200 protein-coding genes, 1 tRNA gene, 1 pseudogene and 2 riboswitches (1 of these 204 cut by a window edge) are annotated in these 230686 nt (G+C 64.7%); of the genes and pseudogenes, 94 read left to right on the plus strand and 108 right to left on the minus strand.

The genetic code is table 11. From position 1 onward, the window contains the following. From AC1Q64_RS00005 to AC1Q64_RS00015, 3 genes are all read left to right on the plus strand, one after another. Positions 1-910 (plus strand): hypothetical protein (locus tag AC1Q64_RS00005; RefSeq protein ID WP_492250004.1); only part of this gene is annotated, 910 nt, incomplete at its 5' end. Between the two features lie 339 nt (positions 911-1249). Continuing rightward, positions 1250-1552, plus strand: a complete 303-nt coding sequence (locus AC1Q64_RS00010; protein WP_291439295.1) for a helix-turn-helix transcriptional regulator — start codon at positions 1250-1252, stop codon at positions 1550-1552. A gap of 39 nt (positions 1553-1591) precedes the next feature. Beyond that, a complete protein-coding gene (locus tag AC1Q64_RS00015) occupies positions 1592-2965 on the plus strand; it encodes a type II toxin-antitoxin system HipA family toxin (RefSeq protein ID WP_492250005.1) in 1374 nt (457 codons plus the stop codon). Positions 2966-3113: 148 nt separating this feature from the next. Here the strand turns inward: AC1Q64_RS00015 and AC1Q64_RS00020 are convergent, their stop codons facing one another. Both AC1Q64_RS00020 and AC1Q64_RS00025 read right to left on the minus strand, forming a co-directional pair. Next, positions 3114-3821 carry a VIT1/CCC1 transporter family protein gene (locus tag AC1Q64_RS00020; protein ID WP_291439299.1) on the minus strand — a complete coding sequence of 236 codons (708 nt, stop codon included), beginning with the start codon at positions 3819-3821 and terminating at the stop codon, positions 3114-3116. Positions 3822-3934: 113 nt separating this feature from the next. Then, positions 3935-5341 (minus strand): PQQ-dependent sugar dehydrogenase, encoded by a 1407-nt coding sequence (locus AC1Q64_RS00025; protein WP_492250006.1) that lies wholly within the window; start codon positions 5339-5341, stop codon positions 3935-3937. Between the two features lie 202 nt (positions 5342-5543). Here AC1Q64_RS00025 and AC1Q64_RS00030 point away from each other — a divergent pair, with 202 nt between their 5' ends. Further along, positions 5544-5828 (plus strand): 7(1) septoil knot domain-containing protein, encoded by a 285-nt coding sequence (locus AC1Q64_RS00030; protein WP_492250007.1) that lies wholly within the window; start codon positions 5544-5546, stop codon positions 5826-5828. Positions 5829-5897: 69 nt separating this feature from the next. Here the strand turns inward: AC1Q64_RS00030 and AC1Q64_RS00035 are convergent, their stop codons facing one another. After that, a complete protein-coding gene (locus AC1Q64_RS00035; protein ID WP_492250008.1) occupies positions 5898-6743 on the minus strand; it encodes a fumarylacetoacetate hydrolase family protein in 846 nt (281 codons plus the stop codon). 241 nt (positions 6744-6984) lie between these two features. Here AC1Q64_RS00035 and AC1Q64_RS00040 point away from each other — a divergent pair, with 241 nt between their 5' ends. From AC1Q64_RS00040 to AC1Q64_RS00050, 3 genes are all read left to right on the plus strand, one after another. Continuing rightward, complete coding sequence (locus tag AC1Q64_RS00040) at positions 6985-7581, plus strand: chromate transporter (RefSeq protein WP_492250009.1); 597 nt, start codon at positions 6985-6987, stop codon at positions 7579-7581. Then, on the plus strand, positions 7578-8192 hold the full coding sequence (locus AC1Q64_RS00045) for a chromate transporter (RefSeq protein WP_291439307.1): 615 nt from the start codon (positions 7578-7580) through the stop codon (positions 8190-8192). The genes AC1Q64_RS00040 and AC1Q64_RS00045 overlap by 4 nt, the downstream gene beginning before the upstream one ends. A gap of 77 nt (positions 8193-8269) precedes the next feature. After that, on the plus strand, positions 8270-9226 hold the full coding sequence (locus AC1Q64_RS00050) for an aldo/keto reductase (protein ID WP_492250010.1): 957 nt from the start codon (positions 8270-8272) through the stop codon (positions 9224-9226). 98 nt (positions 9227-9324) lie between these two features. Here AC1Q64_RS00050 and AC1Q64_RS00055 read toward each other — a convergent pair whose 3' ends face one another. The 4 genes from AC1Q64_RS00055 to AC1Q64_RS00070 all read right to left on the minus strand — a co-directional run bounded on the left by AC1Q64_RS00055 (position 9325) and on the right by AC1Q64_RS00070 (position 12991). Beyond that, a complete protein-coding gene (locus tag AC1Q64_RS00055) occupies positions 9325-10491 on the minus strand; it encodes an ABC transporter substrate-binding protein (RefSeq protein ID WP_492250011.1) in 1167 nt (388 codons plus the stop codon). A 107-nt stretch (positions 10492-10598) separates the two neighbouring features. Further along, a complete protein-coding gene (locus AC1Q64_RS00060; RefSeq protein ID WP_492250012.1) occupies positions 10599-11390 on the minus strand; it encodes an SIR2 family NAD-dependent protein deacylase in 792 nt (263 codons plus the stop codon). A 34-nt stretch (positions 11391-11424) separates the two neighbouring features. Next, positions 11425-12171: a 23S rRNA (guanosine(2251)-2'-O)-methyltransferase RlmB gene (gene rlmB, locus AC1Q64_RS00065; RefSeq protein ID WP_094290709.1), complete on the minus strand. Its 747-nt coding sequence runs from the start codon at positions 12169-12171 to the stop codon at positions 11425-11427. 118 nt (positions 12172-12289) lie between these two features. Continuing rightward, a complete protein-coding gene (locus AC1Q64_RS00070) occupies positions 12290-12991 on the minus strand; it encodes an ABC transporter ATP-binding protein (RefSeq protein WP_056063137.1) in 702 nt (233 codons plus the stop codon). Positions 12992-13006: 15 nt separating this feature from the next. On the opposite strand from AC1Q64_RS00070, the gene AC1Q64_RS00075 reads away from it, so the two are divergent. Next, a complete protein-coding gene (locus AC1Q64_RS00075) occupies positions 13007-13687 on the plus strand; it encodes an arylesterase (protein WP_492250013.1) in 681 nt (226 codons plus the stop codon). Between the two features lie 181 nt (positions 13688-13868). Here the strand turns inward: AC1Q64_RS00075 and AC1Q64_RS00080 are convergent, their stop codons facing one another. From AC1Q64_RS00080 to AC1Q64_RS00095, 4 genes are all read right to left on the minus strand, one after another. Then, on the minus strand, positions 13869-14048 hold the full coding sequence (locus AC1Q64_RS00080; RefSeq protein WP_082564946.1) for a hypothetical protein: 180 nt from the start codon (positions 14046-14048) through the stop codon (positions 13869-13871). A 47-nt stretch (positions 14049-14095) separates the two neighbouring features. Then, positions 14096-14965 (minus strand): DUF2189 domain-containing protein, encoded by an 870-nt coding sequence (locus AC1Q64_RS00085; RefSeq protein ID WP_492250014.1) that lies wholly within the window; start codon positions 14963-14965, stop codon positions 14096-14098. A 104-nt stretch (positions 14966-15069) separates the two neighbouring features. After that, positions 15070-16308: a PLP-dependent transferase gene (locus tag AC1Q64_RS00090; RefSeq protein ID WP_291435760.1), complete on the minus strand. Its 1239-nt coding sequence runs from the start codon at positions 16306-16308 to the stop codon at positions 15070-15072. 91 nt (positions 16309-16399) lie between these two features. Continuing rightward, the gene (locus AC1Q64_RS00095) at positions 16400-16891 is read right to left on the minus strand and encodes a BON domain-containing protein (RefSeq protein WP_291435758.1); all 492 of its coding nucleotides are present in this window, start codon (positions 16889-16891) and stop codon (positions 16400-16402) included. Between the two features lie 307 nt (positions 16892-17198). Between AC1Q64_RS00095 and AC1Q64_RS00100 the strand changes: the two genes are divergently transcribed. The 4 genes from AC1Q64_RS00100 (at position 17199) to AC1Q64_RS00115 (ending at position 21477) form a co-directional block, all read left to right on the plus strand. Next, positions 17199-18887, plus strand: a complete 1689-nt coding sequence (locus AC1Q64_RS00100) for a SulP family inorganic anion transporter (protein ID WP_492250015.1) — start codon at positions 17199-17201, stop codon at positions 18885-18887. 91 nt (positions 18888-18978) lie between these two features. Then, entirely contained in the window at positions 18979-19752 is a 774-nt protein-coding gene (locus AC1Q64_RS00105) for a GGDEF domain-containing protein (protein WP_291435755.1), read from the plus strand. A gap of 10 nt (positions 19753-19762) precedes the next feature. Then, positions 19763-20617, plus strand: a complete 855-nt coding sequence (locus AC1Q64_RS00110) for a MinD/ParA family protein (protein WP_492250016.1) — start codon at positions 19763-19765, stop codon at positions 20615-20617. 86 nt (positions 20618-20703) lie between these two features. Further along, positions 20704-21477, plus strand: coding sequence for a sulfurtransferase (locus AC1Q64_RS00115; protein WP_492250017.1), 774 nt, complete (start codon positions 20704-20706; stop codon positions 21475-21477). A gap of 53 nt (positions 21478-21530) precedes the next feature. Here the strand turns inward: AC1Q64_RS00115 and AC1Q64_RS00120 are convergent, their stop codons facing one another. From AC1Q64_RS00120 to AC1Q64_RS00135, 4 genes are all read right to left on the minus strand, one after another. After that, entirely contained in the window at positions 21531-22415 is an 885-nt protein-coding gene (locus AC1Q64_RS00120) for a pirin family protein (protein WP_492250018.1), read from the minus strand. Positions 22416-22518: 103 nt separating this feature from the next. Then, on the minus strand, positions 22519-23073 hold the full coding sequence (locus tag AC1Q64_RS00125; protein ID WP_492250019.1) for a flavodoxin family protein: 555 nt from the start codon (positions 23071-23073) through the stop codon (positions 22519-22521). A 135-nt stretch (positions 23074-23208) separates the two neighbouring features. Continuing rightward, the gene (locus AC1Q64_RS00130) at positions 23209-23622 is read right to left on the minus strand and encodes a DoxX family protein (RefSeq protein WP_291435745.1); all 414 of its coding nucleotides are present in this window, start codon (positions 23620-23622) and stop codon (positions 23209-23211) included. 41 nt (positions 23623-23663) lie between these two features. After that, positions 23664-24365, minus strand: a complete 702-nt coding sequence (locus AC1Q64_RS00135) for a pirin family protein (protein ID WP_291435743.1) — start codon at positions 24363-24365, stop codon at positions 23664-23666. A 104-nt stretch (positions 24366-24469) separates the two neighbouring features. On the opposite strand from AC1Q64_RS00135, the gene AC1Q64_RS00140 reads away from it, so the two are divergent. From AC1Q64_RS00140 to AC1Q64_RS00160, 5 genes are all read left to right on the plus strand, one after another. Next, the gene (locus tag AC1Q64_RS00140; protein ID WP_492250020.1) at positions 24470-25408 is read left to right on the plus strand and encodes a LysR family transcriptional regulator; all 939 of its coding nucleotides are present in this window, start codon (positions 24470-24472) and stop codon (positions 25406-25408) included. Between the two features lie 97 nt (positions 25409-25505). Next, complete coding sequence (locus AC1Q64_RS00145; RefSeq protein WP_291435739.1) at positions 25506-26639, plus strand: NAD(P)/FAD-dependent oxidoreductase; 1134 nt, start codon at positions 25506-25508, stop codon at positions 26637-26639. After that, a complete protein-coding gene (gene gluQRS, locus AC1Q64_RS00150; protein ID WP_492250021.1) occupies positions 26636-27649 on the plus strand; it encodes a tRNA glutamyl-Q(34) synthetase GluQRS in 1014 nt (337 codons plus the stop codon). Before AC1Q64_RS00145 ends, gluQRS begins: the two co-directional genes overlap by 4 nt. Then, complete coding sequence (gene trmB / locus AC1Q64_RS00155; protein WP_492250022.1) at positions 27646-28416, plus strand: tRNA (guanosine(46)-N7)-methyltransferase TrmB; 771 nt, start codon at positions 27646-27648, stop codon at positions 28414-28416. Before gluQRS ends, trmB begins: the two co-directional genes overlap by 4 nt. A gap of 39 nt (positions 28417-28455) precedes the next feature. Next, positions 28456-29511, plus strand: coding sequence for a GGDEF domain-containing protein (locus AC1Q64_RS00160; protein ID WP_492250023.1), 1056 nt, complete (start codon positions 28456-28458; stop codon positions 29509-29511). A 108-nt stretch (positions 29512-29619) separates the two neighbouring features. Here AC1Q64_RS00160 and AC1Q64_RS00165 read toward each other — a convergent pair whose 3' ends face one another. Then, positions 29620-32598 carry an HD domain-containing phosphohydrolase gene (locus AC1Q64_RS00165; protein ID WP_492250024.1) on the minus strand — a complete coding sequence of 993 codons (2979 nt, stop codon included), beginning with the start codon at positions 32596-32598 and terminating at the stop codon, positions 29620-29622. A gap of 100 nt (positions 32599-32698) precedes the next feature. Beyond that, on the minus strand, positions 32699-35326 hold the full coding sequence (gene alaS / locus AC1Q64_RS00170) for an alanine--tRNA ligase (protein WP_492250025.1): 2628 nt from the start codon (positions 35324-35326) through the stop codon (positions 32699-32701). A 255-nt stretch (positions 35327-35581) separates the two neighbouring features. On the opposite strand from alaS, the gene AC1Q64_RS00175 reads away from it, so the two are divergent. The 9 genes from AC1Q64_RS00175 (at position 35582) to AC1Q64_RS00215 (ending at position 44183) form a co-directional block, all read left to right on the plus strand. Then, the gene (locus tag AC1Q64_RS00175) at positions 35582-36499 is read left to right on the plus strand and encodes a dihydrodipicolinate synthase family protein (RefSeq protein WP_492250026.1); all 918 of its coding nucleotides are present in this window, start codon (positions 35582-35584) and stop codon (positions 36497-36499) included. A gap of 37 nt (positions 36500-36536) precedes the next feature. After that, the gene (locus AC1Q64_RS00180; RefSeq protein WP_492250027.1) at positions 36537-37472 is read left to right on the plus strand and encodes a 4-hydroxyproline epimerase; all 936 of its coding nucleotides are present in this window, start codon (positions 36537-36539) and stop codon (positions 37470-37472) included. Positions 37473-37503: 31 nt separating this feature from the next. Continuing rightward, positions 37504-38619: an NAD(P)/FAD-dependent oxidoreductase gene (locus tag AC1Q64_RS00185; RefSeq protein ID WP_492250028.1), complete on the plus strand. Its 1116-nt coding sequence runs from the start codon at positions 37504-37506 to the stop codon at positions 38617-38619. A gap of 23 nt (positions 38620-38642) precedes the next feature. Then, a complete protein-coding gene (locus tag AC1Q64_RS00190; RefSeq protein WP_291435768.1) occupies positions 38643-38903 on the plus strand; it encodes a 2Fe-2S iron-sulfur cluster-binding protein in 261 nt (86 codons plus the stop codon). Beyond that, on the plus strand, positions 38900-40267 hold the full coding sequence (locus AC1Q64_RS00195; protein WP_291435720.1) for an NAD(P)/FAD-dependent oxidoreductase: 1368 nt from the start codon (positions 38900-38902) through the stop codon (positions 40265-40267). The genes AC1Q64_RS00190 and AC1Q64_RS00195 overlap by 4 nt, the downstream gene beginning before the upstream one ends. A 149-nt stretch (positions 40268-40416) precedes the next feature. Continuing rightward, positions 40417-41052, plus strand: coding sequence for a TRAP transporter small permease (locus AC1Q64_RS00200; RefSeq protein ID WP_492250029.1), 636 nt, complete (start codon positions 40417-40419; stop codon positions 41050-41052). A 37-nt stretch (positions 41053-41089) separates the two neighbouring features. Beyond that, positions 41090-42355, plus strand: a complete 1266-nt coding sequence (locus tag AC1Q64_RS00205) for a TRAP transporter large permease (RefSeq protein WP_492250030.1) — start codon at positions 41090-41092, stop codon at positions 42353-42355. A gap of 60 nt (positions 42356-42415) precedes the next feature. Further along, on the plus strand, positions 42416-43441 hold the full coding sequence (locus AC1Q64_RS00210; protein ID WP_291435715.1) for a TRAP transporter substrate-binding protein: 1026 nt from the start codon (positions 42416-42418) through the stop codon (positions 43439-43441). Positions 43442-43508: 67 nt separating this feature from the next. Beyond that, a complete protein-coding gene (locus tag AC1Q64_RS00215) occupies positions 43509-44183 on the plus strand; it encodes a GntR family transcriptional regulator (protein WP_056744569.1) in 675 nt (224 codons plus the stop codon). Between the two features lie 276 nt (positions 44184-44459). On the opposite strand, the gene AC1Q64_RS00220 is transcribed toward AC1Q64_RS00215, so the two are convergent. Then, positions 44460-45896, minus strand: coding sequence for an aminotransferase-like domain-containing protein (locus AC1Q64_RS00220; protein WP_492250031.1), 1437 nt, complete (start codon positions 45894-45896; stop codon positions 44460-44462). A gap of 202 nt (positions 45897-46098) precedes the next feature. Between AC1Q64_RS00220 and gabT the strand changes: the two genes are divergently transcribed. The 6 genes from gabT to AC1Q64_RS00250 all read left to right on the plus strand — a co-directional run bounded on the left by gabT (position 46099) and on the right by AC1Q64_RS00250 (position 53503). Next, positions 46099-47391, plus strand: a complete 1293-nt coding sequence (gabT, locus tag AC1Q64_RS00225; protein ID WP_056063208.1) for a 4-aminobutyrate--2-oxoglutarate transaminase — start codon at positions 46099-46101, stop codon at positions 47389-47391. Between the two features lie 30 nt (positions 47392-47421). Next, the gene (locus AC1Q64_RS00230; protein ID WP_492250032.1) at positions 47422-48531 is read left to right on the plus strand and encodes an ABC transporter ATP-binding protein; all 1110 of its coding nucleotides are present in this window, start codon (positions 47422-47424) and stop codon (positions 48529-48531) included. Between the two features lie 53 nt (positions 48532-48584). Then, on the plus strand, positions 48585-49619 hold the full coding sequence (locus AC1Q64_RS00235; protein ID WP_492250033.1) for an ABC transporter substrate-binding protein: 1035 nt from the start codon (positions 48585-48587) through the stop codon (positions 49617-49619). A 101-nt stretch (positions 49620-49720) separates the two neighbouring features. Beyond that, the gene (locus tag AC1Q64_RS00240) at positions 49721-50965 is read left to right on the plus strand and encodes an ABC transporter permease (protein WP_492250315.1); all 1245 of its coding nucleotides are present in this window, start codon (positions 49721-49723) and stop codon (positions 50963-50965) included. 31 nt (positions 50966-50996) lie between these two features. Then, positions 50997-51815, plus strand: coding sequence for an ABC transporter permease (locus AC1Q64_RS00245; RefSeq protein WP_108499256.1), 819 nt, complete (start codon positions 50997-50999; stop codon positions 51813-51815). A gap of 191 nt (positions 51816-52006) precedes the next feature. Further along, positions 52007-53503: an NAD-dependent succinate-semialdehyde dehydrogenase gene (locus AC1Q64_RS00250; protein WP_492250034.1), complete on the plus strand. Its 1497-nt coding sequence runs from the start codon at positions 52007-52009 to the stop codon at positions 53501-53503. A gap of 171 nt (positions 53504-53674) precedes the next feature. Here AC1Q64_RS00250 and AC1Q64_RS00255 read toward each other — a convergent pair whose 3' ends face one another. From AC1Q64_RS00255 to AC1Q64_RS00270, 4 genes are all read right to left on the minus strand, one after another. Beyond that, entirely contained in the window at positions 53675-53911 is a 237-nt protein-coding gene (locus AC1Q64_RS00255) for a hypothetical protein (protein WP_291435699.1), read from the minus strand. Positions 53912-54022: 111 nt separating this feature from the next. Next, complete coding sequence (locus tag AC1Q64_RS00260; RefSeq protein ID WP_492250035.1) at positions 54023-54343, minus strand: YeeE/YedE thiosulfate transporter family protein; 321 nt, start codon at positions 54341-54343, stop codon at positions 54023-54025. A gap of 287 nt (positions 54344-54630) precedes the next feature. Beyond that, positions 54631-54912 carry a YeeE/YedE thiosulfate transporter family protein gene (locus AC1Q64_RS00265; RefSeq protein ID WP_492250036.1) on the minus strand — a complete coding sequence of 94 codons (282 nt, stop codon included), beginning with the start codon at positions 54910-54912 and terminating at the stop codon, positions 54631-54633. Between the two features lie 220 nt (positions 54913-55132). Then, positions 55133-55206: transfer RNA gene (locus tag AC1Q64_RS00270), tRNA-Gly, on the minus strand. 231 nt (positions 55207-55437) lie between these two features. Here AC1Q64_RS00270 and AC1Q64_RS00275 point away from each other — a divergent pair. Next, the gene (locus tag AC1Q64_RS00275; protein WP_291439839.1) at positions 55438-55800 is read left to right on the plus strand and encodes a hypothetical protein; all 363 of its coding nucleotides are present in this window, start codon (positions 55438-55440) and stop codon (positions 55798-55800) included. A gap of 85 nt (positions 55801-55885) precedes the next feature. Here the strand turns inward: AC1Q64_RS00275 and AC1Q64_RS00280 are convergent, their stop codons facing one another. After that, a complete protein-coding gene (locus AC1Q64_RS00280; RefSeq protein WP_492250037.1) occupies positions 55886-57778 on the minus strand; it encodes a methyl-accepting chemotaxis protein in 1893 nt (630 codons plus the stop codon). Positions 57779-58064: 286 nt separating this feature from the next. After that, complete coding sequence (locus AC1Q64_RS00285) at positions 58065-58973, minus strand: pseudouridine synthase (protein WP_492250038.1); 909 nt, start codon at positions 58971-58973, stop codon at positions 58065-58067. 246 nt (positions 58974-59219) lie between these two features. Between AC1Q64_RS00285 and AC1Q64_RS00290 the strand changes: the two genes are divergently transcribed. Further along, entirely contained in the window at positions 59220-61340 is a 2121-nt protein-coding gene (locus AC1Q64_RS00290) for an AsmA family protein (protein WP_492250039.1), read from the plus strand. A gap of 110 nt (positions 61341-61450) precedes the next feature. Here the strand turns inward: AC1Q64_RS00290 and clpA are convergent, their stop codons facing one another. The 3 genes from clpA to dnaE form a co-directional block, all read right to left on the minus strand. Beyond that, on the minus strand, positions 61451-63799 hold the full coding sequence (gene clpA / locus AC1Q64_RS00295; RefSeq protein ID WP_291436470.1) for an ATP-dependent Clp protease ATP-binding subunit ClpA: 2349 nt from the start codon (positions 63797-63799) through the stop codon (positions 61451-61453). 57 nt (positions 63800-63856) lie between these two features. Next, positions 63857-64225, minus strand: a complete 369-nt coding sequence (gene clpS, locus AC1Q64_RS00300) for an ATP-dependent Clp protease adapter ClpS (RefSeq protein WP_291436468.1) — start codon at positions 64223-64225, stop codon at positions 63857-63859. 97 nt (positions 64226-64322) lie between these two features. Next, positions 64323-67856 (minus strand): DNA polymerase III subunit alpha, encoded by a 3534-nt coding sequence (gene dnaE / locus AC1Q64_RS00305; protein ID WP_492250040.1) that lies wholly within the window; start codon positions 67854-67856, stop codon positions 64323-64325. 209 nt (positions 67857-68065) lie between these two features. On the opposite strand from dnaE, the gene AC1Q64_RS00310 reads away from it, so the two are divergent. Further along, positions 68066-68863, plus strand: coding sequence for an outer membrane protein assembly factor BamD (locus AC1Q64_RS00310; RefSeq protein WP_291436464.1), 798 nt, complete (start codon positions 68066-68068; stop codon positions 68861-68863). Here the strand turns inward: AC1Q64_RS00310 and yoaA are convergent. Both yoaA and AC1Q64_RS00320 read right to left on the minus strand, forming a co-directional pair. Next, on the minus strand, positions 68826-70898 hold the full coding sequence (yoaA, locus tag AC1Q64_RS00315) for a DNA repair helicase YoaA (RefSeq protein ID WP_492250041.1): 2073 nt from the start codon (positions 70896-70898) through the stop codon (positions 68826-68828). The genes AC1Q64_RS00310 and yoaA overlap by 38 nt on opposite strands. After that, positions 70898-71101: a YdcH family protein gene (locus tag AC1Q64_RS00320; RefSeq protein ID WP_146870768.1), complete on the minus strand. Its 204-nt coding sequence runs from the start codon at positions 71099-71101 to the stop codon at positions 70898-70900. The genes yoaA and AC1Q64_RS00320 overlap by 1 nt, the downstream gene beginning before the upstream one ends. Positions 71102-71208: 107 nt before the next feature. Here AC1Q64_RS00320 and AC1Q64_RS00325 point away from each other — a divergent pair, with 107 nt between their 5' ends. Next, positions 71209-72015 carry a PP2C family protein-serine/threonine phosphatase gene (locus AC1Q64_RS00325; protein WP_056063373.1) on the plus strand — a complete coding sequence of 269 codons (807 nt, stop codon included), beginning with the start codon at positions 71209-71211 and terminating at the stop codon, positions 72013-72015. 132 nt (positions 72016-72147) lie between these two features. Here the strand turns inward: AC1Q64_RS00325 and AC1Q64_RS00330 are convergent, their stop codons facing one another. The 5 genes from AC1Q64_RS00330 to AC1Q64_RS00350 form a co-directional block, all read right to left on the minus strand. Beyond that, positions 72148-72843 carry a hypothetical protein gene (locus AC1Q64_RS00330; protein WP_492250042.1) on the minus strand — a complete coding sequence of 232 codons (696 nt, stop codon included), beginning with the start codon at positions 72841-72843 and terminating at the stop codon, positions 72148-72150. Further along, the gene (gene zapE / locus AC1Q64_RS00335) at positions 72840-73937 is read right to left on the minus strand and encodes a cell division protein ZapE (RefSeq protein ID WP_492250043.1); all 1098 of its coding nucleotides are present in this window, start codon (positions 73935-73937) and stop codon (positions 72840-72842) included. Before zapE ends, AC1Q64_RS00330 begins: the two co-directional genes overlap by 4 nt. 80 nt (positions 73938-74017) lie before the next feature. Beyond that, positions 74018-75445 (minus strand): dihydrolipoyl dehydrogenase, encoded by a 1428-nt coding sequence (gene lpdA, locus AC1Q64_RS00340; protein WP_492250044.1) that lies wholly within the window; start codon positions 75443-75445, stop codon positions 74018-74020. Positions 75446-75535: 90 nt separating this feature from the next. Next, positions 75536-76804 carry a 2-oxoglutarate dehydrogenase complex dihydrolipoyllysine-residue succinyltransferase gene (gene odhB, locus AC1Q64_RS00345; protein ID WP_492250045.1) on the minus strand — a complete coding sequence of 423 codons (1269 nt, stop codon included), beginning with the start codon at positions 76802-76804 and terminating at the stop codon, positions 75536-75538. Between the two features lie 51 nt (positions 76805-76855). Beyond that, on the minus strand, positions 76856-79735 hold the full coding sequence (locus AC1Q64_RS00350) for a 2-oxoglutarate dehydrogenase E1 component (protein WP_291436449.1): 2880 nt from the start codon (positions 79733-79735) through the stop codon (positions 76856-76858). 243 nt (positions 79736-79978) lie between these two features. On the opposite strand from AC1Q64_RS00350, the gene AC1Q64_RS00355 reads away from it, so the two are divergent. Then, on the plus strand, positions 79979-81043 hold the full coding sequence (locus tag AC1Q64_RS00355) for an AI-2E family transporter (RefSeq protein WP_492250046.1): 1065 nt from the start codon (positions 79979-79981) through the stop codon (positions 81041-81043). A 409-nt stretch (positions 81044-81452) separates the two neighbouring features. Here the strand turns inward: AC1Q64_RS00355 and AC1Q64_RS00360 are convergent. From AC1Q64_RS00360 to AC1Q64_RS00385, 6 genes and pseudogenes are all read right to left on the minus strand, one after another. After that, positions 81453-81780: pseudogene (locus AC1Q64_RS00360) on the minus strand (integrase core domain-containing protein); the annotation flags it as partial. Between the two features lie 41 nt (positions 81781-81821). Beyond that, positions 81822-82172: a hypothetical protein gene (locus AC1Q64_RS00365; protein ID WP_492250047.1), complete on the minus strand. Its 351-nt coding sequence runs from the start codon at positions 82170-82172 to the stop codon at positions 81822-81824. Then, on the minus strand, positions 82173-85436 hold the full coding sequence (locus AC1Q64_RS00370; RefSeq protein WP_492250048.1) for an error-prone DNA polymerase: 3264 nt from the start codon (positions 85434-85436) through the stop codon (positions 82173-82175). Positions 85437-85455: 19 nt separating this feature from the next. Further along, positions 85456-87042 carry a DNA polymerase Y subunit UmuC family protein gene (locus tag AC1Q64_RS00375; RefSeq protein ID WP_492250049.1) on the minus strand — a complete coding sequence of 529 codons (1587 nt, stop codon included), beginning with the start codon at positions 87040-87042 and terminating at the stop codon, positions 85456-85458. Beyond that, a complete protein-coding gene (imuA, locus tag AC1Q64_RS00380; RefSeq protein ID WP_492250050.1) occupies positions 87005-87895 on the minus strand; it encodes a translesion DNA synthesis-associated protein ImuA in 891 nt (296 codons plus the stop codon). The genes AC1Q64_RS00375 and imuA overlap by 38 nt, the downstream gene beginning before the upstream one ends. A gap of 265 nt (positions 87896-88160) precedes the next feature. Beyond that, positions 88161-89471: an HD-GYP domain-containing protein gene (locus AC1Q64_RS00385; RefSeq protein WP_291436439.1), complete on the minus strand. Its 1311-nt coding sequence runs from the start codon at positions 89469-89471 to the stop codon at positions 88161-88163. A 514-nt stretch (positions 89472-89985) separates the two neighbouring features. On the opposite strand from AC1Q64_RS00385, the gene AC1Q64_RS00390 reads away from it, so the two are divergent. Continuing rightward, on the plus strand, positions 89986-90273 hold the full coding sequence (locus tag AC1Q64_RS00390; protein ID WP_056746105.1) for a hypothetical protein: 288 nt from the start codon (positions 89986-89988) through the stop codon (positions 90271-90273). An 89-nt stretch (positions 90274-90362) separates the two neighbouring features. After that, positions 90363-90659, plus strand: coding sequence for a DUF4148 domain-containing protein (locus AC1Q64_RS00395; RefSeq protein WP_492250051.1), 297 nt, complete (start codon positions 90363-90365; stop codon positions 90657-90659). A gap of 126 nt (positions 90660-90785) precedes the next feature. On the opposite strand, the gene AC1Q64_RS00400 is transcribed toward AC1Q64_RS00395, so the two are convergent. Continuing rightward, positions 90786-91427, minus strand: a complete 642-nt coding sequence (locus AC1Q64_RS00400) for a CoA transferase subunit B (RefSeq protein ID WP_056746107.1) — start codon at positions 91425-91427, stop codon at positions 90786-90788. A 43-nt stretch (positions 91428-91470) separates the two neighbouring features. Next, entirely contained in the window at positions 91471-92178 is a 708-nt protein-coding gene (locus tag AC1Q64_RS00405; RefSeq protein ID WP_056067750.1) for a CoA transferase subunit A, read from the minus strand. Positions 92179-92253: 75 nt separating this feature from the next. Between AC1Q64_RS00405 and AC1Q64_RS00410 the strand changes: the two genes are divergently transcribed. Beyond that, entirely contained in the window at positions 92254-92799 is a 546-nt protein-coding gene (locus tag AC1Q64_RS00410; protein ID WP_291436981.1) for a PAS and helix-turn-helix domain-containing protein, read from the plus strand. Positions 92800-92815: 16 nt separating this feature from the next. On the opposite strand, the gene AC1Q64_RS00415 is transcribed toward AC1Q64_RS00410, so the two are convergent. From AC1Q64_RS00415 to AC1Q64_RS00465, 11 genes are all read right to left on the minus strand, one after another. Further along, positions 92816-93211: a carboxymuconolactone decarboxylase family protein gene (locus tag AC1Q64_RS00415; RefSeq protein ID WP_492250052.1), complete on the minus strand. Its 396-nt coding sequence runs from the start codon at positions 93209-93211 to the stop codon at positions 92816-92818. Positions 93212-93436: 225 nt separating this feature from the next. Further along, positions 93437-95617 carry a catalase/peroxidase HPI gene (gene katG, locus AC1Q64_RS00420; protein ID WP_492250053.1) on the minus strand — a complete coding sequence of 727 codons (2181 nt, stop codon included), beginning with the start codon at positions 95615-95617 and terminating at the stop codon, positions 93437-93439. A 175-nt stretch (positions 95618-95792) separates the two neighbouring features. After that, positions 95793-96710 (minus strand): SMP-30/gluconolactonase/LRE family protein, encoded by a 918-nt coding sequence (locus tag AC1Q64_RS00425; RefSeq protein ID WP_492250054.1) that lies wholly within the window; start codon positions 96708-96710, stop codon positions 95793-95795. A 21-nt stretch (positions 96711-96731) separates the two neighbouring features. Beyond that, positions 96732-97640 (minus strand): amidohydrolase family protein, encoded by a 909-nt coding sequence (locus AC1Q64_RS00430; protein WP_492250055.1) that lies wholly within the window; start codon positions 97638-97640, stop codon positions 96732-96734. A gap of 3 nt (positions 97641-97643) precedes the next feature. Beyond that, positions 97644-98600 carry a tripartite tricarboxylate transporter substrate binding protein gene (locus tag AC1Q64_RS00435; protein ID WP_492250056.1) on the minus strand — a complete coding sequence of 319 codons (957 nt, stop codon included), beginning with the start codon at positions 98598-98600 and terminating at the stop codon, positions 97644-97646. A 40-nt stretch (positions 98601-98640) separates the two neighbouring features. After that, on the minus strand, positions 98641-99639 hold the full coding sequence (locus tag AC1Q64_RS00440) for a Bug family tripartite tricarboxylate transporter substrate binding protein (protein WP_492250057.1): 999 nt from the start codon (positions 99637-99639) through the stop codon (positions 98641-98643). Between the two features lie 64 nt (positions 99640-99703). Beyond that, positions 99704-100642 (minus strand): NAD(P)-dependent oxidoreductase, encoded by a 939-nt coding sequence (locus AC1Q64_RS00445; protein ID WP_492250058.1) that lies wholly within the window; start codon positions 100640-100642, stop codon positions 99704-99706. Beyond that, positions 100639-101325: an RraA family protein gene (locus tag AC1Q64_RS00450; protein WP_291436965.1), complete on the minus strand. Its 687-nt coding sequence runs from the start codon at positions 101323-101325 to the stop codon at positions 100639-100641. The genes AC1Q64_RS00445 and AC1Q64_RS00450 overlap by 4 nt, the downstream gene beginning before the upstream one ends. After that, complete coding sequence (locus AC1Q64_RS00455; RefSeq protein ID WP_492250059.1) at positions 101322-102419, minus strand: Bug family tripartite tricarboxylate transporter substrate binding protein; 1098 nt, start codon at positions 102417-102419, stop codon at positions 101322-101324. Before AC1Q64_RS00455 ends, AC1Q64_RS00450 begins: the two co-directional genes overlap by 4 nt. A gap of 12 nt (positions 102420-102431) precedes the next feature. Further along, entirely contained in the window at positions 102432-103352 is a 921-nt protein-coding gene (locus AC1Q64_RS00460) for an amidohydrolase family protein (protein ID WP_492250060.1), read from the minus strand. A 57-nt stretch (positions 103353-103409) separates the two neighbouring features. Further along, positions 103410-104417: a Bug family tripartite tricarboxylate transporter substrate binding protein gene (locus AC1Q64_RS00465; protein ID WP_492250061.1), complete on the minus strand. Its 1008-nt coding sequence runs from the start codon at positions 104415-104417 to the stop codon at positions 103410-103412. A 134-nt stretch (positions 104418-104551) separates the two neighbouring features. Here AC1Q64_RS00465 and AC1Q64_RS00470 point away from each other — a divergent pair, with 134 nt between their 5' ends. From AC1Q64_RS00470 to AC1Q64_RS00480, 3 genes are read left to right on the plus strand one after another with little or no spacing between them, the layout of a single operon-like run. Further along, positions 104552-105397: an IclR family transcriptional regulator gene (locus AC1Q64_RS00470; protein WP_492250062.1), complete on the plus strand. Its 846-nt coding sequence runs from the start codon at positions 104552-104554 to the stop codon at positions 105395-105397. Between the two features lie 46 nt (positions 105398-105443). After that, complete coding sequence (locus tag AC1Q64_RS00475) at positions 105444-106025, plus strand: peroxidase-related enzyme (RefSeq protein WP_291436958.1); 582 nt, start codon at positions 105444-105446, stop codon at positions 106023-106025. Between the two features lie 8 nt (positions 106026-106033). After that, complete coding sequence (locus tag AC1Q64_RS00480; protein ID WP_492250063.1) at positions 106034-106789, plus strand: hypothetical protein; 756 nt, start codon at positions 106034-106036, stop codon at positions 106787-106789. 27 nt (positions 106790-106816) lie between these two features. Here the strand turns inward: AC1Q64_RS00480 and AC1Q64_RS00485 are convergent, their stop codons facing one another. The 3 genes from AC1Q64_RS00485 to AC1Q64_RS00495 form a co-directional block, all read right to left on the minus strand. Continuing rightward, positions 106817-109978 (minus strand): bifunctional diguanylate cyclase/phosphodiesterase, encoded by a 3162-nt coding sequence (locus AC1Q64_RS00485; RefSeq protein ID WP_348714513.1) that lies wholly within the window; start codon positions 109976-109978, stop codon positions 106817-106819. Between the two features lie 322 nt (positions 109979-110300). Continuing rightward, positions 110301-110726 (minus strand): acyl-CoA thioesterase, encoded by a 426-nt coding sequence (locus AC1Q64_RS00490; RefSeq protein WP_291436952.1) that lies wholly within the window; start codon positions 110724-110726, stop codon positions 110301-110303. Between the two features lie 20 nt (positions 110727-110746). Next, the gene (locus AC1Q64_RS00495) at positions 110747-111529 is read right to left on the minus strand and encodes an SDR family oxidoreductase (RefSeq protein ID WP_492250064.1); all 783 of its coding nucleotides are present in this window, start codon (positions 111527-111529) and stop codon (positions 110747-110749) included. Between the two features lie 139 nt (positions 111530-111668). Between AC1Q64_RS00495 and AC1Q64_RS00500 the strand changes: the two genes are divergently transcribed. Next, positions 111669-113369, plus strand: a complete 1701-nt coding sequence (locus tag AC1Q64_RS00500) for an electron transfer flavoprotein-ubiquinone oxidoreductase (RefSeq protein WP_492250065.1) — start codon at positions 111669-111671, stop codon at positions 113367-113369. Positions 113370-113462: 93 nt separating this feature from the next. Here AC1Q64_RS00500 and AC1Q64_RS00505 read toward each other — a convergent pair whose 3' ends face one another. From AC1Q64_RS00505 to AC1Q64_RS00550, 10 genes are all read right to left on the minus strand, one after another. After that, positions 113463-115136, minus strand: coding sequence for a methyl-accepting chemotaxis protein (locus tag AC1Q64_RS00505; protein WP_492250066.1), 1674 nt, complete (start codon positions 115134-115136; stop codon positions 113463-113465). 138 nt (positions 115137-115274) lie between these two features. Continuing rightward, positions 115275-118928 carry a hydantoinase B/oxoprolinase family protein gene (locus AC1Q64_RS00510; RefSeq protein ID WP_492250067.1) on the minus strand — a complete coding sequence of 1218 codons (3654 nt, stop codon included), beginning with the start codon at positions 118926-118928 and terminating at the stop codon, positions 115275-115277. Positions 118929-118976: 48 nt separating this feature from the next. Beyond that, positions 118977-119525, minus strand: a complete 549-nt coding sequence (locus AC1Q64_RS00515) for a hypothetical protein (protein ID WP_492250068.1) — start codon at positions 119523-119525, stop codon at positions 118977-118979. A gap of 31 nt (positions 119526-119556) precedes the next feature. Beyond that, positions 119557-120522 carry a TRAP transporter substrate-binding protein gene (locus AC1Q64_RS00520; protein WP_492250069.1) on the minus strand — a complete coding sequence of 322 codons (966 nt, stop codon included), beginning with the start codon at positions 120520-120522 and terminating at the stop codon, positions 119557-119559. Positions 120523-120564: 42 nt separating this feature from the next. Continuing rightward, positions 120565-121863 carry a TRAP transporter large permease gene (locus AC1Q64_RS00525; RefSeq protein ID WP_492250070.1) on the minus strand — a complete coding sequence of 433 codons (1299 nt, stop codon included), beginning with the start codon at positions 121861-121863 and terminating at the stop codon, positions 120565-120567. Positions 121864-121884: 21 nt separating this feature from the next. After that, positions 121885-122394, minus strand: a complete 510-nt coding sequence (locus AC1Q64_RS00530) for a TRAP transporter small permease (protein WP_291435230.1) — start codon at positions 122392-122394, stop codon at positions 121885-121887. Positions 122395-122495: 101 nt separating this feature from the next. Further along, the gene (locus tag AC1Q64_RS00535) at positions 122496-123461 is read right to left on the minus strand and encodes a TRAP transporter substrate-binding protein (RefSeq protein WP_492250071.1); all 966 of its coding nucleotides are present in this window, start codon (positions 123459-123461) and stop codon (positions 122496-122498) included. Positions 123462-123486: 25 nt separating this feature from the next. Then, a complete protein-coding gene (locus tag AC1Q64_RS00540) occupies positions 123487-124326 on the minus strand; it encodes a putative hydro-lyase (protein ID WP_492250072.1) in 840 nt (279 codons plus the stop codon). Between the two features lie 261 nt (positions 124327-124587). After that, entirely contained in the window at positions 124588-125499 is a 912-nt protein-coding gene (locus tag AC1Q64_RS00545; RefSeq protein WP_492250073.1) for a LysR family transcriptional regulator, read from the minus strand. 249 nt (positions 125500-125748) lie between these two features. Further along, the gene (locus AC1Q64_RS00550; protein WP_056067700.1) at positions 125749-126207 is read right to left on the minus strand and encodes an Lrp/AsnC family transcriptional regulator; all 459 of its coding nucleotides are present in this window, start codon (positions 126205-126207) and stop codon (positions 125749-125751) included. A gap of 467 nt (positions 126208-126674) precedes the next feature. Here AC1Q64_RS00550 and AC1Q64_RS00555 point away from each other — a divergent pair, with 467 nt between their 5' ends. The 10 genes from AC1Q64_RS00555 (at position 126675) to AC1Q64_RS00600 (ending at position 138930) form a co-directional block, all read left to right on the plus strand. Continuing rightward, positions 126675-127646, plus strand: coding sequence for a TRAP transporter substrate-binding protein (locus AC1Q64_RS00555; protein ID WP_056067699.1), 972 nt, complete (start codon positions 126675-126677; stop codon positions 127644-127646). Between the two features lie 125 nt (positions 127647-127771). Further along, positions 127772-128266, plus strand: coding sequence for a TRAP transporter small permease (locus AC1Q64_RS00560; protein WP_492250074.1), 495 nt, complete (start codon positions 127772-127774; stop codon positions 128264-128266). Next, the gene (locus tag AC1Q64_RS00565; protein ID WP_492250075.1) at positions 128263-129540 is read left to right on the plus strand and encodes a TRAP transporter large permease; all 1278 of its coding nucleotides are present in this window, start codon (positions 128263-128265) and stop codon (positions 129538-129540) included. Before AC1Q64_RS00560 ends, AC1Q64_RS00565 begins: the two co-directional genes overlap by 4 nt. 5 nt (positions 129541-129545) lie before the next feature. Further along, a riboswitch (glycine riboswitch) is annotated at positions 129546-129651 on the plus strand. 13 nt (positions 129652-129664) lie between these two features. Then, a riboswitch (glycine riboswitch) is annotated at positions 129665-129793 on the plus strand. A gap of 49 nt (positions 129794-129842) precedes the next feature. Then, positions 129843-130985: a glycine cleavage system aminomethyltransferase GcvT gene (gene gcvT / locus AC1Q64_RS00570; RefSeq protein ID WP_291435244.1), complete on the plus strand. Its 1143-nt coding sequence runs from the start codon at positions 129843-129845 to the stop codon at positions 130983-130985. Positions 130986-131071: 86 nt separating this feature from the next. Further along, positions 131072-131446: a glycine cleavage system protein GcvH gene (gene gcvH, locus AC1Q64_RS00575; protein WP_291435246.1), complete on the plus strand. Its 375-nt coding sequence runs from the start codon at positions 131072-131074 to the stop codon at positions 131444-131446. Positions 131447-131566: 120 nt separating this feature from the next. Next, a complete protein-coding gene (gene gcvP / locus AC1Q64_RS00580) occupies positions 131567-134470 on the plus strand; it encodes an aminomethyl-transferring glycine dehydrogenase (protein WP_492250076.1) in 2904 nt (967 codons plus the stop codon). Between the two features lie 151 nt (positions 134471-134621). Then, positions 134622-135029, plus strand: coding sequence for an FKBP-type peptidyl-prolyl cis-trans isomerase (locus tag AC1Q64_RS00585; protein ID WP_492250077.1), 408 nt, complete (start codon positions 134622-134624; stop codon positions 135027-135029). Positions 135030-135143: 114 nt separating this feature from the next. Further along, positions 135144-136220 carry a MerR family transcriptional regulator gene (locus AC1Q64_RS00590; protein ID WP_492250078.1) on the plus strand — a complete coding sequence of 359 codons (1077 nt, stop codon included), beginning with the start codon at positions 135144-135146 and terminating at the stop codon, positions 136218-136220. A gap of 78 nt (positions 136221-136298) precedes the next feature. Then, on the plus strand, positions 136299-137579 hold the full coding sequence (locus AC1Q64_RS00595) for an acyltransferase family protein (RefSeq protein WP_492250079.1): 1281 nt from the start codon (positions 136299-136301) through the stop codon (positions 137577-137579). Continuing rightward, entirely contained in the window at positions 137569-138930 is a 1362-nt protein-coding gene (locus AC1Q64_RS00600) for an MFS transporter (RefSeq protein WP_492250080.1), read from the plus strand. Before AC1Q64_RS00595 ends, AC1Q64_RS00600 begins: the two co-directional genes overlap by 11 nt. A gap of 63 nt (positions 138931-138993) precedes the next feature. Here the strand turns inward: AC1Q64_RS00600 and AC1Q64_RS00605 are convergent, their stop codons facing one another. Next, a complete protein-coding gene (locus AC1Q64_RS00605) occupies positions 138994-139650 on the minus strand; it encodes an NAD(P)H-dependent oxidoreductase (protein ID WP_492250081.1) in 657 nt (218 codons plus the stop codon). A 237-nt stretch (positions 139651-139887) separates the two neighbouring features. On the opposite strand from AC1Q64_RS00605, the gene AC1Q64_RS00610 reads away from it, so the two are divergent. After that, entirely contained in the window at positions 139888-142122 is a 2235-nt protein-coding gene (locus AC1Q64_RS00610) for a PAS domain-containing hybrid sensor histidine kinase/response regulator (protein ID WP_492250082.1), read from the plus strand. Then, a complete protein-coding gene (locus AC1Q64_RS00615) occupies positions 142109-142846 on the plus strand; it encodes an RluA family pseudouridine synthase (protein WP_492250083.1) in 738 nt (245 codons plus the stop codon). Before AC1Q64_RS00610 ends, AC1Q64_RS00615 begins: the two co-directional genes overlap by 14 nt. A 66-nt stretch (positions 142847-142912) precedes the next feature. On the opposite strand, the gene AC1Q64_RS00620 is transcribed toward AC1Q64_RS00615, so the two are convergent. Both AC1Q64_RS00620 and AC1Q64_RS00625 read right to left on the minus strand, forming a co-directional pair. Then, positions 142913-143317, minus strand: coding sequence for a DUF4902 domain-containing protein (locus tag AC1Q64_RS00620; RefSeq protein WP_492250316.1), 405 nt, complete (start codon positions 143315-143317; stop codon positions 142913-142915). A 103-nt stretch (positions 143318-143420) separates the two neighbouring features. After that, positions 143421-144134, minus strand: a complete 714-nt coding sequence (locus AC1Q64_RS00625; protein WP_492250084.1) for an autoinducer binding domain-containing protein — start codon at positions 144132-144134, stop codon at positions 143421-143423. Positions 144135-144352: 218 nt separating this feature from the next. Here AC1Q64_RS00625 and AC1Q64_RS00630 point away from each other — a divergent pair, with 218 nt between their 5' ends. The 9 genes from AC1Q64_RS00630 to AC1Q64_RS00670 all read left to right on the plus strand — a co-directional run bounded on the left by AC1Q64_RS00630 (position 144353) and on the right by AC1Q64_RS00670 (position 153057). Next, on the plus strand, positions 144353-144907 hold the full coding sequence (locus tag AC1Q64_RS00630; protein WP_492250085.1) for an acyl-homoserine-lactone synthase: 555 nt from the start codon (positions 144353-144355) through the stop codon (positions 144905-144907). A 45-nt stretch (positions 144908-144952) separates the two neighbouring features. After that, positions 144953-145618 carry an adenylyl-sulfate kinase gene (gene cysC / locus AC1Q64_RS00635; RefSeq protein WP_492250086.1) on the plus strand — a complete coding sequence of 222 codons (666 nt, stop codon included), beginning with the start codon at positions 144953-144955 and terminating at the stop codon, positions 145616-145618. Positions 145619-145642: 24 nt separating this feature from the next. Further along, the gene (locus tag AC1Q64_RS00640) at positions 145643-146668 is read left to right on the plus strand and encodes a hypothetical protein (protein ID WP_492250087.1); all 1026 of its coding nucleotides are present in this window, start codon (positions 145643-145645) and stop codon (positions 146666-146668) included. After that, on the plus strand, positions 146665-147738 hold the full coding sequence (locus AC1Q64_RS00645) for a sulfotransferase family protein (RefSeq protein ID WP_492250088.1): 1074 nt from the start codon (positions 146665-146667) through the stop codon (positions 147736-147738). The genes AC1Q64_RS00640 and AC1Q64_RS00645 overlap by 4 nt, the downstream gene beginning before the upstream one ends. A 90-nt stretch (positions 147739-147828) precedes the next feature. Then, positions 147829-149478, plus strand: coding sequence for a methyl-accepting chemotaxis protein (locus tag AC1Q64_RS00650; RefSeq protein WP_492250089.1), 1650 nt, complete (start codon positions 147829-147831; stop codon positions 149476-149478). Between the two features lie 177 nt (positions 149479-149655). After that, the gene (locus tag AC1Q64_RS00655; RefSeq protein ID WP_492250090.1) at positions 149656-149805 is read left to right on the plus strand and encodes a hypothetical protein; all 150 of its coding nucleotides are present in this window, start codon (positions 149656-149658) and stop codon (positions 149803-149805) included. A gap of 42 nt (positions 149806-149847) precedes the next feature. Further along, positions 149848-150609: an SDR family NAD(P)-dependent oxidoreductase gene (locus AC1Q64_RS00660; RefSeq protein ID WP_492250091.1), complete on the plus strand. Its 762-nt coding sequence runs from the start codon at positions 149848-149850 to the stop codon at positions 150607-150609. 91 nt (positions 150610-150700) lie between these two features. Continuing rightward, positions 150701-151885 carry a beta-ketothiolase BktB gene (bktB, locus tag AC1Q64_RS00665; RefSeq protein WP_291435270.1) on the plus strand — a complete coding sequence of 395 codons (1185 nt, stop codon included), beginning with the start codon at positions 150701-150703 and terminating at the stop codon, positions 151883-151885. Positions 151886-152073: 188 nt separating this feature from the next. Further along, complete coding sequence (locus tag AC1Q64_RS00670; RefSeq protein WP_492250317.1) at positions 152074-153057, plus strand: tripartite tricarboxylate transporter substrate binding protein; 984 nt, start codon at positions 152074-152076, stop codon at positions 153055-153057. A gap of 192 nt (positions 153058-153249) precedes the next feature. Here the strand turns inward: AC1Q64_RS00670 and AC1Q64_RS00675 are convergent, their stop codons facing one another. The 4 genes from AC1Q64_RS00675 to AC1Q64_RS00690 all read right to left on the minus strand — a co-directional run bounded on the left by AC1Q64_RS00675 (position 153250) and on the right by AC1Q64_RS00690 (position 158300). Continuing rightward, positions 153250-153687, minus strand: a complete 438-nt coding sequence (locus tag AC1Q64_RS00675; RefSeq protein WP_291435272.1) for a universal stress protein — start codon at positions 153685-153687, stop codon at positions 153250-153252. A gap of 112 nt (positions 153688-153799) precedes the next feature. Beyond that, positions 153800-154579: a 2OG-Fe dioxygenase family protein gene (locus AC1Q64_RS00680; protein ID WP_492250092.1), complete on the minus strand. Its 780-nt coding sequence runs from the start codon at positions 154577-154579 to the stop codon at positions 153800-153802. Positions 154580-154706: 127 nt separating this feature from the next. Continuing rightward, a complete protein-coding gene (locus AC1Q64_RS00685) occupies positions 154707-155198 on the minus strand; it encodes a hypothetical protein (RefSeq protein ID WP_492250093.1) in 492 nt (163 codons plus the stop codon). Between the two features lie 204 nt (positions 155199-155402). After that, positions 155403-158300: an EAL domain-containing protein gene (locus AC1Q64_RS00690; RefSeq protein WP_492250094.1), complete on the minus strand. Its 2898-nt coding sequence runs from the start codon at positions 158298-158300 to the stop codon at positions 155403-155405. A gap of 188 nt (positions 158301-158488) precedes the next feature. Here AC1Q64_RS00690 and AC1Q64_RS00695 point away from each other — a divergent pair, with 188 nt between their 5' ends. Next, positions 158489-158863 carry a PilZ domain-containing protein gene (locus tag AC1Q64_RS00695; RefSeq protein ID WP_291435280.1) on the plus strand — a complete coding sequence of 125 codons (375 nt, stop codon included), beginning with the start codon at positions 158489-158491 and terminating at the stop codon, positions 158861-158863. Between the two features lie 31 nt (positions 158864-158894). Here AC1Q64_RS00695 and AC1Q64_RS00700 read toward each other — a convergent pair whose 3' ends face one another. Further along, complete coding sequence (locus tag AC1Q64_RS00700; protein ID WP_492250095.1) at positions 158895-160580, minus strand: long-chain fatty acid--CoA ligase; 1686 nt, start codon at positions 160578-160580, stop codon at positions 158895-158897. A gap of 175 nt (positions 160581-160755) precedes the next feature. Further along, positions 160756-164889 carry an ATP-dependent RNA helicase HrpA gene (hrpA, locus tag AC1Q64_RS00705; RefSeq protein ID WP_492250096.1) on the minus strand — a complete coding sequence of 1378 codons (4134 nt, stop codon included), beginning with the start codon at positions 164887-164889 and terminating at the stop codon, positions 160756-160758. Positions 164890-165248: 359 nt separating this feature from the next. Between hrpA and AC1Q64_RS00710 the strand changes: the two genes are divergently transcribed. The 4 genes from AC1Q64_RS00710 to argA all read left to right on the plus strand — a co-directional run bounded on the left by AC1Q64_RS00710 (position 165249) and on the right by argA (position 169548). Next, positions 165249-165494, plus strand: coding sequence for a hypothetical protein (locus AC1Q64_RS00710; RefSeq protein WP_492250097.1), 246 nt, complete (start codon positions 165249-165251; stop codon positions 165492-165494). 1 nt (position 165495) lies between these two features. Continuing rightward, positions 165496-167589 (plus strand): ATP-binding protein, encoded by a 2094-nt coding sequence (locus tag AC1Q64_RS00715; RefSeq protein WP_492250098.1) that lies wholly within the window; start codon positions 165496-165498, stop codon positions 167587-167589. A gap of 28 nt (positions 167590-167617) precedes the next feature. Beyond that, positions 167618-168115, plus strand: coding sequence for a hypothetical protein (locus AC1Q64_RS00720; RefSeq protein WP_291437546.1), 498 nt, complete (start codon positions 167618-167620; stop codon positions 168113-168115). A gap of 86 nt (positions 168116-168201) precedes the next feature. Further along, complete coding sequence (gene argA / locus AC1Q64_RS00725) at positions 168202-169548, plus strand: amino-acid N-acetyltransferase (RefSeq protein ID WP_492250099.1); 1347 nt, start codon at positions 168202-168204, stop codon at positions 169546-169548. Here the strand turns inward: argA and blaACA are convergent. Further along, positions 169545-170465, minus strand: a complete 921-nt coding sequence (gene blaACA, locus AC1Q64_RS00730) for an ACA family class A beta-lactamase (RefSeq protein ID WP_492250100.1) — start codon at positions 170463-170465, stop codon at positions 169545-169547. The genes argA and blaACA overlap by 4 nt on opposite strands. 107 nt (positions 170466-170572) lie before the next feature. Between blaACA and AC1Q64_RS00735 the strand changes: the two genes are divergently transcribed. After that, positions 170573-171469, plus strand: coding sequence for a LysR substrate-binding domain-containing protein (locus AC1Q64_RS00735; protein ID WP_492250101.1), 897 nt, complete (start codon positions 170573-170575; stop codon positions 171467-171469). 88 nt (positions 171470-171557) lie between these two features. Here AC1Q64_RS00735 and AC1Q64_RS00740 read toward each other — a convergent pair whose 3' ends face one another. Beyond that, positions 171558-173186 (minus strand): HD domain-containing phosphohydrolase, encoded by a 1629-nt coding sequence (locus tag AC1Q64_RS00740; protein WP_492250102.1) that lies wholly within the window; start codon positions 173184-173186, stop codon positions 171558-171560. Positions 173187-173277: 91 nt separating this feature from the next. Here AC1Q64_RS00740 and trhO point away from each other — a divergent pair, with 91 nt between their 5' ends. The 3 genes from trhO to AC1Q64_RS00755 all read left to right on the plus strand — a co-directional run bounded on the left by trhO (position 173278) and on the right by AC1Q64_RS00755 (position 175353). Further along, positions 173278-174279, plus strand: a complete 1002-nt coding sequence (trhO, locus tag AC1Q64_RS00745) for an oxygen-dependent tRNA uridine(34) hydroxylase TrhO (RefSeq protein ID WP_291437539.1) — start codon at positions 173278-173280, stop codon at positions 174277-174279. Next, a complete protein-coding gene (locus AC1Q64_RS00750; RefSeq protein ID WP_492250103.1) occupies positions 174276-174947 on the plus strand; it encodes a glutathione S-transferase in 672 nt (223 codons plus the stop codon). The genes trhO and AC1Q64_RS00750 overlap by 4 nt, the downstream gene beginning before the upstream one ends. Before the next feature lie 187 nt (positions 174948-175134). Next, the gene (locus AC1Q64_RS00755; protein WP_291437536.1) at positions 175135-175353 is read left to right on the plus strand and encodes a hypothetical protein; all 219 of its coding nucleotides are present in this window, start codon (positions 175135-175137) and stop codon (positions 175351-175353) included. A 134-nt stretch (positions 175354-175487) separates the two neighbouring features. Here AC1Q64_RS00755 and AC1Q64_RS00760 read toward each other — a convergent pair whose 3' ends face one another. The 6 genes from AC1Q64_RS00760 to AC1Q64_RS00785 all read right to left on the minus strand — a co-directional run bounded on the left by AC1Q64_RS00760 (position 175488) and on the right by AC1Q64_RS00785 (position 180941). Further along, entirely contained in the window at positions 175488-176024 is a 537-nt protein-coding gene (locus tag AC1Q64_RS00760) for a disulfide bond formation protein B (RefSeq protein ID WP_492250318.1), read from the minus strand. Positions 176025-176174: 150 nt separating this feature from the next. Beyond that, complete coding sequence (locus AC1Q64_RS00765; protein ID WP_492250104.1) at positions 176175-177302, minus strand: sulfate/molybdate ABC transporter ATP-binding protein; 1128 nt, start codon at positions 177300-177302, stop codon at positions 176175-176177. A 12-nt stretch (positions 177303-177314) separates the two neighbouring features. Further along, complete coding sequence (cysW, locus tag AC1Q64_RS00770) at positions 177315-178217, minus strand: sulfate ABC transporter permease subunit CysW (protein WP_056746212.1); 903 nt, start codon at positions 178215-178217, stop codon at positions 177315-177317. Then, positions 178214-179083, minus strand: a complete 870-nt coding sequence (gene cysT, locus AC1Q64_RS00775; RefSeq protein ID WP_492250105.1) for a sulfate ABC transporter permease subunit CysT — start codon at positions 179081-179083, stop codon at positions 178214-178216. Before cysT ends, cysW begins: the two co-directional genes overlap by 4 nt. A gap of 37 nt (positions 179084-179120) precedes the next feature. After that, the gene (locus AC1Q64_RS00780; protein WP_291437525.1) at positions 179121-180125 is read right to left on the minus strand and encodes a sulfate ABC transporter substrate-binding protein; all 1005 of its coding nucleotides are present in this window, start codon (positions 180123-180125) and stop codon (positions 179121-179123) included. Positions 180126-180356: 231 nt separating this feature from the next. Next, positions 180357-180941, minus strand: coding sequence for an RBBP9/YdeN family alpha/beta hydrolase (locus AC1Q64_RS00785; protein WP_492250106.1), 585 nt, complete (start codon positions 180939-180941; stop codon positions 180357-180359). 274 nt (positions 180942-181215) lie between these two features. On the opposite strand from AC1Q64_RS00785, the gene AC1Q64_RS00790 reads away from it, so the two are divergent. The 4 genes from AC1Q64_RS00790 to AC1Q64_RS00805 all read left to right on the plus strand — a co-directional run bounded on the left by AC1Q64_RS00790 (position 181216) and on the right by AC1Q64_RS00805 (position 185647). Next, positions 181216-182877, plus strand: a complete 1662-nt coding sequence (locus AC1Q64_RS00790) for a methyl-accepting chemotaxis protein (RefSeq protein ID WP_492250107.1) — start codon at positions 181216-181218, stop codon at positions 182875-182877. A 142-nt stretch (positions 182878-183019) separates the two neighbouring features. Further along, positions 183020-183934: a hypothetical protein gene (locus tag AC1Q64_RS00795; protein WP_492250108.1), complete on the plus strand. Its 915-nt coding sequence runs from the start codon at positions 183020-183022 to the stop codon at positions 183932-183934. A gap of 37 nt (positions 183935-183971) precedes the next feature. Then, positions 183972-184577, plus strand: coding sequence for a sigma-70 family RNA polymerase sigma factor (locus AC1Q64_RS00800; protein ID WP_492250109.1), 606 nt, complete (start codon positions 183972-183974; stop codon positions 184575-184577). Further along, positions 184574-185647 carry an ankyrin repeat domain-containing protein gene (locus AC1Q64_RS00805; protein ID WP_492250110.1) on the plus strand — a complete coding sequence of 358 codons (1074 nt, stop codon included), beginning with the start codon at positions 184574-184576 and terminating at the stop codon, positions 185645-185647. Before AC1Q64_RS00800 ends, AC1Q64_RS00805 begins: the two co-directional genes overlap by 4 nt. Positions 185648-185750: 103 nt before the next feature. On the opposite strand, the gene AC1Q64_RS00810 is transcribed toward AC1Q64_RS00805, so the two are convergent. Both AC1Q64_RS00810 and AC1Q64_RS00815 read right to left on the minus strand, forming a co-directional pair. After that, positions 185751-186620 carry an HDOD domain-containing protein gene (locus AC1Q64_RS00810; protein WP_056746683.1) on the minus strand — a complete coding sequence of 290 codons (870 nt, stop codon included), beginning with the start codon at positions 186618-186620 and terminating at the stop codon, positions 185751-185753. A gap of 138 nt (positions 186621-186758) precedes the next feature. Further along, positions 186759-187706, minus strand: a complete 948-nt coding sequence (locus tag AC1Q64_RS00815) for a LysR family transcriptional regulator (RefSeq protein WP_291439405.1) — start codon at positions 187704-187706, stop codon at positions 186759-186761. A 148-nt stretch (positions 187707-187854) separates the two neighbouring features. Between AC1Q64_RS00815 and AC1Q64_RS00820 the strand changes: the two genes are divergently transcribed. Beyond that, the gene (locus AC1Q64_RS00820; protein ID WP_291439403.1) at positions 187855-188499 is read left to right on the plus strand and encodes an FMN-dependent NADH-azoreductase; all 645 of its coding nucleotides are present in this window, start codon (positions 187855-187857) and stop codon (positions 188497-188499) included. A 186-nt stretch (positions 188500-188685) separates the two neighbouring features. Here the strand turns inward: AC1Q64_RS00820 and AC1Q64_RS00825 are convergent, their stop codons facing one another. The 4 genes from AC1Q64_RS00825 to AC1Q64_RS00840 form a co-directional block, all read right to left on the minus strand. Then, complete coding sequence (locus AC1Q64_RS00825; protein WP_492250111.1) at positions 188686-190992, minus strand: putative bifunctional diguanylate cyclase/phosphodiesterase; 2307 nt, start codon at positions 190990-190992, stop codon at positions 188686-188688. Between the two features lie 286 nt (positions 190993-191278). Further along, positions 191279-192082 (minus strand): MetQ/NlpA family ABC transporter substrate-binding protein, encoded by an 804-nt coding sequence (locus tag AC1Q64_RS00830; protein ID WP_395455012.1) that lies wholly within the window; start codon positions 192080-192082, stop codon positions 191279-191281. A gap of 118 nt (positions 192083-192200) precedes the next feature. Next, on the minus strand, positions 192201-193289 hold the full coding sequence (locus tag AC1Q64_RS00835; RefSeq protein ID WP_492250112.1) for a DUF6817 domain-containing protein: 1089 nt from the start codon (positions 193287-193289) through the stop codon (positions 192201-192203). A 228-nt stretch (positions 193290-193517) separates the two neighbouring features. Beyond that, positions 193518-193832, minus strand: coding sequence for a hypothetical protein (locus AC1Q64_RS00840; protein WP_492250113.1), 315 nt, complete (start codon positions 193830-193832; stop codon positions 193518-193520). A 280-nt stretch (positions 193833-194112) separates the two neighbouring features. Here AC1Q64_RS00840 and AC1Q64_RS00845 point away from each other — a divergent pair, with 280 nt between their 5' ends. Continuing rightward, positions 194113-194406, plus strand: a complete 294-nt coding sequence (locus AC1Q64_RS00845; protein WP_108498094.1) for a DUF4148 domain-containing protein — start codon at positions 194113-194115, stop codon at positions 194404-194406. Positions 194407-194620: 214 nt separating this feature from the next. On the opposite strand, the gene AC1Q64_RS00850 is transcribed toward AC1Q64_RS00845, so the two are convergent. Further along, positions 194621-195760: a zinc-binding dehydrogenase gene (locus AC1Q64_RS00850; protein WP_492250114.1), complete on the minus strand. Its 1140-nt coding sequence runs from the start codon at positions 195758-195760 to the stop codon at positions 194621-194623. A 289-nt stretch (positions 195761-196049) separates the two neighbouring features. Here AC1Q64_RS00850 and AC1Q64_RS00855 point away from each other — a divergent pair, with 289 nt between their 5' ends. Next, positions 196050-196529, plus strand: a complete 480-nt coding sequence (locus AC1Q64_RS00855; protein ID WP_492250115.1) for a MerR family transcriptional regulator — start codon at positions 196050-196052, stop codon at positions 196527-196529. Then, positions 196456-196857 carry a carboxymuconolactone decarboxylase family protein gene (locus AC1Q64_RS00860; RefSeq protein ID WP_492250116.1) on the plus strand — a complete coding sequence of 134 codons (402 nt, stop codon included), beginning with the start codon at positions 196456-196458 and terminating at the stop codon, positions 196855-196857. Before AC1Q64_RS00855 ends, AC1Q64_RS00860 begins: the two co-directional genes overlap by 74 nt. A 55-nt stretch (positions 196858-196912) precedes the next feature. Here the strand turns inward: AC1Q64_RS00860 and AC1Q64_RS00865 are convergent, their stop codons facing one another. Further along, entirely contained in the window at positions 196913-197500 is a 588-nt protein-coding gene (locus AC1Q64_RS00865; protein ID WP_121944071.1) for an Lcl C-terminal domain-containing protein, read from the minus strand. A 111-nt stretch (positions 197501-197611) separates the two neighbouring features. Then, the gene (locus AC1Q64_RS00870; RefSeq protein ID WP_492250117.1) at positions 197612-198586 is read right to left on the minus strand and encodes a LysR family transcriptional regulator; all 975 of its coding nucleotides are present in this window, start codon (positions 198584-198586) and stop codon (positions 197612-197614) included. Between the two features lie 168 nt (positions 198587-198754). On the opposite strand from AC1Q64_RS00870, the gene AC1Q64_RS00875 reads away from it, so the two are divergent. From AC1Q64_RS00875 to AC1Q64_RS00890, 4 genes are all read left to right on the plus strand, one after another. Beyond that, positions 198755-199843 (plus strand): tartrate dehydrogenase, encoded by a 1089-nt coding sequence (locus AC1Q64_RS00875; protein ID WP_492250118.1) that lies wholly within the window; start codon positions 198755-198757, stop codon positions 199841-199843. A gap of 41 nt (positions 199844-199884) precedes the next feature. Continuing rightward, positions 199885-201189, plus strand: a complete 1305-nt coding sequence (locus tag AC1Q64_RS00880; RefSeq protein WP_492250119.1) for a glycerate kinase type-2 family protein — start codon at positions 199885-199887, stop codon at positions 201187-201189. A 64-nt stretch (positions 201190-201253) separates the two neighbouring features. Then, positions 201254-202288, plus strand: a complete 1035-nt coding sequence (locus tag AC1Q64_RS00885; protein ID WP_422849392.1) for a Bug family tripartite tricarboxylate transporter substrate binding protein — start codon at positions 201254-201256, stop codon at positions 202286-202288. An 86-nt stretch (positions 202289-202374) separates the two neighbouring features. Further along, positions 202375-203154, plus strand: a complete 780-nt coding sequence (locus AC1Q64_RS00890; protein ID WP_492250120.1) for a GNAT family N-acetyltransferase — start codon at positions 202375-202377, stop codon at positions 203152-203154. Between the two features lie 178 nt (positions 203155-203332). On the opposite strand, the gene AC1Q64_RS00895 is transcribed toward AC1Q64_RS00890, so the two are convergent. The 7 genes from AC1Q64_RS00895 to AC1Q64_RS00925 all read right to left on the minus strand — a co-directional run bounded on the left by AC1Q64_RS00895 (position 203333) and on the right by AC1Q64_RS00925 (position 212060). Next, positions 203333-203998: a methionine ABC transporter permease gene (locus AC1Q64_RS00895; RefSeq protein WP_056067588.1), complete on the minus strand. Its 666-nt coding sequence runs from the start codon at positions 203996-203998 to the stop codon at positions 203333-203335. A gap of 15 nt (positions 203999-204013) precedes the next feature. Next, entirely contained in the window at positions 204014-205060 is a 1047-nt protein-coding gene (locus tag AC1Q64_RS00900; protein WP_056744393.1) for a methionine ABC transporter ATP-binding protein, read from the minus strand. 303 nt (positions 205061-205363) lie between these two features. Next, positions 205364-207367 carry a response regulator gene (locus AC1Q64_RS00905; RefSeq protein WP_492250121.1) on the minus strand — a complete coding sequence of 668 codons (2004 nt, stop codon included), beginning with the start codon at positions 207365-207367 and terminating at the stop codon, positions 205364-205366. A gap of 248 nt (positions 207368-207615) precedes the next feature. Further along, on the minus strand, positions 207616-208821 hold the full coding sequence (locus tag AC1Q64_RS00910) for an MFS transporter (protein ID WP_492250122.1): 1206 nt from the start codon (positions 208819-208821) through the stop codon (positions 207616-207618). A 216-nt stretch (positions 208822-209037) separates the two neighbouring features. Continuing rightward, positions 209038-210003, minus strand: a complete 966-nt coding sequence (locus AC1Q64_RS00915; RefSeq protein ID WP_492250123.1) for an ABC transporter substrate-binding protein — start codon at positions 210001-210003, stop codon at positions 209038-209040. A 96-nt stretch (positions 210004-210099) separates the two neighbouring features. Then, positions 210100-211245 (minus strand): acyl-CoA dehydrogenase family protein, encoded by a 1146-nt coding sequence (locus AC1Q64_RS00920; protein WP_492250124.1) that lies wholly within the window; start codon positions 211243-211245, stop codon positions 210100-210102. Then, positions 211242-212060, minus strand: a complete 819-nt coding sequence (locus AC1Q64_RS00925) for a class II aldolase/adducin family protein (RefSeq protein ID WP_492250125.1) — start codon at positions 212058-212060, stop codon at positions 211242-211244. Before AC1Q64_RS00925 ends, AC1Q64_RS00920 begins: the two co-directional genes overlap by 4 nt. 234 nt (positions 212061-212294) lie before the next feature. Here AC1Q64_RS00925 and AC1Q64_RS00930 point away from each other — a divergent pair, with 234 nt between their 5' ends. After that, positions 212295-213320 carry an ABC transporter substrate-binding protein gene (locus tag AC1Q64_RS00930; RefSeq protein WP_492250126.1) on the plus strand — a complete coding sequence of 342 codons (1026 nt, stop codon included), beginning with the start codon at positions 212295-212297 and terminating at the stop codon, positions 213318-213320. A 118-nt stretch (positions 213321-213438) separates the two neighbouring features. Continuing rightward, positions 213439-214035 (plus strand): putative pterin-binding protein, encoded by a 597-nt coding sequence (locus tag AC1Q64_RS00935; RefSeq protein WP_492250319.1) that lies wholly within the window; start codon positions 213439-213441, stop codon positions 214033-214035. A 146-nt stretch (positions 214036-214181) separates the two neighbouring features. Here the strand turns inward: AC1Q64_RS00935 and AC1Q64_RS00940 are convergent, their stop codons facing one another. Continuing rightward, the gene (locus AC1Q64_RS00940; protein WP_492250127.1) at positions 214182-215417 is read right to left on the minus strand and encodes an MFS transporter; all 1236 of its coding nucleotides are present in this window, start codon (positions 215415-215417) and stop codon (positions 214182-214184) included. Positions 215418-215514: 97 nt separating this feature from the next. Between AC1Q64_RS00940 and AC1Q64_RS00945 the strand changes: the two genes are divergently transcribed. Beyond that, complete coding sequence (locus tag AC1Q64_RS00945; protein ID WP_492250128.1) at positions 215515-216459, plus strand: LysR family transcriptional regulator; 945 nt, start codon at positions 215515-215517, stop codon at positions 216457-216459. Positions 216460-216546: 87 nt separating this feature from the next. Here AC1Q64_RS00945 and AC1Q64_RS00950 read toward each other — a convergent pair whose 3' ends face one another. Both AC1Q64_RS00950 and yjjJ read right to left on the minus strand, forming a co-directional pair. Further along, complete coding sequence (locus AC1Q64_RS00950; RefSeq protein ID WP_492250129.1) at positions 216547-217992, minus strand: TIR domain-containing protein; 1446 nt, start codon at positions 217990-217992, stop codon at positions 216547-216549. A gap of 173 nt (positions 217993-218165) precedes the next feature. After that, on the minus strand, positions 218166-219524 hold the full coding sequence (gene yjjJ, locus AC1Q64_RS00955) for a type II toxin-antitoxin system HipA family toxin YjjJ (RefSeq protein WP_492250130.1): 1359 nt from the start codon (positions 219522-219524) through the stop codon (positions 218166-218168). Between the two features lie 172 nt (positions 219525-219696). Here yjjJ and AC1Q64_RS00960 point away from each other — a divergent pair, with 172 nt between their 5' ends. Continuing rightward, positions 219697-220278 (plus strand): type IV toxin-antitoxin system AbiEi family antitoxin domain-containing protein, encoded by a 582-nt coding sequence (locus AC1Q64_RS00960; RefSeq protein ID WP_492250131.1) that lies wholly within the window; start codon positions 219697-219699, stop codon positions 220276-220278. Beyond that, on the plus strand, positions 220275-221123 hold the full coding sequence (locus AC1Q64_RS00965; RefSeq protein ID WP_492250132.1) for a nucleotidyl transferase AbiEii/AbiGii toxin family protein: 849 nt from the start codon (positions 220275-220277) through the stop codon (positions 221121-221123). Before AC1Q64_RS00960 ends, AC1Q64_RS00965 begins: the two co-directional genes overlap by 4 nt. Positions 221124-221297: 174 nt before the next feature. Here AC1Q64_RS00965 and AC1Q64_RS00970 read toward each other — a convergent pair whose 3' ends face one another. Beyond that, a complete protein-coding gene (locus AC1Q64_RS00970; RefSeq protein ID WP_492250133.1) occupies positions 221298-222227 on the minus strand; it encodes a LysR family transcriptional regulator in 930 nt (309 codons plus the stop codon). An 83-nt stretch (positions 222228-222310) separates the two neighbouring features. Here AC1Q64_RS00970 and AC1Q64_RS00975 point away from each other — a divergent pair, with 83 nt between their 5' ends. Next, on the plus strand, positions 222311-223327 hold the full coding sequence (locus AC1Q64_RS00975) for a tripartite tricarboxylate transporter substrate binding protein (protein ID WP_492250134.1): 1017 nt from the start codon (positions 222311-222313) through the stop codon (positions 223325-223327). An 86-nt stretch (positions 223328-223413) separates the two neighbouring features. Then, on the plus strand, positions 223414-225054 hold the full coding sequence (locus AC1Q64_RS00980; protein ID WP_492250135.1) for an FAD-dependent monooxygenase: 1641 nt from the start codon (positions 223414-223416) through the stop codon (positions 225052-225054). Between the two features lie 98 nt (positions 225055-225152). Here the strand turns inward: AC1Q64_RS00980 and AC1Q64_RS00985 are convergent, their stop codons facing one another. Continuing rightward, positions 225153-226268 (minus strand): LLM class flavin-dependent oxidoreductase, encoded by a 1116-nt coding sequence (locus tag AC1Q64_RS00985; RefSeq protein ID WP_492250136.1) that lies wholly within the window; start codon positions 226266-226268, stop codon positions 225153-225155. A gap of 364 nt (positions 226269-226632) precedes the next feature. Between AC1Q64_RS00985 and AC1Q64_RS00990 the strand changes: the two genes are divergently transcribed. Further along, on the plus strand, positions 226633-227025 hold the full coding sequence (locus AC1Q64_RS00990) for a VOC family protein (RefSeq protein ID WP_492250137.1): 393 nt from the start codon (positions 226633-226635) through the stop codon (positions 227023-227025). 167 nt (positions 227026-227192) lie between these two features. Here the strand turns inward: AC1Q64_RS00990 and AC1Q64_RS00995 are convergent, their stop codons facing one another. From AC1Q64_RS00995 to AC1Q64_RS01010, 4 genes are all read right to left on the minus strand, one after another. Next, positions 227193-228401 (minus strand): c-type cytochrome, encoded by a 1209-nt coding sequence (locus AC1Q64_RS00995; protein ID WP_492250138.1) that lies wholly within the window; start codon positions 228399-228401, stop codon positions 227193-227195. A gap of 8 nt (positions 228402-228409) precedes the next feature. Continuing rightward, on the minus strand, positions 228410-229213 hold the full coding sequence (locus AC1Q64_RS01000; RefSeq protein ID WP_492250139.1) for an ABC transporter ATP-binding protein: 804 nt from the start codon (positions 229211-229213) through the stop codon (positions 228410-228412). Next, positions 229207-230253: an ABC transporter permease gene (locus AC1Q64_RS01005; protein ID WP_492250320.1), complete on the minus strand. Its 1047-nt coding sequence runs from the start codon at positions 230251-230253 to the stop codon at positions 229207-229209. Before AC1Q64_RS01005 ends, AC1Q64_RS01000 begins: the two co-directional genes overlap by 7 nt. A 101-nt stretch (positions 230254-230354) precedes the next feature. Further along, a protein-coding gene (locus AC1Q64_RS01010; RefSeq protein WP_492250140.1) for an ABC transporter substrate-binding protein crosses the window boundary here: on the minus strand, positions 230355-230686 show its final stretch. The gene runs 694 nt beyond the window's last position; 332 of the gene's 1026 nt are visible here — the last part of the coding sequence; its start codon lies off the right edge, out of view; it ends in the stop codon at positions 230355-230357.

Here is a 230686-nt window from a genome sequence, read left to right on the forward strand (position 1 = left end):
ACCCCGGAGCGCCGGGGCACATGGCGCTGTCGATCATGGGGCTGGCGCCGGATATGCCTCACGGGTTCTGGTTCTGAATGACACCTATGCCCAAGACCTCACCCATTCTGAAATCGTGAAACGCGAACTATCAGCAGCCATGGAACAGCAACAACAGCCGTCAAAGCCTGTGACCAAGCACACCCTTAAACTGCCTTCAATCGCACTCACCGTACTCCTGACCAGCTTGCTCGCTGCTTGTGGCGGAGGCGGAGGGGGTAGTGAGGCTGGCCCGGCGATTGACCCGGCTCAGCTCAAGGGCCGCTGGGTCACTGCAGCCGGCGTAACGCCAGCTGTAACCGCCCTGGTGGTGCCCGATGCCTCAGGCACCGCCAGTGCCTGGCTGCTGAGCCAGGACGCCACCCGGCTGGTCAAGCTGGTAGTGCGCAGCGACAGCAGTGCCAATGGCAAGTCCTATTCATTGAGCCAGAGCAATGCCACAGGACAGACCGTTACAGGCCAGGTCAGCGCAACCTTGACGACCAGCCCCAAGGGCATCGCGTTCACAGGTGTGAACACCACCACCCTGAGTCTGTCGCAAAGCGATGCCCTGGGCACTGCAGCGGCTCAAGCCGAGTTGGCGGGCACCTGGAGTGCTACATCCGGGGGCAATGCCCAGACCACACAGTGGAGTATCACATCGACTGGCAGCACGACTGGGACGTCAACCACAGGGTGCGCTTACGCGGGAGCAGTAAATGCCATCGCCAGCACTGCCGCCTACGGCGTGCAGGTCACGGAGAGCTGCCCCGATGGGACTAAAACCACCTTCACTGGGATTGGCTCGCTCAATGCTGCCAAGAATGGATTGACTGTGGTGCTGACCAGCGCGGATGAAACTCGGGGGGCTGCTGTTTTCTTCTCGAAATGACCCGTCTTTATACAAGGCGTTCAAACCAAAGACTGGCAGGGGCACTTACAAATGTCAGAGCTTGGGCCTCTGCACGGTGCGATCAGAGTTTGCGCTTAGCAAGGTCTGGAGTGCGTCCTATAGCGTGAGTAGGGCGCAAGATATCGGGCGGCTGCAATCGCTGCATTGCGGCCGTTCCGGGCAGTCCTGGTGTCTCAGACATCAATGCCAAGGAACAGTGGCTGATACCGTGCCTGACTTGTCGCGGCATACGCACCAATTTTCGCTCATACCGTGGCGAAAACTTTGAAAAAGATTAAATTTATACTCTTTCTTAAAATTAAGAGTATAAATATCATCATGTCTACCGACCTTATCCCCACTCTCGCCGCAGCGCGCAAGGCCCACCAGATGACCCAGGCCCAGCTTGCAGAAAGCGCAGGTCTTAGCCGTATGACGGTGCAACGCACCGAGGGCGGCGACCTGGACCCGCGCTATTCCACCCTGGCCGAAATGGCGCGGGTGCTGGGCATGGACATCATTGCCGTACCCAGCAGCCTGCGGCCCAGCCTGGAGGCGTTCATCCAGTCCGGCGGCAAGTTTCTGGGCCAGCCCGAGGGGGTGGATGCGCCGCCATCGGTGGTGGATGGTCTGCGCAGCTGACCCTGGCGACGCCCCACTCAACCGCCCTACCGGCGCCCCATGAGCACCTCCATCCGCTACCTGCGCCTGTACCTGCACCGGCCTGCCTGGGCAGGCGGTACGCCCGGCGAGGCAAGTACGCCCGGTGGCCGGGAGGCGATCGGCTACCTCTCACAGTACGGCGACATACTGAGGGTGTCGTTTGATGAGAGCTACATCCGCAACCCGCAGCGCCCCACCCTGTCGCTCAGCTACCAGGGCGCCGACGAAGCGGCCACGCAGCAGATCCTGGCGTCGGCCCGCGATGCGCGGCTGGTGCGCACCGATGGGCGCTGGCCGGTGTACTTTCAGAACCTGCTGCCCGAGGGCCACAACCGCGAGCGGCTGGCGCGCGAGCGCGGCTGCAGCCCCGACGACGAGTTCGAGCTGCTGGCCGCCGCAGGCCACGACCTGATGGGCGCGCTGGAGGTGGAGCCCGTGCCCGCGCAAGACGGCATCCCGGACGTGGTGCGCCACTGGCACACCACACAGGGGCTGGACGTGCTGGAGCCGGGGTTTGTCGAATACCCGGTGGAAGACGCAGCATCGCTGCCCGGCGTGGTCACCAAGTTCAGCGCGGTGCAGGACGGCCGCCGCTACACCGTGCACCGCCAGGGCGCGGCGGGCAGCGTGATTCTGAAATTGCCCACCACCGCGCACCCTGATCTGGTGGCCAACGAGTACACCGGCTACCAGCTGTGCAAGGCGCTGGGGCTGAACGTGGCCGATGTGCGCGTCATCACCCGCGCCGAGGCTGACCTGCCCGACACCGTGCCCTTCAACGAGATACTGGCCGTGCAGCGGTTTGACCATCTTCCCGGTGGCGCCCGCGTGCACATGGAAGAGTTCAACCAGGTGCTGGGCTACACGCCCCGCCAGAAATACGGCAAGTCGCACGGCAAAGGGGTGCTGCAGGACTGGGCCACCATGCTGCGCGTGCTCAACCGCCTGAGCCGGCAACCGGTGTTGGACACGCGCGAGTTTCTGGCGCGCATGGTGGCCTTCATCCTGATGGGCAACACCGACGCCCACCTGAAGAACTGGGCCCTGATCTACCCCGACGGCCGCGTGCCCCAAATGGCCCCGCTGTATGACCCAGTGTGCGTGGCCGCGTTTTTTGATGGCGTGCCAGACCAGCAGTACGCAGTGAACCGAGCCATCGACAAAACCTTGCGGGCACTGACCTGGGATGACATGGAAGGCCTGATGAAATCCGCCGGGCTGCTGCGTGTGCCCCGGCACATGGTGCTGCTGCGTGATGTAGTGAAGCAGGCCCAAGCCGACTGGCCCGCACTGCTGCGTGACGCGCCGCCGGCCGTGCAAGCCACCGTGCAGCAGCGGCTGGCGGGGGCGACGATGCTGGGGCAGATCGCCAGCCGCAGCGCCGTTGGCTGATATCAAAATGCTCTTGTATTGATAGCTTTTAGCGCATATTTCATAAGCGCTACAGGTCAATTTGATTCAAATCTGCGTGTCCAATGCCTTGGAACGTGTTTACGGGATACGCGCACAACCAGCGGTTCGGTGGGCCTGTTGGTGACCTTCATACCGGCGCCCCAAACCACGCCCCCACCCCCGCTGTGATCGCCATGGCCAGTGCGCCCCAGAAGGTCACACGCCAGGCCCCTACGACCATGCCGGCGCCGCCCGTGCGGGCCGCCACAGCCCCCAGTAGCGCCAAGAAGACCAGCGCGGTGCCCGCCACCCAGTACAGCAGGCTGGCCGTGGGCGCCAACACTGCCACGGCCAGCGGCAATGCGGCCCCCACGGCAAAGGCAGCGGCCGATGTCATGGCGGCCTGCACGGGGCGGGCAGCCAGGGCCGAGGAAACATGGAGCTCGTCCCGCGCATGGGCGCCCAGCGCATCGTGCGCCATGAGCTGCGCTGACACCTGCTGGGCCAGTTCGGGCGTCAGACCCCGGCCGACGTAGATGGCAGTCAGTTCGCGGGCCTCGGCCACCGGGTCTGCGGCCAGCTCGGCGCGCTCGCGGTCCAGGTCCGCCTTCTCGGTGTCGGCCTGCGAATGCACGGACACATATTCGCCCGCCGCCATCGACATGGCGCCTGCCACCAGCCCGGCGACCGCCGTCATCACGACGGTGGACTGGCTGGATTGCGCGGCCGCCACGCCCACCACCAGGCTGGCGGTGGAGACGATGCCATCATTGGCCCCCAGCACGGCGGCACGCAGCCAGCCGATGCGGTCGGTGCGGTGGCGTTCAAGGTGGAGGCGGCGTGTGGCGGAGGTCATGGCGGGTTGTGGGGTAAGGGAAGAGTTCTTGCAGGGTAAGTGCCAATGGGGCACCCCGTCAAATCAGCCGCTCGATCAGTTGCATGAAGTACGGCCCAACAGTCATGCGCTGCTCAGGGCCCGGGGGTACCCGTCACACGCCATACGGTATTGCCCACATCGTCGGCCACCAGCAGCGCACCGCGCGGGTCCACGGCCACGCCCACCGGGCGGCCCCAGGCCTTGCCGTCCGGGCTGACGAAGCCGGTGAGCACATCAACCGGAAGCCCCACAGGCTGGCCGTTGGCAAATGGCACAAATACCACCTTGTAGCCGCTGCGGGGCTTGCGGTTCCACGAGCCATGTTCGCCCACATATGCGCCGCTCGCCAGCGCTGGTACCAGCGCCGGGCCGGTGGCAAACGCCATGCCCAGCGGGGCTACATGCGAGCCCAGTGCATAGTCGGGCGCGACGGCCTGGGCTACCAGGTCGGGCCGGGGTGGCTGCGCGCGCACGTCCACGTTCTGGCCGAAGTAGCTGTAGGGCCAGCCGTAAAACGCGCTGTCTTTGACCGAGGTGAGGTAGTCGGGCACCAGGTCGTTGCCCAGTTCGTCGGGTTCGTTCACCACCGTCCACAGCGCGCCGGTGTCGGGTTGCCAGCCCAGGCCGTTGGGGTTGCGCAGGCCCGATGCAAACACGCGATGCGTGCCGGTCAGGCGGTCCACCTCCCAGATGGCGGCGCGGCCGGCCTCGGCGGCCATGCCGTTTTCGGCCACGTTGCTGTTGGATCCCACGGTCACATAGAGCTTGCTGGCGTCAGCGCTGGCGATCAGGTTCTTGGTCCAGTGGTGGTTGATAGGGCCTGCGGGCAGGTCGATGAGCTTGGTGCCCGGGCCCACCAGGCTCGTCTGCCCCGGGGTGTAGTCAAAGCGCAGCACCGCATCGGTGTTGGCCACATACAAGGCATTGCCCACCAGCGCCATGCCAAAAGGCGAATGCAGATCGGCGGCAAAGGTGGTGCGGGTTTCGGCAATGCCGTCGCCGTCGGCATCGCGCAGCAAGGTGATGCGGTTGGCCGATGGCACACCGGCTCCGGCGCGTTTCATCACCCGCTTCATGAACCAGCCCTTGATGCCCTTGGCATCGTCAGGCTTGGGGGGCGCGTTGCTCTCAGCCACCAGCACATCCCCGTTGGGCAGTACCAGCAGCCAGCGCGGGTGCTCCAGCCCCGTGGCCAGTGCCGTCACGCGCAGGCCGTTCATCGGCATGGGCTGTGTGCCTGCTGGCCAGGCCTGGGCAGGTGCAATGTGCACGGTGGGCAGCAGCGCCGACGTGGGCGGGGGCAGCGTGGGCGACCGGCCCATGCCTGCTTCGGGCGGCAGGGAGACGGGGTCGGTGCAGGCACTCAAGGCGCAAAGAGTGCCGATCACGGCCACCACCCTCTGCCTGCGGCGACTCCCGCCGCAGGGCGCCTCGCCATGGGCGCGCCTGCCTTGCGCGCCATCAGAACCGGGGGTTGCACAACGGGGGAACAGAGACATGGCACACCTTGCAACGCAGCGCACAGGCTGCATCACGGGGCAGTGTGTGCCGCTGGCAGGGACCGGCCTGTCAGTCGGTGGCGCGAACGCCTGTCAGGCGCTGCACCCAGGCCGCGCGCAGGGCGGGTATGTACCACTGCGCGGGGCCGCAGGGTTGCGCACCATGGGCCCATTGGCTTCGCGCTTTTCACAGGAGTTGCACATGGCAAAAATTCTGGTAGCCCCGCAGGCCGCCGCTGCCGACGCCAAGGTGTTTGAGGTGCCCTATGAAAGCCAGGCCGACCTCTGCTGGTACGAAATGCCGCAGGCGCAACAGGCCGAGGGCGACGCGGTGTGGTGTTTTGTGGACCAAGCTCCCCAGGCCACCTTCAGCATCTTCCGGGTCAAGTACGAAAGCCAGGCGGACCTCAAGACCTTCAAGGTCAAGTACCGGGAGCAGGCGGGCTGGCGCAACGCGGGCCACGCGCTGCGCGGCAAGCTGGACTGAGAAGGTCCGAACCAACCCGCGACACGCGGCGCAGCAGCAGCAGCAGCAGCACGCCGCTGTGGCCCATCGTCACCCCCCCACGTACTTCTGCAGCTGCTCGCCCAGCCCCGTGGCGCCCAGGCGCACCACATCACCGGACCTGAGGAACCAGGGTGCGGGCTTTTGCCCCAGGCCCACGCCCGCAGGCGTGCCGGTCAGGATCAGGTCGCCGGGCTCCAGGCTCATGAACTGGCTGATGTACGACACCACCGTGGGTACCCCAAAGATGAAATTGCGCGTGCTGCCGTTTTGCACACGCTGGCCGTTCACCTCCAGCCACAGGTCGATGGCGTGGGGGTCGGCCACCTCATCGGCCGTCACCAGCCAGGGGCCGATGGGCGCGAAGGTGTCGTAGCTCTTGCCCTTGTCCCACTGCCCGCCGCGTTCCAGCTGCCAGGCGCGCTCAGACACATCGTTGGCCAGCACATAACCGGCAACATGGGCCAGCGCGTCGGCCTCGGACACATGGCGGGCACGGGTGCCGATGACGATACCCAGTTCCACCTCCCAGTCGGTCTTGGTGGCGCCGGGCGGGATCCGCACGTCATCGTTGGGGCCGCTCAGCGCCGTCACGGCCTTCATGAACAGCACCGGCTCGGAGGGCGGCTGCATGCCCGCCTCCTTGGCGTGGTCGGCGTAGTTGAGGCCCACGCACACGATCTTGCCCACGCCACCCACCGGGCTGCCCAGGCGGGGCGTGCCATACACCGCAGGCAGGCGGCGCGCGTCGATGGCGCCCAGCGCTGACAGCGTGCGCGGGCTGAGCTGCGCGGGGCCAATATCGGGCAGCAACATGGACAGATCACGCAGCGTGCCCTGGGCGTCTACCAGGCCGGGGCGTTCTGCGCCAGGCTGGCCATATCGAATGAGTTTCATGGGGTGTCCTTGTCTCTTTGGATGGATGCGGGCCACCCGGCAGCATAGCGGCAGACCACCGTGCGCGCGTGCACCATTGGCCGCCCCGGGCTTGCCCGATCACGACGCCCCGCCACCAGCGTGCAGCCTGGGGCGCGCGTAACATGGCGGGCATGCCGCAGCACTGAGTTGCTACCATATCAATAGCTAGCAGTGCAAATACTACCGGCGCATCAGCCACTTTTCATTGAACCTTGCACCCATGGCACCCGCCACCGCCTCGTCCCCGCCTACTGAAGCGCCAATGCGCCCGCAGCCCCGCAACCCGACTGATCTGTTCTGGTCCTTCACTTGGCTGGCGCTGCAGGGTTTTGGCGGTGTGCTGGCTGTTGTGCAGCGCGAGCTGGTGGAGAAAAAGCGCTGGATGACGAACGAAGAGTTTATCGAAGACTGGGCTGTGGCGCAGATCATGCCGGGCCCCAACGTGGTCAACCTCAGCATCATGATCGGCGACCGCTACTTTGGCCTGCGCGGCGCGTTTGCAGCGCTGGCAGGCATGCTGACCTTTCCGCTGATGCTGGTGCTGGCATTGGCGGTGGTGTATGCGCAGTTCTCCGCCCAACCCGCCGTGGCGGGCGCGCTGCGTGGCATGGGGGCCGTGGCGGCGGGCCTGATTGCCGGGGTGGGTATCAAGCTGTTTGTCTCCATCCGCAACCACCCGCTCGGCCGCCCCCTGTGCCTGGCCATTACCGCGTTGACCATCGTGGCCATGGCATGGCTGCGCTGGCCGCTGTTCTGGATCCTGCCGGTCATCGGCGGCGCCGCCTGCGCGCTGACCTGGAGAAAGCTCGCACCATGAGCACCGCAGCCCCCCTCACCGCCCCCCTGATGGCCCTGAGCGCCGGCGACTGGTTCAACCTCTTCCTGTACTACCTGTCTCTGTCTCTGCTGGCCGTGGGCGGCGCCATCGCCACCGCGCCCGACATGCACCGCTTTCTGGTCGAGCGCCAGGCGTGGCTGACCGACCCGCAGTTCAACGCATCCATCGCCATCGCCCAGGCCGCCCCGGGCCCGAACGTGCTGTTCATTGCCCTGCTGGGCTGGAACGTGGGTGTCAACGCAGGCGGCCCCGGCGTGACGGGCTGGCTGCTGGGCGCGCTGGGCATGGCGGTGTGCATGCTGGGCGTGATGCTGCCCAGCAGCCTCCTGACCTGGACGGCCACGCGCTGGGGCCACCGCAACCGCGAGCGGCGCGGCGTGCGCGCCTTCAAGCAAGGCATGGCTCCGGTAGTGATCGGCCTGCTGGTGGCTACGTCCTGGGTGCTGGCCCGCGCCCATGGAGAATGGACCACCGACTGGCCCCTGTGGCTGCTGACCGCCACGGCCACAGTGCTGGTCTGGCGCACCAAGCTGCACCTGCTGTGGATGCTGGGCGCCGGTGCGCTGCTGGGTGCGCTGGGGCTGGTCTGAAGCTTTTGGGTTGCTGGGGTGCGCAGCGCAACCCCGGCATCTGGCACGATTTCTTTCCGTTTTTGAAAGGCAATTCCATGCAACTCCGCTCCCTGGGCCGCTCAGGCCTGCACGTCTCGCCCTTGTGTTTTGGCGGCAACGTGTTTGGCTGGACGGCCGACGAAGCCACCTCGTTCGCGCTGCTCGATGCGTGGGTGGACGCGGGCTTCAACTTCATCGACACCGCCGACGTGTACTCACGCTGGGCTCCGGGGCACACCGGGGGTGAATCTGAATCGGTGATCGGCCGCTGGCTCAAGCACAGTGGCAAGCGCCACCGCATCGTGCTGGCCACCAAGGTGGGCAAGGACATGGGCGACGGCAAGGTGGGCCTGCGCCCTGACTACATCCGCCAGGCGGTGGAGGCATCGCTGCAGAGGCTGCAGACCGACCACATCGACCTGTACCAGTCACACGACGACGACACCACCGTGCCGCTGGCCGACACGCTGGGAGCGTATGCAGACCTGATCCAGGCGGGCAAAGTGCGGGCCATCGGTGCCTCCAACTACAGCGCCGCCCGCCTGCAGGAGGCACTGCAGACCAGCGAACGCCTGGGCTTGCCCCGCTACGAGAGCCTGCAGCCGCTGTTCAACCTGTACGACCGCGCCGTGTTCGAGGACGCGCTGCAGCCGCTGTGTGTGCAGGAGCAGGTCGGTGTGATCAACTTCTATGCGCTGGCAGCCGGGTTCCTCACCGGCAAGTACCGCACTGCGGCCGACGCTGCCAAGAGCGCACGCGGCGCCAACACCACGGCCAAGTACCTCAACGACCGGGGGTTGCGCATTCTGGCGGCGCTGGACGCTGTGGCGCAACGCTACGGCGCCACGCCCGGCCAGGTGGCCGTGGCCTGGCAGATGGTGCAACCGGGCATCACCGCACCCATTGCCAGCGCCACGTCGGTGGCCCAGCTGCAAGAGCTGGTCAAGGCCACCCAGCTGCAACTGGACAGCGATGCGCTGGACCAGCTGGACGCCGCCAGCGCCCAAGGCTGAATCCAACAAAAAAGGGCCCGCGCGTGCGCGGGCCCTTTGCGTATGGCTTTGTGGGTCGCTTGGTGAGTGGGCCGGCGCCCCATCAGCCTGTCATTCCATCAGCTGATCCGGCGACCGTTCTCCGCGTAGATCGCCAGGTAGATGGCGTCCGAGCCGATGTAAGGCGCCTTGTTGCCAAAGCCCACGTTGAAGTCGCCGAACGACAGGGACCGGATGGCCGTCAGCCCGGCGCGCAGGCGCTCGCGCGTGGGCTCCTTGCCTGCGTTCTTCAGGCCTTCGATCATGATCTGGGCGTTGAGCCAACCTTCCAGCGCGCTGCCGCTGTTCAAGAACGCAGGATCACCCCCCGTGGCTTTCATGGTGCTCTGGAACTTGCGCACCACCACCGACTTTTGCGAGTTGGCGTCCGGGAACACCTGCACCAGCGCCAGGCCGCGCGTGGAGGCTGCCAGCTTGGGCAGCTCCGACGAGATCACCGTGACCGACAGGCCTGCCAGCGGCACACCCTGCGCCTTGGCACGGAACGCCTGCACAAACGCGGTGTTGGCCGTGCCCGTGGTGGCCAGCAGCACGGCACCGGGGCGTTCGGCCGCCACCTTATCGGCCAGCTCGGCGCCATTCTTGCCATCCACGGCCAGCGCAAACTCGCCGCCGCGCTCGACCTTGATTTCGTCCAGCGCTGCGGACATGTCCTTGAGCACCTCTTTGCCAAAAGGATTGTCCAGGTACACCACCGCAATGCGCTTGAGGCCCATCTCCACGATCTGCTTGACCAAGCGCTGGGTTTCTTCGCGGTAGCTGGGGCGCAGGAAGAACACGTGCTTGTTGGCCGCCGCACGCAGCGACGTGGCACCGGTCACCGGGCCGACGGTAGGGATGCCCTTGGACTCGATCAGCGGCAGGATGGCTGCCGTGTTGGCCGTGCCCAGCGGCGAGATCAGTGCAAACACCGACTGCGCCTCCACCATCTCGGTCACGTTCTTGAAGGTGCGTGCAGCCACGTAGCCGTCGTCCTTGACCTCCATGCGGATCTCGCGGCCAAAAACACCGCCAGCAGCGTTCACCTCGGCAAATGCGGCTTTCATGCCCGCGAGCTGCTCGATACCGGCCTGGCCAAGTGGGCCGGTCAGTGCGATGGAGCAGCCCAGGGTGATGGAGCGCGCGGTCAAGGCCTCCTCGGCCGCCATCGCGGTGTGGGCCCATGCGGGCAGGCCAGTGGCGGCAACGGCCTGGGTGGCACGCAAAAGAAAGTGGCGACGGCTCATGGTGTGCAAGACGGATAGAACAAAGGTGGGGCAGGCTACCGGCCAGAGCTCCGCACGCCTGTCAGCTGTGCGACAAAGGGTGGTGGGAGCACGTCAAATCAGGGTTTCTACGGAGATTCGGCAGCCTGCGGAGCCGCGCAGCCCTGCGCAGAGCGCCTGCGCCCTGCGCACGCTAACTCGCCCAGCAACTGCGGCAGCACCGTCGCGGCCGTGCCGCACAGCACCACCTGCGCCACGTCGTCCAGCGCACTGGGCGCGGGGTTGAGCACCACCACCCGGGCCCCGGCGGCGCGCGCCTGGTGGGCCAAGCCTGCTGCCGGGTACACCGCCCCGGCCGTGCCCACCACCACCATCAGGTCGCAATGAGCTGCTGCCTGCCCGGCAGCGCTCAAGGTTGCTAGCGGCAGGGACTCGCCAAACCACACCACGCCCGGGCGCACCAGATTGCCGCAGCGGTCGCAGCAAGGCGGGTGTCCCGCCACCGCATGGTCGATCTGGCAGCACTGGCGCGGGGTGTCGAGCCAGCGGTTCTCAAAAATATCGCCATGCAGGCACAACACGCCCTGGCTGCCCGCACGCTGGTGCAGGCCATCCACGTTCTGGGTGATGAGGGTGATCCGGTCGGGATGGCGGCGCTGAAAATCAGCCAGCGCCTGATGCCCGGCATTGGGCGACACGCCAGCCAGCAGGTCGCGCCGGTACTGGTACCAGTCCCATACACGCTGGGGGTGGGAGCGAAAGCCTTCCTCGGTCGCCATGTCTTCGGGACGGAACCGCGCCCAATAGCCCGTCTGCACATCGCGAAAGGTAGGCACGCCCGATTCGGCGCTGACCCCTGCGCCGGTGAGCACGGCAATGTTCTGCGCCTGCTGGACCCAGGTTTTCACGGTATCCAGCATGGCGCCTTCCTCGGTGGAGCCAGCGGGCCGAGGATCAAGTCCTCTGGCGCAGCGCCTCGTACAGGCACACACCGCTGGCCACGGACACGTTCAGGCTCTCGACAGCGCCCTTCATGGGGATGCTGACCAGCTCGTCGCAGGTCTTGCGCGTGAGCTGGCGCATGCCGTCGCCCTCGGCGCCCAGCACCAGGGCCACGGGGCCTTTCAGGTCCACCTGGTAGATGGTCTTGGGCGCATCGTCGCTGGTTCCGATGCACCAGATGTTGCGCTCCTTGAGTTCGTTCAGGGTGCGCGAAAGGTTGGTGACCATGAAATACGGCATGGTCTCGGCCGCACCGCTGGCCACCTTGGCCACGGTGGCGTTGATGCCCACGGCATGGTCCTTGGGCGCGATGACGGCATGGGCCCCCGCGCCATCGGCCACACGCAGGCAGGCGCCCAGGTTGTGCGGGTCTGTCACGCCATCGAGCACCAGCAGCAGCGGCTGCTCGATGCCTGCGGCTTCCAGATCTTCCAGCAGTTCATCCAGCGAGGTCGCAACCTTCACGGGCTCTACCCGCGCGGCCACACCCTGGTGGCCATGGCTGCCAGCCAGCTTGGCAATGCGCACGCTGTCGGCTTCAATGAGGCGGGCACCGGCCTCGCGGGCACGGTCGAGAAACTGGCGCATGCGCGCATCGCGGCGCGTGGCTTCGTAGTAAATCTCGATGATGGATTGCGGCGCGGTCTTCAGACGCACGCCCACGGCATGAAAGCCGAAGAGAACTTTGGGGCTGGACATGGGGGGATTATCCGCTGGGCGCGGCCTCCTCCCTCATACCACTATCAATTTCATAGCTACTTGCGCATGTTTCACTGGCGCTTGAAGCCAAAAACGTTCACAAAAGTCCACCAACCACTCACACCACGCGCCCCGCGTCGATGGTGATGCGCCGCTCGCACTGCGCGGCAATGGCGCGGTCGTGGGTGACCAGCACCAGCGTCGTGCCCAACTCGCGGTTGAGCTCGAACATGAGCTTCATGATGGTTTCACCCGTCGCAAAGTCCAGGCTGCCCGTGGGTTCATCGGCCAGCAGCACGGCGGGCTGCACCACAAACGCCCGGGCCAGGGCCACGCGCTGCTGCTCGCCGCCCGACAGCACCTTGGGGTAGTGCGACAGGCGCTGGCCCAGTCCCACGCGCGCCAGCATTTCGGTGGCGGCCTTGCGTGCATCGCGGCGGTCGGCCAGCTCGAGCGGCAGCATCACGTTCTCCAGCGCTGTGAGGTTGCCCATGAGCTGGAAGCTCTGGAACACAAAACCCACCTTCTGGGCCCGCAATGCAGCCCGCGCATCTTCATCGATGGCAAACAGGTCGTGGCCGTCCAGCCGCACCGTTCCGCGCGTGGGGGTATCGAGCCCCGCGATGATGGACAGCAGCGTGCTCTTGCCCGAGCCCGAGGCGCCGACGATGGCCGCCGTTTCCCTGGCAGCCAGGCGGAAATCGATATCCCGCAGAATGTCGAGGGTTCCGGTGGAATCCGTCACCGACTTGAACACATGCTCCACGGCAATGATGGGGGTGGCGGGCGGTGTCTTGGGCAGCGGGGAGGGTTCGGACATGAAAGGCTCTTTACTTTGATTCGCAATCTGCAGCAACGGCGCCACTTTATCCTGAGCGCATCTATCGGCCTGGTGGTGGGGCTTTGTGCGCCCACGGCCTTTGCGCAGACCGCCGCCAAGGCAGGGACTGCCGGACGCCCTTCGGTGATTCTGGTGCTGGGGGACTCGCTCAGCGCCGAATACGGCTTGGCGCGGGGCACGGGCTGGGTGGCACTGCTGGAAAAACAACTGGCGCAAGACAAGCTCGCAGCCACCGTGGTCAATGCCAGCGTGAGCGGCGAGACCACCTCGGGCGGCCGCTCGCGCCTGGCTGCACTGCTCGCGCAGCACCAGCCCAGCCATGTGGTGATTGAACTGGGGGGCAACGATGCCCTGCGCGGCCTGCCGCTCAAGAACACCGAAGAGAACCTGGCCTGGATGACCCAGGCGGCGCAAAAGGCCGGGGCCAAGGTCTTGCTGGTGGGCATGCAGGTGCCGCCCAACTATGGCACCGACTACGCTAACAAGTTTGCGGGCCTGTTTACCACCGTGGCGCAGGCCCACAAGGCGGCTGTGGTGCCATTTTTCTTGAAGGGAGTGGCCGACGGACCGGACCCGACCCGCCTGTTCCAGCCCGACCGCATTCACCCTCGCGCCGAAGCGCATCCGCAAATGCTGGCCAACGTGTGGCCAGAGCTCAAAAAGCTGCTGCGTTAGGAATCCTCTGCACGCATCGAGCGGTAAGTGTGCGCGGCGGATCGAAATCGGCGGCTAGGCGCAAGGCGCAGCAATAGCCGTAGCTATTGCGAGTACTTGCAACGCTGCAGACCGCCCGAGACCGCAGAGACACACGGCGCGGCGATTTGTGCAGCGGCCCCCTGTGACGCAGCCAAGTTTCTCAGCCCGCAGGCTGCTCGGGATGGCCTGCAGCGCCCGCTGGCTGGTCGTCAGCGGGCTGGTCATCCCCCTGCGGATCGTTCGGCCTGCGCTGTGTTTTGGCCCTCAGCTTCTCTTCCTTTTTTTGTTTTTTGGCGAGTTCGCGCTGGCGTTTTTCGTATCCGTAGTTGGGTGTTGCCAAGGTAGTTGCTTCCTGAAGTTGAGACTCACTGTAACAGGACGGGGTTTTCAGGCCCCTGCCGGGGTACGCTGCAGGGGGATGACGGCGGCCCGGTACGCATGCCAGCTGGCAAAGCCCAGCACAGGCCCCGCCAGCACCAGGCCCACCCCCCAGAACCACAGCGAGACGGCCACGATGAGGGTGATCAATGCCCCCCACAGCAGCATCACGCCAGGGTTCTCAATCACCACACGCATACTGGTGATGCCCGCAGTCAGCGCGTCGGTGTCGCGGTCCAGAATCATGGGGATGGACACCACGGATGTGGAAAACACCAGCGCCGCAAACACACCGCCCACCACCGTGTACACCGCCACAAAGCTCCAGTTCTGGGGGTTGAACACCGCCTGCAGCACGCCGGTGGTTGAGGGCATGCCGGTGTTGAAGAACACGGCAAACACCACCAGCGAGGCCCTGCCCCACAGCAGCTCCAGCACCACCAGCACCAGCACCAGCATGCCCATGCTGCCCATATGGCTGTCCCAGCAAGTGAGGGATTCGCTCAACTGTGGCTTCAGGCCCGCCTCGCGCCTACGGCTGGTGTCGTACAGCCCCATCGCCAAAAACGGCCCCACCAGCAGGCAGCCGCTGGCGAGCGACATGGTGTACTCAGGCCGCGTGCGGAACACCCAGCCCAGCACCCCCGCCATGACCCAGAAGCAAACGCCATAGAACAAGGCAATGCCCGGCGCGGCGCGCACATCCTCCAGGCCGCGCCGCAGCCACCGGAAGGGGTCGGCCACGCGCAACGGCTGCAGCTGCACGGGCTGCGCAGTCTGGGCCTTCACGCGGTCGGCAATCGCCTCGGCATGTTGGGATTCCGAGGTGCCGGGCGCATTGAGTGGGTCCTGTACGGGCTTGGAGGAGGTCACGGTCATGACGCCACACTAAGGCCGCTGCCGCTGCAGCGCCACTGAGGAAAGCCCGTATCCTGCGCCGAATCCAGCGGCAGTGGGCAGCGCCGGATCCGGGCCGATGCGGCTCAGCCCGGGGTGAAGGCGCGTTCCATCGCCTGTTGCAGGTCGCGCCGCAGGTCCTCCACAGCCTCCAGGCCGATCGAAAACCGCACCAGCGTGCCCGGCTTCAAATGGACGGGCGGCCGACTGCGCATGCTGGCAATGTTGTAAGGCACGACCAGACTCATGGGGCCGCCCCAGCTGTAACCCAGCTTGAACAAGCGCAAGCCATCGCAGAACGCATCCACCTGCTGCTGGGTGTACCGGGCGTCGATCATCACGCTGAACAGGCCGGCTGCAAGCCCCTGCCCGCCCTGTGCGGCACCACACAGGGCCTTCCAGTGGGCATGGCCGGGTGCGCCTTCCAGTGCAGGGTGCAACACCTGCGCAATGGCCGGTTGCTGTTGCAGCCACCGCGCCAGCTGGCGGGCAGCGTCATCATGGGCACGGTAGCGCAGGCCGATGCTAGGCAGTGCGCGCAAGATCGTTTCGGCGTCGTTGGCGCCCACCCCGAGGCCCAGCCGCATGTGCGTGAGCTTGATCTTCATGTGCAGGCCAGGGTCGCGCGTGATGACGCTGCCCATGAGCACATCACCTCCACCGCTGGGGTACTTGGTAAGCGCATGGGCCGAGATATCCACCCCAAGGCTGCCATCGCCCGTGAGGTCAAACGGCGCAAACGCCAGGCCCGCACCCCAGGTGTTGTCCAGCGCGGTCGTCACGCCGCGATCACGGCAGATGCGCACCTGCTTGCACAGGTCGGGGAACTCCATACTCACCGATCCCGGTGCCTCCAGCCAGACCAGACGGGTGGCTGGTGTGATGCGGGCGGCCAGGTCGGAAGGATCCAAGGGGTCGTAAAACACATGGGTGATGCCGAACCGGGCGAGTTCGCCGTTGGCCAGGTCCTTGCCGGGCCCGTAGGCGTTGTCCGGGATCAGCACCTCGTCGCCCGGCTTGAGCAATGCCAAACCCACATTGGCAATGGCGGCCAGCCCACTAGGCACCAGTACACACTGAAGGCCTCCCTCCAACGCACACAGGCGCTCCTCCAAGATGAAGGTGGTGGGCGTGCCGTGCAGCCCATAGGTGTAGCCGCTTTTGTCCTTCCACTCGCGCGATCGCATGGCCGCGACATTGGGAAAGATGACCGTGGATGCCTTGAATATCCCCGGTTGGGGGGCTACAAACCCGGCGGGAGGCAGGTAGTCATGGTGAACGAGGTGGGTGGCAAGATCAATGTCGTGGTCTTTCATGCCAGCCATGGTAGCGCGCCGCCCGAATAGTCCCGGGCGGCGCGCAGGTATCAGCCATCAGGGCGTGGGCGGCATGCACCGCGCGCCCTGCGGGTCCGCATTAACCAGCGGTAACGACCAGCTGGTTGTTCACCGAGGTCACGCCACTCACACCCTTGGCGATGGTCTCGGCACGGTCACGGGCTACCGTGGAGGGTGCGGGGCCATTCAGTGTGACCTTGCCATTGACGGTGTCCACATTGATCTTCACTGCGCTCAGATCGGGGTCCTTGGCAAGGCCTGCACTCACCTGGGCGGTGATGGTGGCATCGTCGATCACGCCCTTGGCGGTATTGGCGGCCTGTTTGGCAGAGACTTCAGCATTGGCCGCACCCTGCTCCATCTTGGTTTCAGCGTTCTGCATCGCACCTTCGGCCTTCACACGGGCGTCGGCTGCGGCCTGCTCGGTCTTTTCGACGGCAGAGTCCAGACGTTGGCCCACTGTGGGCTCCTCGGCCTTGTTGCAGGCGGCCAGCCCCAGAGCAAGGGCGCTCACGGCCAGGATGCTCGCAACGCGATGGGCGGGACGATCGATCAGATTCTTGGGATTCATGCAATGACTCCTTGCGGTTGAAACATGGCCAAACTGTAGGCAGCGCGCCGCGCCTTGCGGGTCGGACACCGCCGAAGTGCTTGTAGGACGGCAGCGCCAGCCTTAGAGCCTGTTTACGATCTCCCAGGGGTCGCGCAGCGGTCTTTGCGGGAAGGGATGCAAGGCGCGGTGCACAGCCAATAGCCCCGCTATTGGCAAGCGCCGCAACGCCGCAGACAGCCCGCAAAGACCACTGCCCGAAGGGTTGGAGCGAAATCGTAAACAGGCCCTTAGCCGCAGTCCCTGCAGGGCGGGCGACAATCGCGGCATGACCGTGTCTTCGCTCGCCCGCTGGCTTCCTTTTTTGAAATGGCCCCGCCCTGACCGACAACTGCTCAAAGGCGAGTTCTGGGCGGGCATGACGGTGGGGCTGATGCTGGTGCCCCAGGGCGTGGCCTATGCGGCGCTGGCGGGCATGCCGCTGGTCACGGGCATCTACGCGTCGCTGATTCCGGCGTTGGTCGCCGTGCTGTTCAGTTCATCCACCCGGCTGGGGGTGGGGCCCACCGCGCTCACCAGTTTGCTGATCGGCGCCTCGCTAACCGGCCTGGCCGAGCCAGGCAGTGCGCAGTGGGTGGCCCTGGCGGCATGGATGGCCCTGCTGTCCGGTCTGCTGCAGATGGTGATGGGCATGGCGCGCTTTGGCTGGTTGCTCAACCTCGTGACCTCGCCCGTACTCAATGGTTTTACGCAGGCGGCGGCGCTGCTGATCCTGGGGTCGCAACTGGGGGCACTCACCGGACTGCGGGCAGCCGACTGGGGCGCCTTGCTGTCCACGCCGTCGCTGGGGCTGTTTGACCTGACGGCAGCGGGCTTCGGCCTGGGCAGCCTTGCGCTGCTGATGCTGGCGCGCCGCGTGTTGCCCCAGTTTCCGGCGGCCATCGTGGTGGTGGGTGCTGCGGGCGCGTTGAGCTGGGCCCTGGGTTATGCCGATGCAGGTGGCGCGGTGGTGGGCGCCTTGCCATCGGGCTTGCCAGCGCCCTACTGGCCAGGCACCCTCCCCTGGTCCAGCTTCAGCGCGCTGGTCATGCCCGTACTGGTAGTGACGCTGGTGAGTTTTCTGGAGACCGCATCGAGCGCCAAGGTGGAAAGCCAGCGCTCCAAAGAGCAGTGGAACGAAAACCAGGACCTCATTGGCCAGGGCCTGGCCAAGATCAGCAGTGGCCTGTGCGGCAGTTTTGCCACGAGTGCGTCGTTTTCACGCTCGGCCATCAACCTCTACGCCGGTGCCAAGACGGGCTGGGCCACACTGTTTGCGATCAGCCTGGTGCTGGTTGTGCTGCTGTGGATGACGCCTGCGCTGTACCACGTCCCGCAGTCGGTGCTGGCGGCCGTAGTGGTCACGGCCGTCACCAGCCTCATCAAGCCGGGCACTCTGCTGCGGCTGTGGAGGGTGTCGCGGGTGGAGGCCGTGATCGGCGGCGTGACCTTTGCCCTGACCCTGGCCACGGCTCCGCGCATGTACTGGGGTGTTCTGGTGGGCCTATTGATGAACCTGAGCCACTTTCTTTACCAGCGACTGCACCCGCGCATCATTGAAGTGGGCCTGCACCCTGACGGAAGCCTGCGCGACCGGCATCTGTGGCAGCTCCCGCCACTGGCGCCCCGGCTGCTGGCGTTGCGCATGGACGCGGAGTTGGACTTTGCCTCGGCCAGCGCCCTGGAGCGGCGCGTCACAGAGCACCTGACCGCCCACCCCGAAGTGGTGCACCTGTGCCTGCTGGCGCAGCCCATCAACCGCATCGATGTGACTGGCGTGGAGACTTTCGCCCAATTGCTGACGCAAATGGAACTGCGGGGCGGCACATTGCATCTGAGCGGGCTGAAGCTGCCTGCAGAGCAGGTGCTGCGCCAGGCCGGACTGCTGAAGTTGGGCCCCGGACTGGCCATGTACCGCACCGACACCGAGGCTTTGGCGGCACTGCAGCAGCTTCCCGAGCCGGTGGCCAGGGTGTAGGCCGGGTTTCACCTACCGGGCTCTCGCCTCGCGTTGGCCCTGTTATTGCTGACGCGCTGGTACACTTATCCAACTCTTTTTGTTCCAATTTGTGTCTGACTCTGCGGCCTCTCATCTGGTAGATCTGCGCGAACTTCGCCTGGATACTGCCCACGCGCTGGTGGCTCAGGCCGGTGGCAGCGAGACAGCACTGCACCGCGAGGTGCCTTCGCTGTACCTGCAGGGCCTCATTGATGGCCTGTGCGAGCTGTCGCTCAAAGACCCCCTTACTGGCCTGGCCAACCGCAGACATTTCCGCGCGGTGCTGGAACGCGAGATCGACCGGGTGACGCGCTCGGGCGAAGCGGCACTGCTGCTCATGCTGGACATCGACCACTTCAAAAAGGTGAACGACACCCACGGACACCTGGCTGGTGATGTGGTGCTCCAGTCCGTGGCACGGACGCTCAGCGCCTGTGTGCGCCCCATGGACACCCTGGCACGCTACGGCGGTGAGGAATTTGCCGTGGTGCTGCCTGCCTGCCAGGCCGCCTTTGGCCGGGTGGTGGCAGAACGCATCCGCCGTGCAGTGGCCAACACGCCCATCCGTATCTCCCCGACCGTAGAGCTGAACATCACGGTGAGCGTCGGTGGCGCCTTTGCGATGCAATGGATCCGCTCCACCACTCTGCTGTGGACCGACCGCGCCGATCACCAGCTCTACCAGGCCAAGGCGTCGGGGCGCAACCGCGTCAGCATCGAGGAGCAACCCGACAGCACCGTCAGTGCCGAAGAGAAAAGCCTGTTGTTTGGCCCGCTCTACACCCCCTCGGGTTGGGGCGATCTGCCTCCACCGGACCCCAACCCAACAGGCAGCGCCTACTGAAAGTTAGATGATGAGCGACGCGCTGTCCCCCCAACCTACAACGCCTGCGGCCCCTGCAGGCCCTGTCACACCCCTGGCTTCTGCCGCCCCCGGAGCACGCATCATTGCGGTGACCAGTGGCAAGGGCGGTGTCGGCAAGACTTTTGTATCGGCCAACCTGGCCGCCGCCCTCACCCGCCGAGGCCAGCGCGTGCTGGTGCTCGACGCAGACCTGGGCCTGGCCAACCTGGACGTGGTGCTGAACCTGCACCCCAAGATCACCCTGCACGATGTGTTCACCGGCAAGGCCGCGCTGGATGAGGCCGTCATCACTGCCCCCGGTGGTTTTGACGTGCTGCTGGCCGGTTCGGGCATGGTGGAGTATTCGCGGCTGACGCCCGAGGTACGCAACCAGTTCCTGAGCGTGATCCAGGCCCTCACCCCGCGCTACGACGTGGTGCTGCTCGACACCGGTGCCGGCATCTCCGACGTGGTGCTGTTTTCGGTGTCTCTGGCCTCCGAAGTGCTGATCGTGGCCACACCGGAGCCCACTTCGCTCACCGATGCCTATGCCGCCATCAAGGTGCTGGCCATGCAGCAAAAACGCCAGCATGTGCGCATGGTCATCAACCAGGCGGCGCGTCCGGGCGATGGCCGCGCCATCACCAGCCAGCTTCAGCAGGTGCTCGACCGTTTCGTCAGCACCGAATCCGGCCGCCCCATGCGTTTGATCCACATGGGCGACATTCCGGCCGACCCTTCGGTGCGCGACGCCGTGATGCGACGCCAGTTGCTGCTGTTGCAAACCCCTGGCTGCCCGGCTGCATTGGCCATTGCCCAGCTGGCCAACAAAATCGAGTCCACGCTGCTGTCGCCTGCGGCCTGACCTGAAAACGCCGGCTGCGCCCCAGGCGCAACCTGGCCACTGTGACCCACAGGCCCGCCAGCGGGCCTTTGTGCATTTTTACTGCCGTGAACACCACCGACACCGTCCTCAACATCTCCTGCTACAAGTTCGTGCCGCTGCCCGATGCCGCCGCGCTGCGCGATGTGCTGCATGAACGTGCAGTGGCCGCACAGCTCAAAGGCACCATCCTGCTGGCAGAGGAAGGCATCAACTTCTTTCTGGCAGGCACGGCAGAGGCGGTGAGGGGTTTTGTCGCGCAGCTGCACGCCGATGCCCGCTTTGCAGACCTGCAGCCCAAGGAAAGCTGGTCGGCCTCCGTGCCGTTTCGCAAGATGCTGGTCAAGGTCAAGCGCGAGATCATCCGCATGGACCACCCCACCATCCGCCCCGCTGCAGGCCGCGCGCCGGCTGTGGACCCTGCCACGCTGCGGCGCTGGCTGGACCGGGGTCACGACGACGAGGGGCGCGAGGTCGTCACGCTCGACACCCGCAACGCATTCGAGGTGGACGAAGGCACGTTCGATAACGCCATCGACTGGCGCATTGACAAGTTCACCGAGTTCCCCCCGGCACTGCGCGCACACAAAAGCGAGCTGCAGGACAAGACGGTAGTGAGCTTCTGCACGGGTGGCATCCGCTGCGAAAAGGCAGCCATCCTGATGCGTGAGGAAGGCCTGTCACATGTCTACCAGCTGGAGGGTGGCATCCTGAAATACTTTGAGCTGACGGACGGTGCGCACTACCACGGGGGGTGCTTTGTGTTCGACGAGCGCCGGGTACTGGACACCGGGCTCGCCACCGACACACCCACGGCGACCGGAGAAATTGCTATCAAATAATGAGCTAACAGCGCACTATTTACTGGCGCTACAGCCCATTTTCGATACAAACCTCACGCTTTGAACCGGTGTTCCGGCAGGGGAATCCACTCCACCTCATCCGGCACTTGGCCCATCACCTGGGCCTCCCAGTCGCTGGCTGCCTTCACGATGCGGTCCTTGCGGCTGGAGACAAAGTTCCACCACATGTGGCGCGGCGCCTCCAGGGGCTCGCCGCCTATCACCATCAAGCGCACGGCACTCTGGCCCGCCGTCAGATGCAGCGGCTGCCCGGGCGCTGCCACGGCCAGGATGTGCGCAGCCACCTCCTCACCGTTCATCGACACCGGTGCATCGACGGCGTACACCGCGATCTCAGGCACCAGCGCCGGGATCTCCAGCGTGGCGCCTGGCGGCAACTGCACGTCCAGGTACAACGTGCGCGAATAGGTGGCCACCGGCGAGGTCTGACCAAACGCCTCACCGATCAGCACCCGCACCGTGGAGCCATCCACCTGAACCTCCGGAATGGCCTCAGCAGGCGTGTGCACAAAGGAAGGTTCTGCTTCTTCGTGGGCCACTGGCAACGCAGCCCACAGCTGAATGCCATGGTTCACGTAGGCCTGGTTTGCCAGACTTTCCGGGCGGCGCTCGGAGTGCACGATGCCTCGCCCCGCCGTCATCCAGTTGATGGCACCAGGCTCGATCTGCTGCACATAGCCCAGGCTGTCGCGGTGCATGATCGCACCCGAGAACAGGTAGGTCACCGTGGCCAGGCCAATGTGCGGATGGGGCCGCACATCGTGGCCCGCCTCAGGCTGTACCGCGACCGGGCCGAAGTGGTCAAAGAACAGGAAAGGCCCCACCGCCTGCCGCTGCACCGCAGGCAGCAGGCGCCGCACCGTGAAGCCCCCTCCGAGGTCCTTGGCATGGCCTGAAAGACGCAGCGGCGCACTCATGACAGCACCCCCACGGCATCAGTGGCGGGTGCAAGGGAGCAAAGTGGGTTCATGGGGCATCTCCTGGGTGGCTGAACACAACATTGGCGCCAGCCTACCAGTTTCAGCCGCCCAACCTAGCAGCGATCTGCGCCACGCGCTGGCCGAACTGCTTGCCGGTTTCCAGATCGCCAGGGAACATCTCGGCGGCCGATGCATCCGATGGCGACTGCGCCATGGCGCCGCTGAAGGATCCGATCCAGTTCACATCGTTGCGCGTAGCGGCTTTGGAGTTGGCGGGCATCATGCCGGTGCCCACCCACACGCCGCCATGCTGCATGGCCAGGTGGAACAGGTAGTCCAGGGTGACCTGCTTGTCGCCATTGGTGCTGGCACTGTTGGTGAAGCCTGCGAACAGCTTGTCCTTCCAGGCCTGGCTGAACCAGGGCTTGGAAGAGGCGTCGGCAAACTTCTTGAACTGCCAGCTGGGGCCCGCCATGTAGGTCGGCGAGCCAAAGATGATGGCGCTGGCAGCGGCCAGCGTTTCCCAGCCGCCTTCGGGCAGGTTGCCCTCTGCATCAATGGCGACCAGCTGGGCGCCCGCGCCCTCAGCCACGGCCTGCGCCAGGCGTTGCGTGTGACCATAACCCGAGTGGTAAACAACTGCGATGTGTGCCATGAGATAACTCCTGTTGAAACGATGAGGGAACGAGACCAGGTGAAAGAACTAAGAACAGAACTACAACCAACTGCGAGATTGAATGCCAGAACCCGCACCCCTGCAGGTTGCAGGCCCTTTTTCACACAGATGGGATCAACGGCCCGAGCGGCGTGCGTCCAGACTCCAGGCGCCGGCACCGAACGCTGCCAGGGCCAGCAGGCCACCGGTCACGCCCACGTTCTTGAAGAACATGAGCTGCTGCATCATCTGCTTGTCGGCGGGCAGGCTCCAGTAAGCGTGAAAGAAGAAGCTGGCCACCAGCGTGAAGAAGGCCAATGCAAGCGCAGCAAACCGGGTACCCATGCCAAAGATGAGCGCCAGGCTACCCAGCACTTCCACAGCCGCCGCAATGGCCGCCGCCACCGTGGGCATGGGCATGCCCACCGACGTGATGTAGCCCACCGTGCCTGCAAAGCCGGTGAGCTTGCTGATGCCCGCAGGCAGGAACAGGGCGGCCAGCAGCAGGCGCGATGCCAGGGCCAAAGGGTTTTGCAGGGATGTGAACATGGTGAAGAACTCCTGAGTGAAAGTGAGTACGACGTAAACGATCAGGCGGCCAGGTCAAACACCAGCACCTCGGCATCGTGGCCATGGGTCAACGACAAGGTGGTTTCTTTTTCCATCAGCAGCGCATCACCGCCCGACAGCGCCTGGCCGTTGGCGCTGAGCGAGCCGCGCACCAGGTGCACATAGGTCTTGCGGGCGGGGTTCAGCACCAAGGTGACGGACTCGTCACCATCCAGCAAACCCGCATACAACGCCGCATCGGCATGGATCTTTACGGACCCTTGGGCACCATCAGGCGAGGCCACCAGGCGCAAAGCGCCGCGCTTTTCAGCCTCGGCAAAGGTCTTTTGCTCGTAGCTGGGAGGAATGCCTCGCACATTGGGCTCGATCCAGATCTGCAAGAAATGCGTGGTCTGGCCTTCAGCGTGGTTGAACTCGCTGTGCTGCACGCCGGTGCCTGCGCTCATGCGCTGCACATCGCCGGGCGGAATGCCTTTGATGTTGCCCATGCTGTCTTTGTGCGCCAGCTCACCAGCCATCACATAGCTGATGATTTCCATGTCGCGGTGGCCATGGGTGCCAAAACCCGTGCCTGGCGCAATGCGGTCTTCGTTGATGACGCGCAGGTTGCCAAAGCCCATGTGGGCAGGGTCGTAGTACCCGGCAAACGAGAAGCTGTGGAAGGAATTGAGCCAGCCATGGTCGGCGTGGCCCCGGTCTTGCGATTTACGAACAGTCAGCATGTGAGTGCTCCTTTCAAGACTCGACTGTAGGACCGTAGCCACCTCCACGGGCACAGGCGGATTGATGGCATTGTTCAAATAATCTGAATTAACATGGCACCACCATGCAAAACGCCCGCGATGTCCTCACCCCCGATGCGCTGACCATGCTGCAGGTGATTGCCGAGGCAGGCAGCTTTGCCGCCGCCGCACGGCAACTGGGCCTGGTGCCCAGCGCCCTCACCTACCGCGTGCGCCAGATCGAAGATGCACTGGACGTGCTGCTGTTTGACCGCAGCGCACGCCAGGCCCGTCCCACCGAGGCTGGGGTCGAGCTGCTGCGCGAAGGCGCGCGCCTGCTGCAGGACGTCGATGCCGTGGCCCACCGCGTGCGCCGCGTGGCCACAGGCTGGGAGCCGCAGCTCACGCTCTCCATCGACGGCATCATCTCGCCGCACACCATGCTCGAGCTTGTGGACGCGTTCTACGCCATGAAGCCCCCCACGCGCCTGAAGCTGCGCGACGGCATCATGACCGGCACGCTCGAGGCGCTGACGTCCGGCCGGGCAGATCTGGCCATTGGGGTATCGGTGGCGGGCAACAACGTGGCGGGCATGCAGCAGGGCACGCTGGGCGATGTGCTCTTCATCTACGTGGTGGCGCCCCACCACCCGCTGGCCACGGCACCCGAACCCATCTCCGACGCCACGCTGCTCGAACACCGAGCCGTGGCCGTGGCCGATTCGGCCACGCGCGGCGGTGCCACCATGGGGCTGTTGGGCGGGCAAGACGTGCTGACGGTGGACACCATGCAGGCCAAGGTGCGCGTGCAGTTGCGCGGACTGGGCGGCGGCTTTCTGCCCGAACCCATGGTGCGCCCCTACCTGGAGGCCGGGCGCCTGGTGACGCGCCGTGTGGCCCGGCCCGAACGCAACGTGCGCGTGCACTACGCCTGGGGTGGCCCTGGCTTCACTGCACCCGGCCGTGCGCTGCAGTGGTGGCTGAACCAGCTGCAAAGTCCTGCCACACGCCGTGCTCTGCTGGAAAACCACCATCATTTGTGACCCTGATCAAGCGCTCACAGGCCAGCACCACGTGTAGAGTGGTTGCTGTTGGTTTTGCATCGCATTTCTTTTGCCGACCGTCACCGAAAGGCCCCCCATGAGCAAACCTGATCCTCTCCCCGCCAAACGGCTCCGACGCACCAGCGCCCCCGAACCCGCAGCCCCTGCAGCGCCCACCACCTCTTCCGGCAAACCCCAGCGCCACTTCGCCATCATTGGCGCAGGCATGGCCGGCATTGCCTGCGCCCGCACACTGGTGCAGGCCGGCCACCGCGTGACGGTGTTCGAGAAATCGAACCAGGCCGGCGGCCGCACCGCCACCATCGATAGCCCCTTTGGCAACTTTGATGCCGGCGCCCAGTACTTCACGGTGCGCGACCCGCGTTTTGCCCGCGCCATCGACACCGTGCCCGGCATCTGCAAACGCTGGAGCGCCAACTCCGTCCAGGTGCTGGACGCCGCAGGCCGCGTGGCCGCTGTGGGCCTGCCCCACCGCGAGGCCCATTGGGTGGCCAGCCCGGGCATGCAGTCGCTGGTCACCACCTGGGCCGACCCCCTGGTTCAGGCAGGTCAGCTCATCACCCACACCCGCGTCACCCGCATCGAACCCGACGCCGTGAACGCGCCGGGCTGGCAACTGCGCACCGAAGGCGCTGGCGGCGAGCAACATGTGTACGCAGGCTTCGATGCCGTGCTGCTGGCCCAGCCCTCCGTGCCTGCGCAGGCCCTGATTTCCGGCTCTGGGCTCGACTCCCCGCTGGCCGATGCCATGTCCAAGGTCGCCATCGCGCCCTGCTGGACCCTGATGCTGGCCTACCCCCAGGCCGTGCGCCCGGGCCTGACCACGCTGGGCCCGCAATGGAACGCCGCGCGCAGCACCCACCACCGCATTGCCTGGCTGGCGCGCGAGTCGTCCAAGCCGGGCCGCAACGTGGTGGAGCGCTGGACGGTGCAGGCCAGCCCCGCCTGGTCGGCAGAACACCTTGAAGACGACGAAGCCCGCGTGCAGGCCAAGCTGCTCAAGGCGTTTGCCGAGGTCACCGGCATCCGGGCCGAGCCCGCGCATGCCGACACCCGCCGCTGGCGCTATGCGCAGACCACCCACCCACTGGGCAAGAGCCACCTGTGGGACGCCAAGGCCGGGCTGGGCGCATGCGGAGACTGGTGCCTGGGGCACCGGCTCGAAGACGCGTTTGTGTCGGGCCTGGAACTGGCACTTGCCGTGGCATGACGGGGGGCGTGGGCGCAACGCCGCGCCCTGAAGAGCGCGCTTCAGGGCGCTCTGTGGGGCCATATGTCGGGAGATTCGCCCCCTCCCCCACAGGCCCGCTGCATGCGGGCTCTTTGGTTGCGGCGCTGGCCAGCTGGCTGGACGCACGCGCACATGGCGGGCGTTGGCTGGTGCGCATTGAAGATGTGGATCAGCCCCGCTGCGTGCCAGGGGCCGACGCCTTCATCCTGCAGCAACTGGCCACCTGTGGCCTGCACCCGGATGCACCGCCCCAATGGCAGTCAGCGCGCAGCGGGCTGTATCAGCAGTCTCTGGATCACTTGATGGCGCAGGGCGATGCCTACCCCTGCGCCTGTTCGCGCAAAGACATCGAAGACGCCCATGCGGCGCGGGGCCATGCGCGTGAGCGCCATGCGGCACTGCCCTACCCGGGCACCTGCCGCCATGGGCTGCGCGGCCGCACGGGGCGCTCCTGGCGCTTCAACGTGACCGACTTCAAGCCCAAACAGCCGCTTGCGCTAGTGAATCGTGCCTGGGGTGCTACATATTCAATAGCAAATGGAGCGTTGTATTGGCACGACCGCCGCCTGGGCCACCAGCAGCAACAGGTCACCACTGCCGTGGGCGACTTTGTGCTGCGCCGAGCTGACGGGCTCTGGGCCTACCAGCTGGCCGTGGTGGTGGACGACGCTGACCAGGGCATCACCGACGTGGTGCGGGGCGAAGACCTGGCAGACAACACGCCCCGCCAGATCCTGCTGCAGCAGGCCCTGGGGCTGCCCACGCCGCGATACCTGCACACCCCGCTGGTGTGCGGCGACAACGGCGAAAAGCTCTCCAAACAAAATGGCGCGCAGGCGCTGAACCTGCAGATCCCCTTGTTGGCCCTATCGCAAGCCGCACAGGCACTGGGCCTGCCCGCTGTGGCAAATCTGCACAACATTTGCGTACCCGACGCACTGGCACAGTGGGTGGCAGCGTGGCGACGAAACTACAATGGCCCACCGTGACCGAATTGACTACCGCTTCCGCCCCCACCAGTGCCGCGCCCGCCGCAGCCGCCCCCACAGCGCCCACCGTCCAGGGCGCAGCCCCTGCCGGGGTGGCCCACCCCAAAACCATCAAGAGCTTTGTGCGCCGAGCCGGCCGCACCACCACCGGCCAAGCCAAGGCCTTTGAGGACTTTGGCCCGCGTTTTGTGCTGCCCTACGCCCCCGCCCCGCTGGACGCCACCGCCACCTTTGGCCGTAACGCGCCGCTGGTGCTGGAAATCGGCTTTGGCATGGGCGAGGCCACGGCACACATTGCCCGCGTACGACCAAACGACAACTTCCTGTGCTGCGAAGTGCATGAGCCCGGCGTGGGCGCCCTGCTCAAGCGCATTGGCGAGCAGGAGCTGACCAATATCCGCATCCTGCAGCACGACGCCGTAGAGGTGATCGACCACATGCTGCCGCCAGGCGTTCTCGACGGCGTGCACATCTTCTTCCCAGACCCCTGGCACAAGAAAAAACACAACAAGCGCCGGCTGATCCAGCCCCCGCTGGTGGCCAAGCTGGCCGCCCGCCTCAAACCCGGTGGCTACCTGCATTGCGCCACCGACTGGCAACCCTACGCCGAGCAAATGCTGCAGGTGCTGAGCGCCGAGCCCTTGCTGCAAAACACCGCAGACGGCTTTGCACCACAACCCGACTACCGCCCGCTGACCAAATTTGAGAACCGCGGCCTGCGACTGGGCCATGGGGTGTGGGACGTGGTGTTTGTGCGCCGTAACTGACCCAACGACATGCCCCGATCGGCCCTCACCTCACCGCCTATGAAACCCATTCTGCAAAACCTGGTGGAGATGACCGGTCACCGCGACCACCTGCGGCTGGAGGTGTCGGTGCTGTCCACGCTGCAAAAGCTCAGCAGCATCATCGAAGTGCGGGCCCTGGAGCTGTTCACGGATGGTGGCGTGCCCCATGTACGGCCCCGCACCTGGGTGGACAACGGCCAGTTGGTATCCACCGATTCCGAAGCCGCCGCAGACCCCCGCCGCGAGCCTCTGGACCAATACCCCGCCCTGCGGGACTGCGTGGACAACCATGGCGAGAGCGCTCTGGCTTCGCCACGCCGAGGCCGCCATGTGCTGTGGCTGCCGGTGTGGATGCACGACAAGGTCAGCACCTGCTTGGAAATCACGCAGTCGCGCCCGTTCTCGGCCCACAAGCTCGACGTGCTCATGGGCGTGTTTCAGGTGTACCAGAACTACCAGAGCCTGCTCGACTACAGCGAGCGTGATGCGCTCACCGGCCTGTTCAACCGCAAGACGTTTGACGAGCAGTTCTCCCGCTACACCATGAGCGGGCTGGCCAGCCGGACGGGCGCCGTTACCGAGTCCTTTGCGGCCGAGGAAACCGCAGTGGCCAGCGACAACGAGCCCGTGCAGCAATGGCTGGCGGTGGTGGACATCGACCACTTCAAGCAGGTCAACGACCGGTTTGGCCACCTGTATGGCGACGAGGTGCTGATCCTGATCGCCAACATCCTGCGCAGCTCTTTCCGCAGCCATGACCGCATCTTCCGCTTTGGCGGCGAAGAGTTTGTGGTGCTGCTGCGCTCCACCACGCTGAGCACCGCCCACAAGGTGTTCAACCGATTCAGGCTGGCCGTTCAGGAGTACCACTTCCCGCAGGTGGGCCAGGTCACGGTGAGCCTGGGCTTTGTGAGCACCACGCGCGGCTCGCCCGTGGAGATCCTGGGTCAGGCCGACCAGGCGCTGTACTACGCCAAGGAACATGGCCGCAACCAGGTTTGCTTCTATGACGATCTGGTGGCCAGCGGTCAGCTGGCGACCAAGGTCGCCAACGACGACGTCGAGCTGTTCTGAACGGGCCGGGCCCTTTGGTCCGCTGTGCGCTGCTCCAAGGCTGGCCCGCGCAGGAACGCATTGCCCCATCGTCCACCCCATCGTCCACCGTAGGGCGCTTTGCCCCTCTCAGCCCAGCGACGCCAAAATGGCCTCCACATTGACCTCGTCGCGCTGCGCAGGCGTCAGAAAGCGCTCTGCGTAGTCGCGCCACACGCCGCTGGTCAGGAAGAAGCGGAACACCTCGGCATCGATGTGCCGCTCGCGCACCATGTGGGTCATGATCTTGAGCGACTCGGACAAGGTCTTGGGTGGCTTGTAGGGCCGGTCGGCCGCAGTCAGCGCCTCAAAAATATCGGCCAGAGTCATCACACGGTCGGCCAGCGTCAGCTCTGGCGCCTTCAGGCGCCGGGGGTAGCCGGTGCCGTCCAGCTTTTCATGGTGGGACCCGGCGATCAACGGCACACGCGCCAGGTGCGGCGGAAACGGCAGACCGCTGAGCATGATGATGGTCTGCACGATGTGGTCGTTGATCTTGAAGCGGTCCTCGGCCGTGAGCGTGCCCCGCTGGATGGACAGGTTGTGCAGTTCGCCAAGGTGCGCCTCGTAGGGCGGCAACACCATGTCAAAGCCCCAGCGATTGGCGGGGTTCCCAGGCTCCACCGGCGGCTTGCGTGTGCCCCAAGGCACGGTGTGTTCCGGCCGGTCGGCCAGCAGCGGCTCGTTGGCAGGCAAGGGGCGCACCGGCACGGTCGAAAGCCGCAGCATCTCGGCGGCCGACAGGCCCAGGCGGTCGTCAAAATGCCGTTGCCATATCTGGCGGCCAACGGTCTTGAGGCGGGCAATGTCCGCCTCGGCCATGAATTCGCCCCCCACGTTGCAGCGGGCTACAAAGGCAAAGTCTTCCTGCAGTTGTTCGCGCCGCTGCAGCAGCTCGCGCTGCAGGCGCACCGGGTCCACGCCGGACACATGCTGCTTCCAGTAGTCCAGCTCAGCGTCCCGCCACAACACCTCAAAGCGCATGCGCACCTCGTGAATGCGGTTGTAAAGCGTCTCCAGCTTGGTGGCCTTGTCGATGATGTGCTCGGGGCTGGTGACCTTGCCGCAGTCGTGCAGCCAGGCACCCAGGCGAAATTCGTAGCGCTCGGCATCGGTCATGACCACCTGGGCAAATGGACCGTCCTTGGCTGCACACATGCGGTCCATCAGCGCCTCGGCCAGCTGGGGCACACGCTCGCAATGACCGCCGGTGTAGGGGCTCTTGGCGTCGATGGCATCGGCCAGCAGACGGATAACGGCGTCCAGCAGCTTCTTCTGGCCTTCGATCAGGCTGCGCGTCTCGATGGCCACCGACAGCGTGCCCGACAACCTCTCGACAAACGCCCGGAAATGCGCATCGTCCTGCGTCTGGTCAGCGATGTAGCGCAGCACCAGCAGTCCCAGGGGTTGGCCGTCACGGGTGCGCAGCTGAACCCGCAGCACGCGCGCGGACTCGGTGTCGTCGTCTTCGTGCTGGTCGCCGGGTTGGGACTCGGTATGGTTGATGAAATGCACCATGGCCAGGTGCTCGGGGTAGCGCGACTGCTGCTCCGGGTCTTCGCAATGGCGGGCCGCGCGCAGCAAGCCGGTGCGTTGCGTGTCCACGAGGTATACCGCACCGCCGGTGCAACTGGTGGCGCGCACCAGCTCATACAGCACGCTCGACAGCATCAGGTCGGTGCGCGACTCGGCGCTGATGTGGTGGGTGATGTGCAAGAACTCCTGGATGGTGTCGGACATGCGGTCCATCACCTGCCCCAGGTCGCGCACCTCGCGCACCGGCGACACCCGCCGTTCGGGCCGCCGGAAATCAAACCGCGCCAGCGCCCTGGCCTGCAACGCCAGCCCGAACAGACTGCGCCCTACGCGTCGGCCGGCCAGCCAGCCCAACGGCAGCATCAGGCCGATGAGCGACACCGACAGCCACACCTGCTGGCGCAGGTTGTTGTTCACCTCGGCCAGCAGCTCTTTGGTAGGAATCGCCATCAGGATCTGCAGCCCCTGCCAGCGCATCGATGCCAGCGGCAGCGAACGGCCCAGCCATTCCTCGCCGTCGGCCTGCAAGCGGCGTGACTCGCCATCTTTCAGGCCCAGCGCCTGCAGCGTATGCAGGCTGGGCACACCCAGGTCGTCCAGGGCACGCAGCCGCAGGCTCGGCGTATTGCCATCACGCAGTAGCACGCGTGACATGTCGGGATAGGCCAGCACGCGGCGGTCCTTGTCCACCACCGCGATCTCGGTGCGGGGCATCAGGCGCAGGCCACTGATCTCATGCCCCAGGTCGGTCAGGGCCACGTCCAGGCCAATCACCGCACGCCCCTCCTCGCTGGGCTGGCTCAGCGTGATGCCCACCTCCTGCGTGGTGAAGAACACATAGGGTGCCGTGAGGATCTGGGTGTTCTGCTCCAGCGCCTCGGCGTACCAGGGGCGGGTGCGGGGGTCGTAGCGGTATTCCGGGCGCACGGCCGAATTGATCAGCCGCAGGTCCGCGTCGTAATAACTCCAGCGCCCCACCATGCCCGCCAAGCCGCGCTCGCGCGCCATGGACTGCACCAGGTACGCCGTTTTGGGCGGTGCATCCAGCCGCACCCGCAAGGCCTCGTTTCGCACCGGTCGCACCAGCAAAAACTGCCCGTCCGGGTAACCGATGAACACCGCCGACAGCAGCGGGTTCTGCTCCAGCAGCCGCGCCAGTACAGGCAGGCGCCGCAGCCGCGCTGACAGGGTGTACGCAGAGGCCACCGGGTCGAACGCCAGCAGGCGAATGGTGGCATCGGCCGGGTCCACGATGCGATGCACCCGTTCGGCAATGAGCTGGCTGATGCGCTGCGCACTCTCGTCCGACGCCGCGATGATGGCCTGGCGTGCGCTGGTGCTGACCTGATACACCAGCAACGCTGTCAACAACAGCATGGCGGTGACCACCACGGTGGCGATCAGGACCTCAAAGGGGATGGTGATGCGGCGCCACCACGGCAGGTGGCCGCCTTGGCCCACCGAAGCAGCGCCCGTACCGCGAAGCACAGCGGACGGCGGCGGGTCTTGGGGGCTGTCGCGCAGGGTGTCCATGCGCTGCACTTTAGGGTGAAAGCTGGCGTTCCGTCACCCTCTTTTTGGCAGCCATGGCTGCCACACCACAGCGGCTGGTGCCGCTGTGGTGACCGGTACATCAGCCCAGTTGCTGCGTGACCCAGCCTGTCACCGAAGCCAGCGCCGCTGGCAGCTTGGAGGCATCGGTGCCGCCGGCCATGGCCATGTCGGGCTTGCCGCCGCCTTTGCCACCCACTTGCTGGGCCACAAAGTTGACCAGCTCGCCGGCCTTGACCTTGCCCACGCTGTCGGTGGTGACGCCTGCAGCGATCTGCACCTTGTCGCCATCCACGGCGGCCAGCACGATGGCAGCGGTCTTGAGCTTGTCCTTGAGCTTGTCCATGGTGTCGCGCAGGGTCTTGGCGTCGGCACCCGGCAGCGCGGCAGCCAGTACCTTGAGGCCCTTCACCTCCACCGCCTGGTTCACCAGTTCGTCGCCCTGGCTGGAGGCCAGCTTACCCTTCAAGGCAGCCACTTCCTTTTCGAGCGCGCGGGCGTTGTCCAGCGCCTGGCTGATGCGGCCGTTGAGCTCGGCCACCGGCGCCTTGAGGGTGCTGGCGGCCTGGTTCACGGTGTCTTCCAGGTTCTGCAAGTACGCCAGTGCGTTGGCGCCGGTCACGGCCTCAATGCGGCGGATGCCGGCAGCCACACCACCCTCGCCCACCACCTTGAACAGGCCGATGTCGCCCGTGCGCTGCACGTGCGTGCCGCCGCACAGTTCACGGCTGGTGCCGATGTCGAGCACGCGCACGGTTTCGCCGTACTTCTCGCCAAACAGCATCATGGCGCCGGTCTTCTGGGCCGACTCGATGTCCATCACGCGCGCTTGCGTGGGCTGGTTGGCCAGGATTTCTTCGTTCACACGGCGTTCGATCTCGCGGATTTCAGCCGCCGTCACGGCGCCGTTGTGTGTGAAGTCGAAGCGCGTGCGGTCGGCATTGACCAGGCTGCCCTTTTGCTGCACATGGCTGCCCAGCACTTCGCGCAGGGCCTTGTGCATGATGTGCGTGACCGAGTGGTTGCGCATGGTGGCAGCGCGCACGGCGGTGTTCACCTGGGCCTGCACGGTGTCGCCCACGTTCAGCGTGCCCTCTTCGAGCGTGCCGTGGTGGCCAAACACATCGGCCTTGATCTTGAGCGTGTCACCCACCGCAAAGCGTGCCGAGCCGCTGGTGATGACACCTTCGTCACCCACCTGGCCGCCGCTTTCGGCATAGAACGGGGTGGTGTCCAGCACCACCACGCCGTTTTGGCCGGCTTTCAGTGCTGCAGCGCTTGTTCCATCTACATAGATTGCTACGATTTTTGCAGTCGCTGCCAGGTGCTCGTAGCCGGTGAACTGGTTGGCGGCACCGGTGTACTCCAGCGCCTTGTCCATCTTGAACTTGCCGGCCGCGCGGGCCTGGGCCTTCTGCTTTTCCATGGCGGTCTTGAAGCCGGCCTCGTCCACTTCCACGTCGCGCTCGCGGCAGACGTCATTGGTCAGGTCGAGCGGGAAGCCGTAGGTGTCGTGCAGCTTGAAGGCCACGTCGCCGGGCAGCACCTTGGCACCGCCGTCCAGGGCCGTGTCCAGAATTTCCATGCCGTTGGCCAGCGTCTCGAAGAAGCGCTCTTCTTCCACCTTGAGCACCTCGGTGATGCGCTGTTCCTGCTCGCGCAGGGATGGGTAGGCGTCACCCATCAGGCGCACCAGGTCGGCCACCAGCTTGTGGAAGAACGGGGTCTTCTTGCCCAGCTTGTACCCATGGCGGATGGCACGGCGCACGATGCGGCGCTGCACGTAGCCACGGCCTTCGTTGCTGGGGATCACACCATCGCTCACCAAAAACGCGGTGGCGCGGATATGGTCAGCGATCACGCGCAGGCTCTTGTTGTTGAGGTCCGTCACGCCGGTCTCGCGCCCGGCGGCCTTGATTAGCGAGTCGAACAGGTCGATCTCGTAGTTGCTGTGCACGTGCTGCAGGATGGCGGCCAGGCGCTCCAGGCCCATGCCGGTGTCTACGCAGGGTGCGGGCAGTGGGGTCACGGCACCCGTCTCGTCCATGTTGAACTGCATGAACACGTTGTTCCAGATCTCGATGAAGCGGTCGCCGTCTTCATCGGGGCTGCCGGGAGGGCCGCCTGCAATGTGCGGGCCGTGGTCATAGAAGATTTCGCTGCAGGGGCCGCAGGGGCCGGTGTCGGCCATCATCCAGAAGTTGTCGGACTTGTAGCGGCCGCCCTTGTTGTCGCCGATGCGGATCACGCGCTCCGGCGGCAAGCCGATTTCCTTGGTCCAGATGTCGTAGGCCTCGTCGTCTTCCTGGTAGACCGTGGCCAGCAGGCGCTCTGGCGGCAACTTGTAGACCTCGGTCAGCAACTCCCAGGCCCACTTGAGCGATTCGCGCTTGAAGTAGTCGCCAAACGACCAGTTGCCCAGCATTTCAAAGAAGGTGTGGTGGCGCGCGGTGTAGCCCACGTTTTCCAGGTCGTTGTGCTTGCCACCCGCACGCAGGCAGGCCTGAACCGACACCGCCCGGTTGTACGAGCGCTTGTCGGTGCCCAGGAACACGTCCTTGAACTGCACCATGCCCGAGTTGGTGAACATCAGCGTGGGGTCGTTGCCAGGCACCAGAGGGCTCGACGGCACCACGGTGTGGCCCTTGGAGACGAAGAAGTCCAGGAAGGACTTGCGGATGTCAGCGACAGAAAAAGTGGGAGTGCTCATGGTGTTGTGGAGTGGTTGCACGCAGCAGGCAGGCCGCAGGACCCGCGCCTGCGCGCTGCCTGTCGCTGCCCCTATGGGGACCAACCTTTCATTATAGGTTTGCAGTCTGGCGGTCCGTGGCGGGAGGGCGACAGGGCGGGGACAGACGCCTCCGATCCACGCGCCAACGGATGCGGAAAAATCCGCTTGCGCGCTTTAAATATCTTGTTAATATATTAATAACCGCAACCCACCCACCGATCCAAGGAGCCCCTCGTGAACCCACAACCCCGCTGGCAAGGCATCTTCCCCGCCATCACCACCAAGTTCCACGCCGACGAGTCCATCGACGCCGAGGGCACAGCCCGCCACATCGACTTCCAGATCCGCAACGGCATCCACGGGCTGGTCACTTGCGGTTCTCTCGGCGAAGCCAGCACACTCACGCTGGAGGAAAAGCTCCAGGTCGCCAAGATCGCCCTCGAAGCCGCTGACGGCCGCGTACCAGTGCTGGCCAACGTGTCTGAAACCAGCACCCGCGAGGCCCTGCGCTACATCGACGGCGGCAACAAGCTCGGTGTGGCCGGCTACATGGTCATGCCCTCGGTGATCTACGTGGCCGACGCCCGCGAGGCCATGGCCAATGTGCGCGCCATGGCCGCAGCCGCTCAGCGCCCCCTGATGGTCTACAACAACCCTGTGGCCTACCGCGTGGACCTGAAACCCGAGCACATGGTGGAGCTGGCCGACTGCGAGTGGATCGCTGCCATCAAGGAAAGCACCGGCGACATCCGCCGCATCACCGACCTGCGCAATACCGTGGGCGACCGCTACCAGCTCTTCCTGGGCGTGGACGACCTGGCTTACGAAGGCCTGGCCCTGGGATGCGACGGCCTGCTGGCCGGCGTGGGCTGCGCCTTCCCGCGCGAAACCGTGGCGCTGTACGACCTGATGAAGGCTGGCAAATTTGCCGAGGCGTTGCCGCTCTACCAGTGGATGACGCCCATGCTGCACCTGGATGTGTCCAACAAGCTCGTGCAGAACCTCAAGCTCATCGATGCGCTGGTGGGTGTGGGCACCGAACACATGCGCCGCCCCCGCCTGCCCCTGGTGGGCGACGAACGCGCATTTGTCGAGAGTGTGGTGCGCAAGGCCCTGGCCACGCGCCCTACAAAATACCAGTCTGTCGCCTGAGACACTGAGCGCCCTACTCCACTACCACCACAGCACCATGCAACGCATCCACGTGATCGACTCCCACACGGGCGGCGAGCCGACCCGGCTTGTCATCGACGGTTTCCCGGACCTGGGCACCGGCACCATGGCCGAACGGCGTGCGCTGCTGGCCGAGCGTCACGATGCCTGGCGGGCCGCCACCGTGCTGGAGCCGCGTGGCAGCGACGTGGTGGTGGGGGCGCTGCTCTGCGCACCGCAAGATCCCGCCAACGCAGCGGGCGTGATCTTCTTCAACAATAGCGGCTACCTGGGCATGTGTGGCCACGGCACCATCGGGCTGATCGCATCGCTCGCCTACCTGGGCCGCATCACCCCTGGCGAGCACCGCATCGAAACCCCGGTGGGCACCGTCACCACCACCCTGCACACGGATGGCTCTGTCAGCGTGCGCAACGTGCCGGCCTACCGGCTGCATCATCAGCTGGCGGTGGACGTGCCCGGCTATGGCCGCGTGGTGGGCGATGTGGCCTGGGGCGGCAACTGGTTCTTCCTGATCTCTGACCACGGCCAGCGTGTAGCCAGTGACAACCTGGAGGCGTTGATGGCCTATAGCTGCGCCGTGCAGCAAGCCCTCAAAGACCAGGGCATTCGGGGCGACAACGGCGGTGAGATTGACCACATCGAGTTGTTTGCCGACGACGACCAGGCCGACAGCCGTAACTATGTGCTGTGTCCCGGCAAGGCCTATGACCGCTCGCCCTGCGGCACGGGTACCAGCGCCAAGGTGGCCTGCCTGGCGGCCGACGGCAAGCTGGCACCGGGCGCACTCTGGCGCCAGGCCAGCATCATCGGCAGCCAGTTCGAGGCCAGCTACACGCGGCAGGACGATGGCAAGGTCATCCCCACCTTGCGTGGCCGGGCACACATGAGCGCCGAGGCCACACTGCTCATCGAAGACAGCGACCCCTTTGGCTGGGGCATCCGGCTGTAATCCGCCGCTCGTCCAAAAACACACGCGCGCCATGCAACACACCGACGTTCTCGTCATTGGCGCCGGCATCGTGGGCGCCGCCTGCGCCCACGCCCTCGCACAGGCCGGGCTCTCGGTGCGTGTGATCGATGCGCGCCTCGGCGGCGCAACGGCGGCAGGCATGGGCCACCTGGTGGTGATGGACGACAACCCGGCTGAACTGGCGCTGAGCCAGACATCACTGGACCTCTGGCACACCTGGGCGCCCCATATGGACGCAGGCTGCGCTTTCACCGCCTGCGGCACGCTCTGGCTGGCTGCCAACGATGCAGAACTGCAGGCGGCACATGACAAACGCACCACCCTGCGAGCGCATGGCATCGCCTGCGACATGCTCGACGCGGCCGCCCTGTCCCGCACAGAACCCGCACTGCGCCCCGGTCTGGCGGGTGCGCTCAAGGTGCAGGGGGACAGCGTGGTCTATGCCCCGCGCGCAGCCCAGTGGCTGCTGGACCAGGCCGCAGCCCACGGACACTTTGTGTTTGAGCAGGCTGAAGCGATGCAGATCGACGGCCACACCGTCACCCTGCGCGACGGAAGCCAGCGCAGCGCCGGCGCCATCGTGCTGGCCAGCGGCATCCAGGCCCCGCAGCTGTGTCCCGGCCTGCCGCTGCGCCCCAAAAAGGGCCACCTCGTCATCACCGACCGCTACCCAGGCTCCGTGCACCACCAGCTGGTGGAGTTGGGCTACATCACCAGCGCGCACCACAGCGACGGTACCTCGGTGGCCTTCAACGTGCAGCCCCGGCCCACAGGGCAGTTGCTGATCGGCTCGTCGCGCGAGTTCGACACCACCGATCCCGCTGTCAACAACGCCGTCATGGCGCGCATGCTGCAACGTGCACTCGACTACCTGCCGGGCCTGGCCGACCTCAACGCCATTCGCACCTGGACCGGATTTCGCGCCGCCACGCCCGACAGCCTGCCTCTGATTGGCGCGCACCCCGAACACCCGCACCTATGGCTGGCCGTGGGCCATGAAGGGCTGGGCGTGACCACTGCCCCGGCCACCGCACAGTTGCTGGCCGCGCAAATCGCAGGAGGCACGCCTGCGATCGACCCCACGCCCTATGCACCTGCCCGCTTTGCGGGCCTGAGCACACCATGACCGCATCCAGAACACCCGCCCTGGTGCACATCGTGGTGAATGGCACCCCCCTGCAGGTGCCCGCAGGGACCAGCGTCGCCGCCGCCCTGGCGCAGCAAACGCCAGGCACCACACGCACCTCTGTCACCGGCGAGGCGCGGGCACCGCTGTGTGGCATGGGGGTGTGCCACGAATGCCGGGTCCGCATCCACGGCCGCACACGCCTGGCGTGCCAGACGGTCTGCACCGACGGCATGTCGATTCATACCGATGTCGGCACAGCACCCGGGAGCGCCACGCCATGAACCAGCCCGTGACCCCATCCATGACCGAGCAACACTCGGCGCACGAGCACTGCGACATCCTCATCATCGGCGCAGGCCCTGCAGGTTTGGCGGCCGCCCTCGCTGCCGCGCCCAGCGGGGCAGCGATCACCATCGTGGACGACAACCCGCAGCCCGGTGGGCAAATCTGGCGCGACGGCCCCCAGGTGGTCTTGCCCGCCCTGGCGCAACAGCACCGCGCGGCGCTGGCCCGGCACACCAACATCCGCCTGCTGCCTGGCACCCGCGTGGTGGGCCTGGGTGATTCCCAACCCAGCGACAAGGCCCCTACCCTGCTGCTGGAAGATGCAGACCGGGGCTGGACCCAGCACAGCCACCGCATCATCCTGTGCACCGGAGCCCGCGAGCTGCTGCTGCCCTTTCCGGGCTGGACGTTGCCCGGTGTGACGGGTGCAGGCGCCTTGCAGGCCCTCATCAAGGCAGGGCTCGACGTGCGCGGCCAGCGCATCGTCATTGCAGGCACAGGCCCTCTGCTGCTGGCCGCTGCCGCCACCGCCAACAAAGCGGGTGCCACCGTGGTGCGCGTGGCCGAGCAGGCGCCGTGGAGCGCGCTCGCTGGCTTTGCAGCGCAACTGCCGCGCTGGCCTGCCAAGGCGTTGCAAGCCCTCACGCTGCTTCACCCACAGTTGCGCGCCAGCAGCCATGTGCTGGAAGTCCAAGGCACCACGCAGGTGCAAACAGTGAGGCTGCGCAAAGGCCAACACGCCGAAGAAACCATGGCTTGCGACCGCGTGGCCTGCGGGTTCGGGCTGGTGCCCAACACCCACCTGGGGCAGATGCTGGGCTGCACACTGGGCGGGCCGCTGAGCGGTGGCCAGGGCCTGGCTGTCGATGCACAGATGCGCACCAGCGTGCCCGGTGTGTTCGCCGCGGGTGAAGCCACCGGCTTTGGCGGCAGCGAACGTGCACTGGTTCAGGGCGCCATGGCAGGACATGTGGCAGCGGGACAGGTGCAACAGGCCCAGGCGCTGCGCCCGCAACTGGCACGCTGGGAGGGCTTTGCGCAGATGCTGCAGGCTTCTTTCCCGCTGAACGAAACACTCAAGACATTGGCGCAACCCGGCACCCTGGTGTGCCGCTGCGAAGACGTGCCCTACGCTGCACTGGCCGATCGCGACGGCTGGATCGAGGCCAAGCTCCACACCCGCTGTGGCATGGGCGCCTGCCAGGGCCGCATTTGCGGCGCGGCCACCCAGCACCTGTTTGGCTGGACGCCTGCGCCCCCACGGCATCTGCTGGCGCCCACACGCATTGGCACGCTGGCAGCCTGCACGCCCGCGCCCACCACCAGCGCTCAGCGCGAGCTCGCAACTCCCTCGGGCTGACGCGCGCGCAGCCGTTTTTCCCCGTCCTTCCTTTCAGGGCTTACCCGCACCCAGCAGGCATCCATCTTGCTTTTAAATATATTTGTTAGATATTAAAAGACACAAGGCTTTCTCTTTCATCGCCGCGCCTCCTCCCCAGGAACCCCATCATGCCCACGCCCAACAGTCCACCCGCCCCGCAATCTCCGGCGCCCCGCGCTCCCGTCCGCTGGGTGCTGGCGCTGTCCACGCAGGTTCTGCGCATGGAGCGGCATCTGCTCACCGCCCTCATGACGTTGCTAGTGCTGCTGATCCTGCTCAACGTGGTCACGCGCTACACCGGCATGCCCATCTACTGGGTTGACGAGGCGGCGGTCTACACGGTGGTCTGGCTGACCTTTGTGGGCGCCTCGGTCATGACGCGGCTGCGCATGGACTTTGCCGTGACCATGCTGACCGACCACCTCGGCGCGCGGGGCGCCAAGACATTCAAGGTGGTGGCCACGTCCGGCGTGCTGCTGTTTGGCCTGGCCATGCTGGTGATGTGCTGGGTGTGGATGGACCCCATCGGCATTGCGCGCTACGGCTTTGACGCCAAGGAGTTTGCGGCCGAGAGCTTCAATTTCATCTACACCGAGCGCACCCAGACGCTGAACTGGCCCACCTGGGTGCTGCAACTCATCCTGCCGATCTTCTCGGCCACCTTCAGCGTGCATGCACTGGCCAACCTGCTCGAAGACATGGGCGCTGCAGAGCGTGTGCAGCACGCGGGCTTCGACGTAGTCAACGCCGACGCCGTGAACTGAACGCCCCTGCGCCCGCAAAACCCACCAGAGCCCGACCATGATCACCACCCTGTTTTTCCTCGCCGCATTGATGGTGGGTGTGCCCATCGGCGTATGCCTGTGCCTGTCGGGCGCGGTGTACATCCTCAGCATCGGCAGCCCGGTGCTGTTCCAGTCGTTCCCCATGCAGATGTTCGGCGGGGTGGACAGCTATGGCCTCATCGCCATCCCGCTGTTCATCCTGATCGGCGAGATCATGAACAGCGGCGGCATCACGCGGCGGCTGGTGGACCTGTCCATGGCCTTCATCGGTTCGGTCAAAGGGGGGCTGGCCTACGTGAACATCCTGGCCAACATGCTGGTGTCGTCCATCATCGGCTCGGCCACCGCGCAGGTGGCCATCATGTCGCAGGTCATGGTGCCCGAGATGGAAAAGCAGGGCTACGACAAGACCTTTGCGGCCGGCCTCACGGTGTACGGCGGCATGCTGGGGCCCATCATCCCGCCCTCGGTAATGTTTGTGGTCTACAGCGTGCTGGCCCAGGTGGCCGTGGGCGACATGCTGATTGCAGGCATCCTGCCCGGCGTGCTGCTCACCGTGCTGTTCTTTGTCGTGATCGCGCTCATGGGCTTTGTCTACAACTACCCGCGCAGCGAAAAGCGCACGCTGGCCCAGCGCGCGCGCACCGTGGTGCAAGCCAGCCCCACACTGCTGATCCCCATCATCATCGTGGGCTCCATCCTCAGTGGCCTGGCCAACCCGACCGAATCTGCCGCCGTGGGTGCGCTGGTATCGGCGCTGGTGGGGCGCTATTTGACCAAGGAGTTCCGGTTCAGCGCCATGCCCGCCATCCTGCTGCGCTCAGCCATTTACTCCGCCATCGTGCTGTTTTTGGTGGCGGCAGCGGCCGTGTTCTCGTGGTTGCTGATCTACGGCAAGGTGCCTCAGATGGTGGCCGCCTGGGTGCAGACCGTGGCGCACGACCCGGTCACCTTCTTGCTGCTCACCAACGTCATCCTGCTGGTCATCGGCACGGTGATCGACGGCATCCCCGGTCTCATCATGACCGCGCCCATCCTGCTGCCGATTGCCACCGAGGTCTATCACATCGACCCGCGCCATTTTGGTGTGGTGATCGTCGTCAACCTGGTGCTGGGGCTGATGACCCCACCCGTGGGCCTGAGCTTTTTTGTCGCGTCAGCCGTCACCGGGGCCAAGCCCGGAAAGATGTTCATAGTCACGTTGCCGTTTTTCATCATCAGCTGCGTGGCGCTGGTGATGTTGTCGCTGTTCCCCAGCCTGTCGCTCGGCCTGCTCAAGTAGCGGGGCATGCCGTCCGACAGATCCGTCTCCCTCCCAACGTTCTTTCACACGGAGTTCACCATGACGAACCAGCCTGCCAACACCAGCACTGTCACCCGCCGCCATTTCATCCAGCGCCACGCCGTGGCCGCTGCCACCGTCACGGGGCTGGGCTTTCCAGCGCTGGTGCGTGCCGCCGACGCCAAGGAGTTTCGCCTGGGCCTGATCACGCCCGCAGGCCACTCCTGGAACCGCGCCGCACTGCAGTTTGGCGAGGCACTGAAGAAGGAAACCGACGGGCGCCTGAGCGTCACCGTCTTCCACTCGGGCCAGTTGGGCAACGAGGCGGCCATGATGCAGCAGCTGCAGTCCGGTGCTCTCGACATGGGCTGGATCCAGGCGGCCGAGCTGGGCTCGCGCGTGTCCAGCATCGCGGCCATCAATGCGCCGTACCTGGTGCGCTCCACGCCCGCCGTGGCCAAGCTGGTCAAGCACCCAGCCGCCACCAAGCTGCTGGAGGCGCTACCCCGCGAGACCGGCACCATTGGCCTGGGCTGGGGCATCACCGGCATGCGCGCCGTGTTCTCCACCAAGGACATCAGCGTGCCCACCGACATCAAGGGCATGAAGCTGCGCATCAACCCCACGCCCGTGTACCGCGACTTTTATCAAATGCTGGGCGCAGCGCCCACGCCCATCCCCACGCCGCAGGTGTTTGATGCCATGAGCAACGGCCAGGTCGATGGGCTGGAGGCGGATATCGAGTTCTCCTGGAACCAGCGTTTCGACAAGGTGGCCAAGACGCTGCTGCAGATGAACGCCCTGTTCATGCCGTTCGCTCCGCTGGTCTCCGGCCGCATCTGGCAAGGTCTGGATGCCAAGGACAAGGACATCATCCGCAAGCTGGCGGCCCAGTCGCTCGACGCGCAGATCAACGACATCGTGACCACCGAGGCCGGGCTGATCGAGAAGTTCAAGGGCACGTCCATTGCCTTCAAGACGGCATCGTCGTTCAACCCGGACGGCATCATCCAGGAGTTCGACAAACTGTGGCTGCCCAAGGCACCGCAGATTGCCGAGCTGCGCAAGGCGGGCGCAAGCCTCTGACAGTCCGCAAGGGTCACCGGGGCCGCATCCCATAAGATGCGGCCTCCCGCAACGTCCTTCACGCCCGATGACACTCCGCCGCCCCTCCCCCCAGCAAGACCCCGCGCCCAAGCGGCGCGCGGCGGACGTGGCCTACGACGCCATCGAGACCATGATCTCCACGCTGCAGCTGCAGCCCGGCAGCCCCGTGGTGGAGGCCGAGATCGCCGAAAGCACGGGCCTGGGCCGCACACCGGTGCGCGAGGCGCTGCTGCGCATGGTGTCCATCGGGCTCATCGTGCAGCAGCCCCGGCGCGGGCTGCTGGTGTCGCACATCGACCTGGCCGACCACCTGGACGTGATCCAGACCCGCCGCGTTCTGGAGCGCCTGCTGGCCTCCAACGCCGCACGCCGCGCCACCGCGCCGCAGCGCCAGGCCATCGTGCGCTGTGCGGAAAACATGGTGCAGGCCGCAGCGCGCGGCCACCTCGACGACTACATGCTGGCCGACCATGAGCTGGACCTCGTCACCCACCAGGCCAGCCAGAACCACTCGGCCGTCAAATGCGTGCAACCGCTCATCGTGCAGTGCCGCCGCTTCTGGTACGCCTACCAGCACGAGGGCGAGGTGTCAGAGGGTGCCCGCGCGCACATGCAACTGGCGCAGGGCATTGCCAGTGGCGACGAGGCCCAGGCCGTGGCGGGCGCGGAGCAGCTGATGGAGTACCTGGAGCGCTTTGCGCGGCGCATCATCGACCGCTAGGGACCCTCTGCACGAATCTCGCTGGCCAAGTGAGCGCAGCGGATCGGGAGGGGTTGCAAGGCGCAAAACGCAGCAATAGCCGTAGCTATTGCGAGTATTTGCAACGCTGCAGACCGCCCGAGCCCGCTGATGCACACGACGCGGTGATTCGTGCAGAGGGTCCCTATGGAGCAGCCCCCCCGGGCCACGGGCAGTTGCGTCAATCACTATCTATTTAATAGCAATCCAGGCATATTGCACTAGCGCATCCGCCCCAAAACGCTTCAAACCGCGTACTCAGGTCAGGGAACTGCCCTGTTCCGCCACCTGCTGGCCCATCTCGATGCGCTGCTCCAGAAAGCGCCACATCCGCTCGTCCTGGCTGAACGCCACGTTAAACCGCAGCCAGCCCGTAGGCCGTGGCTCCACCAGAAACAGCTGACCCGGCCCGAGCATGATGCCCGCACCGGTGGCCTCTTTCGACAGCTCGGCACTGTCGGGCAGGTCGGGGTGCCGGGCCCACAGGTACATGCCCGCCTCGGGCTCGTGGAACAGCTCGAACCCCAGGTTCAGCAAGCGCCGCCCCACCGTACGGTGCGCCTCGGCCAGGCGCTCGCGCAGGGACTTGAGGTGCTTGCGCCAGCGCCCATCCGTCACCACACCAAACGTGATGCGCTCGGTGATCTCTGACGAGGTCAGGCCCGAGATCATCTTGAGCTGCACCAGCTCGTCGAGCAGGTCACGCCGCGCCGCCAGAAAGCCGGTGCGCAGATTGGGCGAAATCGTCTTGGAGAAGCTGCCCAGGTAGATCACGCGGTTGAGCTGGTCCAGGCTGGCCAGCGAGGGGCGCACACCGGGGTCCATGTCGGCGTAGATGTCGTTCTCCACCAGCATGAAGTGGTGCTGCTCGGCCAGTTGCAGCAGCCGGTGCAGGTGCGCCACCGATGCCACCGAGCAGGTGGGGCTTTGCAGGCGCGGCTGCGTGAAGAACACCGTGGGCTGGCGCTCGGCCAGCAGGGCCTCCAGTGCGGGCAGGTCGTAGCCGGTGGCGGTGCGCGGCACACCCACCACTTGCGCTCCCGCAAAGCGCAACATGAACAACAGGTTGGGGTAGCCGGGGTCGTCCACCAGCACCACATCGCCAGGCTTGACGAGGCGACGCGCCACCAGGTCCAGCGCCTGGCTGGAGCCCTGCGTGAGCAGCACCTGGTCGGCGTCCACCGCCAGATGGTGTTCGGCCAGCGACTCGGCCACCACCATGCGCAGCGCCATGTGGCCGTGCGGCAGGCCATAGCCGTCCAGCTCGGGCCCGTCGGACGACAGCTGGCGCATGCTGCGTTTGACCGCATCGCCAAACAGCCAGTCGTGCGGCAACCAGCCGCAGCCCGGTTTCATGGGCAGGTTGCGGTTTTCAAAAATTTGTTTGAGGTACCAGCGCGCATCAAAACGGGGCACGGCCCGCTCGGGCGCACCAGTGCCGGGCGCAGCGCCCTCGTCGCCCCGCCGCTTCACAAAAAAGCCCGCATTGGCCCGAGACACCAGCCAGCCCTGCGCCACCAGGCGGTCGTAGGCCTCGACCACGGTGAACACGCTCACGCCGTGCGCAGCGGCAAAAGCGCGGATGGACGGGAGTTTGCTGCCGGGTTTGAGCACCTGCCCGGCGATGAGCCCCCGCAGACCATCGACGATCTGGCTGACCAGAGGTGTCTGGAGGTCGGGGCTGAGAGTGAGCATCAGGGGAGCAAAAAAGGGGGCGAATTGTGCACTGGGTTGGCGCACACCAAATCAGGGATTGCCTGTACAGGATTCTAGACCTGCACAGTGCGCGCCAAACAGCGCTGCGCTGTACATGGACGGGCCGTGGCGTGGATTCCAGAATTCTCCCCATTCCTGGTTTTCATTCCCTTTTTTGTCCTTCACAGCCACCGCCCACACCATGCAGCAAGACCGCCATTTCACCAACGCCGCCCTCCTGACCCGCCGCCACGCCGCCGTGGCCCGGGGCGTGGGCCAGGCCCATGAACTCTTCATCCACAAGGCCCGCAACGCCGAGCTGTGGGATGTGGAGGGCCGCCGCTTCATCGACTTTGCCGGCGGCATCGCCGTGCTCAACACCGGCCACCTGCACGCCGGCGTGATTGCCGCCGTCAAGGCCCAGCTGGACCTGTACACCCACACCTGCTTTCAGGTGGTGGCGTACGAACCCTACGTGGAAGTGTGCGAGCGCCTGAACACGCTGGCCCCCGGCGCGTTTGCCAAAAAGAGCCTGCTGCTCACCACCGGCGCCGAGGCCGTGGAAAACGCCATCAAGATCGCCCGCGCCTACACCAAGCGCCCTGGCGTGATCGCCTTCACGGGCGGCTACCACGGCCGTACCAACCTCACGCTGGGCCTCACCGGCAAGGTCGTTCCGTACAAGGTGGGTTTTGGTCCGTTCCCGGGTGAGACTTACCACGCGCTGTTCCCCAACGCACTGCATGGCGTGAGCGTGGAGCAGGCCCTGCATTCGGTGGAGCTGATCTTCAAGAACGACATCGAGCCCGAGCGCGTGGCCGCCTTCATCGTCGAGCCCGTGCAGGGTGAAGGCGGCTTCTATGTGGCCCCGCCCGAGTTCATCACCGGCCTCAAGGCCCTCGCAGACCGGTACGGCATCCTGCTGATTGCCGACGAAGTGCAGACAGGCGCGGGCCGCACGGGCACGTGGTTCGCCTGCGAACAATGGCCGGTGGCCCCCGACCTCATCACTACCGCCAAGTCGCTGGCGGGCGGCTTCCCCCTGTCGGGCGTGGTGGGCCGCGCTGACGTCATCGACGCGCCTGCAGCTGGCGGCCTGGGCGGCACCTATGCGGGCAGCCCGGTGGCCTGCGCGGCAGCCCTGGCGGTGATCGATGCGTTCGAGCAGGAAAACCTGCTGGCCCGCAGCCAGGACATGGGCGCGTTGCTGGTCAGTGCCCTGAAAGCAATGGCCGCCAAAGTGCCCGCCATCGGCGACGTGCGCGGCCTGGGTGCCATGGTGGCGATCGAGCTGTTTGAAAACGGCGATGTACACCGCCCCGACGCCGCACTGACCAAAAAGGTCGTGGCCGAAGCCGCGCGGCGCGGGCTCATCCTGCTGTCCTGCGGCACCTACGGCAACGTGATCCGCATCCTGGTGCCCCTGACGGCATCGGACGAACTGCTGCACGAAGGCCTGGCCATCCTGGCCGACAGCTTCGCAGCTGTGGGCTGAATCCCTTCTCCCTTGATTGCCCCCACCACCATGAACCACGCAGAACCCCTGGTCCGCTTCAGCGGCGTGCAAAAAACCTACGACGGCGAACAGCTTGTGGTGCGTGCGCTGGACCTGGACATCCAGCGCGGCGAGTTCCTGAGCCTGCTGGGGCCTTCGGGCTCTGGCAAGACCACCACGCTGATGATGCTGGCCGGCTTCGAGTCGCCCACCGCGGGCGACATCCTGCTCGATGGCAAGCAGATCACGCGCACGCCGCCGCACAAGCGCAACTTTGGCATGGTGTTCCAGAACTACGCGCTGTTCCCCCACCTCACCGTGGGGCAGAACGTGGCCTACCCGCTCACCGTGCGCAAGGTGCCCAAGGCCGAGCAGGCCGAACGCGTGAAGAAGGCGCTGGACATGGTCCGCCTGTCGGGCATGGCCGACCGCCTGCCCGCACGCCTGTCGGGCGGCCAGCAGCAGCGCGTGGCGTTGGCCCGCGCCTTGGTGTTCAACCCCCAGCTGGTGCTGATGGACGAGCCCCTGGGAGCCCTGGACAAACAGCTGCGCGAGCACATGCAGATCGAGCTGAAAGAGCTGCACCGCCAGCTGGGTGTGACCTTTGTGTACGTGACCCATGACCAGGGCGAAGCCCTGACCATGAGCGACCGCGTGGCGGTGTTCAACGAAGGTGTCATTCAGCAGTTGGCCGATGTGGAGTCACTGTACGAGACCCCGTCCAACCGCTTTGTGGCGGGTTTTGTGGGCGACAGCACGGTCATCACCGGTACGCTGCAAGGCAGTGGTACGGCGTGGGCACTGCAGTTGCCTGACGGCCAGCGCCTGCCCGGCCTCAATGTGAACCACCTGGCACCCGGCGCCCCGGCCGAGGCCTGCATCCGCCCCGAGCGCATTGCGCTGCATGCCGCCAGCGCCACGCCCCAGGCCCCCGCCCTGCGCGCCACGGTGGCCCGTGCCATCTATTACGGCGACCACCTGCGCCTGATGTGCGACATCGGCGCCGGCCAGGCGCAGGCCACCGCCAAGCTGCCGCTGACCCGCGCCGACGCCAACCCGCACCCCGAACCTGGCGATGCGGTGCTGCTGGAGTTCCCCACGGAGTCCGTGCGCATCTACGCCCCGCCCAACGTTCACTGAACCGTATTTTTTTGTTCCCCGTCCCCCTCCCTCAACCCCTAGGAAACCGCACCATGAAAAACAAGAGCCTGATCGCCTGCGCTGCCCTGTCTGCCTGCCTGGCCCTGCCCAGCCTGGCGCAGCAGCAACTCACCGTCGTCAACTTCGGCGGTGCCAACGCCAATGCACAAAAGAAGGCCTTCTACGAGCCCTACGAAAAGGCCGGCAACAAGATCGTGGCCGTGGAGTACAACGGCGAGCAGGCCAAGGTCAAGGCCATGGTCGAGGCCAAGAAGGTGACCTGGGACGTGGTCGAGGTCGAATCGCCCGACGCCGCGCGCGGCTGCGATGAAGGCCTGTACGAAAAGCTGGACTACAGCAAAATCGTGCCCAAGGCCGACCTGCTGCCCGCTGCGGTGAACGAGTGCGCTGTGGGCATCTTTGTGTGGTCCACCGTCATGGCCTACAACGGCGACAAGCTCAAGACCCCGCCGACCAGCTGGGCTGACTTCTGGGACACCAAGAAGATCCCGGGCAAGCGCGGCATGCGCAAGGGCGCGCGCTACAACCTCGAATTTGCGCTGCTGGCCGATGGCGTGAAGCCCGCCGACGTGTACAAGGTGCTGGCCACCAAGGACGGCGCCGACCGCGCGTTCAAGAAGCTGACCGAACTCAAGCCCAACATCCAGTGGTGGGAGGCCGGTGCCCAGGCGCCCCAGTTCCTGGTCGCAGGCGATGTGACCCTGACCACGGTGTTCAACGGCCGCATCGACGCCGCCAATCGCGAAGGCCGCAACCTCAAGATCTACTGGCCCGGCGGCATCTACGACCTGGACTACTGGGCCATCCCCAAGGGCACACCCAACAAGGATGCTGCTGTGAAGTTCATCGCCTTCACGATGCAGACCCCACAGCAAGCCGCCTATGCACAGAACATTGCCTATGGCCCGGCCAACACCAAGGCCCTGGCGTCGCTGGACAAGAAGGTGCTGGACGACCTGCCCACCTCGGCCACCAGCGCCAAGGAGGCCCTGCAGTTCAGCGTGGGCTTCTGGGCCGACCAGGGCGAGGCGCTGGAAAAGCGCTTTGCCGCCTGGGCCACGCAGTAAGCCTGCGCCCGCCCGCCTGAGCCATGAGCCCACACCAGCAGCAGACAGAGCCCACCACCATGCAAGCCCACTCCGGCGTGATCGCCATGAACGCCCCTGATATGGCCCCGCACCGCGCACAGGACAGCCACGCCCCCGGCGCTCTGCACAAAGCCTTGGCCCGCGCCGAAGTGCGGCGCAAATGGCGGGCGTTCAGCCTCACGCTGCCCTTGCTGGTGTTTCTGCTGCTCACGCTGCTGGTGCCCATTGCCGCGCTGCTGCAGCGCGCGGTGGAGAACCCCGAGGTGGCCAACGCGCTGCCCGGCACCATGCGTGCCCTGGACGGCTGGGACCGGCGCGACGCACCACCGGCGACGGCCTACGCCGCGCTGGTGGGCGATCTCGCCCGCCTGCCCGACCGTTCGGACGCTGGCGCCCTGGCGCGCCGGCTCAACTCTGAGGTGCCGGGCGCACGCTCCATGGTGATGGGGGCCTACCGCGACCTGCCTTTTGAAGGTTCTGCCGACGCCATCAGGGAGCGCCTGCTGGGCGCCGACCCCCGCTGGGGCGAGTCTCCCTTCTGGCGCGCCATAGCCAAGAACGGCGCCCGCTGGACGCCCGACTACCTGCTTGCATCGGTGGACCTGCAGCGCGACGCACTGGGCCAGGTCGAGCGCATGCCCGAGGAGCAGCGCGCCTTTGGGGGCATCCTGCTGCGCACGTTCCACATCAGCCTGGTGGTCACACTGGTGTGCCTGCTGGTGGGCTACCCGCTGGCCTGGTGGCTGGCCTCATTGCCTGCGCGTTCGGCCAACGTGCTGATGATCCTCGTGCTGGTGCCTTTCTGGACCTCGATCCTGGTGCGTGTGGCCGCTTGGATCGTGCTGCTGCAATCCGAAGGCCTGGTCAACCGGGGCCTGATGGGCCTGGGCCTGATCGAACAGCCGCTGGCACTGCTGTTCAACCGCACGGGCGTGGTGATTGCGATGGTGCACATCCTGCTGCCGTTCATGATCCTGCCGCTGTACAGCGTGATGAAAAGCGTGCCGCCCACCTACCTGCGCGCGGCGGTGTCGCTGGGCAGCTCGCCGATTGCCGCGTTCTTTCGGGTGTATGTGCCGCAAACCTACCCCGGCATTGGCGCGGGTGCGCTGCTGGTGTTCATCCTGGCCATTGGCTACTACGTCACGCCCGCACTGCTGGGCGGGGCCGATGACCAGATGCTGAGCTACTACATCGCCCGCTACACCAATGTGGAAGTGAACTGGGGCATGGCCTGCGCGCTGGGTGCCCTGCTGCTGGCTGCCACGCTGCTGCTGTACGGCGTGTACCGCCGCATTGGCAAAGCCGAATTGAGTCTGGGCTGATCACTCCCTCCAAAGCTGAAAGTCGCTGCCCATGTTTCGCCTGCCCCAATTCCCCCTGTACGCCACGTTGGCCGACAAGCTCGGCTGGTGGGCCGTGCGCGCGCTGTGCGTGTCCGTGCTGGTGTTCCTGCTGGCCCCCATCCTGGTGATGGTGCCGCTGTCATTCTCCGAAAGCTCGTTCCTCGCCTACCCCATCCACGGCTGGTCGCTCAAGTGGTACCGCAACCTCTTCGAGTCGGCCGAATGGGCCCGTGCCACGCGCAACAGCTTCATTGTGGCGCCCGCAGCCACGCTGATTGCCACTGTGCTGGGCACCCTGGCCGCCGTGGGCCTGTCGCGGGCGGACTTCCGGTTCAAGGGACTGCTCATGGCCATCCTGATTGCCCCCATGGTGGTGCCCATCATCGTGGTGGGCGTGGCCACCTACCTGTACTTCGCGCCGCTGGGCCTGGCCGACAGCTACTTCGGCCTCATCATCGTGCACGCAGCCCTGGGCGCACCCTTTGTGCTGACCACCGTGCTGGCCACGCTGGCGGGCTTCAACCACAACCTGGTGCGCGCCTCGCTGAGCCTGGGTGAGACACCGCTCAACACTTTCTTCCGCGTGACGCTGCCGGTGATTGCGCCGGGCGTGATCTCCGGCGCGCTGTTTGCGTTTGCCACCTCCTTTGATGAAGTGGTGGTCACCCTCTTCCTGGCCGGGGCCGACCAGTCCACGCTGCCGCGCCAGATGTTCAATGGCATCCGCGAGAACATTTCGCCCACCATTGCCGCAGTGGCCACACTGCTCATCCTCTTCACCACCAGCCTCTTGCTGGCGCTGGAGTGGCTGCGGGGCCGGCGCGCATGAGGGCGCAAGCCGTGTTCAACCATGCACGCATCCGCACCCATGCCCCTGTTGCCCGTGCCACTTTGGCGACGCATGGCGCAGCCTCGCCCATGCTAGCCTTTGGCTAGACGTATGCGGGCTCTTGGCCCCCGCGCTGCGCCCCTTCCCTTTTCCTCGCCCTTCGTTTCGTCACCTCTCCCGGAAGTATTCCCATGGACATGAAGACATCTCCCCTCGCACTGCTGAACGACCCCACGCTGCTCAAGACTGACGGCCTCATCAACGGCCAGTGGGTGGCGGGCAGCAGCCGCTTTGACGTGAACGACCCAGCCACGGGCCTGAAGCTGGCCGACGTGGCCAATCTGGGCCCGCAGGATGCCGAGGCCGCCATTGCCGCCGCCAACGCCGCCTGGGGCCCTTGGAAGACCAGGACCGCCAAAGAGCGCAGCATCATCCTGCGCAAGTGGTTTGACCTGCTTATGGCGAACCAGGACGACCTAGGCCGCATCATGACCGCCGAGCAGGGCAAGCCCCTGCCAGAAGCCAAGGGCGAGGTCGCCTACGGCGCGAGCTTTGTGGAATGGTTTGCCGAAGAGGCCAAGCGCATCAACGGCGAGACCCTGCCCCAGTTTGACAACAACCGCCGCCTGCTGGTGCTCAAGCAACCCATCGGCGTGTGCGCGGCCATCACGCCATGGAACTTCCCGCTGGCCATGATCACCCGCAAGGTCGCGCCTGCGCTGGCTGCGGGCTGCCCCGTGGTCATCAAGCCGGCCGAGTTGACGCCGCTCACCGCCTTGGCCGCGGCCGAGCTGGCCATCCGCGCAGGCATCCCTGCCGGGGTGTTCAACATCCTGCCCGCCGACAGCGACAACTCCATCGCCATCGGCAAGGTGCTGTGTGCGAGCGACGTGGTGCGCCACATCAGCTTCACGGGCAGCACCGAAGTGGGCCGCATCCTGATGGCGCAGTCGGCCCCCACGGTCAAGAAGATGTCGCTGGAGCTGGGTGGCAATGCGCCCTTCATCGTGTTCGACGACGCCGATATCGACAGCGCCGTGGAAGGTGCCTTTGCCAGCAAGTACCGCAACGCGGGCCAGACCTGCGTGTGCACCAACCGCTTTTACGTGCAGGAAGGCGTGTACGACGAGTTCGTGGCCAAGTTCGCCGCCAAGGTCAAGACGGCCAAGGTGGGCAATGGCTTTGAAGCCGGTGTGAACCAGGGCCCGCTGATCGAGGAAGCGGCTCTGGCCAAGGTGCAGCGCCACGTGGACGACGCGCTGGCCAAGGGCGGACAGGTGGTGGCTGGCGGCCAGCGGCTCAAGAGTCTGGGCTCCGGGCAGTTCTTCGAGCCCACGGTGGTGGCCAATGCATCGGCCGACATGCTGTGTGCCCGCGAAGAAACCTTTGGCCCGTTTGCGCCCGTGTTCAAGTTCAAGACCGAGCAGGAAGCCATCGACGCAGCCAACAACACAGAGTTCGGCCTGGCCAGCTACTTCTACAGCCGCGACGTGGGTCGCATCTTCCGCGTGACCGAGGCGCTGGAATACGGCATGGTCGGTGCCAACGTGGGCATTCTGGCCACAGAACACGTACCCTTTGGCGGCGTCAAGCAGTCGGGCCTGGGCCGCGAAGGCTCGCACTACGGCATGGACGACTATGTGGAGATCAAGTACCTGTGCCTGGGCGACATTCAGAGCGGCCAGTGAGCGGATGCCAGGGGGCTGCCGCTTCGCTCTGCCGGTGAATAGCTATAATTTTTATAGCTTTACAGGCAGATATTTCTAGCGCTTCGAGCCCAAAATGTCTGAAAGCGCAGGTGGATTGCGTCCCTGCGCGCTTTGGCGCCCGAAGTCTCTTGCGCGTCTGCAGCGAGGGGCTTACACGCAGCGGTAGATCACTTCAAAGCGACTGACCTGGGCCGACAGTTCTGCCCCCAGGCCATATCGTGCGCAATGTTTTTCGGCCGCATTGAGGGCTCCGTCAGGGCCCAGCGTTGAATTTTCCCAGTTGATGGATACCGACTTCTCGTTGCCAACAACAATGAACGGCGCGGGGGGTGAATAAGCGCAGCCACCCACACTGGTGGCCAAAACCGCCAGCCGGAGCCAAGCCATCAGGGTCATCGTTTTCGTGTGCGCGTCCATGCGGAGCGCAGTGTATCGGATGGGCCTGCGCGGCGGTCTTAGAGCCTGTTGACGATCTCCCAGAGGATCGTCAACAGGCTCTTAGCGTTGCTGTAGCCCCCTGCTCAGCCACAGCCGCTTGATCTGAAGACCAGCCCACAGCGCAAAAAATACGGCCAGCCCAAACACCCAGCCCGACAGCGCACCCGCCATGCCGCTGGACAGCAGCGTGCCAATGGTGCAGCCAAGCCCGGTCATTGCCCCCCAGCCCAGCAACACACCGCCCGACAGCCCCCTCACAGCATCGCGCCACGTGGGCCAGCGCGCCGCAAACTGGCGGCTGGCCAGGGCAGCTACCAACGCCCCCACCACCAGGCCCACCAACAACAAGGCATTGGGGGTAAACCAGGTGGGCTGCGGCACGGTCGCACAGCCCGCAAAGCCATCGAGCCATCCAGCCGATCGGGAATCCAGCCCTGCCCCTGCGCCCACTGGCGTGCCGCACTGCCCAGCGTGGCTGTCACGCCCAAGGGCCGCATGCGCACGATGGCAAACGTGCCAATCAGCCCAACAGCCAGCCCGCCAACCCAGTATCGCCAGCGCCCGGTCCACAGGTTGCGCCACACAGCGCGCAGTCCAGGCACGGCAAGCACGGCACCCGACGCGGACGCGGAAGCGATGGCGGACTCCCGCGCAAAGCCACGCCACAGCTAGGCAGCCAACAGGGCCAACCAGCCCAGTTGCACCAGCAAGGCACCGGCATACCCCAGGTGGGCAGGCAACCAGATCACGGGCGCATCCGCCACGCCCAGGCTGTACAAGGGGTTCCAGGTCTTAAAACCCAGGATGAAGCCCAATGCCGATCCAACCAGCGCAAACGGGGACACCATGGACCCCTCAGCCAGCCGGTACCAGTGCGCGCTGATGCACGAGCCCGACACCACCATGCCCGCGCCAAACGACAGCCGCGTATCGCGCGTCTGGAGTGACATGTAGAGACTCTTTTGATTTAGGTTTTTCTGGTGCAACTTGGGCAGCGACCAGCGGAAAAACCAGATACCTGACTTGGCGTCTTTAACCAGCCGTGGCACGGGTGCTCGCATGAAAAAAGGCTCCTTGAGCCAATTTTTCGAGCAACTTGTGGGTGAGAGTTGTGGGTTGAATAACCCGTTTGCTTTAAAAAATTCTTATGAATCAAGACCTTAAAACACTTGGAGCGGGTGAAGGGAATCGAACCCTCGTATGAAGCTTGGGAAGCTGCCGTTCTACCATTGAACTACACCCGCCTTGTGTAACCCGTTGATGGAAAACGGGATTTCAGTCTGGCGATTGGCACCGCTACACAGCTTACGCCATTTAGGAGTTCCAATGAGCACTATTGTAGCCACGCCAACGCGCTTCCCGACCGCCCCCCCGGCAATGGTTCTGATTGGGAGTTTTGGCATCGTCAGCAAACGCCCAGCCGAAAGCAGCACAATAAAGGGTTAACCACTCCCAGCGAAAGAAGGAAAAGCTCCATGCAACTGAGCGACGACCGCACACAGGCCACCCTGGCAATCAACAAGACCCTGACGGCACCCGAGATCGAAAATCTGATCCGAGAACTGGCCACGTTGCGCTCTCAGATGACGCCCGAAGTCACAACAGCTCCCAAAGATGACAACGGCGACGGAGTTCCCGTGATGCGGCAGGACAACCCCACTCTCGCCATCGAATACCCATTGGAAGAGGCCTACGTCACCGTGTACCTGCGAAGCTTGGGGCTGGGCTGGACAGCGTGGCGCCTTCACCCCGACGTACAACGGGGACTGGCCGGCTTTTTCAACTCGCGGCTGCCACAAGCAGCGCCGTCGCCCGCCAAACCCATTCCATTTCGGTGATCAGCCTCCAAACCGACACGTTACTGAGAACAACAGGCGCTCAACACCAGAGTCGGTGACAACGATCCCATAGCCACCGCAGGGGTCAGCGCAGCCCCTCGCCGCCGCCCAGGTTGAACCGTGCAATGGCCTCCACCATCTGCTGCGCCTGAGTGCGCAGGCTGCTGGCAGCAGCGGCCATTTCCTCCACCAGCGCCGCGTTCTGCTGCGTGGTCTGGTCGAGCTGTGTGACAGCCTCACCCACCTGGCCAACTCCGGCGGTCTGCTCGTTACTGGCCGCGCTGATTTCAGAGACCATGTCGGCCACGCGCTGGATAGAACTGACGACTTCCTGCATCGTGGTGCCCGCCTGATCAGCCAGCACCGAGCCCTGTTGCACCATGGCGCTGCTGGCACCAATCAGCTCCTTGATGGCCTTGGCTTCAGCAGCCGTGCGCTGGGCCAGATTGCGCACCTCGGCGGCCACCACCGCGAAGCCGCGACCTTGTTCACCCGCGCGTGCCGCCTCGACCGCCGCGTTGAGTGCCAGGATGTTGGTCTGAAAAGCAATGCCGTCGATCACGCCAATGATGTCGGCAATCCTCTGGCTGCTGTTGTTGATGTCCTGCATCGTGCGGACCACTTTGGACACCACCTCACCACCCTGCTGGGCAACCCGGCTGGCTCCCACGGCCAATTGGTTGGCTTGGCCTGCGCTGTCGGCGTTGTGGCGTATGGTGGCGCCCAGTTGCTCCATGCTGGCCGCCGTCTGCTCCAACGCACTGGCCTGACTTTCGGTACGGCCCGATAGGTCCTGATTGCCCTGTGCAATCTCCGTACTGGCAGCAGATACGCTGTCGGCACTGATACGCACCGTGCCCAGACTTTCCACCAACCGGACGCGAAAACCTTCCATGGCCTGGGCCAGAGAGCCGATTTCATCACGCGACCGAACGGACACAGCGTGCGTGAGATCCCCCTGCGCCAGATAGCCAAGGGCCGTACTTAGCTGCTGCACGGGGACACCCACCAGCCTGCGCGTAGCCACCAACAGCACCGCAGTGAGCAACGCGAGTGCCACCGCCACACCCAGCCAAAGCCAGGTGAGCACGCCGCGCGCTTCACTCATCATTTCTGTCAAAGGTGCCTCGGCAACGATGGCCCAGCTCCAAGGTTTATAGTGCTCAACCGCCACGTAGCGGGTGGCGGTATCGCTCTCGCCGTTGCCACGGGGCGACCAATCGGACTCCAGATCGCCAGAGGGCTGGACCGCAGCCAACGACGCCAGCCAAGCCTTGGCGTTGGCGTCCTTGTCATCCAACTTCAGGGACTTGCCAGCGCCGGGCAACCCGAAAACACTGCCCCGTGCGGGGCCCGATGAGAGATTGACGGCATACACAGCACCCGAGGTAAACAGTTTTTGTCCTGCCATCACGGTGTCGAGCTTGCCCAGAATGGCACCCATGTCGGAGCCAATGAACAGGATGCCAATGGTGCGAGTCCCATCACGGATGGGCTCATAAACGGTCATGTACTCACGGCCAAACAGACTGGCACGGCCAATATAGGTTTTGCCCTCATTCATGAGGGCATAGGCAGGGTGCTTACGGTCCAGCAAGGTCTTGTAAGCGCGCTCGCCGTCCTGCTTTTTGAGCGACGTGGTCACACGAATGAAATCGTCGCCAGTGCGCGCGAAAATCGTGGCCACGGCACCCGTGCTGTCCTTCGAGAATCGGTCCACCACTTCAAAGTCGCCGTTGACGGAGGCCCCTTGGAACGACAGCACAGCCTCGGGCTTTCCATCGGCCCCAGGCGACTCTGCCACGGTGAATTGACCTGGGAAATTCGCCTTGAACAGGGTGAAGTCGCGCTTGGCCTGCTCCTGTGCCGTTTCATCAAAAGTCTGGACCAAAGTGCGTACCTGGGCGGCGTATTGCATGGCATCACCACGCGCGAGGCGGCCGAAGTCTTTCCAAAGCAGGGTACTGACGATGCCCATCGTGGCCAACAAAACCGCCAACAGACTGAGCAAAGCCGTCAAAGACAGCTTGAAGGCGACGGAATGGCGGGTGCTTGAGGGAATCATCTGGTGCTTTTTGGTAATTTATGCATCAACATGCATACGTAGAATCAAGTTACCCGATCTCGCGCAAAAACAAAACCAACGCCAGCGCAATGGCCTTTCCAGGGATAGGGAAAACCCTTGCAAAAATTCCCCGCAGCAACAACTCGCTGTTGCAAACACAGAAGTCGTCATGCAAGCCTGCGTCGAGGTCCCAGCGCGTTCAACGCAGGCTCAGCGCCTGCCTGCTTTCAAAAACCCTGTGCTCTCCGGTAACTGGATCCACAAACGCCAGAGACCGCGCCAGCAGCTGCAGAGGCCGCGAGTAGTCGCCTTCGGGCGGGTCGTTTACGATGGGATAGAAAGGATCGTTGCGCAGTGGCAGCCCCAGGGCTGCCATATGCACTCGCAACTGGTGGCGCTTGCCAGTGACGGGCGACAGCATGTACCGAGCCCAGTCGCCAGCGACCTCTAGCACTTGGATATGGGTGTAGCTATTGGGCTCACCCGACACCTCCTGCATGCGAAAGAACTGCGGACTCTCCTCCAACCGGCTGCGATGGTCACGCGGGAAGCTCAGGTCGGCGCGCCACGGTGCAACGGCCTCGTAGCGCTTGATGATCTGGCGGTCGCGGAACAGCGCCTGATACGCCCCGCGCGTTGCCTGATGCACTGACAGCATCACCAACCCAGCGGTATCACGGTCAATGCGGTGCAGTGGCGAAAGCTCAGGCAACCCCAACCGGCGTTTGAGGCGTACCAGCAAGGTGTTGTGCAGATACCGGCCTGAGGGCGTTACCGGCATGAAGTGCGGCTTATCCGCCACCACCAGGTGCTCGTCCTGGTACACCACCGTTTCACTGAACGGCAAGGCGGGCTCGGCCGGAAGGCTGCGATAGTAGTACAGGCGCAGCCCTCCCTCGAAAGGCCGATCAGGCAGCACGGCATGCCCGCGTTCATCCACCACGACACCCGCCTTCATGCGCTCATGCCACCCTTCACGGGACACGGCCGACAGTCGCTCTGCCAAAAAATCCAGAATGCTGCCGTGCCCGCGCGAGGGCAGCACCAAGCAGCTGGGACTCACCCCATCTCGCACAGGCAGTACTTGGGGATGGCGGGGGTTGTGCATGGCGTGCGAATTCTAGGGGGATCGACGGGCCATCAAGGCAAAAGCCAGTACCGCGAACCATGGAGCCAATTGGACGCACCACCTGCGACGCATCTGCCTTAGTCACTGCACTACTGTAGGACAAGCACGCCAATAGGCTATCACGCAGGGCAGAACGGCCAAAAAACACGCACGGCGGACTAGCATGGTCTATCTATGACAGAACCTCAGACTGATTCCACCACCACTCCAGCACCAACAACATCAGTGACCAAGCCACGACCTTGGTTTCTCTGCGCGGGGGCGCGCGTGGCACTGGGCGTAGCGGGTGGCGTTGTGGGCTTGCTGCTGATCGGCGCCGTAGTGATCAGTCATTGGAACTGGAACCGTGCCAAACCCTGGCTCAACCAAACCATCAGTGAGGCGACCGGACGGCTGTTTGCGGTGGAGGGTGACCTGTCGGCCTCTTGGCACTGGCCTCAGCCGCTCGATGAGGGGTGGCATCGGTGGATACCTGGAGTTACGGTGCAAGCCACGCAATTGGTCATGCAAGACCCGCCGGGGTTTGTCCGCCCTGGAAAGGCCGCCGAGCCACGCCACACCGTAAGAGCCGAGATGGCGCGCGCATCAATCAAACTCTGGCCCCTGTGGGCGAGGGAGGTGGCCATCGATACCCTCGAACTCGCAGGCCTCGATATCGCTTTGGTCCAGCTGCACAACGGTAACAACAACTGGACACTGGCGCCCCAGCGAGCCCCCGACAACGCCACGCCCCGCTGGGCGGTCGACGTTGGTAAGTTGGTGGTTCGCAAGGGACAGTTGGCCTACGCCGACGCAGCCCAGGACCTGGACCTTACCGCCCACATCGACACCATAAACAAGGATCCGCAAGACCCGAGCCCACAGGACCCACCATCGCCTGCCTCCGACACCGTCAGCGCTGCTGGCGCCCCTGTCTATGGAATGCGCTTCGACCTCACGGGCACGCTGGGCAAGGCGCGCATAGAAGGTCAGGGCAAGGCCGGCTCTGTTCTCACGCTGCGCGACAAGGAGGTGAACTACCCCCTGCAATTCACCGCCAAGGCAGGCAATGTAGAAACAGCGGTTGAAGGCATTCTGGCCAACCCGGGCGCGCTGTCTGGCATGGATTTTCAGGTCATGCTCAAGGGGGCCAGCATGGCGGATCTATATGCGCTCACGGGTCTTGTCCTGCCCAACACGCCCCCGTTTCAAACCCAGGGTCGATTGCAGGGCAGCTTGCAACCAAGCCGTGCAGTGTGGGACTACCGTGACTTCACAGGTACGGTAGGCCAGAGCGATCTCCATGGCAATTTGCGCTTCGTGTCGGGTGCGCCACGCGGCAAACTTTCGGGTGCCATCACATCCAATCAGTTGCGCCTTGTAGACCTGGGTCCAGTGCTCGGTACAGCTACCACAGCAAGTGCCCAGCCTAGCAGCAATGGCAAGGTACTGCCCAACGCTGCGTTTGCCACCGAACGCTGGAGCACGATGGATATGGATCTGAAGTTCACGGGGCAGCGTGTGATCCGGCCCAACAGCCTGCCGCTGGAGGACCTTAGCGTGCATGCAGTATTGGACGGTGCCGTACTGCGACTGGAACCCTTGCACTTTGGCGTAGCCAAAGGCCAGATCGAATCGAAACTGGTGCTGGACAGCCGCAACCGACCGCTGACGGTACACATGGACACCCGCGTGCAAAACCTGCGGCTCGCTGCGCTGTTCCCCGAGGTGGAACTGACTCACAAAAGCCTGGGGCGGCTCGATGGCGCCATGGCGCTGAATGGTCAGGGGAATTCAGTGGCGCAGTGGCTGGGCACCAGCAGCGGCGAGGCGCGCTTGTATGTGCGCGACGGCACTTTGAGCCGCGAACTGCTGGACCGCGCTGCGCTCAACGTTGGCAGCATCGTGGTGGGCAAACTGTTTGGCAACAACAAAGAAGTGCAACTGCGTTGCGCGGTGGCAGATCTGACGGTGCGTGAAGGCCTTGCCACTGTCCGTACCGCCAAGCTGAGCACCAACGAGGCGGTAGTGGATGTCACGGGTACCATCGACATGGGAGAGGAGCGTCTGAACCTGAGCGTGAAGCCTGCCTCGCTGGAGTGGAAGTTCTTGTCCCTGCGCACTCCGCTTTACGTGCGCGGCACGCTAGGCAAACCCGATGTGGGCATAGAACCCGGCCCCCTGCTGTTGCGCGCAGGTGCAGCCATCGCCGCTGCGGTGGCCGCGCCTGCAGCCTTGGCATTGCTGCCTGTAACGGTACCAGGCGCTGACGACGACGCGCAATGTGCTCCCTTGCTAGCGCAGGCCACGCAGCCGGTCAAGGCGGGGCGTGCTGGCGCACCTGCCGCCCGCACGCCTACACGTTAGGCCCCCTCCACAGAACACCAGCGATGCGCAAGCCCCCTGCGACCGCTGCAAAATAAAAAAGCCCACGGCATGAACCGTGGGCTTTTTGCTGAACTGAGGGGAAACTGGGGTCAGTCGGCGGTCGCCTCTTCTGGCTCTGCAGGCTCGGACTTCGCTGAACGCTCCTTCTTGGGCAAGGGCTGGATGTCCAAAAGCACCTCTGACGTTTCCACACCTTTGTCGTCCTTCTTCATCTCGATATCCACCGTCAGGCGCCCGCCTTCCGTCAGGCGGCCAAACAGCAGTTCGTCGGCCAAGGCGCGGCGAATGGTGTCCTGGATAAGGCGCTGCATAGGGCGAGCCCCCATCAGTGGGTCAAAGCCTTTCTTGGCCAAGTGCTTGCGCAGGGCGTCGGTGAAGGTGACCTCCACCTTCTTCTCGGCCAGCTGCGTCTCCAGCTGCAGCAGGAACTTGTCCACCACGCGCAGGATGATTTGCTCGTCGAGCGCCTTGAAGTTGACGATGGCATCCAGCCGATTGCGGAACTCGGGCGTGAACAGGCGCTTGATGTCGCCCATTTCGTCGCCCGCCTGGCGCGGGTTGGTAAAACCGATGGTCGCCTTGTTCATGGTCTCGGCGCCCGCGTTGGTGGTCATGATGATGAGCACATTGCGGAAGTCGGCCTTGCGGCCGTTGTTGTCGGTCAGCGTGCCATGGTCCATGACCTGCAGCAACACGTTGAAGATGTCCGGGTGCGCCTTCTCGATTTCGTCGAGCAGGAGCACCGCATGCGGCTTCTTCGTGATGGCTTCCGTCAGCAGACCACCCTGGTCGAAACCGACGTAACCTGGAGGCGCGCCGATCAGGCGGCTGACGGCGTGGCGCTCCATGTACTCGGACATGTCGAAACGTATCAGCTCGATGCCCATGATGTAGGCAAGCTGCTTGGCCGCTTCGGTTTTGCCGACGCCGGTGGGGCCGCTGAACAGGAACGAGCCAATGGGCTTGTCACCCTTGCCCAAGCCCGAACGCGCCATCTTGACCGCGCTGGCGAGCACTTCCAGGGCCTTGTCTTGGCCGAACACCACACTCTTGAGATCGCGCTCCAGAGTCTGCAGCTTGCCGCGGTCGTCGTTCGACACGTTCGCTGGCGGAATGCGGGCGATCTTGGCCACGATTTCTTCGATCTCGGCCTTGCCGATGGTCTTCTTGCGCTTGCTCGGCACCATGATGCGCTGCGCTGCACCTGCCTCGTCAATCACGTCGATAGCCTTGTCGGGCAGATGGCGGTCGTTGATGTACTTGGCGCTCAGTTCTGCCGCAGCCTGTAGGGCAGCGGCAGCGTACTTCACGCTGTGATGCTCTTCAAAGCGAGACTTCAGCCCCTTCAGGATGTCGATAGTCTCAGCCACGCTGGGCTCCACCACGTCCACCTTTTGGAAGCGGCGCGACAGCGCTGCGTCTTTTTCGAAAATGCCCCGGTATTCCGTGAAGGTCGTCGCGCCAATGCACTTGAGCTGCCCGCTGGAAAGCGCTGGCTTGAGCAGGTTAGACGCATCCAGCGTACCGCCCGAGGCGGCGCCCGCACCGATCAGGGTGTGGATCTCGTCGATGAACAAGATCGCATTGGGCTTGTCCTTGAGCGACTTGAGCACGCCCTTGAGGCGTTGTTCAAAGTCACCCCGGTACTTGGTACCCGCCAGCAGCGCGCCCATGTCCAGGGAGTACACCGTGGCCTCGGCCAGGATCTCCGGCACATCGTTCTGTGTGATGCGCCAGGCCAGGCCCTCGGCAATCGCCGTCTTGCCCACACCGGCCTCGCCCACCAGCAGAGGGTTGTTCTTGCGGCGGCGGCACAAGATTTGGATCGTGCGCTCGACCTCGTAGTGGCGCCCGATCAGCGGATCTATCTTGCCGTCTTTGGCCGCCTGGTTCAGATTCTGGGTGAACTGCTCCAGCGGCGAGGCCTTCTCGCTGCGTTCACCACCTCCGGTCTCCTCGCCTTCAGCCTGGTTTTCGGCCTTGGCGGGCTCGGGCGGCTCGCCCTTCTTGATGCCGTGGGCAATGAAATTCACCACGTCCAGACGCGTGACTCCCTGCTGGTGCAGGTAGTACACGGCGTGCGAATCCTTCTCGCCGAAGATGGCTACGAGCACGTTGGCGCCCGTCACCTCTTTTTTGCCGTTGCCCGTGGACTGCACGTGCATGATGGCGCGCTGGATAACGCGCTGAAATCCGAGCGTGGGTTGCGTATCCACCTCATCGGTACCAGCGACTTGGGGGGTGTTGTCCTTGATGAAGTTCGACAGCGATGAACGCAGATCATCGATGTTAGCCGAACATGCGCGCAGCACTTCCGCTGCGCTGGGATTATCGAGCAATGCAAGCAACAGATGCTCCACGGTGATGAACTCGTGGCGCTGCTGACGGGCCTCAACAAAGGCCATGTGCAAGCTGACTTCCAGTTCCTGGGCAATCATGTGAACTCCTTTGTGCTTGCGTGGAAGGGATGACTTTAGATCGGGACAAAAGACCTGTTATTCAACAGGCTCACTGACACATTGCAGTGGGTGGCCCGCCTTGAGGGCGGCGTCAAGCACTTGCTCTACCTTGGTGGCTGCAACATCGCGCGAATAAACGCCGCAAACGCCTTTGCCATCAAGGTGGATCTTCAACATGATCTGGGTGGCTGTTTCGCGGTCTTTGCTGAAAAACTCCTGCAGAACCACGATGACGAACTCCATGGGCGTGTAGTCATCGTTGAGCATGACCACTTGGTACATCTGCGGCGGCAGGGTCTTTTGGGTGCGCCTCTCGAGCACGACCGAACCGCCATCATCCCGCGCAGGCCGGGTCACCGGCGGCGCGGTGGGGGGTGAAGGTGGTTTTGTTGCCATGAAAATCATTCTAGCGACCCGAACAGGGTGCCACTGCAGGAGAAGCTGGTTGTTGACCAGGTATTTTTCAACCCGGGGGTTCCAGAAACTTCCGCAGGTAACTCAATCACTCGTACACCACATTGGCGGCTCCTGCCCCCACTTGGGCTGTCCATGCCGCCAGGGCTGCATCACTAGGGTAGAAGCGTGCGTTCTCACCCAGCTGCAACTCTGCCACTGCAGCAGCGTCGTCCGACTCGCAGCGCACGCCCATGCGCACGCGCAGTCCGTGCACCAACTCTCCCTCGGCGACCTCTTCGCGCACGGGCGGAAACTCGCGTACCAGGCGCGGCACGTCCGGCACTTTTTCGCTCACGGTCACATGCAGGTATTTGCCAAACCGACAACGCGCGCCCGCCAAGTCCCATACCTGCTGCACCTTGACGCGCAGGCCACCGCTGAAGTGGTCTAGCTGCAACCGCCCCATCATCACTACAAACTCATCTTCCTTGAGCTGATTGCGGTAGGTGTTGAGCAACGCCTCATCGGCAGAAGCCTCAATCACGGCGGACTTGTCGTCCAGCTTGAAGAGCCCCAGCCTGCCGCGTTGCCCGTTAATGACCCGAAAGTCGCTGATGATGCCGGCCAGCACCTGGGGCTCGCGGCTGTCGAGCAGCTCATCGATCTGGGTGCGTACAAAGCGGCGCACCTCCGTGGCTACTTCGTCAAACAGATGGCCGGACAGGTAGAACCCGACGGCGGTCTTTTCCAGTGTGAGCCGCTCCTTGATGCCCCATGGCGTTGAGTCGACCAGATCGGGCTCCTGGGTGCTGGAGCCATGGGCATCATCACCCATCATGTCGAACAAACCGCCCTGGTTCACGTTGGCGAGTGTCGCGGCTGCAAAGTCAAAGGCCCGATCAATGGATGCCACCAGAGCCGCCCGGTTGAGATGGATCGAATCAAAGGCCCCTGCCTTGATCAGAGCCTCGACCGTACGCTTGTTCATGCGGGCCTTGTCCACGCGCACACAGAAATCAAAAAGGCTCTTGAAGGGCCCCTTGGTCGAGCCCTGAGGTCCTTCACCTCGCCCTTCACGGGCGGCAACGATGGCTTCGATCGCTTGCTGGCCCGTGCCTTTCACAGCCCCCAGGCCATAACGGATGACTTTGTCGGTGACTGGCTCAAACCGATAGAAACCCCGATTCACATCCGGTGGCTCGAACGACAGGCCCATCTTTTGTGCGTCTTCGAACAACACCTTGAGCTTGTCGGTGTCATCCATTTCCACCGTCATGTTGGCGCAGAAGAACTCGGCCGTGTAGTGCACCTTGAGCCAGCCGGTGTGGTACGCCAGCAGGGAGTAAGCAGCGGCGTGTGACTTGTTGAAGCCATAGCCCGCAAACTTCTCCATCAAGTCGAACACCTCGTCGGCCTTCTCCTGACTGATGCCCTTCTCGGCCGCGCCCTTGCGAAAGATGGCACGGTGCTCGGCCATTTCCTCGGCCTTCTTTTTACCCATGGCACGCCGCAGCATGTCGGCGCCGCCCAGGCTGTAGCCGCCCAGCACCTGGGCGGTCTGCATCACCTGCTCCTGGTACACCATGATGCCGTAGGTCTCGGCCAGCACCGGCTCCACCAGCGGGTGGGGGTAGATGACCTCTTCCTTGCCATGCTTGCGGTTCACAAAGCTGGGAATCAGGTCCATAGGGCCCGGTCGGTACAACGCATTCAGGGCAATGAGGTCTTCCAGCCGGCTGGGGCGCGCCTCTTTCAACATGCCCTGCATGCCGCGGCTTTCAAACTGGAACACTGCTTCGGTCTTGCCCTCGGAGAACAGGCGGTAAGTGGGCCCATCATCGAGGGGGATATTCTCGAACGCAAAGCTCTCCTGGCCCTTGTGGCGCTTCATGATGAACTCGCGCGCAATCTCCAAAATGGTGAGTGTGGCCAGGCCCAAGAAGTCGAACTTCACCAAGCCGATGGCTTCCACATCGTCCTTGTCGTACTGGCTCACCGCAGACTCGCTGCCCGGCTGCTGGTAAAGCGGACAAAAATCGGTGAGCTTGCCGGGTGCGATGAGCACGCCCCCGGCATGCATGCCGATGTTGCGCGTCATGCCTTCGAGCTTTTGCGCCATCTCGATGACGGTCTTGACGTCTTCTTCCTTGCGCACGCGCTCGTAGAGCATGGGCTCCAGCTCCAGCGCATAGTTGTTCTTGTCGCCTTCCTTTTTCACCTCGGGCGGATAAGCCAGGGTGTAGGACATGCCGGGCTTGCCGGGCACGAGCTTGGAGATGCCATCACAAAATGTGTAGCTCATGTCCATGACCCGGCCCACGTCGCGGATTGCCGCCTTGGCGGCCATCGTGCCGAAGGTGGCAATCTGGCTCACGGCATTCTTGCCGTACTTGTCCTTGACGTAGTCAATCACCCGGTCGCGATTCGACTGGCAAAAATCGATGTCGAAGTCGGGCATCGACACGCGCTCGGGGTTCAGGAATCGCTCGAACAGCAGGTTGTATTGCAGCGGGTCCAGGTCAGTAATCTTCAGTGCATACGCAACCAACGAACCAGCGCCAGAGCCACGGCCCGGCCCCACCGGGCAGCCGTTCTGCTTCGCCCACTGGATGAAATCACCCACGATCAGAAAGTAGCCCGGGAACCCCATCTTGAGGATGGTGCCAAGCTCGAACTCCAGACGCTCGACATAACGCGCGCGCTGCTTCTCCCGCTCGGCCTCGTTAGGGAACAGGTGCTTCAGGCGATCCTCCAGCCCCTCGAACGATGCATACCGGAAATACTCGTCGATGGGCATGCCGTTGGGCGTCGGGAAATCTGGCAGCTGTGGCTTGCCCAGCACCAGGGTCAGATTGCAGCGCTGCGCAATCTCGACTGTGTTGGCGATAGCCGATGGCAGGTCGGCAAACAAGGCCTCCATCTCTGCCGAAGACTTGAAATACTGATCGCGAGTGAACTTGCGTATCCGGCGCGGGTTGGCCAGGATTTCTCCCTCGGCGATGCAGATGCGCGCCTCATGCGCCTCGTAGTCATCAGGCTCGGCAAACTGAACGGGGTGGGTCGCCACCACCGGCAGGTTCAACCGGGCAGCGAGCTGAGCGGCTGCCACCACATGGGCTTCATCGTCGTTTCGGCCGGCCCGTTGCAGCTCGATGTAAAACCGGTGCGGAAAAATACCCGCCAAGCGCAACGCAATGTCGGCGGCACCTGACTCATCCCCCTTCATCAGCGCTTGCCCTACAGGGCCCGCCTGCGCGCCAGACAGGGCAATCAATCCCTCTGACAGCTCTTCCAGCCACGTCCAGGTGCTCAGCGCTAGGTTCTTGACGATATTGCGCGTCCAGGCCCGGGCCAGCAGCTCCGACAGATTCAGATACCCCTGGCGACTCTGCACCAGGAGAATAAGGCGCGATGGGGCGCCTCCCGCCTCGCCTTCAAGAAAGATTTCTGCACCCAAGATGGGCTTGACTCCTTTACCCCGCGTTTCCTTGTAGAACTTGATCGCCCCAAAGAGGTTATTGAGATCGGTGATGGCCAGAGCGGGCTGGCCGTCCTTGGCGGCCGCTTTGGCCACCTCGTCGATGCGATTGGTACCGTCAACGACGGAGAACTCGGTGTGCAGGCGCAAATGAACAAACATGCAGGCATTGTAGAAACCCTGGCGACTCGCCTACTGGACTTGCGTCGGCAGCGCCTTGGCGCTGCTGGCGCCACCAGTACAATGCTTTTTCGTGCCTGAAATGGCGCCGGAGGCTTCCGTGACGAGTACGCCGAGCGCACTCCCCTACGGCTAAACCCCCAGGCCTTTCTTTGTGCACCTTTTTCCTTCTTTGCTGAAAGCTGCTTGCGATGCTGCGTGCCCCACTGCCCCTTGTTTCCGCCCTGCTGCTGGCTGGTTTGCTGGTGGGCTGCTCCAGCACCACAGTTGATAAAACGGCTGGCTGGAGCCCCAATCGCATCCACTCGGAAGCCCAGGACGAAATGAACAGCGGGGCGTATGACAAGGCCGTTCCTCTGCTGGAAAAGCTGGAAGGCCGTGCGGCAGGCACGCCACTGGCACAGCAGGCCCAGATTGACAAAGCCTATGCCCACTACAAGGCGGGCGAAAAGGCGCAAGCCGTCGCAACGCTGGACCGCTTCATGAAGCTGCACCCTGCCAGCCCTGCATTGGACTATGCGCTGTACCTGAAGGGCCTGGTCAACTTCAACGACAACTTGGGCCTGTTCTCATTTATCTCGCGCCAGGATCTTTCAGAGCGTGACCAAAAGGCGGCCAAAGACTCCTTTGAAGCATTCAGCGAACTGGTCACACGCTTTCCTGAGTCCCGTTATGCGCAGGACTCGCGCCAGCGCATGACCTACATCGTCAACTCGCTGGCCCAATATGAAGTGCATGTGGCGCGGTACTACTTCCAGCGTGGCGCCTATGTGGCTGCCATCAGTCGCGCGCAGGTCGCATTGGCAGACTACCAGGGCGTGCCCGCGCTGGAAGAGGCGTTGTACATTCTGATCCAGTCGTACGACGCGCTCGGAATGACCCAGCTGCGGGACGATGCACGCCGCGTGATGGACAAGTCCTACCCTCAAAGCACCTATCTGAATGGCGGCTTCAAAGGCAAGTCGGATCCGTGGTGGAAGGTTTGGTAAGCGCCATCAGCGTAGACTCAAACTCTTCGGGCGATTCCAGCCTGCGCATGGGGGGCAAAGCTGCCAGCAAGCGCTTGCCATAGCCCATCGTGATGAGGCGCGTGTCGCCCACCACCAAAATACCCCGATCCGCTTCATGCCGGATCAAACGCCCGGCACCTTGCTTAAGTGCCACCGCCGCCTCTGGCAGAGCGTAGGCAGTGAACGCTTTGCCACCGGCCATTTCGATGTGTTGGGTGCGCGCCTCCACCAACGGATCTCCAGGGGGCGGAAAAGGCAGCTTGTCGATAACCACCAGTTGCAGAGCATCGCCTGGCACATCAAACCCCTCCCAGAAGGAAGCCGAAGCCACCAGCACACAACCCGGCCGCCCGTGCGATGCCCCCTCGCGAAAACGCTCCATCAGGCGCCGCTTGGGCCACTCGCCCTGCACCAGCACCTCCAACGTGCCTGAAGCCTGCCAACGTGCTTTGAGTGCGTCGCCAATGGTGCGCAAGGCCTTGAGCGTGGTGGTCAGCACCAGCGTGCGCCCGCCCAGCGGGTCAGCGGCCAGTGCAACCCAGTCCGCCACACTACGGCTGTGGGACGGATCTGCAGGCGACGGCAACTGGCGCGGCACATACAAAGCCGCCTGCCGCGCATAGTCGAAGGGGCTGGCCACCCGAAGGATGCGAGCATCCGTGAGCCCAGCCCGTTCGGTGAACCAGGTCAACGCCTCGTCCGCACCGAGGGTCGCAGAGGTGAAAATCCACGCCCTGCCCGCGTTTGCGCTAGGCTCCTCGGGCCACGCTTCGCCGTCCGAGCTTTCAGCGGGCGACGCCAGAATCCGGGTGCGCATAGCGTCTGCAATGTCCAGCGGAGACTCGATCAGACGCAACTGGTTGCCCACATCGAGCCAACGCACCGCATCGGCCTGGCACGGGCCTGAAAACCTGGCGAGCCGGGCCAATAGTGCACTGCCCCGTTCGTACAGGCGCTCCAGATCGGGGGACATTTCGCTCACGGTGTCCAGGGCCTCCAGCGCCTGTGCACACGCCGAGGCCAATGCGCGCAACGCGGATTGCCATGCAGCGCCCGAGACACCTTCGGGAGCCTCCTCCGTCCAGCGCAATCGGCCCCCTGCTGAAATTCCATTCAGCCCCTGGAAAGCAGCGGTGCCCACGGCCAGACGGAGGTCCCGAGCAGACAACTCCAGAAGCTGCGCCAGACCTGTCCAGTCAGCCAGACCGCGCGCATGCTGCAGCCCGGCTGTCAAAATGTCGCGGGCAAAGTCCATCCATTGCCCCGTAGAAGTCTGCGTACCCAAGAACTGCACGCCTGTCTCATTGATCTGGTGGGCCTCATCGAAAACCACCACACGCACCGTCGGCAGCAACTCGGCCATTCCCGACTCACGCACAGCCACATCGGCAAAGAACAGATGGTGATTGATGACCACGATATCAGCCGCCAGTGCCTCGCGCCGAGCGCGATGGACATGGCATTCCCGAAAACGGGGACACGACGAGCCCAGGCAGTTCTCACGCGTCGAGGTGACCAGCGGGATCACTGGCGAGCGCTCATCCAGTCCCGTCAACTCCGCCAGATCGCCCGATACGGTGTGACGCGACCAGTCTTCCACCTTGGCGAGCACACGCGCCAGTCCGCGCTCCTCGGCCAGAACATCCAACCGTGCCTGCTCCATGCGGTGCAGGCATAAATAACTGGCGCGCCCCTTGAGCAGGGCCATGCGGACAGGCAGCCCCAGGATTTGCGCCAATCGGGGCAGGTCTCGAGCAAACAGCTGGTCTTGCAAGGCCTTGGTCGCCGTGGACAACAGCACGCGCTCGCCGCTAAGCAGTGCCGGAACCAAGTACGCGTAGGTCTTGCCCACTCCCGTGCCCGCCTCCACCACCAGCGCACCACCCTCGACAATGGTTTGCGCCACAGCAATGGCCATCTGGGTCTGACCGTCGCGCGGTTGAAAATGCCCATCCGCACGTGCCAGCACACCATCGGGGGCAAAGACTTCCGGCACCATCGCCACCAGCGACATCAGGCGGGCTCTTGCGGTTGAAGTTGCCGCTCCAGCCGCTCCATCGCGTCACGCAACACGAGTCGGCGCTTTTTGAGACGGCGCAGGGTGAGTTCGTCGGGTGCCGCTTCGGGCGTGCACCGGTCGATGAGGGCGTCGAGATCGGCATGTTCCATGCGCAGCTCGATCAACTGACGGTGGGGAGAGTGCAGGCTGGGTTTCAAGGCAGGAGGCCATGGGCATGGCAAAAATGCCACAGGCGGGCGGATAATACGCGCTTGGCCCGCTTTCCACGACAGGCGTTCGCATGGGCGCCCCCACAATCTGCAGCATGACCAAAGCGTTTCGCCTCATCGCCTCCACCGGCATCCACAAGGGTGACCGCGAATACCAGCAAGACCAGGTGGCCCTGATCTCCCACGAGCGGCACAACGGCTGCGTTCTGGGTGTGGTTGCCGACGGGATGGGCGGGCGCAGCGGGGGGCGCAAGGCATCAGACCAGGTCATGATGACAGCACGACAACTGTTCGAGCGGTACTCGCCTGACACCGATGACCCGGTGGCAATGCTCAAGAACATGGTTGAAGAGGCCCACATCGTCATCCGGTTGACGGCCATATCGGCAGAGCAAGAACCCCACAGCACCATTGCGGCGTTTCTCATCAATCCCCGGGGCGACTGCCATTGGGTGCATGCGGGCGACTCGCGCATTTATCACTTCCAGGGTTCCCGGCTGGCGTTTCGCACCAGCGACCACTCCTATGTGCAAGCCCTGGTGGACCGGGGAGAGCTGACGGAAGCCGAGGCCAATAACCATCCTCATTCCAACATTCTGGTAGGTTGCCTTGGCACAGAGAGCGACCCGCCCATCACTACCCACGTCATTCCGCAACTTCAGCCGGGTGATGTCTTGCTGGCCTGCAGCGACGGGGTTTGGCACTACTTTTCTCCCACCGAACTGGCATCGGTGGTCGATTCGCTGTCGCCCCGCGAAGCGACGGAGTTCCTGATTGAAAAAGCCCGCTCCCGGGCACGCGGAGGCGGCGACAACCTGTCGCTGGTGGTCGTCAAGATCGAAGCGCTGGCCGAAGAGAAAAAGATTGCACGCCTGACGCCGCTGGACACGGGTCGGCCCTGAGGGCATTGTCCGCACCACCCATCGGTGTATCGACGGGTGAGCGCGAACCCATCGAGAAACAGCAGGTGGTCCCTACCACTCTATCGGCAGCCACTCAGCCACTGATTGCTTGGCTCAGCGGCCCTTCCAAACTCAACGAGGCGCAGAAGCAGCAGGCGCTGGCAAGGGCGCTGCAGGCTTGCGGCCCTGAGCCAGGGCATCGGCTTGAGATTTTTCGATCCGCACGCGACGCTCCTGCGCCGCCTGGAGCGCCTGGGCATGTTTGGCGCGCGACTGGGCCGCGCGATCGGCGGTCGCTGCAGCGCGGGCGGCCTGTTCACTGGCCTGAACCTGGGCACGGCTAATTTGTTGCTGCGCGCGTTGGTGTGCGTCCTGGTCCCGCTGTGCCTTGGCAACATCCGGATCGGCGGATGGCTTGCGAACCTGCGCGTCAGCGCGTTTGCCTGCAGGCGGTACGGCCATTTGTTTGTCTTCAATGGCCCGCAGACGCTGTGCGGCTTTCTCCCTGCGCTCGGCATCATTGAGTTCAATTTCCTGCGCACGCAATCGGTCATGGGACTCCCGTGCCTTGGCACGTACGCCGCGCAAGCAATCCTCCACTGCAAAGCGTTGGTAGCACACCGCCTCATCCTGCTGCCGCCGGGCCGTCAGTGCCTCGCGCTCCACTTTGATTCGGTCACGCTCCACTTTGCGATGCGCAGCGGCCGACGAGGATGCGGGATCTACTTCCACCCCCGTCGCGGCGCAGGCCGGGGCGACCAGCACAGGCGCTATTGCGCCTGCCAGTGCCAACACAACCGCAACCAGTCTCCCTTTGGTCCTGCTCATGTCAGCCCCGTATCCACGGTACGACGCTCCAGCGCCAGGAACTCCTTCGACTGCATCTCGTTGAGCCGGGACACCGTGCGCGGAAACTCGTGGGCCAAAGGCCCTTCGGTATACAACTGCTCGGGCGGCACAGCCGCCGACAGGATGAGTTTGACCCGGCGGTCATAGAGCACATCCACCAGCCAGGTAAAGCGCCGCGCAGGCGACGCCATGCTCACAGGCATGTAAGGAACATCGGACAGCAACACCGTGTGGAACTGCGTCGCAATTTCCAGGTAGTCATTCTGCGACCGAGGACCACCACACAGTGTCTTGAAGTCAAACCACACCACCCCGCCTGCCTTGCGGCGGGCGCGGATCTCGCGCGCCTCGATGTGCAGCACGGGGTCTTCGTCGTGCACTTCGGCGATTTGATCAAACGCCTGGTTCATCTCGGCATCCGCCTCTGCGCCCAGTGGCGTGTGATAGAGCTTCACGTGCTCCAAGGTACGCCGGCGGTAGTCGGTGCCGTTGTCCACGTTGACCACTTCCAGCCGCTCGTTGAGCAAGGCAATGGCGGGCAAGATGCGGTCGCGATGCAAGCCACCGGGGTACAGATCGTCAGGCTTGAAATTGGAAGTGGTCACGAAGCCGACGCCGTTCTCGAACAACGCCACCAGCAATCGGTGCAGGATCATCGCGTCCGTGATGTCCGCCACATGGAACTCATCAAAACAGATGAGCTTGTAGCGTTTGGCAATGCGCTCGCCCAGCACATCCAGCGGATTGACCGTGCCCTGAAGGGCAGCCAGTTCGCGATGCACCTCACGCATGAATTCGTGAAAGTGCAGGCGCACCTTTCGCTTCAGGGGAACAGCGTCAAAAAAGCACTCCATCAAAAAGCTCTTGCCGCGCCCCACCCCGCCATACATGTAGACACCGCGGGGAATCTCCGGGCGGTTGATCAGCTTTTTGATCGCGTTAGAGCGCCGAGCCTTGTACTGGGCCCACTCGTCCGCACAGCGCTGCAGGGCTTCCACTGCTCGCAGCTGGGCGGGGTCGCTTTGATAGCCTTTGGCGGCCAGCTCGGCCAGGTAAGCCTGTTTGACGGTCACTTTGCGGATGCTCTGATACTACAAAAATAATAGCTACAGGCGCATGTAGATCATGTACCTGTAGCTGATTGAGGCCTAAATCAGAAGTTCAGCGTGCGCTTGTCCACCGCCAGCGCTGCTTCCTTGGTGGCCTCGCTCAAGCTGGGGTGCGCATGGCAAATGCGTGCGATGTCTTCGCTGCTGGCCTTGAATTCCATGGCCACAACGGCCTCGGAGATCAGCTCGCTGGCCTGTGGGCCCACGATGTGCACGCCCAGGATCTCGTCGGTCTCGGCATCCGCCAGCATCTTGACCATGCCGGTGGTGTCGCCCAGCGCACGTGCGCGGCCATTGGCCAGGAACGGGAAGCTGCCCGCCTTGTACTTGACCCCATCGGCCTTGAGCTGCTGCTCAGTGCGGCCCACCCAGGCGATCTCGGGGCTGGTGTAGATGACCCAGGGGATGGTGTTGAAGTTGACATGACCATGCTGGCCGGCAATGCGCTCGGCCACGGCAACGCCCTCTTCCTCGGCCTTGTGGGCCAGCATAGGGCCGCGCACCACGTCGCCCACCGCCCAGACGCCGGGCAGATTGGTCTTGCAGTCAGCATCCACCACGATGGCGCCGCGCTCGTCGAGCTGCAGACCCACCGCTTCGGAGTTCAGGCCAATGGTGTTGGGCACGCGGCCGATGGAGACGATGAGCTTGTCCACGTCCAGCGACTGGGCTTCTCCCTTGGCGTTGGTGTAGGCAATGCTCACACCCTTTTTGCCGGTCTTGATCTCGCCGACCTTCACGCCCAGCTCGATCTTCAGGCCCTGCTTGTCGAAGGCCTTCTTGGCTTCCTTGGCGATCTGCTCATCCACCGCGCCCAGGAAAGTGGGCAGACCTTCGAGGATGGTGACTTCAGCACCCAGGCGGCGCCAGACGGAGCCCATTTCCAGGCCGATCACGCCCGAGCCGATGAGGCCGAGCTTCTTGGGCACGGCGCCAACGCGCAGCGCGCCGTCGTTGGACAGCACCAGTTCTTCGTCAAACGGCGTGCCGGGCAGCGCACGGGCGTTGGAGCCGGTGGCGATGATGATCTGCTTGCCGGTCAGCGTCTCTTCAGCGGCACCTGCCACTTTGATCTCGTAGCCGCCTTCGGCAGCCTTCACGAACGAGCCACGGCCGTGGAAGAAGCTGACCTTGTTCTTCTTGAACAGGTACAGGATGCCGTCGTTGTTCTGCTTCACGACGGTGTCCTTGCGGGCAATCATCTTGGCCACGTCCATCTTGACGCCAGTGGCGGTGATGCCATGCTCGGCAAAGTGCTTGTTGGCATGCTCGAAATGCTCGGACGACTGCAGCAGTGCCTTGGAAGGGATGCAACCGACATTGGTGCAGGTGCCTCCGGGAGCAGGGCCGCCCTTGTCGTTCTTCCATTCATCGATACAGGCGACATTGAAGCCCAGCTGGGCGGCGCGGATGGCGGCGATGTAGCCGCCGGGGCCACCACCGATGACGATCACATCAAATTGTTTGCTCATGGGAAATCTCGTTCAGTCAGTTGGAGAAAGACCCACCGGCGGGCAGGACCAGAGGCCGGGCCACGCGGGTGGGTCGATACAGTCAGGGGATCAGATGTCGAACAGCAGGCGCGATGGGTCTTCCAGCGCGTCCTTCATCGCCACCAAGCCCAGCACGGCTTCGCGGCCGTCGATGATGCGGTGGTCATAGGACATGGCCAGGTAGTTCATCGGGCGGATCACGATCTGGCCGTTTTCGACCACGGCGCGGTCCTTGGTGGCGTGCACGCCCAGAATGGCCGACTGGGGCGGGTTGATGATGGGGGTGGACAGCATGGAGCCGAACGTGCCGCCATTGGAGATGGAGAACGTGCCACCGGTCATTTCTTCAATGCCCAGCTTGCCTTCGGCAGCCTTCTTGCCGAACTCGGCGATCTTCTTCTCGATGTCGGCGAAGCTCATTTGGTCTGCATTGCGCAGGATGGGCACCACCAGACCACGGGGCGAGCCCACGGCGATACCGATGTCGAAGTAGCCGTGGTAGACGATGTCGTTGCCGTCCACCGAGGCGTTCAGCACAGGGTACTTCTTGAGGGCATGCACAGCAGCCTTCACGAAGAAGGACATGAAGCCCAGCTTGGTACCGTGCTCCTTGGTGAAGCTGTCCTGGAACTTCTTGCGCAGGTCCATCACCGGAGCCATGTTCACTTCGTTGAACGTGGTCAGGATGGCGTTGGTCGATTGCGACTGCAGCAGACGCTCGGCTACGCGGGCACGCAGGCGGCTCATGGGCACGCGCTGCTCGGGGCGGCCGCTCAGGTCTTCCTTGCCAGCGGGCGCTGCCACCTGGGGCAGCGCCTTGGAGGGCACACCGGTGGGGATCACGCTGGGGGCTGCCACGGCGGTCTTGGCGCCACCGGCCACAGCGGCCAGCACGTCGCCCTTGGTCACGCGGCCATCCTTGCCCGAACCGGCCACGGCAGACACAGACAGGTTGTTGTCGGCCAGTAGTTTGGCAGCCGCAGGCATGGCCACGTCACCCTTGGAGCCACCGGCAGCAGCGGGGGCGGCAGCAGGCGCTGCTGCGACAACGGTAGCAGCAGCTGCTGCTGGAGCAGGAGCTGCCGCACCGGCCTTGCCTTCGGTGTCGATCTTGGCGATGAGCTGGTCGGCCACCACCGTGGCGCCGTCGCCCTGAACGATTTCAGCCAGCACGCCAGCGGACGGTGCGGGCACTTCGAGCACCACCTTGTCGGTTTCGATCTCGATCAGGATTTCATCCACCGCCACGGCCTCACCGGCCTTTTTCTTCCAGGTCAGCATGGTGGCTTCGGCCACGGATTCGGACAGCTGGGGCACTTTGACTTCTACGATAGCCATATCAATTCTTTCGGAATGGGGTTTTGTTCTGTTGTCGGGTCGCAACTGGCCTTACTTGGTCAGGACAAAACCCTTGAGCTTGGCAAACGCGCCGTCCACCAGCGCCTTTTGTTGTTCCTGGTGCAGGTGCGAGTAACCCACGGCTGGCGATGCGGAAGCAGCGCGGCCGGAGTAGCCCAGCTTCTGGCCTTCGAGCATGTTCTCGTGGATGTAGTGCTGCACGAAGAACCAGGCGCCTTGGTTCTGTGGCTCGTCCTGGCACCACACCACGTCGGTGGCGTTGGGGTACTTCTTGAGCTCAGCGGCAAACGCCTTGTGCGGGAAGGGGTACAACTGCTCGACGCGCAGGATCACCACGTCGTCGGCTTCCTTCTCTGCGCGCTTCTTCACGAGGTCGTAGTAAACCTTGCCCGAGCATGCGATCACACGCTTGACCTTGGCTGCCTTCTTGACGATGGATTCATCCTGCTCGGGAATCACCGTCTGGAAACTGCCCTTGGTGAACTCGGACAGCGGCGAGGTCGCATCCTTGTTACGCAGCAGCGACTTGGGTGTCATGATGATCAGCGGCTTGCGCAGATCACGCACCATCTGGCGACGCAGCACGTGGAAGATCTGGCTGGCCGTGGTGGGCTGCACGATCTGCATGTTGGCGTCGGCAGCCAGCTGCATGAAGCGCTCCAGACGGGCCGAGCTGTGCTCTGGGCCCTGGCCTTCGTAGCCGTGGGGCAGCATCAGGGTGATGCCGTTCACCCGGCCCCACTTCACTTCGCCGGAGGCGATGAACTGATCGATCACCACCTGGGCGCCATTGGCGAAGTCGCCGAACTGCGCTTCCCAGATCACCAGGGTGTTGGGGTCGTTCGATGCATAGCCGTACTCGAAGCCCAGCACCGCTTCTTCAGACAGGATGGAGTCGATGACCACAAAGGGGGCCTGGTTCTCCGCCACGTTCTGCAACGGCACGTAGGTACCAATGTCCCACTTCTCGCGCTTTTGGTCATGGATCACGGCGTGACGGTGCGTGAACGTGCCACGGCCGCAGTCTTCACCGGACAGGCGCACGGGATAGCCGCTGGCCACCAGCGAGGCAAATGCCATGTGCTCACCCATGCCCCAATCCACCGGGATGTCACCACGGCCCATGGCCGCGCGGTCGTCATACACCTTCTTCACCAACTGATGCGGCGTCACGCTCTCGGGGATGGTGGTGATCTTCTCAGCCAGGCGCTTCCACTCTGCCAGAGGAATAGCCGTGTCTCCAGCATCGGTCCACTTCTTGCCCAGGAACGGGCTCCAGTCCACCGCGTACTTGCTCTTGAAGTTGGTCAGCACGGGATCGACCGTGTGCTTGCCCGCATCCATAGCAGCGCGGTAGGCCTTGACCATGTCATCGCCCAGTGACTCGCCCAGACCCTGCGCTGCCAGCTTGTCGGCGTACAGCTTGCGTGTGCCAGGGTGTGCGCCGATCTTCTTGTACATCAGCGGCTGGGTCAGAGCCGGGGTGTCCTGCTCGTTGTGGCCCAGCTTGCGGAAGCAGATGATGTCCACCACCACGTCTTTCTTGAACTCCATGCGGAACTCAAGAGCGAGCTGAGTGGCCAACACCACGGCTTCCGGATCATCACCGTTCACATGCAGCACAGGCGACTCGATCATCTTGACGATGTCGGTGCAGTAAAGCGTGGAGCGGGTGTCACGTGGATCGGACGTGGTGAAGCCGATTTGGTTGTTGATGATGATGTGTACCGTACCGCCCGTGTAGTAGCCACGGGTCTGGGCCAGCGCCAGAGTTTCCTGGTTGACACCTTGGCCTGCAAAGGCTGCGTCACCGTGCACCAGCACGGGCAAAACCTGCTTGCCGTGTGGATCGGCACGGCGGTCCATGCGAGCGCGCACGGAGCCTTCAACCACGGGATTCACGATTTCCAGGTGAGAAGGGTTGAACGCCAGCGAAAGGTGAACAGGACCGCCAGGGGTGGTCACGTCCGAGCTGAAGCCCTGGTGGTACTTCACGTCACCCGCGGGCAGATCTTCAGGAGCAGTGTGATCGAACTCAGCGAACAGGTCCTTAGGCATTTTGCCCAGCGAGTTGACCAGCACGTTCAGGCGGCCGCGGTGGGCCATGCCGATCACGATTTCTTGCACGCCCTTCGCACCGGCGGACTGGATCAGCTCGTCCATGGCGGCGATGAAGCTCTCGCCACCTTCCAGCGAGAAACGCTTTTGGCCAACGTACTTGGTGTGCAGGAAGCGCTCCAGGCCTTCAGCAGCAGTCAGGCGGTCAAGGATTTGCTTCTTCTTGTCAGCACCAAAGCTGGGCTTGCTGCGAATCTTTTCCAGCTTTTCCTGCCACCAGCGCTTCTGGTTCTGGTCGGTGGCATACATGTATTCGGCGCCGATGGAGCCGCAATAGGTCTCGCGCAACGCATTGATCAGCTCACGCAATGTCATCGACTCTTTGCCGAAGAACGTGTTGCTGGTGTTGAACACAGTTTCCTGATCAGCATCGCTGAAACCGTAGAACGAGGGCTCCAGTTCAGGAATCGCGGGGCGCTCAGTGCGCTTCAAAGGATCCAGATCGGCCCAGCGCTGGCCCACGTTACGGTAGGCAGCGATAAGTTGCTGAACGGCGGTGCGCTTGCGGCCCAGCTCAGAGTCCGCGCCGGTGGCAACCACGACCTTGGTACCACCTTGCTTGGCACGCTCGGCAAAGGCATTGATGACGGGGAGGTGCGGGACGTCTTTGGCGTTGCTGCCATCCACTGCGGGAACGTGCTGCAGCGCATCAAAGTACTCGCGCCACGTATCGGGCACGCTACCGGGATTGGCGAGGTAGTTCTCGTACATCTCTTCGACATAGGGCGCATTGCCGCCGAAGAGGTAAGTGTTGCCTTGGTAGGCTTGATAGACGGATGTCGTATCGCTCATATTCCGCTGACCTCCGCTTTCCTTGGGAAAGCATTAGCTGGTTGAGAAACCTTCCGCGACACGGCTGAACCGGTTGGCGGATGCGACTGTGGCTGGGGAAGGGCCTTGGTACGGGCGCCATTGTGCCACCGAACCGAAGTCCGCCCCCAAAAAGTGGATCCAGGCCATCACTGCACGGCGCAAAAAACTGCACCGCTCAGCACCTCGCGTACATTGCAGGTATCCCATTGCAACCCCCACTCCATGCCGCATCACCAACTTCAGGACAAAGTCTTTTTGCTGCTGCTCGCCCTTGTCACCGTCGCGTTCGGGGCGATCCTGTGGCAGTTTCATGGTGCCGTTTTCTGGGGCGTCATCCTCGCCATTCTTTTTGCTCCGCTGCACCGCAAATTGCTGAGGCAAATGCCCAAGCGGCCCACACTGGCCGCACTGTGCACGCTCGGTTTGTGTCTTGTGGTGGTGATTTTGCCCATGACGGCCATCACGGTGTCGCTGATTCAAGAAGCCACCGCCATCTATGAAAGGGTGCGCTCCGGCCAAATCAATTTCGGGCTGTATCTGCAGCAAGTCATTGCCGCACTCCCCACCTGGGCTGCCAGCCTGCTCGACCGCCTGCAGCTGACCAGCGTGGGCGAGCTGCAACAAAGGCTTTCATCCTTTGCGGTACAGGCCAGTCAATTTGTTGCAACACAGGCGCTGAGCATCGGTCAAAACACCCTGGAGTTCATCGTCAGCTTCGGCATCATGTTGTATTTGTTGTTCTTCTTGCTACGCGACGGCGCCAGTCTGGCGGTGCGTATAGGCCAAGCCACCCCCCTGGAAGACACCCATAAGCGCCAGTTGGTCAGCAAATTCACCACCGTGATCCGGGCCACGGTCAAAGGCAACATCGTGGTGGCTGCATCTCAGGGTGCGCTGGGCGGCATGATTTTCTGGATTCTGGGCATTCAGGGACCGGTACTGTGGGGAGTTCTCATGGCCTTCCTGTCGCTCTTGCCGGCCGTAGGTGCTGGGCTGATCTGGGTGCCTGTGGCGATCTACTTTCTGGCTACGGGGGCTGTATGGCAAGGCGTGGTGCTGACTGCGTTCGGCGTCTGCGTGATCGGACTGGTGGACAACATACTGCGTCCCATCTTGGTAGGCAAAGACACCAAGATGCCCGACTACATCGTGCTGATTTCCACCTTGGGGGGCATGGCCTTGTTTGGCCTGACAGGGTTCGTGATCGGCCCGGTGATAGCCGCACTCTTCATGGCCAGTTGGGATCTTTTCGCGCCGCCGCCAGCCACAGATGTACCAACCCGGTGACGCCGGTACTATGAGTCACTCCGCGGATATCCATACTTCCGTCTACTGCGGGGTAAAGACAGTAGCAACTGCCGTAGACAACGCCGAGGAGATGCTCGGGCGCGCTCTTCAGGAACTCGCTGACACCTAGACGTAGTCCAGTAGATCGCTGGCCAGGATCGCTGACCTACTCATAGACCGACGCCAACTGCTACACATCCAGTCCCTGCAACGCAACCCAGAAACAACGCACTTCGCTGCCCTGTAAATTGCCGAGAAGCCGAGCCGTTGAGAGCTCCGAACACTTGACCAACGACATCGTCCTCGACTGCGCTCTGCATCACGAAAGCCAACTGACCTTGCCTCTGTGTAGTGGAGTTCTGAACCCACGGTTCACGCGGCATTTTTGCGCTGTGTGACCAGTCCTGAATTAAGTTGACGCCTGGGACGGTGATTCAAGTCGGCGAATACCGACCAAGGACGCGCAATGCACCGCATCGGGCGTTTGCATTTTCAACGATAGATGCGGCCGCTCGGCGTTGTAGATCTGGACCGACTGGCGCACCATATGCCGGGCCTGCTCCAGATCGGCGGGCCGCTGCAGCAGCAGCGCTGCTCTTGAGGATGCCGTTGACCCGCTCGGCCATCACATTCTGGTAGCAGTCGTAGCCGTCGGCTATCGAGCATTGCAGGCCGTGCCGATGGTGGATGGCCTGGTAGTAGCTTGAGTTGTATTGCCTGTCTCGGTCCCTGTGAAATATCAGCCCAGGTAGTGGACGGCGACGCCACCACGCCATGGTCAGCGCGCCCTTGACTGGGCTGGCCTGCATGTGCGACTGCAGGCTCCTGCCCCAACCTGACGGTTGAACAGGTCGATGACGGCGGCCAGGTACAGCCAGCCCTCGTCGGTGGCGATGTAGGCGATGTCACCACTCCAGCGCTGATTGAACTGCTCAGGGTTGAAGCGCAGCTGCAGCAGGTCCGCAGTCACCGGCAGGCTGTGGCGGCTGTCGGTGGTCACCACGAACTTGCGTTTCGTCTTGGCCTGGATGCCGTGCTGCGGCATGAGCTTACGAACCCGGTCTTTACCCAGCCGATTGCTGCCAATCAAGCCAGAGACGTCTGCCGTTTTGTAGCCCGCCAATTCCATTCAATGAAAATCCCGACTCCCCTGCAGTGCCTGCCCCATGCGGCCCAGCAGTGGTGTCAGGTCCTTGAAGCGCTGTGCCACCAGGTGGCGCACCACGGCCGTGCTGCCGGGTGGGCCGGCGCTGCATTGCCACACCCCTTCCACCGCCAGCAGTTGTGACCGCAGCAGCGCATTGCGCCACACATCCACCATCGCAGGCCAGACGATGACGTTGACGGGGCCGGTTTCGTCCTCCAGCGTGACGAACATGGTGCCCTTGGCGGTGCCAGGGCGCTGGCGCACGGTGACGATGCCACAGGCGCGCACCTTGCGGCCGTTGGCTGCGCTGTGCAGTTGCAGGGCGGTTTGCAGACGCCAGCGTGCTAGGCGGGGGCGCAGCAGGGCCAGGGGGTGGCGGCGCAACGTAAGACCGGTGGCAGCGTAGTCGAACAGGATCTCTTCCCCCTCTGGGGCCTCGGGCAGTTGCAGCGGGGCCTCGTGCACGGGCACATCGCGCCAAAGGGGTGGCGCGATGTGCTGTGCGGCGGCGTCCCACATCTGCTGGCGCCGGTGGCCCGACAGGCTGGCCAGGGCGTCGGCAGCAGCCAGTGCCTGCAGGTCTTGCTGGCTCAGTTGCGCACGCAGGGCCAGGTCTTCGGTGGTGACAAAGGCGGGGCCTGTGGCGCGGGCGTGCAGCAGGCGCTGGGCAGCGTCTGCGTGCAGACTGCCGACCAGCCGCAGGCCTAGGCGCACGGCGGGCTGCGGCAGCGGCGGCGTGCCCAGGCCGCGTGCGGGGCGCAGCGGCTCTGCGTTGCCCTCCAGGGTGCAGTCGATATCGCTCACGGTCACGTCGATGGGCAACACGCGCACGCCGTGGCGGCGGGCGTCCTGCACCAGTTGCGAGGCGCTGTAAAAGCCCATGGGCAACGAGTTGAGCAGCGCGGCCAGAAAACACGCGGGCTCATGGCACTTGAGCCAGCTGCTGGCGTAGGCCAGCAGCGCAAAGCTGTGGGCGTGGCTCTCGGGGAAGCCGTATTCGCCAAAGCCCAGCATCTGCTGGAAGATGGCCTGGGCAAACTCGGTGCGGTAGCCGCGCGCCTCCATGCCGCCGATCAGGGGGCGCTCGAACCGGTGCACACCGCCCTTGCGCTTCCAGGCAGCCATGGATCGGCGCAGATCGTCGGCCATACCGGCCGAGAACCCGGCGGCCACCATGGCGATCTGCATCACCTGCTCCTGAAAGATGGGCACGCCGAGAGTGCGCGCCAGGGCAGCCTCCAGCTCGGGTTTTTCGAGTTGCAGAGGCTCGCCCCTGCGCCGGCGCTCGCGCGCCTGCAGGTAGGGGTGCACCATGCCGCCCTGGATGGGGCCAGGCCGCACGATGGCGACCTCGACCACCAGGTCGTAGAACTCGCGCGGCTGCAGGCGGGGCAGCATGCTCATCTGGGCGCGGCTTTCGATCTGGAACACGCCCACGGTGTCGGCAGCGCAGATCATGTCGTAGGTGGCGGGGTCTTCGCGCGGGATTTCCTTGAGCCCCCAGCGCTCGCCGCGCAGGGCTGCGCGCAGGTTGAGGCAGCGGCGCAGCGCGCTGAGCATGCCCAGGGCCAGCACATCGACCTTGAGCAGGCCCATGTCATCGAGGTCGTCCTTGTCCCACTGGATGACGGAGCGGTCCTTCATGCTGGCGGGCTCCACCGGCACCAGCCGCGTGAGCTTGCCCTGGGTCAGCACAAAGCCGCCCACATGCTGGCTCAGGTGGCGCGGAAAGTCCTTCAGATCGGCCGCCAGTTCCAGCCACAGCCGGGCGGTGTGGCGGTGCAGGGGTGTGCCCAGGCTTTGCGCCAGTTCTTGCAGGCGGTCGGATGCAAATTCTTCGTCAAACCAGTGGTGGTCTTTGGCAAACGCATCGACCAGCGCGGGCGCCACGCCCAGGGCCTTGCCCACGTCGCGCAGGGCGCTGCGCGTGCGGTAGCAGGTGACCACGGCAGCAATGGCGGCGCGGTCGCGGCCGTATTTGTTGTAGATGTACTGGATGACTTCCTCGCGCCGGTCATGCTCAAAGTCCACGTCGATGTCGGGCGGCTCGCTGCGCTCCTTGCTGATGAAGCGCTCAAACAGCAGGTGGGATTGTTTGGGGTCCACTGCCGTGATGCCCAACACATAGCAGACCACCGAATTGGCGGCCGACCCGCGCCCCTGGCACAGGATGCCCACGCTGCGCGCAAACCGCACGATGTCATACACGGTGAGAAAGTACATCTCGTACCGGCAGTACGCGATCAAGTCCAGCTCCTTGCGGATCTGCGCGGCGATCGCCTCGGGCACTCCGTCAGGGTACAGGCCTGCCGTGTTGGCATCGACCAGCCAGGCCAGGCCCTGGGCGGGCGTCATGCCCTGGGGCACGGTCTCCAGCGGGTACTGGTACTGGATCTCACTCAGGCTGAAGGTACAGCGCCCGGCGACGGTGAGTGTGGCCGCCAGCAAATCGGGCGGGTAGAGGCCCGCCAGCCGCACGCGCTGGCGCAGGTGGCGCTCGGCATTGGGCTGCAGCGCAAAGCCGCACTCGGCCACAGTGCAACCGAGCTTGACGGCCGTGATCACATCCTGCAGCGGCTTGCGCGAGCGGGCGTGCATGTGCACATCGCCCGCCGCCACCAGCGGCAGATGCAGCGCAGCGCCCACACGCTGCAGCGTGGCCAGCCACAGACTGTCGTCGGGGGCCATGTGCAATTCGACCGCCAGCCACACATATTGAGCCGTTTGAGGGCCCAATTGGCTTGTAGCGCTAGTGATACATGCGCTGAGCGCTACAAAATCAGAAGCATCAAAGTGCTGGCGGCATGGCGCCAGCAGCAACTCGCACCCTTGCAGCAAATGCCAGGGGCTGCCCACACCCACGTGGTAGCGCCCCTTGGGTGCGGCGGCACGGGCGGCAGTGATGAACTCGCACAGGTTGCCCCAGCCCTCGGCATCGCGCGCCAGCGCCACCAGCCGCAGGTCGCCCCACAAAAACTCACTGCCCACGAGGAGATGCAGGCCACATTCCTTGGCCGCACCCCAGGCACGCACCACCCCGGCCACCGAGCATTCGTCCGTCAGCGCCAGCGCCTGGTAGCCAAGCTTGGCAGCGCGTGCCACCAGCTCTTGCGGGTGCGATGCGCCCCGCTGAAAGCTGAAATTGGACAGGCAATGCAGCTCGGCATAGTCTGGCAGCTCGGCAGCGCCCGCCAAGGGGCCTGGCACCGCAGAGGCCTGTGAAGGGGGTCGATGCGTCAAGCCCATGGACAACCGCCCTGCCCGCTTACCCAAAGATCCCGTGCAGAAACCAGCGGTGGGGGCGTGCCACCGTCGCCGTGCCATCCAGCGCAGGCGCCAGGCGCTCGCGAAACACCCACACCAGCCCCGCCACATTGTTGTGGGCTACGAAATAGTCGCGTAAGGCCAGGCCGGCGCAGGGGTGCGCCGGGTCCACCGCGTCGTCCGTGGCAGACCACCAGCCCACCTCAAACCGGTGGGGCCCGGCCAGCAGGCGCAACAAGCCGTGGTGGCAAGGCCGGTTGCCCTGCACTGCCAGCCGCCGGGGCGGGTTCAGCAGCCAGGTGGGTAGCAAGGGGGCATCTGGGGCAATGCCCTGCAAAACATCGTCCGCACGCGCAGAAGCAGGACTGGCGGGTGTACGCGTGGCAGCGGAGGGCGTACCCAGCATTTCGGTGGCCGGGCGCCATTGCTGCATGCGTTCGGGCCGGTGGTCGGCCAGCAGCACCGGGGCCACCACATGGTCGGCCCCCAGGCGGGCCGACAGGCGCTCCAGCAGTTGGTGCAGAGCCTCGCCTGGGGTACCTGCCGGATCGGCGCTGCCATGGCTTGCAAAGCTGCGCCCCCCCACCTCCCCCGGGGGCAGCAGGCTGGCACTGCGGTGCGGCAGCGGGGCCGCGTCGAGCAGTCGCAGCGTGATCTGGTTGACCGGCGCGGCCAGCGTGGTGCGCGCCAGGTTTTCGGCCAGCAAGCGCCGCAGGTGCGCCAGGTCGTGGGTGGCCTGGGCTGTGCGCACCTGCAGCGCCTGGGTGGGGGGCAGCACCACGCCATCGATGCGCCGCAAGTCGTGGCGCCATGCCAGCTCCAGCGCCAGTATGCCCTGCTGGCGCGCCTGCAGCCAGGCCTGCAGGGCCGTGAGGCTGCGGTTGGCGCTCCACAGCAGTGCGTCGGCCGACGCGGCCAAGGCGGGCAGCTCGGTGGTCAACACAAACTGCTCGGGCAGTTGCAGCCAGGCATGGGCTTCAGGGGCATCGCCCAAGGCCTGGTCCAGCACCCGCAGCACACCCGCCCCCAGGCGCCGCGCCACGCCCGCGCGCGGCAAGGCCCGCAGCGCCCCCCAGGTGCGGCACCCCATGCGCTCCAGGCTGGCCACATGGGGGCGCAGTGCTGTCAGCGTGTGCAAAGGCAGGTTCTCTGCCCTGTCCTGCGGCGGGCAGATACGCCCGGCCAACGCCATACGCAGCCTGGCCTGGGCGACCAGGGCGGTGGGGCCTGTGCCCCACACAGTCGGTGCGTGGGACAGCAAAGCCGTGGTCGATCCGCAGGAATGGACAGGGTTTTCAGTGCTGCTGGCGGCTGGATGGACAACGCTATGCCCTTCGCATGAGACGGACGCATCGGCCCAGGCTTGCAGCACCAGCGCCTGCAGCGCCTCGCGCCCGCCCCACAGGCGTTCGGTGGTGGACACTTCCAGCAACACCGCCTCGCCATCGGCCAGCGCCACACGCGGCGTAAAGCACAAAGCCCACCAGCCTGCGGCGGAGTTCAGCGCTTCGGTACTTCTATTGGTGTCTGTACCCGCCAAGGCGGTGGCCTCATCGCACCAGGGCAATGGCAGAGCGATCCAGTGCATGCCTGCTCCCTTCTGGTCTGCCCCCCGGTGCATTGCGCGCCAGCAGGGCACCGGAGCCCCCAGCCACCCGCATAGCCACAGCCTGGCGGCCCGCCACCAGGGCACTCGCCGCCTCCTGCGCCGCACGGCGCCGCTCGGCCTGTGCCAACAGCACCTGCGCCAGCTGAGGGTGGCAGCCCGGGAGATGGAGCACTTGCGCCAGCGGAGGCCCCCGGCGTTTGAGGATCTGCACCTGCATGCCAGGGGCTTCTGCGGCATCCCCTGGCAGGGCCAGCCCCTGCACTTGCAGCCGCAACTGGGCCGGCGACGCCTGAGACACCTGTGATGCGGGCCATGAGGCATCGACCGGACGAAACACCCACAACAATTGCTGCTGCTGGGCCGCCGCCCATTGCAACCGCCGCAGGGAGGCAGGCTGTGCCTGGGGCAGCCAGGCCATGACGGCCAGCACGCCTTGGCAGCGCAGTGACTGCTCGGCCGCCCACAAGGCGACCATGGGCGAGTCGGCATGCACCACACACACCCGCTCTGCCCGCAACCCCTGCGACTGCAGGGCCGGGCCAAAAGGCTCGCACGGCGGCGCCACCAGCACCACCGCCCCGCTCTGCCTGGCCGTGGCCTGCACCAGTGCGGGCAGCACCAGTTGCCATTCGTGCAAGCCCGCCAGAGGCTGAAGCACTTCGCTCAGGGCCCCCACGGGCCAGCCGCCACCCGGCAGCTGGGCGTCCAGCGCGGCATGGCCCGTAGGCAGGACGCGCTGCGTGCTTGTACCCAGCGCGTCGGCATGCCACACCCCAGGTACGGCAATCGGCAAATCGGACGCAACCCGCAAAGAGGGGTGTGGCGCAGGCATGGTGGTGGGAGAGGTTCAGTCAACACGAATACTGTAAATATAACCAGTATTTTGCCATATGGGGGAACCTGCGGGTGAAGCCTCACCAAAGAGGTCGGTCTGAGGGGATAGGCGCGCGCTGGCAAACGGCATACGCGTTCAGGGCAGCGCCGATGGGCGCCAGCAAGCACCGCCAGCGGCGGGGAACCACCGAAGGGGCAACCAGCGCACCGGCAGGATCGATATGGCCAGGGATGCTCTGCACGAATCATCGTGCAGAGCATCCCTAGAGCGAGCGCATCGCCCAGTCGCACCAGTCCGCCACCGCCGCATCGGCAGGCGTGGCACGGTCCGAGAGCTGGGGCCAGCGGCGGTGGCTGGCGTTCAGGATGCTTTGCAGTTGCCACAAGGCCTCGCGCCCCACCAGAGCGACCTCCGCCATGCCAATGGCATCCCCTTGCAATTGCGCCAGCAACTCCCCCTGATGCCGGGGGTGTGAGCCCGCTTCTATCAAGGCTTTTTGTAATGCTAGGAGGCGGGAATCGGTAAACGCAAAGGCGCTGCCTGCAGGAGACTTGGCCGCCGTGTCTGGGGGCAAGGCCGCCTTGAGCTGGTCCCAATAGGCAAAGGCTTCGGCCAGCAATTCGATCTGGCGCGGTGCATCGTTGCCCAGGGGCATCAGGGCTGATTCGCGGGCCACTTCCTCCTGCAGCAGCGGCAGGATGAACGCCACCAGTGCCGAAGGAAACTTGCGGTGGTTGAGCCGCAGCACCAGCGACAGCCGCTGTGCGGGCATGTCGTCGTATTTTTCGTAGAACGCTGCCACCACTTCGGCCAGCAGCAGGATGCGGCCCATGGGTGTGATGTCCGCCCCCAGCAAGGCGCGCGGGTAGCCACTGCCGTCCATGCGCTCATGGTGCTCCAGCACGGCCACTTCGGCAGCACGTGGATAGGCCTGCGTGTCGCGGATCATGAGCATGGCCGAGATGGGATGGGCCACCAGGTGCTTGCGCCCTACCCCCACCACCTTGTGGTCCGGGTCGTCCCAGGCCGGGTCCATGTGCAGCACCCCCAGGTCATGCAGCAGCGCAGCTGCCGCCACCGTGCTGCAATCGCGTTCGCTCAGCCCGCTTTTGACCGCCAGAAATACCGCCACGGTGGTCATCACCAGACTGTGCTGGAACAGCGTGGGCCGCTGGTCACGCATCACGGTGAGCTTGCAGGCCATGGCAGAAGGCAACGGCAGGGACCGCAAGGGCGCCAGCAACCGGGCACCTGAGCCCAGGGCCTCAGCCAGCATGGCGGGCAGGGTTTCCTGCTCGATGAGCGCCTGGCCCAGAGCCAGCAGGGCCGGCACGTCCACCGGGTTTTCAATCGACAGATGGCGGTCAATGGGTTCGCGCAGCTTGTGCTGTACCAGGCGGTCATACAGGCGGCTGTCGATGCGCGCCCCCTTCTCCACCAACTTGATGCCGTTGTCCGTGTAGATGGCAGCACCGGCAACGACTGTGCGCCGGTCGGCCATGTCGGTCAGCGCACGCAAGTAGTAAGGACTGTCAGCGTCCTCGGTATCCGCTGAAAGAAGAATATCGGTCATGCAAGCAACACAAATCGTTGCTTCGCACTATATGGGGTTCTCTTGCAAGGCACTGACTCGCATGACGCGATACAGACACACAATCTTGATGCACATCAAGCAGCACGGGCTGCTGCAAGCCCTTGTTTTTGCCACATGACGCGCATCGCACGTCCAGATGCCCCAAGCCAAGGCCTTGACCAGCCGGCCTTTACGGAGTGTCCAAGCCCCCTGTCACCCCAATGTCATTGTTCCAAATAGGAATCAGGGTTTTCATTAGGCGATGCCGTTGAGGGTCCACTTTTTGACCACCCTCGCCAGTCAGGCTTGGGTAAACCCTGAAAAGTTCCGCCTCGATTGTTCACAATACTGGAACAGTTAGTTCGCGACCCGGTGGTTTTTCTCTGTACCCCATCGGCGTACAGTTCATCCCATCGATGAGCCGAACCCGCAAGGCGACTCACCGAATCCGGTTCAGGAATGGTTTTTGACCCGGCTTTTTTGAGACGCTTCTTTAACTTCAAGGATTTTCATCATGAACAACACCGCACGTTTCCTGTCTATCGCCGCTGTCGCCGCTTTCGCTTCCTTTGGTGCCCAGGCTGACGAAGCCGATGCTTCGCAGTTCGCCACCAAGTTTGAAACCAACCGCACCCGCGCTGAAGTGGCCGCCGAAGCTGCTACCGTGGCCCAGACCCGCTCCATCGAGCCCGCCGGTTCGCGTGTGGTGACTTACAAGTCCACGGCTGACCGTGCTGCTGTGCGTGCCCAGGCTGCTGAAGCTGTACGTACCGGCCAGATTTCTTCGGGTGAGCGCGGCTGATTCACCAGGGGCGGCTGAATCCGCTGCCCTTGTTGTGCCGTATTGCTAAGTACCTCTTCCTCATTTTTTGAATTTTTCGGAGTTTCACCATGAACAAGTCTGTCCGTTTTCTGTCCGTTGCTGCTGTGGCCGCTTTTGCCGCTTTTGGTGCCCACGCTGATGAAGCCGATGCTTCGCAGTTCGCCACCAAGTTCGAAACCAACCGCACCCGCGCTGAAGTGGCTGCTGAAGCCGCTACCGTGGCCCAGACCCGCTCCATCGAGCCAGCAGGTTCGCGTGTGGTGACCTACAAGTCCACGGCTGACCGTGCTGCCGTGCGTGCCCAGGCTGCTGAAGCTGTGCGCACCGGCCAGATCTCTGCTGGCGAAATCGGCAACGCGATGTAATTGCCAGAGGCCCCATGCGGACTGCATGAGGGTTTTGTGAAAAGTGCCAATGCAAAAGGCCGGGGCCCTGTGAGGGGCCCCGGCCTTTTTTGTGTGGCCACTCCACTGCAGGGGTGGCTCAAATGCTTATGGGATCAGCTTGACGCCGGTCTTGGCCTGCAGGGCCTCAAAAGTCACGCCGGGAGCCAGCTCCACCACCTTCAGGCCCTGGGGCGTCACGTCCATGACGGCCAGGTCGGTGATGATGCGGTCCACCACGCCCACGCCCGTCAGAGGCAACGTGCACTGGGGCAGGATCTTCAGGTCTTCGGTGCCATCCTTCTTGCGCGCCACATGCTCCATGAGCACGATCACGCGCTTGACACCAGCCACCAGGTCCATCGCGCCGCCCATGCCCTTGACCATCTTGCCGGGGATCATCCAGTTGGCCAGGTCGCCCTTTTCGCTGACCTGCATGGCGCCCAAAATCGACAGATTGATCTTGCCGCCACGGATCATGGCAAACGACTGGTCGCTGCCAAAGATGGACGAGCCCTTGATGGTGGTCACGGTCTGCTTGCCGGCGTTGATCAGGTCGGCATCCACTTCGTCTTCGGTGGGAAACGGGCCGATGCCCAGCATGCCGTTTTCGGATTGCAGCCACACCTCTTTGTCGGCAGGCACAAAGTTGGCCACGAGCGTGGGGATGCCAATGCCCAAGTTCACATAAAAGCCGTCTTCGAGTTCATGGGCGGCACGGGCCGCCATTTGGTCTTGACTCCACGACATAGATACTTCTCCAGCTTGTTCTGTACGGTTGTGCGGCAGCGGCTCAAACGCCCGCTTTTTCGGTGATGGTGCGCTTTTCAATGCGCTTTTCGGGCGTGGCGTTGTGCACGATGCGGTGCACATAGATGCCGGGCAGATGGATCTGGTCGGGCGCAATGGCGCCGGTTTCCACCACCTCTTCCACCTCCACGATGGTGATCTTGCCGGCCGTGGCCGCAGCGGGGTTGAAGTTGCGCGCCGTGAGACGGAACTGCAGGTTGCCCGACTTGTCGGCACGCCAGGCCTTGACCAGCGACACATCGGGCACCAGCGAACGCTCCATCACATAGGTCTCGCCATCGAACTCGCGCAGTTCCTTGCCCTCGGCCACGATGGTGCCCACACCGGTCTTGGTGAAGAACGCCGGGATGCCAGCGCCGCCAGCGCGCAGCTTTTCGGCCAACGTGCCCTGGGGGGTGAACTCCAGCTCCAGCTCACCGGCAAGGTACTGACGCTCGAACTCCTTGTTCTCGCCCACATACGACGAAATCATTTTCTTAATCTGGCGCGTCTCGAGCAGCTTGCCCAGGCCAAAGCCGTCCACGCCCGCATTGTTGGAGATCACGGTCAGGTTCTTCACGCCCGAATCGCGCAGCGCGTCGATCAAGGCTTCAGGAATGCCACACAACCCGAAACCGCCTACAGCCATGAGTTGGCCATCTGCAACCACGCCCTTCAGGGCTTCGGCTGCGGAGGGGAATAACTTGTTCACCACGATCTCCTTATGAATGGGATGCGCTACGATACTACGTACTTAAATAAGTAGTTTTCCGTAAAGATTAGCACTATGGACGTTGATTACCGGCTTGCCTTCGACATGGCCCCTGTGGGGCTTGTGCTGTCGCGCAACCGCACCATGGTCGATTGCAACCGCCATGTCTGCGACATGTTCGGCGCTTCGCGCGAAGTGCTCATCGGCCAGTCGTTCCAGATACTTTATCCGAGCGCCGACGAGTACGAGCGCCTGGGCGCGCACATGGAGCCCATCCTGAACGCCAAGGGCCACTACGCGGACAACCGCATCATGAAGCGTGCCAACGGCGAGGTCTTCTGGTGCCACGTGTCTGGCCGCGCACTCAACCGCAATGCCCCGCATGAGTCCGGCATCTGGAGCTTTGAAGACCTGAGTTCGCAGCGCACCGTGAAGGCGGAGCTGACGGGCCGCGAGCGCGAGGTGGCCGCCCGCCTGCTGGAGGGTTTGACCTCCAAGGAGATCGGCCGGGCCCTGGAGATCAGTCACCGCACGGTAGAGATTTACCGCGCACGTCTCATGCGCAAATACAACGCATCCACCGCAGCTGACCTGGTGCACAAGCTGCTGGCGGGCGGCTGAGAAGCATCAAACCGCGTCAGGTTTTTTTAGGCCCGTCGATCACTTCAGCGGCAGTACGAAATGCATCCACCGCTGCAGGCAGCCCGCAATAGATACTGGCGTGCAGCAACACCTCTTGGATTTCTGCCGACGTGGCACCGTTGTTGAGCGCACCACGCACATGGCCCTTGAGCTCATGCTGTTTGCCCAGCGCCGTCAGAAAAGCCACGGTGATGAGGCTGCGCGTCTTCATGTCCAGCCCCGGCCGCTGCCACACATCGCCCCAGGCATTGCGGGTGATGAACTCCTGAATCGGCTGGGTGAACTCGGTGGCATTGCCAAAGGCATTGGCCACAAAGTCCTCGCCCATGACGTGCTTGCGCGTGGCCAGGCCTTTGTCGAAGTCCTTGGTGGACGGGGGTTGCTGTGTCATGCGGGCTCTCCTGTTGGTTTGACGCCGCGATGGTAGCTGCAGCACAACGCCCTTCGCCCCTCTGCCTTCTTCTACGGCTACAACGGAGACACTGCCGCAGCAATCGCACAGCCCAAGCCAGGACGGCCGCGCAAGGGCCGCCCCGCAGCGCTGGTGGTATCCCCCTTCCCTCATTGCGCAGCAATTCGAGAGAAGGGGGAAGGCGCGAAGCGACTCAGGGGGTTGTCACAAATCAAACCGGTCCAGGTTCATCACCTTGGTCCACGCCTTGACAAAGTCCTGCACAAACACCGCCTGTGCATCGCTGCTGGCATAGACCTCGGCCAGCGCACGCAAGACCGAGTTGGAGCCGAACACCAGGTCGGCCACGGTGCCAGTCCATTTTTTGATGCCCGTGCTGCGGTCCACTCCTTCCAGCACACCCGCTGCACCTGCCGACTTCTGCCATTGGGTGCGCATGTCGAGCAGGTTCACGAAGAAATCATTGCTCAGCGTACCAACTCGCTGTGTAAGGACGCCATGAGCCGCCTGGCCCACATTAGCACCCAGCACGCGCAGGCCGCCAATCAACACCGTCATCTCTGGCGCAGTCAGGGTCAGTTGGTTGGCACGGTCCACCAGCAACTCGGCCACAGCCCCCTCCAGCCCAGGGCGCAGGTAGTTGCGAAAACCATCGGCCACAGGCTCCATCACCTCGAACGAAGGCACATCGGTCTGCTCTTGCGAGGCATCGGTGCGGCCAGGGCTAAAGGGCACGGTCACATCCTGTCCAGCCTTCTTCGCCGCAGCCTCCACGGCAGCGCCACCGGCCAGCACGATCAGGTCCGCCAGCGAGATCTTCTTGCCGCCCGTCTGCGCGGCATTGAAATCACGCTGGATGGCTTCGAGCTGACCCAGCACCTTGGCCAGTTGCGCAGGCTGGTTCACTTCCCAATCCTTCTGTGGAGCCAGACGGATGCGCGCGCCGTTGGCGCCGCCACGCTTGTCACCGCCCCGGAACGTGGAGGCAGAGGCCCAGGCCGTCGATACCAGTTCAGAAATCGACAAGCCCGATGCCAACACCTTGGCTTTGAGTGCTGTGATGTCTTGAGCATTCACCAGGGCATGGTCGACCGCCGGAACCGGGTCTTGCCAGACCAGCACTTCAGCAGGCACATCAGGCCCCAGATAGCGGGCACGCGGACCCATGTCACGATGCGTGAGCTTGAACCAGGCGCGCGCAAACGCATCGGCAAACTGCTCGGGGTGGGCCAAAAAGCGGCGCGAAATCTTTTCGTAGGCCGGGTCAAAGCGCAGCGACAGGTCGGTAGTGAGCATGGTGGGCACCAGCTTTTTCGACGGGTCGTGTGCGTGCGGGATCGTCGCCGCCGCACCCTTGGCCGTCCACTGGTGGGCACCCGCCGGGCTCTTGGTCAGCTCCCACTCATAGCCGAACAGGTTTTCAAAATAGTTGTTGCTCCACTGCGTGGGCGTGGTGGTCCAGGTGACCTCCAGGCCGCTGGTGATGGTGTCACCGCCTTTGCCAGAACCATGGCCGCTCTTCCAGCCCAGGCCCTGGTCTTCAATGCCCGCCCCCTCTGGCTCCTTGCCCACCAGCGCAGCATCGCCCGCCCCGTGGGTTTTGCCAAAGGTGTGGCCGCCCGCGATGAGCGCCACGGTCTCTTCATCGTCCATGGCCATGCGCGCAAAAGTGTCGCGGATATCGCGCGCGGCAGCGATGGGGTCAGGGTTGCCGTTCGGGCCTTCAGGGTTCACATAGATCAGGCCCATCTGCACAGCAGCCAGCGGGTTGGCCAGGTCGCGTTCGCCGCTGTAGCGCTTATCGCCCCCCAGCCAGGTGGATTCGGCACCCCAGTACACGTTCTCATCCGGCTCCCACACATCGGGGCGACCACCGGCAAAACCGAAGGTCTTGAAGCCCATGGATTCGAGTGCCACGTTGCCGGTCAGAATCATCAGGTCGGCCCACGAGATCTTGCGGCCATATTTCTGCTTGACAGGCCACAGCAGGCGGCGGGCCTTGTCAAGGTTGGCGTTGTCGGGCCAACTATTGAGTGGCGCAAAACGCTGCTGCCCTGCCCCTGCACCACCGCGCCCGTCGGCCAGCCGGTAGGTGCCCGCGCTGTGCCACGCCATGCGCACAAACAGCGGTCCATAGTGGCCAAAGTCTGCGGGCCACCAGTCTTGCGAATCAGTCATCAGCGCGCGCAGGTCGGCCTTCAAGGCGGCAAGGTCGAGGCTCTTGAATTCTTCGGCGTAATTGAAGCCGTCTCCCATCGGGTCGGTGAGCGGGGAGTTCTGGTTCAGAGGGCGGAGATTGAGCTGGTTGGGCCACCAATCGGCATTGCGGGGGCCCGTGGGCACGGCCTTGGTGTGGTCAAAGGGGCACTTGGCTTCTGTCGTCATGGGTCATCTCCTGTGAAAGCGCGTCGGCAAAACGTATCGACAGGACAGATGGTAGGAAGCAAACCATGACAGGTAAATTGAATCGATTGAATCTCATTAATAGCCAATTTCAATAAAACACCTTCACTCCATTGATTTCACTGCGCCCCATGGATTCATCAAACAGGAGGCCGCTTTAACGCAAGTGAGCCAGCCGCAGTCCAGGTGCCCCCATGTCAGCCCGCAGGATGCGGCCATGGGTCGAGTCGGTAACATACACCGTGGTACGCCCTGCCCCGCCAAACGCCAGGTTGGTGGTGGAGCTGCCCGGTGCGCCGCGCAACACCTGCACGGGCTCGGCCCGGTGGTTCAGCACCCACACGTAGCCCAGGCCCGGGTTGGCCACCAGCAGGTGACCCTCGGCATCCACGGCTAGGCCGTCGGGGCCGCTGGGGCCATACGAGGTGAAGAACTGGCTGACCTTGGCCACGCTGCCATCGGGCAGCAAAGGCACGCGCCACACGCAGTTGCCGCGCGTCACGGCCAGGTAGAGCACGCGGCCGTCAGGCGACAGGGCCACGCCATTGGGGCTCGGTACGTTGTGCAGCAGCAGATCCAGTTGGCCATTGGGGCGCAGACGGTAGAGGCGGCCGCTTGGGTCGTGCAGACCGCTCTGGCCCTGGTCGGTGAAGTAGAGGTTGCCTTCGGCGTCAAAGATCAGGTCGTTCACGCCCTTGAAGCGCTCGCTGTTGCGGCGCTGCAGGTACGGGGTGACGGCGCCCGTGGCCACGTCCAGCTGCATCAGGCCGTTCTTGTAGTCGGTGATGAGCAGCGTGCCGGGCTTCAGGAACTTGAGGCCGTTGGGCTCGCCGTCGTACTCGGCCACCAGCACCCACTCACCTTGCGGGTTGATGCGAAAGACCCGGCCCCAGGGGATGTCGCTGACGTAGAGGTTGCCTGCGTCGTCGAACACCGGGCCTTCCAGGAACGAATCGGTGATGGTGCCGCCCCGGTTGGCGTCAGCCCAGTCGCTGCGCTCGCGGCGGCGAAATTGCTCGGGCATGGAGGTGAACAGGTCGAGATCGCGGACCTCAGGGGCTTGCAACAAAAACATGGTGGGGTCTTTCCAATTCGTTCATGCGGCGGGAACGGCATCGAAACCATACAGCCGTGCCGGGTTGTCGACCAGGATGCGGTCCATGGCCGCATCGCTGCCAGCCCAGGCCTGCAGCAGATCCATCAAGTCGGCATCGTTCACAGTGCCGGGCGCCTCGGTGGTGTGCGGCCAGTCGCTGCCCCACACCAGGCGATCCGGCGCGGCCTGCACCAGGGCCTGGCCCAGCGGCAGGGTGTCGGCGTAGCTGGGGCCGTGCACGGCTGAGCGCATGTAGGCGCCCGAGAGCTTGACCCAGGTGTTGCCACCATCGAGCAGGCCGCGCACCACGCCGTAGGCCTCTGCGGCCGGGCCTTCGGCGGGATCGATGCGGCCCAGGTGGTCGATGACCAGGGGCACGGGCAGGGTGTGCAACTGGGGGGCGAGCGCGATGAGTTGCTCCGGCTGCGCAAAGATCTGGATATGCCAGCCCGCACACGCCGGGTGCTCGGCCACCTTGCGCGCGAGCGTGGCCAGCATGGCGGGCGTGGTGGTGCCCCACGATTGGGGCGAGACGAAATTGACCCGCAGCCCGCGCACACGGCGCGCAGCCAGGTGAGCCAGTTCATGGGCACTCACGTCCTCGCCCACCACGGCCACGCCGCGTGCAGCGTCGCCCAACTGATCCAGCGCATCCAGCGTGCAGGCGTTGTCGGTGCCATAGGTGGATGGCGTGACCACCACTGCGCGCGTGATGCTCAGGCGCGCCTGCAGCTGCCTGTACACAGCCACAGGTGCCACCGGCGGCGTGCGCGGCCAGTGAACTGACGGCGCAAAGCGCGGGTCAAAGATGTGCATGTGGCTGTCGCACGCACCGGACGGCAGCTGGCGCTGCGGGCGGTTCAGGCCCACCGAGTGCGGTACGGGCGTGGTCAGCGCTGGCAAAGGCATGGGTCAGTCGAGTTTGATATTGCCCTTCTTCACGACCTCGCCCCACTTCGCGTCTTCCTTCTTCAGGAAGGCGGCAAAGTCTGCGGGCGTGGAGCCGATGGGCTGGGCGCCCAGGTCGGCCAGGCGCTGCTTCACTTCGTCTTCCTTCAACACCTCTTGCAGGGCCTGCTGCAGTTTGGTGGCCACGTCGGCAGGCACGCCCGCTGGCAGGAACACGCCGTTCCACTCATAGGCCTCATAACCGGGGATGGCCGCCTCGGCCACCGTGGGCACATCGGGCAGGCGCTTGGAACGCTCAGGCGCCGACACGGCCAGCGCACGCAGCTTGCCGCCCGACACATGGGGGTAGGTGGCGGCCACCGTGCCGAACATGAAGTCCACCTGGCCCGCGATCACATCGGTGATGGCGGGGCCGCCGCTCTTGTAGGGCACATGCACCATATCGAGGCCCAGCTTCTGGGCCATCAGCTCCGCCGCCAGGCGCTGCACCGTGCCGCTGCCGCCTGAGGCAAAGTTGATCTTGCCCGGCTGCGCCTTGGCCTTGGCAATCAGCTCGCCCACGTTTTTGTAGGGTGCATCGGCCTTCACGATGAGCACGTTGGGCGCCAGCAGCACCAGCGACAGCGGCTGCAGTGCGGTGCTGGCATACGGCATCTTGGGGAACAGGTGCGGGTTGATGGAGTACGGCGTGGCGTCGTACAGCATGGTGTAGCCGTCTGCCGGAGCCTTGGCCACAAAGCTGGCGCCAATGGTGCCGCTGGCACCGGCCTTGTTGTCCACGATCACACTACCGCCGAGCTTGGCGCCCAGGCGGGTGGCGACCACACGGGCCACAGCATCGGCCGCGCCACCGGGTGCGTAGGGCACGACGATGGTGATGGGCCGCTCGGGGAAGGCGGCGTGGGCCACGCCAGCGGCCAGGGCGCAGGCGGCGATCAGGGGTTTGAGGAAGCGAAACATACGTGTCTCCAATCAGTGCTGGGTTCTACAACAGGACGGCTCAATCTGCTTTGAGATCGAGCGCCTTGGCAATCTGGCTATAGGTGGTCACTTCACGGGCCACACGGGTCGCAAAGGTATTGCCACACACCGATTCGGCATCCATCCCCAGGCCGCGCAGCTTGTCAGCTGCCGATTCGCTCTTGGCAAAGTCGGCGGCCGTGCGCTCCAGCGCCTGGGCGATGGGCTCGGGCAAGCCCGCCGGGGCCAGCACGCCGTACCACACGTCGGCAGCGTAGTGGCCACCGCCCGCCTCGGCAAACGTGGGTACCTCGGGCACCAGGGCCGAGCGCTGGGGCGCGCCCACGGCCAGCGCGCGCAGCTTGCCGCTCTTGATCTGCGGCAGCACCGAGCCCAGGGTCGCGAAGGAGCTGTCGAGCTGGCCGCCCATCAGGTCCGTCACCACCGGTGCCGCACCCTTATAGGGCACGTGGTTGAGCTGCAGGCCCTGGGCGCGGGCAAAGATCTCGGTGGCGAAATGGCCTGAGCTGCCCACCCCGGCCGTGCCCGCCGTCACGCGGCCAGGCTCGGCGCGGGCCTTGGCCTGATAGTCGGCCAGGGTCTTCACCGGCAGGCTAGGGGCCACCACCAGCACCGTGGGGCTGCTGGCCACCGTGCACAGGGGGCGGAAGGACTTCACTGCATCAAACTTGACGCGGGCCTGGTACAGCGCCGGAATCATGGTGTGGTTGGTGGCACCAAACAGCAGCGTGTAGCCATCAGCCGGAGCGCTGGCCACAGCCTGGGCGGCAATGATGGTGCCCGCACCGGGCTTGTTGTCGATGATGAACGGCTGGCCCAGCGCGCGGCTGGCGTGGTCGGCAAATGCGCGCGCCACCACGTCGGTGGGGCCGCCCGCCGCAAAGCCCACTACCAGTTTCACGGGCTTGGTGGGATAGGCCGTCTGCGCATGCGCAGAACAGAATGCTACTAAAAATATAGCTGCCAGCGCATGATTGACTAGCGCAAGAGGCCTATTTTTCTTGAAATTGCGTGCCATGGTCTGTTGTCTCCTGTGCGGCCGGGCGCAGTGCCCGGCCATGTTCTTAGGGCAGGCGCGGCGCTCAGACCGCGGCTACTGCGTCCGGTGTGCGGGCCAGCACGGCCAGTAGATTGCGGGCGGCGCCTACGCCCATGTTCACGTAGGCATCACTCGTTACGCCACCGATGTGGGGGCTGAGGACGAAGTTCTTCTCGCCCTGGAAGGGGTGGCCTGCTGTCATGGGCTCCACCGCAAAGCTGTCGAGCCCCGCCGCCATCACCTGGCCCGAGCGCACGGCGGCCAGCAGCGCGGCCTCGTCGATCAGGCCCCCGCGTGCGGTGTTCACCACGATCACGCCGCGCTTGCATTGCGCCAGCGTGGCGGCGTTGAGCATGCCTCGGTTGTCGTCGGTCAGCGGGCAGTGCAAAGACACAGCATCCGACTCACGCCAGATGGTTTCCAGATCCACCGCCTGCACATAGGCAGGCAGGCTCTTGGCAAACGGGTCAAAGCCGATCACGCGCATGCCCAGGGCGTCGGCCATCTTGGCAAAACGCAGGCCGATGGCACCCAGGCCCACCAGGCCCACGGTGCGGCCGCCCAGCTCCAGGCTCTTGTGCGTGGCCTTGTCCCAGTGGCCAGCGTGCATGCGCGCGTCGAGCTGCACCACCGATTTGGCGCAGGCCAGCAGCAAGGCCAGGGCCTGCTCGGCCACGGCGGCGGCGTTGGCGCCCACGGCGGCCACCACCTCAATGCCGCGGGCTTGTGCGGCCACCTTGTCGATGGTGTCGGTGCCGCTGCCGTGCTTGGAGATGACCTTGAGCGCGGGGGCCGCGTCCATCACCGAAGCGCCCACCTTGCCGTAGCGCACGATGATGGCCACGGGGTTGTGCGCACAGCACAGGGCCACCATGTCCTCTTCCGTCGGTGTCTTGCCTGCGTAGACGATCTCGTAGCCTATGAGCAAATCCAGGGCTTGTTGCGCCAGGTCGGCGCCCGTCACGATGATGGTTGGGTTCACAGCGATTCCCCTTCCTTCAAAACACCCGCAGCGCGCAGGGCGGCAGGCAGCCATTTCGATGCGGTGTCACCACGGGCGATGGCTTCGATGCGGGCGGCTTCGTCGGCCACCTTCTTGCCGGCCAGGGCCAGCATGGCGGGGGCTTTTTCGCGCTCGATGACGACCACGCCATCGGCGTCGCCCACCACCAGGTCACCCGGGTTCACCACCGCGCCACCGGCGCTGATGGGGTGGTTGATGCGGCCGGGCACGTACTTGGTGGGCCCTGCGGGGTTGAAGCCCGCGCTGAACACGGGGAAGTCCAGCTCCAGAATTTCCAGCTTGTCGCGGATGGCGGCGTCCACGATCACACCCGCCAGGCCGCGCTTCTTGCAGGCGCTGAGCATCAGCGTGCCCATCAGCGCCGCCGTCTGGTCGCCCTTGCCGTCAATCACCAGCACATCGCCCGGCTGGGCCAGGGCGATGGCGGCGTGGATCATGAGGTTGTCGCCGGGGCGCACTTCCACGGTGAAGGCGGGGCCAGCCACCTTCATGTTCTGGTGCACAGGCGCCACGCGGCCATGCATGGTGCCGCGGCGGCCCGCCACGTCGGCCAGGATGGCGGCTTGGTAGGTGGCAGCTTGGGCCACGACGTCGGCGCTCACGCGGTCGATGGTGCGGATGATTTCAGGGAGTTGGCTCATGGGAAGGGTCCGATTGAGGTAATGAAAACGAGGAAGCAGCGGTTTGTTTTTTGATAGGTGGTGGATCGCGGGTAGCAGTCGGCCTTGATGTTTCCGTGTCTGATCACCTTGGCCCACTTGGCCGAGTCGGCCTTTTGCAGGTCGCCCAGTTGCTGGGGCGTGCCACCCACCAGCGTCACGCCCAGCTTGTCGGCCAGGGCCACGAGGGCGGGGTCTTTCAGCGCAGCGGCAATCTCGCAGTTCAGGCGCTGCACGATGGCGGTGGGTGTCTTGGCGGGGGCAAACACGGCCTGCCACTGCTCCACCACAAAGTCCTTGAGCCCCGTCTCGCTCATGGTGGGCACGGCCGGCAGGGCCTTGAGGCGTTGGGCCGATGTGACGGCCAGGGCGCGCAACTTGCCAGACTGAACATGGGGCAGTGCTGCGGCTGCGGGGGCAAACATGAACTGCACCTGCTCGGCCAGCGTGTCTTGCAGTGCAGGGGTGTCGCCCTTGTAGGGCACATGGATGAAGCGCGCGCCAGTTTGCTGCTGCAGCAGCTCGCCCTGCATTTGCAAGATGGCGCCGTTGCCGCCCGAGGCAAACGCCAGCTTGCCCGGCTGGGCCTTGGCGGCTGCCAGCAGGTCGGCCACCGTCTTGAACGGCTGGTTGGCGCCCACCACCAGGATGTGCGGGATGGTGCCCACGGTGATCACGGGCTCAAACGCCGTGATGTGGTCGTAGGGCAGCTTGGCCATCAGGTGCGGGGCAATCGCCTGCGGGCCGATGGACGTGCCCAGCAGCGTGAGCCCGTCGGGCGCCGCCTTGGCCACGTAGGCCGCGCCAATGGTGCCCGTGGCCCCGGCCTTGTTGTCCACGATGACGTTGGTGGACAGGGCCGCGCCCAGCTTCAGGGCAATGTTGCGGCCCAGCACATCGGTGCTGCCACCGGCGGGGTAAGGCACCACCCAGGTGATGAGCTTGCCCGCAGGCCAGTCGCCTTGCGCCCAGGCGGGTAGCCCCATCCCCACACCTGCGCCCGCAAAGGCCAGGGTGGTCAGCAGGTGGCGGCGCTGGGCGCCGTGCGTTGAAAGGGGAGATACCAAAGAGGTCATGGTGCAAGGCCCTCAGACAGGGTTGGGGAATGAAAAAGTCGAGACCGGCGGGAAGCCGTAGAGCGCGGCAGGGTTGGCAACCAGCACGCGGCGCAGTGCATCCGCACCGGCCTGATCGCACCAGCGCGCCAGGGTGTCGATTTGCAATGCGTCGTCCGGCACGGGGTGCAGGCCAGCGCTGGCGGTGGCGTGGGGCCAGTCGCTGCCCCACAGCACGCGCTCTGGTGCGGCACGCAGGTAGCTGACGGCCAGTGCATCGAGCGCCGGGTCGTCCACCGCGTGGGTGGCGCTGACGATGTAGCCGCCCGAGAGCTTGACCCAGGCCCGGCCCTCGCCCATCAGCTGCAGCAGCAGTGCGTGGGCCGGGTGCGTCCCGGCTTGCTCGGGTGCGATGCGGCCCAGGTGGTCGAAAACCAGCGGCACGGGTACGCTGCGCAGCACATCGCCCAGGCAGGCCAGCACATCGGGCGCCATCAGCAGCTGCAGGTGCCAGCCCCAGGGGGCAATGCGCCGGGCCAGCGGCAGGATGGAGTCCACCGAGCCGGTGACGCCCAGCGACAGGTTCAGCCGCACGCCGCGCACGCCCGCGTCGTGCAGGGCTTGCAATTGGACATCGCTCTCGCTGCCATCGATCACGGCCACGCCCCGGGCCTGCGTACCCAACGCGGCCAGGCCCTGCAGCATGCAGCGGTTGTCTGCACCGTAGGTGGATGGCGTGACCAGCACCGTGCGCTCGGTACCCAGGCGCTGCTGCAGCGCGCGGTAGTCACTTGCCGACGCATTGGGCGGCAACAACTTGGCACCGGGCGCAGCGGGAAAGCGCTGGTCATACACATGCACATGGCAGTCGCACGCCCCCGCAGGCAGCGCGGTGCGGGGTGCCGTCGTTCCCAGCGAGAACGGTACAGGCGTGACAAGGCGATCGCGGGTCATGGCGAAGGGCAGTCAGCGGAGGGATGAGCGGTGCGGCTCGATCAGTCCGTCAATCGATCAGTCCAGGCTGGCGCCAGAGTCCTTCACGATCTTGGACCAGCGGGGCACTTCGGTGCGCAGCAGTGCCGCAAATTGCTCGGACGTGCCCCCGAGGATGTCGCCGCCTTCAAAGCGCAGCTTGTCCGCCACGTCCGGTTGCTTGAGGGCCTGGTTGATGGCCTTGTTCAGCTGCGCCACGATGGCTGCGGGCGTACCGGCTGGGGCCAGCACTCCGAACCAGGTCACGGCCTCAAAGCCCTTGAACCCGGACTCCGCCAGCGTGGGCACATCCGGCAGCTGCGCCGAGCGCTGGGCCGAGGTGATGGCAATGACCTTGAGCTTGCCATTGCGCACATGGCCCAGCAGCGTGGGCACGGACGACATGTACAGATCAATCTGCCCGCCCATCAGGTCCGTCATGGCCTGGGCCGCGCCCTTGTAAGGGATGTGGCGCAACTGGATGCCAGCAGCGTTCTCTGCCAGTTCCCCGGCCAGATGGGCCACGGTGCCGTTGCCCGAATAGCCCAGCGTCAGGGCATCAGGCTTGCCCTTGGAGGCAGCCACCACATCGGCAAAGGTCTTGAAGCGCGAGTTGACCGGCACCGCCATCACGATCGGCGAGGACGACACCAGCGCCACCGGCGCCAGGTCCTTGAGCGGGTCGTAGGGCAGCTTCTTGTACAGCGTGGGGTTGATGGCGAGGTTGCTGGTCTGCCCCATCACCAGCGTGTAGCCGTCAGGGTCGGCCTTGGCCACAGCGTCCACCCCCAGGTTGCCACCGGCGCCGGGGCGGTTGTCCACGATCACGCTCCACTTGTTCTGGTCGGCCATCTTCTGCGCCACGGCGCGGGCAATCATGTCGGTACCGCCACCGGGCGGGAACGGAACAATCAGGCGGATGGCCTTGGCGGGGTAAGCCGTCTGCGCCTGCGCAGCGCCGTGGGGCACGGCTACGGCCGCAAGGCCCAGGAAAGCGGCGCACAGGCGCGCACTCAAAGAACGTGAAAGCGATGAAAAAGCGGTCATGGATTTGTCTCCGTTATGGTGGTTTGTCTCGCCGGTCTGCAAGGGCCTGTTCGGGCCTGGCGCCGTGGAGTGCGAATGTACGCACGCGTTTCAGCCCATACAATGCAGTTGCACACAATGAAACGAATTGCGCCATGAGCAACCCACCCTCCTCGCCTGTGCGCCCTGCCCCGCACAAGGCCACCACACCGGTCGTCACCACCCCGGTGGCCGATGAGAGCGCAGATGCGCAAGTCAACGCGACGGCCAAGGACAGCGGCGGCGTGATCGCCGTGACGCGTGCCCTGCAGGTGCTGGAGGCCTTTGCGCTGGGCGAATCCAGCCTGTCTCTGGCAGAGCTGAGCCGCCGCTGCAGCCTTCACAAGACCACAGTGCTGCGACTGGCCCGCACGTTGGCGCAGTCCGGGTTCATGGTGCAGCGCGAGGACGGCGACTGGCGCCTGGGCCCGGCCGCAGGCTGGCTGGGTGCGCGCTACCAGGCAGGCTTTGACGTGCAGAACGTGCTGGAGCCCGCGCTGCGTGAGCTGACCCTTGCCACCGGCGAAAGCGCTGCGTTTTACGTGCGTGAAGGCAATGTACGCACCTGCCTCGTGCGCGTGGAAGGCCCGCAGGCGCTGCGCCACCACGCCCGCATGGGCGAAGGACTGCCGCTGGACAAGGGCTCGCCGGGCCGCGTGATCCTGGCGTTTTCGGGCGAGCCAGGCAAGGCCTATGAAGAGATCCGCAAGAAGGGCTACCACTGGTCCATTGGTGAACGGGAACAGGGCGTGGCCACCGTGTCGGCGCCGGTGTTTGGCATGCACTGGCGGCTCATGGGCTCAGTGTGCATCTCAGGCCCGGCCTCGCGTTTGCCCGCAGAAAAGCTCGAAGCGCTGGCGCACACCGTGATCGCTGCAGCGACACAGTTGTCCTACGCGCTGGCAGGGAGTTCGGCTGCGCCTGCCCATGCCCCCGTGCGGGCGACGCAATGGCATCCCTGATACTTGCATCCGTTATCCACCACGCACAAAAACCGAGGAGACCACCGTGAGTCGCTACCCCTTCCCCGACCTGAACACCCTGCCCGAGGACATCCGCGCGCGGATTCTTGAAGTGCAGGAGAAGGCAGGGTTCATTCCCAACGTGTTCCTTGCGTTTGCCCGCCGCCCGGCGGAATGGCGTGCATTCTTTGCGTACCACGATGCGCTCATGCTCAAGGAAGAAGGCAGCCTGACCAAGGGCGAGCGCGAGATGATCGTCACCACCACCAGCGCGGCCAACCAGTGCCTGTATTGCGTGGTGGCGCATGGCGCGATCCTGCGCATCTACGAGAAGAAGCCGCTCATCGCCGACCAGGTGGCGACGAACTACCGCAAGGCGGACATCAGCCCGAGAGAGCGGGCCATGCTCGACTTCGCCATGAAGGTGTGCCAGAACGCCCACGAGATCGACGACACGGATTTCGAGGCCCTGCACCCCCATGGCTTCGATGACGAAGACATCTGGGACATCGCAGCCATTACTGCTTTCTTCGGGCTGTCCAACCGCATGGCCAGCTTTGCAGGCATGCAGCCCAACCCAGAGTTCTATCTGATGGGGCGTGTGCCCAAGGCCAAGCCTGCGGCCTGATCAAAACCATGCGCGCCGCACGAACGATCTGGCTGTGGGTGCTTGCATCCCCTGCAGTGCAGGCCGCAGGGTTTGGGCCACCGGAGGGCATGCTGCCCAGTTACCCGTTATCTGTGGCTGTGCCCGCTGGCGCGCTGTCCCCGTTGCGATCCTCCTCGCTCTTCCGAGAAGAGTCCAGCACCGGGGCGGCGCCCACTTACTACATCGGCACCGGCGTTGTTGGGTCGCGCCTGCCTATTCCGGACACTCCGGGTGCTAGTGCCTGGCAGGTGGTACCCACCGCTGATTGCGCGCGCCTGGAGCCCGTGCCCACCACACTGCTGCGCACTCCCGCTGTGCAGGCCGTGGTGGTGCAACAGAACCCCCTGCCCATGGAGTGCGCTGCGGCCTTTGAAGGGAGCTGCACCAGCCGCGATGGAGAACTACGCATCACCACGGCTTTCGAGGGCCGCCGCCGCGCCGCGCGGGTGGGCGGCGGCTTTTTCGGCACCGAAGGCACCATCGACACCACGTTCTATACGGGCGTGCGCACCCTCAGCATCGAACACCTGCCCAGCCGTCTTGTGCTGCGCATGCAAGAACGCCTGAACAACACCAACGGCTATAGCGCTCCGCAGACAGCCATCCGCTACTTGCCAGAGCTGCAGCGCCTTTTGCTGCTGGGAGCCTCAGAGGCGCAGGGCATGCCTCTGGCGCAATGCGTTGTACTGCCCTCACGACAAAGGCCATGCCACTGCGACTCCGCTGACCAGCACCCGCCCTAGGCGGTGCGACGGATAGGCCTACGGGCCTCAGGCCGGCAAGTCTGCGTCAGTCTCGCGCACCCAGGGCTGCTGCGCCCGCCACTGGTCCAGCCAGTCCGGTACCTGCTGCGCAGGCATGGGCCGCGCGATGCCATAGCCCTGGCCCAGCACACAGCCCATGGCCAGCAGCTTGCGACCGTGGGCCACGGTCTCCACACCTTCGGCAATCACCTTGCGGTTGAACGCTTTGGACAGGCCGACCACACCCTGCACAATGGCCAGGTCGTCGCGGTCTTCGAGCATGTCGCGCACAAAGCTCTGGTCGATCTTGAGCAGCTCTGCAGGCAGTTTTTTCAGGTAGGTCAGCGACGAATAACCGGTCCCAAAATCGTCCAGCGCAAAACGCACGCCCAGCTCGGCACACGCGTGCATCAGGCCAGACACCTGGGCCATGTCCTGCAACGCGCTGGTCTCCACAATCTCCAGCTCCAGCGCCGACGAAGGCACCGAGGGATGCGCGGCCAGCGCCTGGCGCAGCTTGTGCACAAAGTCCTCCTGCTGCAGCTGCTTGGAGAACACATTGACGCTGACGGGCATGTGCAGCCCCGCCGCGAGCCACTGCGCCATCTGCGACAGGGCCATGTCCAGCACCCGCTCGCCAATTGCAATCGCCATGTCGTGGTCTTCAATAACCGGCAAGAACTGCCCCGGCGCCAGCAGGCCCCGCTGCGGATGCAACCAGCGGACCAGCGCCTCCATGCCCACCACCTCGCCAGTCTGCATGTTGACCTGGGGCTGGTAGTACAGCACCAGTTCCCGCCGCGCAATGGCAGTGGCAATCTGCTCCAGGCTTTCGCGCTTGATCCGGATGGCCGCATCGCTGGCCACATCGAACAGGTGGAACCGATTCTTGCCCGCCTGCTTGGCCAGGTACATGGCCTGGTCGGCATGGCGGATAAGCTGCTCCGAACTGGAACCATCCTGTGGGTACATGGTGACGCCGATGCTGGCAGACACCTGCAGGGACTGCCCGTTCACCATCACCGGCTCAGCCGCCACCTGCAACAGCCGCAACAACAAGGGCTCGCAGTCGTGCTCGGCCGTCAGGTCAGTCATGACGGCCACAAACTCGTCGCCACCAATACGCGCCAGCGTGTCGCCATCGCGCAGCGCTGACCGCAGACGCTTGGCAATCGCCACCAGAAACTCGTCGCCCGCTGCATGTCCATGCCGGTCGTTGACGTCCTTGAAACCGTCCAGATCCAGAAAGGCCACCGCCAGCGACTTGCTACGGCGCACACAGTGCGCCATGGCCTGCTGCAGCCGGTCGGCCAGCAGCACGCGATTGGGCAGGTGGGTGAGTATGTCAAAGTGCGCCACCTCGGCCAGCTGCTCGTTGATACGGCGCATCTGCGCATTGGCAGCCTCCAGCTCGGCCTGGCTGCGCAGGCGCTCGGTCATGTCGCGAACGATCATGCTGCTGTATTGGCGGCCCTCGCTGTCCCCATAGATGCTGGAGCTGATCTCGGCGGTGAAGTGGCTGCCATCGCCCCGTACCATGGTCAGCAGCCCAACCGCCTGCCCGGCCTGCTGGCGCCGGGTCAACAGCTCCTGCAACCGAGGGTCGGCAGGGTCGGCCAGCCCCGTGCGGCCACGCGCAATGATCTGCGCCTCGCTCAGCCCAAACAGTCGGCAGGCTGCCTGGTTCACCGTCAGCACCGTGCCATCGGGCGAGGTCAGCAACACGGCGTCCATGCTGTTGTCAAACAGCGCTTTGAACTTGAGTTCGCGGTCCTGCAGCTGAGATGTCAGCTTGCGCCGCATGGTGATATCAACAAAAGTCACCACAATTTTATCGATCCCGCCGTCCGGTTTGAACCAGGGGTCTGCTCGGCACAGCACCCAGCAGATATCCGCGTCTTTGGAGCGGACGATGCCCACCACAATGCCTTTGACCGGCTCGCGGGTGGCGACCACGCGCGAGGCGGGGTAGTCAGACACCGGCATGGTCTCGCCTTCCTCATTCAGGAAGGACCAGGCCGGGTCAATCAGCTGTTTGCCGGTCATCTGATCAAAGCTCAGGCCCAGGAGATTGCTGGCCTCAGCGTTGCAGCGCACCACAGCACCCGTCGCATCGTGGATGACCAGACCCGTCATCAGGTTGTCGATGAGCGACCGCTGCTCGGTTTCGCTGTCGCGTAGCACTTGTTCCACCACCAGTCTTTGCTGCTCGCTTTCGCGCTCGCGGCGTGCCAGGCGCAACGACACGAACTTGATGAACGCCAGCAACAGCGCCGTCAGCGCCAGCGGCGTGTCGATGCTGCGGGCCCAGACCTGCCAGAACCGGAGCTCAGGCTGCCCCACAAACACCGTCACCGGGAGCTTGTCGAGCCGATGGAACAGGTTGATGAAGTTCTGGCCGTTGAGCAGCGCATTGGGCCCTTCCACACGCCCTTGTACCGGGAACTGGTGCTGCGTGAGGTGTTGGCTCAGCGCGCCGTCACGGCGCGTGCCATAGACCTCGTCCTTGGTGACTGCGGTGGGCACCGGGTAACGGGTCATCAGGTAGCCATCGTCACGCAGCACGCCCACCGTGAGCTGCTGCACCAGCGGCGCGTCTTTCCAGAGCGACTCCAGAAAATCGATGAGAAACACATCGGTCAACACCGCCCGCGCCTGGCCTTGCGGGTCCCGCAGAACATAGCGCAGGGTGAAAACCCAGTCCTTGTTCAGCGCATCGCGCTGTGGCCGCCCCAGGTAGATGTCGCGCAGGTCCCGTGCGTCGCGCGCAAAGTCCTGAAAGCTGGGTTGACCGGCCAGACTGGTGAGGCCCTGCAGGCTGGGCGTGTGCGACGAGGCCAGCAATTGGCCGTTCATGTCGCTCACATAGGTCTGGCTGACTTCGGGGCGGTGTTTGCGGTAGTCCACCAACAACTGCTGCACCTGGGCCAGGTTGTCGATGCCACCGGGCGAGATCGCAATGGTCTCCGCCAGGCTGAGCATGCCTGCGCGTTTGGAGAGAAAGAAAGTATCCAGCGTCCGCGTGAGCAGCACCAGGTTGGACTGCATGTGCTCCTCTTCACGGCCCTTGACCTGCCCCCATTCGTCAAAGGCGTACAGACCAAACATGAAGAGAACCGACGCGATGACCAGATTGGTCACCTTGTTGATGCTATTGGCTGCTGCGCTTGCTTGGATGGTTGAATTCATTCAGAAAGCACAAAACGGCACGTCGGTGCAGTGTTAGAAATCCCCTCCCCGGCTTTATTCGCTTTCTTCTCTCATCGCCTGAACCATCCTAACAGGTAACAAAAAGAACGAGGAAGTGAAGGAGAAGGCGCTGCGTAGGGGCGGCGGTATGAACGCGGTACGCCGCGCCTCGGTACCCAGGGGCTGGATCTGCTGGCTGCCTCAGGCGCCAATACTATATTTTTGATAGCAAACCAGGCATATATCACTAGCGCTACCAGCCGAATTCTCCCAATAATATTCCGCCAGCCCCACCAGAGGGCTCAGGAGCCAGGGCGGAGGGTCAGCTGGCGGTAACCAGCGCCCGCATCCAGTCGGGCAGCGGCGCCGCCTTCTGCTGCGGAAAGTCCACCCAGATCGTGGTGGCCCCGCCGGCCGCGCAAATCACGCCCGGCTGGTCCACGCGCTCCATCGTGCCCCAGGTCTCGAACGTGGTGCGGCCCGGGTCACTCACGTAGAGCTTGAGCAGTACGTCGGCCGGGTATTCGAGCTGCTTGTAGAAGTTGCAGAACGCATTGACGATGACCGGCCCCTGCCCGCGCGGGTCGGGGTTGCAGCCCACGGACACCATCCACTCGATGCGGGCAGTTTCCAGATAACGGAAATACACGGTGTTGTTGACATGGCCCATCGCATCCATGTCGCCCCAGCGCACCGGAAATCGCATCTCGAAAACCAGCTTCTTGACCTCGGGAATTTCGATCTTCATATCCGCCAGCGTCCCGTGAATCAGACCGCAAACCCGTCGTCGGCAGCGATCACCGCGCCATTCACAAAATGGCTCTGGTCGCTGGCCAGCATCACCAGCAGCGCGTCCAGGTCCTGCGGCTGGCCCACACGCTTGCGCGGGAGCATGTCCATGAGCTTCTTGCCCTGCTCCGTCTGCCAATGGTGGTGGTTGATTTCCGTGTCGATGTAGCCGGGGCAGATGGCATTCACATTGATGCCGTACCGGCCCCACTCCAGTGCCATCGCCCGGGTCATCTGCACCACGGCGGCCTTGCTCATGCAATAGGCGCCGATCTGCGGCAGCACCTTCAGGCCCGCCATCGAGGCGATGTTGATGATGCGCCCGCCCGTGAAGCTACCCGGTGCCGCGCCGCGCGAGCGGGCCAGCATGCGCTTGCCTACCTCTTGTGCCACAAAGAAGGCGCCCTTCACGTTGGTGTCGAAAATGAAGTCGTAATCCTCGGGCGTCACGTCCTGAATGCGCTGAGTGGTGCTCACGCCCGAGTTGTTCACCAGAATGTCGATGGAGCCCATTTCGGTCTCGGCGTGCGCCACGGCGGACTTGATGGAGTCATGATCGGTCACATCCAGCTCGATCACATGGGCGTCACCGCCCTCGCCTTCAATGCGCGCGCGCAGCTCCTTGAGTTTTTCCACCCGGCGGCTGGCCAGCACGACGCCTGCGCCCGCGCGGGCCAGCGTGCGGGCAAACTGCGCGCCGAGCCCGCTGGAGGCGCCCGTGATGAAGGCCACGCGGCCGGACAAGTCGATGCTGTATGCCATTTAGAGTCTCCCTACTGATCAAAATAGAACGGTCGTTCGATTGTCTATATTCCGTGAATACAATCAGTCGCCAGACAGACAGGGCGCGGTCGGCGCTCTGTAGAAAATAATCCATTATCAAACGCCCGACGAGAAGCCCATGACCAACGAAGAAATCCTCGCCCAATACGGCCCCCGCGAATCCATGGAATACGACGTGGTGGTCGTTGGCGGCGGCCCTGGCGGCCTGGCCACTGCGATCCGCCTGAAGCAACTGGCGGCTGAAAAAGGCCAGGATGTCTCAGTGGTGGTGCTCGAAAAAGGCTCTGAGCCCGGTGCGCACATACTCTCTGGCGCCATCATGGACCCCAAGGCGCTGACCGAGCTGATTCCCGACTGGAAAAAGCGTGGCGCGCCCCTGAACCAGCCCGTCACCGACGACGCCTACATCTTCCTGTCGGAAAAGTCGGGCTTTCGCGTGCCCAACATGTTCCTGCCGCCGTTTGCACACAACCATGGCAACTACATCATCAGCCTGGGCAACCTGACCAAGTGGCTGGGTGAACAGGCCGAAGCCCTGGGCGTAGAAATCTTCCCCGGCTTCACTGCAGCTGAAGTGCTCTACAACGACAACGGCTCCGTCAAGGGTGTGGCCACCGGCAATCTGGGCATCGGCAAAGACGGCGAGCCCACCGAGAACTTCCAGCTCGGCATGGAGCTGCTGGGCAAGTACACCGTGTTTGCCGAAGGCGCACGCGGCCACCTGGGCAAGCAACTGATTGCCAAGTTCCACCTCGACAAGGACCGCGACCCGCAGAGCTTCGGCATTGGCGTGAAGGAACTGTGGGAGATCGACCCCAAGAAGCACCAGCCCGGCTTTGTGATGCACACCGCCGGCTGGCCCATGGAGAACGACACCTACGGCGGCGCCTTCCTGTACCACCTGGAGGGCAACAAGGTGGCGCTGGGCTTCGTCACGGGGCTGGGTTATGCCAACCCCTACCTGAGCCCGTTCGAGGAGTTCCAGCGCTGGAAGACACACCCCAACGTCCGCTACTACTTCGAAAATGAGAAGGGCGAGATCACGGCCAAGCGCCTGTCCTACGGTGCACGTGCCATCAACGCCAGCGGCATCAACGCCCTGCCCAAGACCGTGTTCCCAGGCGGCGCCCTGGTGGGCTGCAATGCGGGCTACCTGAACGTCGGTCGCATCAAGGGCAGCCACGCCGCCATCAAGACCGGCATGCTGGCCGCCGAAGCCGCCTACGACGCCGTGGTGGCAGGCCGCCAGCACGACGAGCTGACCGCCTACCCCGAAGCCTTCGAAAAGAGCTGGCTACACACCGAGCTGAACAAGGACCGCAACTTCAAGAACTGGTTCAAGTACGGCCTGACCACGGCCACGCTGATGAACGGTTTCGAGCAGTTCGTGCTGCGCGGCCACATCCCCTGGACGCTGCACCGCGACAAGCCCGACCACGCGTACCTGAAGCCCGCCGCCGAGTGCAAGCCCATCGTCTATCCCAAGCCCGATGGCAAGCTCACGTTTGACCGCCTCTCCAGCGTGTTCATCAGCAACACGAACCACGAAGAGAACCAGCCCGCCCACCTCACGCTCAAGGACCCGAGCGTGCCGGTCAACATCAACCTGGCCAAATACGCCGGCCCCGAGGCGCGCTATTGCCCGGCGGGCGTGTACGAGTTTGTGCCCGACACGACCAAGGGCGGTGATGCCCAGCGCCTGCAGATCAATGCGCAGAACTGCGTGCACTGCAAGACCTGCGACATCAAGGACCCCACACAGAACATCGTGTGGGTCACGCCGGAAGGCGGCGGTGGCCCGAACTACGCGGGCATGTAAGCTTCTTCAAAATTCATAGCGCCTTGCGCTTGAAGGGCCTGCACTGCAGGCCCTCTTTTATGGAGATCAGCCCGATCTACAGCGAAACGTCCGTCACGCGGCGGCGCGCGTGAGTTGAAACTGTCCCATCGCACCCGCCAGCCGGTTAGCCTGGTCCTTGAGGCTCTGTGCCGCTGCGGCGCCCTGCTCCACTAACGCGGCGTTCTGCTGTGTCATGTGGTCGAGTTGGTCCACCGCCTGGCTCACCTGGCCGATCTGCGTGCTCTGCTCGCTGCTGGCCTCGTTGATCTCGGACATCAGCGTGGTCACACGCTCCACGCTTTGCACGATGTCGCCCATCGTGGAACCTGCGGTCACCACCAGCCGGGCGCCGTCACTCACCTTGTCCACGCTGGTGGAGATCAGCGCCTTGATCTCGCGCGCCGCATTGGCGCTGCGCCCGGCCAGGCCCCGCACCTCGCTGGCCACCACGGCAAAGCCGCGCCCCTGCTCGCCCGCACGGGCGGCTTCGACGGCCGCATTGAGCGCGAGGATGTTGGTCTGGAACGCAATGCCATCGATGATGCCCACGATGTCGGCAATCTTCTTGCTGCTGGCATTGATCTCCTCCATGGTCTTGACCACCTGGCTGACCACTTCGCCGCCTTTGCTGGCCACCTCGGTGGCGTTGAGCGCCAGCGCATTGGCCTGGCGGGTGCTGTCGGCATTGGCGGCCACCATCTGCGCCAGCTGGGCAATGCTGGCCGCCGTCTGCTGCAGGCTGCTGGCGGCGTGCTCGGTGCGCATGCTCAGGTCGGTGTTGCCCGCTGCTACTTCGGAGCTGGCCACATGGATGGATTCGCCCGAGTCACGCACCTCGGTCACCACGTAGTGCAGCGACTCGACCATCTTGTCCAGCGCCGTGAGCAACTGGCCGATCTCGTCGGTACGCTGGGTTTGCATACGCACTGTGAGGTCGCCCCGCGCCACCACAGCGGCCGCCTCGGACGCCTGGCGCAGCGGCAGCACGATGGAGCGCCGCAGCAACCAGCCAAACAGCACCGACAGCGCCACCACCACCAGTACCGCCACAGCGCTGACCCATTGCGCACGGGACGCGTCGGCAATCATGCTGTCCCCCGCCTTCAGGGAGGACTGCTCGGAAGCTGCGAGCAACTGGTCGATGGACCGCAGGTATTGGGTCAACGCGGCCGCGTGTTCCTGCAACTCCTTCTGGCTGATGATCTTGGCTTCCAGGGCGTTTTGCACCAGCGCGTCCCGCAGCACTGCATATTTCTGGCGCTCGGCCTGGGCCTGCGCCCACAGCGGCCTCGCGCTCTCGCTGGAGGACGCCTGCGCCAGCGCGTCATCAATGCGCTTGCGCAATACAGCTTCGGCGTCGATCTGGTTGCGCATCTCCGCCACCAGGGGGAACACATCGGACGACAACGTGGCCCGCAATGCAATCTGGCCGATATAGACCGACTGGGTTTTCCAGTCGCGCACGGTGCGTTCGATGGGCAGTTGCTCCGTGGTAAGCAACGTGGCCTGACGGCTCGTGTCCTGCCCTGTGAGCCAGGTGGTGGCCCCCAGCAGCGCCACCGCAAAGCCCAGAATGCCAAAGCTGGCCGCCAGTTTTTGTCCCACGCTCAGAGTCCGGCGGTGCCGCGCAGGTGCAGGGCTCTGAGCGGCAGCGTCTGGCACGGCACGGCGGAACTCCGCGTCGGCCGGTGCGGCGGAGAAGGCGGCGCCGCCAGGCGCCCCGGATGTGGCGGGCAAATAGTTCATGAGCGTTCTCCTGTTTCATTTCCCGCACCGTGCGGGGGTCGAAGTCGGTGGTGACCAGCGCCGTGCGCCATGCACCGTGCGCCTCTAAAGGCTCACAGCACACAACACCTGCCCCACCGGGGTCAGCGGGCCATCAAGTCAGGACGTGACACATTCGCCAAAGCCACCACCGCCGGGGGTGGCGATCTCGAACACATCGCCGGGCTCCATCAGCGCTGCGCCAATGTGGCCCAGCTCCTCCACCTGACCGTTGGCACGCAGCACGCGGTTGGCACCAGGCCTGCCCGGCTGGCCGCCCGCCATGCCAAAGGCGGGGTTCAGTCGCCCGTTGGACAAGATGCTGGCCGTCATCGCCTCCAGGAAGCGCACGCGCCGCACGCCGCCATCGCCACCCGCCCAGCGGCCTGCGCCGCCCGAGCCGCGCTGGATCTCGTAGCTGTCGAGCACCACCGGGAAGCGGAACTCCAGCACCTCGGGGTCGGTGAGGCGCGAGTTGGTCATATGGGTCTGGACCACGCTGGTGCCGTCAAAGCCGCGCACCGCCTGGCCCGACGCGTCTAGCACCGCACCCGCACCGCTACCACCGGCAATGGTTTCGTAGTACTGGTACTGCGCATTGCCGAAGGTGAAGTTGTTCATGGTGGGCTGGCTACCCGCCATCACGCCCAAGGCGCCAAACAGCGCGTTGGTGATGCAGGTGGAGGTCTCCACATTGCCCGCCACCACCGAGGCCGGCGGGTTGGGGTTGAGCATGGAGCCTTGCGGAATGTTCACCTGCAGGGGCTTGAGGCAACCGGCGTTGAGCGGAATGTCATCGTCCACCAGCGTGCGGAACACATACAGCACGGCCGCCATGCACACGGCACGGGGGGCGTTGAAGTTGTTCATCTGCTGCGGACTGGTGCCTGCAAAGTCGATGACCGCACTGCGCTCGGCCACATTGACCTTGACCGACACGCTGATCTGCGCGCCGTTGTCCAGCGGCAGGGTGAAGCTGCCGTCTTTGAGCTGCGTGATCACACGGCGCACCGACTCTTCGGCGTTGTCCTGCACATGGCGCATGTAGGCCTGCACGACATCCAGGCCAAACTGGTCCACCATCTTCGAAAGTTCTTGCACGCCCTTCTCGTTCGCAGCGATCTGTGCGCGCAGGTCGGCCAGGTTCTGCTGCGGATTGCGGCTGGGGTATGGCGTGGTGCCGCCGCCCGTGGCCAGCAGGGTGCGCACCTCCTCTTCCAGAAAGATGCCCCGGTCCACCAGCTTCACGTTGTTGATCTGCACACCTTCTTCATCAATGCGTGTGGAGAACGGTGGCATGGACCCCGGCGTGGTGCCGCCAATGTCCGCATGGTGGCCCCGGCTTCCCACATAAAACGTGGGTTCGTTGCCCTCGGCCACGTACACCGGGGTGATCACCGTCACGTCCGGCAGATGGGTGCCGCCGTGGTACGGGTCGTTGAGCATGTACACGTCGCCCGGGTGCATCTTGCCCGCGTTCTCGCGGATCACGGTCTTGATGCTCTCGCCCATGCTGCCCAGGTGCACGGGCATGTGGGGCGCGTTGGCGATCAGGTTGCCGGCCGCGTCGAACAGCGCACAGCTGAAGTCCAGACGCTCCTTGATGTTGACCGAATACGCCGTGTTCTGCAGTTGCAGCCCCATCTGCTCGGCGATGTTCATGAACAGGTTGTTGAAGACCTCCAGCAGCACCGGGTCCACCGTGGTGCCTGCGGCGTACTGCACCTTGCGGGCCGTCACGCGGTCCAGCACCAAATGGTCCAGGTCGGTCAGGCGCGCAGACCAGCCGGGCTCCACCACGGTGGTGGTGTTCTTCTCGGCAATGATGGCGGGGCCGGGGATCACGTCGCCGGGGTGCAGGTCCTCGCGCACCACCAGGGCCGCATCGTGCCATGCGCTGCCGGAGTACATCTTGACCACCTCGCGCTGCGGATGCTTGCGGTGCGAGTGCACGGGCAAGCGCGGCTCGGCGGGGGCGTCACCGGCAATCATGGCCTCGACCGACACGGCCTCCACCACCAGGCCCTTGCCCGCCATGAGGAAGGCAAAACGCTGGCGGTAGGCGGCCTCAAAGGCCGTCTGGATGCTGGCCATGTCACCAAACGGCACGACCAGGGCCGAGTCCGTGCCCTCGTAGCGCACATGCACGTTGTGGCGCACCTGCACGGGGTTGGTGCTGACCTGCTGGCGCTCCAGCTCAGCCTGCGCGGCAGAACCCAGCATATCCAGGCGCTCGGCGATCAAGGGCAGAGATTCAGCCGCCAGCGGCATCTCCACCGCCTGCTCGCGGATCACGGTCTGGTCGGCCAGGCCCATGCCATAGGCGCTGAGCACCCCCGCCAGCGGGTGCACGAACACGCGCGACATGCCCAAGGCATCGGCCACCAGGCAAGCGTGCTGGCCGCCTGCACCACCAAAGCACTGCAGGGTGTAGCGCGTCACGTCATAGCCGCGCGCCACGCTGATCTTCTTGATAGCGTTGGCCATCTGCTGCACGGCAATCTGGATGAAGCCTTCGGCCACTTCCTCAGGCCTGCGCTGGGTCTGCACAGCAATTTCCTCAAAGCGGGCGCGCACCGCATCGGCGTCCAGCGTTTCGTTGGCTGCGGGACCAAACACACTGGGGAAGTAACGGGGCTGCACCTTGCCCACCATCACATTCGCATCGGTCACGGCCAGCGGGCCGCCCCGGCGGTAGCTCACGGGGCCGGGGTTGGCACCGGCGCTCTCGGGGCCCACGCGAAAACGGGCGCCGTCATACGCCAGCACCGAGCCACCGCCAGCCGCCACCGTGTGGATGCTCATCATGGGGGCGCGCATGCGCACGCCCGCCACGTGGGTCTCGAACTCGCGCTCGAAGGCACCGGCGTAGTGGCTCACATCGGTGGACGTGCCGCCCATGTCGAAGCCAATGACTTTTTCGTGCCCAGCCAGGCCCGCTGTGCGCGCCATGCCGACAATGCCGCCTGCAGGGCCGGAGAGAATCGCGTCCTTGCCCTGGAACGTGCCCGCATCAGTGAGGCCCCCCGAGGACTGCATGAAGAACAGCTTGACGCCCGGCATCTCGCTGGCCACCTGCTCCACGTAGCGGCGCAGGATGGGCGACAGATACGCATCCACCACCGTGGTATCGCCCCGGCTCACGAACTTCATCATGGGGCTGGTTTCGTGCGAGGTGCTGATCTGCGTGAAGCCCACTTCCTGGGCGATGCGCTTGGCCGCCTGCTCGTGCTGCGTATAGCGGTAGCCGTGCATGAACACAATGGCCACGCTGCGCAGCCCGCGACCATAGGCGGCCAGCAGGTCACCGCGCAAAGTGGCTTCGTCCAGGTTCTGCAGCACGCCACCATGGGCGCCCATGCGTTCGCGGGCCTCGATGACTTCGGTGTAGAGCAGCTCGGGCAGCTGGATGTGGCGGTCAAACAGGCGCGGGCGGTTCTGGTACGCGATGCGCAGTGCATCGCGAAAGCCGCGTGTGGTGACCAGCAGCGTGGGCTCGCCCTTGCGCTCCAGCAGTGCGTTGGTGGCTACGGTGGTGCCCATCTTCACGCACTCCACCAGCGCGGGCGTGACAGGCTCGCCGGGCTTCAGGCCCAGCAGGTGGCGAATGCCTGCCACGGCGGCATCCTTGTACTGCTCGGGGTTCTCGGACAACAGCTTGTGGGTGGTCAGGGAGCCATCGGGCCGCTTGGCCACGATGTCGGTGAAGGTGCCGCCCCGGTCGATCCAGAACTGCCAGCGTGGGATGTGCGTTTGGGGTGTCATGGTGGTCATGTGTAGTGGCTCCGAGATAAAAAATGGAAAGAGGTGGTGGCTGTGTGGCTAGGCGACGGCAAGGTGGGCGGGGGCCAGCCTTTGCATGACCTGCCACACGGCAGGAATGGGAGGAGCGGTGGCCAAAGCCCGCTCCACAGGGCACCAGGGGCCTGCCAGCGAAACGGCCCAGGCCATCACGGGCAAGATGTCTACCGGCGGGAGGGTCTGCATGGTGTCGATCACGATACGAAGCTCCTGCGCCAGGCGGTTGCCAGGGGCAAATCGCCAGTGGTATTGGCCGCCAGTCACGCACACGGCGCGGTTGTCCTTGGCCGTCATGGCAGACAGCCACAGGCAGTGAAAGTCTGTGCAGGCCGGTGCCGGGGGATCGGTCAGGCAAAAGGTGTAGGCGTTTTCATAAGCACGGCCAAAGTTGCGCACCAGCGTCTCGGCAATGGCCTCGCGGCCCAGGGTGCAGGCCAGGGCCTGCCCTTCGCCCTGGCGCATCTCCATCTGCAGCAGCGCGCCGCCGGCAAAGGCTTGCGCGATGAGGTGCGGGCGATTGAGGTCCTTGGCGCGCAGGTACATCTCTATGGTGTCCGAGGGCGTGTGCATGATGCTTCTCCTGAAAGACGTGCAGGAAAGGTCAGCGCTGCGTGTAGTACGGGATGAAGATCTGATTGGCCTCACTGCCCACCGAGCGCACCCACTCGCGCGAGAACCGTTCGCCCAGGCGCTTGAGCTCGGCATCAAAATCCGCCGGCGCACGATCCACCTTGATGCCCTTGCGTTGCAGCTCAGCCACCGACTCTTCGGCCACTGCAGCACTCATTGCCCAACCCCGAGCCTCCGCCTCGGCGGCAGCCTTGGTGACCGCCTGGCGTGCGGGTGCAGGCAATGCATCGAAAGCCTGCTGGTTCACAAAGACGATGTTCTTGGGAAACCAGGCATTGATGCCGTAGTACTGCTTGATCTGTCCCCAGACCTGGTTCTCGACCCCCGTGAGGGCCGAAGTGATCATGGAATCGAGCTTGCCGGCCGACAGAGCCTGGTTGACTTCGACCATGGGCACATCCACGGGCGTGGCGCCCAGCAATTCGGCAATGCGCACGGTCCCGGGGTTGTAGGTGCGCATGCGCGTGCCCTTGAAGTCGGCGGACGAGCGCACGGGGTTGATCGAGAACAGCCCCTGCGGCGGCCAGGGCACGGCGTACAACGCTTTGAGCCCCTTGCTGGCCATGTGCGACTCGATCAACGGACGCTGTACGTCCCACATGCGCCGCGCGTCCGCGTAACTGCGCACCACGAACGGCACAGCATCCGCCCCGGCGATGGGGATGTCCCGCACCAGGTTGGTCATGATGGTCTCTCCCGCCTGGGCCTTGCCCTCCTGCACGGCCTGGTGGATATCGTTCAGCTTGAACAAGGCGTTGTTGGCATGGACCTCGATGCGCAGAGCGCCTGCCGAGGCACGCTCCACATCCTGCGCAAACTGCACGAGATTGCGGGTATGAAACGACTCCGCGCGGTAACCCGTGGCCAGCTTCCACTGGGTCTGGGCGTGCACCACCGGGGCCACGGCGAGCGCGGCCAACAACACCAAAGTTTTCATGGGGAACTCCTGCGCGGACGTTTCAGGCGTGGGTGCTGGGGGTCAGCCCTGCATCTGGCGTGGTAGCCAGAGCACGACATCGGGCACGAAGTACGTCATCACGACGGCCACAATCATCAGAGCGAACAGAGGCAGCGCCGTGCGTGCAATCCAGGTCACTTCGCGCCGCGTCATGCCCTGCAACACGAAGAGGTTGAAGCCAACAGGCGGCGTGATCTGCGCCATCTCGACCACCAGCACGATGAAGATGCCGAACCACACCAGGTCAAAGCCTGCGGCCTCCACCGTGGGCAGCAACACCGCGATGGTCAGCACCACCATGGAGATGCCGTCCAGGAAGCAGCCCAGCACAATGAAGAACACGATGAGCAGCAGCATCAGCGCAAAGGGCGACAGGTGCAGCGCGCCTATGAACTCGGCCAGGTGCCGCGGCAGGCCAATGAAGCCCATGGCCAGAGTGAGGAACGCGGCACCCGCCAGGATGAGGCCGATCATGCAGTACACGCGGCAGGCGGCGACCAGCCCTTCCTTGAAGCGCTCCCAGTTCAGCGAGCCCTCGATCTTGGCCAGGATCAGCGACCCGGCCACACCGAGCGCGGCAGCTTCGGTGGCGGTGGCAATGCCGCTGTAGATGGCGCCCAGCACCACGACGATGAGCGACACGACGGGAATCAGGTGGCGGGAGGCATACAGCTTTTGCACAAAGCTGAGGCGCGCGTCAGGCGCGGGCACCTTGTCTTTGTTGAACAGGGCCCACACGATGATGTAGCCCATGAACAGCGCAGCCAGCATCAGCCCCGGAATCACCCCTGCCAGGAACAGCTTGGAGATCGAAACGTTGGCCGCCACGCCATAGACGATCATGATGATCGACGGCGGAATCAACAGACCCAGGGTGCCCGCACCAGCCAGCGTGCCCACGGAGATATCTTCGGGATAGCCGCGCTGCTTGAGTTCAGGCAAGGTGATCTTGCCGATGGTGGCGCAGGTAGCGGCCGACGAGCCCGAGATTGCGGCAAAGATGGTGCAGCCCACCACATTCACATGCAAAAGGCGGCCTGGTAGGCGCTCCAGCCACGGCGCCAAGCCCTTGAACATGCTGCTTGACAGCTTGCTGCGGAAAAGGATCTCGCCCATCCACAAAAACAGCGGCAGAGCCGTCAGCGTCCAGCTGGAGGTAGACCCCCAGATGGTCAGCATCATGCTGTCTCCCACTGGGCGGTTGGTAAAAAACTCCATGCCGACCAAAGCCACTGCCAACAGTGACAGGCCGATCCACAGGCCCGATCCGAGCACTGCGAACAGCACCAAGATCAGGCCCAAAGCAATGATGACGTCCATGATGATGTCTCCTGGATCCAGTTATTCGGAACGGGCTGCTTCGGACACAGCCATGAAAGCCACACCCTGAAAGCGCAGCACCAGCGCATGGGCAAACGCCAGCGCAAAACCAATACAGCCCATGGCCATGCTGATCTGGGGAATCCACAGCGGCGAGGCGTCGGCTGCGGGCGAGATGTCGTGGGTGATGTAGGAGATCCACACCGATCGCACGGCATAGCAGGCGATGTACACCGAAAGCACCAGCGCGCTGACCAGGCAGAACCACTCAAAAGCGCCGCGCCAGCGTGCAGGCAAACGGTCAAGAACCAGAGTCACGCGGATGTGGTCGCCGTTTTGCAGCGTGCTGGGCAGCGCAAAGAACAAGGCGGCTGCAATCGCGTATCCCGCATAGGCGTCGAGTCCGTCGATATTGAGGTGGATGACTTCGCGGGCAAAAACGCCCAGCGTGACTGCGCCGAACGCAGCCAGCATCGACAGGCCGGACAGCAGCATCAGCAGCCTGTAGAAATTTCGGACGAGTTTGTCCATGGCGTACTCCTGTAACGCTGAAAAAAGAGGGGGAGCGGAAACGAGAATGTGGGGGTAGCGCGCGCTGCGCTACCCGGCCCCGTGGGGGCCAGGGAACGCGACTACTTCTTGCGGTAAGCGTCGATGATGGCCTGCCCATCGGCCCCGGCCGATTTCACCCAGTCGGCGGTCATGGATTCGCCGATGCTCGCCAGCTCCTTCTTGATGCTGTCGCTGGGTTCGGCCACCGTCATGCCTTTGGCCGACAGTTCCTTGATGAACTCCTTGTCCACACGCTCGCTGGTGGCCCAGCCGCGTTCCTCGGCGGCAGCTGCAGCCTTGAGCACAGCGTCCTGCAGGGGCTTGTCGAGGGCATCGAAGGCCTTCTGGTTCACCACCGTGGCGTTTCGGGGCAGCCAGGCGCTCACGGGGTAGAAGTACTTGACCTGCTCATACAGCTTGGACTCCACACCGCTCGCGCTTGATGTCAGGAAGTTCTGCACTGTGTTCGTAGCCAGGGCCTGGCCCAGCTCCGACAGCTGGATGGTCACCGGCTGCGCCTTGAGCAGCTGGGCAATGCGCGTGGTGGCGGGGTTGTACGCGCGCATCTTGGTGCCCGCAAAGTCTGCGGGCGCGCTCACCGGCTTGAGCGAGTACAGCGATTGGCCAGGCCATGGCACCGAGAAAAGCACCTTCACGCCCTGTGCTGCGAGCAGCTTCTCTTGCGCAGGCTTGGCGGCCAGGTACAGGCGCTTGGACTCTGTATAGGTCGTCGCCAGGAACGGGACTGAATCCACGCCAAACAGAGGGTTCTCATTGGTAGCGCCCGACAGAATGAACTCTGCCGAAGGCACCTGACCGGTCTGGACCGCGCGCTTGATCTCGTTGGCCTTGTACAGCGAACCACCGGGGTGCAGGGTGATCTTGAGCTTGCCGCCGGTGAGCTTGTCCACTTCATCGGCAAACTGCTGCACGTTTTGCGTCTGGAAGCTGTTGGCGCCATAGCCTGTGGGCAGATCCCACTTGACCTGGGCCTGTGCCGCGCACACGCTGAGTGCGGCTGTCATACACAGTGCAAATTTTTTCATGGGGAGACTCCTGGGGGTAAGCCGCTTAGAAGCTGGCGAGTTGGTGGTTAAAAAGATCGGTGACCAGCATGCAACCCGGGGCGTGGGTGATGCAGAACGCCGGTTGGGCATTGAGGATGGCGGACTGCGGTGTGACACCACAGGCCCAGAACACGGGAATTTCATCGGGCAGCAGGGCCACGGCGTCGCCGTAGTCGGGCTTGCCGATATCGGCAACGCCGATAAGTGCGGGGTCGCCGATGTGCACCGGAGCTCCATGCACATTGGGATACCGCGAGGTGACCTGTACTGCACGGATCACATCGGCGGCGCGCATGGGTCGCATGGAGACCACCATGGCACCGCCGAACGGCCCCGCTGCTTCGGTGGCAATGCTGGTGCGATACATGGCCACGTTCTTGCCTTCGTTGATGTGACGCAGGCTGATGCCAGCCTCTTGCAGCGCTGCTTCGAACGAGAACGAGCACCCCAGCACAAAGGTCACCAGATCATCGCGCCAAAGGTCGCCAATGTCGCCCACCTCCCGGACCATCTCGCCGTGGCGCCAGATACGGTACTGCGGCAGGTCACTGCGAACGTCGATATCCTCACCCAGGGTGGGTAGCGTGAACTGGCCTGGCTCGCTAACAGCCAGCGCAGGACAGGGCTTGGGATTGCGCTGGCAAAAGCGCAAAAAGTCTCCCGCCAATACCTCGGGCAATATCACCAGATTGCCCTGCACGTGTCCGTGGGCCAATCCACTGGTATGCGACGACCAGAACCCTTGGCGTATGACGCTGCGCACATGGCGAGGGTCGTTGATCCCTTCCGAACCAAACACTGCGAGCGCTTTGTGTTGAGCTGAATCCACCGTTTTTCCTTGCATTGAGAAATGTCAATTGCATGACGTTGGGCAGATTGTGTTGGGGGGTGACCGCCCCTGGCAAATTCAAAAAATTTCTATCAGCTCATCGATTTTTTCCATGCACTTCATTGGGGAGAAGCGAACCAACTTGGTGCCAAGGGAAAACCCTGAGGACGAATTTAGGTGTAAACCCTTAGACCCAGGATGCGCCCTGGTGAGGGAATTTCGAAATGCATGGTGCGCGGCCCGGCACACAGTGTCGGGCCGCGCTGATGTGAGGGCTCAGGCTTTGCGCGGCTTGCGGGCTGGTGCAGCTTGTTGCTGCTCGATGAAGTCGAGGGCTGAACGTACGACAGCCTCCATGGCCGGAGACGAGGGGTCTTCGCGGTAGCTCACATGGATGGGTAGCGGCCGCAGTGCGGTGTCGCAAGCCAGCGCACGCAAGTCCGGAAATGCGAGCAGGCGCTGCACAGCCAGGCGCGGTAACGTGGCCACACCAAAGCCGCCCTGCACCAATTGCACCATGGCAGAAATCGACGAGATGGTGTGCACACAACGCGGCTCCACCTGGGCCTGGCGCAGCGTGTCGAGCAGTGATACGTGCGGTTGCGAGCCGCGCTGAAAAGTCAGGATATCGGCGCCAGCAAAGTCTTCCAGCGCATAGCGTCGTTTGCGATGCGTCTTGCTGTTACCCACAAACACCATCTCCATGGGCGTCACAGCCTGGCTGCGTATGCCATCAGCCGACACAGGCAATGCGGCAAACACGGCATCGAGCGTGCCCCGGCGGATCTGGTCAAGCAACACGGGCGTGGTTTCTACCGTCAGCTCCAGCTCCAGCAGCGGGTTGTCCTTGCGCAGCTGCTCTACCCACGGAATGAGCCACGAGTGCAGTACCGATTCGATGGCACCCAGGCGAATCGATACTTCCAAAGGGCCGCCTGATCCCATCTCGGTTTTGAGCTGGCGCTGCAGCTCCAGCATGCGCTTGGCATACACCAGAAACCGGGCACCGGCCACCGTGAGCTTGAAGTGCTTGTCGCGCCGGTCCAGCAACAGCACGCCCAGCTCTTCTTCCAGCGCAGAGATGCGGCTGGACATGGCAGACTGGGTCAGGAACAGCTTCTCGGCGGCGCGCGTCACGCTTTTGAGAGAGGCGACCCAGTAGAAGGCTTCGACAAAACGCAGATTCATGGTTTTCTTCGGGGGTCTCTGTGCCCAGGGGGGGCTTAGCGCACCGCCCAAACGGGTGCACTGCGATGGTGCGCAGAACCGGGATCGCCCGTTTTCGTCCGTTCTGCCATCAGCGCGATGGGAGCCATTGTGCCGCCGCATTTCAACTGCATAACGCCGACCGGCACGCTTGTAGTGCAAGCGCTAACCACGCGTCGCCAGCTTTCTGCAAGGAAGCTGCAACACCCAACCAGGCACCAGAAAACTGCTCTACCCCGTGAACAGAGGCAAGTCCGCCTTCTTCAGGGTGCGTAACACGAAACTGGATCGGCTGTGCCGTATGCCTTTGATCTTGTAAAGCTTCTCGCGCAACAAGCGCTCGTAATCACGGGTGTCCTTGACGACGATGCGCAGCAGGTAGTCGTAGTCGCCAGAGACCAGATGCGCCTCGATCACTTCGGGAATGCTGGCCAGTGTCTCGCCAAATTTTTCGAGCGTGTTGTCCGAATGGCTATCGAGCGTGACCTGTACCAGTACAGTGTCGGCCAGGTCCAGCGACTGAGGATTGATGCGCACCGTATAGCCCTGGATGACCCCCGCCTCTTCCATCTTTTTGATACGACCCCAACACGGTGAAGGGCTCAGGCCCACGGCCTGCCCGATCTCTTGCAGGCTGGCGCGCGCGTTGGCTTGCAGCACAGCGAGAATTTTCCTATCCAATCGATCCATCGGTCTGATTATTCATTAAATCTCGTAAAGTCAGAAAATTATTCTGCCAATGCAGAATATTGCGCCAAATTCAGCAAATTCATCCACAGTACCCGGCGCATACTTCTTCCATCAAGGCGCTCTTACCGGAGCGCACAAATTGACAAGGCCCCGGCTGGTTACCGCCAGTACGGGGCCCTTGGCATTCCAAGCCCCCATCGACACAGGCGATCAGTAGCCAAGGCGCGGGCACTGACGCCAGCCTGCGGCAATGCGGGCTATTTGCTACCGTGGACACGCTCAACACCACGGGTGTCGCCAATGCAACTGCAAACGCCTGTCTGCCCAGTTAATAAGCACGCTTACCAGCACAAACCCCGATGCATGTAGCCTGACGGGCGCACCATAATTTGAGCGAGGTCAGGGAAGGCTCCGCAAGGGGTCGCAGCGCACACATCTCCCCTGACCCACCACCAACAGGAGACACCATGCAATTGACCAAACTCGTCGTTGGCCTGAGCCTCGCGCTCGGCTTTGTGGCCACCGCTGCCGCGCAGACCACCATGCGCATCAGCATCTCGACGGCCCAGAACTCCCACCAGGGCGTAGCCATCGACACGTTTGCCAAAGAAGTCGAAAAACGCACGGGCGGCCGCTACAAGGTGCAGACCTTCTACAACGGCGCCCTGGGTGGCGAGCGCGAGTCGATTGAAGCCGTGCAGCTGGGGACACAAGAGCTGGCATTCAGCTCCACCGGCCCGGTGCCCAACTTTGTGCCGGAGACCAAGATCCTGGATGTGCCCTTCCTGTTCCGCGACAAGGCGCATGCCCGCGCCGTGCTGGATGGCCCCATCGGTCAAGACCTGCTGTCCAAGTTCGATGCCAAGGGCTTCAAGGCGCTGGCCTGGGCAGAGAACGGCTTCCGCCACATGACCAACAGCAAGCGCGACGTGAAGGAGCCCGGTGATCTGAAGGGCCTGAAGATGCGCACGATGGAAAACCCAGTGCACATCGCCGCCTATAAGGGCTTCGGCATCATCACCACGCCCATGGCCTTCCCTGAAGTGTTCACGGCGCTGCAACAAGGCACGGTGGACGGTCAGGAGAACCCGCTGTCCGTCATCATCTCGGCCAAGTTCGATCAGGTGCAAAAGCACCTGACGCTCACCGGCCACGTGTACTCGCCCTGCATCTTCGTGATGAACAAGGCCGCATTCGACAAGCTCTCGGCGGCGGACAAGCAGGCCTTCATCGATGCCGCGAAAGAAGGCACCAAGGCCAACCGTGCACGCGTGGACGAAGACGACGCCAAGGGCGTGGCCGACCTCCGCGCCAAGGGCATGACCGTGATCGACAACGTGGACAAGGCCAAGTTTGTGGCGGCACTGGCCCCCGTCAACGCCGAGTTTGAAAAGCAGTTCGGCAAGGCTGCCATCGACAAGATCCGCGACGTCAAATAATCCTGTTCATTGCTATTACCTTTGTAGCTTATAACGCCCGTAGCCATTGCGCTATCGGGCGTTTTTATTCTTGAACGATCGATGGTTCTAATCACCCCCCACCTACCCATGGTTGGCACCGCCCCATGAAAAACGCTTTTCTTACCTTTGAGCGATGGACCACCTTCATCGCCATGCTGGGCGCTTGCGCCATGCTGACCCTGGCTTCGGCCCTGGGCATGTTCCAGATCGTGACCCGCTTTGTGCTGGAGCAGCCTGCTGAATGGACCGAAGTACTCATCCGTTTCAGCCTGATCTGGATGGTGTTCCTGGCCATTCCGGCCGCGTTTCGCCAGGGCGCGATGGTGAGTGTGGACGTGCTGTACCGCTGGAGTCCGCCGCGCATCAAACGGGTGCTGGACTGGGTGGTGACACTGGCAGCCCTGGTCCTCATCGGCATCATCATCTGGTATGGCTGGGACTATGCACGCCGGGGCGGCGTGCAAAGCATGGCCGGGCTGGAATCCATGTCCATGTTTTGGGCTTACCTCGCCATGCCTGTGGGTGGCCTTTTTTGCGTGGTCGGCATCATCGGCAACCTCATTGATCCCCTGCGTATGGAACTGGAGACTGCTCAATGAGTTTGGTCATGATTTCAACGATGGTGCTGTGCTTTGCACTCACCGTCTCAGTGGCTGTGTCCATCGGTTTGGCTTCCATCCTGGGCATCCAGGCCTCCAATGCGAACATGCTCATCTCCGTCAAGGAGATGTTCGGAGCCATCAACAAGTTTCCTTTGGCAGCCATCCCATTCTTCATCCTGGCAGGCAACCTGATGGAAACTGGCGGCATCTCGCGCCGTCTGGTGGAGTTTGCCAAGAGCATCGTCGGCGGCGTGCAGGGCGGCCTGCCCATGACCTGTGTGCTGACCTGCATGATCTTTGCGGCCGTGTCGGGCTCGTCGGTGGCCACCACATTTGCCATTGGCGCCATCCTGATCCCTGCGCTGATCAAGCATGGCTACCCCACGAGCTATGCGGCCGCGCTACAGGCCACCAGCGCCGAGCTGGGCGTGATCATCCCGCCCTCCATCCCCATGATCCTTTACGGCGTGAGTGCCGAGGTGTCGATTGGCGAACTGTTCATCGCAGGCTTTGGCCCGGGGCTGCTGATCAGTGGCGCGCTGATGCTCTTTGTATGGGCGTACTGCAAGTACAAGGGCTGGGGCAAAAACGACGGCGATGGGCGCATGCCCTTTGGCAAGGCCACGCTGCAGGCTGGCTGGGCATTGCTGATGCCAGTGATCATCCTGGGCGGCATCTACGGCGGCGTGTTCACCCCCACCGAGGCATCGGCCGTGGCAGTGTTCTATGCGTTGATCGTCGGCGTCGTGATCTACCGCGAGATCAAGCTCAAGGACCTGTTCGCCATTCTGCGCAAGTCGGCCATCTCGTCGGCGGTGATCATGTTCATCATTGCCAACGCCGGGTTGTTTGCGTTCCTGATCACGCGCGCTGGTGTGCCAGATGCCATCGGCCGCTGGCTGGAGGCTGTGCTGCAGTCCCCTGCCCTGTTCCTGCTGGGCGTGAACGCGGCGCTGTTCGTGATTGGCATGTTCATCGAGACCAGCGCGGCGATCATTGTGCTGGCCCCCATCCTGGCGCCTGTAGCGATGCATTTCGGTATTGATCCGGTGCACTTCGGTCTCATCATGGTGGTTAACCTTGCGCTGGGCATGATCACGCCACCTTTTGGGGTCAACCTGTTCGCGGCATGCACCGTGGCCAGAATCTCGCTGGACCGGATCATCAAGCACCTGCTTCCCTTTGTCGGAGTGATTCTGGTGTGCCTGATGATCATCACCTATGTGCCATCGATCTCGCTGGCACTTCGGGATCTGGTCTACGCAAAGTAGTTAGAATCGCCGGGTCAGGAGAGAGTGCTCCGTCTTGTCCTCAGGACGCGCAGCACCGCCGAAGGCGCAGGCACCCGCCGAACGCTCAGGCAAAAGGACTGACAACCGCCCGCAGCGATGCGGGCGTTCCCTTGCTGGAGAGAGATGGCCCCACAGTAAAACTGTGTGCAGGCCATCCACCGAAGGAGCAAACCGCACGGCCAGCCAAGGCGCTGCGGTGAATCTCTCAGGTAAAGCGGACAGCAGGGCAAATCCCGTGACCATCTTGGTGGTCGCGGCCCCCATTTGCCCCGGAGTCCGCCATGTCAGCCACCGTCCCCCTGCTCACCACGCCCCTGAACGCCCTGCACATCGAACTGGGCGCCCGCATGGTGCCGTTTGCAGGCTATTCCATGCCCGTGCAATACCCCGCTGGCCTGATGGCCGAACACCAGCACACGCGCAGTGCTGCGGGCCTGTTCGATGTCTCGCACATGGGCCAGCTCAAACTCATCGGCGCCGGTGCCGCTGCAGCCTTTGAAACCCTGATGCCTGTAGACGTGATCGACCTGCCCGTGGGCAAACAGCGCTACGGCCTGCTGCTGACCGATGAGGGCACGATCATTGATGACCTGATGTTCTTCAACCAGGGCGTGGTGAATGGCGAGCCCACCCTGTTTGTCATCGTGAACGGTGCTTGCAAGGTGGCCGATATCGCCCACATTCAGGCGCGCATCGGCCAGCGTTGCAAAGTGGTGCCCATGCCAGACCACGCCCTGCTAGCACTGCAGGGCCCACAGGCCGTCACCGCCCTCACCCGCCTGGCCCCCGGCGTGGAAAAGCTGGTGTTCATGACCGGTGGTGACTTCACGATTGCTGGCTGCGACTGCTTTGTGACCCGCAGCGGCTACACCGGCGAAGATGGTTTTGAAATCTCGGTGCCCGCCGCACAGGCCGACACCCTGGCCCGCGCCTTGCTGGCCCAGCCCGAAGTCAAACCCATTGGCCTGGGAGCGCGCAACTCGCTGCGTCTGGAGGCTGGCCTGTGCCTCTACGGCAACGACATCGACACCACCACCACGCCCCCCGAGGCCGCACTGAACTGGGCGATCCAGAAGGTGCGTCGCACCGGGGGTGCGCGCGCTGGCGGCTTCCCTGGCGCAGACAAGGTGCTGGCGCAAATCGACAACCCCGCCAACCTGCCCCGCAAACGTGTCGGCCTGGTCGCGCTGGAACGTGTGCCCGTGCGCGAACACACCGAACTGCAAAGCACCGATGGCCAGAAGATCGGCGAAGTCACCAGCGGCCTGCTGGGCCCCACGGTGAACGAACCTGTGGCCATGGGCTATGTGGCGCCCGCCTTTGCGGCCATTGGCACCCGCGTCAATGCCATCGTGCGCGGCAGGGCCGTGCCCATGGAAGTGCGCGCCATGCCGTTCGTTCCAGCCAACTACTTTCGCGGTTGATTTCGCGGGCGGCAGCGCACAGATGCGGTCCGCGCCCGCTACATTGCTGATTCCTTTATTTATCCCGTTTGCTTGAGGAGCTTCCCATGACGATCAAATTCTCCAAAGACCACGAGTGGATCAACGCCGCTGATGCCAACGCCTCGGTGGTGGGTATCACCGTTCACGCGCAGGACGCGCTGGGCGATGTGGTGTTTGTGGACCTGCCCGAAGTGGGCAAAAGCTTTACCCAGGGCGAAGTGGCCGGTGTCGTCGAATCCGTGAAGGCCGCCGCCGACGTGTACATGCCCGTCACCGGCGAAGTGGTGGAAGTGAACGAAGCCCTGCGTGCCGACCCATCGCTGGCCAACAGCGACCCGCTGGGCGCTGGCTGGTTCTTCAAGGTCAAGCTGGCCGATGCCAGCCAGCTCGACGCCTTGCTGGACGAAGCCACGTACACCGAGTTCGCCAAGAACGCCTGACACCGATCGTTCTCCAGGGCATGGCGCCGTGCCATGCCCTGCCCTGCCTGCGCACTACCCATGTGCAAGCGCCCTACCCCGGCACTGCCCCCAACCCGCTGCGACCTACGAGACTGCCCCATGCTGATGCAATCCGCCACCCCCCTTGGCGCGCTTGAAAACGCCACCGAATTCCTGCCACGCCACATCGGCATCGACGCAGCCGACGAAGCGCACATGCTGTCGGTGATCGGCGAGGCCTCGCGGCGCGCACTCATCGAATCCATCGTGCCGCGCTCCATTGCACGCAGCCGGGGCATGGACCTGCCTGCGCCCCTTACCGAGGCCGCAGCGTTGGCAGAACTCAAGGCCATCGCGGGCAAGAACCAGCTGCTCAAGAGCTTCATCGGCCAGGGCTACTACGGCACGCACACGCCGGGCGTCATCCTGCGCAACATCCTGGAAAACCCCGCCTGGTACACCGCCTATACGCCCTACCAGGCTGAGATCTCCCAAGGCCGCATGGAGGCCCTGGTCAACTTCCAGACCATGGTGTGCGACCTGACGGGCATGCCGATTGCCAACGCATCCATGCTGGACGAAGCCACCGCAGCCGCCGAGGCGATGACGCTGGCGAAGCGCTCGGTCAAGAGCAAGAGCAACGTGTTTGTGGTGGCAGGCGACGCCCACCCGCAAACCATTGAAGTCATCCAGACCCGCGCCAAGCCCCTGGGCCTGGAGGTGCGCCTGGCCAATTCGGCCGAGGAATGGAACACTCTGCTGAATGGCGATTACTTTGCCGTGCTTGCCCAGTACCCCGCCACCAGCGGCCGCATTGACGACCTGCGCGCCGATGTGGAAAAGGCGCACGCCAAGCAAGCTGCCTTCATCGTGGCCGCCGACCTGCTGGCCCTCACGCTCATCACCCCGCCCGGTGAACAAGGTGCAGACATCGTGGTGGGCACCACCCAGCGCTTTGGCATGCCCATGGGCGCTGGTGGCCCGCATGCCGCCTTCATGGCATGCCGCGATGAATACAAGCGCAGCCTGCCCGGCCGCCTGGTGGGCGTGAGTGTGGACGTGCATGGCAAGCCCGCCTACCGCCTGGCACTGCAGACGCGCGAGCAGCACATCCGCCGCGAAAAGGCCACGTCCAACATCTGCACGGCCCAGGTGCTCCCGGCCGTCATCGCCAGCATGTATGCCGTGTACCACGGCCCCGAAGGCCTCAAGCGCATTGCACAGCGCGTGGCCAGCTACACCGCCATCCTCACGCAAGGGCTGCAGCAGCTGGGTGCGCCTGTGAGTGCACAGGCCGCGTTCGACACCGTGAGTCTGCATACTCAAAACGCTACACAATCCATAGCATCCAAGGCAATCAGCCTCGGCGCCAACCTGCGGATTTACTTCAAAGAGTACCTGTGCATCTCGCTGGACGAGACCACCACGCGCGCCGACATCGAGCTGCTGTGGAAGATCTTCGCCAAGGACGGCCAGGCGCTGCCCACCTTCGATGCGTTTGAAAAGGGCGTCGAGTCGCTGATCCCCACCGAGCTGCGCCGCACCAGCAGCTACCTCACGCACCCCGTCTTCAACACCCACCATTCCGAAACCGGCATGCTGCGCTATATCCGCCAGCTCTCCGACAAGGACCTGGCGCTGGACCGCAGCATGATCCCCTTGGGCAGCTGCACCATGAAGCTCAACGCCACCAGCGAGATGATCCCCATCACCTGGCCCGAGTTTGCCAACGTGCACCCCTTCGCCCCCGCTGACCAGCTGGTGGGCTACAAGGAGCTGGACGAGCAACTGCGCGCCTGGCTGTGCCAGGCCACCGGCTATGCGGGCATCAGCCTGCAACCCAACGCAGGCTCGCAAGGCGAATACGCCGGCCTGCTGGCCATCAAGGGGTACCACGAGTCGCGTGGCGAAGGCCACCGCAACATCTGCCTCATCCCCAGCAGCGCGCACGGCACCAATCCCGCCAGCGCCCAGATGGTGGGCATGCAGGTGGTGGTGACTGCCTGCGATGCCAATGGCAACGTGGACCTGGTAGACCTGAAAGCCAAGTGCGAACAGCACAGCGCCAACCTGGCGGCTGTGATGATCACCTACCCCAGCACGCACGGCGTGTTCGAGACCAGCGTGAAGGAGCTGTGCGCCCTGGTGCACAGCCATGGTGGCCGCGTTTACGTGGACGGCGCCAACATGAACGCCCTGGTGGGTGTGGCAGCCCCCGGCGAATTTGGCGGCGACGTGAGCCACCTGAACCTGCACAAAACCTTCTGCATTCCCCACGGCGGTGGCGGCCCCGGCGTGGGCCCCGTGTGCGTGGTGCAAGACCTGGTGCCCTTCCTGCCCGGACACGCCACAGCAGGCGTGGCGGGTGGCGTGGGTGCCGTCAGCGCCGCCCCGCTGGGCAATGCCGCCGTGCTGCCCATCAGCTGGATGTACATCCGCATGATGGGAGCTGAAGGACTGCAAGCAGCCACCGAGACGGCCATCCTGAGCGCCAACTACATCAGCGCCCGCCTCAAGGACCACTATCCCACGCTGTACGCCAGCGAGGGCAAGGACGGCAAGCCCGGCCACGTCGCCCACGAGTGCATCCTGGACCTGCGCCACCTCAAGGACACCAGCGGCGTGATGGCCGAAGACGTGGCCAAGCGCCTCATCGACTATGGCTTTCACGCGCCCACGCTGAGCTTCCCGGTGCCCAACACGCTGATGGTGGAACCCACCGAAAGCGAAACCCTGTCCGAGCTGGACCGCTTCATCGACGCGATGATTGCCATCCGCGAAGAGATCCGCCAGATCGAAAACGGCGCGCTGCCGCAGGACAACAACCCGCTCAAGAACGCGCCGCACACCGCAGAAAGCCTGCTGAGCGGCGAGTGGAACCGCCCCTACACCCGCGAAGCAGCCGCCTACCCCGTGGCTGCTCTGCGCCAGTCGAAATACTGGTCGCCCGTGGGCCGCGTGGACAACGTGTGGGGCGACCGCAACCTGAGCTGCAGCTGCATTCCGGTGAGCGACTACGCCTGACCCTACGGCGAAGGCCACGACGGCCTTGCCATTCAAAGCCCTGGTGCTCAACCGCCCAGGGCTTTTTCGTTGGACGGCCCACACAGGCAGATGCATGAACACGAATAAGATCGCGGCTTGCGTTGTGATTCACACCTTTTAGGAGCCCCCTTTGCGAAACCTCTTGTGCCTTTTGCTTGCCAGCGCCGTGATGGCTCCCGCCGCCATGGCCCAGTCCTCCAACCCCGTCACCACCGCCAGCGGCCTGGTCTATGAATCGCTCAAAGACGGCACGGGCGAATCGCCCAAGGCCAACGACACGGTCAAGGTGCACCACAAAGGCACGTTCCTCGACGGCAAGGAGTTCGACAGCTCGTACAAGCGCGGTGAACCGACGTCGTTTCCGCTCAACGGTGTGATTCCTTGCTGGACCGAAGGAGTGCAGCGCATGAAACCGGGTGGCAAGGCCAAGCTGACCTGCCCCCCAGGCATTGCCTATGGCACACGGGGTGCAGGTGGCGTGATCCCACCCAACGCCACGCTGAACTTCGAGATCGAACTCATCTCCGTCGGCCGCTGAAAGGAAGCACCCTGAGTCGCCTGCGGTGCCTTCCCCCAGGGGGGACACAACCCTCGCTGCGGGGCGGCCCTTGCGCGGCCGCCATGGCATGAGCGGCGCCAGTGGAGTCGTTCAGTGAAAACACAAAATGCCTCTCGGGAGTCTCTGGTGTTGTTAAAGGTCGGTGACCTCGCGCGGCGCACCGGCCTCACGGTGCGCACGCTGCACCACTATGACGAGATCGGCCTGCTCAAGCCCTCGGGCCGGTCTGAGGCGGGGTATCGCCTGTACAGCCAGGCCGATGTGCAGCGGCTGCATGCCATTCAGACCATGCGCCAGATGGGTCTTGCGCTCAGCGACATTGCCGAGCTGCTGGCAGGCGAAGGGGTGGCGCCCCAGCGCATCATTGGCCAGCAGATCCGTGCGCTGGACCAGCAGATTGCCCAGGCCACCGAACTGCGCGGGCGGCTGACCATGCTGCGCGACGGCCTCATGGCCGGTGCTGAGCCCGACATGGGCAACTGGCTGGAAGCGCTCGCGCTCATGACCACCTATGGCAAGTATTTCAGCAGTGCAGAACTCAAGCAGATCTTCACGAACTGGGGCCTGATCGAGGGCGACTGGATCGTGGTCAAGGACCTGGTGCGCAGCGCCATGGACCGCCAGTTGCCACCCGACTCCCCAGAAGTCCAGGCACTGGCCTACCGCTGGATGGCACTGATGCTGCACTGGATGGGGGGCGATCTGGACCTGCTGGACCGGTGGGGCCACATGTTCCGCACCGAGCCCAGCACTCAGGGACGCAACCACGCGCCACCCGGCGACATGATCGAATACGTGGAAACGGCCATCAAACTGCGCCTGGCCTTGCTGGAGAGGTACCTGACCCGCGACGACCTGCGCATGCTGGGCCACGTACCGCACACCGCATGGGCGGCGCTGGAACGCGACGTACAACAGCTACTGGCCCGCCAGATACCCACGAACCACCCCGACGCAGCGGCGGCAGCCCTGCGCTGGAACACGCTGTTCGACCAGCTGACCCGCAGCGATGCGCAATTGCGCCAGAAGCTGCTCACCGCGTCGGCCAACGAGCCGCTGCTGCAGGCGGGCTCGCCGCTGAGCGCGCCCGTGCGCGCCTACCTGCAGGCGGCGCTCGCGCTAGCCACACCCACTCCCGCCATCGCTGCGACAGTCTCTGCGCGCCGCTGAGACACTCACACCGTCTGCAAAAAAACCACTGAAAAGTGCTTGACCCTCACGCAACGTGAGGCCCCACAGTCGACCCCCATGAACGGATCGACGCACTCTCCCAACCCCTCCGCCCCCACCCGGCGGTTGCACGCCCTGGACAACCTGCGCGCCACCATGATGTGGCTGGGCATCGTGCTGCATGTCTCGGTCGTCTACATGAGCCGGCCTTCGCCCCTGCCCTGGCACGACGACCAGTCCAGCCCTCTGGCAGACCTGTTGGTGGCGGTGATTCATGCCTTTCGCATGCCCTTGTTTTTCATCCTCGCCGGATTCTTTGTGGCGGCACTGGTACACCGCCATGGGCTGACCGGCATGGTGCGCAACCGGCTCCGCCGTCTGGGCCTGCCGTTTGTACTGTTCTGGCCGCCGCTGTTCGTCGCTTGCGCGCTGCTCGGGCTGATGTTCCTGCACCGCATGGCCTATGGCACCTGGGGTGTGGACCGCAGCCTGTTGCCCCGAGGCCCCAACGTACCCCAGGGCCCGGCCACCATGCACCTGTGGTTCCTGTGGATGCTGCTGTGGCTCGCAGTTCTGACACCGGTGGCATGGACCGCCGTGCGCGCATTGCCCGCAGGAGTGCAGCAGGCCCTGCAACGCTGTGCCCTCTGGCTGGGTGGTACCCCTGCAGGCCTGGTGTTGCTCACGCTGCCGCTGGCCTGGATTGGCGCCAGCTACGACCATGGCATCGTGACGCCCAGCGGGTCCTTCTTGCCGCCGTTGGCGGAGTGGATACACAACGGGCTGTTCTACGGCTTCGGCCTGTGCCTGCATGTGCACCGCAAGGCGTTGATGGAGCGCTACGAACGGCACTGGCCTGCGCTGGTGGGCCTTGGGCTGGTGGGCTTTCTGGTCACTGCGCTGCTGTCGGAAGTGCTGGCACAGCCGGAAGCATCGGCCTTTGCACTGGTGCTGGTCACCGGGGCATTTACCGACCTGCTGGTCGCGCCGGTGTCTGCCACCCGTCACCTGCAGTTCTGGATGGCGCTGGCCTACAACAGCGCATCGTGGCTCTGGAGCTTTGCGCTGATCGGGCTGTTTCTGCGCCATGTCGGCCAGCCCCGCGCCTGGCTGGCCTACCTGGCCGACAGCTCATACTGGGTGTACCTCGTGCACCTGCCGCTCACGATCGGTCTGGGTGCGCTGCTGTACGGCCTGCCCGTTCCGGCCCTGGCCAAGATGCTGATCAATGTGCTGGCCACGACCGCCCTGTGCCTGGCCAGCTACCACCTTTGCGTGCGTTTTACCGCTGTGGGCCGCTTGCTCACGGGGCGCACACACACCCGTCAATCTTTGGGAGACCTCGTTCATGCGACCTGACACCTCACCCCGTCCCGCCCACCCACCCGGTACGGGCCCCGCAAGCCCATCCTCAGACCCGCGCGCCGCGCTGATGCAGGACCGCAACTTCCGCTGGATGATTGGCGGCTCGGCCCTGTCCATGCTGGGCGACCAGTTCACGCTGATCGCACTGCCCTGGCTGGTGCTGCAAATGACTGGCGATACCCTGGTGCTGGGCACCGTGCTTGCCCTTATCAGCGTGCCCCGCGCACTGTTCATCCTGATTGGTGGCGCCCTGGTGGACCGCCATTCGCCCAAGCAGGTGCTGATGATCACCAAATACGTCAACCTGGTGCTGCTGGCCGCACTGGCGGGCCTGGTGTTTGCGGGCACGCTGTCGTTGTGGATGGTGTACGCGCTGTCACTGGGCATTGGCCTGGCCACGGCCTTCAGCATTCCGGCGGGCACGGCCATGATGCCGTCCGTGGTCGCGCGCTCCCAGTTGCAGGCCGCCAACGGCATCAGCCTGGGCCTGCGGCAGCTGACGATGTTCCTCGGACCCTTGCTGGCCGGGCTGTTGATTGCACTGTTTGGTGCAGGCGACGCAACCAGGGCGGCCACCGATGCACCGGCCCATGCCAACGCCACCGGCATCGGTCTGGCCTTTGCGCTGGATGCGCTGAGCTTTGCCGTATCGGCGTGGACGCTCTCCAAGGTGCAGACGCATGCAGTCATGTCGGCACCCGCAGCCGCGCCTCAGGCCGTGCTCGCCTCGGTCGCGCAGGGCCTGGGTCACTTCTGGCGCGACAGCGAGCTGCGCACCTGCTTTTTGTACTGGAGCGCCATTGCGCTGTTCATCATGGGTCCGATCCACATCGCCATCCCCGTGCTGGCTAGCAACAGCCCGCAGCTGGGTGCAGCCGCCTTCGGCATCATCTTGGGCGCCCATGGCGCGGGCACGCTGCTGGGCATGGTGGTGTCGGGCATGGTGCCCCGACTGCGCTTTGGCAGCCTGGGCATGACCATCCTCGCGTTCGACGCCATCATCGGCGCTCTCTTCATGCCCATGGGGCTGATCACTGCCATATGGCAAGGTGCGGTGCTGATGCTGGTCATCGGCCTGCTCGGCGGCTTCATGCAGGTGAGCGTGTTCACCTGGATACAGCACCGTGTCCCCTCCGCCCTGCTGGGCCGCGCGATGAGCCTGTTCATGTTCATCTTCATGGGCCTGGCGCCGATCTCCGCCGCCGTGACGGGCTGGGTGATGAAAAGCATCACGCTGACCCAGCTGTTTGCGGCCAGCGGGGGGACGCTGGTGGTGCTGGCGGCACTGGCTTTTGTGCTCACACCCATGCGCCGCGTGACGGATGCGGCACCCGCCACACGCTGAGGCTCCACACGCAAAAAAGGCCGGACCACTGTCCAGCCTTTTTTGTGCCTGAGGAGGAGATCCTCAGACTTCGGTCACAAACTGCTCGCGGGGGCGGCGCACCTTCTTCAGGTTCACCAGCCAGTCGCCTTCGTCGGCGCGGTAGCCCAGCGGCAAAATCGCCACGCTGCGCAGGCCGCGAGCCCGCAGGCCCAGGATTTCATCGAGCGCGTTGGGATCGAAGCCTTCCATCGGCGTCGAGTCCACTTCTTCAAAGGCCGCGGCGATCAGGGCCGCGCTCATGCCGATGTAGGCCTGGCGGGCTGCGTGCTGGAAGTTCACTTCGGCATCGCGCTGGGGGTAGCTGGCCAGCAGCATCTGGCGGTAGTTTTCCCAGCCTTCGTTCTTGAAGCCACGCTGGTCATTGGTCAGGTCGAACATCATGTTGATGCGGTCGGCCGTGTAGTTGTCCCATGCAGCAAACACCAGCAGGTGCGAGCCGTCTGTGATCTGGGCCTGGTTCCACGCGATAGGCTGGATGCGGGCGCGCACGGCGGGGTCGGTCACCACGATGATCTCGAACGGCTGCAGGCCGCTGGAGGTGGGCGCCAGGCGGGCGGCTTCAAGAATGCGCTCCACCTTCTCTTGCGGCACCTTCTTGGCAGGGTTCATCTTCTTCGCGGCGTAGCGCCATTGCAGCTTGTTCAGCAAGGGTTGGGCGAGAGTGGTGTCAGTGGTCATGGCAGGGTCCTGATAGAAGTTGTGGATCGAGGGATGTGTCGATGGTGGAACTGTAGGCACCCCACAGTGGTTCGGTAAGCCCTGCCAAAGAAACGGATTGTTCGCAATTCATCAACAATCGACCCAAACGCGCGTTGAAATCGCAATTTGATGGTGCCACCGCCATCGCGTGGTGCCAGATGGGCAGGCGTACACTTGAGAGAGCCCGGGCACGCACCCGGCTGACCGCGCCCCTTCATGAGTGAACCCGACCTGTCTTTTCTGGACCCTGCAGGCCGCCAGCCCGCAGCCGCAGAGCACATGCCCCGCCCGCCTGCCCCCCACTCCCGCACGCCCGGTGCCTCTGCCGATGGCCTGGTGGCGGAGCTGCGTGCTTACCAGGCCGAGCTAGAGAACCAGAACAAGGTACTGCGCTACAGCCAGGCCGTGGCCGAGAGTGCGTACGAACGCTTCGAGACTCTGTTTGCCAGCGTACCGCTGGCCCTCATGGTGGTGGACGATCACGACATGGTGGTGCAGGCCAACTCGATGGCACACCGATCGTTCCAGCCCACCGAGCGCGACCGGCCGCTGACTGCGCTGATGCCTTTTGTGTGCCCACAGGATGCCGCCCGCGTGCGTGAGGCCTTTGCCCAGGCGCAGGACCTGGGGCACAGCGAGGTCAAGGAGGTGGTGTTCACCATCAGCAATACCACGCGCATCACCGGCGACCTGCACATTGCCCACATCGATGCACCGCAGACCAGCGGCCCGCCGCTGTCGCAGTTCTTGTGCGCGGTGATCGACCAGGGCCCGCTGCTGGCCGAGCGCCAGGCCTTGCAGCAAAGTGCCGAGACCCTGCAGCAGCGCAATGAGCAAATCCGCGCCAGCGAAAAGCGGCTGGAGGCCGTCATCAACTCCGCGCTGGACGCCATCATCTGCGTGGACCAGCACCAGCGCATCACCGTGTTCAACCCCACGGCGGCGGCGCTGTTCCAGTGCAGTGCCAGCGACGCGCTGGGCAGCACGCTCGACCGTTTTTTGCCCGACGCGGCGCAGGCGCTGACGTTTGCCCAGCTCACCACGCAGGCCCTGCTGGGCGAGATGACCGCGCTGACTGCCAGCGGCAAAGAGCTGGCCGTGGAGGTGAGCGTGTCGTTCGAGCGCCATGCCGACGGCGAGACCACTACCGTGTTTGCCCGCGACCTGACAGGCCGCAAGAAGGCCGAGGCGCACCGCAATGAGCTGGAAGCCCAGCTGCGCGAGTCGCACAAGATGCAGGCCGTGGGCACCATGGCCGGCGGCATTGCGCACGACTTCAACAACATCCTGGGTGCCATCCTTGGCAATGTGGAACTGGCCAAGGCCGATTGCGCCACCCACGCGCCGGGCTCTCCCGTGCTGGAGAGCCTGCTGGAGATCGACAAGGCCGGCCGCCGCGCGCGCGACTTGGTGAGGCAGATCCTCACCTTCAGCCGCAACGAGCCCCCGCAGCGCTCGGCAGTGTCGCTGGCTGAGGTGGTGCACGACACCGAGCGCCTGCTGCGCGTGACCCTGCCCCCCGCCATCGAGCTGCACATGCAGCTGCAGGCCGGCCTGCCCCCGGTGCTGGCCGACGCCACGCAAGTCGAGCAGGCCCTGCTCAACCTGTGCACCAACGCCGTCCACGCCATCCAGAGCCAGGGCACCGAACGCGGCAGCATCCATGTGGAAGCCGCGACCGTGCAGCCCGACCAGCGGCTGAGCGAACGACTGGGCCTGGCCCCCGTGGACTACGTGGCACTGACGGTGCGCGACAGCGGCCCGGGCATGGACGCCGCCACGATGGAGCGCATCTTCGAGCCCTTTTTCACCACCAAGCCCGTGGGCCAGGGCACGGGCCTTGGCCTGGCGGTGGTGCATGGCGTGATGCGCACGCACGAAGGCGGCGTGGACGTGCAGAGCACCCCCGGCCACGGCAGCAAGTTCACGTTGTATTTCCCTGTCGCCCACAGCGCCGCGCAGAGCCCCCTGGATGCACAACCCCCTCAAGCCGTGCAGGCCGCGCCAGCATCCGCCGCGCCTTCGACGCCTGCCGCCGCCGATGCCCCCGGCAGCGCACCGCGCAAAAAACACCACGTGATGTATGTGGACGATGACCAGGCCCTGGTGTTTCTGGTACAGCGCCTGCTGCGCCGCCGGGGCTATGAGGTCAGCGGCTACACCGACCCCCACGAGGCCACGGCCGCGCTGCGTGCCGCCCCGCAGAACTTTGACCTGCTGGTGACCGACTACAACATGCCGGGCTTCTGTGGTGTGGACCTCGTGCGCGAAGCCCGCCTGATCCGCCCCGACCTGCCCGTGGCCCTTGCCTCGGGCTACGTCACGGCCGAAATCGAGCAGGCTGCGCTGGCCGAAGGTGCGCAGGCACTGATCCACAAGCCCAACGACGTGGAAGAACTTTGCACCACCGTGCAGCGCCTGGTGGGCGGCGACAGCCATGCCGCAGGCTGAAACCAACGCGCTTGCTGCGTCCGTGCGGTCCAAGGAACCCACAGAAGCCAGCGAGATCGTGCGCACCACAGACACGGCAAACCGCCCGGCCCCGGTGGCACTGCATGAGGACGCCGACCTGCTCGTACTCTGCAAACCTTCAGGACTGCTCTGCGTACCAGGGCGCGGCCCCGACAAACAAGACTGCCTGAGCGCCCGCGCCCAGTTGCGCTGGCCAGGCGCACTCATCGTGCACCGGCTGGACCAGGCCACCTCAGGCCTGGTGCTGATGGCCCGTCATGCCGACGCACAACGGCGCCTGAGCCTGGCGTTCGAACAGCGGCAGATTCACAAGCGCTACGTCGCGATCGTGCAAGGACTGATGCATCTCCCCCCCGGCACCTGGGCAGACATCCACCTGCCCATCGCCGCCGACTGGGAGCGGCGCCCCCTGCGGGTGATCGATGCAGAACACGGCAAGCCCAGCCACACCCGCTGGCGCACCTTGGCCCACAACACGGCGGCCGACACCACCCGCGTAGAACTGGAACCCGTCACCGGCCGCACGCACCAGCTGCGCGTGCACCTGGCCTCCCTGGGCCACCCGATCCTGGGAGACGCGCTGTACGCTGACCTCGCCACCCAGGCCCAGGCGCCACGCCTGCTGCTGCATGCCGGGGAACTGGCCCTGGCCCACCCCGCCACCGGCCAGGCCATGCGGTGGGAGCTGGCTGCTGATTTTTGAAGTGTTTTTGCCACCCAGCGCTTGAGGGGCGTCATTGATAGCTATACATTTTATAGCAAATCATGCTCAGTAGCTGGGCAGCAGGGCCGTCACCGAATGGCTCATTTGCTCCTGCCAGGGCAATGCATCCACCACCGTTGACAGCAGCTCAAGGTTCTTGTGCCACCCCGTGTCGTTGCCCGTGGAATACACCAGCATGACATTGCTGCGGGGCTGGCCCAGCCGTGCCCAGGCAAAGGGCCGCTGCGCTGTCCAGAGACTGATGTGCCAGTCCCAGCCAATGGAAACCACGGGGCACGACGCGCTCACCCATTCGGTGTAGCCGCTGATGGTGGTTTCGCAGCCGCACACTGCGGTGCGTGGCACCACCAGATCCAGACACAGATCCACCGCCGACATCAGATGGTGGATGGGCAGGGACAGCAACTGATCCATCGACAGGCGCACCAAGCCATCCGGCGACACCTTCATAGCGTTCACGCCCGCCCCCCACAGGCCGCCCAGGTTGCGGCCCCACCGAGCTTCGCGCAGTCGGGCGGGACGCGAGGGCCTGCACCGCCAACGGGCCTGCGCATCACCCCAGCAGCCCCAGCATGGCGGCGCGCACGGTGGCAGCCGTCTTGTTGGTGGTTTGCAGTTTGGTCACGGCATTCTTGACGTGGAAATTCACGGTGTTTTCCGACACGTCCAGCAGTGAGGAGATGTCTGCAGAGGTCTTGCCATCGGCAGTCCATTTGAGCCCCTCGATTTCTCGGGCCGTCAGGTTCGGCTGCATCTCTTCGGCCTGGCGTGTCGTGAAGATGCGCGACAGGATCAGGTGCGCAATGTGCGCCAGCCAGCGCATCTTCATCTCGCTGTGGGCCACCTCATCGGATGTCAGCGTGTCGGCCGAACGCGCCAGCGTCAGCATGCCGCGCACCCCGCCGCCGTCAATGCACGATTGCGCCCATCCAAACCGCAGGCCAAACGAGCGCGCGTCCTCCCAGAAATCCTGGGCTGAGGCAAACACGTCGTCCGACCAGACCAGCGGAGTGTGCTTGCGGCACCCATGCTGCACCGTAGGGTCCACCTGCACATAGCCCTGCCGCACATACCGCTCCTGCCACGCCTGCGGATAGTTGTTCAAAAAAATGGTCTTCGGGTTGGAAAGGGGCATGGGTACCAGCAGGCCATAGGCGCAGTACTCGAACCCCAGGGCGTGCGCAGCAAGCTCGATTTTGCAAAAAACCTCTTGCTCAGACTGCGCGCGGTCCATCACCCCAAAAAGATCTTCTTGCCAGCTTGTCATAGGACTCCAACACCGAACAGCATTTCACAGAGACCGACCATCCGCGTGCGACTACGCACCACCAACCATTGTTACGTTTGCGCACATTCTGGCGGCATTGAAGACCTTTGGCGAATTCATTTTTATCAGGGCCGCGCCGCACGACACCTACCAGAGTTGGTAGTTACAAATATTTTCTTCTGATTTTCTAATGGGGAAAACTCATGAGGGAATCTCCGATGCGCATCACCTCTGGCTGCTCTGCGGAACTGCATCCACCACTGATGACCCGCATGGCACGGTACCGGCACCGCGTTTTTGTGGAAAAACTGGGCTGGCAGCTGCACTGTCGCGATGCCCTGGAGCTTGACCAGTTCGACCGGGACGACACTGTCTATGTCATCGCCCAGAACGAAGATGGGGAGGTCATCGGCACCGCCCGGCTGCTGCCCACCACCCGGCCCTATCTGCTCGCCGAGGTGTTCCCGCAGCTGCTCAATGGCGCGCCGGCTCCCGACGCGCCGGAGGTGTGGGAACTGTCCCGCTTTGCTGCCATGGATTTTTCGGGGCCCACGGGCTCAGCGCTCGACCAGTTTTCCTCGCCCATTACCACGGGCCTGCTGCAAGCGGCCAGCCGGTGCGCTATGGCACGCGGGGCCCAGCGCATGGTCACTGTTTCTCCCTTGGGGGTGGAGCGCATGCTGCGCCGCATGGGTTTCGAGTCGCACCGCCTGGGCGCGCCCACCGTGGTCCAGGGCCATCCGCTTTTTGCCTGCTCCATACGGTGCAAGTGACTGCACGAACAAGCTCTCTGCCAGCAGCCTTTGCCGGATCTGACCATGCCGCTCCCCTCCCCCCTCCAACCATCCCTGGCACCTGCGGCGGCGGCATCCAGCTTGGCGCCCCAAGGCCTGCGGGTGGTGATACCGCACGCTGGCCGGGTTACCGCCCCCTTGCGGGAGGAACTGCTGCAGCAACGCGCGGTCACGGTCTGGCTGACAGGCCTGAGCGGCGCAGGCAAATCCACCCTGGCCTATGCGCTGGAAGAGGAGCTTCACGCCCTCGGATTTGCCAGCTTTGTGCTGGACGGGGACAACCTGCGGCACCGGCTCAACAGTGATCTGGGTTTCAGCGCCGCCGAGCGCTCGGAGAACATCCGGCGCGTGGCCGAAGTGGCGGCCCTCATGAACGACGCCGGGCTGATGGTGTTCACCGCCCTCATCTCCCCCCAGCGCAGCGACCGCGCCATGGCCCGCACGCTCGTCGGGGAAGACCGCTTTCTGGAGGTGCATGTGAGCACCCCGCTGGACGTGTGCGAAGGGCGCGATCCCAAGGGCCTCTACACCATGGCGCGCACTGGAAAGATCCCCCAGTTCACAGGAGTTTCCGCCCCTTACGAAGCCCCTGAAGCACCCGATTTCAGTATTGACACTGCCCACCTGGCACTGCCCGATGCCTGCGCGCAGGTGCTCGCGCTGCTTCGCCAGCGCGGGTTTATCCAATAAGGGCGCTCTTTCGCGTTGCTTGCCATGCCCACCGATACCGAGACCACCCCCACCCCGGCGGCTGCCACAGCCTCCCATGGAATGCAGGCCTATGACCTCTTCAATGGTGATGCCGACGGGTTGTGTGCGCTGCACCAGCTGCGCCTGGTGGAGCCGCGCGACAGCGTTCTCGTCAGCGGCGTGAAACGGGACATTGCCCTGTTCGACCAGTTGCCCTCTGGGCGACCACTGCAGGTGACGGCCCTGGACATTTCGTGGGACCGCAACGCGCAGGGCGTATGCCGGGTGCTCAATGGCGGTGGCGAAGTGACCTATTTCGACCACCACAGCGCAACAACCCTTTTCAGGCACCAGCGCCTCGTCGCACACATCGATACCGACCGGGACGTCTGCACCAGCATTCTGGTAGACCGCCACCTGGGAGGCATCTTGCGCCAGTGGGCCATTGTGGCGGCCTATGGCGACAACCTGGACGCAGTGGCCGACCGCATGGCGCGCGAGCATGGCTGCACTGCGGCCACACGCGGGGCGCTGGCACAACTGGGCTACTTGCTCAACTACAACGCCTATGGCGAAAGCCGCGAAGACCTGCACTTTTGCCCTGTGCAGCTGTACCGCTCGATGCACCGCTTTGAAAGCCCGCTCGACTTCATGGCGAAGGCCTACGAGTTCCGACGCCTGCAAGAAGGCCACGCCAGCGACCAGCAGGCCGTGCAGGAGCTGACCCCCTACACCACCAACGACCGGGCCACCGTCTACGTACTGCCCGACCGCGCGTGGGCTCGGCGCCTGTGCGGCACCCTGGCCAACCAGCTGGTGGCGCGCAACAACGGGCGTTCGGTTGCCGTGCTCACGCCCCGTTCGGACGGCGACTTTCTGGTCAACCTGCGCATCGGCAGCGCCAGCGCCAGCCGCGCCGACACCTTCTGCAGCCGCTACCCAGCTGGCGGCGGGTGCCATCGCGCGGGCGGCATTGACCGACTCCCGGACCAGGACATGGACCGCTTCATCAAAGAGTTCTTCGCGCACTTGGAGTCAGACACGCCATGAACCAACCACTCCGCACGACGCGCCCGCTTCCGCTGCTGATGATTCCGCTGCGGCGCTGCGGCAGCCACGCACTGCGCCTGCGCCTGAACGCCAGCCCGCAGTTTCACTCGCCGTACCCCCTGCACATCGTGGACTTCATGCCACTGGTGCCGCTGTACGGAGACCTGCGCGACGACAGCGCCTACCGCCAGATGGTCAAGGATGTGGTGGGACTGCAGCAGGCCAGCATGGTGCAGTGGCCGGGAGTGCAGTTCCACGCCGGGGATATCTACAACGCAATTCACGAGGAACCCCGCAGCGTTCACCGCATCGTGTGGGAACTGTTGCTGCGCAGCGCCGAGCAGCACGGGGCCAGCGTGGCCATGGACAAGTCGCTCGACAGCGTGCAATACGCCCACGAACTGATGGCCCTGTTCCCGCACATGCGCTTTCTGAACGTGGTGCGGGACCCGCGGGCACAGGTGGCCTCGATGAACCGGGCAATCATTCACGACTTCGACACCACACTCAACGCCCTGGCCTGGGTCAAGGCCCACACCACAGGGCGCGCACTGGCGCAGAGCCACCCGGACCGCGTGCTCACCATCCGCTACGAAGACTTCCTGAGCGACCAGGAAACCACGCTGCGGCGCATCTGCCACTTCATCGGCATCGAATTCCTGCCCCAAATGCTGGACATCGCGGCATCGCAGGAGGCGCAAGACCTGTCACGCATGTCCGCATTGTGGGAGTCCAACTGCTTTGCCCCCCTGCCGGCCAACAAGGACAAGTTCAAGACCCAACTGCAGCCCCACGAGATAGAGACCATCGAAAGCCTCGCCTGGGAAACCATGCGCCACTACGGCTACGAATGCATGACCGAAGCCCAGGCGCCACACCCCACACCCGTGGTGCTCGCGCAGTGCCGCCAACAGTCGGAAAAAAAACGCAGTGAGGCCTGGGAGCAGCTGCAACGCAATGCACCGCACGACTACGCGGCCCGCCGCGTGCGCGCTGACTACCTGGAAAAGGTGCGTCAACGCCTGCAAGGCCACCGGGCCCACGCGGCACAAACCCAGACTACCTCCTGAATCGCACCGGATGGCACCGTTGAGGAACCCGCCCCCAGCGAATGCCCTGCACCTCTCAAACAACCTTTGCCATAACCCCAAGGAGTGACCATGCGCATCAAAGACCTCAAACTGGGTATCCGACTCGGAGTGGCATTCGGCATACTGCTGCTGATCACCACCGTCATTGCCGTGCTGGGCGTGATCAGCGTGACCGCCCTGCAACGCAGCAATGAAGAGATCGCCACTTCAGAGCTCAAGCGCCAGAGCATCGTGCGCCAGTGGAACACCGATATCCAGATGAACTGGCTGCGCACGGAGGCGTTGCTAAAGAACAGCGACGCGGCCTACAGCAACAAGCTCAAAAAAGACCTGTCTGCCGTGGTCGAGGTACAGAGCAAGCGCATGGACGAAGTGCGCAGTTACCTCTTGCCCGGCAAGGAACTGAAGCTCTACGAACAAGCCATCGCCGCACGTGACGCCTACCGCGTCAAACGCGCCGAACTTGTCAAGGCCAAGGACAGCGGCCAGGACGTGGCGGAGCAGGTTGATGCGGTGCTGGCATCTGTCTTTCAAAACTACGCCAATGTGCTGCAAGACTTGACCTTGACGCTGGACGAAAGCGTGGCCACCACCCTGAAAGAAACCACACAGCAGGCGCAAAGCAGCACGATGTGGGTGAGCGGCAGCACGGTGCTGGCCATACTGGTCGGCTTGGCACTGGCATCCTGGACCACGCACTCCATCACTGCCCCTGTGCGGCAGGCCGTGCAAGCCACCACGGCCATCGCGGCGGGCGACTTGGCCACCCCGATTCCCCAGGGCGCGAAGGACGAGCCAGGCCAACTGCTCACAGAACTGTCCCACATGCGTGCCAAGCTGGCCGACATCGTGGCCAACGTGCGACAAAGCGCCGAAAGCGTCTCCACTGCCAGTGCGGAAATCTCGCAGGGCAACCACGACCTCTCTGCCCGCACCGAACGCCAGGCCAGCGCGCTGGAGCAAACCGCAGCCTCTATGGAAGAGCTGGGCTCGACCGTGAAGCAGAACTCCGACAGCGCCCACCAGGCCAACCAGCTCGCCCGCAAGGCCAACGACGTGGCGGTGCAGGGCGGCGAAGTGGTGGCCCAGGTGGTGGAGACGATGAAGGGCATCAACGACAGCTCCAAGAAGATTGCCGACATCATCAGCGTGATTGACGGCATTGCCTTCCAGACCAACATCCTGGCCCTCAACGCCGCCGTGGAAGCAGCGCGCGCGGGCGAACAAGGACGCGGGTTTGCCGTCGTGGCCAGCGAAGTCCGCGGGCTGGCGGGCCGGTCTGCCGAAGCCGCCAAGGAGATCAAGGAACTCATCTCCGCCAGCGTGACCCGCGTGGAGCAAGGCACCCTCCTGGTGGGCAAGGCCGGACAGACGATGACCGATGTCGTTCAGTCCATCCGGCGTGTCACGAACATCGTCAGCGAGATCAGCGCCGCCAGCGCCGAGCAAAGCGACGGCGTGAGCCAGGTGGGTGAAGCCGTGACGCAAATGGACCAGGCTACGCAACAGAATGCCGCCTTGGTCGAAGAAATGGCCGCAGCGGCCAGCAGCATGAAGAGCCAGGCCCAGGAGCTGGTCCAGTTGGTGTCGGTGTTCCAGCTGGATGCAGCGGGCAGCACCCCCCCCTTGCCCGCCGCCAGCCGGGCGCCCACGCCATCGGCCCTCGTGGCCCTCAAGCCAGTTGCGCGGGTGAAGGCGCCCCGCGCCATCGCCACCTGAGGGGCGGCCGGGCAAGGCGTAGTCAATGGTCTTTTGAGCCCCTTGCGCTTGATGGGTCTCATTGTTAGCTATACAAAATATAGCGAATACTCACCCACCAGGCGTGACAAAAGAGCCCCCTACACCGACCTCAACATCACCCACTGCACCGCCAAAATGCTGCCTAACACGACCAGCATGCCCACCAATGCCACACCGGTCATCGACTGCCCCAGCAGCCCCCAGCCCAACAGCACCGTCCTGGCACCACTGAAGGCCGCCGATTTGGCCGCGCTCGACGCACGGCTGGCACTGCTGCTGGCCACGCTCGAGTCCCCCACGGGCTAGGAATAGCGCCCCGCGCCGTGTACTGCGCAGTAACATGGCGGGATGCCTCAAAACCACCTCTACATCCTCACCGGCGCATCGCGCGGCATGGGCCTGGCCATGGCCCAGCAGCTTTTGCGCAGCGGCAACACCCTGATCTGTATCGCACGCAGTACCAATGACGACCTGGCGGCCGAGGCCCGGGCCGCAGGCGTCGCCATCGAACAGTGGCAGCAAGACCTGTCGCAGGGCGAGCAGGCGGCCCACAAGCTGCAAGCCTGGCTGTTGGCCCAAGGCCCGCAGGCGTTTGCCAGCGCCACCCTCATCAACAACGCGGGCATGATCCCGCGCATCGCCCCGCTGTCGGCCAGCGACGCGGAAGACCTGGCCACCGCCCTGCGCGTGGGGCTGGAGGCGCCCATGCAGCTCACCGCTGCTTTCCTGGGCGCGACGGACACCTGGACGGTGCCACGCAAGGTGCTCAACATCTCCTCAGGCCTCGGCCGCCGGGCCATGGCCTCGCAGGCCGCGTACTGCGCCGCCAAGGCGGGCATGGACCATTTCACCCGCTGCGTGGCGCTGGACGAGGCCATCAAGCCCCATGGGGCCAAGGTATGCTCACTGGCTCCCGGTGTGATCGACACCGACATGCAGGTCCAGCTGCGCGGCGCCGACCCGGCCGCCTTCCCGGACCGCCAGAATTTCGCCAACCTCAAGACGGGTGGCCAGCTCACATCGCCTGCCGACGCCGCCACCCGCGTGCTCGCCTGGCTGGAGCGCGCAGACTTCGGCACCAACCCGGTGGCCGATGTGCGCGAGGCGTGAGCCCATTTACTCCTACTTTGATAGCTGCAACCGCATGATTCACTAGCGCTTTCAGCCGTTTTGACCTGAATTTCTCTGAAAGGACCTCCCCATGACCCGTGAAGTCGTCGTCGTCAGCGCAGTGCGCACTGCCATTGGCACCTTTGGTGGCAGCCTCAAGGACGTGCCTCCCACCGAACTGGGCGCACTCGTGGTGCGCGAATCGCTCGCCCGCGCCAACGTGGAAGGCAAGGACGTGGGCCATGTGGTGTTCGGCCATGTGGTCAACACCGAGCCCAAGGACATGTACCTGTCGCGCGTGGCAGCCATCAACGGCGGCTGCGGCGAAGGCACGCCCGCCTACAACGTCAACCGCCTGTGCGGCTCGGGCCTGCAGGCCATCGTCAACGCCAGCCAGTCCATTTTGCTGGGCGACACCGACGTGGCGATCGGCGGCGGGGCCGAGAACATGAGCCGCGTACCCTTTGCCAGCCTGAACATGCGCTGGGGCGCGCGCATGGGCGACACCAAGATGGTGGACATGATGATCGGCGCGCTGCACGATCCCTTCCACAACATCCACATGGGTGTGACGGCAGAGAACATCGCCGCCAAGTGGGGCATCAGCCGTGAAGACCAGGACAAGCTGGCGGTTGAAAGCCATAACCGCGCAGAGCGCGCCACGCAGGCCGGCGTGTTCAAGGACCAAATCGTGCCCGTCACCTTGAAGAGCAAGAAGGGCGACGTGCAATACGCCACCGACGAGCACTTCCGCCCCGGTGCCACCATGGAAGACTTGGCCAAACTCAAGCCCGTGTTTATCAAGGAAAACGGCACGGTGACTGCCGGCAACGCCTCCGGCATCAACGATGCCGCCGCTGCCGTGGTGCTGATGGAAGCTGGTGCCGCCAAGGCCCGTGGTGCCAAGCCCCTGGCCCGCCTGGTAGCCTATGCCCACGCGGGCGTCGACCCCAAGTACATGGGCATCGGCCCCGTGCCCGCCACGCAGCTGGCGCTGAAGAAGGCGGGCCTCACCGTCAACGACCTGGACGTGATCGAGGCCAACGAGGCCTTTGCGGCCCAGGCCTGTGCCGTGACCCGCGACCTGGGCCTGGACCCCGCCAAGGTCAACCCCAACGGCTCGGGCATCTCGCTGGGCCACCCCATTGGCGCCACCGGTGCTCTCATTACCGTCAAGGCCATTCATGAGCTGCAACGCATCCAGGGCCGCTACGCGCTGGTGACGATGTGTATTGGTGGCGGCCAGGGCATTGCCGCGATTTTTGAACGCCTCTGACCTGCACGCGGGTGCGCAGACTGCCATCGCCACCCGCGATGCTGCCACCCGCTATTGGCAACGCGAGCGCCGCGGTCGATCAGCGATCATTGACGCCCGCTGACCCAGATCAGCCGAGCCGCTCCAGCCGCACACAGCGGTCTGGCGGCGGCCCGCACACCACTGAACCGATGGAGACACCTCTCACCATGATGCGCACCCTGCTTTCCTTCACCGCCCTTGCCTTCGCCCTGGGCGCCACGGCGCATGCTCAGGCACCCGCGCCCGCTGCGGCATACCCTGCCAAACCCATCCGCCTGATCGTGCCCTTCCCGCCCGGCGGCGGCACCGACATCCTGTCGCGCCTGGTGGCCACCAAGCTCACCGAAAGCGCCAAGTGGACCGTGGTGGCCGACAACCGCGCTGGCGCAGGCGGCACCATCGGCATTGGCGAGGCCGTCAAGGCCGCGCCCACGGGCTATGACCTGGTCATGGGCCAGAAAGACAACCTGGTGATCGGCCCCTGGCTGTACAAGAACCTGCCCTGGGACCCCACCAAGGACCTGACCGCCGTGGCCCATGTGGCCTACACGCCTGTGGTCATTGCCACCAGCGCGAACTCCAAGTTCAAGACGCTGGCCGACGTGGTGGCTGCCGCCAAGGCAGCGCCCGGCACCGTCACCTACGGGTCGCCCGGCAACGGCACCTCCATCCATCTGGCGGGCGACCTGTTCGAGAAGGCTGCGGGCATCAAGCTCAGCCACATCCCCTACAAGGGCTCCAACCCCGCGCTGATGGATGCGTTGTCGGGCAATGTGGACCTGCTCATGTCCTCGGTGCCGTCGGCCATGGCCCAGATCAAGTCGGGCAAGCTGCGCCCGCTGGCCGTGACCTCGGCCAAGCGCAGCTCGTCCATGCCCGAGGTCCCTACCGTGTCCGAATCGGGCTTCAAGGACTTTGATGTGAGCACCTGGTACGGCGTGTTCGCTCCCGCTGGCACACCCGCCGCCGTGGTGAATGTCGTCAACGCAGAAATCAACAAACTGTTGGCCACCCCCGAAATGAAAGCCGCCATCCATGCCCAGGGCGCCGAGCCCGAGGCCATGTCGGCCGCCCAGCTCAATACGCTGCTCAAGGCCGACTACGCCAAGTGGAAGGGCATTGTGGAAGCCTCTGGCGCAAAGATTGAGTAGCCCCCCTGAGTCGCCTGCGGCGCCTTCCCCTGGGGGGACGCACCCGGTGGCCTGGCAGAGCCAGATCCAAGGGTGCACTGGCCTGGGGCGTGCCTGTCCCAAGCGCAGATGGCTACGGGTGGTGCGCAGCGTCATCGAGAACTGAAATAAAAAACGGCTCCTTTCGGAGCCGTTCTTCATGGGGGAGCGTGTTCAGTCCCTCACAACCAGCACGGGGATGTGCACCACACCCAGCACACGCTGCGTGACGCTGCCCAGCACCAGCTTTTCCAGGCCGCGGCGGCCGTGCGAGCCCATCACAATGAGGTCGGCGCCGGTGCTCTCCAGTGCACGCAGGATGCCATCGTGCACCGCATGCCCCTCGCCCACCACGGTGGTGACCTGCACGCCCGCATCGGCCATGGCCTTCTTGGTGGCGTCCAGCGCGGCGTTGGCCTCGGACGTGGCGGCGCTGATGTACTGCGCCTGGCCATAGGCAAAGTCGGCGCCCACGCCCGTGAAGGGATAGGGGTCGATCACATAGACCGCCGTGACGGCGCTGCCAAAGGTCTTGGCAAGACCTGCGGCCTTGGATACGGCCAGCATCGAGGTCTTGGAACCATCGACAGGAACCAGAATGTGCTTGAACATGGTGCTACTCCTTGGGTTGAACGGTGTGACGGGCTTGTGGCCCCACAGTGACCAGTGTGAACGCCCACCATACCGCGCATCTTGATTCGCATCAAATCCGGTGCACTCCCGTTCAAGCCCCCGAGGGTGCCGGCCCCACCACATCCGCGCCCTGGAAGCTGTCCCGGCGGCAGGTCACCACCAGAGTGTCGCGGTATCCCCCTGCAGCCAGCGGCTGGATAGGGGTAGATTCGTGGATCATGCGCGCATCGTCCAGCAGCAGCAGCGACCAGGGCTCGGTCAGCGTAAAGCGCTGCCCGCTGGGGCCGGCCGCTTCAAACACCCGCGTCTCGCCGCCCTTGACGCCCTCGCGCCCCACCAGAAACACCGCCACCAGATCGACGCCGTCGCGGTGGGCGCCCTCGGGTGTGGGGCGGCCGATGCCGTCCGTGGTGTCGATGCGAAACTGGTGTGCTTCCACAAACCAGGGCACCGGTGCCTGTGGGACCGCAAACACTGCGTCCGACACGCTTGCTAGCGCGGCCAGTACTTGCCGCCACACAGGCAGAGCCACCGTGGCGGGCTCCATGGGTGCAAACCAGCGCTCCATGCCGCCATGCAGCGCGTTGTACTCTACCGGCTGCCAATGGGCGCGGTGCGGCACCTGCTGCATCTGACCGTCCTGCAGCACAAAGCAGGCATGGCGGCGGCGGCGGTAGCGCCCGCCGTCCTTCAAGAACTCATCGGGCGGCAAGGCGGCCCAGTCGCTGTTCAGGGCCAGCAGCGCAGACAGCTCGCAGCCAACCCACTCGGCAACGGCCGCAGGACTGAGCACGGCAAAGCCGCTGCTGCGCAGCTGGCTGGCAACGTCAGCCGGAGTGGTGAAAGGGGGAGAAAAGGAGACTTGGGCCATAGGGGCCCGAGCTTAACCGCAGGCGCTGGCGCGAGCTCTGCGATGGCACAAACATCATGTGCGGTGCAGGGGGCTGCGCCCGGCTCACTCTGCGTATACGACTGCAACGCCGGGTTGAGCAAGCCGTTCAGTCCCGGTTGCCATGGCCCTTGCCACGTCCTTCGCCCCGGCCATGTCCACGATCATGGTCACGGTCGTGTTTGCCGCCGCGCCCGCGGTCATCATCCCAGCGCTGGTCATCGCGCCCTCGCGGGCCTTGGTATGGGTTGCCACGGCGTGGGGGCGGCTCTTGCACAAAGTACACCGGCTGGCTGCAGGCGTTGTAGCGGGAGCAGTGTTTGCCCCAGTTCTTCGCATGGCCGGGCGGCACATACAGGTAGATGGGCGCACGTGGCACCACCACGGCAGGACGCTGGATGATGACAGGCTCTGCGTAGATCAGCGGCGGTGGTGGCGCGTTGCCGATGTTGATACGGCCATACACACCGGGTGCCAATTCCCCCCCTACGGTGGCGTTGACATAAGCCTGCGCATGTGCGCCGCCCGCCAAGCCAAGCAGCAAGGCAGCAGCCGCGCCAGAAAAAAGAAGACGGATCGCGGGAAGGATGGTGTTTTTCATGGATAGCTCCTGCTGTCTGCCACACCAAGTACGCAGACAGTGCACACATGCGGTGGGCGGCCCCATGTCGATCACAAGGCCTGCCACACCTTACACCCTTCACACGCTACAAATTGTCAGCCAATGGCGACAGTTGTCGGCTGCAGATGAGGTGGCGCAAAGCTGTGGACGTCCCGGCCCAGGCGCCGCGACCATGAAAAGGCGCTATGACGCCGCCGCACTGGCGGCCGCCGGCAACAGCGCCTCAGCCGGCCCCGGGCGCCCGAACAGGTAGCCTTGCCACATGTAGCACCCCAGCCCGGCCAGCATGTCGCGCTGCTCCTGGGTTTCAACCCCCTCGGCGATCACTCCCAGGTCCAGGCTATGCGCCAGGGTGACGATGGTGCGGGCGATGCTGGCGTCGTTGGCATCGGTGAGCAGGTCGCGCACAAAGCTCTGGTCGATCTTGAGCTGGTCCAGTGGCAAGCGTTTGAGGTAGCTCAGGCTCGAATATCCCGTGCCAAAGTCGTCCAGCGAGAAGCCCAGGCCCGATGCACGCAGGGTGTCCATGCGCTGTATGGTGTCCTCCACATCGTCCAGCAGCAGGGTCTCGGTCAACTCCAGCTTCAGCCGGTGCGGGTTGGCGCCGGTTTCTTCCAGCAGGCCCAGCACGTCATCCACAAAATGGCTGTGGCGGAACTGCCGTGCACTCACGTTCACCGCCAGGGTCCAGTGGGCGGTCTGCGGGTCGCGGGCCCACTCCACCAGTTGCAGACAGGCGGTGCGCAAAATCCACACGCCCAGCGGCACGATGAGGCCCGAGGCCTCTGCCACCGGAATGAACTCGGCCGGCGATACCAACCCGCGCTGCGGGTGCTGCCAGCGCACCAATGCCTCGGCGCCCACAATGCCTTGCTGCTGGTGGATCTGTGCCTGGTAGTGCAGCAAGAACTGCCCTTCGCGCAGCCCCTCGCGCAAACCCGCCTCCAGCAACGTGCGCGCCGTCACATTGGCCTGGGTGCGCGGATCAAAGAACCGCAGGGTGTTGCGACCAGCCCCCTTGGCCTGGTACATGGCCATGTCGCCGTGCTTGAGTAGTTCATCCACCGAGCCGCGCGCATCGGCATACAGCGCGATGCCGATGCTGCAGGAGCTGTGGTGTGCATGGCCTTCAAGTTGATAGCTCTGGCTGAGTGCTTGCAGCACCGTTCGCCCTACCGTCTCGGCCTGCGCGGCCGCTTCGTGCACCTGCGGGCTGAGCCCTTCCAGCAACACCACAAATTCGTCCCCACCCAGGCGTGCGACGGTGTCCCCCATGCGTATGCAGCCCCCCAGGCGCGCGGCCACCTGGCGCAGCAACTGGTCGCCCAGCTCGTGGCCCTGGGTGTCGTTCAGGTCCTTGAAGTTGTCCAGATCCACAAACAGCAACGCGCCGCCCGCGCCCGAGCGCGCACTGGCGGCCAGGCTGTGCTGCAGGCGGTCATTCATCAGCCGGCGATTGGGCAGCCCCGTGAGCGGGTCATAGAAAGCCAACAGCCTGATCTCTTCCTCGGCCGCCTTGCGGCTGGAGATATCCGTCTGCGTGCCAACGTAATGGGTGATCTCGCCGCGCGGCGAACGCACGGTGGTGATGGTGATCCAGGCCGGGTATTCGGTGCCGTCTTTGCGCCGGTTCCATACCTCGCCCTGCCACATGCCGGTGGAGCGCAAGGTGTTTTTCATGACCGCGTAAAAAGACGCATCCTGGCGGCCCGAGTGCAGCAGGCGCGGCGTCTGCCCCACCAGCTCGTCAACCGTGTAGCCAGTCAGCCGCGCATAGGCCTGGTTGGCCTTGAGGATGCGCTGGTCCGGCCCTGTGACGATCATGCCCTCGAACGACTCAAACACCGTAGCCGCAATCTGCAGCGACTCTTCAGCCTTGCGGCGCTCGGTGATGTCGGTCGAGATGCCGCATAGCGCATAAATGCTGCCATCTGCGTGGCGCAGGGGTATCTTGATCGACAGGAACGCGCGGGTCTCGCCCGTTGCGGCGGGCGTGTTCACCTCCTCTGCCTCCAGCGTCTCGCCCTCCTCCAGCACCCGCCGGTCATTGGCTCGCAGCCGTTGCGCCGTGGCCGTATCGAAAAACGCAGCGTCGTCATGGCCCAGCACCTCGTGCGCAGGCCTGCCGAAATAATGCAGCGTATGGTGGTTGGCGTACTGGTAACGGTAGTCCTTGCCCTTGATGTAGATAAACGCCCCCACACTGTCCAAAATGGTGGCGAGCTTTTGCTCGCTGTCCTGCAGGTGGCGCGTACGCTCTTGCACCTGGCGACGCAGGATCGCAACCAGCAACGCCGCCAGCAAGCTGAATGCCACCAGGCCCGCAAGCCCTCGCCACACCCAGGGAGAAATCTGTACTCCAGGGTCCTGCCCACCCCAATGGCGCATCACTTGGGCATAGGCAGGGTCGGCGCCACTGCGCCAGTCTTCGACGGATCGGTCAATGGCAGCCAGCACGTCGGCATTGCGCCCGGGGCCGGTCGCAAAGAACAGCGCAGCGGGCTGGAACACGATGCCCGTGTCCACCACGCCATAGCGGGCCGAATGAAAATTGCCGAACAGGTGGTTGGAGATGACCGCATCGGCTTCACCCCGCTGCACCATGGCAAACGCATCTATCAGGCTGGGCGCATCCAACAAGGTCACCTGAATGCCAAAGCTGTCCACCATGTTCAAGAACGTGGACCGCTGCACGGACCCCTTGAGTACCGCTACCCGCTTGCCTTGGAGGTCAAACAACGAGTAGATGTGCGCGTTCGATGCCCTGTAAATCTGCGACCAGCTGTGCAGCACTGGCAGGCGGTGAAAGTCGTACAGAATCTCGCGCTCTGGCGACCGGGCCACATCGGGCATCAGGTCGAGCTGGCCCTGGCGCAGCGCATCCAGGCAGTCCTGCCAGCTGCAGGGCACGTATTTGATGGTCCACTGCTCACGCGCAGCCACCAGTTGCAGCAGGTCCACAAAAATACCTGCAGCCTTGCCATCGGCATCCACAAACACCTTGGGCTCGTTGGAGTACACACCCACCCGCAGCTCGCGTGGGGCCGCAGCAATGCTGGCGCTGGCCGTCAAGACTGCCACCCACACAATGCCTTGCAAGCATGCCGCCCAAAGGCGCGCCGGCCAGTTCACGCCAGGTTTCACATCGGACCCCACAGGTGATGGTGGGCCCATGTTAACGAATGCTTGCAAAAACCTCCAAAGGTTAACTGCCGCGCTCCGGTTGGGTTAGCATGCGCCTATCCCCCCGCTTCGCCCAGGAGACAGCGATGCCCCATGAACGCCGCCACTTCGTCCGCGTCGGTTTTGATGCACCGGCCCTGCTGACCACCTCCACCGATGCGTTCAGCGTGCACGTGCTGGATCTGTCGCTCAAGGGCGCTTTGATCATGGTGCCCGCGCAGGCCGCGCTGGATCAAGGCACGTTGTGCCAGCTGACCATTCCCCTGGCCGACACGGGCAACCACATCGCCATGTCCACCGAGGTGGCCCACGTGCAAGGCCTGCACACCGGGCTGCTGTGCAAGGGTATCGACCTGGACAGCGTCACCCACCTGCGCCGCCTGATCGAGCTTCAGCTGGGCGACCCCGCCCTGCTGGAGCGGGACCTGGGCGAACTGACAATGGCCAGCTCGGCACACTAATCACCGCTGCAGCCCGGTCGAGACGGACCTGTCACTGCGCTTCCTGCTCCTGCAGCGCGCGCCACATCACCTTGCCGCTGCCACTCTTGGGGAGCGCGCTCACAAATTGCACGATGCGCGGCACCTTGTACACCGCCATGTTTTCGCGGCACCAGTCGATGATCTGCTGATCGGTCGTGTCCTTGTGGGTGGCGCGCAGCACCACTACCGCCTTCACAGTTTCGCCCCGGTAGCTGTCCTTGGCGGCGATGATGCAGGCCTCCTGGATGGCGGGGTGGCGGAACATCAGCGCCTCCACCTCGGCAGGCCAGACCTTGAAGCCACTCGCGTTGATCATGCGCTTGAGCCGGTCGGTCAAAAAGAAATAGCCGTCCTCGTCCATGCGGCCCAGGTCTCCCGAGCGGAAGAAGCGCTTGCCCTCGAACTCGATGAAGGCCGAGGCCGTGGCATCGGGCCGCTTCCAGTAGCCCTCGAACACTTCAGGGCCATGGATGATGATCTCGCCCTGCTCTCCCACGGGCAGCTCCTGCAGCGTGTCGGGGTCAATCACACGCGCATCCGTGCTCATGAACGGAATGCCCAGGCACTGCTGCTTGGGGTGGTCCGGCGGGTTGGAGTGCGACGGCGCCGCCGTTTCGGTCAGACCATAGCCCTCGGCATAACGCAGGCCATATTGCTCCAGCAGGCGCTGCGCCACTGCCTGCGGCATGGCTGCGCCGCCGCCGCCGATGTAGGCCAGGCTGGACAGGTCATAGCTGGCAAAGTTGGGACTGCCCAGCAGGTCGATGACCATGGTGGGAATGTTGGTCCAGGTGGTGACCTGGTAGCGCGATATCAGGCGCCCCGCCAGGTCGCGATCCCACCGGGGCATGATGACCAGCGTGGCTCCGCAGTAGATGGCTGTGTGCATCACGCTCACCATGCCGGTGATATGGAACATGGGCACCACCGCCAGTGTGACGTTGTCGGCCGACCCATTGCCCCACAGCGCACCCGCCACTGCGTTGTGCATGATGCTTTTGTGCAGGTGCATGCAGCCCTTGGGCAGCCCCGTGGTGCCGCTGGTGTAGGGCAGCAGCGCCAGGTCGGCGGGGCCTACCGACAGGGCGGGTGGCGCATCCGCACAGGCCAAAGCATCCGCCCAGGCGTAGGCCTGACCTCCGTCCATCGCAGGCAGCGGGTGGCGCGTGCCCAGCCAGTCCATCCAGGTCTCGGGCGGCGCGTCGATGCCGGTCACGTTCACATCGAATGCATCTGAAAACTGCGTGACCACCAGGTGCGCCAGGCGCTCGCCAGGGGCCAACGCATTGCTGGCCTTGGCCATCTCGGGGGCCAAGTCACCCGTGGTGATCGCCACCTTGGTGTCGGGGTCGGTGATGTAGTGCTTGAGCTCCTCGGCCCGGTTCATGGGGTTGACCGGTACCACCACCGCATTGGCCCGCAGGATCGCAAAGTGCGCCATCACGAGTTGCGGGCAGTTCTGCATGCACAGCACCACGCGGTCGCCCCGCTGCACACCCAGTTGCGCCAGCCGCGCGGCCAGGCGCTCCGCGCCTTCCATCAGCTGCCGGTAGCTGGTCGTGGCCCCAAAAAAGACTAGCGCCGCCTTGTCGGGGTAACGGCGCGCATTGATGGCCAGGTTGTCCCACAGCGAGGTGGCAGGCAGCGTGATGGCATGGGGAAGGCGGCGGGGCCAGAACTTGTGGTGAGGGCGCATGGGGCAGACAGACTCCTTGTGCCCTCCAGCCTAGATGGCCCACCAAAGCCAAGCAAGGGGGATGCCCCCATGATCGTCGCCCATGTGACGCGTGGTGGCCTGCCTGGGGCTGGGTCATCTGGTCCAGCACCCCATAACGATCCGAGCTGATTCAAGCTGATCCGCGCTGATTTGCTCAGCTCTGTATCTGCGCCCACAACTTGTCCAGCCGCTTCACGCTCACCGGCTGCGGCGTACGCAGCTCTTGCGCGAAGAAGCTCACGCGCAGTTCCTCCAGCAGCCAGCGCAGCTCTTGCATGCGCGCATCCACCGCCCCCTTGCGCTCGGCGACCAGGCGCCAGTAACGTTGCTCTTGCGGGCGAAGTTCGGCCAGCTTGGCGGCGTCGCGGGCGGGGTCGGCGCGGTATTTATCGAGCCGCAGGGTGATGGCCTTGAGGTAGCGGGCGTAGTGGGCCAGTTGCGCCCAGGGGGCCACGGCGAAGAAGTTCTTGGGCACCAGGCGCTGCAGTTGCTGCAGGGCGTCCGCTGTCGCGTCGGGCGCGTTCTTGGTGTCTTTGATCTTGCGCGCGGCGGCCGCGTATTCGGTGAGGATGGTGGCGGCCAGGCGCGCGACCTCGTTGGCTATCAGCGTGAGGCGGCCCCGGCCCTCTTCCACGCGGCGCTTGAAGGCATATTCGTCGGTGGGCAGCGGGTCGAGCAAAAAGGCGCGGTCCAGCGCCACGTCGATGATCTGGATGCGCAGCTCTTCCTGCGTGCCCAGGGGCATGTAAGCCACGGCCATCTTCTGCAGGTCGGGGATGTTCTTTTCGAGGTACTTGAGCGCGTCCTTGATCTGCAGCGCAAACAGACGGCGTAGGCCCGCGCGGTGTTTGGCGGCGGCCACCTCGGGTTCGTCGAATACTTCAATGGTCACGGCATCGCCGCCGTCGATGAGGGCCGGAAAGCCGATCAGCGTCTGACCGGCCTTCCTGATCTCCATGAGTTCGGGCAGCTCGCCGAATGTCCAGGTGGTGTAGCGCTGGCCTGCAGGGGTGGAGGGAGCCGCGGGTGTGGAGTGCGCGGCGCTGGCTGACTTGGCCGCTGGGCCTGGGCTATTTGCTCCTGGTTTGATAGCACTCTGGGCATGATTCTCCGCCGCTTGCGGCGCTTTTTGCTTCAAATCCGCAGTGTCGGCGGCTGTACCGCCCAATTTGAGCCCCGCCAGCGCCTGGAAGGCACCGCGCGCCTTGGCGCCCCACTCGGCCTTGAGTGCGCCCAGGTTGCGGCCGTGGCCGAGCTGGCGGCCGTGCTCATCCACCACGCGGAAGTTCATGAACAAATGCGGGCTGAGCATGTCGAGCTTGAAGTCGGCGCGCTTCACGTCGAGCGAGGTTTCGTCGCGCACCTGCTTGAGCAGCACATCGGTCAGGCTGCCCGTGCCAAAGCGTTCGGGTGCGCCGAGCAGCTCGGCCAGGCGTGTGGCGCTGTCGGGCAGCGGCACAAAGCGGCTGCGCGGGCGCTGCGGCAGGCTTTTAAGCAGCGCCTGGATCTTGTCCTTGAGCATGCCAGGCACCAGCCACTCGCAGCGCTCGTCGCTCACCTGGTTGAGCACAAAGAGCGGGATGGTCACGGTGATGCCGTCGCGCGCATCGCCGGGCTCGTGCAGGTAGCTGGCAGCGCAGTCCACCCCGCCCAGGCGCACCGTTTTGGGAAAAGCGTTGGTGGTGATGCCCGCGGCCTCGTGGCGCATCAGCTCTTCGCGGGTGAGCTTCAGCAAGTCGGGCTGCTTCTTGGACTCCTCGCGGTACCAGGCTTCAAAGCTGTGGCCGCTGCAGACATCGGGCGGCAGCTGCTGGTCGTAGAAGGCGTAGATGAGTTCCTCGTCCACCAGCACATCCTGCCGGCGGGATTTGTGCTCCAGCTCTTCCACCTTGGCAATGAGCTTCTGGTTGGCGGTCAGAAACGGCAGCTTGGTCTCCCAGTTGCCACCCACCAGCGCCTCACGGATGAACACCTCGCGCGCGGCGTGCGGGTCTACCTTGCCAAAATTCACGCGGCGGTTGTTGTAGACCACGATGCCGTAGAGCGTGGCGCGCTCCAGCGCGATGACCTCGGCAGACTTTTTCTCCCAGTGCGGGTCGAGCAATTGCTTGCGCAGCACATGCCCGCCAATCTGCTCCAGCCACTGCGGCTCGATGGCCGCAATGCCCCGGCCAAACAGGCGCGTGGTTTCCACCAGTTCCGACGCTACGATCCAGCGGCCCGGCTTCTTGTTCAGATGCGCGCCGGGGTGTTTGTAGAACTTGATGCCGCGCGCGCCCAGGTACCAATCTTCCTCGTCGCTCTTGGCGCCCACGTTGCCCAGCAAACCAGCCAGCATGGACAAGTGCAGCTGCTCATAGCTGGCGGGCTGGGTGTTGATTTGCCACTTGTGCTCGGTGACCACCGTGAGCAGTTGGGTGTGGATGTCGCGCCACTCCCGCAGGCGGCGGATGCTGATGAAGTTCTGGCGCAGCAGCTGCTCGTACTGGCGGTTGCTGAGCTTGTGGGTGGCGGCGGGGGCGGGTGCGGTGGCGGTAGCACTGGGCGGCGCCTCCACAGGGCTTCTGCCGCTGCTACGCTGCGCCACAGGCAAGAAGGCCTGCGACGGCGCTTTCTGCGCGGCCATGGCCTTTTGGGCACGGGCTGATGGCAGGCTGGGCGCCCCGCCCCGGGCCTCGTTGATCCACTTCCACAGCTTGAGGTAGCCGCTGAACTCGCTCTTGTCGTCGTCGAACTTGGCATGCGCCTGGTCGGCCTGCTGCTGCGCCTCCATGGGGCGGTCGCGCACGTCCTGCACGCTCAGTGCGCTGGCGATGATGAGCACCTCGTCCAGCGCCTTGCGGTCGCGCGCCTCGATGATCATGCGGCCCACGCGGGGGTCCAGCGGCAGGCGCGAAAGCTCCACGCCCATGGGGGTCAGCTCGTTGGCGTCGTCTACCGCGCCCAGCTCGGCCAGCAGCTGGTAGCCGTCGGCAATCGCGCGGCCCGAAGGCGCCTCGATGAAGGGGAACTGCGTGACGTCGCCCAGGTGCAGCGACTTCATGCGCAGGATGACGCCTGCGAGCGAGCTGCGCAAAATTTCGGGATCGGTAAAACGCGGGCGGCCATTGAAACCCGCCTCGTCGTACAGGCGGATGCAGATGCCGTTGGCCACACGCCCGCAGCGGCCTGCGCGCTGGTTGGCCGCCGCCTGGCTGACGGGCTCGACCAGCAGCTGCTCCACCTTGCTTCTAAAACTGTAGCGCTTGACGCGCGCTGTACCTGCGTCAATGACGTATCGGACGCCCGGCACCGTGAGCGAGGTTTCGGCCACGTTGGTGGCCAGCACGATGCGGCGGCCCGTGTGGCCGTCGAAGATGCGGTCCTGCTCCGCCTGACTCAGGCGCGCGAACAGCGGCAGCACCTCGGCATTGCGCATCACCGGCTGGTGCGACAGGTGCTTGCGCAGGTGGTCGGCGGCCTCGCGGATCTCGCGCTCGCCGGGCAAGAAGACCAGGATATCGCCCGCCGCATTTCCCTGCCACAGCTCATCCACACCATCGGCAATGGCCTCGTTCAGACCATATTCGCGGCTTTCTTCAAACGGGCGGTAGCGCTGCTCCACCGGAAAGGTACGGCCAGACACCATGATGACCGGAGCCGGGCCCTTGGCGCTTTCAAAGTGTTTGGCAAACCGGTCCGCATCAATCGTGGCCGACGTGACGATGACCTTCAGGTCCGGCCGGCGCGGCAGGATCTGGCGGATGTAGCCCAGCAGGAAGTCGATGTTGAGGCTGCGTTCGTGCGCCTCGTCAATGATGATGGTGTCGTAGTTTTTGAGCAGCGGGTCGGTCTGCGTCTCGGCCAGCAAGATGCCATCGGTCATCAGTTTGACGGAGGCATCGCGCGAGAGGCGGTCCTGGAACCGCACCTTGAAGCCCACCACGTCGCCCAGCGGCGTGTTCAGCTCTTCGGCAATGCGCTTGGCCACGCTGCTGGCCGCAATGCGGCGTGGCTGGGTGTGGCCAATCAGCTGCCCTTTCTGTCCCGGCTTGGCATTGCACTTGCCACGGCCCAGCGCCAGCGCAATCTTGGGCAGCTGGGTGGTCTTGCCCGACCCCGTTTCACCGCACACGATGATCACCTGGTGCTTGGTGATGGCCTCCATGATCTCGTCGCGCTTGCCCGACACCGGCAACGACTCGGGGAACGTGATGCGCAGCGGCGCTGGCGGCGCGGCGGGTGCAGGTACGGGTGCTGGAGCAGGAACGCGGGACGACGCAGGCAAACGCGGATCAGAAGAAGACATAGGCCCGCATTATCGATAGCAGCACCCTGCCCCCTGCGCTGCATCTGTGCTTTTGGCACGACATTTCGCTGCGTTTTCAGCGCTTTTCGTTGCCAAAGCCCGCCAGCGCCGCCAAAATCGCGCCCATTCTTCGCAAGCCCCTGTTCAGCGCCACCCTCGGCGCACGGCCCGAACGAACCCCTGGAGGTCCCCGACATGTCTGCCCTTTACGCCGCACCCGTCTGACCACAGTCCACCGCCCCGGCTGGACTGTGCACACACAGTTCAGCCATGGCAAATGCACCCGCGCACTCTTTCACGTGCTCCGCAAGCCCTGGCTCCATCGCCGGGGTTTTTTGTTTGTGGAGTACGTGCACACCATGAGTGCCAAAAAACTGTCTCGGGCCTTCGCCCAGGGTGAAATCAAGAAGCTGCGTCGCATGAAGCAGCCCCTGGTGCTGAAGCTCGAAGCCTCGGGCCCGCCCCGAAACCCTGTGGCCGCAGCGCTGGCCCAACGCAACCTGTCCAGCGCGGCAGGCAAGCACATCCGAACCCGTGGGGCCCAGCGCCGTGCGGACAACGTCGCCCTGCGCAAGGCGATCCAGAGCCCCTTTTTGAACGATTGACATGAATCCATTCAACAACCCACTGCCGCCACACCAGCGGCATCCCACCCCGCACCCGGCGCTGACCGGTGCGCCGACGCACGCGGCACACCCAGCACCCGTGCGTGCCCAAGCAGTCGGGTCTGCCACTGTACTCGCCAGCAGCGAAGAGCTGGCCCAGCGCCAGCAGGCCTTGGCCAACGCGGCATTGCAACTGAAGGCTGAGCTGTTCGGCATCGACGACGTGATCGACCGCGTGATCAATGCCATCCGCGCCTGGTACGTGCTGCCGCAGCTCATCACCCGGCCGGTCATCGTCTGCCTGTGGGGCCTGACCGGCACGGGCAAGACGCAGCTCACGCGGCGGCTGGCCCAGCTGCTGGGCTTTTACGACCGGTTTGTGGAAGTGCAGATGGACGGCTTCAGCCACGGCGCGAGCTACCGCAGCTCGTCCATCTCGGGCATGCTGGGCGACTCGGGCATTCACGAAGGCATGCCGGGCATCCTGGTGCTGGACGAGTTCCAGCGGTTTCGCACGGTGGACACCAAGGGCGCCGACGTGAAGGTGGAGCGCTACCAGGACGTGTGGACGCTGCTGTCCGACGGGCGCCTGCCACCCGCGTTGAGCGCACTGTCCAACATCGAGCGCAAGCTGGCCGATGCGCACTACGAGGCTGAGCGCGCCGAAGATGGCGACGACGATCGCGCAGGCAAGAAGCCCTACCGCTTTCAACTGGACGCCTGGGATGCGCAAGAACTCAAGCGCATGCTGAAGCTGCAGGAGCCGCTGTCCGCCATCATGCAGTGGCCGCCCGCCAAGGTGCAGGCGCTATTTGCCAGCTTTCAGCAGTCCAGCCAGGCGTGGGAGACCGACTACAGCAAGCTGCTTGTGTTTGTGTGCGGCAATCTCGACGAGATGTACCACGAGACCGCACAGCGTGTGGAAGACTGCGACACCGATGCCGACATCTTTCACCGCCTGACGCGCAAGCTGTCGCTCATCGATGTGAAAAAGGCGCTGGGCGATCGCTTCAAGCCCGAGCAGATCGCGCGGCTGGGCAATGAACATGTGGTCTACCCGTCGTTCAGCAAGGCGACGTATGAGCGCCTCATCCATAACCTGTGCACACGCTATGTGGACGACATCGCCGCGCAATGCGGCGTGAGGTTTGCCATCGGGCAGGATGTGCTGAGCGAGCTGTATGCCAACTCGGTGTTTCCTGCGCAGGGCACGCGGCCACTGTTCTCATCGGTGCATGCGATCCTGAGCGCCAACCTGGTCAACGCGGCGTTGTGGGTGGTGCAGGAGCAGCTCTCAATGGACCAGGAGTTCGCCATTCACCTGGCGCCCGACAAGCGCCACCTGCTGGTGTCGGGCGAGGGGCCGGAGGGCGCAGTGCAGGCCGCGTTTGCGGTGACGCTGGAGCTGAACCGGCTCAAGCAACGTGCCAATGCAGACTTTCGGGCCCTGCTGGCGGTGCACGAGGCAGGCCACGGCCTGGCGTACTGCGTGTTGTTCGGCCACGCTCCGCAAGAGGTGAAGATCAACATTGCCTCGTTCGAGGGCGGCTACAACAGCTTCTCCAGCCTCAAGGCCACTACGCGCCAGAACGCGCTCGACATGATGTGCGTAGGCCTGGCAGGCCGCGTGGCAGAGGAGCTGGTGTTTGGCGAAATGGCCTGCACCACCGGGGCCGAGCAGGACTTCAAGCAGGTGACGGCCGAGGCAGCGCGCTACATCCGCCACCATGGCTTTGGCGCGCGGCTGGCCCGCACCGATGTCACCGTGGAGATGGACAACCATGTCAACACCGACATCGGCCCGAGCAACGAGGCCATCGAGGCGCTGATGCAGCAGCAATACCAGCGCGCCCAGGCGCTGCTGACCACGCACCACGAGGCACTGGGGCGCACGGTGGACGCCTTGCTGGAACACGGCACCATCGCCCCTGCGGAGATGGTCGCGCTGCTCCAGGGCTGCGGCATTGCGCTGGCGCCCCCCTCGGATGCCGCAGGCACCCTGCCCGAAGAAGGCCTCGTGCTGGAGCCCTTTGGTGCCAAACTCAGCGCGTTTCGCGCGCGCTGGGCAGTATCCGCAGCGCCCCAGCTGGCGTAACCCCCAGCACGAAGGACCAAGGATCAACATGGCCAGCGGGTTTTCCGAGTTCGGTGACGGGCTGCACTACGCCGAGCACATCTCGGTGCCGATGCGCCTCTTTGTGGGCGCCATTGCGCTGGGCATGTTCCTGATTCCTGTTCCCTTTGTGATGCACGCCACGGCCCGGACCCCGTGGCTGCACCTGCTGTTGGCCGCCGCGTGTGTGATGGCGGCCTGCGCCATGGGCGCGCTGTTTTTGGCGATTGCTCTGGGGCGGGTGCTGACGCTACATTTCGACCCGGCCAGGCGCCAGGTGCGGCGCACCTCGCGCTGGCCGCTGGTGGGCCGCACTGTGCACATTGCGTTTGATCGCTTTGCACCACCAGAGGTGGTGGAACGCACCTCTGAAGACGGCCCCTACCATGTGCTGCGCCTGACAGTGCATGGCGAGCGCCCCATGCACCTGGGCGGGTTTGACCGGCGGGAAGATGCCGAACGCTGGCGCAGCCGCATCGCGGCGCTGTTCGTCGGTCACCCTGGCTGAGCGTGCAAATCCCTGCACCCGGTCGCTAAGGACACTTATCATTCGCTCCTCGCGCATTACCACCACTGCCCCACACACCCTCCTCCATGTCCGCCGTCTTCAATTTCACCTTCGTCCCCTGGTTCCGCTCGGTGGCGCCCTACATCCACAAGTTCCGCAACCAGACGTTTGTGATCGGGCTGACGGGTGAGGCGATTGCAGCCGGCAAGCTGCACAGCATTGCGCAAGACCTGGCACTGATCCAGGCCATGGGCGTGAAGATCGTGCTGGTGCACGGTTTTCGCCCGCAGGTGAACGAGCAGCTGGCAGCCAAGGGGCATGCGGCCAAGTATTCGCATGGCATCCGCATCACTGACTCTGTGGCGCTCGATTGCGCGCAGGAGGCCGCCGGGCAGCTGCGTTATGAGATCGAGGCCGCGTTCAGCCAGGGCCTGCCCAACACGCCGATGGCGGGCGCCACGGTGCGCGTGATCTCGGGCAACTTCCTCACGGCGCGCCCCGTGGGCATTGTGGATGGGGTGGATTTTCAGCACTCGGGCCTGGTGCGCAAGGTGGACGTGGCCGGCATTCAGCGCACGCTGGACATGGGCGCACTGGTGCTGCTGTCGCCGTTTGGCTTCTCGCCCACGGGCGAGGCCTTCAACCTGAGCATGGAAGAAGTGGCCACCAGCGTGGCCATCGAGCTGCGGGCCGACAAGCTGATCTTTCTCACCGAGGTGCAGGGCATCCGCACGTCGCCCACCGAGCCCGAGAGCGACGACAACCCCATCGACACCGAGCTGCCGCTGGCCGCCGCGCAAGCCCTGCTGGCCCAGCTGCCGCCTGCACAGCAGCCCACCGACACGGGCTTTTACCTGCAGCACTGCGTGAAGGCCTGCAAGGCGGGGGTGGAGCGCAGCCACATCCTGCCGTTTGCGGTGGATGGCTCGCTGCTGCTGGAGGTCTATGTGCACGACGGCATCGGCACCATGGTCATCGACGAAAAGCTCGAAGAGCTGCGCGAGGCCACGATTGACGATGTGGGCGGCATCCTGCAGCTGATCGAGCCCTTCGAGAAGGACGGCACGCTGGTCAAACGCGACCGCACCGAGATCGAGCGCGACATCGCCACCTACACCATCATTGAGCACGACGGCGTGATCTTTGGCTGCGCGGCGCTCTACCCCTACCCCGAGGCCAAGACCGCCGAGATGGCCGCGGTGACGGTATCGCCCCAAAGCCAGGGCACGGGCGACGGCGAAAAGCTGCTCAAGCGCATCGAGCAGCGCGCGCGCCTGCTGGGGCTGGACAGCATCTTCGTGCTGACCACCCGCACCATGCACTGGTTCATCAAGCGCGGCTTCTCGCCCGTGGACCCGGACTGGCTGCCCGACGCACGCAAGCGCAAGTACAACTGGGACCGCAAGAGCCAGGTGCTGGTCAAGAAGCTCTAAGAACGGGTGAACGTCTCACGCGCCGCCGCCACGGCCCGCGCCACCTGCGCAATCGCCGCGTCCCGCTGCTCGCCTGACCCCGTGGAGCGCGTGAGGTAACAGGTCACCAGCACCGGCGCGCCGCCGTCCTGCGGCCACAACACGCCAATGTCGTTGGCCGTGCCGCTGTCACCCGCCGTGCCCGTCTTGTCGCCCACCTTCCAGCCCGGCACACCGGCGCGCAGGCGCTTATCGCCCGTGCTCGTCTCCACCAGCCAGCGCTGCAGCCAGGCGCGGGACGTGGGGCTGAGCGTATTGCCCAGCACCAGTTTGTGCATGGTCTGCAGCATGGCCAGCGGCATGGTGGTGTCGCGCGGGTCGCCCACGGCTGCCTCATTCAGCGTGGGCTCGGTGCGGTCCAACCGCGTGACCTCGTCACCCAGCGAACGCACGAACGCGGTGAACCCGGCCGGGCCGCCGTGGCGCGCCATGAGCACGTTGGCGGCGGTGTTGTCGCTCAGGCTGACGGTGGCCGCGCACAGCTCACCCACCGTCAGCCCACCGCCATCGCCCGCGCGCGGGCCGCTGACGGGCGAGTAGGCCACCACGTCATTGCTGGCATAGCGCACCCGGTTGTCGAGGTGCTCCTTGCCGTGGTCCACCAGTGCCAGCATCCAGCCTGCCAACACCAGCTTGAAGGTACTGGCCATCGCAAAACGCTCATCCTGTCGCCAGCCCAACGCCAGGCCCGAACCGGTATCGAGCATGGCTACCCCCAGGCGGCCCTGGGCGTCCCGCTCGATACCGGCCAGCGCCTCGTTCCACTGACGGGCAGCAGCGTGTTGGCGGTCCGACACCCGGCTTGTGCCTGCGCACCCCCACAGCGGCAGGGCTGCTGCAGCGGCGATAAACCCCAAGGAAAACTGTCGTCTTTGCATGGAAAAATTCGAAGAAAGTTCAGTGAAGGTCTGAACAATAAGGGGGCTTTGCTGAAAGCACCATCGACCATAATTGCGATCAAACCCCAGAAAAACTTTTGCCTGCCATGCACCTGCCGCTCAACGCCCTGCGCGCCTTTGAGGCAGCTGCACGCCACCTGAACCTCACGCGCGCAGCACAGGAGCTGCACGTGACCCAGACCGCCGTGAGCCAGCACATCCGCAAGCTGGAGGACAGGCTGGGCAAACCGCTGTTCCGGCGCCTGCCACGCGGCCTGGCGCTGACAGACGAAGGCCAGGCCCTGCTGCCGGTGGTTGTGGAATCGTTTGGCAACCTGCAGCGCGCACTGGAGAAGCTGGGCGACACCCGGCCACGCGAGGTGCTGACCGTGGGCGCCGTGGGCACGTTTGCGGTGGGCTGGCTGCTGCCCCGGCTGCGCGACTTTCAGCAGGCCTGCCCCTTTGTGGACCTGCGCCTGCTCACGCACAACAACCGGGTGGACATGGCGGGCGAAGGGCTGGACTACGCCATTCGCTTTGGCGACGGCGCCTGGCACGGCACGCAGGCCGACCGCATCATGGATGCACCCATGTCCGTGATGTGCTCGCCCGCCTTGGCCCACGGCGTGCGCACAGCGGCCGACCTGGTGCGCCAGCCTTTGCTGCGCAGCTATCGCACCGACGAATGGACGGCCTGGTTCGAGGCCGCAGGAGCGCCCTGCCCCGTGGTGCGCGGCGCGGTGTTCGACTCGTCCCTGACGCTGGCCGAAGCCGCAGCGCAAGGTGCAGGCATGGCCTTGTTGCCGGTCAAGATGTTCATGCGCGAACTACAGCAAGGCCGTCTGGTGCAGCCCTTTGCACAAGAGCTGCACCGGGGCGCCTACTGGCTGACCCGGTTGCAATCGCGCACCACCACAGGGGCCATGACTGCGTTCCGGGACTGGCTGATGTCGCAGGCCAGCGTCACGGCAGGTGCGAGTGCAGAGGCTGAAGAAATTGGATGATTTTGATCGGAAGCGCTACTGAATCATGCGTCAGAAGCTATCAATAGCATAGCATGCGCACATCGTGATGCAATGGGGTGCGGCGGTGTCAAAACCCCATCGCCGGCACCTCCACCCCGTCCACCTGCCCCGCATCCAGAAACTGCTGGCCGTAGCGCAGGTACACCCCTTCGCGCACAAACACCTCGAACAGGTCGGGATCGATGTGCCCGTTGTCCCGCATCTTGCACATGATGGCGAGCGCCTGCGACAGGGTCATGCCGCTTTTGTAGGGCCGGTCTGCGGCCGTCAGCGCCTCAAAGATGTCGGCAATGCCCATCATGCGGGCTTGCAGCGACATCTGGTCGCGCGTAAGGCCACGCGGGTAACCCTTGCCGTCCATGCGTTCGTGGTGGCCGCCAGCATACTCAGGCACGTTCTTGAGGTGGCGCGGCCAGGGCAGCGTCTCCAGCATCTTGATGGTGGCGACGATGTGGTAGTTGATGGTGTCGCGCTCGGCCTGGTTCAGAGTGCCGGACCGGATGGTGAGGTTCTCGACCTCCTCGGCCGTCAAAAAGCTCGTCTGCACACCCTGCGGGTTGCGCCAGTGGCGCATGGCGGCGATATCGCGCACGCGCTGCTGGTCCTCCGGGCGCATGGCCTCGGTGCCGGTGTTGCTGCGACGCAGAAACTCGCGGTCTTCCTCGAGCGCATGGATCTCGTGCTGCAGTGCCTGCAGCTCCTGGCCTTCAACCCGCGCGTCCACCACCGGACGCAGCGCCAGCTGGCGGCGCAGCGCGGCCAGTTCGGCATCGCGCTTGAGCACCTCAAACCGCGTATCCACCAGGCCGATACGGTCGTAGATGGTCTGCAGCTTGGTGGCCTTGTCCACCACGTGCACAGGCGTGGTGATCTTGCCACAGTCGTGCAGCAGGCCCGCCATCTTGAGCTCGTAGCGGTCACGGTCGCTCATCTTGAACGCTGCCAACGGCCCCTCGCGGGTGGCATCCACGGCCTCGGCCAGCATCATCGTGAGGGCGGGCACGCGCTGGCAGTGGCCGCCGGTGTAGGGCGACTTTTCATCGATGGCCAGATTGATCAGGTTCACGAAAGACTCGAACAGGCGCTCCAGCTGCGTGATGAGCAACCGGTTGGTCAGCGCAATGGCCGCCTGCGAGGCCAGCGACTCGGCCAGGCTCTGGTCGGCTTGCGAGAAGGTGATCACATCCCCCGTCTCGGGGTCGCGCGCGTTGATCAGCTGCAACACGCCGATGAGTTCGAGGTCGTGGTTCTTCATCGGCACCGTCAGGAACGACTGCGACCGGTAGCCCGTGCGCACGTCAAACGCGCGCGTGCCAGAAAAATCAAACCCCGCTGCGCTGTACGCGTCAGCAATGTTCACCGTACGGTCATGGATGGCAGAGTGAGCCGCCACCAGCGAATCATTGGGCGCCCCGTCAGCATTGCGCAGCGGCAGCACAGGCAGGTCGATGGGCTTGCCCGTAGTTCCCCCCAGGCTGATGCCCAGCGAATCCGTGCGCAATATCTCGAACTTGAGTGCTGATCGGTCCTCCGTCACGCTGTAGAGCGTGCCCCCGTCGGCACCGGTGATGGTCTTGGCGGCCTCAAGGATGTTCTCCAGCAGCCGGTCGATGTCCCGCTCGCGCGAGAGCGCGGCGCCGATGCCGTTGAGCTGCTCCAGCCGACGGAACAGATTGAGAGTGGATTCCTTGCTCATGCGACCACCTTGCAAGCAGCGTTGGTAACCCCGCATCGTAACGAAAGGTGACGGCTATCATCACCCTTCCTGTTTCAAAAACGCCCATTCCGTGGACTCGGTCACACCCCGCTTTCTCACCGCCGCGCTCTACCAGTTTGTGGACCTGCCGGACTTTGCCGCGCTGCGCGAGCCCCTGCAGTCCCTGTGCGATACGAACGGCGTGCGCGGCATGCTGCTGCTGGCGCCCGAGGGCATCAACGGCACCATCGCGGGCGAACCGCAGGGCGTCCACACCGTGCTGGCCTGGCTGCGCAGCGATGCGCGTTTCGCGGCCCTGCAGCACAAGGAGGCGCTGGCCGAGCGCATGCCGTTCTATCGCATGCGCGTGCGCCTCAAGCGCGAGATCGTCACCCTGGGCGTGCCGGGCCTGAACCCCGCCCGCAATGCGGGCACCTATGTCAAGCCCGAGGACTGGAACACTCTCATCGACGACCCCGGCGTGGTCGTGGTGGACACGCGCAACGACTATGAGGTGGGCATCGGCACCTTCGAGCGTGCGATCAATCCGCACACCAAGAGTTTTGCGGAGTTTCCTGCCTGGGTGGCCGAGCAATCGCAGCCCGGCGGCGTGCTGGCCGACAAACCGCGTGTGGCCATGTTCTGCACCGGCGGTATCCGCTGCGAAAAATCCACCGCCTTCCTCAAGTCTCAAGGCTTTGACGAGGTGTACCACCTGGAAGGCGGCATCCTCAAGTACCTGGAAACCGTGCCCGAGAACTCCAGCCGCTGGCATGGCGACTGCTTCGTGTTCGACGAGCGCGTGTCCGTGGGCCATGGCCTCGCGCCGGGCCATCACCAGCTGTGCCGCTCCTGCCGCATGCCGCTGGGCGAAGCCGAGTTGCAATCACCGCACTACGTGCCCGGTGTGAGCTGCCCGTATTGCCACGGCACCCGCACACCCGAGCAGGAACGCGCCCTGGCCGAGCGCGAGCGGCAGATGCAGCTGGCACGGCAGCGGGGGCAAGAACACATCGGCGCGCAGCAACCTGGCCGCCCCGCACGCACTGTGGCCAGACACGCGGAGGACGACGGCGTGGATGGCACAACATGACCGCCCTGCCCGTCCTGTACTCGTTCCGCCGCTGCCCCTATGCCATGCGCGCCCGCCTGGCCCTGGCCGTGAGCGGCCAGGTTTGCGAACTGCGCGAGGTGGTGCTCAAAAGCAAGCCCCAGGGGTTGCTGCAGGCATCGCCCAAGGGCACGGTGCCCGTGCTGGTGTTGCCCAGCAGCCAGGTGCTGGAGCAGAGCCTGGACATCATGCTGTGGGCGCTGCGACAACACGACCCGGAAGGCTGGCTCACCCCCAGCCATGGCAGCCTGGAAGACATGCTCGCGCTGATTGCGGAATGCGATGGCCCGTTCAAGCAGACGCTGGACCGGTGCAAGTACCCCAGCAGATACCCGGACGCTGACATGGACGCGGAACGCGCCCAAGCCGTGGCCTGGTTGGTTGCGCTGGAGGCGCGTCTCTCACCAGATCAGCCTCACCTGTTCGGCACACACGCGGCCCTTGCCGACATGGCGATTGCTCCTTTTGTGCGGCAGTTTGCAGGCATTGATGCCGATTGGTGGACCACACAGCCGTGGCCTCACTTGCGAGCCTGGCTGGCGCAATGGCAGGCCAGTCCGCTGTTTGGCCAGGTGATGCCCAAACTGCCCGCATGGGTTGACGGTACGCAAGGTGTATCGTTCCCGCATGGCACCGCAATGCCAGACTGACGCTGCCGTCTGAGACCCGCTTGAGATTGGTGCTTTGGGTACCATCTCTTCTACAGAACACCACGCTCCGTGACGCTAGAGGTTGCCATGGAGCAACCCCTCTTCGCTTCATGCACAGCACAGCCTCCTCAGGGCTTTACCGCGCTGAGCCATCCCCAAGCCAACCCATCGACCCTGTAGCCCCTGCATGAAAATCATCGATGAAATGTTGAACCTGGACCTGCTCACCCACGAGCAGCACCTGCAAATCAGTGCATGGATCGCACGCTCCTCCTCGCCTGAAGAGATATTGCAAATGCCTGCGCCACTGTGGCAGGCCGTAGAACGCGCCAGCCAGACCATGGGCATCAACGAGGACCTTCTGCGTCCGCCATCGCTGGACGCAGGGGACGTGGTGCTTGGATAGCCAACCTTGTGCGCTTTCATGCAACCAGGTGGGACTGCGCTCGGAGCAGGAACACCGGCGCTGGCAGCCCTTCCCATAGCGAAAAAGGCGCTCCCTGGAGCGCCTTTTTCATGCAAGTCCATGCCTCACAGGCATCATGCCATCGAATAACCAGAGCCTCGCTTGTTGCCCCCCTTCAATGCCCGCACCAGCACAGCCAGCAGCACCAAGCCAAACCCCACAAAGCAGATGAACGACCAGTTGGCAATCGAGCCACCCAGGAAGGTCCAGTCGATCGCAGTGCAATCGCCCGAGCCCCGGAAGATCATGGGGATGGCGCGGCTGATGGGGTAGTTTTCGATCATGCCGTAGAAGTCGCGACCGCAGGTAGCGATCTCCGGCGGGTACCACTGCAGCCAGCTCTGACGAGCCGCCACAAAGGCGCCAAACCCGGCAGTGATCACGGCCAGCACCGCCCAGCTCATCCACCAGCCCCGATGGCCTCGCGCACTCGCCAGGGCCGTGAATACAGCAACACCAATGAGCGCATACCGCTGCACGATGCACATAGGGCAAGGCTCCAGGCCCACCACATGCTGCAGGTACATGCCAAACGCCAGCATCGCCACACAGGCCACGCTGATCAGCGCCAGCACGCGACGCGGGGCCTGATCAATCCAGTTCAACACCATCATCCTTATCCCTCATCCAACAGTAGCCGCCCAGGGCATTGCCCCTGAAACCGTCACAACCCAAACGCGCGGACGGCCAGCGAGGGCCGTCCCGCAGCAAGGGCCGTCGTCCACCCACAGGGGGAAGATGCGAAGCGGCTCAGAGGGAAGTCAAATTCCAGCGGCGTGATCCAGAAAAACGCGGGCGCGGCGCGGTGTCACCACCAGCGTTTCGCCCTCTTTGAAACCCATTTCCTTGAACTGCTGCGCAGGGATCTGCGCTTCGATCAGGGGGTCTGGGGACGCATCATTGTCCGCTGGTTTGTGATCACCCGAGGGAATAAGTTCCAGCCGCGCAATCGGCCCCACCACAATGGCGCGGCTCAGTTGGGCCACGATGCCACGGGGGCGGCCTTCGGCGTCCAGGCCCGCGCCCGGGGAGTAACGCTCCACGTCCAAGTCGTGCGGACGCACATAGGCAAAGGCCTTGGCGTTCTGCGCAGCCTGGTGCTCGGGCGAGTCGATCTGCATGCCATCCAGGTGCACCAGGCCCTCGTGAGCACGCCCATGGAACAGGTTCACATCGCCCAGGAAGCCATACACAAACGGGCTGGCGGGCTGGTCCCATACCTGCTGGGGCGAGCCACTCTGTTCGATGCGGCCCTGGTTGATCACCACCACACGGTCCGCCACTTCCAGGGCTTCTTCCTGGTCGTGGGTCACGAAGATCGAGGTGACATGCAATTCGTCGTGCAGGCGGCGCAGCCAGCGGCGCAGTTCCTTGCGCACCTTGGCGTCCAGCGCGCCGAAGGGCTCGTCGAGCAACAGCACCTTGGGCTCCACCGCAAGGGCACGGGCCAGCGCAATGCGCTGGCGCTGGCCGCCCGACAGCTGCGAGGGGTAGCGCTCGGCCAGCCAGTCCAGCTGCACCAGCTTGAGCAGGTCCATGACCTTTTTCTTGATCTGCGCCTCGCTCGGGCGCTCGCTGCGGGGCTTCACGCGCAGGCCGAAGGCCACGTTCTCGAACACCGTCATGTGGCGGAACAATGCGTAGTGCTGGAAAACGAAGCCCACGTTGCGTTCGCGCACATGCACGTCGGTGGTGTCTTCGCCGCTGAAGTGGATGGTGCCCACGTCGGCCGTCTCCAGGCCCGCGATGATGCGCAGCAGCGTGGTCTTGCCACAGCCCGAGGGGCCGAGCAGCGCAATGAGTTCGCCCGAGGCAATGTCCAGGCTCACATCGCGCAGGGCCTGGAAGGCTCCAAACTGCTTGCTGACGTTACGGATTTCGATGCTCATGTTATGTTTCCTTCACACGCCAGCGGGCGCGGGGCGCTCGGGCGGCAATTCGGCGGCGGCCTTCAGGGCTTGTTCGTTGCGGTGTTCGGCAATCGTCTTGATGACCAGCGTGACCAGGGCCAGCAAAGCCAGCAGCGAGGCTGCGGCAAACGCAGCCACCGACTGGTATTCGTTGTAGAGAATTTCGACATGCAGCGGGATGGTGTTGGTCTGCCCACGGATGTGGCCCGACACCACTGACACCGCGCCAAACTCGCCCATGGCCCGCGCATTGCACAGGATCACGCCGTACAGCAGGCCCCACTTGATGTTGGGCAGGGTCACGTACCAGAAGGTCTGCCAGCCGCTGGCCCCCAGCACGATGGCTGCCTGCTCCTCGTCGTTGCCCTGTGCCTGCATCAGCGGGATCAGCTCGCGAGCGATGAACGGAAAGGTCACGAACACGGTGGCCAGCACGATGCCCGGCACAGCAAAGATGATCTTGATGTCGTGCGCCTGCAGCCAGGGGCCAAACCAGCCCTGTGCGCCGAACATCAGCACGTAGATCAGGCCCGCCACCACGGGCGACACCGAGAACGGCAGGTCCACCAGCGTGGTCAAAAATGCCTTGCCTTTGAATTCGTACTTGGCAATGCACCAAGCGGCGGCCACGCCAAACACCAGGTTCAGCGGCACGGCAATCAGCGCGGTGATCAGCGTGAGCTTGATGGCCGACCAGGCGTCGGGCTCGCGCAGGCCTTCAAGGTACGCGCCAAAGCCCTTGCGCAGCGCCTCGGCAAACACGGCGGCCAGCGGCAGCACCAGGAACAGCAGCATGAAAGCCAAGGCGATGGCGATCAGCGTGTAGCGGACCCAGGGCGCTTCGGTCGTGCCCGCCTGTGCGCGGCGAATGGTTCGGGAGTTGTTGCCGCTCATGCTGGTGCCCCCGCGTGGCGGCGCTGCCAGGCTTGTAGCGCGTTGATGATGAGCAGCAGGATGAAGGAGATGACCAGCATCACCACGGCCACAGCGGTAGCGCCAGCGTAGTCGTACTGCTCCAGCTTGCCGATGATGATGAGCGGCGTGATCTCCGACACCATGGGCATGTTGCCTGCGATGAAGATGACCGAACCGTATTCACCCACCGCCCGCGCAAATGCCATGGCAAAGCCGGTGAGCAGTGCGGGCGTGATGGAGGGCAGGATGACCTTGGTAAAGGTCTGCAGGCGTGTGGCACCCAGGCAGGTGGCGGCTTCTTCCAGCTCTTTTTCGGCATCTTCCAGCACGGGCTGCACGGTGCGCACCACAAACGGCAGGCCGATGAAGATCAGTGCAATCACGATGCCTGCGGGCTTGAACGCGAGCTGGATACCCATGGGCTCCAGAATGCCGCCCACCCAGCCATTGCCTGCCAGCAGGGCGGTGAGCGAGATACCCGCCACGGCGGTGGGCAGCGCAAACGGCAGGTCCACCAGCGCATCGACGATCTTCTTGCCTGGGAACTTGTAGCGCACCAGCACCCACGCGATCAGCAGGCCGAACACCAGATTGACCAGCGCCGCGAGAAACGATGCGCCGAAGGTCAGCCGGTACGAAGCCATCACACGCGGCGCGCTGATGGCGGCCCAGAACTGCTCCCAGGTGAGTGTGAAGGTCTTGAAGATCAGTGCCGACAGAGGGATCAGCACGATGATGCTCAAGTAGAAAAGGGTGTAGCCCAGTGACAGCCCAAAGCCAGGCAGCACGCGCTTGGGCGCGCGCCGTCCGGCCGGGGCTGCGGCCACAGCGTTCGCAGTGGTCATAGATGCAGTGGTGAGTCGGGAAAAGCGCTGGACTTACTTACTTGGCGCCGGGCGTGTACAGCTTGTCAAACTGACCGCCGTCGTTGAAGTGCACCTTCTGCGCTTCGGTCAGCGAGCCGAAGTACTTGGCCACCGTGAACTGCTTGAGCGGTTTGAAGGTGTCGGCGTACTTCTTGAGCACGGCCTCCGAACGGGGGCGAATGGCGTGCTTGGCAGCGATCTCCTGGGCTTCATCCGAATACAGATAGTCGAGGTAAGCCTTGGCCAGCTGCGCCGTACCCTTCTTGGCCACTGTGCGCTCGACCACAGCCACGGGGTTCTCGGCCACCACACTCACCGAGGGGTAGATGGCATCGACCTTGCCCGCGCCGAACTCGCGGTCGATGGAGACGACTTCGGACTCGAAGGTGATCAGCACATCGCCCTGGTTGCGCTGCAGGAAGGTGGCGGTGGCATCGCGGCCACCCTTGGCCAGAATGGGCACGTTTTTGTAGAGCTTGCCCACGAATTCTGCGGCCTGCGCCTCCGTGCCACCCTTTTCACGTACGGCGCCCCAGGCGGCCAGATAGGCATAACGACCGTTGCCGCCCGTCTTGGGGTTGACCACGATCACCTGCACGCCGGGCTTGATGAGGTCTTCCCAGTCCTTGATGTTCTTGGGGTTGCCGTTGCGCACCAGGAACAGCATGGTCGAGGTGGTGGGCGATGCGTCGTGCGGAAACTTCTTGGCCCAGTCCTTGGCGACTACGCCGTTGTCAGCCAGAAACTGCACGTCGGTCGTTGTGTTCATCGTGACCACATCAGCCGCCAGGCCGTCATTCACGGCCCGTGCCTGAGCGCTGGAGCCAGCGTGCGACTGGTCGATCTTCACGTCCTGGCCGGTGGTCTTCTTGTAGTGCGCGGCGAAGGCGGCGTTGTAGTCCTTGTAGAACTCGCGGGCCACGTCATACGACACGTTGAGCAGCGAATTTTGAGCGGCAGCCATGCCGCTCGCGGCCAGGGCCAGAGAGGCCAGGAGGGTCTTGAGTTTCAGAGAAGTCATGGTGTGGTCGCCCAAAAATTGCTGGAGATTCCGCATTGTGCGGACCACCCCTTAAAACTCAAAAGAATATATTCTTGTTAATTAATCGAAAATTGGCATATGAACTCCTCGCAGGGCGTGCTGATGCCATGACTTCGAACCCCGCACCAGCTGCCTGGGCCCAGCATTTAGAGCCCTAAGGGCTTCAAGCGCTAGTCAGACATGCACCGATAGCTATCAATTAGATAGCAATCAGGCGGCGGCCGGAGAAACGTGCGAGTAACCAGCCGCTGGCTGGACGGTGCCGTGGTCGCCCTCCAGAGACTGCAGCAACGCCCAACCCAAAGGCCATTCACCGTGGCCCGAGTCGATGTTGATATGCCCTGCGTTCTGCATGCGCACAAACTCGCTGCCCCAGGCCCGCGCATAGGCACCCGCCAGGCGAATGGGGCAGAAAGGGTCGTTGCTGCTGGCCACCACGATGCTGCGGTAAGGCAGCGGGGCGTAGGGCACAGGGGCAAAGTCGCTCAGGATGGCGCGGCGCTCGGGGTCGGCCGGTGCCACCAGCAACGCACCACACACCTTGGCCGCAGCCTCCGGGCCCATGTGCGTAGTGGCAATACAACCAAGGCTGTGCGCCACGATCACCACGGGCTGGGGCGCAGCCAACACTGTCTTTTCCAGCTGGCTCACCCAGGCCGAACGGGTGGGCGTGATCCAGTCGTCCTGCACCACGCGACGGGCATGCGGCAGGCGCTCAGCCCACAGGCTCTGCCAGTGGCCGGGGCCCGAGTCACGCCAGCCGGGGACGATGATGATGGAAGTGGTGGTGGTCACAGAGCAGGCATTCTGCAGTCCATGCTTTAAAACCAAAACAACTTAATTTTTCTTACTTAATCGCCAAATCATCTAACACTGAGCACTTAGAACAGCCTCGGAAAACACCGACTATCGAGTGAATAACTTAAACCAAACGGTTTATTTATTTACCAGCGCGTACAATGTAACCAAATGCAAACACTTTGCCGTGGCACTCCCGCTTATGGGGCCGCCAATGCTTGTGGTTTGTATTGGCAACTTTGTCCCAAGACATCTTCAAGAGGCACTTTCAATGCACACATGGAAAATCAGCCAGCGCCTGATGGTGGGCTTCGGCCTGGTCATCGTGGCTTTGTTAGGAATGTCGGTCTACAGCGTGCTCATTGCACGGGGCATCGATGGCGCGTTGACCGCCAACGCCACGCAAAACGCAGTCATCCAGCGCGTTGCCATCAACTTCCGAGGCTCGGCGCATGACCGCTCCATCGCAGTGCGCGACGTGGTGCTGGCGCCGAATGACGATGCGCGCAAGAAAGAAATTGAGTCCATCGCACGACTGGCCGACTTTTATGCCAAGTCCGCCACACAACTCGACAACGTGCTGAAAACCGCCAAGGAGGTCCCACCCGAAGTGGGCCCCATGGTGCAGGCCCTCAAGGACATAGAGGCACGCACGGTGGCCACCACCGGCAAGGTGGTCGCACTGACGCAGGCCGGTGACCGCGCGGGCGCCGAAGCCCTGCTCTGGGCGGAGGCCAAACCCCAGTACGAGCAATGGCTGGCCGCTGCCAACAAACTCATTGACTACGAAGAAGGCCGCATCATCAAGAACAGCCAGGCGGCCAACCAGGACGCCAGCCAATTTACCGGCGTGATGCTCTCCATCACCCTGCTGGCCGTTCTGATCAGCGTGGCGGTGACGGTGCTGGTGTCACGCAGCATTGGCCGCGAACTGGGGGCCGAGCCCAACGAAGTGCGCGCCGTGGTGCAGGCCATCCAGCAAGGCAACCTGACGGCACATGTGCAGGTCAAGGCGGGCGACACCGGCAGCGTGATGGTGGCTGTGCGCGACATGCAGCAGCGCTTTCATGAGCTGGTGTCGGCCGTGCGCGACAACATTGCGCAACTGCGCACCACCAGCGACGACATCAGCAGCGGCAACCAGAACCTGGGACACCGCACCGAGCAAGCCGCCAGCAGCCTGGAGCAAACCGCGGCCAGCATGGAAGAGCTGACTGCCACCGTGCGCCAAAGCGCCGACTCGGCCCGCCAGGCCAACGCCCTGGCCACCACCGCCGCCAGCACCGCCACCAAGGGCGGCGAAGTGATGCAGCAGGTGGTGAGTACCATGCAGGACATCCACCACAGCAGCCAGAAGATCGCCGACATCATCGGCGTGATCGATGGCATTGCGTTCCAGACCAACATCCTGGCGCTGAACGCTGCCGTGGAAGCCGCTCGCGCAGGCGAACAAGGGCGCGGCTTTGCGGTGGTGGCCACCGAGGTGCGCAGCCTGGCGCAACGCAGCGCCGAGGCCGCCAAGGAGATCAAGGCGCTGATCCAGTCCAGCGTCGAAAAGGTGGACTCGGGCACCCAGCTGGTAGCCAATGCCGGCGACACCATGAACGAGATCGTGCAAGGCGTTCAGCGCGTGAACGGCATCATTGGAGAGATCAGCACCGCCGCTGCCGAGCAGAGCGACGGCATCTCGCAGGTCAACGTGGCCGTGACCCAGCTGGACCAGATGACACAGCAAAACGGCGCGCTGGTGGGCGAAAGCACCGCTGCCGCAGAAAACCTGCGCCAGCAGGCCCAGCGCCTGGCGGAGCTGGTGGCCGTGTTCCAGGTCAGTGGCAGTGCCACAGCGGGCATGGGCAACCCCGCCCCGCGCGCAATGGCATCCCCCCAGGGCAATGCCCTGCCAGCCTCCAGCGTGCGCCGCCTCGCGCGCTGAAGCTGCAGTGCGGACGACGGTTCCGCAGAGTTGCGGTGTGATGAGGCGCTGAAAAAATTCAGGATTTTTTCGGCTCCTCTCAACCCCATTCGCCCGCGCCATTCGTTTCACCCAGCACCACCACTTTTTTGATGGAGCTGCCATGAAACACCGTTCTCTCACCTTCCCCGCCCTCGCGACACTGGCCGCGCTGCTGGGTATGAGCCATCTACCTGCCCATGGCATTGGCCGCCTGGCCGATGTCACCATCGTGGACCGCGACACTGGCGCCACGCTGCCAGTGCACTACGCCCAAGGCGAATACTGGGTGGCCGGCCGCCCGGGCGCTCGGTATGCCATCAATGTGCGCAACCGGCTGGGCGAGCGGGTACTGGCCGTTCCTTCGGTGGACGGGGTCAACGTGCTCAGCGGCGAAACCGCTGCGTGGGACCAGGGCGGGTATGTGTTCTCGCCCTATGAGCGTTACCAGATCACCGGCTGGCGCAAGAGCAATAGCGAAGTCGCTGCGTTCGAGTTCTCGCACATTACCAACTCGTATGCCGCCCGCACGGGCCGCCCCGCTCACGTGGGCGTGATTGGCGTGGCGCTGTTCCGCGAACAGCCACCGGTGCCCTCACCCACCTTCGTACCCGAGCCATACAGCCAGCGCCGTGATAGCAGCAACGGGATGGCCAACAGCCGGGGGCGCTTGCGCGAAGAGCCGGCGCCTGCGCTGCCCTCGGCACAGTCGGCACCCGCACCGGCCGCCGCCGCGCCGTCGCCAGCGTCAGAGGCCGAGTCCTCGGCGCGCTCGATGTCTGCCGACAGTGCGGCCAAGGCGGCGCCTATCCCGTCGGCCAAGCTGGGAACGGCGCACGGCCAGCGCGAGACATCCGTTGTGTCGCACACCACTTTCACCCGGCTGCAACTCCGCCCCAACGAAATCATCAGCATCCGCTATGACAGCCGCGAAAACCTGATGGCTGCGGGCGTGATCCGCGAGCCCATCGCGCGGCCCCCTGTGCCCCGCGCGTTTCCACAGTCCGACAACCTGTCGTACGTTCCCGACCCGAGGTAGGCCTTGAGAGCATCTACCAGTACGCTGCCGCTGGTGCATGCGGGCCTCGCATAATCCGCGGGTGCCATCCGCCCCGCCCCACGACGATGCCGACGAGACGCTGATGCTGCGTTACGCCAGCGGCGACCTGGGTGCGTTCGACCGGCTCTACGCCCGGCACGAGCTGGCCGTGTGGCGGTTCGTGTTTCGCAGCGTGAAGGTGCAGGCCGTGGCCGACGACCTGCTGCAGGACGTGTGGTTTGCGGTGGCGCGCAACGCTGCCCGCTACGAGGTCAAGGCCAGGTTCCGCACCTGGCTGTTCACCTTGGCACACCACCGACTGGTGGACCATCTGCGTACCGCCAAACACCATGCCAGCCTGGATGCCAGCGACGACGATGCGCGCAGCCGGGCAGATACGCTGGTAGCGGACTCGGGCTTCGGGCCCGTGCGCCAATTGCAGTCGCGCGAGCAGGCCGCCGCGCTCATCGCCGCCGTGGAGCAGTTGCCGCCAGAGCAGCGCGAGGCCTTTTTGTTGCAAGCCGAAGGAGACCTGAGCGTGCAGGAGATTGCCGAGGCCACCGGCGTGAACTTTGAAACCGCCAAAAGCCGCCTGCGCTACGCGCGGGCCAGCCTGCGCCAGCACCTCAAGGAGTTTGTATGACCCGGCAGGATGACGAACTGGTCCGGCGCTACCACGAGGCCAGCGAACAGGAAGGCGCCCGCCCCGGCGTGCATGTGCGCGATGCCGTGCGTGCGCATGCACAGATGGTGGCAGCGGCTGCGGCATCGGCCACCCCGGTAGCAGCCCCTGCCGCCAACCAGGCCCGCTGGAAGATTTCTGCCCTGGCCACCTTGGCCGTGGTGGGGCTGACTGGCTTGCTGATGCTGCAGTTTGAGCGCGGCACGCTCGAAGAGCGGGACACCGCTTTCAGCCACCGCCGGACCGAGTCGCCTGCGCAGGCTCCCACGGTCCCTGCTCCTGCGGCCACACCGACGCTCCCGCCACCGGCAGAGCCCCCATCGGTCACTCCGCCTGCACCGGAAAGCGCGCAGAAAAGTACGCGGAACAGCGCCGGCCCGTCGGCCGACGCCATGCTCCCCAAGCCCGCCACGGTAGCCCCCCCCGCGCCTGCGCAGACACCAGCACCCGCCCAGCCCGCTCCTGTGTCGCCTTCCACTGAGCAGGAAGCCCTGTCAGCACCTCGCGCAGCCGGGGCCCTCTCCGGTTTCCCAGCGTCGCCCCCCCCGCCCTCGACCGCAGCCTCCCCTGCCGAATCTGGTGCCGAAAGGCGCGAACGCGCATCAGTCTCCACTGCACCAGCCCTTCAAGAAACCGCCCCGGCTGCCCCCGCCGCAGCAGCTGCACCAGCCACCCGCGCCCCGCTAGCGGACTCTGCAGCGCGCGACCACCAAGCGGCGGCTGCAGCCCCTGCCATGTCAAAAAATCTGGGCGCGGCCGCGCCCAACACCATCTGGGAGGCCGCCCGCTCGGGCCAACCCCAGCAGGTCGAAGCCCTCGTGCAACAGGGCACACCAGTGGATGCCCGCGACCCCGGAGGAAAAACCGCTCTGATGCTGGCGGCCATGAACGGCCACACCGCCACTGTGCAGCGGCTGCTGGCCTTGCGCGCCAACCCGGCGCTGGTGGACCGCGAAGGTCTGAATGCGGCACAGCTCGCGGCACAGCGGGGGCACACGCGCCTGGCAGAGCTGCTGGAAGCGGCCCGCTGAAAAGCGCACCGGCAGGTCTCGCAGTGCCCACGTCATGTCCGCAGGGGGCGGGCCTAGCTGCCCCGCTCGGCGGTAGCGGCGAGTCAGTTGCTCGTCGGAATCATCAGAAACGCACCGCCTCAAACGCGGGGTGCAGCGCGTCGATCCAGTGGTCCAGCTCGTCCTGCGTCACATGCAGGTGGTCCATGCAGGCTTGGCCGTGTTGGGTCCACTCGCGCGTGGGGGCCAGGCCGTCGTGCTGGTTGACCAGAAACTCGGCCAGCAACCCCAGCGCCACCAGGTGGCGCACGGTGGGATCAAACTGCTCGTCGTTCAGGCAGGCAAAGTCGTGGTGCAGCCAGATGGCCTGGGCCACGTCGCCCGGCAGGTGCCAGGTGCGCGCCACGATGGCGCCCATCACCGCATGGTCGGTGCGGTGGCTCGCGTTCTCGGTCTGGGTAAAGGTGCGGTCCTTGCGCGCCAGGGCCTCGGTCACGGTGCCCGCGTAGCCCCGCACCGCCTTCACCAGCACCGGCATGCCCACGTGGCAGAACAGCCCGAAGCTGTAACCCAGGCCCGGGTCCAGGCTGTAGAGCTGGTGGCCGATGTGCTCGCACGCAATGGCGCGGCGCTGCGAGCTTTCCCAGAAATGCTCCAGCAGCGGCGAGCGCACCTGCAGCGCGTTGCGCGTGATGAAGGCAGACAGCAGCTCCACGGCCGGCTGCAGCCCCAGTACCGTCAGCGCCATGCCCACGGTCTGCACCGGCTGGGCCAGGCCGTACAGCGGGCTGTTGGCCAGCCGCATCACGGCGGCGGCCAGGGCCACGTCGGAGGATGCCAGTTGCTCCAGCGCGGTCGAGTCCAGCTCGGGCGCCGCCACGATCTGCTGCAGGCGCAGCAACGATTCGGGGCACGGCGGGATCACGATGGCGCGCACGGCAGGGTGCACGCGGGCTTGCCGGATGTCTTGGTCGATGGGGTGTGGAGCGGTCACAAAAAGTCCCCGGGCCGCCGCGTGTGCCGACCACACGGACGGGCGCAGCCCGCACAGTTGCAATTCGTTGCATTGTGGCGCCAAAAAGCGCTTTGCCCACTGAAACAGTGCACAAGCACAGTATTTGAATTCAGCGACTCAGATGTTCGCGCCGTCGAGCCCCTGCAGGGCCTGCCGCGTGCTCAGGCTGCTGCGCCCGGGCATGGCCTCGCCCAGGTAGTCCAGAAACCGCCGCACCGCGGGCGACAGGCCCCGTCGTGAGGGGAACACGGCGTGCACGATGGCGGGTGCCGGTGCCCAGTCGGGCAGCACCCGCACCAGCTTGCGCTCGCGCATTTCTTCCTGGCACATGTAGTCGGGCATCCAGCACACGCCCGTGCCGGCCACGGCGGCGTACTTGAGCGTGAGCAGGTCGTCCGCCACATAACGCGGCGTGTGCTGCACCACCTGGTGCACGCCGCCCGGGCCAATCAGGTTCCAGGTGGAGCGCCCCTCGGGGGCCGACATGGCAATGCTGTCGAGCTTGGCCAGGTCGTCCAGCGTCTTGGGTGTGCCCTGGCGGATCAGCAGCTCGGGGCTGGCCACCAGGATCTGCGTGGTGTGGTCCAGGCGCTTGACGACCATGCTGCCGCTGTCGTCCACCGACGGCCGCACGCGCAGCGCCACGTCGATGCCCTCCTCCACCAGGTTCACCGCGCGGTTGCTCACCAGCATGTCGATGCGCACCTCGGGGTACTGGGCGAGAAACCGGGGCATCAGCTCGGCCACCACGGTCTGTGCAAGCGTCACAGGACAGCTCACGCGGATGGTGCCGCGCGGTGTGGTCTGCACCTGGGCCACAGTGTCGGCCGCCGCCTGGGCCGACTCGCGCATGGCCTGGCAATGGCGCAAATACGCCTCGCCCACTTCGGTCAGCGAGAGCTTGCGGGTGGTGCGCTGCAGCAGGCGCACGCCCAGCTGCGTTTCCAGGTCCGACACCCGGCGCGACAGGCGCGATTTGGGGATGCCGAGGGCACGGCCCGCAGCGGCAAAGCCGCCGCGCTCCACCACTTCGGCGAAATACAGCATGTCGTTGAGGTCTTGCATGGAGGGGTCCGTAACACACTTCAATCGTTCTATGGATAGAACAATTTATCGCAAGTTCACTACCTTATCAACAAATTGATCCATCCTCACAATTCATCCCATGGCCACACGCTGTGGCTCCGATCCACAGAACCCCAGGAGTTCCCTCATGCAACTGCTTCACGTCGACTCTGCCATCACTGGCGATCAATCCGTGTCCCGCCAACTGACTGCCCGCACCGTGGCTGCATGGCAAGCCGCCCACCCTGGCACCACCGTGCAATACCTGGACCTCGCCCAGCAGGCCCCTTCGCACCTGTCGGCCCAGTCGCTGGGGTTCCGCACCGGCCAGGCCGCAGCCACCGAGGTGGAACGCACTGAAAACGCGCTGTCCGAAGCACTGGTGAGCCAGTTCCTGGCCGCCGACGTGATCGTGATTGGCGCGCCGCTGTACAACTTCTCCATCCCCAGCCAGCTCAAGGCCTGGATCGACCGCCTGGCGCAAGCGGGCCGCACCTTCAAGTACACCGAGAAGGGCCCCGTGGGTCTGGCCGGTGGCAAGACGGTGATCGTGGCCTCCACCCGTGGCGGCGTGTACTCGACCAGCGAAGGCGGCCAGGCCATGGAGCACCAGGAGAGCTACCTGAAGGTGGTGTTCGGCTTCTTCGGCATCACCGACGTGCGCTTTGTGCGTGCAGAAGGCGTGGCCATGGGCCCGGACGCCAAGGCGGCCGCACTGGCATCGGCCGATGTGGAAATCACCACCCACACCAGCGTGGCCGCCAACCAGGCCCGCGTGTCGCAGGCCGCATAAGCGCTGCAAAAACGACGACGCGCAAGGCGCAAGCCCTGCGACGCCCCTGGAACCCGGCCCTGCGTCGGGTTTTGTCGTTTATGAAGAAAAATGGCCGGATGCGCTAGTGGAATATGCCTAAGTAGCTATCAATTTTGATATAGCACGCCCAGGCAACGCCGCCCCTACACCACACCGCGCCCACAGTCACTGCGCAGCGGGCAACCCCTGCCGCTGCAACCATTGTTCGGCCAGTTGCTGGGGCGGCAGGGCCGGGGCAAACAGCCAGCCCTGAAAACGCTCGCAGCCCATGCGGATCAGGAACTGCAGCTGCTCCTCAGTCTCCACGCCTTCGGCCACCACCGAAAGGCCTAGCGTGCGGGCCAGGGCGTTGACGGTGGCGCAGATCTCGCGGTCGTTCACGTCCACCACGATGTCGCGCACAAACACCTTGTCGATCTTCAGCTCGCTCACCGGCAGGCGCTTGAGCTTGATGAGTGATGAGTGACCGGTGCCAAAGTCATCAATCGACAGCGCAAAACCCGCATTCTTCAGGTCGAGCGCGATGGCGTACAGAGACTCGTCCAGCAGCTGCGACTCGGTGATCTCCAGCACCAGGCCCGCAGGCTCCACACCGGCGCGCTGCGTCACGCCCAACAGGGTCTGGGTGAAACCCGGCTCGCGCAGCTGGATGGTGGAGACATTGACCGACACCACCGGCACCTGCCAGCCCTCGGCGCGCCACTGTGCCATCTGGCGACAGGCGGTCTCAAACACCCACAGCCCGATGGGCACGATCAGCCCGCTCTCCTCGGCCAGCGGGATGAACTCGTCGGGCGGCACCGGCTTGCCCTCCATCGACCAGCGCAGCAGTGCCTCGGCGCCCACCGTCTGGCGTTGCTGGTTGAGCTGGGGCTGGTACACCAGTGTGAACTCACCCCCTTGCAGCGCGCTGTGCAGGCGTCTGCGCAGCTCCAGCCGGCCACGCGTGATCTGCGTGAACTCCTCGATGTAGAAGCGGTACGAGCCCCGCCCCGCGCTCTTGGTGGCATGCAGCGCCGAATGCGCATGGCGCACCAGCTCCACGCTGTTGACAGAGTCATCCGGATACAGGCTGATGCCCAGACTTGCACCCATGTACTGCGCGCCCACCTCCGAAAGCTCCCAGGGCCGCGCCAGCCCCTCCACCAGAGAAGCCGCCAGCTGCGCCAGATCGGTACGCGATGCGGGGCGCAGCAGCATCACGGTGAACTGGTCATTGGCCAGCCGCGACACCAGGCCCTGCCCTGCCAGCAGCTGGGTGATGCGCTGGGCAACCTCGCTCAGCAGCGCATCACCCACGCGGTGGCCGTAGGTTTCGTTCACGCTCTTGAAGTGGTCCAGGTCAATCAGTAGCAATGCCACGCGGCGGTTAGTACTCTGCGTGTCGCGCGCAGCCTCGGCCACAGCGCGCTCCAGCGCGTCTTCAAAGTAGCGGCGATTGGGCAGGCCGGTGAGGGCATCAAAGTGCGCCACCCGGTACAGCTGCTCCTCATTGCGCAGCACGGCGGCCTCGGCGGTGCGCAGGCGGTTGAGCAGGCTCACCACAATGGTCTGGCGCATTGCGGCCAGCAGCAGCACCAGCAGGCAGCACACCAGGATGAGCACCTGCACCCCGGCACGCCCGTCGGGCGCGACAAACAGCAGCACCAGGGTGATGGCGGCTAGCGTCATCGACACCAGCGGCACATAGTTCATGGCCCGGTCACACTGGCGGCGGTAGTCGGCATCCACCGACATATCAAAGCGCAGCCAGCGCGCGCCCCACCCCAGTGCGAGCGCCGACAGGCTGAAGCTGGCGTTGAACCAGACACCCGGCTCCACCGTGCCGCTGATCACCATCAGGTTCCACTGCATCCAGCTCAGGCCATAGCCCAGCAGGCCCATCAACACCAGCAGGTGCGAACGCGCCACCCGCACCCCCACGGTAGGAATGGCCAGCGCCGTGACACCCGCCGCCGTGAGGAACCCCGCCGGGTACAGCACCAGCACCGTGCTCACCGCCAGCGACCCCACCCCGCCCGAGGGCAGATAGACCACCAGCGTGAACCCCAGCAGCGCCAACACGGCGCCACCAAAGTCGAGCGCCGCCGGGTAGGCACGGTCACGCGAGAGGCGGGCAAACGTGGCACGGATGACAGTGGCGGCCCACAGCGGCCCACCGGCCAGAAACAGCAGATCGGCGGGCGCCGGGAACGGGTTCCAGTCCAGCGCCACCTGCACGTTCCACACGATCTGCCCCACAGCCACCAGCAGGGCAAAGGCCAGCAGACCGGCGTGCAGCGTGCGGTCGGTGGGGGGCGCCTGCCGCCAACCGCGCCAGGCCCAGAAGGCCGACAGCCCAAACGCCAGTGTCCACGAGGCGTTGTCCAGAAACACCCGCACGCTGACGTCCGGCACCCACAGCGACGCAACGAACAACAGCGTGGTCGCACTCAACCAGACCGCTGAGAAGATTCGTTCCGCGAAGGGCATGGTGGAGGGGATGGTGTTACTGGACGTTACCCTCTCATTGTGTATGCAAGCGCCATACCGCAGTTTCCCCAGCACGACGCAGGGGAATGGGGCTGGCCTATCGCTATCATTTAGATAGCTTTTCGCGCTTTATGGATAAGCGCCAACAGCCAAAAATGCCTGGATATTTGACTTTTGTTGCAGTCGTTTTTCTGCCCTCTCTCCCTTTGCGGGAGAGGGAGCGAAGCAGCAGGTCACTCCGCAGAGCCGCAGCGCCCTGCATCGCAGGGCGCGTTTGCGATCAGCCTCAGAACCCGGGCAACACCGAGCCCTTGAACTCGGTCTGGATGAACTTCTTCACTTCTTCCGAGTGGTAGGCTTTCACCAGCTTGGCCACCCAGGGCTTGTCCTTGTCGGCGTCGCGCACGGCGATCAGGTTGACATAGGGGCTCTTGGCGTTTTCTTGCGCAATGGCGTCCTTGCCAGGGTTCAGGCCGGCCGACAACGCAAAGTTGGTGTTGATGGCCGATGCGTCCAGATCGTCCAGCGAACGGGGCAGCTGGGCCGCGTCGAGTTCAACAAACTTGAGCTTCTTGGGGTTGCTCACCACGTCCAGCGGCGTGGCCTTGAGGCCAGCGCCGTCACGCAGCTTGATCAGGCCCTTGTCCTGCAGCACCAGCAGCACACGGCCGCCGTTGGTGGGGTCGTTGGGAATGCCGAACTTGGCGCCTTCCTTCAGGTCTTCCAGCTTCTTGACCTTCTTGGAATACAGGCCGATGGGGAAGTTGACGGTGTAGCCCACCGACACCAGCTTGTAGCCACGGTCGGCCACTTGAGCATCAAGGTAAGGCTTGTGCTGGTAGCTGTTGGCGTCCAGGTCGCCCGCGGCCAGTGCGGCGTTGGGCTGCACATAGTCGCTGAACTCGACGATCTGGATCTTGAGGCCGTCCTTCTCGGCCACCTTCTTGACCTGCTCGAAGATCTGGGCGTGGGGACCGCCGGTCACGCCCACCTTGATGGGCTTGTCCTGGGCCATGGCGCCAGTGGAGAAAGCGGCGGCAGCAGCCAGGGCCAGGGCGGATTGCAGGAGAAGGCGCTTGTTGTTGTTCACAGGGAAAACCTTTCGTTGAGAGATGGCTCGCATCCTAGGGTTTCCCCGATAAAACTGGAACAACTAAGTTTTCATTTCATTACAACCCAATCGCATAACAAGCTGCAAAGCGGTTTCCTCAGCCCCGCAGCGCCACGTTGTTCAGCTTGTCCAGCCGCTCGGGCCAGGTGCCTTCCACCGTCGCGCCCTGCAGCAGGATACGCGTCCAGGCCACCCAGGCGTCCCACTGCACGCGTTTGTCCCACGCATTGCCCCAGGCGCTGAACAGGTGCAGCGCGCTCTCGGCGGCGGCCTTGGCGTCGTCCTTGCGGCCGGCGGACAGATACAACTGGGCCAGCACCATCTGCGGCTCACCCACCCACGGGTTGTGGCGCACGGCGCTTTCCAGCACGCCAGTGGCCACGTCCAGGTCCACCAGCGGCTGGTCTTGCTGGATGACGGACCAGTACAGTGACGTGGCCGCCGCCTCGTTGGCCGCAGACAGGTACTGCGAGCAGTGCGCAAACACGGGCGGCATGGGCAGCACGTCCTTCAGCCCCGGGTGCTGGAGCGCCTTGGCCAGCCCATTGATCTGGTGCACCATGCGCCCCGACGGCCGCATGGGCCCGGGCCATAGCGATGCGGCCCAGTGCGCTTTCTGGCTACGGTGCTGCACGTCCGGAAAGCGCGAAAAGATGTCGTCCTGCCAGCTGAACCACTGCTCGATGGTGTCGGCCATGCTCACGATGATGAAGGCCGCCACCTCATACGGCGTGAGCACGTGGTCCTGCCCATCTTTTTGCAGCACCAGGCTGCCGTCGGCCTCCAGCGAATGGGCCAGCACCTTTTGCACAAACTGCGTGCGTGACTGGGTGCAGAACAGATACACCAGGTGCTCGGCCGACTCGCCCGCAATCTCGCGCACCCGGGCGCGCTCCTTGGCGGGGTCGAACTTCACCAAGTCCACAAACGCATTGCCATACACGCTGTGCAGCAGACCCAGCAAACGCACATCGCGCGGCTGCTGCCACACGGTCAGGGTGCGCGTAACACCCACCAGGTGGTGTCGAAACGTGCCCGCCTTGTGCCAGTCCTGCCCCACATTGCGCGCGAGCACCGTGGGCAACACGGGCGCCAGTTCGGGGTCGCGGGTCAGCCACTCGTCGTCCAGCAGCGGCAACGCGCGGGCAAACAGGTCGGCGTCCAGGGGGTGAAGCGGCAGGGTCATGGTGTCTTGTCTCCGGCGTTGATGGGTGCAGGTAATGCAATGTACACACAGTATCTGCCGGCAACGCAGGTGTGCAAGCACAAGGGTGACCTGTCCAACACGACACAGAGAGCATTGGGCATCGGCCGATCGTTACGGCGTCTGCTCATCCCGCGCTGCTCCAGCCCTCATGCCGAACGCGGACCTGCGGGCCCTTCGGCAAATGCCCTCGCCCGCTGTGGCAGCCTTTCAGGCCCGTACCAGCCGCACTTCAAAGTACGCACCCTCCCCTTCCCCCAGATCCCGGAACCCTGCCTGCCGGGCTGCCACACTGGCCTTGCCCCAAGCCTTGAGCAGGGTGAGGTCGCCAGGAGAAACCACCTCGGGCGGTGACTCTTCCAGGCTCTGCATGGTGTCCAGGGCGGCGGCGACCTGTTCGGGCCCACCGAGCTGCTTTTCGAGCGCCTTGGCGTACCTGATTTCTGCGGCAATGCGCTCCTTGGCCGGGAGCTCCTCGGGATAGTCGCGCAGAGTGACGGCGAAAGTGGATTCGATGACTTGCATGGCGCTGCTTCTCCTGTGATTTGATACTGTATGAATATACAGTTTTTTCCACAAGAGTTCGAGTGCTGAAAGTTCAGACGTGAGCGCGGGAGGGTGGAAAGATTGTTCTCAATACTGGAACAGTTAGTTCGCGACTGAGTAGTTTTTCTCTGAACACCATCGGCGTACAGTTCATCCCATCGATGAGCCGAACCCGCAAGGCGACTCACCGAACCCGGTTCAGGAATGGTTTTTGAACCGGCTTTTTTGAGACGCTTTTTAACTTTCAAGGATTTTCATCATGAACAAGACCGCCCGTTTCCTCTCCGTCGCCGCCGTTGCCGCCTTCGCCGCTTTTGGCGCCCATGCTGACGAAGCCGATGGCTCGCAATTCGCCCTCAAGTTCGACACGAACCGCACCCGCGCTGAAGTGGCTGCTGAAGCCGCTACCGTGGCACAAACACGCTCCATCGAGCCCGCAGGTTCGCGCGTGGTGACCTACAAGTCCACCGCTGACCGCGCTGCCGTGCGTGCCCAGGCTGCTGAAGCTGTGCGCACCGGCCAGATCCCTTCGGGTGAATTCAGCGCCATGTAATTTGGCAGACCAACTGCTTGGGTTGGTTTGAAGCAGTTGCGGGACTTCCCATGGCGGTGGCACTTCGCGCGGTGCGGGTGCTGTTGCCATGGGGAGTGTTAACTGAACCGCAGGGGCGGGCAGGCAGAAAGGGCTCCCTTGGGAGCCCTTTTTGTTGGTGCCTGCCGCGCAGCCGCGCCCCGCAAGGGCGTCAGGCGCGCCTTTGCAATGTCGCTTACAGCGACGGGTCGATCAACACCTTGGCCCCGGTGTTGCGCGGGCCATAGAACGCAATGGACTCGGCACTCAGCGCCCCCGCCAGCGACACGGTGCGCGCGTAGTGGCTGGCGAACGTGGTCTTCAGCTCGGCCGCCACGCGCTGGCGCAGCGCCTGCGTGGCCTCTTCGCCGATCTTCTGCAGAAACGGAAACAGCAGCCACCCGCCCACGCCCCAGGCCATGCCAAAGGTACGCTGGATCTCGGTGGGGCGGGTGTCCAGGTGGCCATACAGATACACCTGCTTGTGCACGGCCGAACCATAGCGGCTGTATTCCTTGGCTTTGCGGTTGATGGCGGCCTCCATGCACTGCAGGATCTGACCGGCCAGCGTGCCACCGCCCGTGGCATCAAACGCAATGGTGGCGCCCGTGGCGGCCAGCGCATCGGTCAGCTCGGCCATGAAATTGGGCGCGCTGCTGTCGCACACATACTGGGCGCCCAGTTCGCGCAGCAGCGCCGCCTGCTCGGGCTTGCGCACGATGTTGACCAGGCCGACACCGTCCTTCTGGCAAATCTTGAGCAGCATCTGGCCCAGGTTACTGGCTGCCGCGGTGTGCACCAGCGCGGTGTGGCCCTCGCGCTTCATGGTCTCCACCATGCTCAGCGCCGTCAGCGGGTTGACGAAGCACGATGCGCCTTCAGCCGCTGTGGTCCCGGGTGGCAGCGGCAGGCACTGCGACGCAGGCATGGCGCGGTATTGCGCATACATGGCCCCGCCAATCACGGCCACCGTGCGGCCCAGCAGCGCCTGCGCGGCGGGCGAGCTACCTGCGGCCACCACCAGACCTGCGCCCTCGTTGCCCACCGGCATGCTCTGGCCCAGGCGTGCCGCCATGCCAGGCATGGCGCGCTCAGGGATGTGGGCCGTGGCCACCGGCCGCTCGACCGTGCCCGTGACCTGCACGGTGGACAGATCGGCGGGGCCCAGCAGCAGGCCAATGTCCGAAGGGTTGATGGGCGTGGCCTGCACCTGGATCAGCACTTCGTCGGGCCCCGGTGTGGGCACGGGCGTCGGCTCCAGGCTGATCTGCAAGGTGCCATCGGCTTGCACAAGCGAGCGCAACTGCAGCGCGGTGGTAGGGATGGAAGGGTTCATGGAGGACTCGCAGGTAAAAGATGGGACAAAGGGCCTATGCGCTGGACCGCGCAGTGTGGTGAAACAGTGCTGCACTCCACGGCGCCGCAGCACCACCAACCCGCATTCTTGACCAGGCTGCGCCAACGCGCTGTCCCCTCGGTGAATGGCTGGAAACCCCCATGCGCTTGGGCGAACGATGCACGCAGGGCGCTGCAGCTACGGGTCAGAAACGCTTTCACACACTCAGTCCAAAGTCCTGCACTTGCCGCTTGACTTAGAGTGCGCTCTAACTTTCAGAATCGTTCCCATGGCATCCCTCCTCACCATTGCCGAAGTCGCCAGACGCACAGGCCTGACCGCACATACCCTGCGCTACTACGAGCGCGCCGGTTTGATTGCGCCGGTAGCCCGTGCACCCGGTGGCCAGCGCCGCTATGCGGCGTCGGACATGGAGTGGATCGGATTCCTGCTGCGCCTGCGCGAGACCCAGATGCCCATCGGGCAGATGCAGGCCTTTGCGCGGCTGCGCAGCGAAGGGAACGCCACCGCCCCTGAGCGGCGCCAGTTGCTGGAACAGCACCTGGCGCAGGTGCTGGCAACGATCACCACGATGCAGCAAGCCGCACAGGCACTGCAAGCCAAGATCGCGCACTACCAGGGCCTGGAAGCTTCCCTTCGGTCCACCCCGTCGTCCACCCACCAAGGAAGCTCCCATGTCTCCCGAAACCCAACCCCGCTATCTCCAGGGCCTCACCAAGCTACGCGAAATCGACGGCCACGCGGGTGAGCGTGTCGTCGCCAGCCTGGCCGACATCGCCCCCGACTTTGCGCGCTACCTGATCGAGTTTCCGTTTGGCGACATCTATTCGCGCCCCGGGCTGGACCTGCGCAGCCGCGAGATTGCAGTCATCGCCGCACTGACCGCGCTGGGCAACGCCACGCCACAGCTCAAGGTGCATTTGCAGGCGGCGCTGAATGTGGGCGTCACCCGCGAAGAGGTCGTGGAGGTGCTGATGCAGATGGCGGTGTACGCAGGCTTTCCGGCCGCGCTCAACGGACTGGCCGCGGCACGCGAGGTGTTTGCAGCGGCCGACGCACAACCACAGGCCGCTTGAAGCGCCCTGCCGCCCCGCCCTGTCCTGCCGGATGCGGCTGCAGCGGGGCGATCGCCTATTTGGCGGCCCCCACCGGCATCGGCCGCACCAGCCGCACCGGCAGCTTGCTGGCCCGAGCGGCATCGCCGCGCGCCTCGCCGGTGGACAGGTTCACCGCCCAGCCGTTGATCATGGCCGCCTGCCGCGCGCCATCACCCGCCCGGCTCTGGGCGATGTTGCCGTAGGTGTACTGGTTGACGCTGGGCGCGCTCACGTTGGCGGTGGACGTCCAGTGCCACTGGCCCGGCGCCGCCGGGAACAGAAGGGGGTTGAGGCCCGGGGGCGACAGCGCCTTGTCCACCAGCCGCTGCAGCTCTGTCGCACGGGGCAGGCGCCAGCCCACACCCTCGGCCTTCCAGCGGTCAGAGGCCAGGGCCGTGGCCTCGGCACGGTCCAGCAGCAGGGGCTGGCCCGTGCAGGTTTTGCCGGTCCATTGCATGCCCTCCACACAGCGTGGCCAGGCCAGGCCGGCGCGCTGGTCCAACACATAAGCACCATCGGCGGACAGGGACCAATCGGCGGCCACCTGCGAATCGGCGGCCTGCGCAGGCCCGGCCAACAGGGCAACCAACAGCGGGGGGATGAGCGGCAACAATGTTTTCATGGGCAAAGCAGGGGCAATGAAAGCCAGGTACAGGTCCGGGGGGCAGAGAGGCATCACAGGATGCCTCGGCAACACCCTAACCCGGCAGCGGCCCGCGCGCCACCCACCAGGTCAAGAAACCCGCACGGCCCGCCGCTTGTCCGTGCGGCCACCCACGCCCACTCCCGCCAGCGTGCCTGACGCGGCCAATGCCCCGGCCAGGAACCCCACAAACGCCTGCACCCGCGTGGAGAACTGGTGCCGCTGGGGGTACACCGCATAGATGTCGGCCGCAGGCGTGTGGTACTGCGGCAGCACGGGCTCCAGCAGGCCCTGGGCCAGATGGCGGTTCACATCCCACTCGGCACGCATCACGATGCCGTGGCCCTGCAGCGCCCACAGCACAGCGATCTCGCCGTCGTTGGTGGTGAGGTTGCCGGTGATCTTGATCGACTCGGTGTGCGCCTTGCTGCCACGCCCGGTGGTCAGGCGCCACAGGCCGTAGGCCTCGTCGCCCTGGCGGATGCCGATGCACTGGTGCTCCATCAGGTCGCGCGGCACGCGGGGCCTGCCATGCTGCTCCAGGTAGGCGGGTGCGGCGCACAGCACGCGCCGGTTGGGCGCCATGCGGCGGGCAATCACGCGGCCGTCGGGTGGCTCGCCAAAACGCACGCACACGTCGTAGGCATCGTCGGTGATCGGTGGCGGGTGCACCGACAGCTGCAGCTGCACATCCACTTCGGGGTACTGGCGCACAAAGTCCGAGATCACGGGCGCAATGTGCATGCGGCCAAAACCCAGCGTGGCATTCACGCGCAGCAGGCCCTTGGGGCTGGCCTTGGACTGCACGATGAGTTCGTCCAGCGCATCGATCTCGCGCAGGATGCGGCGCGCGTGCTCCAGCAGCAGCTCGCCCTCGGGCGTAAGGCTCATGCGCCGGGTGGTGCGGTTGATGAGCACCACACCCAGGCGCTTTTCCATCTGCGCCAGGTGTTTGCTCACGGCGGCGGTGGAGACACCCATTTCGCGCCCGGCGGCGCTCAGGCTGGGACTGGCCGCCAGTGCCGAGAAGAAGCCCAGTTCTGCGGGCTGGATGGTGGAGCTCATCGCCACATTATCAACTGCAGATTAACGATGGATTCACTTGAGCGCCGTTTTTACAACGAGCGGATGCCTACAGTCGCTCTCACTGTTTTTGTTCCACCCGCTTTTTCGCGGCACGACATCCCCACAGGCCTTTCCCGACGCTTTCACACACCAAGACCAAAGACCTTCATGAAAACCTACCAAATCGCCACCATCCCCGGAGACGGCATCGGCAAGGAAGTGATTCCCGCCGGCCAGCGCGTGCTCGAAGCACTGGCCGCCCGCCACACGGGCCTGCAGTTCCAGTTCGAAAACTTTGCCTGGGGCGGCGACTGGTACCGCGCCCACGGTGTGATGATGCCGGCCGACGGGCTCGATGCGCTGCGCGGCAAGGACGCCATCCTGTTCGGCTCGGCGGGCGACCCGGACATCCCCGACCACATCACGCTGTGGGGCCTGCGCCTGAAGATCTGCCAAGGGTTCGATCAGTACGCCAACGTGCGGCCCACGCGCATCCTGCCGGGCATTGATGCGCCCCTGAAGCGCTGCACGCCCAAGGACCTGGACTGGGTCATCGTGCGCGAAAACTCCGAGGGCGAATACTCGGGCGTGGGCGGCCGCGTGCACCAGGGCCATCCCATCGAGGCGGCGACCGATGTGTCCATCATGACCCGCGTGGGGGTGGAACGCATCCTGCGCTACGCCTTCCGCCTGGCCCAATCCCGCCCCCGCAAGCTGCTCACCGTCATCACCAAGAGCAACGCGCAGCGCCATGCCATGGTGATGTGGGACGAGATTGCCGCGCAGGTGGCCACCGAGTTCCCCGACGTGAAATGGGACAAGGAGCTGGTGGACGCCGCCACGGCCCGCATGGTCAACCGCCCTGCCACGCTCGACACCATCGTGGCCACCAACCTGCACGCCGACATCCTCAGCGACCTGGCCGCCGCGCTGGCGGGCAGCCTGGGCATCGCGCCCACCGGCAACATCGACCCCGAGCGCCGATACCCCAGCATGTTCGAGCCCATCCACGGCTCGGCATTCGACATCATGGGCAAGGGCCTGGCCAACCCCATCGGCACCTTCTGGTCGGTGGTGATGCTGCTGGAGCACCTGGGCGAGGCCGACGCCGCCCGCGCAGTGATGCAGGCCATCGAACAGGTCACCGCCAACCCCGCCCTGCACACCCGCGACCTGGGCGGCACGGCCACCACGGCGCAGGTGACCGACGCCGTGTGCGCGCTGATCAGCAGCACGCAGTTGCAAAAGGCCGCCTGAGCTGCGTGGCCCCAACACACTGCGCCCTGCCCCACGACCCGATGAGCACGCACATCGACACCCAGGCTCGCCACTGGCTGCGCAGCATGTTCGACGCCGCCATCGCATCCGCGCAGCCCGCGATATGTCTGCCGCCGCACCTGCCTGCCCCGCCCCGGGGCCGCACGGTGGTGATCGGCGCGGGCAAGGCATCGGCGCAGATGGCGCAGGTGCTGGAGGCCCACTGGCCCACGCCGCTCTCTGGCGTGGTGGTCACACGCTACGGGCATGCTGCCGCCTGCCAGCACATCCGCGTGCTGGAGGCTGCCCACCCCGTGCCCGATGCGGCGGGCCTGGCTGCTGCGCATCAGATGCTGGCCGCAGTGGCGGGCCTCACAGCAGAAGACCTGGTGATTGGCCTGTGGTCGGGCGGCGGCTCGGCACTGCTGCCCTTGCCATTGCCGGGGGTCACGCTGGCCGACAAGCAGGCGCTCAACCAGGCCCTGCTGCGCAGCGGCGCCAGCATTGGCGAGATGAACTGTGTGCGGCGCCACCTCTCGGCCATCAAGGGCGGGCGGCTGGCCCTGGCCTGCAGCCCCGCCCGCGTGGTCAACCTGGTGATGTCCGATGTTCCGGGCGACGACCCGCTGGACGTGGCCTCGGGCCCCACCGTGGCCGACCCGACCACCCGTGCACAGGCGCTGGCCATCTTGCAGCGCTACCGCATTACGCTGCCGCCCGCCGTGCTGGGCGCACTGGACACTGCCGCCAGCGAAAGCATCAAGCCCGGCGACACCCGGCTGGGCCCCATCACCACCCACGTCATTGCTACGCCCGACCTGGCCCAGCAGGCAGCCGCCCAGGTGGCGCGCCAGGCGGGCATCGAGCCCACGCTGCTCGGCGATGCACTGGAGGGCGAAGCCCGCGACATGGGCACCGTGCTGGCCGGTGTCGCCCGCTACGCCGCCAAGGCCCCGTCACCACGGCACCGCGTGCTGCTGAGTGGCGGCGAAAGCACTGTCACCCTGCGCACACCGGCACCAGGGCAAGCCATGCCAACTCCGGGGCATGGCGGGCGCAATGTGGAATGCCTGCTGTCCCTGGCCCTGTCGCTCAAGGGCTTGCCCGGCGTGTACGCATTGGCCGGGGATACCGACGGTATCGATGGCCTGGAGCCCGTGGCAGGCGCCATCGCCACGCCTGACACGCTGGAGCGCGCCGCCGTGCTGGGCCAACACGCCACCGCCGCGCTGGACGCACACGACGCCCACTCCTTTTTTGGCGCGCTGGGCGACGCCGTGGTCACCGGGCCCACGGGCACCAACGTCAACGACTTCCGCGCGATCCTGATCGCAGCCACGGGCTGACGCCACGCACCCGCGTCCCCACCGGCCCTGCCCCCACAAGAACCACAACCCAACGGAGACAACCATGACACGCATTGCAACCCCGCACCACCCACCATCAACGCCGCCCACAACGCCCTCCACCCGTCGGCACCACCTGCTGGCGCTGGCCGCCCTGGCTGGCGCTGCCTGTGCGCTACCCAGCGCACCGGCGCACGCGCAGGCCTGGCCGGCCAAGCCTGTCACCATCGTTGTGCCCTTTGCGGCCGGCGGCACCACCGATGTGCTGGCCCGTGCGCTGGGCGAAAAACTGGGCACGGCCCTGGGCCAGCCCGTGATCGTGGAAAACCGGGGCGGCGCGGGCGCCACCATCGGTGCCGACTACGTGGCCAAGGCCCCCGCCGACGGCTACACGCTGCTGATGGGCGCGGTGCACCACACCATTGCAACGAGCGTGTACAAAAAGCTCAACTACGACTTTCAAAAGAGTTTTGCACCCATCACCACCGTGGCGCTGGTGCCCAACGTGCTGGCCGTGAGTGCGGCCACGCCCGCCAAGGACGTGAAGGAGCTGGTGGCGCTGATCAAGGCCACGCCCAACAAGTTCTCCTACGGCTCCAACGGCGCGGGCACGGCGCAGCACCTGATCGGCACGCAGTTCGCCACGTCCATCGGCCAGCCCCTGCTGCATGTGCCCTACAAGGGCAGCGGCCCGCTGACCACCGACCTGCTGGGCGGGCAGGTGTCGATGTCGTTCGACACCGTCACCCCAGTGCTGCCGCACATCAAGGCGGGCAAGCTGCGGGCGCTGGCAGTGACCACGGCCAAGCGCTCGTCCACCCTGCCCGACGTACCCACGCTGCAAGAAAGCGGCTTTGCGGGCTTTGACATCGGCACCTGGTTTGGTGTGCTGGCCCCCGCCCGCACGCCCGCCGATGTGGTGGCGCGGCTGAACACCGAAATGGTCAAGGTCATCCAGTCGCCGGACTTTCAAAAGCGCATGCACGACATTGGCGCCGAACCCATCGGCAACACCCCCGCGCAGATGGCCGAGCAGATTGCGGCCGACACCGCACGTTTTGCCAAGCTGGTGGCAGACAACAAGATCACCACCGACTGACCGAGTGGCAAAGAGGGGTTGCAAAGAGTTGTCGCACAGGGTGGCGGGCGAGGTGAATGGTCAAGGTGGGTTGGTATAAACCTGCGATGACCGACACCGCCGCCCCCATTGCCAACACCGCACCCGCTGCCCTCGTCCGCGCGCTGGAAGAGCGCGCCTTCAACGCCTGGCCTGCGCACCAGACGGTGTTGCACCGGGGCTGGGTGTTCCGGCTGTCGGGCGGCTACACCAAGCGCGCCAACTCGGTCAACGCGCTGGTGCCCGGCGCGCCGTTTGACGGCGTGCGCGAGGCGGCGGCGGCGCTGTATGCGCGGCATGGTTTGCCCGCCGTGTTCCGCATCTCCCCCCTGGCCCCGGCCGAGGCCGACCAGGAGCTGGCGGACGCGGGCTACCAGCATTTCGACCCCTCGCTGGTCCTGCACCGGCCGCTGGCGCCGGGCTCGGTGCCCCGGCCCGACGGCAGCACCGTGGTCAGCGCCTCGCCATCGCCCGCGTGGCTGGAAGGTTTTGCGGCGGCCAACGGCGTGGCGCCGCACCACCGCAACCTGCACCGCAGCATCCTCGACGCCATCGCCCACCCAGTGGGCTATGCGCTGCAACACGACGCCCAGGGCCATGCCGTGGGCTTTGGCCTGGCGGTGCTGGAACGCGGCGCGGTGGGCCTGTACGACCTGGCCGTGGCGCCAGAACACCGGGGCGGCGGGCGCGGGCGCGCGCTGGTGCAGGCGCTGCTGCACTGGGGCGCCGAGGCCGGTGCAACCAGCGCCTACCTGCAGGTGCGGGCGCAGAACACGCCTGCGCTGCGGCTGTATGAATCGATGGGGTTCAAGACGGCCTACGGCTACCACTACCGGGTGACGGGCTGAGGACCAAAAACTGCGGGCGGTTTTGACCTGCCCCCTCCTCCACACCTGCAGATGAAGGGCGGGACCAGCGCGGCAGCCCACGCGGTGCCTCCCCGCATGGTTCTGAAGCCAAACAGGCCGCAAGCGCTAGTGGATCATGCGCCAGCAGCTATTGATTCAATAGCAAACTATTCACCGCTCAACGGTGGCTCAGCTTGCGCACCGCCCAGTCGCCCAGGCTTTGCACGGCTTGCACAAAGAAGATCAGCACCAGCACCACGGCCAGCATGATCTCGGGCAGAAAGCGCTGGTAGCCGTAGCGGATGCCCAGGTCGCCCAGGCCGCCGCCGCCAATGGCACCGGCCATGGCCGAGTAGCCGGTCAGGCTCACGAACGTGATGGTCAGGCCCGCCACGATGCCGGGCAGAGCCTCGGGCAGCAGCACCTTCCACACAATCTGGCTGGTGGTGGCGCCCATGGCCTGCGCGGCTTCGACCAGGCCGTGGTCCACCTCGCGCAGCGCGGCCTCGACCAGGCGGGCCACAAACGGGGCAGCGGCAATGGTCAGTGGCACCACGGCTGCGGCCGTGCCGATGGACGAGCCGGTGATGAGCCGCGTGAACGGGATGATGGCCACCAGCAGGATGATGAAGGGCGTGGACCGCACGGCGTTGACCAGCCAGCCCACCAGCTTGTTGACGGGGCCGTTCTCCAGCACCCCGCCATCATCGGTCAGGCGCAGGAACACGCCCAGAGGCACCCCCAGCAAGCCGCCCACCAGGCCGGAGATGCCGACCATGATGAGCGTCTCCCACAGCGACGAAGCAAACAGATCCAGCATGGCTGGCGTGAAGTTGTTGAACATGATGTGTGCTCCCTATTAACCGGCCACGGCCACTTCTTCGACCTCGACCCCGCCCGCGCGCAGGTGCGCCACGGCGCCCCGCACGCTCTCGGCCTCGCCACTGGCGTACACGGCCAGCGAGCCAAAGGTTTCGTCCTGGATCTCGTCCACTTGCCCGTGCAGGATGCTCATGTCCACGCCAAACTGGCGGATCAGCTGCGACAGGATGGGCTGGTAGGCGCTGTCCCCGGCGTACGACAGGCGCAGCAGCTGGCCGGTTCGTCCTGCGCTCAGCTGGCCTGCCAGCTTGCGCACATGGTCCAGCACGCTGGCGGGCAGCTCTTGCGGCAGGATCTCGTCGATCAGACTCTTGGTGATGGCCTGCTGCGGGCGGGTGAACACGTCCAGCACCCGGCCCTGCTCCACGATGCGGCCGGCCTCGATCACGGCCACGCGGTCGGCCACCTGCTTGATGACCTGCATCTGGTGGGTGATCAGCACCACCGTCAGGCCCAGCTCGCGGTTCACCTGGCGCAGCAGGTCGAGGATGGAGCGCGTGGTCTCCGGGTCCAGCGCCGAGGTGGCTTCGTCGCTCAGCAGCACCTTGGGGCGGCTGGCCAGCGCACGCGCAATGCCCACACGCTGCTTTTGCCCGCCGCTGATCTGCGCCGGATAGCGGTCGGCCAGGGCCGACAGGCCCACCAGCTCCAGCAGCGGGTTCACACGCTCGCGGATGGCGGCCTTGTCCATGCCCGCCAGCTCCAGCGGCAGCGCGGCGTTGTCAAACACGGTGCGCGACGACAGCAGGTTGAAGTGCTGGAACACCATGCCGATCTCGCGGCGCGCCTCGCGCAGCTGCGCGTCGTTCAGCTGGGTCAGGTCCTGCCCGCCCACGATGACCTGGCCCGTGGTGGGCCGGTTGAGCAGGTTGATCACCCGCACCAGCGAGCTTTTGCCCGCGCCGCTCTTGCCGATGATGCCGAACACTTCGCCCGGCTGGATGGTGAGGTCGATGCCCTTGAGCGCCTCGACCGGGCCTTGTGAGCCCTGGTAGGTTTGGGTGATACCCCGGAGTTCGATCATGAAATGCAGCGGCTGCGCCCCACCCAAGATCCGTCAGGCCTTGGCGCACCGTGTCTAGAAAAGAAAGGTGCGGACTGTATCGACGAATCGTAAGAACACAAACTATCAAATAATCGAGTGTTTAGACAGCCTGGTTATAAAGAACAGCCACATCCATCATCATGCTATGAGTTAGAGAGCAATTGACCTATGCAGCACGGTCACCTGGCAGCAATTCCTGCAATAACCACTTGCATGCAGACGAGAGCCTGTTTGCAAACAGTCTGGGGCCGAAGGCCGATCAGAGCCACAGAGAGTCAGCGCTTAGAGCGGCTGCACCATGACCGCGTGCACTTTGCGCACCAAGGTTTGCGCGTCAAACGGTTTGACCAACAATTCCATGTGCTCCCCTAGAAACTGGGGCTTCATGGCGGCCTGCTCCGCATAGCCAGTCATCAAGATGATCTTGATCCCCGGAAACTTCTCGCGCGCATAGTCCGCCACCTGACGACCGTTGGGACCGGGCAGACCGACATCCGACACCAGCAGATCAAAATGCAGAACGCCCGACAGCAAAGCCATCGCGGCACTGCCACTGGAAGCTTCCATCACCTGGAAACCCATATCTCGCATTAACTCCACCGCCAAAGCACGAACGATGTCATCGTCCTCCACCACCAGGGCCGAGTCGGGGCGACGGGGTCCCGACAGGTTGGTCTCAGGCTCTGGAACATCGGTCTGCGGCGCTTGCACCGAGCGCGCGAAATACAGCGACACGGAAGTGCCCTGGCCTTTGGCACTTTCCAGTATGGCGATACCCCCCGACTGCCGCATGAACCCATAGATCATCGACAGCCCGAGGCCCGTTCCCTGCCCCATCGGTTTGGTCGTGAAAAACGGATCGAATGCTCTTGCGATCACATCGTCCGTCATACCAGTGCCGGTATCACGCACAACCACCCGGACATATTCCCCCGGCTCCAGCCCGGGCACAGACACATCATCCGCCCGCCCAACGCTCACATTGGCCGCCGAAATATGCAACGAGCCTCCGCCAGGCATGGCGTCGCGGGCGTTGATTGCCAGGTTGACCACGGCGCTCTCGAACTGGTTGGCGTCCGTCAGCGCAGGCCAGAGGTCATCAGGCAAATCCATGTGCAGTGCAATGTTCTCGCCGCACGTGGTTTTGAGCATGGAAGCAAGGCCCGTCAGCGATTCACCCAGGTCAACAGGTCGTGAATCCAGCGGCTGTCGGCGCGAGAACGCCAACAAGCGCTGCGTCAGCGCCGCTGCTCGACGTGCGGCAGCCAGACCCGACTCGATGTAGCGGTCCACCTCTTCATGGCGACCTTGCGCCATGCGCTGACGGATGATCTGCAGCGGCAGCATGATCCCTTGCAGCATGTTGTTGAAGTCGTGGGCAATGCCACCTGTCAGCTGACCCACAGCCTCCATCTTCTGGCTCTGGCGCAACAGATCCTCAGCGTTGCGCAGTGCCTCCTCGCGCTGGCGCTCCTCCGTGGTGTCGCGACCCACGGCCTGTATGAAGCCGTCGCTCGGCACCGCGGTCCAGGCGATCCACCGCTCTCCGCCATCGCGGTGCCGGCAGCGTGCCACAAGTTGCCTCCGGGTCGGCTCAGTGGCAAGCAGGTCGATGATTGCCGACACCTGCAAGAAATCATTCACATGCGCAAACGAAGCGAAAGGGCGACCCAGGGTTTCTTCCTCCGACCACCCCAGCGTGGCAGTCCAGGCCGGGTTCACGGCGGTGATGGTCCCGTCATAACGCGCCACAAGCAGCACGTCTTCGGACTGTTGCCACAGCCGGTTGCGATCGGCTGTGCGCTGCGCTACCTGCTGCTCCAGCGACACAGCAGCCTCTCGCCACTGGCGCAGCGCCAGGAACTTGCTGGTCGTCTCTACGACCGTGTCGAGCATGCCTCTCACGGTGCCCAACTCGTCGCGCAGCGGGCTGTAGCAAAAGGTGAAATATGCCAATTCGGGATGCCCGAACCGATTGATGTCCAGCTCCAAGTCTTCGATGAAGGTCGCCTCCCCGGCGTACGCTTTGTCCACCAGCGGCTTCAGTGCAGGCCAGACTTCGCTCCAAACCACCGACAGCGGACGCCCCAATGCCTCCGGCTTTGCACCCAACATGGGACGGTAGACGTCGTTGTACAACATGGTGTGCTCTGGCCCCCAGGTCATGCACGCTGGAAAACGCGAAGACAACATCGTCTCCACCGCAAAACAGAGCGCTTGCGGCCAGTTTCCAATGGGGCCCAGCGGGGTGTTTTCCCAGTCATGGTTGCGCACCTTGGCGCTCATGGCGCCCTCCGCACGTGGAAACTCCCGCGGTGTGGACAGGGATTGGGTCATGGTGATGGGCAGCACGATGGTGAGTGAGCCGCGCGAAGCCTCAACGGGCTCATCGGGTACTGCGCGCACAGTTGCCCTGTGTGGCCCTGGCTGCGCATGAGATGAGCACAGAGTCTACAGGTGAAAGCCGCGATGAAATCGCCGAAAACATGAGGCGCCTTCACGCACAGAAACGCGCCTTGGCCTTGCAGCAAAAACTACGCCGCCGACACCGGCGATCTCCCCTGCACCTTGCGCGACACCAGCGCGCCCAGCACCAGCACTCCCAGCGCCGCCACCGAGAACACGGGCGCAATCCAGCCCCGGTCCACACTGGCCGCCACCAGCAGCACGCCCAGCGATTGCCCCAGGAACAGCAGGCACGCAAACAGCGTGACCGCCGTGCCCCGGGCCTCGGGCGCCATCTGCGTGGCCTGCACCTGCAGCGTGTTGTGCAGCATGTAAAACCCCACCCCGGCAAAGAAGCAGCCCAGCCCCCCCCAGGCCGCCACCGGCCCCCAGGCCAGCAGCAACAGCCCGGCAGCGATCAGCGAGGCACCCATCAGCGCCAGGCCCCGCTCACCCAGCAGCGCCAGCCAGCGGCGCGCCAGCAGGCTATAGATAAGCCCGCCCACGCCATACAGCACCATCACCCCGCCGGCCGCCGAGGCCGACAGCCCAAACCCGTCCACCATGCGTGCGGGCACAAAAGCCAGCGTGCCAAAGGCCAGGGCGCCCTCCACCGCCACCACGGTCAGCACCCAGCGCACCCGGGGCATGCGCAGCAGCGCGGCCGTGTTGGCCAGGTAAGCCGACAGCGAAAACGCGGGCGGCACCGCACCGCCAGCCGCAGGTGCCGGGGTGCTGGCCGCCATGGCGCGGGCTTGCCGCCACAGCAGGCTCGCGGCGGTCAAAAACAGCAGCGACAGCACTACAAACGCAGCCCGCCAGCCCAACGCCTCGACCGCAAAGCCGCCAAACCACTGCCCGGCCATCATCCCCGACACCGTGGCCACCATCAGCTGCGCCAGGGTTTCCTGCCGCTGCTCGTACGGCACGTTGTCGCCAATCCACGCCATCGACAGCGGGATGATGCCTGCCGCCGACGCCCCCATGGCCGCACGCGACGCCACCAGCACCGGCAGCGTGGGCGCCAGCGCCGTCACGCCGCTGAAGAGCGCACAGGCAAACGTGGCGCCAATCACCACGCGCACCTTGCCCAGCCGGTCGCCCAGGGGGCCATAAAACAACTGCAGCACGCCATAAGACACGGCAAACGCCGCGATGACGGCCGACGCATCGCCCGTAGTGACAGAAAACTCGCGTGCCAGGGACACCAGCATCGGGTCGCAGACACGCATGGAAGCCATGCTGCAAAAGGCTGCCAAGCTGATCACCCGCAGCATCGTCGAAGAAGAGGTCATATGACCCGATTGTGGTGCGGCCAGAGCAAGGTTGCTGGCGCGGGGTGGCATGCACCCCGGTGGCTCAAGGTCAGGGAGGGGCGCGTTGGACACACCAGCGCGTTCCGTTGAAGCTTGCCGAACCACATCCAGCGCTTCAACCCGCCCAACGCCCACCGGGACGGACGAGCTGCAAACGGTGAATGCCGAACGGCGAAAGGTCGGGAGCAGCCGTCCTCAGCCCCTGCCCACATTGAAGCTGGTGTCGAACGTGCCCCGCACATCCAGCCGCTGCTTGATGAGGCCTGCCGCCAGATAAAAGTCGGCCGTCTTCTGCTGGTCGGCCAGCACCTGGGCGTCGATGTCCTGCCAGCGGGTGGCGCGGCGCTCAAACTGCAGCTGCGCCGCATCGGCCGGAATGCCCACGATGCGCGCCAGCGACTGGCCAAAAGGCTTGGCGTTCTGGTACGACCACACCTGCGCACGCGCCACGCGCTCCTTGAAGTCCGCCAGCGCCGCGCGCTTTTCTGCCAGGGCCGCATCGGTGGCGGCCAGAAAGCTCAGGCCCGACCACAGGCCCCGGCCGCTGACCAGCACGCGCGCATGGCCGCTGGTCTCGGCCAGCGCGGTGTAGGGCTCCCACGTGGCCCAGGCATCGACCGAGCCCTGCGTCAGCGCCAGCTTGGCGTCTGGCGGCGGGATGAAGCGCAGCTGCACGTCGTCGGCCTTGAGGCCCGCCGACTCCAGCGCCTTGAGGGTGACCAGATGGCCGATGGAGCCCCGGTTGGTGGCAATGCTCTTGCCCTTGAGGTCGGTCGCTGTCTTGAGCGGCGAGTGGGGCGCCACCAGCACGGCCGTGCCATAGGCATCTGACCGGCTGGCCGCAAACGCCTTGACCCGGCTGCCCGCAGCCAGCGTGAACAGCAACGGCGCATCGCCAATGGGGCCGAAGTCCACCGCGTTGGCGTTGAGCGCCTCGGCCAGCGGCGCAGCGGCCGGAAACTCGCTCCACTTGATGTCGTAGGGCAGGTTCTTGAGCTCGCCCGCTGCATCCAGCAGGGCCTGCAGCCCACCCTTCTGGTCGCCTGCGCGCAGCAGCACGCGCGACGAGGCTTGGGCATGGGTGAGGACGGGCGACAGGAACGAACTGGCAGCGACCGATGCGGTCAGAAAATGGTTGAAACGGCGTCGTTGGATGGTCATGGTGTTGATGCGGTGAAAAAGATCACAAGGGAATGCGGCCCATGGGAAAGCGGCAAATAGCCGTTGGCGCGTTAGCTGGGTCGTGGGGGGTGCGCATCACACACCCAGCGCTCGGCGCCCGGCGGCAATGTGTGCGCTGTCCTCCTGCGGGGTGTGCACACGGCCACACAACACATCGCGCAGGTGGCGCTCCAGCGGGTTTTTGCGTGCCAGGCCGTGGTTGCTGGACAGCTGCAACGCCGCCTGCACCACCTCGATGGCGTTCTGCGTGGCCACGGTTTTGACCAGGCCGCTGTCCACTGCTGGCACCAGGGTGCCGGTGTCCAGGTCATGCGCCACGCTGGCGATCAGCCGGTCGTTGGTGAGCAGCAGGGCCTCGATGCGGCCCACGGCCTCCTGGGCGCGCGGCAGGCTGGACAGGGGGGCGCCCAGGTTGGCGGGCGTGCGCTCGCGCAAAAAGCGCACCACCCAGTCGCGCGCCGCGCGGGCCACGCCGGTGTACAGCGCGCCCAGCATCACCGTCATCTCGGCCAGCATGGCGGGCTCGCCACGGGCCCAGTCCTGCGGCAGGCGCACATCGAGCGCGTGGTCGTGGGGGGTCAGCACGTCCTGCAGGATCACATCGTGGCTGCCACTGGCGCGCAGGCCCAGGTGGTCCCAGGTGGCGTCGATGCGGATGCCGGGCGAACCGGCCCGCACCAGGAACGAGCCCACGCGCGGCACCTCTTCATCGGTGCGGGCCCACACCACATACCAGCGCAGGATAGGCGCGCCGGTCGAATACACCTTGTGCCCGCTGATGCGCCAGCCCTCGGCCGTATGCCGCGCCACTGTGGCAGGCAGGCCGCCGCGTGCGGGCGAGCCCAGCTCGGGCTCCACGCGCAACGCGTTGATGAGCGACACCTCGTTGTGCGACTCCTGCACCAGTTGCCGGGCCAGCGCCTGCGACCAGGGCGAGCCAGGCCGCCCCATGCCGCGCTGCTGGATGTACTGCATGGTCAGCACCAGCGCGGTGGCCGGGCAGCCCTGGCCCACCGCGCCAATCACCTCGCCCAGTTGCGCGGCCGACGCGCCCTGCCCGCCCAGCGTGCGCGGCGCGGCCAGCGCCAGCAGGCCGGCCTGCTGCAGGTCGGCAAAGTTCTGGTGCGGAAAACTCCCGTCCCGGTCGTGCGCCACGGCGCGCTCGGCAAACTCCACCGCCAGCGTGCGCGCCACCTGCCCCCAGGTCAGCGGCGCGTTCATTGCAGCACCTCGGGCTGCTGCCGCACGAGGATGTCGAACAGGCTCCTGAAGGCAAACTGCGCGCCGCCGGGTCCGCCAATCTGCGCATGCGTGTGCTGCGCGATCTCATGGCGAATGGGTTGGGGCGTGCCCGCGGCCTCGGCCGGCAGCTGGGCCTGGCAGGCGTTCTCCAGCGCGATGTACCACCACGCCGCCGCCTCCACCGACGGCCCCGCCGTCAGGATGCCGTGGTTCTGCAGGATCACCGCCTTCTGCGCCCCCAGCGCCTTGCCAATGCGAAAGCCCTCGTCCGTCTCCAGCACCACCCCCGTGAAATCGTCGAACAGCGCGTGGTCTTCATAGAAGATGCACGAGTCCTGCGTCAGCGGGTCGAGCTTGCGGCCCAGCGCAGACCACGCCTTGCCGTATGTGGAATGGGTGTGGGCCGCAGCAATGATGTCGGGCCGCGTCTCGTGCAACGCCGCGTGGATGGCAAACGCCGCGCGGTTCAGCGGGCCCTGGCCGATGACGATCTCGCCTGCTGCGTTCACCAGCAGCAGGTCGGACACCTTGATCTGCGAAAAATGCACGCCCAGCGGGTTCACCCAGAAGTGGTCCGTCCACTCCGGGTCGCGCGCAGTGATGTGGCCTGCCAGCCCGTAGTCAAACCCCTGCTGTGCAAACAGCCGAAAGGCCACGGCCAGGTTCTCCTGCCGGTAGCGGCGCTCAGCCTGCACCGTGGGGCGCGGGCTGGGCGCATCAAACCAGTCCTTGCGCTGCGGCGCGGGGTTGCGGGCGAGGTCGGTGGCGGGCAGGGGCTTGAGGACGGCAGACATGGGCGGCGGCTTTCCAGATCGGTGAGGTGGACGAAAGAGAAACGAACCCGCCCACAATAGGGGCGCCTCCGCCCCGCGCCAACGAAGAAATCCGCGTGACCACATGCGGTTTTCGCATGCACCACGGTGGGTGCTGCGTTTGCCGCATATCGATGCTACGCAATGGTCTTTGCGCTGCCGCCGGGCTTGTTGGAACCTTGTGGCTTGACACACCGATCCACACACCAGCCTGCCATGTCCCATACCCCTTCTTCACTGAACCGCCGCCATCTCCTCCAAACCGGTCTGGGCGCCGCCGCATGGGCGGCCACAGCGGGTGTACCCGCACTGGCGGCATCGCCCGGCACGCCCGACCTGTCCAAGGTCACGCTGCGCGTTGGCACCTACAAGGGCCTGTGGCGCGCGCTGATCGCCGCATCGGGCCAGGGCAACACGCCCTACCGCATCGAATGGCGCGAGCTGAACAACGGCGTGCTGCACATCGAGGCCCTGAACGGCGACGCGCTGGACCTGGGCTCGGGCAGCGAGATCCCGGCCTTGTTTGCCGCCCGGCAAAAGGCGCAGGTGCGCTTCATTGCCGTGGTGCGCGAAGACCTGAACAACCAGGTCACCCTGGCCCGCAAGGATGCGCCCATCCAGCGCATTGCCGACCTGAAAGGCAAACGCGTGGGCTATGTGCGCGCCACCACCTCGCATTACTACCTGAGCAAGCAGCTGGCCGAAGCGGGCTTGTCGTTTGCCGACATCACGGCCATCAACCTCACCCCGGCCGATGGGCTCTCGGCCTTTGACCGGGGCGACCTTGATGCCTGGGCCATCTACGGCTACAACGGCCAGCTGGCGCGGCTGCGCTACGGCGCCCGCGTGATCAAGACCGGTGTGGGCTACCTGTCGGGCAACTTTCCCATCTATGCCAACCCGCGTGCGGTGGACGACCCCGCGCGCCACGCCGCCATCAGCGACTACCTGCTGCGCCTGCGCCGCGCGTACCAGTGGGCCAACGGCAACTACCTGGACTACGCCCGGGCCCAGTCGGCCGAAACCCGCGTGCCTGTGGGCGACCTGATCGAGCTGTGGAACAGCCGCAGCACCGACTACGACCTGCGCCCCGTGGACGACGCCGTGGTGCAAGGCCACCAGGCGGTGGCCGACACCTTTTTGCAGCTAGGCGTGCTGGACGGCCCCGCGCAAGTGGCGCCCCTGTGGGACCGCAGCTTCAAAAACGTGTTGCGCCCCTTCGCGATCGACAAGGCGGCCTGACACGCACAACACCCCCGCCGCCGCAGCCACATTCCGTGCCACTTTTTGCGTGGCGGGGAGCACCGCTTGCGCTTACCATGCGCCCCTGATTTCCATCAAGGAGCACCCTCCCATGAGCATGAACAAGCGCAACTTCGTCGCCGCCGGCATGGGCCTGGCAGGCCTGTGGACGGCCACGGGCAGCAGCCACGCCGCCACGCAGGCCAAGGCCCCCAGCGGCCCCACGCTGCTCACCATCAGCGGCGCCATCACCCAGTCCAACCGCGGCGCGCTGGACACCTCCATCGACCAGATGATGGGCAAACACGGTATCCAGTTTGACAAGGCCTTCGCGCTGGACGCTGCCGCCCTGGCGCGCATGCCCGCCGTCACCATCAAGCCCACGCTCGAATACGACAGCAAGCCCCACACGCTCAAGGGCCCCCTGCTCACCACCGTGCTGGCCGCCGCCGGTGTGGCAGCGGGCAGCCCCGTGCAGCTGGGCCTGCGCGCGGTGGACGGCTACAACGTCAACATCAGCATGGCCGACGCCCAGGCCTACCGCATGATCGTCGCCACCCACATCGACGGCCAGCCCATGGCCCTGGGCGGCCTGGGCCCGCAGTGGGCCGTGTACGATGCCGATGTGCTGCCCGCCTTCAAGGACAAGCCGGTGAAGGAACGCTTTGGCCTGTGCCCCTGGGGGCTGTATCACATTGAAGTGAAGAAGGCCTGAGCCCGCGCAGGCCCACCACCGGCTGGCCCGTGCACACGAGTGCGGCACAAACGCCACCCAACAAAAAGAGCGCCCCCAGGGTCGCTCTTTTTTTGATAGCTGCCAGCGCATGATCCACTAGCGCCACAGCCATATTTCACCCCAAATCAGCACCGGCGGCGCCCCATGCGCACCGCCAGCGCCGCCAGCGACCCCACGGTGGCCAAGCCCACCACCCCCAGCCAGCCCCACTGCGCCAGCGCCAGGCTGCCCAGCGCCGCCCCGGCCGACATGCCGATGAACATGCCGGTGAACAGCAGCGCATTGAGCCGGCTGCGCGCCGCAGGGTCGATGCCGTAGACGATGGTCTGGTGCGCCACCAGCGTGGCCTGCACGCCAAAGTCAAAGCCGATGGCACTGACCACAATCAAGCCCAGCTGGGCCTGAGCAGGCAGCAGCGGTGCCAGCGCCATCACCGCAAACGACACGGCGGCCAGCCCCGCGCCATAGCGCGTCACCACCTCGGGCCCACGCTTGTCGGCCAGGCGCCCGGCCAACGGCGCAGCCAGTGCCCCCGCCGCCCCGGCAAGGCCAAACGCACCTGCCGCTGCCGTGCCCAGGTTGAACTGGCTGTGCAGCATCACCGCCAGCGTGGACCAGAACGCGCTGAAGCCCACGGCCAGCAGCCCCTGCGCCCAGGCCGCACGGCGCAGCGCCGCGTGCTGGCGCCACAGCGCCACCATCGACCCAATCAACGCGCCATAGCCCATCTGCGTGGTGGGCGCAAAGCGCGGCAACCCGCGCCACACCGCCACCGTCAGCAGCGCAATGGCCACCGCCGCCGCCACATACACCGTGCGCCAGCCCCACTGCTGCGCCACAAAGCCGCTGACCACGCGCGACAGCAAAATGCCCAGCAGCAGCCCCGTCATCACGATACCCACCATGCGCCCGCGCTGTGCGGCCGGGGCCAGCGTGGCGGCGGCGGGCACCACGTCTTGCGCCACCGTGGCCGCCAGGCCCACGGCCAGGCTGGCCGCCAGCAGCGCGCCCATGCCGGGTGCCAGGCCGCTCAGCAGCAGCGCCAGCATCAGCGCGATGGACTTGATGACGATGATGCGGCGCCGGTCAAACCGGTCGCCCAGCGGCGCCAGCAGCAAAATGCCCAGCGCATACCCCAGCTGCGTGAGCGTGGGCACCAGCCCCACCACGCGGCTGTCGGCCTGCATGTCGGGCCCCAGCACGCCCAGCATGGGCTGGCTATAGTACAGCGACGCCACGCTCAGCCCTGCCGTGGTCGCCAGCAGCAATAAGAGCGGCGCACTCACCGCCCCCTCCGCAGGCGGCGCCACCGGGGCCAGCCCCGCTGCACCGCTTGCATGCACATTTTGAATGGAAGACATCACAACACCATTGGTTAGAAAGGAATGGTGCGATTGTCCTAGCTCGCCTCCCTGCTGGGTAGTAGGCTGAATTGCAGATTCGTTATACGCTTGGCGTATGACCAACACTCTGCCAGCCCTGCAACCCGGCGCCGACCGCATCGAGCTGATGCAGACCTTTGTCCGCATCGTCGAGGCCGGCAGCCTGTCTGCCGCCGCCCAGCAGCTGGGCACCAGCCAGCCCACCGTGAGCCGCCGCCTGCAAGCGCTGGAGCGCAGCCTGGGCATCAAGCTGCTGCAGCGCTCCACCCATGTGATGAAGCTGACCGAAGACGGCGAGCGCTGCTTTGCCCACGCCAAGGCCCTGCTGGAAGACTGGCGCGCCATGGAAGACGACCTGCGCGGCACGGCCGACACCCCGCGCGGCACCCTGCGCGTGCTGGCGCCGCACGCCTTTGGGCAAGATCAGTTCATCGCCCCGCTGATGGCCTACCTGCGCCGCTACCCCGAGGTGGATGTGGAATGGATGCTGCACGACCGCCGCCCCAATTTCATCGCCGAAGGCATCGACTGCGCCATCCAGGTCGGCGCGGTGGACGACCCCAGCGTAGTGGCGGTGCGCCTGGCCGAGGTGCCCCGCATCGTGCTGGCCGCCCCCGCCCTGATGGCCGGGCGCCCCACGCCCCAGCACGCGCAAGACCTGCAACCCCTGCCCTGGCTGGCCCTGAGCACCTTCTACCGCCGCGAGGTCACGCTGACCCAAGAGCCCGGCGGCGAAGCCCACACGCTTGGCATCACGCCCCGTTTGGCCACCGACAGCCTGTACGCCCTGCGCAGCGCAGCCCTGGCGGGATTGGGGGCGTGCATTTCATCGGCGTGGATCGTGGACAACGATGTGCGGCAGGGGAACTTGCTGCACCTGGTGCCCAACTGGCATGCGGCGCCGCTGCCGGTGTACCTGGTGTACCCGTATGCGCGGTTTTATCCGGCGCGGCTAAGGTTGTTTTTGGAGGCTATGCGGGGGGCGATGCCGGGGTTGGTGGGGATGCGGGCGGTGGGGTGAGGGGCGAAGCTAGCGGCTGGGATCAGTTGATGACAGTGGCTAATAGCTGACGAACGCTGGCGCTCAGCATAGAGTTGCGCCGTCGCCTCAGGGCCGTGTTCCGATTTGTTCAATTCCAGTCAAAGAGGCTGGACTGAACGAGTGATAGCTCCAACGAGGAAAACTGCTGTCATGCGCATAGCTTTCGAGCTTCGCCTTCAGCGCAGCAACACTGGAAGCGCCTACGACTTTGAGCACAGATGGCAAGTAGGACTTCGAGGATGCACGAGCGAAAATCTCAAATGGTCCATGTTGTCTTTGTGCGTATATCAGCGTGTCTGGCCACCAACGATGCCAGGTATCGACGCCCATCATGTCTCCACGAAGAAAGCACACGAGATCGGCCTGCATCAAATGACGGAATGCGAGCCCCGACGTATGCGAGCGCTGTTCAAGTAAGTCAGCCCGGAGCGAGGCACGATTCTTTTTGAGCCTCTGGTTTCTGATCTCAAGTGACTTAACGTACTCCTGTATAGCAATGAAGGAAACGGTGGCGTTCTCTCCGTGATTAGAGTTACCTGGGACGTAGTAGGGTTGCCCCAATAGGTAGTCTGTTGCGCCAAAGTACTCTCCCTTCAAGAGAAGGGCAATACTGTATAGAAAGAGTTCATGCACGATGAACTTGAAGTTATCGAAGTCAAGATCGTTCCACTGATTAATGTGTGAAGGACGATAGAAATAGGGAATAAGCGACTCATAGAACCGATGCAGGCGAGATGAGTAGCTATCGATGTCCGCGTATTGTGTCAGTGTGGTGAGCACCTGCAGGAACTCATTCCGGGCCGGCAGGAAGTCTTCAATGGACTTCGCGACACGGTCGTCGAACTCCCCCTCATCTGCCACGAGTCGAAACCGCTCAAGCTGTTGAGAGAATATATTGAGGTACTCGTCCACAGCCCCCCTCGCATAAGCTTTGTCACCTCGCAAGCCGTCCACCACTCTTTTTGCAAGCGGCGTTGTCCCAAGAACCGGTGCAGTGCTATCGGTAATGAATGAAGGTGGCTTTCCGAGTTCTGGCTTCTTGAACAAGGGCTTATCGAACACCCAGCGAACAAGCTTCTCGAAGCTCTCTGCGTATCGCTCACTTTCGCTTAGGTCAATGTAGATACGCGACTTGTAGTAGGTTGGAAGAAATGGCTTGCCGTCCGTACCCTTCTCTGCGATTACCGCCACGAACTTGTCCTGGTTCTGCTTTGCGTAAACCTCGGCAGAAATGATCTGAGTTTCCGTCCCTACACCACCCGCTCTGCCATCTGCCTTAGTTACGTAGACCTCGTCACATACGAGAGCGACCTTCGAGATACTTGGGTCAGTAACCATCTTTTCCATGAACGCAATTGCGTCGTGACCCTCACGTAAATCCCATTTATCAAGAACAACATCAATACCACTGGATACCAGCTCACTGGCGAGATCAAGGACCCACTGTTCATGCTGCGGATTCGACCAACTGTATGAAATAAATAGACGAGGTGGATTCACGGTTTCAATCACAGAAAGGTATGGAAATGGCTATCCCATAAAACCTGCGGGATAGATTTAATCAGGCAGTGCGCAGACCGAGGCTTCAAACGAGTATCTAATGAGAGATTCACGAATCAAGCTCCAGCAAAACCCGCAGAACTGAGCTCGCAAACTATAGCCTGAGAGTTTTCAGAGTACCCACCCTAAAGCGCAAGCCGCCCAATCCGCTCAGCAGCCTCCGTCACATGGCGCCGCAACTCAACGTTGCATTCTTCAAAGCCCGCGCTGAATGCTTCCTCGTCCTCCAACCGGCACGCAAACACCTTCGCCATCGCAAGCGCCTCTTTCCAAGCCGCCGCACTGACCTGCTCCCCCACCGTCAGTTCCAGCGTCCGACTCGGCAAACCGCCCCCCGCCGTGGGTGCAAACGCCATGGGCGTCATGTCATAGGCCGGGGCCAGCTCGTAAGGCCTGCGCCCCTCTGACAAGCACGACAGATTGCCGCTGTGCATGTCGGTGTTGCCGATCAGGGTGCCAAACGCCCACAGCAGGCAGGCTGTGTCAAAGGCCTGGGGGGTAATGACCCCGGCCTTTAACAACGCCCTGGCAATCACTGGCCAGTTGCCGCCGCTGCCGACAAACTCGGCGTCCAGCGCGGCGAAGGAATGCAGCGCCCTGCGCCCGCGCGCCCCCAGCCTGTCAAACCGCTGCACCTCCAGAAACCGTTGGGTGCCGTGCGTCCAGGTCATCGACTGCGCGGCAGCCACGCCATGGTCGCTCAGCACCTGCAAGGCGATGTGTTCGGCCAGCAGCAGGTCGCGCCAGCGGGCGCTGACGGGGGTGTCGAGTTCTGCGGTGAACTTGACCATCACATGCGCGGCGGTGCCATCGGCCTGCTCTGCGTAGGCGGTGAACTTGGGTTGCTCTCCGGCGGCTGACGAGCCCGCCACTTCGCCGCGCGCGGCCAGGTCGGCCAGCTGGGCGTAGGTGGGCAGCTTTTGCGCGGCTGCAATCGGCATGGGGTCGGGCGCATTGACGAATTGGTCGCGGGCAGTGGGGCCGATGAGCAGGTTGCCGGGCATGTCGTCGCCCTGGTCCAGGATGGCGCGCAGCGCGTGGGTGTCGCTCCAGTCGCCCAGCCGCTCGGGCAAGCCCAGGCGCTGGCCGTGCCGCTGGCAGTAGGCGCGCCCCAGGTAGCCCTGCGGGCGCATGTCAAAAATCCACCACGGCAGACCGTCGCTGTGTTGCCGGGCCCCGCCCGCCTCGACCATCACAAAGCCCTGCGGGCACACCGGGACCAGGGTGCCCAGGGTTTCGAGCGCGCCCTGGGGGGTGACGCGGTACACGGTGGCCTGCAGATCGGCGCGCAGGGGATCGCGGAGCGTGTATTGAATAGATCTTGCAGCGCCAAAAGGCACCACCTCGTCACCCAGTGCGCCGAGTGCCCGCGAGACGGTGGGCTGGCTGACCTGCAGCGCCTGTGCCAGCGCCTGCGCCTTGGCAGGGCCGGGGCGCAGCAGGGGGCGGATGGCGTTGGCGTAGGTCTGGGCGGCGGATGGCATGGCCTAAGGATACGCCGGTTGAATTGAAAATTGAATAGATAAAAGAATAGATTTAATAGACTGGATTAAAGCCTACGTTGTTGCGTTTTTTAGTTATTTATTGACAAACAACTATCCAATACAACAAACTTGTGACGTGCCACCAGCCCCCCTCACCTCCCAAGAAAGCACGGTGCTTGAGCTTGCCCAGCACCAACCCCTGCTCCGCGCGCGCGACCTGAGCGCGCATGGCCTGCCCACGGTACTGCTGACCCGGCTGGTCGCCGCAGGCAAGCTCGACCGCGTGGCACGCGGCGTGTACAGCCTGCCAGGCCGTGCCGTCAGCGAACACCGTTCGCTGGCCGAGGTGGCGCTGCGTGTGCCCAAGGGCGTGGTGTGTTTGCTCTCTGCCCTGCGCGTGCACGGCATCGGCACGCAGGCGCCGTTTGAGGTTTGGATGGCGATACCACCCAACACGCCCACCCCGCGCCCGGGACAACCTGCGCTGCGTGTGGTGCGCATGTCTGGCGCGGCGCTGACGGAAGGCATCGAACTGGTGGACATTGACGGCGTGCAAGTGCCGGTGTTCAACGCCGCAAAAACGGTGGCGGACTGCTTCAAGTACCGCAACAAAATTGGGCTGGATGTGGCGCTGGAGGCGCTGCGCGATGGCTGGCAGCAGGGCAAGCTGCCCATGGATGCGCTGTGGCACTACGCCACAGTGAACCGCGTGGCCAACGTGATGCGGCCATATCTAGAGAGCGTGACGGCATGAGCCAGCGCAATGTGGCCGCCTCCATCCGCGCGCGGCTTAAGCAGCACGCCGATGCGCACCAGCAGGACTTCAACCTGACTCTGACCCGCTATGGGCTGGAGCGGCTGCTGTACCGGTTGTCGATCTCGCCACACGCCAACCGCTATCTGCTCAAAGGCGCCCTGCTGTTCTCGCTGTGGTTCGACCAGCCCCACCGCCCCACGCGCGATGCGGATCTGCTGGGTTTTGGTCCGGACGACGTTGAATCTGCCGTACAGGCGTTCCGCGAGATGTGCCAGATCGAGGTGGACGATGGTTTGGCGTTTGACCCGGCCTCGGTCAAGGGCACCATCATTCGCAAAGAGGCGGGGTACGGCGGTGTGCGGGTGGACCTGCTGGCCACCTTGGACGGCGCACGCATTGCGCTGCAGGTGGACATTGGGTTTGGCGACGCGGTGACCCCAGCACCCGAGGCGGTGCACTACCCGGTGCTGCTGCCAGACCTGCCCGCACCCCAACTGCGCGCTTACCCCAAGTACACGGTGGTGGCAGAGAAGTTTCATGCGGTGTGCCTGCTGGGCATGGCCAACACGCGCATGAAGGACTACTTTGACCTGTGGGTGCTGCTGACCGAAGGCGTGTTGGACCCGCAAGAACTGCACCGCGCAGTGGTTGCCACGTTCCATCGGCGCCGGTTGGCCCTGCCCAATGCCATTCCCTCTGGTCTGAGCGATGGGTTTGCACAGGATGCGGCCAAGCAGAAACAGTGGGCCGCCTTTCTGAAAAAGAACCGCCTGCAAGCCTTGGACCTGGCAGAGGTGGTGGAGGTGCTGCGCAGCGAGTTGCAGAAGCTGTTGGGGCTATGAAGCGACAGACCGATGGGATGAGGGGGGCGAATGGTGCGCAACAACTGCGTGCCATGTCATATCCGCTCCTAACTTGATAGCTGCCTCGGTATGTTTTTCTGGCGCTTGGTGCACATTTCGCACTGAATCTCAGCCCCGCACCTTCCCCGCATCATCCCAAGACGTTTCAGGCTTTCAAGCAGGCAACCGCACCGCAGCCTCCCGCAACGCATCGGCAAACGCCATGGCCGCCGGTTTTTGCTGCGTGCCCCGGCGGTAGGCCAGGTACAGGTCCAGGTGCACCACGGGCTCGCGCAGCATGGCCACGCCCAGGCCCTGGCGCAGGCATTCTTCCAGCGCAAACGAGGGCACGATGGCGCTGCCACGGCCTGCGCGCACCATGCCGATGAGGGTGCCGATGAGGTTCATGCGGGGGCGCTCCTGGTGGGCCAGGCCCAGGCGGGAGAGCTGCTTTTCAATCACCACCTGGATGGGGTTGTCCGATGGCAGGCTGACCAGGGGCACGTCTTTGAGGCGGCTCCAGGGCTGGCTGTCTGACAGCTGGCCGCTGGTGTGCCCCGCATCGGGCGGGCTGATGCGCATGAGGCGGAACTTGCACAAGGGCTGGCGCGACAGCCCCACGGCGGGTTTGACGAAAAAGCCAAAACCGATGTCGGCCTCGCCGTCGAGTACGCGCTGGCGCACGGTGCCCACCTCGACATCGCTGAGCTGCACCTGCACGCCGGGGTGGCTGTGCGCAAAGCCGCGAATTACCTCGGGCAGCAGGCTGGCCGAGATCATGGGCGTGGCCGCCACCAGCAGGCGCGAGCGCACGGCGGCCTCGTTGCCGTCGAGCACGGCGCCCAGGGCGCGCAGCTCGCCCACCACGCGCTCGGCCACGGGCTGCAGGCGGCGCCCGGCCTCGGTCAGCGTGATCGACCGGGTGGTGCGGTCAAACAGGCGGGCGCCCACCTGGTCCTCCAGCTCCTTGACCAGCATGCTCATGCCCGAGGGGGACAGGTGCACCTGCTCGGCCGCCTTGGCAAAGCTCTGCAGGCGCGTCACCTCCAGAAAAGCGTGGAGCTGGCGGGTGCTGACATTCATCAGCTTTGATGAAGAATTCATCAGAATTTTCCGTTTGATCAATGTCAAGAGTGTCGTTGTAATCGACTCGCAACGCCCTTTCAACGACTAAAGAGACAATCCCCATGTTCGATCAGACTGCATTGCGTGCCCATACACACCCGCCCTCCCCCCAACGCCGCAGCCTGGTGCTGGGCGCGCTGGCCGCCACGGCGGCAGCCGCCACGCCCAGGGCCTGGGCGCAGACGGGTACTGATGCACCGGTGCGGCTGGTGGTGCCGTTCACGCCCGGCACGGGCATTGACCTGATTGCGCGGCAGATTGCGCAGCCGCTGTCTGACCGGCTCAAGCGCCCGTTTTTTGTGGAGAACAAGGCGGGTGCGTCCGGCATCATCGGCACGCAAGAGGTAGTACGCGCAGCGCCCGACGGCACCACGCTGCTGGTCAGCGTGAACACGCTGGTGATGAACATGGCGCTGTACCCCAAGCAGGGCTTTAACCCGCTGACGGACCTGGTGCCGGTGAGCCAGACGAGCTGGGGGCAGCTGCTGCTGGTGGCGTCGGCCGGGTCCAAGATCGAATCACTCAAGGACCTGATGGACCGCGCCCGGGCCAAGCCCGGCTCGCTCAACTACGGCTCGCCCGGTGCGGGCACGCCGCACCACCTGGCGATGGAATTGCTGAAGAACCGGGCCAAGATTTCGCTCACCCACATCAGCTACCGGGGCACCGCCCCGGCCGTGACAGACCTGCTGGGCGGGCAGATCGACGCGATGTTCTTGCCCATCCACGTGGCCCTGCAGCATGTGAAGGCGGGCAAGCTGAAGGCACTGGCCATCAGCTCGGACACGCCCCACCCACTGCTGCCCGAGGTGCCGTCGCTCGGCACCCTGAAGCTGGGCGACCTGAACGTGGACATGTGGTACGGCGTGTTTGCCCCCGCAGGCACGCCCCGCGCCATGGTGGACCGGCTCAACACCGAGCTGCGCGACGTGCTGGCCTCGCCCGCCGTGGCCAAGTCGTTCGAGACCCAGGGCATGACGCCCGCCCACAGCTCGCCAGACGCCTTCCAGAAGCTAGTGACGGCTGACGCCAAGCGCTGGGCCGATCTCATCAAGGCCCAGGGCATCACCGCCGAGTAACCGCAAACCACCAGCACCACGCAGCACCGCACAACAACACACCGCAGCCCGTACCGAACCGAATCGAATCGAACAAAACCAACAACATGAACCAGCAAGCAACCATGGCGCCGCAGCAAGACGCCGAAGTGATCATTGTGGGCGGCGGCCCGGTCGGCATGGGCCTGGCCATTGAGCTGGGCCAGCGCGGCGTGAGCGTGATCGTGGTGGAGCGCTATGTGCAGCCCCAGCCCATCCCCAAGGGGCAGAACCTCACGCAGCGCACCATGGAGCACTTTCACTTCTGGGGGGCTGAAAAGCAGCTGCGCGCGGCGCGCACCATTCCGGTCGAATACGGCATTGGCGGCCTGACCGCGCACGGCACGCTGCTGGGGCCCTACAGCTACGACTGGCTGCAGCGCGACCTGGTCAAGCCGTATTACTTCACGGCCAACGAGCGGCTGCCGCAGTACGCCACCGAGGCCGTGCTGCGCCAGCGCGTGGCCCAGCTGCCGTCGGTGCAGACCCTCTACGGCTGGGAGACCAGCACCGTGGCGCAGGACGATGCGGGCGTGTCCGTCACCATTCAGCAACGCGGCGACGGCAAGGCCCAGCGCGTGCTGCGCGGCGCCTATGTGGTGGGGTCGGACGGAGCGCGGTCGGTGGTGCGCGAGCAAGCGGGCATCACCCACACCCGCACGGACCACGACCGCATGATGGTGCTGCTGGTGTTCAAGTCGCAAGGCCTGCACCAGCTGCTGGAGCGCTACCCCGGCAAGTCTTACTACAACGTGCTGCAGCCCGAGCTGAAGGGCTACTGGAAGTTTCTGGGCCGGGTGGACCTGGGCAGCACCTGGTTCTTTCACGCCCCGGTGCCGCCAGGCACCACCAAAGACAACTTTGACTTTGCCGCCTACCTGCACGAGGCGGTGGGCGCGGAGTTTGAGGTGGAGTTTGAGCACATCGGCTTTTGGGACCTGCGCTTCATGCTGGCCGACAGCTACCGCAAGGGCCGGGTGTTCATCGCGGGCGACGCCGCCCACAGCCACCCGCCTTACGGCGGCTATGGCGTGAACTCGGGCCTGGAAGACGCGCGCAACCTGGGCTGGAAGCTGGCCGCAACGCTGCAAGGCTGGGGCGGCGAGCGCCTGCTGGACTCGTACGACGCCGAGCGGCGCCCGGTGTTTGCGTCCACCATCAACGACTTCATTGCGCGGTCCATCGAGACAGACAAGGAGTTTCTGGACACCCACGACCCGGCGCGGGACCAGACCGCGTTTGAGGCCGCGTGGCAGGCGCGCGCACAGGGCGCCGTGGGCGAGGTGCATGCGTTTGAGCCGCACTACGAGGGCTCGGGCATCGTGTGGGGCAGCGAGGGCCGCGCCAGCAGCGCCAAGGGATCGCACCGGTTTGAGGCGCGGCCTGGCCACCACCTGGCACCCGCCACGCTGCCCAGCGGGCGCAATGTGTTTGAGGAACTGGGCCCGGGCTTTTCGCTGCTGGTGGTGGGCGGCGACGGCGCCCACGCGCCATCGGTGCAGGCCTTTCGCGAGGCGGCGGCGGGCCTGGGCCTGCCCCTGCGGCTGGTGGACTGTGGTGACGGGGGCGAAGGCACCGAGCCTGCGCGCTATGGCGCACCGCTGGTGCTGGTGCGGCCCGACCAGTTTGTGGCCTGGACGGCGCCTGCTGGCGGCCCCGCGGTGACCGCCGAGCAAGCCCGCGACGTTCTGGCGCGGGTGGCGGGGTAACCGCACGGTCGTTGCCGCTGCGTTAGCGGCAACGCCCCAGCCCGGGAGTGATCCAGGCCAGGGCGCGATCCAGGCCGGGTCGCCAGGCAGCCAATCGCTCAGGCGGCCTTGCGCAACGCGGCGGGCGCCACCGGTGCTTGCTGTCCGTCGCGCTCTGCCACCTTGGCGCGCACCAGGGGCAGCAGCTCGCGGCCGTACTCGATGGCGTCCACCAGCGGGTCAAAGCCACGGATCAGGAAGGTGGTGATGCCCAGGTCGTAGTACTTGAGTAGTGCGTCGGCCACCTGCTCTGGCGTACCCACCAGCGATGTGGAGTTGGACCGGCCGCCCAGCTCGCGCGCAATGGCCGTCCACAGGCGTTCGTCCACACGGTCGCCTTTGGCGGCGTCGGCCAGCAGGCGCTGCGCGCCTTCGCTCTGCTGCGGGCCCACGCCGCGCGAGTAGCCTTGGCTCACACGCAAACGGCGCGTGTCTTCCAGAATGCGCTCGGCCTTGGCCCAGGCCTCGTCCTCGGTCTTGCCCAGGATGGGGCGGAACGAGATGCTGAAGTCCACATGCCGGCTCTGCAAGGTGGCCTCGGCGCGCACACGGCGCACCAGGTCGCCCGCCTGGGCCAGCGACTCGCCCCACAGCGCGTACACGTCGGCATGTTTGCCGGCCACCTGCAGCGCGGGCGCAGAGGCGCCGCCAAAGTAGATGGGCACGCGCTGGCCTTGCAGGGGCTTGACTTCCGACACCACGCCCTTGGCGCGGTAGTAGGTGCCTTCGTGGTCAAAGGGTTTGTCTTCGGCCCACACGCGGCGCAGGACGGTGAGGTATTCGTCGGTGCGCGCATAGCGCTCGTCGTGGTTCAGGAAGTCGCCATCGCACTGCTGGTCTTCGTCCGAGCCGCCGCTGATGTAGTGCACGGCCAGGCGGCCGTTGGTGTAGTGGTCCAGCGTGGCCAGCTGGCGCGCGGCCAGCGTGGGCGCCACAAAGCCGGGGCGGTGCGCCAGCAGGAACTTGATCTTGTCGGTGACCGATGCCGCGTACGTGACGGTCAGCAGCGTGTCGGGGCTGGACGAGCTGGCAGGCACCAGGATGCGGTCAAACCCCGCGTGCTCGTGCGCTTGGGCAAACACGCGCACATAGGCGGGGTCCACCGCCGGGCCCTTGCGGGCGATGGTTTCAGAGACTTCGTGCGGCTGGATCATGCCGATGAACTGGACGGGCATAGCGGGCTCCTGTGGCGATGGGGTGAAACAAGGTTGGGTGAATGGTTGGCAACGTCACGCGTGCGGGACTGCAGCCATGATCTGCCTGCCCATGGCGCGCGCCAACGAAGAAAAACGCGTTTGCAAAGTTGTGCGGCGCATAGGCCCCGCTGTGCACGGCGAAGGGAGTGCACCGCCGCCGTGCGCGCCGCTATGCTGTGGCGGGTTGTCATCCAGACTCCGCCGCCTGGCCGTCAGCGTCGGCATGGTCGGCCAGTGCGTTGCCGATCTGAACGCCCGGCCCTGGCCTCTGCCCCCTTGCTCCTCGCTCCTCACTCCTCACAATGGCCAGCCGGCTTCGCATCCAGAAAGGACCCCACCCACCATGCTCTCGCACGTTTTTGTTGGCATCACAGATTTCGAGCGCGCCCTGGCGTTCTACCGGCCGGTGCTGGCCTCTCTGGGCATACGGGAGCGCTTTTGCGAAGCGGAGCGGCCCTGGGCGGGCTGGGAGTCCACCCCCGGCCCCCGGCCGCTGTTTGTGATTGCCCGCCCATTCAACGGCGAGGTGCCCCACCCTGGCAACGGGCTGATGGTGGCCTTCATGGCCGCCACGCGCAGCCAGGTGGACGCGGCCCATGCGCTGGCGCTGAGCCTGGGCGGCCGGTGCGAGGGCCGCCCCGGACTGCGGCCCGAGTACCACGCCAACTACTACGGTGCGTATTTTCGGGACCCGGACGGCAACAAGCTGTGCGTGGCGTCGCACGGACAGGCGTAGCGCAGGGTGGTACCGGCGGGCGGGAGCCCCCTGCGCTGCTTATCTAAGGGAAAATGGCCTCAAGCGCTAGTCGATAAAGCGCTGGCCGCTATTCTTTTGAGAGCAATCTGAACGCGACACAGGCGTTCGCTCGCAGCGCGCTGCCAACACGCTGGTGGCAGGCACTGTCAGTGCGGGAAACCGCCCCGCACCAGCCGCACGGGCTCTGCGTCCATGCGGCGAATCAGCGCCTGCAGGCCATCGCCCGCAGCGTCGGCAGCTACATCGGCAGAAGGCAGCTGCTGGGCCGCTGGCGCAGTGCGGCAGACCAGATCGTCCTCCGACCATGCGGCCTTGCCCGACTGGCCCCGTGCGCGCAGCCAGCCCGCACGGTCTGCGATGAGCTGGTGGCCAGGCAGGTCGCTGGCGGGCACCCCCAGCACCAGGGCCAATGCCAACGGCGCTGCGGTATCGGTGGTCAGACATTCCGCATCGGCGGCAGCAGCATCGGGAGTGTGCGGCGCGCCGGGCCCGGGGTGCACCACCACCAGCGAGACAAGGCGCGGGTCATCGGCGGGCAAGGGGCTGCCGCGGCCTGGCAGCACCACGCGCAGCCGCTGCCCCACCAGGCTGCGCGCCGTGTGCTGGCGCCCCTGGCGGCACAGCACGGCCACGTCGGGCAGGCGCACGGGGCGGTCCCATGTGCCGGATTCGCGCAGCATCTGGCCTGCGGCATGGGCTTGCAGGTAGTCCAGCACCTCCCACACCTGCGCGTCGGTGAGCTGCGTGGTGTCAAAGCCCGGCATGGTCTGCGCGCCGTTGCGGCCCTGCATGCCGTGGCGCACGCGCCAGAAGAGTTCGCCATCCAGCCGCTTCCACAGCAGCGCGCCGTTCAGGTTGGGCGGCCACATGGCCAGCCGGGCTGCATCGGGCCCTTCGCCGTTGGCACTGGCGCCATGGCAGCGCACGCACTGCTGCTGGTACACCGCCTGGCCACGCACGATGCCCTGCGCAGTGAAGCCCGTGGGTGACTGGTGCAGGCTGGTGGCCACGGCGGGCGTCAGCAGCAGGTGGCGATGGGGCCAGGGCGCAAACACCACCAGCGCAGCGGCCAGCCACCACAGCGGCTTGCGGCCGCGCCACCATGCCGCTGAAGTCGCCAGCGCCAGCAGCGCGGCACCCACACACAGCAGCGACAGCAGCACGCGCCGCGCGTGGCCGGCATCCACCACCAGCATCTCGGCGGCCACACGGTGCGCAAACGGCCAGGCGGGCTGGCCGTGCACATCGGGCGCCAGGCCCACGGCATGCAGCAGCGCGCGCAGACCCTGCTGGGTGGCCTGCAGGCCTTCGAGCAGAGCGGCAAGCCACTCGGGCGGCAACGACAGCCAGGCCAAGGCGGTGGCTACCAGCTGGCGTCCAGCCCCAGCAACGCCAGCGCCTCGTGGCGCAGGGCCGCCAGGCGGGGGTCGCCCCGGTGGCGCGGGTATGGCAGGTCGTTGACCAGCACCTGCTTGACGCGCGCAGGCCGGTCAGAGAACACCACCACACGCTGCGCCATGAACAGCGCTTCTTCCACATCGTGCGTCACGAGCAATGCCGAGAAGCCCGCACGCTGCCACAGCTGCACCAGCTCGGCCTGCATGGACAGGCGGGTGAGCGAGTCGAGCTTGCCCAGCGGTTCGTCCAGCACCAGCAAGGTGGGGTCGTTGACCAGTGCACGCGCCAGCGCCACGCGCTGCGCCATGCCGCCCGAGAGCTGGTGCGGGAAGGCCTTGGCAAAGTCCTGCAGCCCGACCAGGGCCAGCGCTTCGTCCACGCGGTGGCGCTGGGATTTGAGGATGCCGCGCGCCTGCAGGCCCAGGGCCACGTTGTCCCACACGGTGCGCCAGGGGAACAGCGTGGGGTCCTGAAACACCACGATGCGCGACGGGTCGGGCTGGGTGATGGGGGCGCCATCCTGCAGCAGCTCGCCGGTGGTGGCGGGCTCCAGCCCCGCCACCAGGCGCAGCAGCGTGCTCTTGCCGCAGCCGCTGGGGCCCAGCAGGGCCACGAACTCGCCGGGTGCAATGGACAAGTCCAGCTCGTCGATCACGTGCAGCGGGCCTGCGGGCAGGTCAAACCAGTGGCTGACATTGCACACGTCAATGCGTGCGCCGGTCACACGGGCCGCCGTAGAGATTTCAGGAATCGTCGCGGAACTCACCATTTCACCACCCCCTTCTGCCACGACAGCACCCTGTCGCGCAGCACGAACAGCAGCGTGATCACGCCCGAGAACAACAGCGCCATCACGATGAGCGCCGCATACATGTTGGGATACGCCGCCCAGCCCTGCGCCCAGGTGAGGTACCAGCCCAGGCCCGCTTTCACGCCCAGCATCTCGGCCACCACCAGGGTGGAGAACGCCGCGCCCAGGCCCATGAACAGGCCCACAAACACCTGCGGCAGCGCCGCCGGAATCGCCACGCGCAGCACCAGAAACCAGGGCGACGCCCCCATGGTGCGGGCCACGTCATAAAAGTTCTTGTGCACCCCGGCCACGCCCGACCAGGTGAGGATGGCCACCGGGAAGGCCGTGCCCAGCGCAATCAAAAAGATCGCGGTGGACCAGCTGGACGGAAAGAAATAGAAGCTGACCGGCAGCAGCGCGGTGGTGGGCACCGGGCCCAGGATGCGCAGCACCGGGTGGATCCAGTAACTGGCCTGGCGCGACCAGCCGATCAGCACGCCCGTCACAAAACCTGCCGCTGCTCCAATCGCAATGCCCAGTGCCAGCAGGCGGATGGAGGCGCCCGCGCTCTCCAGAAGGCGCGGCCAGTCGGTGGCGTACACCTCCACCAGGCTTTGGGGCGGTGCAAAGAAGGGCGGCGGCAGCGTGCCCAGCTTGGCGGTGAACACCTCCCACACCGCCAGGCCGACGGCAATGGCCACCAGCCAGGGCCCGGCTGCACGCACGCGGCGCACCACGGCAGCCAGCGGACGGGCCAGCACGGTCAGCGCCAGCAGCAGTGCCGACACGCCCCCCGCACCCCAGGCGAACTCTTCGGTAAACGCCCATTCGCTGAAGCCCGCCGGCTTGTTGGGCCACAGGCCCGTGAGCAGGGCCAGACCGGCCCAGGCCACGGCGGAGGCCAGCCCCGCCCACCAGAACCCCTGGGCCGCTTTGGCCGCCTTGAAGTCAGGCGCGGTGACAGGCTGCGCACCCGCAGCACGGGGCGCACCGGATGATGGGCTGGGCGCACGCAGCGAGGGCTGCGAGGGCTTGGGGCTGATGCCCGGCGGGGCGCCCAGGATGTTGTCGGCAACAGTGCTCATGAAGAGGGTCCTTGCACGGAATGGGAGGTGACTCAGGCCAACACGTCGGCGTGGACGTGCGCTGCAAAACGCGCAGGGTCGGTGCCGGGCTTGAGCACGCCCACCAGCTTGAAGTCGCGGGCATAGAACTCGATCTCCTGCCGCAGCGCCGTGCCCACCGGGTGGCTGCGGTGCGTGAGCGTGCCCAGCACGGCGCGCAGGTCTTCCTGCGGCACCTTGGAATACGGGCTGAAGATGCGCGCCGTTTCGTTGGGGTTGTCAGCCACGAAGTCCGACGCCTCGATGATGGCGCGGGTCAGCGCGGCTGCCGTGCCCTTGTCGTTGCGCACCATGGCGCCGCTCACGCCCAGCACGCAGCAGGTCT

The sequence above is a fragment of the Acidovorax sp. GW835-FHT14G06 genome, from assembly GCF_058793595.1.

Coding starts and splice junctions, on each gene's coding strand:
- AC1Q64_RS00010 (WP_291439295.1), top strand. CDS start 1,250: ATGTCTACCGACCTTATCCCCACTCTCGCCGCAGCGCGCAAGGCCCAC.
- AC1Q64_RS00015 (WP_492250005.1), top strand. CDS start 1,592: ATGAGCACCTCCATCCGCTACCTGCGCCTGTACCTGCACCGGCCTGCC.
- AC1Q64_RS00020 (WP_291439299.1), bottom strand. CDS start 3,821: ATGACCTCCGCCACACGCCGCCTCCACCTTGAACGCCACCGCACCGAC.
- AC1Q64_RS00025 (WP_492250006.1), bottom strand. CDS start 5,341: ATGTCTCTGTTCCCCCGTTGTGCAACCCCCGGTTCTGATGGCGCGCAA.
- AC1Q64_RS00030 (WP_492250007.1), top strand. CDS start 5,544: ATGGCAAAAATTCTGGTAGCCCCGCAGGCCGCCGCTGCCGACGCCAAG.
- AC1Q64_RS00035 (WP_492250008.1), bottom strand. CDS start 6,743: ATGAAACTCATTCGATATGGCCAGCCTGGCGCAGAACGCCCCGGCCTG.
- AC1Q64_RS00040 (WP_492250009.1), top strand. CDS start 6,985: ATGGCACCCGCCACCGCCTCGTCCCCGCCTACTGAAGCGCCAATGCGC.
- AC1Q64_RS00045 (WP_291439307.1), top strand. CDS start 7,578: ATGAGCACCGCAGCCCCCCTCACCGCCCCCCTGATGGCCCTGAGCGCC.
- AC1Q64_RS00050 (WP_492250010.1), top strand. CDS start 8,270: ATGCAACTCCGCTCCCTGGGCCGCTCAGGCCTGCACGTCTCGCCCTTG.
- AC1Q64_RS00055 (WP_492250011.1), bottom strand. CDS start 10,491: ATGAGCCGTCGCCACTTTCTTTTGCGTGCCACCCAGGCCGTTGCCGCC.
- AC1Q64_RS00060 (WP_492250012.1), bottom strand. CDS start 11,390: ATGCTGGATACCGTGAAAACCTGGGTCCAGCAGGCGCAGAACATTGCC.
- rlmB (WP_094290709.1), bottom strand. CDS start 12,171: ATGTCCAGCCCCAAAGTTCTCTTCGGCTTTCATGCCGTGGGCGTGCGT.
- AC1Q64_RS00070 (WP_056063137.1), bottom strand. CDS start 12,991: ATGTCCGAACCCTCCCCGCTGCCCAAGACACCGCCCGCCACCCCCATC.
- AC1Q64_RS00085 (WP_492250014.1), bottom strand. CDS start 14,965: ATGACCGTGACCTCCTCCAAGCCCGTACAGGACCCACTCAATGCGCCC.
- AC1Q64_RS00090 (WP_291435760.1), bottom strand. CDS start 16,308: ATGGCTGGCATGAAAGACCACGACATTGATCTTGCCACCCACCTCGTT.
- AC1Q64_RS00095 (WP_291435758.1), bottom strand. CDS start 16,891: ATGAATCCCAAGAATCTGATCGATCGTCCCGCCCATCGCGTTGCGAGC.
- AC1Q64_RS00100 (WP_492250015.1), top strand. CDS start 17,199: ATGACCGTGTCTTCGCTCGCCCGCTGGCTTCCTTTTTTGAAATGGCCC.
- AC1Q64_RS00110 (WP_492250016.1), top strand. CDS start 19,763: ATGAGCGACGCGCTGTCCCCCCAACCTACAACGCCTGCGGCCCCTGCA.
- AC1Q64_RS00120 (WP_492250018.1), bottom strand. CDS start 22,415: ATGAGTGCGCCGCTGCGTCTTTCAGGCCATGCCAAGGACCTCGGAGGG.
- AC1Q64_RS00125 (WP_492250019.1), bottom strand. CDS start 23,073: ATGGCACACATCGCAGTTGTTTACCACTCGGGTTATGGTCACACGCAA.
- AC1Q64_RS00130 (WP_291435745.1), bottom strand. CDS start 23,622: ATGTTCACATCCCTGCAAAACCCTTTGGCCCTGGCATCGCGCCTGCTG.
- AC1Q64_RS00135 (WP_291435743.1), bottom strand. CDS start 24,365: ATGCTGACTGTTCGTAAATCGCAAGACCGGGGCCACGCCGACCATGGC.
- AC1Q64_RS00140 (WP_492250020.1), top strand. CDS start 24,470: ATGCAAAACGCCCGCGATGTCCTCACCCCCGATGCGCTGACCATGCTG.
- AC1Q64_RS00145 (WP_291435739.1), top strand. CDS start 25,506: ATGAGCAAACCTGATCCTCTCCCCGCCAAACGGCTCCGACGCACCAGC.
- gluQRS (WP_492250021.1), top strand. CDS start 26,636: ATGACGGGGGGCGTGGGCGCAACGCCGCGCCCTGAAGAGCGCGCTTCA.
- AC1Q64_RS00160 (WP_492250023.1), top strand. CDS start 28,456: ATGAAACCCATTCTGCAAAACCTGGTGGAGATGACCGGTCACCGCGAC.
- AC1Q64_RS00165 (WP_492250024.1), bottom strand. CDS start 32,598: ATGGACACCCTGCGCGACAGCCCCCAAGACCCGCCGCCGTCCGCTGTG.
- alaS (WP_492250025.1), bottom strand. CDS start 35,326: ATGAGCACTCCCACTTTTTCTGTCGCTGACATCCGCAAGTCCTTCCTG.
- AC1Q64_RS00180 (WP_492250027.1), top strand. CDS start 36,537: ATGCAACGCATCCACGTGATCGACTCCCACACGGGCGGCGAGCCGACC.
- AC1Q64_RS00185 (WP_492250028.1), top strand. CDS start 37,504: ATGCAACACACCGACGTTCTCGTCATTGGCGCCGGCATCGTGGGCGCC.
- AC1Q64_RS00195 (WP_291435720.1), top strand. CDS start 38,900: ATGAACCAGCCCGTGACCCCATCCATGACCGAGCAACACTCGGCGCAC.
- AC1Q64_RS00200 (WP_492250029.1), top strand. CDS start 40,417: ATGCCCACGCCCAACAGTCCACCCGCCCCGCAATCTCCGGCGCCCCGC.
- AC1Q64_RS00205 (WP_492250030.1), top strand. CDS start 41,090: ATGATCACCACCCTGTTTTTCCTCGCCGCATTGATGGTGGGTGTGCCC.
- AC1Q64_RS00210 (WP_291435715.1), top strand. CDS start 42,416: ATGACGAACCAGCCTGCCAACACCAGCACTGTCACCCGCCGCCATTTC.
- AC1Q64_RS00215 (WP_056744569.1), top strand. CDS start 43,509: ATGACACTCCGCCGCCCCTCCCCCCAGCAAGACCCCGCGCCCAAGCGG.
- AC1Q64_RS00220 (WP_492250031.1), bottom strand. CDS start 45,896: ATGCTCACTCTCAGCCCCGACCTCCAGACACCTCTGGTCAGCCAGATC.
- gabT (WP_056063208.1), top strand. CDS start 46,099: ATGCAGCAAGACCGCCATTTCACCAACGCCGCCCTCCTGACCCGCCGC.
- AC1Q64_RS00230 (WP_492250032.1), top strand. CDS start 47,422: ATGAACCACGCAGAACCCCTGGTCCGCTTCAGCGGCGTGCAAAAAACC.
- AC1Q64_RS00235 (WP_492250033.1), top strand. CDS start 48,585: ATGAAAAACAAGAGCCTGATCGCCTGCGCTGCCCTGTCTGCCTGCCTG.
- AC1Q64_RS00240 (WP_492250315.1), top strand. CDS start 49,721: ATGGCCCCGCACCGCGCACAGGACAGCCACGCCCCCGGCGCTCTGCAC.
- AC1Q64_RS00245 (WP_108499256.1), top strand. CDS start 50,997: ATGTTTCGCCTGCCCCAATTCCCCCTGTACGCCACGTTGGCCGACAAG.
- AC1Q64_RS00250 (WP_492250034.1), top strand. CDS start 52,007: ATGGACATGAAGACATCTCCCCTCGCACTGCTGAACGACCCCACGCTG.
- AC1Q64_RS00255 (WP_291435699.1), bottom strand. CDS start 53,911: ATGGCTTGGCTCCGGCTGGCGGTTTTGGCCACCAGTGTGGGTGGCTGC.
- AC1Q64_RS00265 (WP_492250036.1), bottom strand. CDS start 54,912: ATGTCACTCCAGACGCGCGATACGCGGCTGTCGTTTGGCGCGGGCATG.
- AC1Q64_RS00275 (WP_291439839.1), top strand. CDS start 55,438: ATGCAACTGAGCGACGACCGCACACAGGCCACCCTGGCAATCAACAAG.
- AC1Q64_RS00280 (WP_492250037.1), bottom strand. CDS start 57,778: ATGGGCATCGTCAGTACCCTGCTTTGGAAAGACTTCGGCCGCCTCGCG.
- AC1Q64_RS00285 (WP_492250038.1), bottom strand. CDS start 58,973: ATGCACAACCCCCGCCATCCCCAAGTACTGCCTGTGCGAGATGGGGTG.
- clpA (WP_291436470.1), bottom strand. CDS start 63,799: ATGATTGCCCAGGAACTGGAAGTCAGCTTGCACATGGCCTTTGTTGAG.
- clpS (WP_291436468.1), bottom strand. CDS start 64,225: ATGATTTTCATGGCAACAAAACCACCTTCACCCCCCACCGCGCCGCCG.
- dnaE (WP_492250040.1), bottom strand. CDS start 67,856: ATGTTTGTTCATTTGCGCCTGCACACCGAGTTCTCCGTCGTTGACGGT.
- AC1Q64_RS00310 (WP_291436464.1), top strand. CDS start 68,066: ATGCTGCGTGCCCCACTGCCCCTTGTTTCCGCCCTGCTGCTGGCTGGT.
- yoaA (WP_492250041.1), bottom strand. CDS start 70,898: ATGTCGCTGGTGGCGATGGTGCCGGAAGTCTTTGCCCCCGATGGTGTG.
- AC1Q64_RS00325 (WP_056063373.1), top strand. CDS start 71,209: ATGACCAAAGCGTTTCGCCTCATCGCCTCCACCGGCATCCACAAGGGT.
- AC1Q64_RS00330 (WP_492250042.1), bottom strand. CDS start 72,843: ATGAGCAGGACCAAAGGGAGACTGGTTGCGGTTGTGTTGGCACTGGCA.
- lpdA (WP_492250044.1), bottom strand. CDS start 75,445: ATGAGCAAACAATTTGATGTGATCGTCATCGGTGGTGGCCCCGGCGGC.
- odhB (WP_492250045.1), bottom strand. CDS start 76,804: ATGGCTATCGTAGAAGTCAAAGTGCCCCAGCTGTCCGAATCCGTGGCC.
- AC1Q64_RS00350 (WP_291436449.1), bottom strand. CDS start 79,735: ATGAGCGATACGACATCCGTCTATCAAGCCTACCAAGGCAACACTTAC.
- AC1Q64_RS00355 (WP_492250046.1), top strand. CDS start 79,979: ATGCCGCATCACCAACTTCAGGACAAAGTCTTTTTGCTGCTGCTCGCC.
- AC1Q64_RS00365 (WP_492250047.1), bottom strand. CDS start 82,172: ATGGAATTGGCGGGCTACAAAACGGCAGACGTCTCTGGCTTGATTGGC.
- AC1Q64_RS00370 (WP_492250048.1), bottom strand. CDS start 85,436: ATGGGCTTGACGCATCGACCCCCTTCACAGGCCTCTGCGGTGCCAGGC.
- AC1Q64_RS00375 (WP_492250049.1), bottom strand. CDS start 87,042: ATGCACTGGATCGCTCTGCCATTGCCCTGGTGCGATGAGGCCACCGCC.
- imuA (WP_492250050.1), bottom strand. CDS start 87,895: ATGCCTGCGCCACACCCCTCTTTGCGGGTTGCGTCCGATTTGCCGATT.
- AC1Q64_RS00385 (WP_291436439.1), bottom strand. CDS start 89,471: ATGACCGATATTCTTCTTTCAGCGGATACCGAGGACGCTGACAGTCCT.
- AC1Q64_RS00390 (WP_056746105.1), top strand. CDS start 89,986: ATGAACAACACCGCACGTTTCCTGTCTATCGCCGCTGTCGCCGCTTTC.
- AC1Q64_RS00395 (WP_492250051.1), top strand. CDS start 90,363: ATGAACAAGTCTGTCCGTTTTCTGTCCGTTGCTGCTGTGGCCGCTTTT.
- AC1Q64_RS00400 (WP_056746107.1), bottom strand. CDS start 91,427: ATGTCGTGGAGTCAAGACCAAATGGCGGCCCGTGCCGCCCATGAACTC.
- AC1Q64_RS00410 (WP_291436981.1), top strand. CDS start 92,254: ATGGACGTTGATTACCGGCTTGCCTTCGACATGGCCCCTGTGGGGCTT.
- AC1Q64_RS00415 (WP_492250052.1), bottom strand. CDS start 93,211: ATGACACAGCAACCCCCGTCCACCAAGGACTTCGACAAAGGCCTGGCC.
- katG (WP_492250053.1), bottom strand. CDS start 95,617: ATGACGACAGAAGCCAAGTGCCCCTTTGACCACACCAAGGCCGTGCCC.
- AC1Q64_RS00425 (WP_492250054.1), bottom strand. CDS start 96,710: ATGTTTTTGTTGCAAGCCCCTGAGGTCCGCGATCTCGACCTGTTCACC.
- AC1Q64_RS00430 (WP_492250055.1), bottom strand. CDS start 97,640: ATGCCTTTGCCAGCGCTGACCACGCCCGTACCGCACTCGGTGGGCCTG.
- AC1Q64_RS00435 (WP_492250056.1), bottom strand. CDS start 98,600: ATGTTTCGCTTCCTCAAACCCCTGATCGCCGCCTGCGCCCTGGCCGCT.
- AC1Q64_RS00440 (WP_492250057.1), bottom strand. CDS start 99,639: ATGGCACGCAATTTCAAGAAAAATAGGCCTCTTGCGCTAGTCAATCAT.
- AC1Q64_RS00450 (WP_291436965.1), bottom strand. CDS start 101,325: ATGAGCCAACTCCCTGAAATCATCCGCACCATCGACCGCGTGAGCGCC.
- AC1Q64_RS00455 (WP_492250059.1), bottom strand. CDS start 102,419: ATGACCTCTTTGGTATCTCCCCTTTCAACGCACGGCGCCCAGCGCCGC.
- AC1Q64_RS00460 (WP_492250060.1), bottom strand. CDS start 103,352: ATGACCCGCGATCGCCTTGTCACGCCTGTACCGTTCTCGCTGGGAACG.
- AC1Q64_RS00465 (WP_492250061.1), bottom strand. CDS start 104,417: ATGACCGCTTTTTCATCGCTTTCACGTTCTTTGAGTGCGCGCCTGTGC.
- AC1Q64_RS00470 (WP_492250062.1), top strand. CDS start 104,552: ATGAGCAACCCACCCTCCTCGCCTGTGCGCCCTGCCCCGCACAAGGCC.
- AC1Q64_RS00480 (WP_492250063.1), top strand. CDS start 106,034: ATGCGCGCCGCACGAACGATCTGGCTGTGGGTGCTTGCATCCCCTGCA.
- AC1Q64_RS00485 (WP_348714513.1), bottom strand. CDS start 109,978: ATGAATTCAACCATCCAAGCAAGCGCAGCAGCCAATAGCATCAACAAG.
- AC1Q64_RS00490 (WP_291436952.1), bottom strand. CDS start 110,726: ATGAAGATCGAAATTCCCGAGGTCAAGAAGCTGGTTTTCGAGATGCGA.
- AC1Q64_RS00495 (WP_492250064.1), bottom strand. CDS start 111,529: ATGGCATACAGCATCGACTTGTCCGGCCGCGTGGCCTTCATCACGGGC.
- AC1Q64_RS00500 (WP_492250065.1), top strand. CDS start 111,669: ATGACCAACGAAGAAATCCTCGCCCAATACGGCCCCCGCGAATCCATG.
- AC1Q64_RS00505 (WP_492250066.1), bottom strand. CDS start 115,136: ATGAACTATTTGCCCGCCACATCCGGGGCGCCTGGCGGCGCCGCCTTC.
- AC1Q64_RS00510 (WP_492250067.1), bottom strand. CDS start 118,928: ATGACCACCATGACACCCCAAACGCACATCCCACGCTGGCAGTTCTGG.
- AC1Q64_RS00515 (WP_492250068.1), bottom strand. CDS start 119,525: ATGCACACGCCCTCGGACACCATAGAGATGTACCTGCGCGCCAAGGAC.
- AC1Q64_RS00520 (WP_492250069.1), bottom strand. CDS start 120,522: ATGAAAACTTTGGTGTTGTTGGCCGCGCTCGCCGTGGCCCCGGTGGTG.
- AC1Q64_RS00525 (WP_492250070.1), bottom strand. CDS start 121,863: ATGGACGTCATCATTGCTTTGGGCCTGATCTTGGTGCTGTTCGCAGTG.
- AC1Q64_RS00530 (WP_291435230.1), bottom strand. CDS start 122,394: ATGGACAAACTCGTCCGAAATTTCTACAGGCTGCTGATGCTGCTGTCC.
- AC1Q64_RS00535 (WP_492250071.1), bottom strand. CDS start 123,461: ATGAAAAAATTTGCACTGTGTATGACAGCCGCACTCAGCGTGTGCGCG.
- AC1Q64_RS00540 (WP_492250072.1), bottom strand. CDS start 124,326: ATGCAAGGAAAAACGGTGGATTCAGCTCAACACAAAGCGCTCGCAGTG.
- AC1Q64_RS00545 (WP_492250073.1), bottom strand. CDS start 125,499: ATGAATCTGCGTTTTGTCGAAGCCTTCTACTGGGTCGCCTCTCTCAAA.
- AC1Q64_RS00550 (WP_056067700.1), bottom strand. CDS start 126,207: ATGGATCGATTGGATAGGAAAATTCTCGCTGTGCTGCAAGCCAACGCG.
- AC1Q64_RS00555 (WP_056067699.1), top strand. CDS start 126,675: ATGCAATTGACCAAACTCGTCGTTGGCCTGAGCCTCGCGCTCGGCTTT.
- AC1Q64_RS00560 (WP_492250074.1), top strand. CDS start 127,772: ATGAAAAACGCTTTTCTTACCTTTGAGCGATGGACCACCTTCATCGCC.
- AC1Q64_RS00565 (WP_492250075.1), top strand. CDS start 128,263: ATGAGTTTGGTCATGATTTCAACGATGGTGCTGTGCTTTGCACTCACC.
- gcvT (WP_291435244.1), top strand. CDS start 129,843: ATGTCAGCCACCGTCCCCCTGCTCACCACGCCCCTGAACGCCCTGCAC.
- gcvH (WP_291435246.1), top strand. CDS start 131,072: ATGACGATCAAATTCTCCAAAGACCACGAGTGGATCAACGCCGCTGAT.
- gcvP (WP_492250076.1), top strand. CDS start 131,567: ATGCTGATGCAATCCGCCACCCCCCTTGGCGCGCTTGAAAACGCCACC.
- AC1Q64_RS00595 (WP_492250079.1), top strand. CDS start 136,299: ATGAACGGATCGACGCACTCTCCCAACCCCTCCGCCCCCACCCGGCGG.
- AC1Q64_RS00600 (WP_492250080.1), top strand. CDS start 137,569: ATGCGACCTGACACCTCACCCCGTCCCGCCCACCCACCCGGTACGGGC.
- AC1Q64_RS00605 (WP_492250081.1), bottom strand. CDS start 139,650: ATGACCACTGACACCACTCTCGCCCAACCCTTGCTGAACAAGCTGCAA.
- AC1Q64_RS00610 (WP_492250082.1), top strand. CDS start 139,888: ATGAGTGAACCCGACCTGTCTTTTCTGGACCCTGCAGGCCGCCAGCCC.
- AC1Q64_RS00615 (WP_492250083.1), top strand. CDS start 142,109: ATGCCGCAGGCTGAAACCAACGCGCTTGCTGCGTCCGTGCGGTCCAAG.
- AC1Q64_RS00620 (WP_492250316.1), bottom strand. CDS start 143,317: ATGAAGGTGTCGCCGGATGGCTTGGTGCGCCTGTCGATGGATCAGTTG.
- AC1Q64_RS00625 (WP_492250084.1), bottom strand. CDS start 144,134: ATGACAAGCTGGCAAGAAGATCTTTTTGGGGTGATGGACCGCGCGCAG.
- AC1Q64_RS00630 (WP_492250085.1), top strand. CDS start 144,353: ATGCGCATCACCTCTGGCTGCTCTGCGGAACTGCATCCACCACTGATG.
- cysC (WP_492250086.1), top strand. CDS start 144,953: ATGCCGCTCCCCTCCCCCCTCCAACCATCCCTGGCACCTGCGGCGGCG.
- AC1Q64_RS00640 (WP_492250087.1), top strand. CDS start 145,643: ATGCCCACCGATACCGAGACCACCCCCACCCCGGCGGCTGCCACAGCC.
- AC1Q64_RS00645 (WP_492250088.1), top strand. CDS start 146,665: ATGAACCAACCACTCCGCACGACGCGCCCGCTTCCGCTGCTGATGATT.
- AC1Q64_RS00650 (WP_492250089.1), top strand. CDS start 147,829: ATGCGCATCAAAGACCTCAAACTGGGTATCCGACTCGGAGTGGCATTC.
- AC1Q64_RS00655 (WP_492250090.1), top strand. CDS start 149,656: ATGCCCACCAATGCCACACCGGTCATCGACTGCCCCAGCAGCCCCCAG.
- AC1Q64_RS00660 (WP_492250091.1), top strand. CDS start 149,848: ATGCCTCAAAACCACCTCTACATCCTCACCGGCGCATCGCGCGGCATG.
- bktB (WP_291435270.1), top strand. CDS start 150,701: ATGACCCGTGAAGTCGTCGTCGTCAGCGCAGTGCGCACTGCCATTGGC.
- AC1Q64_RS00670 (WP_492250317.1), top strand. CDS start 152,074: ATGATGCGCACCCTGCTTTCCTTCACCGCCCTTGCCTTCGCCCTGGGC.
- AC1Q64_RS00675 (WP_291435272.1), bottom strand. CDS start 153,687: ATGTTCAAGCACATTCTGGTTCCTGTCGATGGTTCCAAGACCTCGATG.
- AC1Q64_RS00680 (WP_492250092.1), bottom strand. CDS start 154,579: ATGGCCCAAGTCTCCTTTTCTCCCCCTTTCACCACTCCGGCTGACGTT.
- AC1Q64_RS00685 (WP_492250093.1), bottom strand. CDS start 155,198: ATGAAAAACACCATCCTTCCCGCGATCCGTCTTCTTTTTTCTGGCGCG.
- AC1Q64_RS00695 (WP_291435280.1), top strand. CDS start 158,489: ATGCCCCATGAACGCCGCCACTTCGTCCGCGTCGGTTTTGATGCACCG.
- AC1Q64_RS00700 (WP_492250095.1), bottom strand. CDS start 160,580: ATGCGCCCTCACCACAAGTTCTGGCCCCGCCGCCTTCCCCATGCCATC.
- hrpA (WP_492250096.1), bottom strand. CDS start 164,889: ATGTCTTCTTCTGATCCGCGTTTGCCTGCGTCGTCCCGCGTTCCTGCT.
- AC1Q64_RS00710 (WP_492250097.1), top strand. CDS start 165,249: ATGAGTGCCAAAAAACTGTCTCGGGCCTTCGCCCAGGGTGAAATCAAG.
- AC1Q64_RS00715 (WP_492250098.1), top strand. CDS start 165,496: ATGAATCCATTCAACAACCCACTGCCGCCACACCAGCGGCATCCCACC.
- AC1Q64_RS00720 (WP_291437546.1), top strand. CDS start 167,618: ATGGCCAGCGGGTTTTCCGAGTTCGGTGACGGGCTGCACTACGCCGAG.
- argA (WP_492250099.1), top strand. CDS start 168,202: ATGTCCGCCGTCTTCAATTTCACCTTCGTCCCCTGGTTCCGCTCGGTG.
- blaACA (WP_492250100.1), bottom strand. CDS start 170,465: ATGCAAAGACGACAGTTTTCCTTGGGGTTTATCGCCGCTGCAGCAGCC.
- AC1Q64_RS00735 (WP_492250101.1), top strand. CDS start 170,573: ATGCACCTGCCGCTCAACGCCCTGCGCGCCTTTGAGGCAGCTGCACGC.
- AC1Q64_RS00740 (WP_492250102.1), bottom strand. CDS start 173,186: ATGAGCAAGGAATCCACTCTCAATCTGTTCCGTCGGCTGGAGCAGCTC.
- AC1Q64_RS00750 (WP_492250103.1), top strand. CDS start 174,276: ATGACCGCCCTGCCCGTCCTGTACTCGTTCCGCCGCTGCCCCTATGCC.
- AC1Q64_RS00755 (WP_291437536.1), top strand. CDS start 175,135: ATGAAAATCATCGATGAAATGTTGAACCTGGACCTGCTCACCCACGAG.
- AC1Q64_RS00760 (WP_492250318.1), bottom strand. CDS start 176,024: ATGGTGTTGAACTGGATTGATCAGGCCCCGCGTCGCGTGCTGGCGCTG.
- AC1Q64_RS00765 (WP_492250104.1), bottom strand. CDS start 177,302: ATGAGCATCGAAATCCGTAACGTCAGCAAGCAGTTTGGAGCCTTCCAG.
- cysW (WP_056746212.1), bottom strand. CDS start 178,217: ATGAGCGGCAACAACTCCCGAACCATTCGCCGCGCACAGGCGGGCACG.
- cysT (WP_492250105.1), bottom strand. CDS start 179,083: ATGACCACTGCGAACGCTGTGGCCGCAGCCCCGGCCGGACGGCGCGCG.
- AC1Q64_RS00780 (WP_291437525.1), bottom strand. CDS start 180,125: ATGACTTCTCTGAAACTCAAGACCCTCCTGGCCTCTCTGGCCCTGGCC.
- AC1Q64_RS00790 (WP_492250107.1), top strand. CDS start 181,216: ATGCACACATGGAAAATCAGCCAGCGCCTGATGGTGGGCTTCGGCCTG.
- AC1Q64_RS00795 (WP_492250108.1), top strand. CDS start 183,020: ATGAAACACCGTTCTCTCACCTTCCCCGCCCTCGCGACACTGGCCGCG.
- AC1Q64_RS00800 (WP_492250109.1), top strand. CDS start 183,972: ATGCGGGCCTCGCATAATCCGCGGGTGCCATCCGCCCCGCCCCACGAC.
- AC1Q64_RS00805 (WP_492250110.1), top strand. CDS start 184,574: ATGACCCGGCAGGATGACGAACTGGTCCGGCGCTACCACGAGGCCAGC.
- AC1Q64_RS00815 (WP_291439405.1), bottom strand. CDS start 187,706: ATGCAAGACCTCAACGACATGCTGTATTTCGCCGAAGTGGTGGAGCGC.
- AC1Q64_RS00820 (WP_291439403.1), top strand. CDS start 187,855: ATGCAACTGCTTCACGTCGACTCTGCCATCACTGGCGATCAATCCGTG.
- AC1Q64_RS00825 (WP_492250111.1), bottom strand. CDS start 190,992: ATGCCCTTCGCGGAACGAATCTTCTCAGCGGTCTGGTTGAGTGCGACC.
- AC1Q64_RS00835 (WP_492250112.1), bottom strand. CDS start 193,289: ATGACCCTGCCGCTTCACCCCCTGGACGCCGACCTGTTTGCCCGCGCG.
- AC1Q64_RS00840 (WP_492250113.1), bottom strand. CDS start 193,832: ATGCAAGTCATCGAATCCACTTTCGCCGTCACTCTGCGCGACTATCCC.
- AC1Q64_RS00845 (WP_108498094.1), top strand. CDS start 194,113: ATGAACAAGACCGCCCGTTTCCTCTCCGTCGCCGCCGTTGCCGCCTTC.
- AC1Q64_RS00850 (WP_492250114.1), bottom strand. CDS start 195,760: ATGAACCCTTCCATCCCTACCACCGCGCTGCAGTTGCGCTCGCTTGTG.
- AC1Q64_RS00855 (WP_492250115.1), top strand. CDS start 196,050: ATGGCATCCCTCCTCACCATTGCCGAAGTCGCCAGACGCACAGGCCTG.
- AC1Q64_RS00860 (WP_492250116.1), top strand. CDS start 196,456: ATGTCTCCCGAAACCCAACCCCGCTATCTCCAGGGCCTCACCAAGCTA.
- AC1Q64_RS00865 (WP_121944071.1), bottom strand. CDS start 197,500: ATGAAAACATTGTTGCCGCTCATCCCCCCGCTGTTGGTTGCCCTGTTG.
- AC1Q64_RS00870 (WP_492250117.1), bottom strand. CDS start 198,586: ATGAGCTCCACCATCCAGCCCGCAGAACTGGGCTTCTTCTCGGCACTG.
- AC1Q64_RS00875 (WP_492250118.1), top strand. CDS start 198,755: ATGAAAACCTACCAAATCGCCACCATCCCCGGAGACGGCATCGGCAAG.
- AC1Q64_RS00880 (WP_492250119.1), top strand. CDS start 199,885: ATGAGCACGCACATCGACACCCAGGCTCGCCACTGGCTGCGCAGCATG.
- AC1Q64_RS00885 (WP_422849392.1), top strand. CDS start 201,254: ATGACACGCATTGCAACCCCGCACCACCCACCATCAACGCCGCCCACA.
- AC1Q64_RS00890 (WP_492250120.1), top strand. CDS start 202,375: ATGACCGACACCGCCGCCCCCATTGCCAACACCGCACCCGCTGCCCTC.
- AC1Q64_RS00895 (WP_056067588.1), bottom strand. CDS start 203,998: ATGTTCAACAACTTCACGCCAGCCATGCTGGATCTGTTTGCTTCGTCG.
- AC1Q64_RS00900 (WP_056744393.1), bottom strand. CDS start 205,060: ATGATCGAACTCCGGGGTATCACCCAAACCTACCAGGGCTCACAAGGC.
- AC1Q64_RS00905 (WP_492250121.1), bottom strand. CDS start 207,367: ATGAGCGCCAAGGTGCGCAACCATGACTGGGAAAACACCCCGCTGGGC.
- AC1Q64_RS00910 (WP_492250122.1), bottom strand. CDS start 208,821: ATGACCTCTTCTTCGACGATGCTGCGGGTGATCAGCTTGGCAGCCTTT.
- AC1Q64_RS00915 (WP_492250123.1), bottom strand. CDS start 210,003: ATGACCATCCAACGACGCCGTTTCAACCATTTTCTGACCGCATCGGTC.
- AC1Q64_RS00920 (WP_492250124.1), bottom strand. CDS start 211,245: ATGAACGCGCCGCTGACCTGGGGGCAGGTGGCGCGCACGCTGGCGGTG.
- AC1Q64_RS00925 (WP_492250125.1), bottom strand. CDS start 212,060: ATGTCTGCCGTCCTCAAGCCCCTGCCCGCCACCGACCTCGCCCGCAAC.
- AC1Q64_RS00930 (WP_492250126.1), top strand. CDS start 212,295: ATGTCCCATACCCCTTCTTCACTGAACCGCCGCCATCTCCTCCAAACC.
- AC1Q64_RS00935 (WP_492250319.1), top strand. CDS start 213,439: ATGAACAAGCGCAACTTCGTCGCCGCCGGCATGGGCCTGGCAGGCCTG.
- AC1Q64_RS00940 (WP_492250127.1), bottom strand. CDS start 215,417: ATGTCTTCCATTCAAAATGTGCATGCAAGCGGTGCAGCGGGGCTGGCC.
- AC1Q64_RS00945 (WP_492250128.1), top strand. CDS start 215,515: ATGACCAACACTCTGCCAGCCCTGCAACCCGGCGCCGACCGCATCGAG.
- yjjJ (WP_492250130.1), bottom strand. CDS start 219,524: ATGCCATCCGCCGCCCAGACCTACGCCAACGCCATCCGCCCCCTGCTG.
- AC1Q64_RS00965 (WP_492250132.1), top strand. CDS start 220,275: ATGAGCCAGCGCAATGTGGCCGCCTCCATCCGCGCGCGGCTTAAGCAG.
- AC1Q64_RS00970 (WP_492250133.1), bottom strand. CDS start 222,227: ATGAATTCTTCATCAAAGCTGATGAATGTCAGCACCCGCCAGCTCCAC.
- AC1Q64_RS00975 (WP_492250134.1), top strand. CDS start 222,311: ATGTTCGATCAGACTGCATTGCGTGCCCATACACACCCGCCCTCCCCC.
- AC1Q64_RS00980 (WP_492250135.1), top strand. CDS start 223,414: ATGAACCAGCAAGCAACCATGGCGCCGCAGCAAGACGCCGAAGTGATC.
- AC1Q64_RS00985 (WP_492250136.1), bottom strand. CDS start 226,268: ATGCCCGTCCAGTTCATCGGCATGATCCAGCCGCACGAAGTCTCTGAA.
- AC1Q64_RS00990 (WP_492250137.1), top strand. CDS start 226,633: ATGCTCTCGCACGTTTTTGTTGGCATCACAGATTTCGAGCGCGCCCTG.
- AC1Q64_RS01000 (WP_492250139.1), bottom strand. CDS start 229,213: ATGGTGAGTTCCGCGACGATTCCTGAAATCTCTACGGCGGCCCGTGTG.